The organism is Pseudomonas sp. B1-22, assembly GCF_050474425.1.
Classification (GTDB): domain Bacteria; phylum Pseudomonadota; class Gammaproteobacteria; order Pseudomonadales; family Pseudomonadaceae; genus Pseudomonas.
Genome location: NZ_JBCHVH010000005.1, coordinates 56,922 through 284,787, shown reverse-complemented (window position 1 = coordinate 284,787; position 227,866 = coordinate 56,922). Strand labels below are relative to the sequence as shown.

Here is a 227,866-nt window from a genome sequence, read left to right as displayed (position 1 = left end):
CATCGCCCGGCTGGACAGCGGCGACGGCAACTTCGCCGACCTGGCCGAGGAACTGGGCTTCGCCGACACCAGTGCCTTCTACAAGGCCTTTCGCAAGTGGACCGGCTCCACGCCGGGGCAATACCGCGCGCTGATGCGCCAGGAGCCCTGAAATTCCGGGGCTTTCGGCTCAAGAAAGCACGCTTCGCGCCGCTAACTCTTCACAGAACCGAACCTTGCTCAAGGACGCCACGCCATGCCCCTGTCCCGCCTTTCGATCCAGTGGAAAATCACGCTGCTGACCGGCCTGTGCCTGCTCTGCATCGTCAGCCTGCTGGTCGGCCTTTCGCTGCTGCGGATGAACCACGATGCGCAATTGATCAAGGCGGCCAATGCCGACATGCTCAAGGACGCGGCCAAGGCGCGGATGCAGGCGCGCAGCGAGCAGCAGGCGGAGATCATCCAGCGCTTCTTCACCGACGTGTACCACTTCGGCAACCAGTTCTCCCGTCAGGTCAGCCAGCTGCGCGAACAGTCGACCAAGCACGGCGTGGACGCCGCCAGCGTGCGCAAGGATCTCAACCAACTGGTACGCGACGGTCTGAAGAGCAACCCCAACCTGCTCAGCCTCTATGTGGTCTTCGAACCCGACGCGCTGGACGGCCAGGACGCGCAGTTCCACGACCAGCCCGATGCCGGCAGCAACGAGAAGGGCCGCTTCGGCGCCTACTGGGCGCAGAAGGCCTCCGGCGAGATGACGGGGCTGGCGGTGACCGAGGACATGATCGCTGACACCACGCCGATGCTCGACGGCAGCCCGTTCAACACCTGGCAGCAGTGCCCGCTGCAGACCCGCAAGGCCTGCGTGCTGAACCCCTATTTCGACAGCGCGTCGGGCGCCAAGGTGCTGATGACCACCGTGACCTTCCCGTTGATCGACCAGGGCAAGGTCATTGCCGTGGTCGGCATCGACATCAGCCTCAGCCGCCTGCAGCAGCTCAGCACCGATGGCAACCGCCAGCTCTATGACGGTGCCGGCAGCGTCAGCATCGTCAGCCCGGCGGGCCTGCTGGCGGGCTATAGCCGCGACGAAGCGCTGCTTGGCAATCCGCTGGAAAAGGCCTTCCCCGGCCAGGCGAGCGAACTGCTCGCGGTGCAGACCGCCGGCCACCCGCAAGTGCTGGAGAAGGACGGCCAACTGCGCGTGGTCGAGCCGCTGCTGCCGATCCCGGAAGCGAGTAAACCCTGGGCCGTCGTGCTGGACGTGCCCCAGGACGTCCTTCTCGCACCCGCGCTGCAATTGCAGAAGCAGCTGGATGAACGCAGCTCCAGCGGCGCGCTGTGGCAGAGCCTCATCGGCCTGATCGCCGCCGTGGTCGGCCTGCTGCTGGTGTGGCTCACCGCCCGCGGCGTGACCCGGCCGATCCTGGGTGTCGCCGCCATGCTGCGCAACATCGCCAGCGGCGAGGGTGACCTGACCCGGCGCCTGGATTACTCGGGCAAGGACGAACTGGGCGAGCTGGCCGGCTGGTTCAACCGCTTCCTCGACAAGCTGCAGCCGATCATCCGCGACGTGAAATCCTCGGTGCAGGACGCCCGTGCCACCGCCGACCAGTCCTCGGAAATCGCCAGCCAGACCAGCGCCGGCATGCAGCAGCAGTTCCGCGAAGTCGACCAGGTCGCCACCGCCTCGCAAGAGATGAGCGCCACCGCCCACGACGTTGCCAACAGCGCGGCCATGGCCGCCGAAGCCGCCCGGGGTGCCGACGGCGCGACCCGTGACGGTCTCAACGTGATCGATAACACCACCCGCCTGATCGACGAACTGGCCAGCGACATGAGCAGCGCCATGAGCCAGGTCGAGGGGCTGGCGGCGAGCAGCGAGCAGATCGGCTCGGTGCTGGAAGTGATCCGCGGCATCGCCGAGCAGACCAACCTGCTGGCGCTCAACGCGGCCATCGAAGCGGCGCGTGCCGGCGAGGCCGGGCGCGGCTTTGCGGTGGTTGCCGACGAGGTGCGCAACCTGGCCCGGCGTACCCAGGATTCGGTGGAGGAGATCCGCCAGGTGATCGAGGACCTGCAGAACGACACCCGCGATGTGGTCGGCGCGATGAACAACAGCCATCGCCAGGCGCAGGATAGCGTCAGCCAGGTCGAGCAGGCCGTGGCCGCGCTCAAGCGCATCGGTGACGCGGTCAGCGTGATCACCGACATGAACCTGCAGATCGCCAGCGCCGCCGAGGAGCAGAGCGCGGTGGCCGAGGAGATCAACCGCAACGTCGCCGGCATCCGCGACGTGACCGAGTCGCTGTCCAGTCAGGCGCAGGAGTCGGCTCAGGTGAGCCAGTCGCTGAACAAGCTGGCGAATCACCAGCAGGGGTTAATGGATCAGTTCCGCGTCTGACGCCGGCGCACAACGCTCTCGTAGGAGCGGAGCTTCTCCGCGAAATCCCGGCGCAGCCGGGACCATGGTTAGCCGGCCTGGCGGCCTGGCGGCCTGGCGGCCGGATCGCGGACGGAGTCCGCTCCTACAGGTGAACGCCACACGAGACCGGACCTTGTAGGAGCGGGCCATGCCCGCGATCCGCCGGCAAGGCCGGCGTCAGATCAAGTTCGCGAGCAAGCTCGCTCCTACAGGTTTACATCGCGCGTTCTTCGTAAGACCGAGGGGGACGCCCAGTCCTTGCTCGCGAACCGCACGGCACCATCCCTATCGCGGACGAAGTCCGCTCCTACGCAATCCCCACCATCACGCCGTACCCGAGCTGTCCAATCCGCTCATCCAGATTGGCGGCTTTCGACATTGCCCGCTCCGCTCTGCGGCGGGAACATCAGGGGACTCCACACAAGAACAACCCAGGAGTCCTGCGATGCGTTCCCATACCGCCGCCACGGCCGAGTTCGACTACCGCGCCACCGCCGACGCCACCCTGGCCGGCACCCTCGACGCGCTCAACGCCTGCGTCGAATGCTGCGACCGCCATGCCATCCCCGGCCGTGTCGCGCTGTTCTGGGAGGGCAAGGATGGCGACAGCGCCTCCTACACCTTCACCCAGCTCAAGGAACTTTCCGGCCGTTTCGCCAGCTTCCTGCACGGCCTCGGCGTGCGCCCCGGCGACGTCGTTTCCGGCATGCTGCCGCGCACCCCGGAACTGCTGATCACCGTGCTCGGCACCTGGCGCCTGGGCGCGGTCTACCAGCCGCTGTTCACCGCCTTCGGCCCCAAAGCCATCGAGCACCGGGTCAAGCTGGCCGGCAGCAAGGTGGTGGTCACCGACGGCGCCAACCGCGCCAAGCTCGACGAAGTGCCCGACGCACCCACGCTAGTGACCGTCAGTGGCCAGAAGGGGCAGGGCATCCGCCATGGCGACTACAGCTTCTGGGCCGAACTGGAGCGCCACTCGCCGGACTTCGAACCGGTCCTGCGCAGCGGCGAAGACACCTTCCTGCTGATGTTCACCTCCGGCACCACCGGGCTGGCCAAGCCGCTGGCCGTGCCGCTGAAGGCCATCGTCGCCTTCGTCGGCTACATGCGCGACGCGGTGGGGCTGCGCGAGGAGGATTCGTTCTGGAACCTCGCCGATCCGGGCTGGGCCTATGGGCTCTATTACGGCGTAACCGGTCCGCTGGCCATGGGGCATCCGATCACTTTCTACGAAGGCGCATTCACGGTGGAGAGCACCTGCCGCATCGTGCGCAAGTACGGCATCACCAACCTGGCCGGCTCGCCCACCGCGTACCGCCTGCTGATCGCTGCCGGCGAGGCTGTGTCCAAACCGCTCAAGGGCCGTCTGCGCGCCGTGAGCAGTGCCGGCGAGGCGCTCACCCCGGAAGTGATCCGCTGGTTCGCCAGCGAGCTGGGCGTGACCATCCACGACCACTACGGGCAGACCGAGCTGGGCATGGTCCTGGCCAACCATCACGCGCTGGAACACCCGGTGCACATGGGCGCCGCCGGCTACTCCATCCCCGGCCACCGCGTGGTGGTGCTGGATGAGCTGGGCAATGAGCTGCCCGTCGGCCAGCCCGGCATCCTCGCCATGGACCGCCGCCAGTCGCCGCTGATGTGGTTCGCCGGCTACCAGGGCATGGAGACCAAGGCCTTCGTCGGCGACTACTACCTGAGCGGCGACACCGTGGAGCTGAACGCGGACGGCAGCATCAGCTTCGTCGGCCGCTCCGACGACCTGATCACCACCTCCGGCTATCGCGTCGGCCCGTTCGACGTGGAAAGCGCGCTGATCGAGCACCCGGCGGTGATCGAGGCGGCGGTGATCGGCAAGCCCGACCCGGAGCGCACCGAGCTGGTCAAAGCCTTCGTGGTGCTCTGTTCGTCCTACCGGCCGAGCACGGAGCTGGCCGAGGAACTACAACAGTACGTGCGCAAGCGTCTGTCGGCGCACAGCTACCCGCGGGAAGTGGAGTTCGTCGAGGAACTGCCCAAGACCCCCAGCGGCAAGATCCAGCGTTTCCTCCTGCGCAACCAGGAGATCGCCAAGCAACGCGAAGCAGCCGAGAAAGCGGCGGCTCACTAAGTACAGCGGAGAGACTTCATGCAGATCCAGAACAAGGTATTCCTGATCACCGGCGGCGGCTCCGGCCTCGGCGCGGCCACGGCCAAGGCCCTGGTGGACGCCGGCGCCAAGGTGGTGCTGGCGGACATCAATGCCGAAGCCGGCGCCGCGCAGGTCGCCGAGCTGGGCGAGGCCAATGCGCGCTTCGTGCGTACCGACGTGTGCAGCGAGGCGGACGCCAAAGCCGCCGTACAGACCGCGCTGGACGCCTTCGGCGCGCTGCACGGCCTGGCCAACTGCGCGGGCGTCGCGCCCGCCGAGAAAGTCATCGGCCGCAACGGCGTGCACGCCCTGGAAAGCTTCACCCGCACCATCAACATCAACCTGATCGGCACCTTCAACATGCTGCGCCTGGCCGCCGAAGCTATGGCGCGAAACGAGCCGGACGCCGGCGGCGAGCGCGGCATCATCATCAACACCGCCTCGGTGGCGGCCTTCGACGGGCAGATCGGCCAGGCCGCGTACTCTGCCTCCAAGAGCGCCGTGGTCGGCATGACCCTGCCGATTGCCCGCGAACTGGCGCGCTCGGGCATCCGCGTGATGACCATCGCCCCCGGCATCTTCGAAACCCCGATGATGGCCGGCATGCCCCAGGAAGTCCGCGACTCCCTCGGCGCCAGCGTGCCGTTCCCGCCGCGTCTCGGGCGCCCGGACGAATACGCCGCACTGGCCCGCCACATCATCGAGAACAGCATGCTCAACGGCGAGGTTATCCGCCTCGACGGCGCCATCCGCATGGCCGCGAAGTAAGCAGGAGGAGAGAGTCATGAACGATCCCATCGTTATCGTCAGCGCCGTCCGCACCCCCATGGGCGGCTTCCTCGGCGACTTCAAGGACACCAACGCCGCCACCCTCGGCGCGGCCGCCGTTCGCGCCGCCGTCGAACGTGCCCGACTTGGCGCGGAAGAGGTGGACGAAGCCGTGCTCGGCTGCGTGCTTGCCGCAGGGCAAGGCCAGGCCCCGGCCCGCCAGGCGGTGCTGGGTGCGGGCCTTGCGCGCGGCACGCCGTGCTCCACGGTGAACAAGATGTGCGGCTCGGGCATGAAGGCCGCGATGATGGTCCACGACGCACTGCTCGCCGGCAGCGCCCGCGTGGCCCTGGCCGGCGGCATGGAGAGCATGTCCAACGCCCCGTACCTGCTGGAGCGCGCCCGCAGCGGCTACCGCATGGGCCACGGCAAGGTACTCGACCACATGTTCCTCGACGGCCTTGAAGACGCCTACGACAAGGGCCGCCTGATGGGCACCTTCGCCGAGGACTGCGCCGAGAAGCACGGCTTCACCCGCGAGCAGCAGGACGACTACGCCATCGCCTCGCTGACCCGCGCGCAGAAGGCCATGAGCGAAGGCCGCTTCGCCGACGAGATCGTCCCGGTGACGGTCAAGGCCGGCAAGGAACTGCGCGTCATCAGCGAGGACGAGCAGCCGCCGAAGGCCCGGCTGGACAAGATCCCGACCCTGAAGCCGGCGTTCCGCGACGGCGGCACCGTGACCGCGGCCAACTCCAGTTCCATCTCCGATGGTGCCGCCGCGCTGGTGCTGATGCGCCTGTCCGAGGCCGAGAAGCGCGGCCTGACCCCGCTGGCGGCCATCCGTGGCCATGCATCCTTCGCCGATGCGCCGAACCTGTTCCCGACCGCCCCGGTGGGCGCGGTGAACCGCTTGCTGCGCCGCACCGGCTGGGCGATGCACGATGTCGACCTGTTCGAAGTCAACGAAGCCTTCGCCGTGGTCGCCATGGCCGCCATGCGCGAGCTGGACATCCCCCACGACAAGATCAACGTCCACGGCGGCGCCTGCGCCCTGGGCCACCCGATCGGCGCCTCCGGCGCGCGGATCATCGTGACCCTGCTGTCGGCGCTGAAGCAGTACGACCTCAAGCGCGGCGTGGCGGCGGTGTGCATCGGCGGCGGCGAAGCCACGGCCATCGCGGTCGAGCGTCTGGCCTAAGGAGCAAGCGATGATTCCCAGTGAAGAAGACATCCAGATTCGCGACGTTGCCCGCCAGTTCGCCCAGGAGCGGCTGAAACCCTTCGCCGCCGAGTGGGACCGCGAGCACCGCTTCCCGGCCGAAGCGCTGAAGGAAATGGCCGACCTCGGCTTCCTCGGCATGCTGGTGGCGGAGGAGTGGGGCGGCGCGCAGACCGGCCACCTGGCCTACGCCATGGCGCTGGAGGAAATCGCCGCCGGCGACGGCGCCTGCTCCACCATCATGAGCGTGCACAACTCGGTGGGCTGCATGCCCATTGCCAAGTTCGGCAACGACGAGCAGAAGCGCCAGTTCCTGATGCCCCTGGCCCGTGGCGAGATGATCGGCGCCTTCGCCCTGACCGAACCGCAAGCCGGTTCCGACGCCAGCTTCCTCAAGACCCGCGCCCGCCGCGACGGCGACCATTACGTGCTGAACGGCAGCAAGCAGTTCATCACCTCCGGCAAACACGCCGGCCTGGTCATCGTCTTCGCGGTGACCGATGCGGCAGCGGGCAAGAAGGGCATCAGCGCCTTCATCGTGCCCACCGATACCCCCGGCTACCGCGTGGTGCGCGTCGAGGACAAGCTCGGCCAGCATGCTTCCGATACCTGCCAGATCGCCTTCGACGACGTGCGCATCCCGGCCAGCTACCGGCTGGGCGAGGAAGGGCAGGGTTACGCCATCGCCCTGGCGAACCTGGAAGGCGGGCGCATCGGCATCGCCTCCCAGGCGGTGGGCATGGCTCGCGCGGCGTTCGAATATGCCCGCGACTACGCCCACGAGCGCGAGACTTTCGGCAAGCCGATCATCCAGCACCAGGCCGTGGCTTTCCGTCTGAGCGACATGGCTACCGAGATCGCCGTGGCCCGGCAGATGGTCCACCACGCCGCCAGCCTGCGCGAAGCCGGCCTGCCGTGCCTGACCGAAGCTTCCATGGCCAAGCTGTTCGCCTCGGAAATGGCCGAGCGCGTGTGCTCCGCGGCGATCCAGACCCTCGGTGGCTATGGCTATCTGCAGGATTACCCGGTGGAGCGTTTCTACCGCGACGTGCGCGTGTGCCAGATCTACGAAGGCACCAGCGACGTGCAGCGGCTGGTGATTGCGCGGAGTCTTTGAAGGGTTCGCCGGCAGACCCCGGCCTGTCCGTTGGACAGGCACTTCGGCGGGGCGGGGGCTGCCGGTGGCTTATCAGGCAGCGCGGATCGCTTTTCGTAGGAGCGAGCTTGCTCGCGAACAATGCTCGCCGGAAAGCTCACCGCTGGGCGGTTCGCGAGCAAGCTCGCTCCTACAAGGTTGGCCCGGCACGCGCATCCGGTGATGGCAACCGTAGGATGGCGTGGAGCGAAGCGATACCCATCAACGGGCATCGCCTGAAACATCACGCCCGCTCCGCCGCCTCACGCTCCCGTGCCGTCACCTGCTGGCACAGCTCGATGATCTGCTCGCGCATCCAGCGGTTGGCCGGGTCCTGGTCGGTGCTTTCGTGCCAGTACAGGTGGGTTTCCAGCCTGGGCACGTCGTTCACCGGCAGGTTGACGAAATGCAATCCGTGGTGACGGGCGAAACGCTCGGGCACGGTCACCACCATGTCGGTCTGTTGCACCACGGTGGAGGCCATCAGGTAGTGCTGCGAGCGCAGGGCAATCTTGCGCTGCAGGCCCATCTTGCCCAGCGACAGATCCACATAGCCCAGGCCGCTGCGACGGCTGGAAATCTGGATGTGCGCCACCGACAGGTATTCCTCCAGCGTCAGCTTGTCCTTGGCCAGCGGGTGGCCCTGGCGCATGGCGCAGACGTAGCGGTCCTCCATCAGCTTGACGTGGCGCACCTGCGGGTCGGTGTTCAGCGGCGCGTCCACGGCGAAGTCCAGGCGGCCGGCGGCCAGTTCCTTGGTGGTCTCGCGGCGCTTGGAGAGGAAGCTCTCGATGTGCACGTTCGGCGCCTGGCGGCGCAGGCGCTGGAACAGCGGCGGCAGGATCACGGCCTCGGTGAGGTCGGTCATGCTGATGCGGTAGGTCTTGTTCGCCTGTGTAGGCGTGAAGGTGCGGCTTTCCTGCACCGAGATGCGCAACAGCTGCAGCGCATTGCGCACCGGCCCGATGATGTTCTGCGCCATGGGCGTAGGCACCATGCCCTGTGCGGTACGCACGAACAGCGGGTCGTTGAAGGTCTCGCGCAGGCGGGCGAGGGCGTTGGAGACGGCGGGCTGGGTAATGCCGACGATCTGTCCGGCGCGCGTCAGGTTGGCTTCGGTGTAGATCGCATCGAAGACAATGAACAGGTTCAGATCGACCTTGCTGAGGTTCATTCCAGGGCTCCGCTTTTTAGTTGTTCTGCGCTCGATCATACCCGAACCGGCGCCCAGGTCCATACGGGTTATGAATGTTCATTGATTCGGATAATAGGCTGGGTAAATCCTCGTTGCTGTTCTAGCATCATCACCACGACAAACAACCCGCCGCCAGAAGGTAGCCCCCATGGATTTCGCTTATTCCGCCAAGGTTCAGGATCTGCGTGAGCGCGTCACCGCGTTCATGGAAGCCTACGTCTATCCCGCCGAGAAGGTGTTCGACGAGCAAGTGGCCCAGGGCGACCGCTGGCAGCCCACCGCGATCATGGAAGAGCTCAAGGCCCGCGCCAAGGCCGAGGGCCTGTGGAACCTGTTCCTGCCCGAGTCCGAACTGGGCGCCGGCCTGACCAACATGGAATACGCGCCGCTGGCCGAAATCATGGGCCGCTCGCTGATCGGCTCCGAGCCGTTCAACTGTTCCGCGCCGGACACCGGCAACATGGAAGTGCTGGTGCGCTACGGCACCGAGGAGCACAAGCGCACCTGGCTGGAACCGCTGCTGCGCGGCGAGATCCGCTCCGCCTTCGCCATGACCGAGCCAGGCGTGGCCTCGTCCGACGCCACCAACATGCAGGCCAACGCGGTGCGCGACGGTGACGAGTGGGTGATCAACGGCCGCAAGTGGTGGACCTCCGGCGCCTGCGACCCGCGCTGCAAGATCATGATCTTCATGGGCCTGACCAACCCCGACGCGCCGCGCCACCAGCAGCACTCGATGATCCTGGTGCCCACCGACGCCCCCGGCGTGAAGATCCTCCGCCCGCTGCCGGTGTTCGGCTACGACGACGCCCCGCACGGCCATGCCGAAGTGCTGTTCGAAAACGTGCGCGTGCCCTATGAGAACGTGCTGCTCGGCGAAGGCCGTGGCTTCGAGATCGCCCAGGGTCGCCTCGGCCCGGGCCGTATCCACCACTGCATGCGCTCCATCGGCATGGCCGAGCGCGCACTGGAACTGATGTGCAAGCGCGCCGTCAGCCGCACCGCCTTCGGCAAGCCGCTGGCGCGCCTGGGCGGCAACGTCGACCACATCGCCAACTCGCGCATCGAGATCAACCAGGCCCGCCTGCTGACCCTCAATGCCGCGTACATGATGGACACCGTCGGCAACAAGATCGCCCAGAGCGAGATCGCTCAGATCAAGGTGGTGGCGCCCAACGTCGCCCTGCAGGTGATCGACCGCGCCATCCAGATGCACGGCGGCGCCGGTGTCTCCAACGACACGCCGCTGGCGTACTTCTATGCCATGCAGCGCACCCTGCGCCTGGCCGACGGCCCGGACGAGGTGCACCGCGCGGCCATCGGCAAGTTCGAGATCGGCAAGTACGTGCCCAAGGAAATGCTGCGCAGCGGTCGCTGATCGCAAGCTCAATAAAAAAGGCCCGCTGATGCGGGCCTTTTTCATTGGCGGGGAGCCATGCTGTGCGTAGGAGCGGACTCCGTCCGCGATGTGCAACAGGCCAGAGGGTAGGGCGCATAACGCCTACGGCGTTATCCGCCATCGATGCCATCGGCGGATAACCCGTTCCGGGTTATGCGCCCTACGGAGCTGATGCGGGCCTTTTTCTTATTCAGCGGCGCCCTCTGGGCGCAATCGCGGGCATGGCCCGCTCCTACAGGGGAACGCTGGGTTCACAGGCTGTTGTAGGAGCTGGCCATGCCTGCGACAGCCCTTGCGCTGAAGCAGAGGGTAGGGCGCATCACGCCTACGGCGTTATCCGCCATCGATGCCATCGGCGGATAACCCGTTCCGGGTTATGCGGCCTACGGAGCTGATGCGGGCCTTTTTCTTATTCAGCGGCGCCCTCTGGGCGCAATCGCGGGCATGGCCCGCTCCTACAGGGGAGCGCTGGGTTCACAGGCTGTTGTAGGAGCTGGCCATGCCTGCGACAGCCCTTGCACTGAAGCATCAAGGACAAATCTCTCCTACAAGCGAGGTTACGGCTCTGAGGGCTCCGACGTGTCGGCCCTGGCCTGCTCCAGCCACCACTCCCGTCGCGTATGCAACTGGGCGGCAAAGGCCCGCGCAGCGGCCTCGTGAGGGAAGCGCAGTGCACGACGACCGAGGCGGACCTGCCAGTAGGCCCGGCCGCAGAACTCAACGGCTTCGATCCTCACCTCCAGTGCTTGCATGCACACTCTCCTGGCTCACGATTTCCAGCGGCTCCTGGCTGGCGTTACGGGTCTTGATCAACGATAGCAGGATGCCACCGGCGAGCAGGCCGAAGGTTACGCCAAGCGACAGGGCGGCGGGAACCTTGCCGATGAAACCGTGGAGGAAAATCTTCGTGCCGATGAACACCAGAACCAGGGCCAGGGCGTACTTCAGGTACACGAAGCGGTGGATCATCGCCGCCAGCGAGAAGTACAGGGCGCGCAGGCCGAGGATGGCGAAGATGTTCGAGGTGTAGACGATGAACGGGTCCTGGGTGATGGCGAAGATCGCCGGCACGCTGTCCACGGCGAACACCAGGTCCGCCAGCTCGATCAGCACCAGCGCCAGGAACAGCGGGGTGGCGAAACGCACCAGCTTGCCCGAGGCATCCGGCATCTTCACGAAGAAGTGGTGCTCGTGGATGGTATCGGTCATGCGGATGTGCTTGCGCAGAAATCTCAGCACCGGGTTGTTCGCCAGGTCCGGCTCGTCGTCATGCTTGCTGAACAGCATCTTCACGCCGCTGAACAGCAGGAAGGCGCCAAACACGTACATGATCCACTCGAACTCCTTCACCAGCGCGGCGCCCAGGCCGATCATCAGCGCGCGCATGACGATGGCGCCGAGGATGCCCCAGAACAGCACCTGGTGCTGGTAGCGGCGGGGGATGCCGAAGAAGCCGAAGATCATCGCCATGACGAACACGTTGTCCATGGACAGCGACTGTTCGACGAGGAAACCGGTGTAGTACTCCACCGCGCGGGTGGCGCCGAACTCGAACCAGACCCAGCCGCCGAAGGCCAGACCGCAGGCGAAGTAGCCGGCGGAGAGCATCAGGCTTTCGCGCACGCCGATCTCATGGTGATCGCGTTGCAGAACGCCCAGGTCAAGTACGAGCAGGAGAATCACGATGGCCAGGAAGGCCAGCCAGAACCAGGTGGCGGTTCCGAGGAATGGTTCGGTCAAAAAGGCGTGCAGAGCTGTCATGTGGCCCCTCCCTTGGTGTCGTTGTCGAAAAGTGACTCCGACATGGCGGTTGGCAACCGTCAGAGGGGCCCGGCGTCACTCGCGGAAAAATAGCAGAGCGCCCGATGCAGGCAAGCGTAGGAACGTAACAAGTTCCTACGCCGATGAGGCGTCACTGCCGGGTGGAAGTCTGGTTCAGGCCGGTCTGGGGGCTGGCTGCAGGATGGAACGTGGTTGGGATTATTCCTACACGCCTCTCAGGGTTCGATGAGCGTGTCCCGAGCATCGGAAACATAGCATGGCGCCACCGAATGTCCCGGGCTCCCGCCCGGCGTTCCCACGAAGCCATTCCTGAGGTGCAATCATGAAACTGAAACCACTCCTGGCCGCACTGCTCATCGGCGCCAGCCTGGCGGGCTGCGAATTTCCCGCCCAGCAATCGCAGGCCAAGGCGCCCATCCCGTTGAACTGGGTCAGCGTGCCCGCGCTGCCCATTATCGAAGACGCGGCGATGTCGCTGGCTCCCACCTTCCAGGGCAAGCGTACCGAACAGTTCATGCCGCAGATCTGCGGCATGGCCCGTGGCGAACTGACCCAGGAACAGGTCAACGACCAACTCGCCAAGATGGGCATCGACAGCACCCGCCTTCCCCGGCAAAGCCAGGATGCGACCGCGCTGCTGGTCAACGGTGACCGCACCGCCCAGGCCACCGCCTGCGCGGCCTACCAGGCGACCGATGTGCTGATGGCGGTCAATGCCAAGGCCTTCCTCAAGGCCGTTCCTGCTGCCGGCGACAAGTCCGCCGAGAAGGCGCCTTCGCAGTTGCAGCTGGACGACAAGGCACTGGCCGGTCTGCTGCCCATCAAGGTCGCCCAGGCCCGGGCGAATGCCGACATCTTCGCCCTCATCGCCGAAAACCTGCAGCGTACGCCGGGGCTGAGCGTGGCCGAGTACCGCGAACGCGCCCGCGAGCTGTTCGGCCGCCTGGCGCCCGCCTATATCGCCCGCGTCCCCGCGAAGATGCCTCCGGCCAATACCGGCTATCAGCTGATCCGCCTCGACGATGGCCGCCTGGACTTCAGCAGCAACATCGGCGTCCGCTTCGACTACTCCACCGGTGACGGCCTGGTGCTGACCCAGAATGGGGTGGTCTGGTATGGCAAGGGACAATTGCTCGGCCAGGACTACCGCCTGCAGGCCGCGTACTTCCCGCCGGAAGTTGCAACGCTCCTGAGCGCAGCGAAGAAGTAAACGGACAAGGAGGAGTTCCATCATGACCCAAGCACTCAACAACCCGGCGCTGCTCAGCCTTGCCGCCGCCGTACAGCGTGCCTATGAGCTGCATGCGCATTCAGTGAATTGTCAGGAACCGTGGCGCCTGTTTGCCCAGGCGCTGGAAGCTTTCGATGCATTACCCGTCGGTGACGCCTTGGGAGTGCTGGAACAACTGGACGGCGACGTCTTTCTCCAGCCCCTTGCGCTGACCCTGGCGCGCCGCGCAACCGAGCGTTTCCCCGAGCAATGGCGTAGCTGGTATCACCTGGGCCGCAACCTGCTGGTGGGCAACCCGGATTCCGCCGCCGCCCACCCGGCGCTGGAGCGAGCCTGGGAACTGTCGCCGGAATCCAGGGTGGAGTTCGCCGTCTGCCTGTCGGCCGCGTACCTCGGCGCCAAACGTTGGAAGGACGCCGAGCGCATCTGCCGGCAGATGCTCGAATGGCAGCCGGCCTGCGCCGACGCCTACTCCAACCTGAGCATCGCTTTGCGCCGGCAGTACCAGCCCGAAGCGGCCGTGGAAGCTGCGCGCCAGGCCCTGCAATACGAGCCCGATCATTATCACGCACCGAGCAATCTGGTCCTGGCGTTGGTTGACGGTTGCCAGTTCGACGAAGCCCTGGCGACCGCCCGCGAATACCTTTCCCGCAGGCCCGCCGACGGGCGCCTGGGGCTGCCCATGGCTGAACTGGAGCTGCGCCTGGGGCAATGGGAAACCGGCTGGGCCAACATGGATGCACGCTTCGCCGCCATCCCCCAGCTGGGGGCGCAACTGGAAACCCGCGAGCACCACGTCGGAGTGCCGTACTGGCGCGCAGAGCCGTTGGCCGGCAAGACCCTGGGCATCTGGCTGGAGCAGGGCTATGGCGATGCCATTCTGCTCATCCGCTTCCTGCCCCGTTTCGCGCAGATCGTACGAGAGCAGGGCGGCAAGCTCGTGTTCGGCTGTTTCGGCCCCCTGGCGGAGCTGTTCCGACCGCTCATCCCCGACGACGTCGAAATGGACATCGACCAGCTGCGGCCGACCGACTACCACCTGCCGTTGATGAGCGCCTGTGGTGCCTTCGGCATCACCGAAGCGGATGTCTCCGGCGCGTCCTACCTGAAGGCTCCCGCCCAGGGCGCCAGCAAGTGGCGGCGCCGCCTCAAGCGCGACCCACGGCTGCACATCGCGCTCGCCTGGACCGGCAACCCCGAGCAGGTACGTAACGACGTCCGCTCGCTGGGCCTGCCCGAACTGCTGGAATTGCTGGGCCAGGAGGGCGTGCTGTTCCATTCGGTAAATCCGGATGTGGCACATGTCGTGAGCGAACTCGCCGCCCAGGGCCTGCCCATCGTCGACCAGAGCGCGGAGCTGTCCAGCTTCGCCGACACCGCCGAGCTACTCAAAGCGGTCGATGCCGTGGTCAGCACCTGCACCTCCACCGCCCATCTGGCGGGCGCGGTGGGCGCACCGACCTTGCTGCTGCTGGACAAGGTCGGCTCCTTCCTCTGGCGTAGCGACACGCAACGCACGCCCTGGTACGACTCGATCCGCATCCTCCGCCAAGGCCAGCTTGGCGATTGGAGTCCGGTCATGGCGCGGCTCCGCCAACACCTCGCCAACCAGGCCAGGGCCAAGGCCAAACGGCCTGTGTGAAAGGCAGCGGGCGGTCGGTGTCGACCGCCCGGCTCGATAACCGGGCCCACGGCCCTGGCAACGGCCGACAATGGCCGCGCCCGCGTTTCAGTGCACCCAACGAGCCACGCATCTGAGGAGTTCTACTACACCGGCATCAGGCTCCTCTGACTCTCTCCGTGTCAGCCAATTCATACGATCTGCTCATCAGATTCAGGCGAACGAACTAGCCGATTCGCCTGTTCCAGGAAAGCAGATTCCGGGTTGGCCCGGAGGGAGATGACAGATGAACAAGGCATATCGAGTGATCTGGAGCGCCGTCCAGAACGCCTGGGTCGTAGTGTCGGAACTGGTTGTCAGCCACGGCAAGGGTTCGAAGAGTCGTCGTGCCGCCCGCGGCATCAGCCGTTTGGGTGTGGCCAGCTCGCTGCTGCTTGGCCTGCTGTCGATCGATGTGCTGGAAGACAAGGCATGGGCCGCCGACACCGGCACTACCATCACCAACGTGGCCCCTGCCGAAAACTCCATTGCCATTGGCACCGACACCTCGACAAAAGGTGCATACACCTATAGCGCCGGTTCGATTGGGGCGGGTAATACTGCCATCAATGGCCAGACCACTTCGGGTATCGCCATCGGCAACGGTGCGACCAGTTATTCCGTTTCCGGGGATGTGGCTTCAGACGGTATAGCAGTCGGTGACCATGCCTCGGCGGTCGAGTCGTCCACTGCCGTGGGAACCTTTGCCGCAGCGAATCAGATGGGTTCGAGTGCCATTGGTACGGCTGCTCTGGCGAATGGACGCGACTCGACAGCATTGGGTTATGCCACGACGACCAATCGCTATGCGGATATCGCCATCGGCGTTGCCGCTGTGGCCGGTGCGCCCGGCAGCGGAGACATCCTGGGCGACCCTGAAGGTTACAACATCGCTGTCGGTGGCTACGCATTGGCTACCGGCGGTTCTTCTACCGCGCTGGGCGTTGGGGCCGTCTCCAACAATGCAGGCGCCGTGGCGCTGGGTGCAGGCTCGGTGACCGATGCCGCCGTAGGCACTGCTGGTATCAACATCGCCGGTACCAACTACAGCTTCGCCGGTACCACCCCAACCAGCACCGTTTCCGTGGGTAGCGTGGGTAGCGAACGCACCCTCACCAACGTCGCCGCCGGCCGCCTGAGCGCAACCAGCACCGATGCGGTGAACGGTTCGCAGCTGGCCGCGACCAATCAGGCCGTCGAGGTCCTGAACGAGGGGGCGGTGAAGTACGACGTCAACCCGGATGGCACCGTCAATCACGATCACGTCACCCTGGCGGGTGACAACGGCACCACCATCGGCAACGTCGCCGCTGGCGTGAACGACACCGACGCGGTGAACGTCAGTCAGTTGAACGCAAAGCTGGACGCTGCCAAGACCCATTACTTCAGTGTCAACGACAATGGCATGCAGGGTGGCAACTTCAACAACGATGGCGCCACGGGTACCAACGCGCTGGCCGCCGGCGTCGGTGCTTCGGCCACCAATTGGAACGCCCTGGCCATGGGTAGCAATGCCACGGCTACACAGATCAACGGCACTGCGCTGGGGTTCGGCGCGCTGGCGGATGAGCAAGCGGCGCTGGCCATTGGCGGCCATGCCTCGGCCATGTCGGTCAACTCGGTAGCCATCGGCTCTGGCGCCACATCCAAGGGGCAGTACAGTGTCGCCATCGGCCTGGGCGCCAACACATCGGCTAATGGCGCCGTTGCCCTGGGCATGGGCTCTCGGACAGTAAGCGAAGATGCAATCGCAATGGGTAGCGGCGCCGTCGCCAGTCATACCGGCAGCGTTGCGCTGGGGGCCGGCTCCATTGCCGATGGCAGCACCCTGGGCAATCAGGCGTACGCCGTCGGTGGTACCGCCCAGGGCGAAGTCAACATCGGCAATCGCCGCCTGACCGGCCTGGCCGCCGGCGCCGAAGACAGCGACGCAGTCAACGTCGCCCAGCTCAAGGCCATGACCGCCGATGCCGCTTCCGGCGCGGTCGCCGACGCCGTGATGTACGACAGCGCCAACCATGACCGCATCACCCTGGGCGGCACCACCTACGACAGCACCAGCAGAACGGGCGGCACCACCATCACCAACCTGGCGCGCGGCGAAGCGGACAGCGATGCCGTCAACATGGCCCAACTCAACGAAACCAATGCCCAGGTCAACCTCATCGACGGCCGCGTGACCACCCTGGAAGGCAACGTCAACAACATCGTCAACGGTGGCGGCATGAAGTACTTCCACAGCAACTCCACCAAGGCCGACTCGGTAGCCGCCGGCACCGATTCCGTCGCCGTGGGCCCCAACGCACAGGCCAGCGGTGCCGGCGCCGTCGCCCTGGGCGATGACGCCGTGGCCAGCGCCAACGGCAGCATCGCCCTGGGCCAGGGTGCCAGCGACAACGGCCGTGGCGCAGAGACCTACACCGGCCAGTACTCCGGCGCCGCCAACGCCACCGCGGGCACCGTCTCCGTGGGCAATGCCGCCACCGGAGAAACCCGCACCCTCAGCAATGTCGCCGATGCCAGGCAGGCCACCGATGCCGTCAACCTGCGCCAGCTCGACGGCGCCGTGGCACAGTCCAAGGCCTACACCGACAACACCGTGAAGACCATCAACGCAGCCACCGCCAACATCGACAACCGTGTCACCCAGGTCGCAGGCGATGTCACCAACCTGAAGAACGGCACCGAGGGCGCCTTCCAGATCAACAACACCAGCAACCTGCCCAAACCCAAGGCAACCGGCAGCGACAGCGTCGCCGGCGGCGCGGGCGCCGAAGCCAGCGCAGCCAACAGCACCGCCGTGGGCAGCAACGCCAAGGCCAAGGGCAAGAACTCCGTGGCCATCGGCGCCAACTCCGTGGCCGAGCGCGACAACAGCGTCGCCGTGGGCAGCGCCGGTGCCGAACGCCAGATCACCCACGTGGCGGCCGGCACCCGGACGACCGACGCCGCCAACGTCGGCCAGCTGAACCAGGCCATGGCCGATGCCAACAGCTATACCGACCAGCGCTACGCCGGCCTCAAGCACGACATGAACCAGATGAACGACGAGCTCAGCGCCGGCATCGCCGGAGCCATCGCCATGGCCCACCTGCCGCAACCGATCACCAACGGCGGCAACACCACCGCCCTCGGTGTCGGCAACTTCAACGGCCAGTCCGCCGTCGCCGTAGGGGTATCCCGCACCTCCGACGACGGCAAATGGACCACCAAGCTCGGTGCCGGCACCAACACCCAGGGCACCTTCTCGGTAGGCGCAGGGGTTGGCTACAACTGGTAAACATATCGGGCTGAGTGACAGGCAGGGGCGACAGGAGTCGCCCCTGTTTTTTTGTGTCAGTCGGAAGGGTTCGCAAGTGTCGCTACCACTGCACTGGGCGAAGATTCCCGCCGCCGGGGAGGGTGGTTGCACACCGCGCGGTCGCCCATCCAGCCCCACAGGCGGGGTGCATCTTCTGCCATGGGCTCCGCGTCTGCGCGGTGCCGCGCTGGCATACAAACGCAGGTCCCAGGCATTCAGATAATTCCTGCAAACCACCAAGAGAACACTGACTACCTGCTCGCGGCGCTCCACCTAGCATGGCGGCCATTCCGTCCCTATCGAGAACCACCACCATGAAGCAGCCACTCTTCCACGAGCCCAACCCCATCCGCCTGTATCCCGCCAACAAGCCGAGAAAGTGGCTCCGCTGGTTGGGCTACGCCCTGGGCGCCGCAGTCTTTCTCCTTTACCTGTCGTCAGTGGCGCAGGCCAACGACACGCCGCACCTCAAGCCTGACCAGTTGCGCAACATCTTCACCCAGGCCCTGGCGGATGACGGTGCCGGCGAGCACCAGCGCGCCCGCGCCTGGTACGACGCCCTGCAAGGCACCAGTCTGGCGGGGGAGAGCGCCGTCCCCTCGGCGGTCAACCTCGTCGTCCTCGGTCGTTATGACGAGGCACGCAAGGCCTTCGGTCTTATCGCCAGTAACGGCAATGCCCGCGACGCCGCCTACGCCCAGTTGTCGCTGCTGGGCCTCACCGCTCGCAACTGGCAGGGCAAGCCGGCCGATCTGCGCAAGCAACTGGCGACCCAGGCCGCGGGGTTGCGCGGCAACGACCTGCTGCACCAGCGCCTGTTCGACCTCTATGCCGGCAAGGCCAGCGTCGAACAGGCCCAGGATGTCGCCCAGGCCATGGGCGGCAACGACGCGGCCCTCAGCGACCGCCTCGCCGAAACGGGCTATTTCACCGGTCTCTGGCAGCAATACGTCCAGAAGGACCCCGCAGCAGCGGCGAAGCTCTACCAGCAGGCGCTCCCCCATGCCTCGGCGTCCATCGAGCGCCCCTTGATCGAGCAGGCTCTTGGCGGGTTGCAGGGCAGGGGCCACTGACTCTGGCAAACCGCTGATCGATGCAGCGCTTCATCGTCGCCGGGGCGGCAGCCGCCCCGGCCGCGCCATCCCCGAGCCCGGCCCCCAGCCGGGCTTTTTTGGGGCCGTGATACCGCCCTGTGCCGGCTGGGATTCTTCGCCCGCAACCCACCCCCATCAAGACTCCCTCGCCGTAGCGGTTGGCCCGCTGAGCCGGCGGTGACTCGGCGTCAGATTTCGTGGCTGAAAACGAGGGAAACGTCTGTCGGCTCGCCTTATCGGGCAGCGGAAGTTTCAGCGCAAATCGACCCGTCAATCAGGCGTTTCAGGGCCTTTGCGAAAGTGAGACGCCGGCTCCCCACGGGCATCCATACCAGTGTTACCAGAAATCTCCTACAGGCTCTTGTGGGAGTCCTGATTATTTGGAAATCGGCGGATTTTTAACCTTGGCACATCGAAAAAACCTGTGCCGAAACCGCCATGAACGCCGCGCAAACCTGCCGCAAAACCTCCCACCGCCAGCCTGCTCCGCAGGCCCTGAATCGCCGCGATCAGCCGTCCCTGATCTCTGGCGAAGCCTTGGCCGCAATGGTCCAGGCAGCGGCTGCGTTCCGTTTTGACGATCTCGCCCACCGGCCCTTCGTTTCCGCCACGCGCCCCGCACAACGCACCCGCGCGCCGCATACCGCATCCCGTTAACCACTCGGGCAATTCAACCGGCCCGAGAGGGTCGTAGGAGTTTTATCGTGAACAAGATCTATCGTCTCGTCTGGAGCGCGACACTCAACGCCTGGGTGGTCGCGTGTGAATTCGCCACGGCCAAAGGGAAGGGGAAGACCGGTACACGGCGCACGCTGGCCCGCGTTGGCGGCATTGCGGCAACTGCCATGGTGGCCATTCTGGCCTCGAGTGAAGCCAGCGCATGGACGGTCAACCCGGGGTCTGTAGTGAATGGCCCGGGCTCTACAGACGGAGGTGAGGCCACTAACACCGCGCTGGGGGGATGGGCCAACACGGGGCCGGGAACAACGGGCAGTACTGCCGTTGGTTGGGGGTCGAATGCCACGCAGAACAATGCGACAGCTCTGGGCGTGTATGCCAGTGCTACCTATGACGGTGCCACGGCAGTCGGTGCAAACTCGTACGCCAAAGGAACAGCCTCTGTTGTAGCAGGGCAGTTTGCTGGACGTGCAAACGAAGCGGCGGCAGTCGGGAAAAATGAGGCCGCCACAGCGCTGGGAAGAAACGCCACCACTGATTTTGCCAACATCGCAATTGGTGACCATGCATCCGCCGTCACAAACTCTTATCAGATAGCTATTGGCAACTACTCCATTGCAACGGCAATGGGAGGCTTTGCCGTGGGTACCGCCGCATCCGCTGGTGGCCAGGACAGTATCGCCTTTGGCGTGGCGGCAGGTACCCAGCAGCGTGGGGCGATCGCCTTCGGCTCCGGCGCCACCAGCAATGGCATCGGGGCACAGTCCATCGGTCTTAACGCGTCGGCCACTGGTCTTTCCGCCATGGCCATCGGCGGCTCAATCGATGGCATCAGCAACGGCGCCACCTCCGTTGGCAACTACGCCACCGCCATCGGCGGGCAGGCGCTCGCCAACAAGAACAACGCCATGGCTATCGGCTCGCTGTCCTCGGCAACCGGCGCCAACTCCATGGCGCTGGGTACGAGTGCTACAGCAACCGCCGCTGGTGGTATCGCACTGGGTGATAGCTCCGTGGCCAATGCCGGCCCGGTTGCCGGTTTTGATCCGATCACTGGCAAGGCTTCCACCAGCACGTCCCCGACCTGGAAGGCCACTCAAGGCGCGGTCAGCGTGGGCGGCAACGGCGCCACCCGCCAGATTACCAACGTCGCCGCCGGTTCGGCGGACACTGACGTGGCCAACATCGCCCAGCTGAAGTCCTTCATGGCGACTCCACTGACCTTCGCCGGTAATAGCGGCAGCACCGCCAAGGTCCTGGGCAGTACCATGACCATCCAGGGCGCGGGCACCACCGCCGGCACCTACACCGGCGCCAACCTGAAGACCAACGTCGATGCGTCCGGCAACCTGAACATCACCATGACCGATGCGCCGGTATTCACCAGCGCCACCATCGGCGGCAACACCAAGCTCGACAGCACCGGCCTGACCATCACCGGCGGCCCGAGCGTGACCACCGCTGGCATCGATGGTGCCAGCAAGAAGATCACCAACGTCGCCGCCGGCTCCGCCGGTACCGATGCGGTGAACGTCAACCAGCTGACCTCAGCCACCACCAACCCGCTGACCTTCGCAGGCAACATCGGCAGCACTACCAAGCAACTGGGTCAGACCCTGACCGTCCAGGGCGCTGGCACCACCGCCGGCACCTACACCGGCGCCAACCTGAAGACCAACGTCGATGCGTCGGGCAACCTGAACATCACCATGACCGATGCGCCGGTGTTCACCAGCACCACCATCGGCGGCAACACCCTCATCAACGGCACCGGCCTGACCATCACCGGCGGCCCGAGCGTGACCACCGCTGGCATCAATGCCGCCAGCAAGAAGATCACCAACGTCGCCAACGGCACCGCCGACAGCGATGCGGTGAACCTTTCCCAGCTCAAGAGTGCCACCGTCAACGCCGCGCATTACTACAGCGTGAACGATGGCGGCACTACGGGTGCCAACTACAACAACGATGGCGCCCTGGCTGTGAATGGCCTGGCGGCTGGCGTGGGTGCCTCCGTAGTTGCGGGTGCCGACAACGGGGTGGCGGTCGGCAATGCTGCAGCCTCCCGTAACATAGGCGCCATCGCGATCGGCAATGGCGCGATCAGCGGTACGGCGGGCACGACATCGGGTGCTGGCCTCCCCGACGGCTCCAGCGTGGCGATCGGAAGCGGGGCCCAGGCCCTCAAGCTCAATTCCGTGGCCATCGGCACCCAGTCCGATACCGGCAACGGCGCAGCCAACCTGGCCATTGGTCCGTATGCCAAGACCATTGGCCAGTATTCGTATTCGGCGGCGATTGGCTATGGCGCCACGGCATCAGCCGACAGCAGCGTGGCATTGGGTACCAACTCGGTGGCCAACACAGCCGCTGGGGTGGCCGGCTACGACCCCACGACGGGCAAGGCTTCGACCAACACCGGTTCGACCTGGGTGAGCACGGCCGGCGCGGTCAGCGTGGGCGGCAATGGCATTACGCGCCAGATCACCAATGTGGCGGCCGGCGCAGCCGACACGGACGCGGTCAACGTGGCGCAGCTCAAGAGCGGCATCGACAGCACCAAGACGCACTACTACAGCGTCAACGACAATGGCGTACAGGGCGGCAACTACAACAACGATGGCGCTACGGGGCTCAATGCCCTGGCTGGCGGCATTGGCGCATCTGCCTCGGGTACCGACAGTATGGCCATGGGGTATCTGAGCAATGCCTCGGCGGACTACTCGGTTGCGCTGGGTACCGACAGCCTCGCCAAAGGCGACAGCAGCATGGCGCTGGGCAACAGTGCCGTGGCCAGCACGGAAGACAGCATCGCCGTGGGCCAGTCCGCAGCAGCGGAAGGCTTCTCCTCTGTAGCGCTGGGCAGCAATTCTTCGGCCACTGGCCGTGTCAGCGTAGCTGTTGGGTCGGATTCGGTTGCGTCCGGCGACTCCGCTCTGGCCTTTGGTCAGAATGCACAGTCGACGGGGAACTATACGCTCGCCATGGGCGCCAGCTCCCTGGCAGGTGCCGATTCGTCCCTAGCGCTTGGCCAGAATGCCCAAACCACGGGAGAGTATTCCATCGTGGTGGGCAATGGCTCGCGCTCGACAGGTTATGCCTCTACCGTGGTGGGCAATGCGGCGCAAGCCGGTAACGACTTTACCGTTGCCGTGGGTAGCGGTGCTAACGCCGGCGCCCTGGGGGCAACGGTGGCAGGTGCCAATGCACAGGCCATGGGCGAACGCTCCACGGCATTGGGCGCCGATTCGCTGGCCAATGGAGTGGAAAGCCTCGCCCTGGGTCAGGGAGCCCAGGCGAAGAACAACAGCGATGTAGCCCTGGGCGCAGGCTCGGTGACTGACGCGGCCGTAGGCACCGCTGGCGCCACCATTGCCGGTACCGACTACAGCTTCGCCGGCGCCAACCCGACCAGCACCGTTTCGGTGGGTAGCGTAGGCAACGAGCGCACCGTCACCAACGTCGCCGCCGGCCGCCTGAGCGCGACCAGCACCGACGCGGTGAACGGTTCGCAGCTGTTTGCGACCAATAGCGCCATCGAGAACATCAATAACACCGTCAACGCGGGCTGGAACGTTGAGGACGCCAATGGCAACACTGCCAACGTCGGCCCCAACGGCAAGGTCACTTTCAGCGGCGACAGCAATGTCACCGTGACGGCCGGTGGCGCGCAGGATGCCGGCACCGTGGGCGTTCAGCTGAACAAGAACCTGGACCTGTCTTCCGCTGGCAGCCTGACCATCGGCAATTCCAGGCTGGATAACAGCGGCCTGGTGATCACCAATGGCCCGAGCGTGACCGTGGCCGGCATCGATGCCGGCAGCAAGAAGATCACCAACGTGCAAGCCGGTGTCGCCGACACCGACGGCGTGAACGTCAGCCAGCTCAAGAGCGGCATCGACAGCGCCAAGACGCACTACTACAGCGTCAACGACAATGGCGTACAGGGCGGCAACTACAACAACGATGGCGCTACCGGGGCGAACGCCCTGGCGGCAGGTATCGGTGCTGTTGCAGCGGGTAACAGTGCGGTTGCCATGGGTAAAAACTCGTATGCGACGACCTCCGCCAGTGCTATTGGCGAGTCGAGTAGTGCGACAGGGAGTACGTCGGTAGCGATTGGCCAAGTCGCCAAAAGTTCCGGCGAACAGAGCATCGCGCTGGGTCGCATGGCCAAAGCCAGCGGGTTGGCGTCTACCGCAATTGGTACAGGCTCTGATGCATCAGGTACTTGGGCCACGGCAATCGGGATAAACAACAAGGCTTCTGGCGTCAGCTCGACGGCATTGGGGAGTAGCTCGAATGCCCAAGGTGAGTCCTCAGTTGCCGTCGGGGACTCGGCTCAGGCTACCGGTGATTACGCCCTCGCTCTGGGCTCTGGCAGCGGTGCCAATGGCTCCAGAAGCATGGCGCTCGGTTCCGGCTCCATGACTGCCGCCGATGATTCGGTAGCCTTGGGGAGCGGTGCGAATACATTACTGAATGGTGGTGTGGCCATCGGCAAGGGCGCTGTTTCCAACAACGCCAACGATGTAGCCCTGGGCTCCGATTCGGTGACTGACGTAGCCGTAGGCACCGCTGGCACCACCATCGCCGGCACCGACTACAGCTTCGCCGGCGCCAATCCGACCAGCACTGTCTCCGTGGGTAGCGTGGGCAACGAGCGCACCATAACCAACGTCGCCGCTGGCCGCCTGAGCGCGGAGAGCACCGACGCGGTGAACGGCTCGCAGCTGTTCGCTTCCAACCAGGCCATCGACAACCTGAACATCAATGTCGATAACCTGGACAAGGGCGCGGTGAAGTACGACACCAACCCGGATGGCACTGTGAACTACAACAGCGTCACCCTGGCCGGCGGCACTGAAGGCACCACCATCAGCAACCTGGCCGCTGGCGTGAACGACACCGATGCGGTGAACGTTTCCCAGCTCAACGACCTGGCCAACACCCCGATCACCTTCGCCGGCAACAGCGGCTCGGTGGACAAGAAGCTGGGCGACACCTTCACCATCGAAGGCGTGGGCAGCACGGCTGGTACCTACTCGGGCAGCAACCTGAAGACCGAAGTGGATGCCAACGGCAACCTGCAACTGCTGATGGCCGATGCGCCGAAGTTCGGCAACGTGACCATCAACGCCGATGGCTCGGGCAAGATCACCGGCCTGACCGCTGGCACTGACGCCACCGACGCGGTGAACGTGTCGCAACTGACCTCGGCCACCGAAAATGCCGTGCAGTACGACGACAGCACCCACACCACCGTAACCCTGAACCAGGGCGGTGATTCGACCACCATCACCAACCTGGCTGCCGGCGAGCTTTCCGCTGACAGCACCGACGCGGTGAACGGTTCGCAGCTGTACGAAACCAACCAGAACGTCACCAACCTGGGCGATCAGGTCGAGAACATCTACAACACCGGTACCAAGTACTTCCACGCCAATTCCACCGGCGCGGACTCGGTTGCCTCGGGCGTGGATTCGGTGGCCATCGGCATGGGCGCCGTGGCCAGCCACGACGGCAGCATTGCCCTGGGCGCAGGCTCCCTGGCCGATGGTTCGACCCTGGGCAGCCAGGCTTATCTGGTAGGCGGTACTGCTACCGGTGAAGTGAACATTGGCGATCGCCGCATCACCGGCCTGTCGGCTGGCGCGGAAGATACCGATGCGGTCAACGTGGCTCAGTTGAAGGCCGCTGCCGCTGGCTCCGTGGCCGACGCGGTGATGTACGACGATCCGTCGCACACCAGCGTAACCCTGAACAAGGGCGGCGACTCGACCACCATCACCAACGTCGCAGCCGGTGTAAACGACACCGATGCGGTGAACGTCAGCCAGTTGAACGACAGCGTGGATGCTGCGAAGACCCATTACTTCAGCGTCAACGACAACGGTGTACAGGGTGGCAACTTCAACAATGACGGTGCGACTGGGCTGAACGCATTGGCGGCCGGCGTTGGCGCGCAGGCTAGCGGCGCCCGTAGCACCGCGATTGGTGAAAACGCAGTCGCCAGTGACGAATCCTCGGTGGCAATCGCTGCAAACGCTAATGCCGCAGGCATGAGCGCCATCGCAATTGGCCGCGGCAGTGCTGCCAGCGCCGATCATGGTTTGGCACTGGGCACCCTGGCACAGGCAAACGCCGTAGACTCCGTTGCGCTGGGTGCTCACTCGGTGGCTTCCGAAGCTGTCGGTACGAGCGATGTCACTATCAACGGCACCACCTACCAGTTCGCTGGCACCAAACCGCTTGCGACTGTGAGCGTGGGCACCGCTGGCTTTGAACGCACCCTCACCAACGTCGCTGCCGGCCGCCTGAGCGCGGAAAGCACTGACGCGGTAAACGGTTCGCAGCTGTTCGCTTCTAACCAGGCCATCGAGGTTCTGGATAAGGGCGCGGTGAAGTACGACACCAACCCGGATGGCACTGTGAACTACAACAGCGTCACCCTGGCGGGCGACAACGGCACTACCATCAGCAACGTGGCTGCTGGCGTGAACGACACCGACGCGGTGAACGTTTCCCAGCTCAATGACCTGGCCGACACTCCGATCACCTTCGCGGGTAACAGCGGTTCGGTTGGCAAGAAACTGGGCGACACCTTCACCATCGAAGGCGTGGGCAGCACCGCCGGCTCCTACTCGGGCAACAACCTGAAGACCGAAGTGGACGCCAACGGCAACCTGCAACTGCTGATGGCCGACGCGCCGAAGTTCGGTGACGTGACCATCAATGCCGATGGCTCGGGCAAGATCACCGGCCTGACCGCTGGCACTGACGCCACCGATGCTGTGAACGTCTCGCAGCTGACCTCGGCCACCGAAAATGCCGTGCAGTACGACGACAGCACGCACACCACCGTGACCCTGAACAACGGCGGCGATGCCACCACCATCACCAACCTGGCCGCTGGCGAGCTTTCCGCCGACAGCACCGACGCGGTGAACGGTTCGCAGCTGTATGAAACCAACCAGAACGTCACCAACCTGGGCGACACCGTCAACAACATCTACAACACCGGCACCAAGTACTTCCACGCCAACTCCACCGGCGACGACTCCCAGGCCATTGGCCAGGACGCCGTGGCTATCGGCATGGGCGCTGTGGCCAACAACGCCAATGACGTAGCCCTGGGCGCAGGTTCGGTGACCGACGCAGCCGTAGGCACCGCTGGCACCACCATTGCCGGCACCGACTACAGCTTCGCGGGTAGCAACCCGGCCAGCACCGTCTCCGTGGGCAGTGTGGACAACGAGCGCACCATCACCAACGTCGCCGCTGGCCGCCTGAGCGCAGACAGCACCGACGCGGTGAACGGCTCGCAGCTGTTCGCTTCCAACCAGGCCATCGACAACCTGAACATCAATGTCGACAACCTGGACAAGGGCGCGGTGAAGTACGACGTCAACCCGGATGGCACCGTCAATTACGACAGCGTCACCCTGGCCGGCGGCGAGAATGGCACCAAGATCACCAACGTGGCCGCTGGCGAGCTTTCTGCCGACAGCACCGACGCGGTGAATGGTTCGCAGCTGAACGAAACCAACCAGAACGTCACCAATCTGGGCGACACCATCAACAACTTCGCTGGCGACCAGACCACCGAGTACACCGAGATCAACGGCCGTGGCATCCGCTACGTCCGCACCAACGATACCGGTCTGGAACTGTCCGATTCTTCGGCACAGGGCCAGGGCAGCACGGCGGTCGGCTACAACGCCACTTCCATCGGCGAAAGCAGCCTGGCGCTGGGCCGTGAAGCCAAGGCCAACAATGCAGGTGACGTGGCTCTGGGCGCAGGCTCGGTGACCGACGCAGCCGTAGGCACCGCTGGCACCACCATTGCCGGCACCGACTACAGCTTCGCCGGTACTGATCCGCTGAGTACCGTGTCGGTAGGCAGCGTGGGCAAAGAGCGCACCATCACCAACGTCGCCGCCGGCCGCCTGAGCGCGGACAGCACCGACGCGGTGAACGGCTCGCAGCTGTTCGCTTCCAACCAGGCCATCGACAACCTGAACATCAATGTCGACAACCTGGACAAGGGCGCGGTGAAGTACGACGTCAACCCGGACGGCACTGTCAATTACGACAGCGTCACCCTGGCCGGCGGCGAGAACGGCACCAAGATCACCAATGTGGCCGCTGGCGAGCTTTCTGCCGACAGCACCGACGCGGTGAATGGTTCGCAGCTGTTCGAAACCAACCAGAACGTCACCAACCTGGGCGACACCATCAACAACTTCGCCGGTGACCAGAGCACCGAATACACCGAGATCAACGGCCGTGGCATCCGCTATGTCCGTACCAACGATACCGGTCTGGCACTGTCCGATTCTTCGGCACAGGGCCAGGGCAGCACGGCGGTCGGCTATAACGCCACTTCCATCGGGGAAAGCAGCCTGGCGCTGGGCCGTGAAGCCAAGGCCAACAACGTGGGAGACGTGGCTCTGGGCGCAGGCTCTACCACTGACGTAGCGGTGGGCACTGCAGGTGTAACCCTTGATCACACTTACTTCGCTTTTGCCGGTGCCAACCCGACCAGCACCGTTTCGGTCGGCAGCGTGGGCCATGAGCGCACCATCACCAACGTGGCGGCAGGCCGCATCAGTGCAGATAGCACCGATGCGATCAACGGTTCGCAGCTGAACGCCACTAACGTGACGCTCAATAACTTCGCGGGCGATCAGGGCGATGCGTTCACCATGGCCAACGGCCGTGGCATTCGCTATGCCGCCACCAACGATGCTGGCAATGAACTGGGCGATGCCTTCGCACAGGGCTATGCCAGCACCGCGATGGGCTACAACGCTCTTTCCAGCGGCGAGAGCAGCCTTGCTCTGGGCCACGACAGCGTTGCCAACAACGCCAACGATGTGGCACTGGGCGCAGGCTCGGTGACTGATGCAGCCGTAGGCACTGCCGGTGCAACCATCGCCGGCACCGACTACAGCTTTGCTGGCGCCAACCCGACCAGCACTGTTTCGGTCGGCAGCGTAGGTAACGAGCGCACCATCACCAACGTTGCCGCTGGCCGCCTGAGCGAAACCAGCACTGACGCGGTGAACGGTTCGCAGCTGTTCGCTACCAACTCGGCTATCGATAGCTTGAACATCAACATCGACAACCTGGACAAGGGCGCGGTCAAGTACGACGTCAACCCGGACGGCACTGTTAACTACAACAGCGTCACCCTGGGTGGCGATACCTACAACAGCACCACCAAGACTGGCGGCACCAAGATCACCAACGTCGCTCGCGGCGTGGATGACAGTGACGCGGTGAACATGTCTCAGCTCAACGAGACCAACACCAACGTCACCAACCTGGGCGACACCATCAACAACTTCGCTGGTGATCAGAGCACCGAGTACACCGAGATCAACGGCCGTGGCATCCGCTACGTCCGCACCAACGATACCGGTCTGGCTGAGTCCGATTCTTCGGCACAAGGTCAAGGCAGCACCGCGGTGGGCTACAACGCCACTTCTATCGGCGAAAGCAGCCTGGCTCTGGGCCGTGAGGCGAAGGCCAACAATGCAGGCGATGTGGCACTGGGCGCAGGCTCGGTGACTGATGCAGCCGTAGGCACTGCCGGTGCAACCATCGCCGGCACCGACTACAGCTTTGCTGGCGCCAACCCGACCAGCACTGTTTCGGTCGGCAGCGTAGGTAACGAGCGCACCATCACCAATGTCGCCGCCGGCCGCCTGAGCGCGGACAGCACCGACGCGGTGAACGGCTCGCAGCTGTTCGCTTCCAACCAGGCTATCGACAACATCAACAACAGCGTCAATGTCCTGGACAAGGGTGCGGTGAAGTACGACGTCAACCCGGATGGCACTGTGAACTACGACAGCGTCACCCTGGCGGGCGGCGACAACGGCACCAGGATCACCAACGTGGCCGCTGGCGAGCTTTCCGCCGACAGCACCGACGCGGTGAATGGTTCGCAGCTGTTCGAAACCAACCAGAACGTCACCAACCTGGGCGACACCATCAACAACTTCGCCGGTGACCAGACCACCGAGTACACCGAGATCAACGGCCGTGGCATCCGCTACGTACGTACCAACGATACCGGTCTGGCTGAGTCCGATTCTTCGGCACAAGGTCAGGGCAGCTCGGCGGTGGGCTACAACGCCACTTCCGTCGGTGACAGCAGTCTGGCGCTGGGCCGTGAGGCACTGGCGTGGGGCGATGGCAGCGTAGCCACGGGTGAGTCTGCGGTTGCTGCTGGTCACTACAGCACAGCGCTGGGTGCCTACTCGGCTGCCTTGAACAATGGCGACGTGGCCCTGGGCGCAGGCTCAGTGACTGACGCAGCCGTCGGCACTGCTGGTGTCACCATCGCTGGCAACACCTACAGCTTCGCCGGCGCGGTTCCCACCAGTACCGTCTCCGTGGGCAGCAAGGGTTATGAGCGCACCATCACCAACGTCGCCCCTGGCCGTCTGAGCGCGGACAGCACCGACGCGGTGAACGGTTCGCAGCTGTTCGCCACCAACTCCGCCATCGATACGATCAACAACAATATCAATGTGCTGGACAAGGGCTCGGTGAAGTACGACGTCAACCAGGATGGCACGGTGAACTACAACCACATCACCCTGGCTGGCGGCGACGCGGGCACCACCATCAGCAACGTGGCGGCGGGCGAGAAGGGCACCGATGCGGTGAACGTTGACCAGCTCAACAACGCCGTCGCGGAGTCCAAGACCCACTACTACAGCGTCAACGACAACGGTGTGCAGGGCGGCAACTACAAGAACGATGGCGCCACCGGGAACAACTCCCTGGCGGCCGGCGTGAACGCCAAGGCCTCGGCCGAGAGTGGCGTGGCCCTGGGCAGCGATTCGGTCGCCAAGGTCGAAGCGGGCGTGAAGGGGTATACCCCGGCCAGCGCCAGCGCCGATCAGGTCGATGCGATTGCCGCAACCACCAGTACCCGTGGCAGCGTGAGCGTGGGCGATGCCGACAACGGTATCTACCGCCAGATCAACGGCGTAGCCGCCGGCAGCGCCGACAGCGACGCGGTCAACGTGGCTCAGCTCAAGGGCGCCATTGGCTCGGCCACTGCCAACGCGGTGTCCTACGACAACAGCACCCACAACAGCGTGACGCTCAATGGCGACACCTACAACTCGGAGACCAAGCAGGGTGGCACCAAGATTACCAACGTCGCGGCCGGTGTGAACGACAGCGATGCGGTGAACATGGCGCAGCTGAACCAGACCAACACCACGGTCAATAACGTCACCGAAGGCAAGGACGGCATGTTCCAGGTGAACAACACCAAGAACCTGCCCAAGCCTAAGCCCACCGGCAAGGATTCCACCGCTGGCGGTGCCGGCGCCGTGGCTTCGGCTGACAACAGCACGGCCATCGGCAGCAATGCCCGGGCTACCCACAGCAACTCGGTGGCGATTGGCGCCAACGCCAGCACTGACCGCGCCAACAGCGTGTCGGTCGGCAGTGCCGGTGCCGAGCGTCAGATCACCCACGTGGCGGCCGGTACGGCGGACACCGATGCGGTGAACCTGGCTCAGCTGAACAAGGCCACCGGTGACATCAACAACACCATCAACAACGTCTATAGCGACCTGAAGCATGACCTGAACAAGCAGGACGACACCTTGAGCGCCGGTATCGCCGGTGCCCTGGCGGCCGCAACCCTGCCGCAACCCTACGCACCGGGTGCCAGCATGGCCTCCTTCGGTGCCGGCAACTACCGCGGCCAACAGGCCCTGGCGTTGGGTGTATCACGCATCTCCGACAACGGTAAGTGGGTGACCAAGTTCAGCGGCAACGTGGACTCGCAAGGTAATGCTGGTGTTTCGCTGGGTGTTGGCTACCAGTGGTAAGCCTGCGCTAGCCAATGACCAGGGGCCCGGCTCAGGCCGGGCCCCTGCCAGACCCGAATTCGAGGTAATTCAACATGTACAAGCAATTCACTCACACAGGCCTGCGCCTGGCGCTGGCGGCCGCCACTCTGGCACTGCTCAGTGCCTGCGGCACGGTCAGCAAGGTCGACGATGCGGGCAAGACCGCTGAGCCGGTTTTCCCGGCCGTGAATAGTGCGTCGATGCCCGAGGGCTATTACGTCAACCTGGAGAACCTGGGCAAGATCGGCCCGGGCATGGACAAGAAGCAGATCATGGCGCTGATTGGCCATCCGCAGTTCAGCGAAGGCATGTTCTTCGTCCGCGAGTGGGACTACATCTTCAAGTTCCGTCAGCCCAACGGCCAACCGGACAAGGTCTGCCAGTACAAGGTGCTGTTCGACAAGGACATGATCGCCCAGTCCTTCTACTTCCTGCCCACCGATTGCATGGCCCCGGCCGTAGTCGAGCAGCATGAGGACAAGAAGGTTGAGCACATCACCTTGTCGGCCGACGCGACCTTCGGCTTCGGCAGCTCGACATTGCGCCCGCTGGGCATCGCTGCCCTGGATGATGTGGTAGGGAAGATGAACAAGGTGCAGGTGCAGTCCATCGAGATCGTGGGCTATACCGACCGCATCGGTAAAGCCGACGTCAACCACCAGCTGTCGTTCCGCCGTGCCAATGCGGTACGCGACTATCTGGTCTCGCGCGGCGTGCCCGGCTCGATTATCTCGGTCGATGGCCGTGGCAGCGCCGAGCCGCTGGTGGAATGCCCGGGGCCGAGGTCGGCAGCCGTTATCGAATGCCTGGCCCCGAACCGTCGCACCACCATCACCATTCAAACCCAGCAGTAACCCCACGGCGACGGCAGCGCAATGCTGCCGTCGCCGCTCCCACCGTTGAGTCCATGGATTGAAGCGTCGAAGGACCGCGTATTTAAAACGGTGGGCCACTCACGTTCCGAGGAACTTTCCATGCAACTCAAACCCCTGATCGTCGCGCTGCTGGTTGGCGCGGCCGCCTTGTCCGGCTGCAAGCAAGAGCACACCGCGGATGCGGTGCAACAACCCGCCGCCTCGTCGTCATCGAACACCCCGGCCGTCGCCGGCAATGACGCCGTGCGCCTGAACCTGCCGGCCCTGCCGATCATCCGCAACGCGGTGTTCAGCCTGACGCCCACCTTCAACGGCCAGCGCGACCCGCAGATCATGAGCCAGGTCTGTGGCCTGGCTCGCGGCGAACTGACCCAGGGCCAGGTCAACACCTTCCTTGGCCAGCGCAGCATTGACCCGGCCAAGCTGCCCAGGACCGGCAACCCGCTGTCCCTGCTGGTCAACGGCGACAAGGCCGGGCAAACCAGCGCCTGTGCCGCCTACCTGGCCACCAGCGTGATGCTCGCACCGGATACCAGCGAGTACATGAAGAGCGTCGCGGTCACGGAAAAGGCCCCGGCCGGCAAAGCCAAGCCCGGCGCCAAGCCGGAGGCCAGACCCACCACCGTGAAACAGCAGCTCGATACCCAGGCCCTGTCCCAGGCACTGCCGGTGAAGTTGGCCGTGGCCCGCGCCAACGCCGATATCTTCGCGCTGATCGCCAGCCAACTGCAGCGCGAGCCCGGCCTGACGCTGGGCGAGTACCGCAACCAGGCCATGCAGCTGTTCACCCGCCTGGCGCCGGTATACCTGCAACGGGTCAAGGTACAGATGCCCAACGGAGTGCGCTTCGATGTCGTGCGCCTGGACGGTGGCGCGCTGGTGTTCCGTGGCAGCGATGGCAGCTTCTTCGACTTCGACGGGACCAACCTGCGCCTGATGCAGAGCGATGTGCTGTGGTTCGGCGAAGGCAAGCTGATGGGCCAGGAATACGCTCTGCCGGTGGCCTATTTCGATGCTTCGGTGCAGTCGCTGCTGGTTCCGGCCAAGCGCTGAGCCCGATCTCTTGAAGCGATGAAAAGAACCGGCAAGGATGCCGGGCTGTCGCTTCGTCTCTGCGAGCCGCTTTGCTGGATGAGCTGATCCGGGGCAGTGCCGAAATCGCCGTGATCTCGACACGCCCATGCCCCAGGGCAGGAACCCGATCCCCGGAAGGCTCAATAGACCCAGACTTCGACACGGCGATTCTTGACCCGCCCGTCATCGTCGTTGTTGGCCGCAACCGGCAAGGCATCGCCCATGCCGCTGATCTCACGGAAAATCACGCCGTCCTTCGCCAGCTCGCGGCGTACCGCCATGGCACGGAGCTTGGAGAGCAGCTCGGCGCGTGCGGGGTCCTGTTTCGGATCGCCGAAGCCGACCAGCACCGCCTGCTTGTTCATCTTGCCGTTCTGCTGCAGGTACGCCAGCAGGCGATCGACGTCGCGCTGGGCCTTGTTGTCGAGGGTGGCGCTGCCCTCGCGGAAGCGGAAGTTCACCGACAGGCGCCGGGCATCACGCGCCAGGGTCTGGTACGCCTCCGGCATGCCGGCCCGTGGCGCCATTTTCACCGCCTGGACACGCTGCCCGACGAAGCCGCTCGTACTGACCAGCGCCTGGCCCTGGTCACCCTGGGCGAACTGCAACAGCGCATGGGCCCAGCGGTTGCTCTCCTCGGGCTTCATATAGAGGTACAGGCGGCGCGACAGCGGATAGTCCTCGGTGGCGATCAGTGTGGTGGAGGGCGGCATCGCGAGGGAGTTGCCGTCGGCGATACGCAGCGCCTTGGCTTTCTGGATCGACGACAGGCCGACGAAACCGATTCCTTGCGGGTCGGCGCTGACCTGCGCGGACAACTGGTCGCTCGACTCGAATCGTTGCGCGCCGTTGGCCAGGGTCTTGCCGTGGCTGGCCAGCACCAGTTCCTTGAAGGTGTCGAAGGTCCCGGAGTTGTCATCGCGGGCGTAAAGTCGGATCGCGCCGCCGCGCCCGCCGAGTTCCTCCCAGGTCTTCACTTCGCCGGAGAAGACGCGCGCGAGATTGTCGGTGGTCAGCTCTTCCAGGGCGTTTGCCGGGTTGACGATGATCGCCAGGCCGTCGATGCCGATCACCTGCTCGGCCTTGGCGCTGCGCAGGTTGCCCGATGCCGACAGGCCCGCTGCTTCGGCGTCCTTGATCGGGCGCGAGGCGGTGGCCAGCTCGGCGCTGTTGTCCTTGAGCGCGACGAAGCCGGTGCTGGAGCCGTGGGCGGCCAGGTCGACGATGGCCTCCCTGCCGTCCTGGCTGCGGCCAATGATGCGTTGTTCGTTTTCCGCCGTGCCCGGTTGGGCGGTGACGTTGCTGTAGCCCTCGCTTACCAGCAGGCCCTTCACCAGCTCCGGCAACAGGTGTGCACCGATGGTGTTGGAGCCCTGGATGCGCAGCACCGGTTCACTGCCCTGGGACGAGGGCAGGGCGGCGAAGGCCTGCCAGGGGAACGCGTAGCAGATGAATCCGATGATCAACCAGGCGATGGTGACGGGCCAGGCCTGGGCATCGGCGGCGCTCGGCTTGTACGACATTGAGCAACTTCCATTTGAGGCATCGATGGCGCGGCAGATTAAGTCGGAATCATTGCATCGATATGACGCTTTGCTGCAGTGCAGAGCTGTTGTCGCAGCCTTCGGACGTGACTGGCGGCTTGCAGGAAATTTCCGATTTCCGCTCCTTTTCAGTGTCGGTATACAGGCGCTCGTATTGGGGATTCTGGAGATCGAGATGGACGAGATCGTCGACTTTGCATCGGTGCTGATGAAGCTGGTGATCATCCTGGCGATCATGCTGATGGCCGGTTCGCTGGTTGTGATGCCGGACAGGGCCGGCGGGTTCGTGCCGTCGATGCTCATGCTCATCGTGCCGTTGTTCGTACTGACGACGCTGTTGGATCTGGCAGGCATCTTCCGCAGACGCTCAGTGGACAGCTTCCCGTCAAAGCGGCCGAGTCGCGGGTGAGCCGGCGGCGATGTGGCGATTCGATGCGCCTAGGGTGATCGGAAAATTTCCTTGGTGGATCAGGAAAGCCTGATAACGCTGGCTAATCGCCCAAGCGAAACTTACGCCGTTTCAACCTCCCCGCTGGAAGGAAATCATGACTCAACCCCGTTCGGCTCACAGCCCACCTACGGCCCGGCCCGGCCATAGCGTCGGGCTGATTTCGCTGACTGTGCACGACGCTCCCGTTGTTGGCTGGGGGCGTCCCTGGCGCCGGCATGCTCTGAGTTATTCGGCCCCGCATGAATTGACGCTCCAGGGCACCAGGCTATCTATGCAGCCTCTACGGTCCTGGCTGCATATGCTGGCAAAGGCAGGTTTTCTGGACCGGCCCGACAGTGCCCCGACGAGGCTCATGGCAACAGACGACGCATCGCGGGCGAACGCGGACATGCGCCTGAATCCAGATTTCGCCCAGGCACCGGATTCGCCCAGGCAGAAAACCGAGAAAGCGCAGGCAGCCCCTGCCAGTGACGAGCTGGACCTTTCCGGACAGGACCGGGCCCCTCCGTCCAGCAACGCTGTGGCGGAAATTGCGGACACTCCCGAGCATCCCTCTCCGGGCTCGGTCTCTGCCGCAGATGAACGACGCCTGTATGAGTTTCTCGATGCGATGGTGGCGAGTCTGGAAGAGGAGGGCTGCGCAGCTGCAATCAGTGCGGTAGCGGAGACACCACCGGAGAAGCCCGTAACACCCGCAGTGGACGCCAGCATGGCGGCAAACAGCAACCTCGAAGCAGCAATGCTTCAAGGAAACTTGATCCAGAAGGAATCTGTAATGACTGAAATGCACGATGTGATACCCGAAGCAGAGATTTCGGGCGTCTCCGCCCCGATCAGCTCTGCGGAACTGCAGGAAGTAGTGGCTGCACTGAGCGTTCCTCAACTCGATGCCGATCCGGACGATGTGCTCTCCGATGTCCAGAGCACGCTGAACTCGCTCGCCGGCATGGCCCAGGGATTGAGCCAGCAAAAACAGGCTGCTGGGCGCCTGCAGGAGGAGCTGGACGAATGGAGCAGTCAGTTGCAGGAGCGCGAACGCCAGGCCACCGACAAGGAGGAGCGTTTGCTGCAGCTGGAGAACCATCTCAAGGAGGCCAAGGCCAACCTGGATCGCATGGCGGCCGAGAACAATCGCTTGCTGGCGGAGCGCAGCGAAGCGCTCAAGGATCTGGCCCAGACGGTCGACCTCCGCGACAAGGCCACGCTCAAGCGAGCTGAATCGATCCAGGCCGAGCAACAGCGTATCGACGAGCAATCGGCCGCCATGCGCGCGCGCGCCAGCGAGCTGGATGAGCGCGAAAGCGCCCTCAAGCGCAAGAGTGAGGAACTGGCGACGCGGCTCAAGCAATTGCAGAGCGCCAAGGACAAGTTCAGCGCCATCGTCAAGAGCTTTAACGAGACGGTGCAGTTCAACAGTACCCTGTCCGCCATTTCCAAAACCGTAATCGAGTGAGTTTGCGGACCAATGCGTACGGGGAGACGCATTGACCGTTCTTATCGGCAGATGTGCTCGTGCTGATGCGATGGGTGTTGCTCAGGACAAGGGATTGTCCGATGCCATCACCTCGTCCGGCTGCGGTCATCGACGCTTGCAGAATGTTCAGCGCAACCCTGCGGGTTTGGCCTGTGCAGTGATAGCTGTCGCTACGCCAGGTCGGACTCGCTCCGCAGTCGGCGAAACGAGGCCTTCGCAACAAGGAGCAACATGGCCCGAATCGTAATCATCGAACCGTCACGGCGCGATTTCATCACCATTCGCCGGTTTTTGCAGGCCAGCGGCCATCAGTGCGAGCAGCATTTCAAGCTGGCACGGCAGGCGCTGAATCATCTGAAGACAGGGGATTGCGACCTGCTCGTGGTGACGCTGGAGCTACCGGATATCCATGGAATGGAACTGGTTGCGATGCTCCGGCGTGCGGGGCAGCTCGAAGAAACTACGCCGGTGCTGGTGTGTTCCAGCCTCGGTACCTCCCTGAATATCCAGCGCGCCATACGCACTGGCGTGTCTGGCTTCCTTCTGATGAATGATCGCCAGGCCCTGATCGGGCGCGCCATCGAGACCGTTCTCGCGGGAGGGACGATTTTCCCCGAACATGCGCGGCTGCCATTGGGAGAAGACCCCAGATTGAAATCCGCGCTGGTGTTTCCTACCCATCTGGTTGCCGTGCTGCATGGACTGCATCGAGGCAATTCGGTGTCTTCCCTGGCTGAGCTTCTTGATTTGTCCGGGGCGAGTGTCGGACAGCACAAGAGGCAACTGATGCGCAAACTTTCCGCCAGCTCCCTGGACGAGCTGTTCAGCATCTGCGAAGAGATTGGATTGCTGTAGCGGTGTAGCTCCCTCCCTTCAGGACCTGTTCATACGTGTCCTCTTTCTTCGCAGTGGCCTGGTGATTCTGGGCCCGCCTGCCATCGAGAGCAGGCCCTTTGCTGTCATCCGATGAAGCGGCTCGGCCGTCTTGCATAATTATCCTTCGACGATGCAGGAATCTACTGACATTCCTCTCGCGGCGCAGTTGTAAGAATTTGTCCTGAAACCTGTCCTGCACTGTCGAACCGACGGATAAGCGGGGCAGCCCATCGGCTCATAGCATCGGCCTGATTGCCCTTCGACTGGGGACCAGCATCGAAGGCATCTCCACCCAGTCGCCGGCACTGATCGGAACATCGATCCGTGCGCAACCTGGAGTGTGGTCGATCATCCTGAGGGTAGGACGTTCCATGACTTCACATGTGAAGCGGCTTGAAGGACAGGAGGAGCATAGCTTCCCCGCCATGACCATCTCCCAGCAGTCCGTGCAGACCGTCATGTCTCAATCATCCGGTACAGGCGGGGAGCTGGGCAGTACTCAACCCCTTTCCGCGCCTTCCCTGTCCCTGCGTGCCAAGGATGTGCCGCGCGCCTCGTTGTCGGCGGGTCATATCGCCATTCGTGCTAAGGAATCGGTTGCCTCGGGTGACGCACTAGGCGCCGACGAGCATGGAGCTCCCGCTGCGCAGGTCATCGATGCATTCGAAATGCTCGAAAAGGACCTGGCTAAGCTCGAGTCCGCCTGCTCTGGCCTCGGGACTTCAGATCAGCAGCTCCACGAGGCTTCTGGTGCAGCGTTCGATGCCGGCCGCCAGGCACAGCCCGATCCGCAGATATCCGAATCCGTGGTGCCCGAGGCGGACCTTGCCATTTCGCAGGTATCCGAAAGCCATTCGGCGAGCCCAGTAACGACCGCCCGTTCCAGCCAGGGTCTTTCCCTCTTCTCCCAAAAGGAATTTTCCACCATGAACGCCCACGCTCAACTTCAGCAGGAACACGTCAGCACGGATGCCGCCATTGGCCAGGCGTCGATGGAACCCGTGCCCACTGCATTCCAGTCCCCGGATGTGGAAACTGACGGTGTCCTGCACGATGTACAGTCCACCCTCGATTCTCTGGCCGGCATGGCGCATGGCTTGTCACAGCAGAAGCTGGAGCTGGTGAATATGCGCGAGTCGCTCGAGGAGCGGCGTATGCAAGTCCTGGAGCGCGAACGTCAGCTGGCCGAGCGGGAGGAGCGGCTGTCTCAACAGGAACAACGCCTGCACGAGGAAAAGCAGAGCATCGAGCGCGTGGCGGAACAGAATGCCGCGATCCTCGCCGAGCGCAGCAGTGCGCTGCAGGCCCTGGCGGAGTCCGTGGAGAGTCGCGACCGTGCAACGATCAAGCGCGCCGAGGCCTTGCAACAGGAGCAGCAGCATATCGAGCGTCAGCTGAACCAGGTGCGTGCCCGGGCCCAGGAACTGGATGAGCGTGAAGTCAGCCTGCAGCGTCAGGGCGCCGACCTGGCTGCACGCTTCAAGCAACTGCTCGATGCGAAGGAGCGTTTCGCTGCCATCGTCAAGGGTTTCAACGAGACCGTGCGTTTCAATACCACCTACAGCGCTATCAGCAAGAGCGTCGGCACCGTTGCAAACGAATCCTGAGCAGGGTTGGACCGAAGAACGACAAAGCCCGGCGATGCCGGGCTTTGTCGTTTGCACGGGTTATTTCAGCTGCAGCCAGATCGGCGCGTGGTCCGAGGGCTTTTCCATGCCGCGGATGTCATAGTCGACGCCGGTGTCGGCGATGCGATTGCGCAGCGCCTCGGAGGCGAGGATGACGTCGATGCGCAGCCCGCGCTTGGGCTCGTCCTCGAAGCCACGGCTGCGGTAGTCGAACCAGCTGAAGCGGTCGCTCACTGCCGGGTTCTGCAGACGGAAACTGTCCACCAGGCCCCAGCCTTTCAGGCGTGCCAGCCATTCGCGTTCTTCAGGCAGGAAGCTGCACTTGCCGGTCTTCAGCCAGCGCTTGCGGTTCTCCTCGCCGATGCCGATGTCGCAGTCTTCCGGCGAGATGTTGATGTCGCCCATCACCACCAGTTGCTGGGTGGGCTGGAAGCGGGTTTCCAGCAGGTCCTGCAGGTCGGCGTAGAAGCGTTGCTTGGCCGGAAACTTCACCGGGTGCTCACGGTTCTCGCCTTGCGGGAAGTAGCCGTTCATCACGGTGATCAGCTCGCCCTGGGCATCCTTGAAGGTGCCCCAGATGAAACGGCGCTGCGAATCTTCGCCATCGTTGGGGAAGCCGCGCTGTAGTTCCAGCGGTTCCTGGCGGGAGAGCAGGGCGACGCCGTAATGGCCTTTCTGCCCGTGGTAGTGGACGTGATAGCCGAGGGCCTCGACTTCCGCACGGGGGAACTGGTCGTCCGCGACCTTGGTTTCCTGCAGGCCGATCACGTCCGGCTGATGGCGCTCGACGATGGCCTGCAATTGATGGGGACGTGCGCGCAAGCCGTTGATATTGAAGGAGACGATTTTCATCCTGGACGTCCTGGCAAAAGAACGATGCTAGCCCATGGTGGCCGATTCTGGCGACCCTGGCGCGCCGCTGCTAGTGTTTCGTGGCTGGAGCGCTCCCCATCAGAAGACACCACGACAAGAGGCGTCCGCATGCCTGATTCGACCGCCGAAGTGCGCCTGCTCGACAGCGGCTACAGCCGCGAAGTCCGCTCGCTGCTGTATCACGCCTATCGCCACGAACCCACCTTCGCCTATCTGTTCGAGGCCGACCGCCCCGGTTTCGACCAGCGCGTGCGCGCCACGGTGCGCGAGCTGACCAATCAGCACTTCCTCGAAGAACTGCCGGCCATCGGCCTGCTGCGCGAGGACCGCCTGGTGGGCGTGGCCTTGATCGCGCCGCCCCAGCAGCGCCTGGATATCACCGAGAGCTGGGCGTGGCGCATGCGCATGCTGCTCACCACCGGTTTTCGCTGCACCCGCCGGTACCTGGACTACCACGCCGCCGTGCTCGGTTGCCTGCCGCCGGGGCCGTACCACATCCTGCCGCTGATCGGCATCCATCCCGAGTTCCAGGGCAAGCACCTGGGCGAGCAACTGCTCGATGCGCTGCATGCCTGGTGCGCGGAGGAGGGCAGTTCCCAGGGACTGGTGCTCGACACGGGAAATGCGCGCTACCTGGAGTTCTATCGCCGCCACTGCTACGAGGAACTGGGCGAGGTAGCCCTCGGGCCGATCCGGGAACATGTGCTGTTCCATCCGAACCCGAGGCCGGAAAGCCAGCTGGCCAGCCAGGGATAGCGTTTTTGAGGATTCCAGCGTTCCGGGAAAGGGCTTGATCGCCATTTCCCGTGCTAGCATTCCGCGCCATGAGAGTTGTCCAAGGATTGCTTGGGCTTCTGCTGTTGATGGCGTTCTGCTTGCAGGGAGCGCTGGCAGCCGAAGCCCATCTCGACGTTCGCATCACACCCGCCACCCCTGCGCTCAAGGCCAACATCGAGGCCTATGTAGGCAGCCTTGGCGAGCGTGATCAGGCGGCATTGCGGCGCATGCGGCGCACCACCGAAGAGCAGGCGCAGAAAGCCGCGCAGGCACTGGGCTACTACCAGGCGCGCGTCCGCAGCCGGGTGCGCGACGGGCAACCGCCGACCCTGCTCCTGAACGTGACGCCCGGTGAGCCGGTGCACCTGCGCAACGTCACCATCCGCATCGAAGGCCCGGCGGCCGAGCTCAAGAGCTTCCGCGTGCCCGGCGGCGATGCCCTGAAGCCCGGCGCGCAGCTCAATCACGGGGCCTACGAGGACGCCAAGCGGCTGATCCAGAACCAGGCGTCGCGCTTCGGTTTCTTCCGTGGCCAGTTCAGCCAGCAGCAGTTGCGGATCGATCCGGTGGCCGGTGTCGCGGACATCGAGCTGGTGTATGTCAGTGGTCCGCGCTCGACCCTCGGCAAGGTCGATTTCAGCGGCGACTACCCGTTCGACGACGAGCTGCTGCAACGCATGGTGCCGTTCAAGGAGGGCACCCCCTACGACTCCGAGCTGATCGCCGACCTCAATCAGGCGCTGCAGTCTTCCGGCTACTTCGACGGCGTGCGCGTGGACGCGGCGCCGCAGGCCAAGGCTGCCTCCGACGTGATTCCAGTCAATGTCCACCTGCAGGTGCGCAAGCCCAGGACCATGGGCCTGGGCCTGGGCTTTTCCACCGATGTCGGGCCACGCGCCAAGGCCAACTGGACGCGCCATTGGGTCAATCCCCAGGGACACAGCCTGGGCTGGGAGGCGGAAGTCTCCGCGCCCCGGCAGAACGTCGGTGCCTGGTACGAGATTCCGCTGGATCCGCCGCTGACCGACAAGTTGCGCTTCCTCAGCGGCTACCAGAACGAAGACCTGGTGGACACCCAGAGCAAGCTCCTCACCCTCGGCAGCGAATGGCACCACAAGCTCGACAGCGGCTGGCAGCGCGTGGTGTCGCTGAACTGGCAGCGCGAAGAGTACAAGCTGGGCGACGATTCGGGCTTGAGCAGCTTCCTCATGCCGGGGATCGGCTATTCGATTCTCGAAGCCGACAACAAGGTCGATCCCAGCCGCGGCTATCGCCTGCAGTTCGATGTGAAGGGCGCCAAGCAGGGATTCCTCGCCGACGCCGATGTGGCCCATGTCAATGCGCTGGCCAAGGGGCTGACCAGCTTCTGGGGCGGCCAGCGCTTGCTCGGGCGCATCCAGCTCGGCGGCATCGCCACCAACGACTACTCCTCGATCCCTCCGTCGCTGCGTTTCTTCGCCGGCGGTGACCAGAGCGTGCGCGGTTACGACTACCAGACACTGTCGCCGAAAAACTCCGAGGGCGACCGCATCGGTGGGCGCTACATGGTCGCCGGCAGCGTCGAATACCAGTACCCGATTGCCGAGCGCTGGCGGCTGGCGGCCTTCGTCGACCAGGGCAATGCGTTCAATTCACTGGACTTCCCGTCGATCAAGACCGGCGTGGGTATCGGTATCCGCTGGGTCTCCCCGGTCGGCCCGCTGCGCCTGGACCTGGCCGATGGTCTCGACGAGGACGGCGGCATCCGTATCCACTTCTCCATGGGGCCTGAGCTGTGAGCCGGGCGGGTTGGATGCGCGCGATGCGCTGGCTGCTGGGCGGGCTGCTCGGCCTGATCCTGCTCGTGGTGGCGGGTCTGGCGGCCTTGCTTGGGACCGAAGCGGGCAGCCGGATGGCGCTGCAGCGGGTGCCAGGATTGACCGTGGATGGCTTCAGCGGCCGCCTGGCCGGCGCCTTCACCGCAAAGCATCTGGAGTGGAGCGACGGCGCCACCCGCCTGGTACTGGACGAGCCGGACATTGCCTGGGGGCCGGGGTGCCTGCTGCGCATGACACTGTGCCTGAACCGCGTGGCGGCCACGGAGATCCGGCTGACCCTGCCGCCGAGCGAGGCGAGCGAGTCATCCGGCCCCGTGCAGTTGCCTAGCCTCGACCTGCCGCTGACCCTGGAGCTGGGCGATGTGCGTATCGGTCGCTTCCTGCTCGACGACCTGGAACAACTGCGTGACGCCAACCTGGTGGCGAACTGGGATCGGCAAGGCCTGCACATCGAGTCGGCGACACTGGCCCGGGGTGACCTGCGGCTGTCGCTCTCCGGTCTGCTCAAACCCACCCAGGGCTGGCCGTTGCAGGCGCAGGGCAGCCTCGACCTGCCGGCCGTGGGCGGCAAGCCCTGGTCGCTGCAGCTCAAGGCCGACGGCGAACTGCAAGGCCACCTGAAACTGCAGGCGCAAAGCAGTGGTTACCTCAATGGCACGCTGGAAGGCGACCTGCAACCGCTCGCGGAAAACCTGCCGGCCCAGGCGCTGGTGCTGGCCGATGGCTTCAAGGCCGACGCCTCGTTGCCCGATACGCTGACGCTGAATCAGGTCCGCCTGAATGCCAGTGGTGACCTGAAGAACGGCTACCAGATCGCCGGCGCGGCCCTGCTGCCGGCCGACGACAGTCCAGTGGTGCTGACCCTGCGCGGCCGCGTCGACGCCAAGGGCGCGGATATCGCCGCGCTCGACCTGACCGCCGCCCAAGCGCAACGGTTGGGCGTGCAGGGCCGGCTCGACTGGCAGGACGGCTTTGCCGCCGACGCCACGCTCGACTGGCTGGACTTCCCCTGGCGGCGCCTGTACCCGGCTATCGAAGAGCCACCAGTGAGCGTGCACAGCCTCAAGGCCGAGGTGCAGTACCGCGACGGCGCCTACCTGGGCAACTTCGATGCGGCACTGAATGGTCCGGCGGGGGCGTTCACCCTGGCCAGCCCGGTTTCCGGCAACCTGTCGGAAGTCTTCCTGCCGTCGCTGCAACTGGTGGCGGGGCAGGGCAAGGCCGAAGGGCATGTGAAGGTAGGTTTTGCCGACACTGTCAGTTGGGACGCCGCCCTCGACCTGCGCGACCTCGATCCCGCCTATTGGTTGAAGGAGATGCCGGGCCGCCTGGGCGGACCGCTGCGCAGCCAGGGCTCGCTCAAGGGCGGCAACCTCAACCTGTCCGCGAACCTCGACCTGCAAGGCCGCCTGCGCGGCCAGCCGGCAGTGATCAAGGCCCGCGCCGAAGGTGCCGGGCAGGCCTGGAAGGCGGATGACCTGATCCTGCAACTGGGCGACAACCGCATCACCGGCCAGGCGGCGCTGGACCAGCGTCTTTCCGGCAAGCTGGATCTCGCCCTGAATCAACTGGGCCAGCTGTGGCCACAGCTCGCCGGCCAATTGGGTGGGCGGCTCGACCTGGCCGGCACCCTGCAAGCACCGCAGGGCCAATTGGCACTCAATGGCCAGCGTGTCGCCTACGCCGGCCAGAGCCTGCGCACCCTGGCGCTGGATGCGAAACTGGATGCCGCCCAGCGCGGCCGCCTGGACCTGCAGGTGCAGGGCCTGCGCAGTGGCGACACGCGGCTGGGCACACTCAAGCTGGAGGGCAGCGGTGACAAGCAGCGCCAGCAGCTCACGCTGAACCTGCAAGGCAAGCCGGTGGTCCTCGCGCTGGGCCTGGATGGCACCTGGAACGGCCGCGACTGGCGTGGCCGCCTGGCGCAGGGCGATATACAGAGTGGCGGGCAGGATTGGCGCCTGCAGCAGCCGGCGAAGCTGGAACGCCTGGCCGATGGCCGGCTGACCCTCGGCGCGCACTGCTGGGCCTCGGGCCCGGCCAGCCTGTGCGCGGAGGACCAGCGCCTGATGCCCGATCCGCGCCTGCGCCTGCACTTGCGCCAGTTCCCGCTGGACAGCCTGGCCCGCTGGCTGCCGGAAGACTTCGCCTGGCGCGGCCAACTGGACGGCGACGTGCAACTGGACCTGCCGGCCAGCGGTCCGAATGGCTCGATCCTGCTCAACGCCGGCAGCGGCACGCTGCGCCTGAAGGAGCAGGACGACTGGGTCGACTTCCCCTACCAGAGCCTGCAACTGGAAAGCCGCCTGACGCCCCGTCGCATCGACACCCGCCTGCAGTTCAACGGCGAAAAGCTGGGCACGCTGGATGCCCAGGTGCAGCTCGATCCCCGGCCGAAATCCAAGCCGGTGAACGGCAGCTTCAGCCTCAACGGGCTGGACCTGTCCATCGCCCGGCCCTTCGTACCGGCGGTGGAAACGCTCAAGGGGCGGCTCCACGGCAACGGGCAGATATCCGGCGGGCTCCTGGCGCCGCGGGTGGACGGCAACCTGCGGCTGGTCGATGGCGAGGTGTCCGGTGGCGACCTGCCGACTCGCCTGGAGCACCTGCAGGTGGACGCGCGCATCGCTGGCGAACAGGTGGACCTGAGCGGCAACTGGACGGCCGGGGAACATGGCAACGGTAACCTCTCCGGGCGGATCGCCTGGAACGAGGCGCTGAATGTCGACCTGAACGTGCGCGGCAACCGCCTGCCCGTGACGGTAGATCCCTACGCGGAACTGGAAGTCGAACCGGACCTGGCGATCCGCATGGCGGGCGAGGGCCTGGCGGTTTCCGGCAAGGTGCAGGTGCCCCGTGGTGCCATCACCATTCGCCAGTTGCCGCCTTCGACGGTCAAGGTGTCCGACGACACCGTGATCGTCGGCCAGAAGCAGGAACAGAAGGCCGCCAGTGCCTTGCACATGGACGTCGATGTGACCGTCGGCGAGGACAAGCTGACCTTCTCGGGCTTTGGCCTGAACGCCGAGCTGGCCGGGCAGGTGCACGTCGGCGACAACCTCGATACCCGTGGCGAACTGCGCCTGAACAATGGCCGCTACCGTGCCTACGGGCAGAAGCTGACCATCCGCCGTGCGCGCCTGCTGTTCGCCGGCCCGATCGACCAGCCGTACCTGGACATCGAAGCGATCCGCAAGGTCGATGATGTGATCGCCGGCCTGCGCCTGACCGGCAACGCCGAACAGCCGCGCAGCGAGGTGTTCTCGGAGCCGGCGATGAGCCAGCAGCAGGCGCTGTCCTACCTGGTGCTGGGCCGGCCGATGAGCACCGGCGAGGACAGCAACATGATGGGCGAGGCGGCGCTGGCCCTGGGCCTGGCCGGCAGTGCGCCGCTCACCGGCGAGGTCGCCCAGAAGCTGGGCATCAAGGACTTCCAGCTGGACACCGAAGGCGCCGGCAACAGCACCAGCGTGGTCGCCAGCGGCCAGCTCTCCGACAAGCTCAGCCTGCGCTATGGCGTGGGGGTATTCGAGCCGGCCAACACCATCGCCTTGCGCTACCTGCTGAGCAAGAAGGTCTACCTGGAGGCGGCCAGCGGCCTGGCCAGTTCACTGGACATCTTCTACAAGCGCGATTTCTGACGCCAGGACGCGGCCCCGTGGCGGGCCGCTCCCAGCCTTCATGGCGTCTTAAGAAAGGCCCTACAGACTTCCCGATGCCGCCAATTATCCGGTGGTAACAGGGAGTCGACATGCGCCTGGATCACCTCAGGACCCACCTGCTGGAATTCATCAACAAGGGCTTTCCCGCCCGTCAGTTGCGCCGCCTTGCTGCGCGCGACCTGCTGCGGGGCGCCGCGGCGGGGCGACATGCGCCCGCCCCCCTGGCAGGTGCCTTGCTGGAGTGGTCGGTGCTGGAGCCCCAGGCAGCGCTCGATCGGCTGGGCAGTCGCCGCGAGGGACTCAGCGAATCGGAAGCCGAAGAACGGCGCCTGCGCTCGGGCCCGAACGAAGTGGAGCAGGACCGCCCGATCGGTGCCTGGCTGCACCTCTGGTACTGCTACTGCAACCCCTTCAACCTGCTGTTGAGCCTGTTGGCGGCGATCTCCTGGGTGACCGAGGATGCCGAAGCCGCCGTGGTGATCGGCAGCATGGTGCTGATCTCCACGCTGATGCGCTTCGTCCAGGAGAAGCGCTCGAACCGCGCCGCCGAACAGCTCAAGGCGATGGTCAGCAATACCGCCACGGTGTTCCGCAGCCCCGATGGCGAAGGTCCGCTGCGCAGGCAGGAAGTGCCGATCCGCCAGCTGGTGCCCGGCGATGTGCTGTGGTTGTCGGCCGGCGACATGGTGCCGGCGGATGTGCGGCTGCTCAGTGCCAAGGACCTGTTCGTCGGCCAGGCGGCGCTGACCGGCGAATCGCTGCCGGTGGAGAAATTCGCCCAGCTGCGCGATGCCCGCCAGGGCAACCCGCTGGAGCGCGACAACCTCTGCTTCATGGGCACCAACGTCATCAGCGGTTCGGCGCAGGCCGTGGTGGTCGGCACCGGGGCGCGCACCTACTTCGGCTCGCTGGCCGAACGGGTGATCGCGGCGGACCCTGCGCCCACCGCCTTCCAGGCCGGGGTGAACAAGGTCAGCTGGCTGCTGATCCGCTTCATGCTGGTGATGGCGCCGCTGGTGCTGCTGCTCAACGGCTTCACCAAGGGCGACTGGCTGCAGGCGGCGCTGTTCGCGTTGTCCATCGCCGTCGGCCTGACCCCGGAAATGCTCCCGATGATCGTCACCTCGACCCTGGCCAAGGGCGCGGTGGCGCTAAGCCGGCGCAAGGTCATCGTCAAGCGCCTGGACGCCATCCAGAACTTCGGCGCGATGGACATCCTCTGCACCGACAAGACCGGCACCCTCACCCAGGACCGCATCGTGCTGGAGCGTCACACCGACGCCTTCGGCCAGGTCCAGGACCGCGTCCTGCAGCTGGCTTTCCTCAACAGCCACTACCAGACCGGGTTGAAGAACCTGCTGGACGTGGCCGTGCTGGAACACGTCGAGCTGCGCCACGCGCTGCGGGTGGACAGCCGCTACCGCAAGGTCGACGAGATTCCCTTCGACTTCGCCCGCCGGCGCATGTCGGTGGTGGTTCGCGAGCCGGATGGTCATCACCTGCTGATCTGCAAGGGCGCGCTGGAGGAGGTGCTGGACGTCTGCATCGCGGTGGAGGCCGGCGATGCCGTGGTGCCGCTGGACGGCGAGCGCCTGGCGAGCATCCGCGCGGTCGCCGAGGACCTCAACCGGGAAGGCCTGCGGGTGGTCGCGGTGGCGACCCGCGAATTGCCGGCGGAACGCGAGGGCTATGGCGTGGCCGACGAGACCGGGCTGTGCCTGGCCGGCTACATCGCCTTCCTCGATCCGCCGAAGGAAACCACCGCCCCGGCGCTGCGCGCACTGGCGGAAAACGGCGTGGCGGTGAAGGTGCTGACCGGTGACAACGAGCGGGTCACCCTGAAGGTCTGCCGTGACGTCGGCCTGCCGGTGCAGGGCGTGCTTCTCGGCCCGCAGCTGGACAGCCTCGACGATGCGGCATTGGGCGAGCTGGCCGAGCACACCACGCTGTTCGCCAAACTCACCCCCGGTCACAAGGAACGACTGGTGCGCGTGCTGCGCGAGCGCGGGCACGTGGTGGGTTTCCTCGGCGACGGCATCAACGACGCCCCGGCGCTGCGCACGGCGGATATCGGCATCTCGGTGGACTCGGCGGTAGACATCGCCAAGGAAGCCGCCGACCTGATCCTGCTGGAAAAGAGCCTGCTGGTGCTGGAGGAGGGCGTGATCGAAGGTCGCCGCACCTTCGCCAACATGCTCAAGTACATCCGCATGACCGCCAGTTCCAACTTCGGCAACGTGTTCAGCGTACTGGTGGCCAGCGCCTTCATTCCCTTCCTGCCGATGCTGCCGTTGCAGTTGCTGGTGCAGAACCTGCTGTACGACCTGTCGCAGATCGCCATTCCCTTCGACCATGTCGACGACGAGCAACTGCGCCGCCCGCAGCAGTGGAACCCGGGCGGGCTGGGGCGCTTCATGGTGTTCTTCGGGCCGGTCAGCTCGCTGTTCGACATCGCCACCTTCCTGGTCCTGTGGTTCGCCCTGGGCGCCAATGCACCGGAGCACCAGGCGCTGTTCCAGTCCGGCTGGTTCGTTGAAGGGTTGATCTCGCAACTGCTGGTGGTGCACATGATCCGCACGCGGCGCATCCCCTTCCTGCAGAGCCGCGCGGCCTGGCCGCTGCTGGGGATGACCCTGGCGATCATCGCGGTGGCGGTGTTCCTGCCCATGGGACCGCTGGCCCACTCGTTCCGCATGCAGGCCTTGCCGCTGGCCTACTGGCCGTGGCTGGCGGGCATCCTGGCAGGCTACATGGTGCTGACCCAGGCGGTGAAAGGCTGGTTCGCGCGACGCTATGGCTGGGATCGCAGCGCGCCGGTACGCCCACGGGCAGCGCTGGCGCTGGGCGAGCGCGCGGACGCCTGAGCCCAGCGCCGGCAGTTTCAGGCAAGTCTGCGCAGGACCAGGCAAACCGCTCGGCGCTTTCTTCGCGTATCGTCGCGGCGCGTGCCGGGCATAGCGCCTAGGCTGAACCGATGCGTGCCGAAGCCAGGGGGCTGCGGCCATCCCATCACCCGAGGAAGAGGTGAACTCGCCGATGATTACCCTGAACCTGAACGGCAAGGACCATGAATTCGACGCGCCCGGCGAGATGCCGCTGCTCTGGGCCCTGCGCGACGTCGCCGGGCTGACCGGCACCAAGTACGGCTGTGGCATGGCGCTGTGCGGCGCCTGCACGGTGCACATCGACGGCCAGCCGACGCGCTCCTGCGTCACGCCGCTTTCGGCAGTGGCGGGCAAGAAGGTCACCACCATCGAGGCCGTGAGCGAACAGCCCGCCGGCAAGGCCGTGCAGGATGCCTGGCGGCGGCTGGACGTGGTGCAGTGCGGTTACTGCCAGTCCGGGCAGATCATGTCTGCCACCGCGCTGCTGGCCTCCAACAAGGCGCCCAGCGATGCCGATATCGACACGGCCATGAGCGGCAACATCTGCCGCTGCGCCACCTACGCGCGGATTCGCGCCGCCATCCACGACGCCGCCAAGACCCTGGCCTGAGGAGCTCCGACATGCGTGATACCCGCATCGATCAGGAAGAGGCGCAGCAGCGCGGCATCTTCAACCTCAGCCGCCGGCATTTCCTCCGGGGCGCCGGTGGCCTGGCCCTGGGCATCTACTTCGCGCCGCTGCTCGCGCGCATGGGCGATGCCGAGGCGGCCGGCGATTTCGAGCCCAACGCCTTCGTGCGCATCGCCCCCGACGGCACGGTGACGGTGATCGCCAAGCACGTGGAAATGGGGCAGGGCAGCTACACCGGCCTCGCCACCCTGGTGGCCGAGGAGCTGGATGCCGACTGGGCTCACGTGCGTGTGGAAGGAGCGCCGGCCGACGCCAGGCGCTACGCCAACCTGGCCTTCGGCAACCTGCAGGGCACCGGCGGCAGCACGGCCACTTCCAACTCCTTCGAACAGATGCGCAAGGCCGGCGCCAGCGCCCGCGCCATGCTGGTGGGCGCCGCCGCCGAACAGTGGAAGGTGCCCGCCGCGCAGATCCAGGTACATGACGGCGTGGTGACCCACGCCGCCTCCGGGCGCAAGGCCGGCTTCGGCGAACTGGCCGAAGCGGCGGCCAGACAGCCGGTGCCTGCCGAGGTGAAGCTCAAGGACCCAAAGGACTTCAAGCTGATCGGCCAGGAAAGGCTCGCGCGCATCGACAGCAGCGGCAAGACCGATGGGACGGCGGTGTTCACCCAGGACATCCAACTGCCGGACATGCTGGTGGCCGTCGTCGCCCACCCGCCGCGTTTCGGAGGGGTGCCGGCCAAGGTCGACGCGACCAAGGCCAAGGCGGTACCGGGCGTGGTCGCGGTGGTCGAGTTCCCCGGCAGTCCGACGCGCTTCGCCGGTGTGGCCGTACTGGCGAAGAACACCTGGGCCGCACGCCAGGGCCGTGACGCCTTGCAGGTCGAGTGGGACGAGAGCAAGGCATTCAGGATGGGCAGCAAGGAAATCTTCGCCCAGTACCGCGAGATGGCCGGCAAGCCCGGATTGGTGGCGCGCAATGTGGGCGACGTCGACAAGGCCCTGAAGCAGCCGGCCAAGATCATCGAGGCGGAGTATGAGTTCCCGTTCCTGGCCCACGCGGCGATGGAGCCGCTGAACTGCGTGGTCCAGCTCAAGGACGGCGGCGGTTGCCAGATCTGGAACGGCGAGCAGTGGCAGACCGCCGACCAGGCGGCGGTGGCGCAATTGCTGGGCGTCGCGCCGGAACAGGTAACGATCACCCAGCTGTATGCCGGTGGCAGTTTCGGCCGGCGCGCCAATCCGCAGTCGGACTATGTGCTGGAGGCGGCGGCCATCGCCAAGGCGGCCCATGAGCAGGGCATCAAGGCACCGGTGAAGATGGTCTGGACCCGCGAGGACGACACCCGTGGCGGCTACTACCGCCCGGCGTTCCTGCATCGTGCGCGGCTGGCCGTGGACGGATCGGGCAATCTGGTGGGCTGGGAGCAGCGGCTGGTGGGCCAGTCATTCCTCATCGGCACGCCGTTCGAGAAGATACTGGTGAAGGACGGCATCGACAAGGTCGTCGTGGAGGGCGCGGAGGACCTGCCGTACGCCGTGCCCAACCTGCGCATCGAGCAAGCCCTGGCCGAGAACGTCACGGTGCCGACCCAGTGGTGGCGCTCGGTGGGGCACACCCACACGGCGTTCTCCACCGAGACGCTGGTCGACGAGGCCGCCATCGCCGCCGGCAAGGACCCGTACGAATTCCGCCGCGCACTATTGAAGGACCATCCCCGCCATCGCGGCGTGCTGGAGCTGGCCGCACAACGGGCCAACTGGCAGGCGCCGCTGGCCAAGGGCGCCGAGGGCGAGCAGCGCGGCCGCGGCATCGCCGTGCACGAATCCTTCGGCAGCTTCGTGGCCCAGGTGGTGGAAGTGACGGTCAAGGCGGACCACAGCTTCAAGGTGGACCGCGTGGTCTGCGCGGTGGACTGTGGCCTGGCGATCAACCCGGACGTGATCAAGGCGCAGATGGAGGGGGGCATCGGCTTCGCCCTGTCGGCCGCGATGCACAGCGCCATCACCCTGACCGACGGGAAGGTGGACCAGTCCAACTTCCACGACTTCCAGGTGTTGCGCATCAACGAGATGCCCGTGGTGGAGGTGCACATCGTGCCCTCGGCGGTGCCGCCAAGCGGTGTCGGCGAACCCGGCGTGCCGCCCTTGGCGCCGGCGCTGGCCAACGCTCTGTTCGCCGCCAGCGGCAAACGTATCCGCATCCTGCCGATCGGCAATCAGTTGCAGGCCTGAGCAGGGCCGCCCCTCTCCCCGCGAGAGGGGCGGCCTCGCCCTTATTGCGTTTCGCGCTTCCCGCCATCGGCGCGGAAGCGCTCCGGCGTCGTCCCCGTATAACGCTGGAACGCTCGGTGGAAGCTGGTCACATGCTCGTAGCCGAGCAGGAAGGCGATCTCCTGCAAGGCCATGCGGCTGGCCAGCAGGTAGCGCTGGGCCAGCGCCATGCGTACCTCCAGCACGATGCCCTTGAAGGTCAGGCCGTATTCGCGCAAGCGCCGTTGCAGGGTGTAGGGCGGCATGCGCAGCCAGGCGGCCGTCTGCTCCAGATCGGGCAGGGGGATGCGGGCGTTCTGCAGCAGATAGAAGCGCACGTCGTCGGGCAGCGTCTGGCCGCGCTCGAAGCTGGCCAGGGTCGCCGCGCCCTGGGCCTGGCACAGGCGCGTCACGGTCGGGTTAGCGGTGGAGAAGGGGCGGTCGTGGAATTCCCGGGGAATCCACAGTTGCGCCAGCGCGGCGTTGAACCGGCACTGTCCGGGGAACAGCTCCTGATAGACCTTCGCATGGGCCGGCGGCGGATAGGGCAGGTGAATCTGCATGCCGGTGCAGCCTTCCAGCTCAGGCAACCGCTGGCATAGCCAGCGCCAGGTGCTGCTCAGCCATTCCTCGCACAGCGCATTGCGCTCCACCTCGCTGAACGGCGGCAGCTGCAGGGTCAGGCGGATGTGGCTGGCGTCCTCGTCGAGCTGGGTGTGGATGGGGTGCGGCATCAGGCTCGACGGCTGGCCGAGGGAGATATCCCAGGAGCGCCGCAGGTTGGCCGCGCTGATCAGCGCATAGCCGATCACGCCCAGGTCGTAGAGGTTGTAGCGCTGGCCCAGGCGCAGGAAGAAGTCGCTGCTGCCCAGCAGCCCGGCGGCCTGCTGCAGCAGTCGGTAATAACGCGCGAAGTTCATCTCGGCGGCGGCCGCTTCACCGGTTGGCGCCAGCCCCAGGCCGCCAAGCAGGGGCGCCAGTGGGGGCAGGGCGGGACGCGCCTGCCATTCTTCGAGAAAGTGACGGAACAGCTGGCGGGCGGCGTAATCGATGTCGAAGGACGCGGTGGGCATGGGGCGCTCGGGAGATTGTCGTCTTGTGCTAGCGAGTTGTTATCTTATGCTAGTCAGGCGGTGAAAGCCGAGCCCTATACTGCGCCCACGGACAAGAACTACAAGGGCCTCCCATGACCGCTCCGGACCGCTTCCGCTCCTCCAATTCCCCCACCGACCGCTTTGCCGAACTGTTGCTGCACAACGGCCGCTTCTACACCCTCGACCCCGCCCAGCCCTGGGCCGAGGCGGTGGCCATCCGCGACGGCCGCCTGCTGGCGGTGGGGCGTCGCGAGGAGATGGAGCACCTGGTCGGCCCGGATACCCTGGTGCGCGACCTGGGCGGCGCCTTCTGCATGCCCGGCCTGCACGACATGCACACCCACCCGGACCTGGCGCTGAACCCGCGCTACGCCGACGACCTCGACGTCGGCATCGAGGACCCGACCCCGGAGCAGCTTGCAAAGGCGATTCAAGACTACGCCGCCAGCCACCCCGGCGACGGCTGGATCTACGGCCAGTACTGGGTCCGCTACACCTTCCGCGAAGCGGGGCTTACGCCGGGCCGCGAGTGGCTCGACAGCATCATGCCGGACCGCCCGGTGGCGCTGCTCGACCGCATGTGGGGCACCATGATGGTCAACTCCCGCGCGCTGGAGCTGGCCGGCATCGACGCCGACACGCCCGACCCGCGCAACGGCTACCTGGAGCGCGACGAGCTCACCGGCGAGCCCAAGGGCCTGATGATCGACGGCGCCTACGCGCTGATCCACGCCGCCATGCCGCCGACCCCGGCCAAGGTGCTGCGCCAGTCCTACCGCGAGGGCGTGCACTTCCAGAGCTCGCGCGGCGTCACCGCGGCCAAGTACCTGCACGTCTGCGAGAACCGCCTGGATGCCCTCAAGCACCTGGACGACAACGGGCAACTGACCCTGCGCGTGGAGGCTGCGATCAGCTGGCAGGACGACATCTTCCCGGTGCGCCGCCGTTGGGAGTTGCTCAGCGGCGAGCGTCACTACTACCGCAGTGCGCGGCTGTCGGCGAACGCAGTGAAGTTCCACTTCGACGGCACCGTCGAGCCGCGCTCCTCCTTCCTCATCACCCCGTGGCCGGGCGAAGACGCCTGGCGCGGCAAGCTCAACCTGACCCCCGAGCACATCACCGACATGGTGGTGGACATGGACCGCCGCGGCATCCGCGTTATCGCCCACTGCACCGGCGACGCGGCGTCCGACGTGTTCCTCGATGCGGTGGCCGAGGCGCGCCGGCGCAACGGCTTCAGCGGTGTGCGCCACCAGTGCGCGCACAGCACCATCCTGCACCCGGGCAACCTCAAGCGCTTCCGCGAGCTGGACGTGATTGCCGAGTTCTCCCCGGCGGCCTGGTACCCGACGCCCTTCGCCAGCGGTGCGCGTTCCGGCTACGGCCAGGACCGCCTCAAGCGCATCTACGACTTCAAGGGCGTGCTGGCCGCCGGCGGTATCGCGGTCTTCGGCACCGACTGGCCGGTGGCGTCCATCGACCCCTGGCTGGCGCTGGAAACCCTGGTCACCCGGCAGAACCCCTGGAACGACGACCCGGCCTGCTTCGGCGAGCCGATCAGCCTGGAGCAGGCGATCCGTGTGGCCACGCTAAACGGCGCCTACGCCATGGGCCTGGAGAAGCTCACCGGCAGCCTGGAGGCGGGCAAGTCGGCGGACTTCATCGTCCTCGACCGCGACCTGTTCGCCCAGCCTGCGCGCAACTACATCCACCGCACCGAGGTGCAGCTGACCTTCGTCGAGGGCCGCCCGGTATACGACCGCCTCGGCCAGTTCAGCGATACCGCGCTGGCGGCGGTGTGGCAGGGCGAGCCGCCGCGCATCGAAGGCGTCAACGCATGAACGCCGCGAGCATCCCGGTGACCGTGGTCGCCGGTTTCCTCGGCGCCGGCAAGACCACGCTGCTGCGCAACCTGCTGGAGCGCTGCGAGGGCCGGCGCCTGGCGGTGATCGTCAATGACTTCGGCGAGCTGAACATCGACGCCGGGATGATCGCCGAACAGACCGAAGCGGTGTACAGCCTGGAGAACGGCTGCATCTGCTGCAGCGTGCAGGACGACCTGCTGGCGCAGCTGGAACGCCTGGCGAACATGAATCCGCCGCTGGAACAGGTGGTGATCGAATGCAGCGGCGTGTCCGATCCGCAGCGCATCGTGCAGACCCTGGGCTACCCCAAACTGCGCAAGCGCCTGCACCTGGACGCGGTGCTCACGGTGGTCGACGCCGCGCGCCGCGAACCGCTGGAAGGCGAATACGCCCGGCTGGAACGCATGCAGGCGGCCGCCGCCGATCTGCTGCTGCTGAACAAGTGCGACCTGCTGGACGCGGAGACCCTGGCGGCGCAACGCGAGCGCTTCGGCCGTGGCGCGCGGGTGCTGGAAACCATCCAGGCTCAGATTCCCGATGAGCTGCTGCTGGGCGAGCCCTCGCGCAAGCTGCGTCCGCACGGCCAGGAAGGCGTCGATCACGGCGACCTGTTCGAGAGCTGGAACTGGCAGGGCGAGGCGACCTTCGATGGTGCGCGGCTGAAACACTGGCTGGAGACGCTGCCGCGCGGCCTGCTGCGGCTCAAGGGCCTGGTGCGGGTGGCGGGGCAGGACGGCGCGCTGTGGCTGCAATACGTGGGCGGGCGCTACCAGTTCCGCCCGGCGACCGCCGCCGAGGCCGCGCAGGGCTCGCGCCTGGTGTTCATCGCGGAGAAGGGCGGGCAGCTGCGTACTAATCTTGAGACCGGACTACGAAGTTGCTTCAGCTCTTCGTAGGAGCGAGCTTGCTCGCGAACCGTCCAGCTCCATAGCTGCCGGGAGAGCATTCGCGAGCAAGCTCGCTCCTACAGGTTTTGTGCGGAAATGAAAAAGCCCGGCTCATGGCCGGGCTTTTTCGTGCTGCGCCTGGAGTCAGGCAGGCATGTGCCACTCTTGCAGGCGGTAGCCTTCGCGGTTCAGCTCGTCGCGGGCCTGCACCAGCAGGTCTTCGAGCTGTTCCGGGTCGGAATAGGCGGAGCTGGGGATGCGGGTGAGCCCCAGCAGGCGGGTGCCGGTCCGGTCGATGACGGACAGGTCGAGGCTGCCGTCGCCCCCCTGAGAAACCCAGGTCACGCACTGGAAGGGTTGGAAGGCTCGTCCGGTGATCAGCAGAGCCTCGTTGAAACGAAGGGTCGCATTCATGGTGTGATCTCTCTGCGCGGTAATCCGTTGCGAAGATGGCGACGGCGGTCCATCCGCCATCGTGTTCGTTCACGCAATTGATGTTTTCAGAACCGAAGAAAGTCACAGCCCATGTCGCGTCTGTACACAAACTGGTCGCAAATCAAACCGAATGGATCGCTGCAGGCCCCGTCAACCGTGGCCTGCAGCGATAACCGGGGTGCGCCACCGCGCCGCACGTACCGTTCGTCGTTGCTGACGAACGGTCAGGCCTGCATCGCCCAGCCGTCCACGTTCATCGCCGCCTGGCGCAGCGCCTCGGAGCGGGTCGGGTGCGGGTGGCAGGTGCGCGCGATGTCCTCGGCGGCGCCGCGGAACTCCATGGCCACGCAGTACTCCGCGATCATGTCGCCGACGTTCGGGCCGATCATGTGTACGCCGAGGATCTCGTCGCTGCGCTCGTCCGCCAGCACCTTCACGAAGCCTTCGGTCTCGTGGTTGATCTTCGCCCGACTGTTGGCGGTGAAGGGGAACTTGCCCACCTTGTAGGCGCGGCCTTCGGCCTTGAGTTGCTCCTCGGTCCTGCCCACGGTGGCCACTTCCGGGTGGGTGTAGATCACGCTGGGGATCACGTCGTAGTTCACTTCCCCGGCTTTGCCGGCGATCAGCTCGACGCAGGCGATGGCCTCGTCCTCGGCCTTGTGCGCCAGCATCGGGCCGGAAGTCACGTCGCCGATCACCCAGATGCCCGGCACGCTGCTGCGGTGCTCGTGGTTCTCCAGCATGCCGCGCTTGTCGGTGGTGAGGCCCACGCTCTCCAGCCCCAGGCCCTGCGTATAGGGGCGGCGGCCGATGGCGAGCAATACGTAGTCGGCCTGGATCGACTCCGACGCGCCGCCGGCGGCCGGTTCCACGCTCAGGGTCACCTGCTTGCCGCTGACCTTGGCCTGGGTAACCTTGCTGCCGAGCTTGAAGCTCATGCCCTGCTTGGTCAGCGCGCGTTGGAAGGTCTTGGCGGTTTCCAGGTCCATGCCGGGGCAGATGCGGTCGAGGTATTCGATCACCGTGACTTCCGCGCCCAGGCGGCGCCACACCGAGCCCAGCTCCAGGCCGATCACCCCGGCGCCGATCACCACCAGGTGCTTGGGTACTTCGGGGATGGACAGCGCGCCGGTGGAGTCGAGGATGCGCTTGTTATCGACTTCCACACCCGGCAGCGGGGAGGGCTCCGAGCCGGTGGCGATGATGATGTCCTTGGCCGTCAAAGTGCTCTTGCTGCCGTCGGCGGCGGTCACTTCCACCTTGCCCGGTCCGTCGATGCGGCCCCAGCCCTTCACCCAGTCCACCTTGTTCTTGCGGAACAGGAACTCCACGCCCTTGGTCAGTGCGGCCACGCTCTCGGCCTTCTGCTTCATCATCTGCGCCAGGTCCAGCTTCGGCTTGACCTGGATGCCAAGGTTGGCGAACTCGCCGCCGGCCGCCGCTTCATATAGCTCGGAGGCGTGCAGCAATGCCTTGGACGGCATGCAGCCGACGTTCAGGCAGGTGCCGCCGAGGGTTTCGCGGCCTTCCACGCAGGCGACCTTCATGCCCAGCTGGCCGGCGCGGATGGCGGCGTTGTAGCCGCCGGGGCCGCCGCCGATGACGATCACATCGTAAGTGCTCATGCAGTGTTCTCCGTACGTGGAAAAGAGGTGAATCGAGGTTAGTCCGTGCCCGCCGGATCACCAGCGCAGGGCCTTGAACGGGCGTCATTCAGTTTGTATTACATGCATAATATATTCATCCGGGCAAGTTGCCGGCACATGACAGCCGCGGCGGGGAGGGCGAGAATGCGGGGCTTTGGCGCCACAGATTCGCGCGCCTACGGAGAATTCATGAAGATCGACTGCGATTTCGACAGCGGCAACATCCAGGTCATCGACACCAGCGACCCGCGCCACGCGCGCCTGGCGCTGCGCCCGGATACCAGAAGCCCGCACTTCCAGTGGTTCCACTTCAAGGCCGAGGGCCTGGAACCTGGCCAGCAGTACCAGTTCAGCCTGACCAACGCCCCCGGCTCCAGCTACACCGGCGGCTGGCCGGGCTACAACGCCGTGGCCTCCTATGACCAGCGCGACTGGTTCCGCGTGCCCAGCACCTTCGACGCCAACGGCCTGCACTTCACCCTCGACGCCGAGCAGCCCCAGGCCTGGTTCGCCTACTTCGAGCCCTACAGCCGCGAGCGCCATGCCGAACTGGTGAAGCGCGCCATCGACAACGGCGCCGAGTTGCTGACCACCGGCCACAGCATCGAAGGCCGCGAACTGCCGCTGCTGCGGATCGGCAAGGGCGCGCCCGGCGCCCGCAGGATCTGGCTGATCGCCCAGCAGCACCCCGGCGAACACATGGCCGAGTGGTTCATGGAAGGCCTGATCGAGCGCCTGCAGTCCGGCGACGCCGGCATCCAGCGCCTGCTGGAGCGCGCGGACTTCTACCTGGTGCCGAACATGAACCCCGACGGCGCCTTCCACGGCCACCTGCGCACCAACGCCGCCGGCAAGGACCTCAACCGCGCCTGGGCCGCGCCCAGCGCCGAGGAGAGCCCGGAAGTGCTGTTCGTTCAGGAGCAGATGGCGAAATACGGCGTCGACCAGTTCCTCGACGTGCACGGCGACGAGGAAATCCCCTTCGTGTTCGCCGCCGGTTGCGAAGGCAACCCGGAGTTCACCCCGCGCCTGGATCGCCTGGAAAGCCTGTTCCGCGAGCGCCTGGAAGCCAACGGCGAATTCCAGAGCGTGCACGGCTACCCGAAGGATGCCCCCGGGCAAGCCAACCTGACCCTGGCCTGCAACCACGTCGGCCGCACCTACGACTGCCTGTCGCTGACCCTGGAAATGCCGTTCAAGGACCACAACCTGTCGCCCAACGCCCGCACCGGCTGGAACGGCGCACGCTCCAAGGCGCTTGCCGGCGCGGTGCTGACCACCGTTGCCAGCCTGCTCGACGACCTGCGCTAATCAAGGGTACCCATTGGGCACCCGTCGCAGGCATGGCCCGCTTCTACTCGACTGCGTGTGGCCGCCAGTAGGATGGTGTGGAGCGAAGCGATACCCATCCTACGAGCTGATCCTCAACTGCGGCTTGTGCTGGCTCTTTGTAGGAGCGAGCTTGCTCGCGAACCGATCCACACACGGTGTTTCCGGGGAGTTCGTTCGCGAGCAAGCTCGCTCCTACAGGCCCCCGAACTGACCGTTCGATCAATCCGCCCTCGAAATTCGTTGAATCTTCCGACGCAGCTGCTAGTCCAAAAGATGAGGCATTCGCACGCAGGAGGTGCGTATGAATCGACATCGGAAGCTGTTAACCCCGCAGGAGATAGAAGACCTGCAGGAGCGCATGGACGCCATGGAAGAACTGGACTTCAGAGAGCGCCGTGAAGTGCGCAAGAACCGCTCGGGCGAACACAGGCACCGCACCTACGCTGGCGCGATAGCCTGATCAGCAGGGCCCCAGGGCCCATCCCCACTGGCGCAAGTCAACTCGGGTAACACGGCAGGGCCGATCCGGCGCCACTCGCCGGACCGGCCTCCGTGAACAGCGCAGCTACGTTCATTTCGTCGGACAATTCCGACGTCCCACGGTCGCCGCTGACCTCCCGTCAGCCGGCTCTGCCCGCCAAGGTTCGTTCCAGAGCGGTTCGTCTCCGTAACGTCGCGCATGTCCAGTAGCCGTGATCTTACAAAAGACCACCTGAAAACTTGAATGGCATCACATAGAATCGGGTTTTCCGCTGTACCTAATCCGCTTTGCCCCGGTAGTCAGACGTCGCTTTATGGATACCCACAACACCCCCCTCGGACCGGTTCCGGCACACCTCGTCCGCGAAGCAGTCGCCAAGAAAACCGGCCTGGGCTGGGTCGTCGAATTCAATGTCGCCACCTGGCTCAACCTCGCTGTGCGCGACGAAACGCCGATCACCCTCAAGGTGAGCTATCAGGATGGCGAGCGCACCCGCGAAGTGCGGCTGGACAAGAGCAAGGTCATCGGCGGCCAGCGCATCCTGCTGTGCGGCATCGCCCGCCTGGGTGTGAACCAGAAGCTCGAATCCATGAGCCTGTCGCTGGAAACCCATTCGCCCATCCAGTCCCTGCTGGTCGAGGAACTCTTCGTCCAGGCCGTCGATCGCCAGACCGCGAAGCACGGCACCCGCAAGTCCCGCTGAACACCTGCCCGCCGCGAGGGGCGGGCGCCGCCCACCGGCGCGTTGCAATCGTCCGGCATTCCCGCAGCCTATGGAGCGCCGCCGGGCTTGCGATCCGCCGGCCGGAGCGGAGAACATCGCCTGGCCCCGCCCATAGCGCCAGGAACCGCCCATGCCCTTCGACGTCGAACAGCTCAAGCTCTATACCGCCCATCGCGGCCTCTCGATTCCCCTGCTTGATCTCCTGCAGTTCCGCCATGCACCGGCAGCGGACGGCAAGGGGGCGGGTTGCATCGTCCTGCGAGTCGAACCGCACCACCTCAACGGCTGGGCCAACGCCCACGGCGGGCTGATCATGACCCTGCTCGACGTGGCCATGGCGGTAAACGCCAGCGAGGCGGACGAAGCCCGGCGCGGCGTGGTGACCATCGAAATGAAGACCAACTTCCTGCGTCCCGGCGGCGAGGTGGGCGAGGTGCTCGAAGCCCACGGCAGCGTGCGGCACCACACGCGCTCCATTGCCTTCTGCGAGGCCGAACTGCGCAACGGCGCGGGCGTCGTGGTGGCTTCCGCGTCCGGCACCTTCAAGTACGTCAACGCGCCGCGCCCGTTGGCCGACGCCTGATCGACAGCGGCCAGGGCGGCTGCCAGCGCAGTCATCTGCCATCCCGCGGCGTAAGGACTCAGCTGTCAGACCTGAGAGGGCTCTAATTCGGGCTCTGAAGGATATTTCCTTGCCTTGTTGTCACGAATTCGTCATACAACGTAACTACATTTTTCTGTCATGAAAATGTCACCCACGGACGAATATGCCAGTGACGGCACAAGGCAACGCTCATGCTGCTCGATGACAAGACCCTTCCCCGGCGCGTCCAGCGCGACCTCCTCGACGACCGCGACGAAGAGCTGGAACTCGAACTCTTCGACGAGCTCTACGACCTCGAAGGCCTGCGCCAGGGCGACCTGCAATCCCACGAAGAACGCCTGGCGCGTCAGCGCTACTTCCACACCCTGTTCCGCCTTCAAGCCGAGCTGGTCAAGCTGCAAAGCTGGGTGGTGAAGACCGGCCACAAGGTGGTGATCCTCTTCGAAGGCCGCGACGCGGCGGGCAAGGGCGGCGTCATCAAGCGCATCACCCAGCGCCTCAACCCCCGCGTCTGCCGTGTCGCCGCATTGCCCGCGCCGAACGACCGCGAGCGCACCCAGTGGTACTTCCAGCGCTACGTCTCGCACCTGCCGGCGGCGGGGGAGATCGTCCTGTTCGACCGCAGCTGGTATAACCGCGCCGGCGTCGAGCGGGTGATGGGCTTCTGCTCCGATGACCAGTACGAGGAGTTCTTCCGCAGCGTGCCCGAGTTCGAGCGCATGCTGGTGCGCTCCGGCATCCAGGTCATCAAATACTGGTTCTCCATCTCCGACGAAGAGCAGCACTACCGCTTCCTCGGCCGCATCCACGACCCGCTCAAACAGTGGAAGCTCAGCCCCATGGACCTGGAGTCGAGAAGGCGCTGGGAGGCCTACACCAAGGCCAAGGAAACCATGATCGAGCGCACCCACATCGCCGAAGCGCCCTGGTGGGTGGTGCAGGCCGACGACAAGAAGAAGGCCCGGCTCAACTGCATCCACCACCTGCTGAGCCAGATCCCCTACGAAGAAGTCAGCCAACCCAGCGTCCAACTCCCTGAACGCCAGCGCCACACCGGCTACCGCCGCAATCCCACGCCGGACGAACTGCTGGTGCCGGAGTTCTACTGACCACCCGCGTCGCCCCGTAGGAGCGGGCCATGCCCGCGATTCGCGCGCATGGCGCGCTCCTACAGTGAGCTTCGGCGCACCGTAGGGCGTACAACCGTTCGCGGTTGGACGCCGATACACCGTGGGCATGGCTCGCTCAATGGTCGAACTCGGAGTGCCCGGTGGCCCCGGCCAAACGGCGTATAACGTCGAACGTTATACGCCCTACGTCCGCAGCCGCTTCGCCCAACCGCGCCAACCCGTGCGCCCGGCAATGGGCGAATGCCCGCCGACCACACGCGGCAGGTCGCCCACGCTCATCCAGAGCTGATCCTGCCAATCCAGCACGCCCAGGCACTGCTTCTCGAACTGCAACTGCACATGGCGCGGGCCATTGGCGGCGAACTGGCTGCGCACCTGCGGCACCACCGTGCCGCTGATCCAGCGCCGCAGCGCATCGCTGGCGGTCCGGTCGGTGTTGTACAGGATCAGCGCCTGGTACACGCCGGATTCGCTCACCAGCACATAGTCGAGCACCAGGCCGTCTTCGGTCGGCAGCTGTTCGGTTCGCACCTGGTCATCAGCCAGCCGATTGGCCATGCGCTCCACATGCGGGTAGCCCGCCAGGCGGCAGAAGTCCGAGAGGATGAACCAGACCTGATCGTCGATCAGGAGGGCGCGGAGTTGGCGGTGGTTGCGGATGAAGGGGAGTGGGGTTGGGAGGGAAGAATCGTCCATTTCAGTCACATCTCTAAAACGAGCAGACCACCTACGGACGATGTTGGATCAGCAGCCGCACGAACCCAACATGCCGCGTTCCGGTGGACGGCCCAAATGGTTGGGCCGCCGATACAGATCGGCGATTGTCTCTAGGGTTTCGGGCTGCTAATCCCGGCCCCGTCGGTTTCACGGGGCGGGTGGAGGGTAGATAGTCTGAAGTAGGGACGTCAAGTGCATTGTGATTTTCTAATTAGATATCTACGTGCAGTTCTAATTGCCTCTGCCGCGAATTCTATTGAAGCGGCCTTCTTCACTTGATTTCGGATTGGTCCTACATCCTCTCTGCAATAGTTTGGTTAATTTCACTACTCGTTTACTTAAATCGAGGAAAAGAAATGTCGATCGGACATTACATTCGTCAGGGTGATAGGACGACCTGCGGCGGGGTGGTTCTAGAGGGAAATCCGAGCTTTACAATGCATGGAGTTCCTGTGGCGCGTTCGGGGGATGCCGTAACGTGCGGTAAGGATGGTAAACACTATCTGATAGCCGGAGGCTTTGAGAGCTTCATGATTGGTGAAGCTGTGGCTGGAACTCTGGATAGTGTTAGTACTTGCCCTTGTCGGGCTAGGCTAATCCACTCGTTGTCAAGTGCGACCTATCAATCTCGCCAAGACGCCGCCACGTTAGGAGAATTCGCTGCAGGTGTAGCGCCCTCATCTCATGTGGCTGCGGCCTCAGTAGGCACAGCTCGTATTTTTGCAAAATCCTTTGTGATCACCGATAGCAACACTGGAAAACCATTGGCAAACCGAAAGTACATTGCACTGGTCGATGGATGTCGAAAGGTAGGAGTAACAGATTCTAACGGTATGGCTATCGTCGAAGCGCCTGTGGAGGGAGCAGTGATTAGAGTTCACGTAATTTTCCATGCTCCTGCGCGCGAATTGGCAGAGTTCTCGGAGATGTTCGTATGAGGGAAGAAATTTTCATTACAAAAGAAAAGGCGCAGGAGATCAAATCGGGTCAGTCCGTAGCCTCTGTCTCAATTACAGTGAATGATCGCGCTGCCACTCGCGAAGCTATCATCAGGAAAGCCCGACAGCTTGGTGCTCAGTTTGTCGAGCGATCTGAGTGGGGTGCTGTAAAAGGCAACGCTACAGCAACTGACTGGGATTACTCAATGATTGCTCTTCACCACGCAGGGCGAAGCTATTCGTGTGGTGCTGGGGCGGAACAGATGCGAGAGACCCAAGAAGAACAGATTGATAAATTCGAGGATTTTTCCTATCACTTTGGTATCAGTTGCGATGGGGTGATTTATGAAGGGCGGGATATTCGCCTGAAAGGCTCACATGTGAGGCAGTACAACACTGGAGTCATTGGGATTGTATTGCTGAACAACCTCAGCACAGCTGATGAGGGAGGGGATATCGTTGCGTTGGGACGCCAGGGTCTGGAGTTTCTTGGTATGAACACGACAAATTCCATTCCAGCAGCGCAATTCGATTCGGTGATAACCTTGATCTCTGCGTTGAAGAGCGTATTCGTCATCAAACATTTTGGCGGCCATCGCGAGTACCCTAACCAATTGTCTGAAGGAAAGATTTGCCCAGGAAATGTTGGAATAGAACTTGTGAAAAATATTCGCAAGAGAATGGGCCTGCTTCCCCCGCCAACATCATGAAAAAGCTCATCGTTCTCCTTCTGGTACTATGCGCAGCCCATCTGTATGTGGGCTTCTACAAGACTCGCTGGGCCGAGGACAACAAGAGGGTCTTCTTCATAAAGAAATATCCCTCGTTGCAAGTTGAGTTCGTAAATCTCTTTGCTAGCGACGCGGACGACAAGCCCCTTGATCAATTGAGCCCACTGGAGCGGGCTACGGTGCGTGATTACTGTAAGTATCGCCTAGGTATCGAGACTGAGCTGAAAACGCAGACCGAATTGGATGCCTGTAAAGAGCGCTGAGTTAAGTGGTTTCAGACCCAACAAGCCCGCTAATGTGCGGGCCTGTTGTCTTATCTCTCATACTGCTCTATGGCTTTCAGTGGCGTTGCTGTATCTGGAGTATCTCCTTGCAGCGTTATTCCCCGCCGATTCCATTCCTCTGATGCCGATAAACACTCACCGCCTCATAAACCGCTTTCCTCAATCGGTTGATACCCCCAATCGGCCGGTGCTCAGGCAGTGCATGCCAGGGGTTGTAGGAGAGGTTGTCGCACGCGAGGTTCTGCTCGCGGCTGTCGAAGTCCTGGGCGGGGATGCTGACGGTGGCGACGGTCTGGAAGGGGGCGTCCTTTTCGCTCCATTCGACGCTGGTGTCTTCGATGGGCATGTACTTGCTCGGGTCCTGTTTCTGCACTTGCAGGGCGAAGCAGGCGGGTACGCGGTCGACCGAGAGTTGCTGGTACATCGCGGTGCGCAGGAAGTTGGGCTGCGTTTCGTTGAGCTTGGGTAGCTGGTAGGCCGGGCAGCCTTCGGTCATGGGGATGACGCGGTACTTGATGTTGTTCGCCTCGCCCAGCTTGTAGGGGGCGATGCCGTTGTAGCTGGCCTGGAGCGGGCTGTCGGGGGCGGGGGCGAGGGTTTGCAGGGCGATGATCAGGTGGCGGAGTTCCCAGGTGCTGGGCTTCCAGCTGGGGAAGAAGGCGCCGATCTTCTGGCCGCTGGCCTGGGCTGCGAAGTTCTGCCGGTATTCGGCGACGTCGCGGACGAAGAACACCGGGTGGTTGAACATGACGAAGTCCTGCTCGGTGTCGTGGCCCTTGCCGGGCATCAGCTTGGCGCCGGGGACGTCGAGCAGTTTGATGGCCATGCCGCGGGCGTCGCGGGTGCTGTCGAACTGTGGGTAGGGGTTGCCGTTGGAGAAGCGCACCATGGCCTGCCACTTGTGGCCCGGTTCGGCGAATACGCCCTGGCGCAGGCCGGGGGCGAGGTCGCTGGCGACTGTGACTTCGGCCTTCACGCAGCCATGGGCCTTGGCGTGGGCGTCACGCAATACGCGGGTGTTGTCGCGGTGCTGTTCGACGATGCGCAGGGCGTCTTCGATGATGGCCTGGGTGAGCTGGGCCTCGCCCGGCGGGATTTCTTCCTGGGCGGAGACGGGGCCGGAGAATTTCCAGGCGTAGTAGAGGCTGCCGATGCCCCAGCCGAGCAGGCCGATGGCGGCGAGGCCGATCAGCAGGCGGCCGAGCAGTTTGCCGAGGAAGAGCCAGAGGCGGGTGAGCAGGGATTGCATGGCACGGGGTCCTTTCGTGTTCTTTTTTATGGAGGGGACTCCAGGAGCTTCCCTCTCCTTGACCCTCTCTCTTGGGGGAGAGGGGACTGCCTGATGGATCGGAGCGGGGGATTACCTTCACCCCAGCCCTGGCTACGCGCCCCGCTCAGAGGGAGAGGGGCGGATCGGTGTTTCGGTGGTGGTGCGGAGCGGTGGCTCTTCTGTAGGAGCGAGCTTGCTCGCGAACAAATTTCCCGGCAGCTCCGGAGTGAAGCGGGTTCGCGAGCAAGAACTGGGCGTCCCCCTCGGTCCTACGAAAAGCAGCGCGTTACTCGCACTTCGGTCCGGGCGTCCAGGGTTGGGTGGGGACGTTCGGGTCGAGTCTGCTTTCGTATTCGGGGTTGCCCAGCACCTTCAGGTATTCCACCAGCGCCCAGCGCTCCTCCGGGCTGAGGGCGCGGCCGATGGCGCCGTCCTTGCGGCAGCCGTCGCGGAATTCGTGGCCGCCGTTGCTGTTGCCGGTGATGCTGGTCTTGTAGAGGAAGCCGCCGGGGAAGCGCTCGGTGCGGTAGCCGGCGTATTTGGGGTCGTACTCGAAGCTGCCGACCCAGAACTGTTTGTCGCGCTCGGCCGCCGGGGAGAGCAGTTGGAACAGGTTGGGCACCGAGCCGTTGTGCAGGAAGGGCGGGGTAGCCCAGATGCCGTCCAGCGGACGGGCCTTGTAGGCGCGCAGTTCCTGTACGCCGATGGGCAGGCCGTAGCCGTTCATTTCCTTCTGCTGTTCTTCGCCGATGTGGGCGTCGCGGTAGGCGCGCTGTTCGACGAAAGCGGTGACGTAGGCCAGGCCCTTGGCGGCGGAGATCTTCGACAGGTCCAGCGGTTGCTCGCTCTGCGGGTAGAGGTGGACGTTCATGCCCTGCAGCTCTTCGGCCTTGAGCTTCAGCGGGCGGATGTCGAAGCTGTGGTCGGCGATGTTGTCGGCGGTGGTCGGGTCGGTGCCGACTTCTTTGGTGGGGACCAGCTTCATGCGCCACTCGGGCACGCGGGCCGGGGCGATGTAGTCCTTGGCGCCGGGCTCCTTCACGTGCGGGCCATGGCAGTAGACGCAGTTGGCCTGGAACAGGGCGCGGCCCTGGGAGGCCTTGGCCAGGTCGATCTCGCCGAAGACCTCCTTCGGCCAGGTCGGCGGCTTGAGCTGCTTGAGGGTTTCCTCGAGGGTGTAGAGGTCGCGCAGGCGCACGCTGGAGGCGTAGCGCTCGTCGCCCATCACCGGTGTGCCGTCGCTCTCGAACAGGCGCAGGGTGGCGCCGACGCCGAGGGCTTCGCCGATGTTGCGGGCCATGGGCTGCATGGCCGAGCCGTTCCACTGCACCCAGTCGAATTTCCAGATGTCCCACACCTGCGGGTAGTTCACCGGGGCGTTGGCGACGCGGTAGTTGGAGGCGTCGATGCCATCGCCGAACACGCTGTTGGCGATGCGCCCGAAGGCGTCGGCGCGGCCGGGGCCTTCCTGGGTCGGGTAGAGGCCACGGTGGGTGTCGTTCCAGGCAGTGGAGACGAGGGTGCCGAGCACGTTGCGCACGTCGCGCTTGAGCGCGGCCTTGCCCTTGGGATAGCGGTCGCCCAGCACGCCCTTGGCGAAGCGGTCGAACTTCCACGGCACGTAGTAGGTGGCCGCAAGGCTGGCGCCCAGCGCCTGGCCGAAGGCGCCGCCGCGCAGGGTGGGCACGGTGGAGGCGATGGAGTGCATGGCCGCGCCGCCGTCGATGCGGATGGCGGTGCCTTTGTAGCGCAGCTCGCCGGTGTGGCAGGCGGAGCAGGTGATGTCCAAGTACCAGGCGCCGGTCTCGCCGTCCTGGTGGCGGGCGAAGCCGACCGGCAGGTTGCCAGGGTTTTTCGGATTGGCGGCCTTGGTGTCGTCGGCATCGCGGCCGATCTGCTCGGGCTCGATGAGGAAGCCGAAGCGCGCGAGGTTTTCCGGGCTGGCGAACTTGTCCCTGGAGAAGGGCTGCTCCAGGTGGGTGAACCAGTCGTACCGCAGGCCTTTAACCTGGGTGCCCTGGGGCGTGTAGTAGTAGGTTTCGCGGTCCGCCTGGGTCCACTGGTCGAGGTGGATCATCTTTTCCGGCGGACTGTACTGCGGCAGGTTGGGATGGGCGGTGTACCAGGCGATGAGGCCGCCGATCAGAAGAAGCAGGAACAGGACTGCAAGTAGGACGCGGCCAACAATGCGCATCGAAACTTCCTTGTTTTAAGTGCGAAATGGACTTGGACGTTTATGCCAAGTGTGGGACGGATTGGCAAGGTGATGGCGCGCGGGGTTCAGGGTTTTTCGAGGTCGTCGGCCTGGTCCGGGGGCTAGTGGCCGGGGCGCAGGTCAAGCAGCAGGCTGAGACTCAGCAGTACGCCAATCAGCACGCCGACCAGGCAGGCGATGATCAGCGGACGACGCAGGCTGCGGCTGTCGTCTTCATCGTCGGGCAGGCGGGCGCGGATGGCGGGCCAGAGTTCGTCCGGCGGCGGCAGTTCGGGCCAGGGTTCGTCGCCGGGCTCGGGCGGCGGACGTTCGGCAAGCTGGTAGAGCAGGGCGGCCATCCAGTCCAGCGCGGCGCTGCGGGTGGGGTGGTAACGGTCGCCGTCGGTCCAGATGTGCAGGAAGGTGTCGACGAACAGGGCGTCCGCCTCGTCCTGCCGTGGCCGCAGGCGTAGCGCCAGTGGGTACAGGCGCGGGGCGGTGCAGCGGTAGAGCGTGGCGAAGGCGCGCAGGTCGCCGTCGCCGCTCTCGGCAAGCAGGTGGCTGAGGAAGTTTTCTTCGTCCTGGTCGATGCGGCCCTCCGGCGGTGACGCGGCGAGCGAGGCGGCTGGAGAGTAAGGATAGTTGGTGGGGATTTTCGTGGCGGCGCGCACATTGCTCCCCTGTAGGAGCGGGCCATGCCCGCGATCGCGCGCATGGCGCGCTCCTACAGGTTGAGCTTCGGTGTATGGGCTTTTGTAGGAGCGGAGCTTCTCCGCGAAATCCCGGCGCAGCCGGGACCGTCGTCATGGCGATTGCACCGGCCTGGCGGCCGGATCGCGGAGAAGCTCCGCTCCTACGGGAGCAAGAGCTCCTGACCCATCGGCTTAGATCACATCCTCGAACGGCAGCCCCACATAGTTCTCCGCAATGGTCGTGCGCCCGGCCTCGGAGCCGACGAAGTAGTCCAGCTCGGTCTCCAGCATGCGCCGGGTGAAGGCGTCGTTCTCGGGGAAGTGGTGCAGCATCGAGGTCATCCACCAGGAGAAGCGCTCGGCCTTCCAGATGCGTCGCAGGGCGATAGGCGAGTATTGCTCCAGCAGCTCGGTCCGGCCTTCGCCGTAGACCTTCACCAGGATGCGGTACAGGGTGTTCACGTCGCTGGCGGCGAGGTTCAGGCCCTTGGCGCCGGTGGGCGGGACGATGTGGCCGGCGTCGCCGACCAGGAACAGGCGGCCGTAGTGCAGCGGCTCCACCACGAAGCTGCGCAGCGGGGCGATGCTCTTCTCCAGCGAGGGACCGGTGATCAGCTGGCGCGCGGCGTCCTCGGGGATGCGGCGCTTGAGCTCGTCCCAGAAGCGCTCGTCGGACCAGTCTTCCACCTTCTCGTCCAACCCTACCTGCAGGTAGTAGCGGCTGCGGGTGGCGGAGCGCTGGCTGCACAGGCTGAAACCGCGCTCGCTGCTGGCGTAGATCAGTTCGTGGTTGACCGGCGGGGTGTCGCTGAGCAGGCCGAGCCAGCCGAACGGGTAGACGCGCTCGAAGATGCTCAGGCGCTCGGCCGGGATGGTGCGCCGCGCCACACCGTGGAAGCCGTCGCAGCCGGCGATGTAGTCACAGTCCAGGCGCACCTGCTCGCCCTGGTGGGTGAAGGTGACGTAGGGCTTTTCGCTGGTGACGTCGTGCAGTTCCACGTCGGCCGCTTCGTACACGCTCAGGGCGCCGCTGGCGGCGCGGACCTGCATCAGGTCGCGGGTCACTTCGGTCTGGCCATAGACCATCACCTGCTTGCCGCCGGTCAGGCCCTTGAGGTCGATGCGCTCGCGGCGGCCGTTGAGCACCAGTTCGAAACCGTCATGAACCAGCCCTTCGGCGTCCATGCGTTCGCCCGCGCCGGCTTCGCGCAGCAGGTCGGCGGTGGTCTGTTCGAGCACCCCGGCGCGGATGCGGCCGAGTACGTAGTCGGGAGTCTGGCGTTCGAGGATGACGGTGTCGATGCCAGCCTTGTGCAGCAGCTGGCCGAGCAGGAGGCCGGACGGGCCGGCGCCGATGATGGCGACCTGGGTTTTCATGAGGAAGGTCCTTTTGAATGGCCTATTGTTTTTGTTACCTGCATTTTTTGTGGATCGGATTGGGCTTTGAAGGTAATTTCCAACAGTCTTCTTGGACTTTTCATGGATGTGTTCGGTGATCGAACAAGCGCGCGGCAATCCGGTTCCGGTATTTCGCCTGTATGGCGAGACCACCGCGTGGCCGACGCCGGACCTGATCCACTGCGAATCCATCGCCTCGCGCAGCCGCTTGCACGACTGGGAAATCCGCCCGCACCGCCACGGTGATCTGGTGCAACTGCTCTATGTGCAGTCAGGCGAGGCGGAGCTGGAGGTGGAGGGGCAGGTGATGCCGGTCCGCGAGGCGTCGCTGCAGGTCACGCCGGCGCTGGCGGTGCACGGTTTCCGCTTCGCCGAGGATGTGCAGGGCTGGGTGCTGAGCATGGGCCTGCCGCTGGCCGAACAGCTCGGCCGCCTGCTGGAGAGCACGGTGCTGGAGCAGCCGGCGTGCTTCGCCGTGGGCGAGGGCAAGCGCCATCTGGACGCACTGTTCGAGTCCATCGACCGTGAGTACGCCGGGCACGCGCCGGGCCGCGACCTGATGCTGCAATCGCTGCTCAACATGCTGCTGGTCTGGCTCAGTCGCCGCTCGCTGGAGCAGACCCATGCCGAGGCCAGCCAGCAGGATCGGGGCATCGAGCATGTGCAGGCCTTTGCCCGCCTGCTGGAGCAGGACTTCCGCGAACATCGGCCCATCGAGCACTACGCGGCGAAGCTGGGTATCAGCGCCGCGCATCTGAATGCGCTGTGCCGGCGCCTGGCCGGGCAGTCGGCGTTGCAGATGATCCACCAGCGCCTGCTGCTGGAGGCCAAGCGCCATCTGGTGTACACCACCCTGACCGTGCAGCAGGTGTCGGACAGCCTGGGCTTCTCCGAGCCCGCTTACTTCTCCCGATTCTTCAAGCGCTACGCCGGGGTTTCGCCCCGTGCCTTCCGCGATAAGCGTTGAGCCACCATGAATATCGATTCGCGTATCAAGTTCCGCCACCTGGTGTGTTTCCTCGAAGTGGCCCGGCAGGGCAGCCTGGCCCGCGCGGCGGATGTGCTCGCGGTGAGCCAGCCGGCCATCTCGAAGACGCTCAAGGAGCTGGAGGACCTGCTCGAAGCCAGCCTGTTCGAGCGCGGCAAGAGCGGCGCCAGCCTGACCGAGGCGGGCGTGGCCTTCCTGCGTTACGCCGGGCCCTGCGTGCAGGCGCTGCGCGACGGGGTCAACAGCCTGCGCGGCGGCGAATACGCCTCCAGCACGGTACGCCTGGGCGTGCTCTCCACCGTGGAAAGCCTGCTGATGCCGGAAGTGGTGCGGCGCCTGCATGAGCGCCATCCGGCGCTGGTGGTCAGCGTGGTCACCGGGCCGAGCGCGCATCTGCTGTCGCAACTGCGGGTCGGCGAGCTGGACCTGGTGGTCGGCCGGATGACCGAGAGTCCGCAGATTCAGGGCCTGGCCTTCGAGCACCTCTATAGCGAGTCCATGACCCTGGTGGCCCGCGCCGGCCATCCGCTGGTGGGCCGCCCGCTGCCGCCTTCTGCGCTGGACGACTGGCCCCTGGTGCTGCCGCTGGCCGGTACCACCATCCGCAAGTCCGCCGACAGCCTGCTGGTGCAGAGCGGCCTCGGCCAGCCGCGCCAGAGGCTGGAGACGCTCTCCACCGTGCTCAGCCGCCGTTATGTATTGACCAGCGACGCGCTGTGGATCGCCCCGCTGGATTCGGTGCGCCTGGACCTGCGCAACGGCGAGATGGTCGAGCTGCCGCTGGACGTGCAGGAGCCCGGCGGTTCTGTGGGCCTGTGCAGCAACTCGACGCTGCCGCTGTCCCTCGGCGCGCACTGGTGCCTGGAGGTGTTGCGCGAGGTGGGCGAGGCGTACCGCGAGGGGGCTTATCCATAACCATTTGGTTATGGATTGCGGGCATCTTTTCAGTTTTCGGCACCGGACTTGCGGGCGACACTCGCCGCACTGCCTGATGCAACAGGCTCCTATAAATCCAACAACAGGAGACCGACATGTCCGATGCGGAAAATAGCCGCTTCGTCATTCGTGACCGAAACTGGCACCCCAAAGCCCTCACGCGCGACTACAAGACCTCCATCGCCCGTTCCCCGCGCCAGGCGCTGGTGAGCATTCCGCAGTCGGTCTCCGAAACCAGCGGCCCTGACTTCTCGCACCTGAAGATGGGCGAGCACGACAACGACCTGCTGCTGAACTTCAACAACGGTGGCCTGCCGATCGGCGAGCGCATCCTGATTTCCGGCCGGGTCATGGACCAGTACGGCAAGCCCGTCCCGCACACCCTGGTGGAGATGTGGCAGGCCAACGCCGGTGGCCGCTACCGCCACAAGAATGACCGTTACCTGGCGCCGCTGGACCCGAACTTCGGCGGTGTCGGCCGCGCGCTGACCGACAGCGAAGGGCGTTACATCTTCCGCACCATCAAGCCTGGTCCGTATCCCTGGGGCAACGGCCCGAACGACTGGCGCCCGGCGCACGTGCACTTTTCCATCAGCGGTCCGTCGATCTCCACGCGCCTGATCACCCAGCTGTACTTCGAGGGTGACCCGCTGATCCCGATGTGCCCCATCGTCAAGTCCATTGCCAACCCGGACGCGGTACAGACGCTGATCGCCAAGCTCGACATGAGCAACGCTAACCCCATGGACTGCCTGGCCTACCGCTTCGACATCGTGCTGCGCGGCCAGCGCAAGACCCATTTCGAGAACAAGTGAGGAGGACCGACCATGCCTATCGAACTGCTGCCGGAAACCCCTTCGCAGACTGCCGGCCCCTACGTGCACATCGGCCTTGCCCTGGCCGCCGCCGGCAACCCGGCCCGTGACCAGGAAATCTGGAGCGAAATGGCCAAGCCCGGCGCGCCCGGCGAGCACATCCTGCTGGTCGGCCACGTCTACGACGGCAACGGCCACCTGATCCGCGATTCCTTCCTGGAGCTGTGGCAGGCCAACCATGAAGGCGTGTACGACAGCGCCTACGACCTGGAAAAGCCCTTCAATGGCTTCGGGCGCACGGCGACGACCTTCGACGCCGGCGAATGGCAGGTGCGCACCGTCAAGCCCGGCGTGGTGAAGAACGCCGCCGGCGTGCCCATGGCGCCGCACATCAATGTTTCGCTGTTCGCCCGCGGCATCAATATCCATCTGCAGACGCGCATCTACTTCGAGGATGAGGCAGAGGCCAACGCGGCGGACCCGGTGCTCAACCGCATCGAGCAGCCCGAACGTCGGCAGACACTGATCGCCAAGCGCTGCGAGCTGGACGGGAGGCTCGCTTACCGCTTTGATATCCGCGTCCAGGGTGATGCGGAAACGGTGTTCTTTGACTTTTGATACTGAAATATCCGCCGAAGCGGTCGCCGACCGTGTTCGGCGGCACTTCACCGCCGCGCTCGACGAGCGCGGCTATCGTGCGGACGAAGCCCAGCTGACGGCGGTGGATCACCTCGCCAGCTGGCTCGACGATTTTCTCGCCGGCCGTCACGGCTTCCTGCGCAAGCCGGTGGCGGGCGTCTACCTGTGGGGCGGTGTAGGGCGGGGCAAGAGCTTCGTCATGGACCACTTCTTCGCCGCCGCGCCGATCCAGGCCAAGCGCCGCGTGCACTTCCATGCCTTCCTGCAGGAATTGCAAGGGCGCATGCTGGCGATCACCGGCCAGTCCGACCCGCTGGTGCGGGTGGCCCGCGCCATCGCCGAGGAAACCCGGCTGCTGTGCTTCGACGAGTTCCACGTCCACGACATCGGCGACGCCATGCTCCTGGGGCGCATGCTCAAGGTGCTGGTGGACGAGGGCGTGGGACTGGTCTGCACCTCCAACTACGAGCCGGAAAATCTCTGCCCGAACCCGCTGTACCGCGAGCGCTTCCGCCCGGCCATCGAGCTGATCGAAAAGCGCTTCGAGGTGATTTCGGTGGATGCTGGCCAGGACTACCGCGAGCACAGCACCTCGTTGGAGGAGTGGGGCAGCTTCCTCTGGCCGGCGCGTCCTGATGATCTGGAGCTGATCGGCTCCCGTCTGGGCCTGGCGGCGGACGCGAAGTTCGATGAGGTGCTCAGCGTCAACCACCACCCGCTGAAGGTGCATGCCCACGACGATCACTGTGCGTGGATGGATTTCAGCGAAATGTTCGAACGCCCGCGCTCGGCCAGCGATTACCTGTGGCTGATCGAGCACTTCCCACGCATGGCCGTCAGCGGCCTCGGCCCGCTGGCAGACTACCCGCCGGATGTGAGCATGCGTTTCCTCAATTTCATCGACATTGCCTACGACCGCCAGTTGCGGTTGCAGCTGTTCGCCTCGGTTTCGCTGGAGGAACTGGCGGCGGGTGGGGCGGCGGTGGACTTCGCGCGGACGTTGAGCCGGTTGCGGCAGTTGAAGCTGGAGCCGCTCGGCTGAGTGGCGGCCTGGCCTCCCTGTAGGAGCGGAATCCGTCCGCGATTAGCCCCGGCGCGAGATCGATCGCGGACAGAGTCCGCTCCTACGCTATCCGAAACATCGGATTCAACCTGTAGGAGCGGGCCATGCCCGCGACCGCGCGCATGGCGCGCTCCTATAGGGAGCGGCAAGCTCCGTTCGATAATCGGTCAGTTCAGTTGCGATAATCGCTCAGCCGTATCGATAATCGCCCGGAGCCTGTCTGCCTGGAACCACAAGAAATGACCGACGCCCCCCGTGCCAGCCTGCCGCCCCTCGCGCCGCCGATCATCGCTTCGCCCGCCAAGCGCATCGAGGCCTTCACCGGTGACCCGAACTTCATGACCTCGCTGGCGCGCGGCCTGGCAGTGATCCATGCCTTTCAGGAGCGCAAGCGCCACCTGACCATCGCGCAGATCAGCCACCGTACCGAGATTCCCCGCGCCGCCGTGCGCCGCTGCCTGCATACGCTGATGAAGCTGGGCTACGTCACCTCCGACGGGCGCACCTATTCGCTGTTGCCCAAGGTGCTGACCCTCGGCCACGCCTACCTGTCGTCCACGCCGCTGGCGGTCACCGCCCAGCCGATCCTCGACCGTCTCAGCGAGCAGCTGCACGAGGCCTGCTCGATGGCGACCCTGGAAGGCGACGAAATCCTCTATATCGCTCGTTCCGCGACGCCGCAGCGCCTGATCTCCGTGGACCTCAGCGTCGGCAGCCGGCTGCCGGCCTACTGCACCTCCATGGGCCGCATCCTGCTTGCCGGCCTGGATGACCAGGCGCTGGAGGACTACCTGTCTCACGCCGACCTGCAGGTGAAGACCAGCCGCACCGTGCACACCCCGGAGATGCTCCGCGCGAGCATTGCCGAGATCCGCCAGCAGGGCTGGGTGATCATCGACCAGGAGCTGGAGGTCGGCCTGCGCTCCATCGCCGTGCCGCTGAAGGATTCCGCCGGCCAGGTGCTGGCCGCGCTGAACGTTGGCACCCACGCCGGGCGGGTGTCGCGCCAGGAGCTGGAGACGCGCTTCCTGCCGGTGCTGCTGGAGGCCAGCCGCGAGCTGGGCACCCGGCTGTTCCATTGAGCGGCGGCATGCCTCCTCGGAGGTATGCGCGGTGGCGCCGCAGGGGTGGCGCGGCGCCGTACTGATCCACGGCAACGAAAGCGCCGGGCGGCCAACCTAGACTCCGGGACCGCCCCCATCCCCGCGAAAGGAGTCACCCATGCACGTGGACATCGCCATCGTCGGCGCCGGCCCCGCCGGGCTGTGCCTGGCCCGCTCGCTGTCCGGCAACGGCCTGTCGATCCAGCTGATCGAACGCCAGCCGCTGGCGAGCCTCGCCGAGCCGGCCGAGGACGGCCGCGAGATCGCCCTGACCCATGCCTCCCGCGCCGAACTGCAGCGCTTGGGCATGTGGTCACGCATCGATCCGCAGGAGATTTCGCCACTGCGCGATGCCCAGGTACTCAACGGTCCGTCACTGTTCGCCCTGCGTATCGAGGCGGGGCAGGCTGGCGCCGAGCAACTGGGCTACTTCGTTTCCAACCAGGTGATTCGCCGCGTGGCCTTCGATGCGGTGCACGAGTGCCCGGACGTGTCGCTCGTCTGTGGCAGGGCGCTGCGCTCGCTGCAAATGGAGCGCGACGGCGTGCGACTGACGCTGGATGACGACAGTGTTGTGCATGCGCGCCTGCTGGTCGCCGCCGACAGCCGCTTCTCCGAAACGCGGCGGATGCTCGGCATCGGCGCGGGCATGGAGGATTTCGGCAAGACCATGATGGTCTGCCGCATGGCCCACGAGCGGCCGCACCACAACGTGGCCTGGGAGTGGTTCGGTTATGGCCAGACCCTGGCGTTGTTGCCGATCAATGGCGATCGTTCCTCGGTGGTGCTGACCCTGCCGCAGCGCGAGATGGCGCCGTTGCTGGAGCTGGACGAAGCGGCCTTCGCCCATGAGATGGAGCGGCGTTTCGACCGTCGCCTGGGGGCGATGCAACTGCTTGGTCCGCGCCACAGCTACCCGTTGGTGGGTGTCTTCGCCGACCGCTTCGCCGGCCCGCGCAGCGCGTTGATCGGCGATGCCGCCGTCGGCATGCACCCGGTCACCGCCCATGGTTTCAACTTCGGTTTGCAGAGCCAGCGCCGCCTCGCTGCGGAAGTGCTGGCCACCCACAGGCGCGGCGGCGACATCGGCGGTGCCTGGTCGCTGCGCCGTTACGCCACGGCCCACCGCCTGGCGACCTGGCCGCTGTACCAGGCCACGCGCCTGATCGTCGGCATGTACACCGATCCGCGTCCGCCGGTGCGCCTGCTGCGCAACGCCGGCCTGCGCCTGGCACAGGGCCTGCCGCCGCTGCGGCAGGTGATTGCGCGGCATCTGGCGCAGGGGGTGTGACGGAGAGTAGGGCGTATAACGTTCGACGTTATACGTCGTTTGACCTCGATTTCCGGGCGCTCCGAATTTGGTTGCGGCGCGCATGGGGAGGCGAGGTATATCGGCGTACAACCGCGAACGGTTGTACGCCCTACGTCTTCCGGAGTTTCCCTGTTGGGATGGGTGTGGCTGCGATGGATTTCGCGGACAAGGTCCGCTCCTACGGGGCGTCCGGCTGTCGTAGGAGCGGACTCCGTCCGCGATCAGCCTCGCTGTGGCGCCTATCGCGGACAGAGTCCGCTCCTACAAGAGCTATCCGCGATGACAGTCGGCCCGGCAGAAAGAACGATCCAGCCGCCATCAGAGCGGCCCCTCCTGCGTGCGCAATCCATAACAATCCGATCCAGGGGGAACCATGGCTATCACTTCCAGCGACATCTGCGCCGCGGCCGATGGCCTGTGCGGTTTTGTCGGCTACAACCGCAAGACGGGCAAGTACATCGTGCGCTTCAGCGAGGACTCCTTCGGCATGGATGTGGTCGAGGACAGCATCCGGCCGGCCTGCGAGTTCGTCTGGACGCGGCGCGCCGGCGATGTCATGACCCTGAGTCGCGAGTGCCTGGAAATCCTCGCGGCGCAGAACATCAATGACCGCCTCAACTTCAGCGAAGCGCTGCTCACTTACCTGCGTCGTACCGATCTGCCGGAAATCGCAGCAGAACGGCGCCCGAAGTAAGCCGGTTCGCCGAGGCGGTCGGTTGCACCGGCCGGCCTCGCATCCCTCTGGGTAGTCCCTTGCGAAGCGACCAGGCTCAGGGGCGGGCGCTGGGTCCGTCTGCTTCCCGATCCCGCAAGCGCCTCCGCGAGCGCAACCCACGCACCCTGGCCTATGCTGTTCAGGTTCGCCTTTCGTTGAGGTGCAACCTTTCCGCCTTGTGGGTTATACCTTTGTCTCATCCGCCTGTCGGAGCGCCCCATCGGGTGATCGGCGCCAGAGCCCGGCGCGCCTTGTTGGTGCATTGAATTTCCGGGTGTCGAGAAGGATGGGAAAGAGTGGTTGCACCTGGTTGCACCTTTGTGGGCGGCGGTTTAACCTTGCGCGGCTTTGCACGCTCCAAACTTTAACAATAGGACGACCCATGGCCACCACTACCCTCGGCGTGAAGCTCGACGACGCCACCCGTGAACGTCTCAAGCTCGCCGCCCAGCAGCTCGACCGCACCCCGCACTGGCTGATCAAGCAGGCGATCTTCACGTACCTGGAACAGGTCGAGGGTGGGCTGACTCCCGCCGAGCACTCCGGGCTGGCCGCCGCCGCAGGCGAAGAATCCGTGGACTCGCTGAGCGAGCAGGGCCTGCAGGTCTTCCTTGATTTCGCCGAAAGCATCCTGCCGCAGTCGGTGCTGCGCGCCGCTATCACCTCGGCCTACCGCCGCCCGGAAACCGAGGCGCTGCCGATGCTGCTGGACCTGGCCCGCCTGCCGAAAGAGCAGGCCGATGCCGCCAACAAGATGGCCCTGGGCATCGCCGAGAAGCTGCGCAACCAGAAGAACGCCGGTGGCCGCCAGGGCCTGGTGCAGGGGCTGCTGCAGGAGTTCTCCCTGTCGTCCCAGGAAGGCGTGGCGCTGATGTGCCTGGCCGAAGCCCTGCTGCGTATCCCGGACAAGGCCACCCGTGACGCGCTGATCCGCGACAAGATCAGCAACGGCAACTGGAGCCAGCACCTGGGCCAGAGCCCGTCGATGTTCGTCAATGCCGCCTCCTGGGGCCTGCTGATCACCGGCAAGCTGGTGTCGACCCATACCGAGGCCGGCATGTCCTCGGCGCTCAACCGCATCATCGGCAAGTCCGGCGAGCCGCTGATCCGCAAGGGCGTGGACATGGCCATGCGCCTGATGGGCGAGCAGTTCGTCACCGGCGAGACCATCGCCGAGGCGCTGGCCAATGCCGCCACCATGGAATCCAAGGGCTTCCGCTATTCCTACGACATGCTCGGCGAAGCTGCGCTGACCGACGAAGACGCCAAGCGTTACCTGGCGTCCTACGAGCAGGCCATCCATGCCATCGGCAAGGCCTCCCACGGCCGCGGCATCTACGAAGGCCCGGGCATCTCGATCAAGCTCTCCGCGCTGCACCCGCGCTACAGCCGTGCCCAGTACGACCGCGTGATGGACGAGCTGTACCCGACCGTGCTCGGCCTGGTGAAGATGGCCCGCGACTACGACATCGGCATCAACATCGACGCCGAGGAAGCCGACCGCCTGGAAATCTCCCTGGACCTGCTGGAGCGCCTGTGCTTCGAGCCGTCGCTGGCCGGCTGGAACGGCATCGGCTTCGTCATCCAGGCCTACCAGAAGCGCTGCCCGTACGTGATCGACTACGTGATCGACCTGGCCAAGCGCAGCCGCCACCGCCTGATGATCCGTCTGGTGAAGGGCGCCTACTGGGACAGCGAGATCAAGATGGCCCAGGTCAACGGCCTGGAAGGCTATCCGGTCTATACCCGCAAGCCGTACACCGACGTTTCCTACCTGGCCTGCGCGCGCAAGCTGCTGGCCGTGCCGGAAGCTATCTACCCGCAGTTCGCCACCCACAACGCCCACTCGCTGTCGGCCATCTACAACCTCGCCGGGCAGAACTATTACCCGGGCCAGTACGAGTTCCAGTGCCTGCACGGCATGGGCGAGCCGTTGTACGAGCAGGTGGTGGGCAAGGTCGCCGACGGCAAGTTCAACCGTCCGTGCCGCATCTACGCGCCGGTGGGCAGCCATGAAACCCTGCTGGCCTACCTGGTGCGCCGCCTGCTGGAAAACGGCGCCAACACCTCCTTCGTCAACCGCATCGCCGACCACAGCATCTCCCTCAAGGACCTGGTGCTGGACCCGGTGCTGCAGGTCGAGCAGATGGCCGCGCAGGAAGGCACCCTGGGTCTGCCGCACCCGCGCATTCCGCTGCCGCGCGAGCTGTACGGCGAGTCGCGCCTGAACTCCGCCGGCATCGACCTGGCCAACGAACACCGCCTGGGTTCGCTGTCCTCGGCGCTGCTGTCGAGCACCAACCAGGCCTACCTGGCCGCGCCGATCCTCGGTCTGGTCGATGCCGCGCCGGGCGAGCCGCAGCCGGTACGCAACCCGGCCGACCTGCGCGACGTGGTGGGCCATGTGCGCGAGGCCAGCGAAGCCGACGTCAACAACGCCATTCTCGGCGCGCTGTCCAGCGCGCAGATCTGGCAGTCCACCCAGCCGGCCGAGCGCGGCGCCATCCTGCAACGCGCCGCCGACCTGATGGAAGCCGAAATCCAGTCGCTGATGGGCGTGCTGGTGCGCGAATCGGGCAAGACCTTCGCCAACGCCATCGCCGAAGTGCGCGAGGCGGTGGACTTCCTGCGCTACTACGGCGCCCAGGCCAGCACCCATTTCGCCAACGACAGCCACCGCCCGCTGGGCCCGGTGGTGTGCATCAGCCCGTGGAACTTCCCGCTGGCGATCTTCAGCGGCCAGGTGGCCGCCGCCCTGGCCGCCGGCAACACCGTGCTGGCCAAGCCGGCCGAGCAGACTCCGCTGATCGCCGCGCAAGCCGTGCGCATCCTGCTGGAAGCCGGCGTGCCGGCCGGCGCCGTGCAGCTGCTGCCGGGCCGTGGCGAAACCGTCGGTGCCCGTCTCGTCGGTGACGAGCGCGTGCGTGGCGTGATGTTCACCGGTTCCACCGAAGTGGCCGGCATCCTCCAGCGCAACATCGCCGGCCGCCTGGACGCCCAGGGCCGCACCATCCCGCTGATCGCCGAAACCGGCGGCCTCAACGCCATGATCGTCGACTCCTCGGCGCTGGCCGAGCAGGTGGTGGTGGACGTGGTCAACTCCGCCTTCGACAGCGCCGGCCAGCGCTGCTCGGCCCTGCGCGTGCTGTGTGTGCAGGACGACGTGGCGGACCGCGTGATTGCCATGCTCAAGGGCGCCATGGCCGAGTACCGCGTCGGTGCGCCTGAGCGCCTGCACACCGACATCGGTCCGGTGATCGACGAGGAAGCCAAGGGCAATATCGACAAGCATATCCAGACCATGCGCGACAAAGGCCGCAAGGTGTTCCAGAGCGCCCGCGTGGATGCCGAGGAGATCAAGCGCGGCACCTTCGTCGTGCCGACCCTGATCGAGCTGGACAGCTTCAGCGAGCTCAAGCGTGAAATCTTCGGCCCGGTGCTGCACGTGGTGCGCTACCAGCGCGCCGAACTGGACCAGCTGCTGCAGCAGATCAATGATTCCGGCTACGGCCTGACCCTCGGCGTGCACACCCGCATCGACGAGACCATCGCCCAGGTGGTGGAGAGCGCCCACGTCGGCAACCTCTACGTGAACCGCAACGTGGTCGGCGCCGTGGTCGGCGTGCAGCCGTTCGGCGGTGAGGGTCTGTCCGGCACCGGCCCGAAGGCGGGCGGCCCGCTGTACCTGTACCGCCTGTTGTCGACCCGTCCGCAGGATGCGGTGGCCAAACAGCTGCAGGGCGATGGCGCGCAGGCGATCGCTCGTCCGGCCGAGGCGAGCAAGGCGGTGGAGGCGCTGACCCAGTGGGCCGGCCAGAACGAACCGGCGCTGGCCGCGCTGATCGCCGGCTATGCTGAGCTGTCGCAGAGCTACACCGTGCAGGTGCTGATCGGCCCGACCGGCGAGCGCAACACCTACAGCCTGCTGCCGCGCGAACATGTGCTGTGCCTGGCCGAGGATCGCGCCGACCTGCTGGCGCAACTGGCCGCCGTGCTGTCCGTGGGCAGCCGCGCGCTGGTCCTGCAGGCGCAGAGCGAGCTGGTCACCAGCCTGCCGAAGGAGGTGCAGAAGCGCATCGACCTGATCGCCGACTGGGCGGCCACCGACAGTGCCTTCGACGCCATCCTGCACCACGGCGATTCCGATCAGCTGCGTGCCGTCTGCGAGCAGGCGTCCAAGCGCAAGGGCGCCATCGTCGGTGTTACCGGGCTGAATCGTGGGGAGACCGACATTCCGCTGGAACGCCTGCTGATCGAGCGCGCCCTGAGCGTCAACACCGCCGCCGCCGGCGGCAACGCCAGCCTGATGACCATCGGCTGACGAATATGCCGGGAGCGCGCCTGACCGGTGCGCTTCCGGCGGCTTTCCGGCCGTCGATCGATGGCCAGCGGGCTGCCGGCCCTTCGGTGGAGCTATCCGCTCCGGGCAGTCCGTTTCCCTCGCGCAATCGCGCACTCCGTATCGGGCCTGGCGTCCGGCACAACGGCGAAGCTACCCGCTTCGCCGTTTTCTTTTGCAGTCGGGCAAGCCCTCGCACAAGACTTCATGTAGGAGCGGACTCTGTCCGCGATGGGTTTCCAGCTCATGCTGCGGGTGGCGAGGAGGGTTCGCGAGCAAGCTCGCTCCTACAGGTTTGTACTGATGCGCTCTTCGTAGGAGCGAGCTTGCTCGCGAACCAAGGGTGGTGGGGAAATGCAGGAACGGCGGCCGGGCTCGACTCAGGCCGCGGAACCCAGCGGCTCCCGACGGATCAGTTCACGCAGCGCCCGGCGCTCGGCTGGCGGCGTTGCCGCGCGGCGCAGGGCGAGGCTGCCATCGGCTTCGGTCACCGCGATTTCCGTTTCGAACTGCAGTTGCAGCTCGTCCAGGGTGATGTAGGTGATGCGGTAGGCCTCGTCGACGCGGTTCATGATCGGCAACTCGATGTGGGAGGGCGCAGGCCCGATGGCGGAATAATCTCGCCGGGTGGGCTAGGGTTGAAGTGAATGGCAGTGATGGTGAACATCACGACGGACGATGGTGCCGGCGAGATTTTCCGGCACTTGTCATGCAGGACGGGTATCCTTCTCGGGCGTGTCCAGACGGCCACGCTGACTTACAACTGGAGCAGTGACATGAGCCGCGACAAGCAGCTTTTCCCGGACGACGAAATCGGCGACGCCCTGTGGGCCCTGCAGGAGGACGGCGAGGACCTCTCCCTCGAACACGAGGTGGAGTTCGCGGTGATCTTCCCGGACGAACAATCGGCCCTGGACTTCGCCATCATGCTGCTGCAGAACGGGCAGAAAGTGGCTTACTCGGAATACGACGGCAATGACCAGCTGCCCTGGCAGGTCCTGGCCTACCCGGTGATGGAGCTCAGCCACGAGCACATCAGCGGCTACGCTGCGCTGCTGTCCGAGCACTCCGCCGACCTGGGCGGCCAGCTGGACGGCTGGTCGGCGCTCTGAGCGGCCGATGCTCGATGAAAAGCGGCCTCTTGCAGGCAGTGTGAAAGCGCACTGACTGCAGGCCACACCAACGCCCCGACAGGTTCGGGGCGTTGGCGTTTCTGGGGGCGCGACTAGCCGGCGCGCAGCAGCAGGAACCCCCACAGCACCAGCATCAGCCCTGACATGCGGCTGAGCCAGGCGCCGCCTGGCAGATACTTCTCCAGCAGCACATAGGCGCCGATCAAGGCGACCCAGAGCAGGTTCATCAGTCCCACGACGAACAGCACCCCCATCAGTGCCCAGCAGCAGCCCAGGCAATACAGCCCATGGGCCAGCCCCATGCGCCATGCGCCGGATGGGCCGGGCCGCCAGTAAGCCAGCAGGAACTGCAGGGGCGACTGGCAATGACGCAGGCAAGCGCGCTTGGCGGGCAGTAGCTGATAGATGCCGGCGCCCAGCAGGAATGCCGCTCCCAGCCACGGTTTCTGGCTGCGCATCTCCAGGCTGAGCAGGGCCTGTTGGTCCAGTAGCCATTGCAGCAGCGTGGCGGCCAGGCTGAAGCCGCCCCAGACCAGCAGGTAGGCGCCGCAGAAGAGCAGCAGCGCCAGGTTGCGCTGGTCGGCGGGAAGCCGCTGGCGAAGAGTGTGCTGATACAGCAGGAACATTGGCGTGGCGCTGGGGAGCATCATGCCGACCATCATGATGCTCCACATGGCGAACATCAGCAGGGCGTCGCGGAATGTCCACGGCATCGGCATGCCTGCCATGGCCATCTCCAGCATGCTTCCGGAGGTGGCCATGCGCCGCGCAAGGTCCAGCAGGAATAACCATGCGACCAAGGTAAGGACGGACAGCAGCAACACCAGCAATGCCGATTGCCGGCTCAACCAACGGTATGCCGCGCGGGGGGCGGAGCTGGACTCCGACACCGTCAGCGCACCACGCCCTCTCCGGTGAATCGCAGGTGGGCGAAGTGCCCGTGACCGCCTTGCGAGCTGATCCTGATGCCGCCCTGCGTGTCGAAGCTGCCGCTGCCCATTTCCGCCTCGGTGAACTCGAAGCCATCGGGCAGCGTCAGGCGGGCCCGTTGTGGCTCGCCAGTAACCGGGTTGCGAATGGGTTCGCCGGTGACCTCGAGCACATCCGGGATGCGGACTTGCGCGCTGCGTTCATCGACGTCGATCGTCATTTCGATAGGGACGAAGCGAGGCTCGAGGACTTCGGACAGGGTGGTGCTGAATACCTGGAACACCGTGGCGCCCGGCAAGCTTTCCGCGCCCGACAGGATGGTCAGCAGGGCGGCGCGTTGCTCCGGGGTGGCGCGCTCTTCGATGAAGACCTGGCAGCGGCCATTGCCTTCATGGATGGCGCCGGGCCAGGCGAAGGTGCCAACCCAGCAGAGCCCATCAAGTACCTGGTCCTCGAAGTGCCCCTTGTCGATTCGCATGCTCACCACCGCTTCGCACTTGCCGTGGGTGGGTGGCGAACTGAATTGGCACGGGCAACCCCAGTTGCAGTTACAGGATGCAAACTCGACGCCTTCGAGGCGCCAGTCGGCCATGGCCATGGCGCACCTCCTCATCTAGTGAGCTGGAATGGGAACTGCCCTCATTAATAACGCTAGCAGACGCCCTGTGCGCCGAAGCGGCTGCCGACCAGGGGTGCAGGGGGAGGCCGCCCTCGGTCGCCTGTCAAGCAGGCACTCGTTGGCGATGGCCGGACTGGCGGTCGGGGGAGGCTATCGTGGCGTTGCCGGAGGGCTCCGCGAGGCGGCTGTCACTCCGGCAGCGGCTGCTTGCGCGCCACCTGGCGCAGCGCCTGTTCGTAGTAGTCCACGCTCTGCGCGCCGGAGATCAGCTGGCGGCCATTGAGGATCACCGCCGGTACGGCGCGGATGCCGTGGTTGGTATAGAAGTCCTCTTCGGCTATCACTGCGTCGGCAAAGGCGTCGCTGTCGAGAACTTCCCGCGCCCGTACGGCGTCCAGGCCGACGCTGACGGCCACGTCCAGCAGTACTTCCGCATCGCTCGGGTCGCGCCCCTCGCCGAAGTAGGCGTGCAGCAGGGCCTGCTTGAGGGCGACGTCGCGATGCGATTCCGCTGCCCAGTGCAGCAGGCGGTGGGCGTCGAAGGTGTTGTAGATGCGGTTGCGCTTCTTCAGGTCGAAGTGCACGCCGACTTCCTCGCCCATGGCGCGCAGGTGCTCCTGGTTGCGGGCGATTTCCTCGGCGCTGCTGCCGTACTTGCGCTGCAGGTGCTCCACCAGGTCCTCGCCCTCGGCGGGCATGTCGGCGTTGAGCTCGAAGGGGTTGATGTGCAGTTCCACGGTCAGCTCATCGTCCACGCGGCGGATGGCCTCCAGCAAACCGTTCAGGCCAATGGCGCACCAGGGGCAGACCACGTCGGAGACGAAATCTATGGTGATGCTGTCGCTCATGGTGGCGATCTCCGGCAAATGGGCATGGTTCAAGGATGGACCCGGAAGGGGGTTCGAATCCAGTGGCGAGCCTTCAGGGCGGAGCTGTTGTTTAAGTCATTTCTCTAATGATTTTATAACTATATGATTTTTATAGAGTTAATTTTCTTGAGAAATAACTTTATCCAGAGTGGCGCTCCCAGGTGACTCTCGACGGCGGCAAAGGCCCATGGCCAGGGGCTCTTGAGGCTGCCGGGGTAATTGCGGCGGGCCGCACGATGGTTATGTAAAGCATTAAATTGGCTTAATAACTATATGATATTTAGGGATTATTTTTGTTTTATTCAATGCGCCTCGCCCCGGGGCCTGCGCGGCGATCCCGGCATGTCCCGACGGGGCGATGTCCGCATGCATGGAGGATGCGAATGGCCATCCTGATCACCGCATACACGCAGCCGGTCGGACGGTCGGGCTCGCCATGTCCTGTCACTGGAATTGCCACGAAGACGCGCTACCTTGAGCCTGTTGTGCGCAGAAATTTCTGACGCCGCACTTCCTTCCGCCGTCCCCGCGCAGGCAACGGACCCGCAGCTGCAGGCCCGGCAGTCAACCAGCAGATACGGAGCACGCCATGGCTCGCACCACGCCCATCGAGCTTTACCGCAATATCGGCATCGTCGCCCACGTCGACGCCGGCAAGACCACGACCACCGAGCGCATCCTGTTTTACACCGGGGTGAACCACAAGATGGGCGAGGTGCACGACGGCGCGGCAACCATGGACTGGATGGTGCAGGAGCAAGAGCGCGGAATCACCATCACCTCGGCGGCCACCACGGCGTTCTGGCAGGGCTCGACCAAGCAGTACGACCACAAGTACCGCTTCAACATCATCGATACCCCCGGCCACGTGGACTTCACCATCGAGGTGGAGCGCTCCCTGCGGGTGCTCGACGGCGCGGTGGTGGTGTTCAGCGGCGCCGACGGCGTCGAGCCGCAGTCCGAGACCGTGTGGCGCCAGGCCAACAAGTACCACGTGCCGCGCCTGGCCTACGTGAACAAGATGGACCGCCAGGGCGCCGACTTCCTGCGCGTGGTCAATCAGATCAAGCAGCGCCTGGGGCACACCCCGGTGCCGATCCAGCTTGCCATCGGCGCGGAGGAAAATTTCGCCGGACAGATCGATCTGGTGAAGATGAAGGCCATCGTCTGGAACGACGCCGACCAGGGCACCAGTTACACCGAGGAGCCGATCCCTGCCGAGCTGCAGGCGCTGGCGGAGGAGTGGCGCTCGCACATGGTTGAAGCCGCCGCCGAGGCCAACGAGGAACTGATGAACAAGTACCTCGAAGGCGAGGAGCTGACCATCGAGGAGATCAAGGCCGGCCTGCGCCAGCGCACCCTGGCCAACGAGATCGTCCCGGCGGTGCTGGGCTCATCCTTCAAGAACAAGGGCGTGCCGCTGGTGCTCGACGCGGTCATCGACTACCTGCCGGCGCCGTCGGAAATCCCGGCGATCAACGGCACCGATCCGGACGACGAAGAGAAGCACCTGGAGCGCCACGCCGACGACAGCGAGCCGTTCTCCGCGCTGGCCTTCAAGATCGCCACCGACCCCTTCGTCGGCACACTGACCTTCGCCCGCGTGTATTCCGGCGTGCTCAGCAGCGGTGATGCCGTGCTCAACTCGGTGAAGACCAGGAAGGAGCGCGTCGGGCGGATGGTGCAGATGCACGCCAACCAGCGCGAGGAGATCAAGGAATGCCGCGCCGGCGACATCGCCGCGCTGATCGGCATGAAGGACGTCACCACCGGCGACACGCTGTGCGCCATCGACAAGCCGATCATCCTCGAACGCATGGACTTCCCCGATCCGGTGATCTCGGTGGCCGTGGAGCCCAAGACCAAGGCCGACCAGGAGAAGATGGGCATCGCCCTGTCCAAGCTGGCCCAGGAAGACCCCTCGTTCCGCGTGAAGACCGACGAGGAGACCGGGCAGACCATCATTTCCGGCATGGGCGAGCTGCACCTGGACATCATCGTCGACCGCATGCGCCGCGAGTTCAACGTCGAGGCCAACATCGGCAAGCCGCAGGTGGCCTACCGCGAGGCGATCCGCAAGAAGTGCGAGATCGAGGGCAAGTTCGTCCGCCAGTCCGGTGGGCGCGGCCAGTTCGGCCACTGCTGGATTCGCTTCGAGCCGGGCGAGGAAGGCAAGGACGGCCTGGAGTTCGTCAACGAGGTGGTGGGCGGCGTGATCCCTCGCGAGTTCATCCCGGCGATCCAGAAAGGCATCGAGGAACAGATGCAGAATGGCGTGCTCGCCGGTTACCCGCTGATCGGCCTGAAGGCCTCGGTGTTCGACGGCTCCTACCACGACGTGGACTCCAGCGAGATGGCGTTCAAGATCGCCGCCTCCATGGCCACCAAGCAGCTCTCGCAGAAGGGCGGTGCGGTGCTGCTGGAGCCGGTGATGAAGGTCGAGGTGGTGACGCCGGAGGATTACATGGGCGACGTGATGGGCGACTTGAACCGCCGGCGCGGGCTGATCCAGGGCATGGAAGACACCCCAGCGGGCAAGGTGATCCGCGCGGAAGTGCCGCTGGGCGAGATGTTCGGCTATGCCACCGATGTGCGCTCGATGTCTCAGGGGCGGGCGAGCTATTCGATGGAGTTCACCAAGTATGCCGAGGCGCCGGCGAATATCGCCGAGGCGATCATCAAGAAGGCCAATGGGTGATGTTTCCCTGAACTGACAACGGCGCCTGCGGGCGCCGTTGTTCATTGTGGGGAGCGGCTGTCGTAGGAGCGGACTTTGTCCGCGATGCTTTTGCTCTTGTTTGGTTTGGGCGTGTCTGCGCCGCTTCGGCGTGTGCTGAGAGATTTTGTTTCGCCCCCTCGGGCGACCCACTTTGGCAAACGACCCAAAGTGGGCAAAGGTCTTGCCCCATCATCCGGCCCCGGCTTCGCCGGGGTTCCCTCCTTCCATCGAAGTTTCAGGGGCCCGCCGCGAAGGGCCATCCCTGGCCCATCGCGGCTCTCGCGGCATCCATGCCGCTCACCCCCTGAAACTCCGATTCCACTCGGCCTCCTGAAGGGGCGCTCCGGTGCGTGCGGAGATTTCTCTGGAAGTCTTCAGAGCAAAAAGCCAAAGCCGGAGATATGGGCTCTTCGTAGGAGCGAGCTTGCTCGCGAACCGCACGGCACGGCATTCCCCAGTAGGAGAGACGTGGGCGCCTAGCCCTTGTCCGCGAATCTTCCAGAGCGCAGGGCGCTCCCGGCGTGCGCAGTCATACGGTGATCGGGTACAAAATCCTGCGGTTTCGGTGCCGGGGCGGGATTTCGCGGACAAAGTCCGCTCCTACGCGAGCACGCATAGTCCGCGCGGAATACGCACAAAAAAGCCCGGCATTGCGCCGGGCTTTTCTTCAGCTGCGATACAGCACCGGCCGCCGCAGGTGCACATAGCTGTACCCCTCGCGTGCCAGGGCGATGCGTTGCGGGTCCAGTTCGGCCACCAGCAGTTCTTCGCCGTGCTTGGCCTGGGTCATCACCTGGCCATCCGGTGCAACGATGCAGCTCAGGCCGCAGTATTCCAGTTCGCCTTCAGGGCCTGCGTAGTTGGCGTAGGCGAGGAATACCTGGTTCTCGTAGGCGCGGGTGGGCACCAGTACCTGGGCGACGAATTCGTAGGGGCGCATGTTGGCGGTGGGCACCAGCACCAGGTCGGCTCCAGCCATCGCCAGGCTGCGTACGTTTTCCGGGAATTCCACGTCGAAGCAGATCAGCAGGCCGATCTTCCAGCCGTCCAGTTCGAAGATCGCCGGCGGGATGTCGGAGGCGCTGAACTGGGTGCGGTCGAGGTCGCCGTAGAGGTGGGTCTTGCGGTAGTTGGCACGGCGCTCGCCGTGGCGGTCGATCAGCTGCACGCTGTTGAAGATGGCACCGCCGGCGTCACGTTCGGGGTAGCCGTAGAGAATGCCGATATTGTGCTGACGGGCGACCTCGGCGATGCGTGCGGCCGAGGGGCCGTCGCTGGCTTCGGCCAGTTCGGCGACGCGCTGGGCGCCGATGTTGTAGCCGCTGAGGAACATTTCCGGCAGGACCAGCAGGTCCGCGCCGCTCTGCACCGCCTGCCGGGCGGCCTGTTCGAGGCGGCGCAGGTTGCCGGCGACGTCGTCGGGGCCGGGTTGGCACTGGTAGAGGGCCAGGTACATGGTGCTCTCCTTCGAAACACGCAAGGCCGGGATCAGGCAGTGTGCACCCGATCCCGGCCTCGCGCGAGCCGCTGTTCAGTCAATGCAGGGGAGTGGCGGGGATCAGTCCGGCAGTTCCATCGGGCCGAGTTCGGCGAAGCGGTCGCCCGGGCCGGGGTTCTCCGGATGGGTGGCGCCGCCGAAGTGCTTCATGATGCCCCACACGGCGTTGAGCGAGGTCTGCACCGCGCCTTCCACCCAGGCCGGGGTCCAGGACACGTCGTCACCGGCGATGAAGATGCCGCGCTGCTCGGCGGGCATTTCGTCCTGCATGAAGTGCGCGTACATGCGCTGGTTGTAGCGGTAGTGGCCCGGCAGCGCGCCCTTGAAGGCGCCGAGGAAGTGCGGGTCGGCCTCCCAGGAAACGGTGATCGGGTTGCCGATGACGTGGCTGGCGATGTCGACCTTCGGGTAGACCTTCTTCAGCGCATCCAGAGCCAGCTGCACGCGCTTCTCCACCGGGTGCGGCAGCATCTTCATGGCGTCGCTCATCCAGGAATAGGACAGGCAGATCACCCCCGGCTTGTCGTCGCCGTTGTCGAACAGGTAGGTGCCGCGGGTGAGGCGGTCGGTGAGGGTCATGCTCATCACGTCGCGGCCGGTTTCCGGGTCCTTGTCCTTCCAGAACGGGCGGTCGACCATCACGAAGGTCTTCGACGACTGCATGTAGCGGGTGCGGTCCAGGGCCATCCACATCTTCTGCGAGAACAGCGCTTCCTCGCACTCGATCTGGGTGGTCAGCAGCCAGGTCTGGCAGGTCGCCAGCACGGCCGCGTAGTGGCGGGTGTCGCCCCAGTAGTCGGTGACGGCGAAGGTGCCGTCGGCGGCGCGGGCGATCTTCTTCACGCCCGGACGCGGCGCGCCATTGTGCAGCGAGGCCAGGGAGGTGCCGGCCGGCCAGTGCGCGCACTTCTCCGGCACGTGGCTCCAGATGCCGCGCGGCACCTGCTCGACGCCGCCGACCACCAGGTGCTGGTGGTCGTCGCAGTTGGTCATCACCACGCGGAAGATTTCCAGCATGGAGTTGGGGAAGTCGGAGTCCCAGCCGCCGGTGCCGAAGCCGACCTGGCCGAAGATTTCGCGATGACGGTAGGAGAGGCGCGAGAAGGCTTTCGAGGTGGCGACGAAGTCGTAGAAGGTGCGGTCGTCCCACTTGGGCACCAATTCGTCCCACAGGGCCTTCAGCTTGACGGTGTCGCGCTCGCGGATGGCGTCCTGGATCTCGGAGAAGCGTGCGCCGTCTTCCAGGGCGTCGGCCCAGGCCTGGGCGACTTCGCGGAAGATTTCCGGCAGGTCGTCGATCTTCTCGGCGTAGTGACTGGTGCCTTCCAGGTCGACCACGGTGCTGCCTGAGGCGGGCGTCAGCGGGTTGGGGAAGGGCTTGGTTTCCAGGCCGAGTTTGTCGACGTAGTGGTAGAAGGCGGTGCTGGACACCGGGAAGCGCATGCCGCCCAGCTCGGCGATGATGCCGTCGGCGCCTTCGAAGGTCTCCGAACGCAGGCGGCCGCCCATCTTCGAGGCTTCGTAGACCACGGGCTTCAAGCCCATCTTCATCAGCTCATAGGCCGCCACCAAGCCGGAAATGCCGGCGCCGACGATGGCCACTTCCTGGCCGTGCTTGTCAGCGGGGATGCTGCCCAGGCCGGCGGGATGCTCGATCCAGTCGTCGAAGGCGAAGGGGAAGTCCGGACCGAAGATGGTCACCGGTTTCTTGCCGGGGGTGTGGGGGTGGCGGTTCTTGTGCATTGGAAGTTCCCTTTTGTTCGGCATGCCGGTTTTGATCAACCAGCTTGGCAAGGCTTTTCGCGGCCCGCAGGGGCCAGTCGATGGATGGCGCGCGGGCAAAGAAATGGCGAGCCGTGTGGGCTCGCCTTGGCGCCCACTATTACAAAGGGAGTCGTTGAAATGAATCCGTAAATCTGCAAAATGAACAAAAGCTTTAACGCAGATTGATAGGTCTAATGAACAAAATAACGAAAAATGCGGATGCCATGCTGCTGAACCTGCTGCGCGCCAATGCCCGCGAGTCGATTTCCGAGCTGGCGCGCAAGCTGGGCGTGTCGCGTTCCACGGTGCAGAGCCGGATCGAACGGCTGGAGCAGCAGGGCATCATCAGCGGCTATTCGATCAAGGTGTCGGACAGCTACGCGCAGTCCCTGGTGCGCGCCCATGTGCTGGTGACGGCGCTGCCGAAGTTGTCGCACCAGGTGGCGCAGGCGCTGGAGAAGATCGCCGAGGTGAAGACCCTGCATTCGGTGAGCGGCAACTTCGACATGATCGTGATCGTCGAGGCGCTGTCCATCCGTGACCTCGACGCGGTGCTGGACCGCATCGGCGCGCTGGACGGGGTGGAGCGGACCATGTCGTCGATCATCCTGTCGACGCGGATCGATCGCTGAATCTGTGCCCTGCGGTAGGAGCGGGCCATGCCCGCGAATCGCGCGCATGGCGCGCTCCTACAAGGCCTGCGGGGCGATTGGACCCATTGGTCTGCCGGTATTGCCGGGAATTGGCTATTCGAAGTGCCGGCCGGTGGCGCTAACGTAGCGCCATTCCCGCAGCCCGCGGACCTACTGGAGAAGATCATGAGCGCACGCATCGATTGGCCGAAGAAATCCCCCGACGCCTACAAGGCCATGCTCGGCCTGGAACAGGCCCTGGAGAAGTCCGGCCTGGAGCTCCCGCTGCTGGAACTGGTGCGCCTGCGCGCGTCGCAACTCAACGGCTGTGCCTATTGCATGAACATGCATGCCAATGATGCGCGCAAGGCCGGCGAGACCGAGGCACGCCTGCAGACCCTGAGCGCCTGGCGCGAGACCCGCTTCTTCACCGACCGCGAGCGCGCCGCGCTGGCCTGGACGGAAAGCCTGACCCTGCTGGCCGAGAAGCATGCGCCGCAGGATCAGTTCGAAGCCCTGCGCGAGCATTTCAGCGAGGCGGAGATCGTCAACCTGACCCTGGCGATCGCCACCATCAATGCCTGGAACCGCTTTGGCGTGGGGATGGCGCTGGTGCCCTGAGCCAGGGCTGATGGAAGAGGGCGCCTGTTACGTTTTAGGGGCGCCCTTTGGACGCTTGTCGCGGGCATGGCCCGCTCCTACAGGGAAGCCCCCTGACTCTGGACAACCGGTAGGAGCGGGCCATGCCCGCGATTTTCCCGTTCAGCGCTTGTAGAGCACCACCGCCGCGCGCAACTTGCTGCGGCCAAACCGGCTCATCTGTTCGAATTCCCCGTGGCTCACCGGGATGTGCTGGCAGTCCAGCGGCTCGCGGTGCTGGCTGTGGTCGACGTCCGGGTCGTGCAGGTAGACGAAGTCCTCGTCGCAGTCGGTGACCACCACCCAATGCGGCGCCTTGGAGCGGGTCAGGCGGTAGCTGCTGATCAGCACCAGCGGCTGGCCGCCGGCTTCCAGCGCGCTGTCGATGTCCAGTTGCGTGACCAGCAATTGCTCCACGTCGCTTTGCGCAAGCTCATTGGCGAAGTCGGCGTGCACCAGGCGCATCACCTCGCGTTTTTCCTCGCTGCGCACGCCATCGAGGAACAGCGGGCCGTCCTCCGTCAGTTGCAGCTGCACGCGGAAGCCCCGGCGCCATGCGGCCAGGGCCAGTCCCTGCGGGCTGCAGCCGCCGTGGCCGGTGGTCATATAGATGGTGGTGGCCTCACGCCACAGGCGCAGTTCTTCGCGGCGCTCCAGTGCCCGTTCGGGCTCCAGCGCCCCCATGGCCATCAGCAGGCAGGACGGGCCGCAGGTGAAGTCGGTGGTCTGGTGGTAGAAGGGGACGTGCCGGGGCGCCTGGCCGCTGATCTGGCGGATGCGTTTCTCGAAGCGCAGCGCTTCGCTGTGGTCCTCGTAGTAGTCGCGCACCGTGGCGAAAGGGCGGTAGCCGTTGCGCTGGTAGAGGATGATCGCGCCGCGATTGTCCGGGCGGACTTCCAGGCGCATGTAGGCACAGTCGTGTTCGATCGCCTCGGCTTCGGCGCGGTCCAGCAGCTTCTGCCCCAGGCCGATGCCCCGGGCGCGCTCGTCGAGGGCGATGGAGTAGAGGCGGGCCAGCGAGGTGCCCTGGTGGAACAGCACCAGCACGTAGCCCAGCAGATTACGGTCGGCCTCGGCCACGATCAGGGAGGCATTGGCGCGGGTGATCATCCACTGGAAATTGCGACGCGACAGGCGGTCGTACTCGAAGCAGCGGTTTTCCAGCTCGACCAGGGCGTTCAGATCGTCGGCGGTGGCGGCGCGAAGTTGCAGGTTCATACCGGTAAGGATTCGTTAACCTGAAGGGAGCACGTTGGTCCGGCGAAGGGTGCGAACGTACCGCCAGACCCCGCGGTCGAAGCAGCGTTCAGCGGAGTATTGTCCCGGACGCCAGGCGCGGCAAGCGCTATCCCGGAATGCCCTGGAGGTGTCGTGAGCAAGTTGTTCATCATCGTCGAGCGCAAGGAGGACTGGGCGTCCTATTACCCCAGTGAAGATGTGGTCAGCGCCCAGGAATACCTGGAAATGCCCATCGATGACGACAATGGCAAGCGCGTACAGGTGATCAACCTGTGCCGCAACTACAAGTACCTGGGTCATGGTTATTACTGCTCTCTGTTGGCCGAGGCGCGCGGGCACAAGGTGATTCCATCGGTGCGCAGCATCAGCGAGCTGGCGAAGAAATCCCTCTACAGCCTGGCCCTGGAAGACCTGGAAAAGACCCTCGACAAGGCGCTGGCCGACCATCCTTACGGCAACACCGACGGCTTCACCCTGACCCTGTACTTCGGCCGCACCGACATGGAGCCGCTGCAGGACCTGGCGCGCCAGCTGTTCGAGGCCTTTCCCTGTCCGCTGTTGCTGGTGGAGTTCCGCAAGAGCCGCGGCTGGCACATCGAGGGGGTGAAGCCGGGCAACATCCATAAGTTGCGCGAGGACCAGGAAGACCTGTTTGCCAATGCGCTGGACAGCTTCAGCCGGCAGATCTGGCGCAAGCCGCGCTCGCGCAAGCAGTACCGCTACGACCTGGCGATCCTCCACGACCCGGAGGAAGCCTTCCCGCCGTCGGACGCCAAGGCGCTGAAGAACTTCATTCGCGTCGGCCGCAGCCTCGGCATCGACGTGGAGCTGATCGAGAAGAAGGACTACTCGCGGCTGGCCGAGTACGACGCGCTGCTGATCCGCGAGACCACCAGCGTCAGCGACCACACCTACCGCTTTGCCAAGAAGGCCGAGAGCGAGGGCATGGTGGTGATGGACGACCCGGTGTCGATCCTGCGCTGCACCAACAAGGTCTACCTGGCGGACCTGCTGCGCAGTCACAAGCTGGGCATGCCGGCCACCGAGATTCTCTACAAGGACAACCCGCAGGAGCTGGAGAAGGTCGGTGAGCGCCTGGGATTCCCGCTGGTGCTGAAGATCCCCGATGGCAGCTTCTCCCGCGGGGTGATCAAGGTGACCAACCAGGACGAGCTGCTCAAGGCCAGCGCCGAGCTGTTCGAGCGCTCCGTGTTGCTGCTGGCCCAGGAGTTCTTCTACACCGAGTACGACTGGCGCATCGGCGTGCTCAACCAGAAGCCGATCTTCGCCTGCCAGTACTTCATGTCCAAGGGCCACTGGCAGATCTACGACCACAGCCCCGATGCCGAGGAGCTCAGCGGCGATTTCCGCACCATGGCGGTCCACGAGGCGCCGCGCAAGGTGGTGGAGCTGTCGGTGAATACCGCCAACCTGATCGGCGATGGCCTGTACGGGGTGGACCTGAAACAGTCCGGCGATCGCGTGGTGGTGATCGAGGTGAACGACAACCCGAATATCGACTGTGGCGTGGAGGATGTTTACTTGGGCGACGACCTCTACAAGCTGGTGCTGGAAGAATTCATCCGCCGCCTGGAGGTCAAGCGGCGTGGTCGCGGCTGGTGAGATCGTTTCGGCATTGACCTTATAGAAAAATGGTCGATTGACACCGTCAAGATATTGCTAGCTTTACAATTTAGAGCGCCAAACGGCTGTTTTTTAAAGTTTTTCAAAAAAATGGCGCCAAGGAAGGGAGCATGCTTGAGGCGGCATCGAGTCTTCGACGCCTGCTGGTAGTCGATCCGTGCGATGACTGTCGGCGGCTGCTGCCCGGACTCCGGGCAGCTGGATGGGAGGTGGACAGTTGCGAGCTGGACATGGCCGGCGAGCGCAACTGCGACGTCGGCTTGCTGCGTCTGCAGCCCGAGCATCTGGATCGTCCCGAATCGATCAAGGAACTCATCAGCCGCAGTGGCACCGAGTGGATCGCGGTGCTCAGTCCCGACATCCTGCCGATCCATGAGGTCGGCGATTTCGTCAGCGAGTGGTTCTTCGACTTCCATACCTTGCCGTTCGACGTGGCGCGGGTGCAGGTTACCCTCGGCCGCGCCTTCGGCATGGCGCGCCTGCGTGGGCGTGGCGGCGTGCACAGCGACGAAGGCCAGCACGAGTTGCTGGGCGAGAGCCGCGAGATACGCGACTTGCGCAAGCTGCTGGCGAAGTTCGCGCCCACCGAGTCCCCGGTGCTGATCCGGGGCGAGAGCGGCACTGGCAAGGAGCTGGTGGCGCGCACCCTGCACCGCCTGTCGCGGCGCGCGGTGCGGCCGTTCGTGGCGATCAATTGCGGCTCGATTCCGGAGAACCTGATCCAGTCGGAGCTGTTCGGTCATGAGAAGGGCGCGTTCACTGGCGCGCACCAGCGCAAGATCGGCCGCTTCGAGCAGGCCAATGGCGGCACGCTGTTCCTCGATGAGGTGGGCGACCTGCCGCTGGAGCTGCAGGCCAATCTGCTGCGGGTGTTGCAGGAGAAACAGTTCGAGCGGGTCGGCGGCAGCCAGCCGATCGATGTCGACGTGCGGGTGCTGGCGGCGACCCATATCGACCTGGAGGCGGCGATCCGTGCCGGAACCTTTCGCGAGGACCTGTATTACCGCCTGAACGTCCTGCAGGTCTCGACTTCGCCGCTGCGCGAGCGCAATGGCGACATGGCGCTGCTGGCCAATCACTTTGCCCACCTGTACAGCGTCGAGACCGGCCGCCGGCCCCGACGTTTTTCCGACGATGCCCTGGCGGCGATGGCGGAGCATGGCTGGCCCGGTAACGTGCGCGAACTGGCCAATCGGGTACGCCGGGGCCTGGTGCTCGCCGAGGGGCGGCAGATCGAGGCGCGCGACCTGGGCCTGGAGCGGCAGAAGGGCAAGGCCACTCACCAACCGCTGGTGACGCTGGAAGAGTACAAGCTCGGCGCCGAACGCCAGGCGATGTGCGATGCGCTGGCGCGGCATGGCGACAACCTCAGCGTGGCGGCGCGGATGCTGGGGATTTCCCGGCCAACCTTCTATCGGCTGTTGCACAAGCATCAGTTGCGTTAGGGACAGCCTGGGCTGTGGGGCGCGAATCGACTCGCTTCTACAAGAGCCCCCGTAGGAGCGGACTCTGTCCGCGATGCTCTCAATCGCGGACGATTCTACGCACCGGCCTCCACTGGCGCGCGCCATGCGCGCGATCGCGGGCATGGCCCGCTCCTACAATGGGTTTGGCTATGGGGGCGGTCGCGATTCGAGAGAACAAGCGAAGGCCCCGGAATCGGGGCCTTCGTATTCAGCCGAAGGATCTATTGCCGGCGCAAACGCAGGCTGGGCAGCCAACGTCGATGGGCAGCGAGTGGCTGTGCGGGGAGCCGCCACGGGTTGCCATGCAGACGCTTGCGTTATCGGTGGCGGCGCCATTCAGGCGGCCCTGAGCGTACAGGGCCTGGCTGTCCGCATTGCCGGATGTGTTGCCCCCGGAGCACAGCGGGTTGCTCCAGGTGTTGGGATAGGTATCGCCATTGTGCTCGGAGATACCCGAATTGCAGCCGTCGGTAGCGAAGGTCATGCCGGCTGATACAGGTCCGGTCTTGATGGTGGCGTTGTCGACGGCGATGTTGCCAGTGCCTGGCCGCATTGCGCTGCCAGCGGAGTCGGCGTGCTGACCGTAGAGAACGGGGGCCGCCTTGTTGTTGTTCTGTGGGTGATCAATGTCCGCGCTCATGATGACGCGGAGGTGCCTGGTGGTGCGTTGCAGTGAGCTCCCGACGTCGGGAGCCGCAGGGACGTTGGGGGTGGTTCCGGTCTGCGGGTTATCGTCGAAAGCCACCTGCCGGGCGCCGCTGGAGAGGCTGTCCTGATCCACGACCAGCAGCAGAGCAAGTGTGGCGCAGAAGCCCGCCGCCAACAGCGAGCAGGCGGCGACTGTCCTTGCAATACTCCCCGGCATGTCAGCCACTCCCAGGTGATGCGTTGAGCCGTAATCAGCGATACCGAGGTGAAGCAGTTGCTGTGCCGGAATTCGGTTGCCTTGAAGAATCAGTGACTTGGAGAATTCAGCCGGCGCTGCGGTGAAGAGACTGTTGCGCCCTCATTACACTGCCACCGGAGCGAAATTCCGACGAGGGCTCTGGAATCGGGCCTGGATCAAGGATGAATCACTGCCTGTATCGTGGCTGAAACACAATGCCGTGCCGAGGCTCGCCATTCCCGGTTCGTGGGTATTGCGTGGGGGCGACCTGTTTCACGCGTGTAACGGTCGACCCTGGCCATCGGCTTTCCAGAGCGGCTGTGCCGTTGCATCACCCTGAGCCAGACATTTTTCGCAGCTTGGCGAACGCAATCCGCCTCGGATGGTCTGCTTCACGCGGGCGAGAGCCGCGTCGGTGCCGGTTGGTCAGTGACCGGATGAGAATTTTTCGTTAAATCCGTAGCAAGCCACGGGCAATGCATTAGCATGCCGACGCCTTGTCGTGAGGTTCCGGGCTTTGTGTCCCGACCTCATGGACCGGCGCAGTCGGAATACATCATTAAAAAGGCGAGCCATCGAGCCGCGCGGGGGAAGCAATATGGATTTTTGGAGTGCCTTCCAGGCATTCATTCTCGGGGTGGTCGAGGGGCTGACTGAGTTCCTGCCCATCTCCAGTACCGGCCACCAGATCATCGTGGCGGACATCATCGGTTTCGGCGGCGAGCGCGCCGAGGCCTTCAACATCATCATCCAGTTGGCCGCGATCCTGGCGGTGGTCTGGGAGTTCCGCCGCAAGATCCTCGACGTCGTCATCGGCCTGCCGACCCAGGCGCGGGCCCAGCGTTTCACCGTCAACCTGCTGATCGCTTTCGCCCCCGCCGTGGTATTGGGCGTGGCCTTCGCCGACAAGATTCACCACTACCTGTTCAACCCCATCACCGTCGCCGTGGCGCTGGTCATCGGTGGCGTGGTGATCCTCTGGGCCGAGGGCCGCGAGCACCGCATCCGCGCCGAAACAGTGGACGACATGACCTGGAAGGATGCCCTCAAGGTCGGCTGCGCCCAGTGCCTGGCGCTGGTACCGGGTACCTCGCGCTCGGGCGCCACCATCATCGGCGGCCTGCTGTTCGGGCTGTCGCGCAAGGCCGCCACCGAGTTCTCCTTCTTCCTGGCGATGCCGACCATGGTCGGCGCAGCGGTTTACTCGGGGTACAAGTACCGCCACCTGTTCCAGCACGATGACCTGCCCGTGTTCGCCATAGGTTTCGTGACGTCCTTCATCTTCGCCATGATCGCCGTGCGCAGCCTGCTGAAGTTCATCGCCAATCACAGCTACGCGGCGTTCGCCTGGTACCGTATCGCCTTCGGCCTGCTGATCCTGGCGACCTGGCAGTTCGGGCTGATCGATTGGAGCAGCGTCAAACCTTGAGTCTGGGGGCCATGGAAAAAAACGGCATCATCAGTCGCTGGGACGACGACAAGGGCTTCGGCTTCATCCGTCCGCAAGCAGGCGGCGAAGAGCTCTTCCTGCACATCTCCGCCTTCCGCGGCGATCGCCGTCCGCAGAGTGGCGATCAGGTGTGCTACGTCCCGGGCAGTGACAAGCAGGGCCGGCCGCGCGCGGAGCACGCACGTCTGGCCGGCCTGGCCATCGATACGCCCGATATCCGCCGCAAGCCGCGTGCGCCGGCGACCCGCGAGCGGGCACGCAGCGGACGGGAAGTGGCCTTCCCGACACCGCCCCGGCGTTCCATCGGCCGTGCCCTGGTGCTTCTGGCGGTATTGCTGGCGTTGCCGGCCACTGGCGCCGTGGTGTGGCTGAAGGACGGTTATTTCCCCTGGTTCCTGCTGCTCTATCCGCTGTTCAGCGTGCTGGCGTTCTTCGCCTACTGGCGGGACAAGCGTAGCGCCGAGCGGGACGCGTGGCGCACGCCCGAGCAGAGCCTGCACCTGCTGGAGCTGCTGGGCGGCTGGCCGGGTGCGTTGCTTGCCCAGCAAGTGTTCCGCCACAAGACCCGCAAGCTGTCGTTCCAGCTGGTGTTCTGGGCGATTGTCATGGTCCACCAGCTGTTCTGGATCGACTGGCTCAGCGGTGGGCGCCTGCTGGGTTGGCTCGGTGCGCTGACGGGGCTGGGGCAGGGCGCCTCATAACGGCGAGTCGTCCTTCGAGAACTCCTCAGCCAGATAGTCGAGCAATGCCCGCACCGCCGGCAGAACGCCGCGCCGGTGCGGATACACCGCCTGCAGGTTGGCCTCGGGCTCGTGCCACTCCGGCAGCACGCGCACCAGGCGGCCGTCCGCCAGTTCTTCGATGCAGTAGTAGTTCGGCAGCACGGTCACGCCCAGTCCGGCCAGGGCGACGTTCTTGCGCAGGTTGAAGTCTTCCGCCGCCAGGCGGGCCTCCAGCGCCAGCTCGCAGACTTCCCCCTGCGGTCCGATCAGTTTCATGTGCACTTTGCGGTCGCTCTCGATCGCGCCGAGGATGGGCAGGCTGGCCAGGTCCTGCGGATGAGCCGGCTGCCGCCCCTGCAGCAGCGCGGGCGCCGCCACCAGTGCCGCCTTCGCCGGGCGCAGGCGGCGCGATACCAGGGACAGGTCTTCATCGCCCGGCGCGCGGACGCGCAGGGCCACGTCCACGCCCTCATTGAGCAGGTCGACGCGGCGGTTGGTCAGCAGCAGTTCCAGGTTCACCTGCGGGTAGGCGGCGAGGAATCCCGGCAGCATCTCGTTGAGCGAGGTTTCCGCCAGGGCGACCGGGCAGGACAGCTTCACCCGCCCGCGCGGCTCGGCGCTGAGCTGGGCGGCCACTTCGTCTGCCATTTCCGCTTCCACCAGCATCGCCTGGCAGTGCCGGTAATAGCGCTCGCCCAGGTCGGTGAGTGCCAGCTTGCGCGTGGTGCGCTGCAGCAGGCGCACGTTCAGGCGTGCCTCCAGTTCCGCCACGCGCCGCGACAGCCGCGACTTCGGCAGCCCCAGCAGGCGGCCGGCGGCGGCGAATCCTCCGCACTCCACCACCTTGGCGAAATAGAAGAGGTCATTGAGGTCCTGCATGGGATTGTCCTGCTGATGAGACGAATCATCACATTTTTGCCGACTTATCGATGATTGGCTACGTGCGTAGTCTTGCCTCCAACGACGAATTACTCCCGCCAGCCACCTGGCTAACCCGTTTGGAGAACTCACACATGAAACTTCTGCACATCGATTCCAGCATCCTCGGCGACAACTCCGCTTCCCGTCAGCTCAGCGCCGAACTGGTTGCCGCCTGGGTCGCCGCCGAGCCGGGCGTTGAAGTGACCTACCGTGATCTGGCCGCCGACGCCATCAGCCACCTGTCGTCCGCCAGCCTGGTCGCCGCCGGCACCCCGGCTGAAATGCGCGATGCCGCGCAGAAGCACGAAGCTGCCCTGGGCGAAACCAGCATCGAAGAATTCCTGGCCGCCGACGCCATCGTCATCGGCGCCCCGATGTACAACTTCTCCGTTCCGAGCCAGCTGAAGGCCTGGATCGACCGCATCGCGGTTGCCGGCAAGACCTTCCGCTACACCGAAAGCGGCCCGGTCGGCCTGGCCGGTGGCAAGAAGGTGATCATCGTTTCCACCGCCGGTGGCATCCATGCCGGCCAGCCGACCGGTGTCGCCCACGAGAACTACCTGCAGCTGGTGCTGAATTTCCTCGGCATCACCGATATCGAAGTGGTGCGCGCCGAAGGCCTGGCCTACGGTGACGAGCCCCGCCGCAACGCCATCGCTGGCGCCCAGGCGAGCATCGCCAGCCAGTTCGCTGCCGCCTGATCGGCGACGGACTGACGAAAAGCCCCGCATAGCGGGGCTTTTTCATTTCCGGGGCTGGCCGTTCATCTGCTGTCGCCGGCGAGTCCCGGCTGGCGCGTAGTATGCAAGGATTGTCCTTGGCGGCGCCCGAACCCCCGTGCCTTGCGTGGTGGAGGTCCAATGGCGCCTGAACTGGCTGCGCATCGGGACGGATTGCACCATGGCGAGGCGTCTGTTGTGGATTCTGTTGCTCGTTACCTTCAGTAGCGGCGCCTGGGCGGCGTCGGGCTGGAATGTGGGCTTTCATCGCCTGCAGGTGAGCGATCCACTGGATCTTGCGCCGATGAAGGCCATCGCCTTCTACCCCACGCGCGCGCCGGAGCGGCCGCTGCACCTGGGCAACTTCATCCTCGATGTCGCCTACGAAGGCAAGACCGCCAATGGCCACTTCCCGATGCTGGTGATGTCCCACGGCAACTACGGCACACCGCTGGCGCACCGCGACCTGATCGAGGCGCTGGTGCGCAAGGGTTTCGTCGTGGTGGCGCTGCTGCACCCCGGCGACAACCTGCATGACCACAGTCGCCTGGGTGCCCTGAGCAATCTCTACGGCCGACCGCTGCAGGTCTCGGAAACCATCAGCGCGGCGCTGCTCGACTCCGAGGTGGCGGGCGTCGTCGATCCGCGCAAGATCGGCGTGATCGGCTATTCCGCCGGCGGCGAGACGGCGCTGATCCTTGCCGGCGCGCAGCCGCGTCTGGATCGCCTGATCAAGTACTGCCAGCGATACCCGGACGACGCCGACGCCTGCAGCGACAAGGGCAAGCTGCGCGCCGACCGCAGCGACCTGGTGCCGATGGCCGACCCGCGCGTCGGCGCCTTGCTGCTGCTCGCGCCCTTGAGCCTGATGTACGGCGCCCATGAGCTGGAGGACGTGCAGGTGCCGGTGCTGCTCTACACCGGCAACCAGGACCAGATCCTCAAGTGGCAGAAGAATGCCGGTGCCCTGGCGCGCAAGCTGCCGCAGCAGCCGGACCTGCGGGTGCTCGATGGAGCGGGGCACTTCGTGTTCATGTCGCCCTGTTCCGATGAGGAGCTGGAGGCCACGCCGGACCTGTGCACCGACAACCAGGGGCTCGACCGCAAGGCCATCCACCGCGACCTCGCGGCATCGGCGGCGGAGTTCTTCGACGTCAGCCTGGGCAGCTCGACGATGCAGACGTCGGGGCGTTGAAGGGTACTACGGTTCAAGGGACGATACGTGGAATTTCTCCTGTAGGAGCGGGCCAGGCCCGCGATCGCGGACAAAGTCCGCTCCTACAAAACACAATCCAGCGAACTGGGAGTCGCGCAGGACATCGCCCGTAGGAGCGGACTCCGTCCGCGATGCTTGTGCTTAGGCTTTCGCAGGCATGGCCAGCTCCTACAAGAACTGCCTCAACCCGTAGGAGCGGGCCATGCCCGCGAATCGCGGACAAAGTCCGCGCCCACGAAAAGCGCGCAGAAAAAAGCCCCGCACTGGCGGGGCTTTTTCATGGACGGCGATGCGTCAGACGATCACGCCCTGGCTGCGCAGGTAGTCGTCGTAGGTGCCGCTGAAGTCGGTCACGCCGTTTTCCGACAGCTCGATGATGCGGGTAGCCAGGGAGGAGACGAACTCGCGGTCATGGCTGACGAAGATCAGCGTGCCCGGGTAGTTCTCCAGCGCCAGGTTCAACGCCTCGATGGATTCCATGTCCAGGTGGTTGGTCGGCTCGTCCATCACCAGCACGTTGGGCTTCTTCAGGATCAGCTTGCCGAACAGCATGCGGCCCTGTTCACCACCGGAGATGACCTTCACCGACTTCTTGATGTCGTCGTTGGAGAACAGCATGCGGCCGAGGGTGCCGCGCACCAGCTGCTCGCCGCCCTGGGTCCACTGGGCCATCCAGTCGAACAGGTTGTAGTCCTCTTCGAAGTCCTCGGCGTGGTCCTGGGCGAAGTAGCCGATGTCGGCGCTGTCGGTCCACTTCACCTCACCGTGGGTGGGCGCCATTTCGCCGACCAGGGTGCGCAGCAGGGTGGTCTTGCCGATGCCGTTGGGGCCGATGATGGCGATGCGCTCGCCGGCTTCCACCTGCAGGCTCAGGTTCTTGAACAGCGCCACGCCGTCGAAGCCCTGGCTGACCTTCTCCAGGGTCACCGCCTGGCGGTGCAGCTTCTTGTACTGCTCGAAGCGGATGAACGGGCTGACGCGGCTGGACGGCTTGACCTCTTCCAGCTGGATCTTGTCGATCTGGCGGGCGCGGCTGGTCGCCTGCTTGGCCTTGGAGGCGTTGGCCGAGAAGCGGCTGACGAAGGTCTGCAGTTCGGCGATCTGCGCCTTCTTCTTGGCGTTGTCCGACAGCAGGCGCTCGCGGGCCTGCTCGGCCGCGGTCATGTACTCGTCGTAGTTGCCCGGGAACAGGCGCAGCTCGCCGTAGTCCAGGTCCGCCATGTGGGTGCAGACGCTGTTCAGGAAGTGGCGGTCGTGGGAAATGATGATCATGGTGCTGTTGCGCGCCGTGATGACGTTTTCCAGCCAGCGGATGGTGTTGATGTCCAGGTGGTTGGTCGGTTCGTCGAGCAGCAGCAGGTCCGGATCGGAGAACAGCGCCTGGGCCAGCAGGACGCGCAGCTTCCAACCCGGAGCGACAGCGCTCATCGGGCCGAAGTGCTGTTCCAGCGGAATGCCCAGGCCCAGCAGCAGCTCGCCGGCGCGGGATTCGGCGGTGTAGCCGTCGAATTCGGCGAACTGCACTTCCAGTTCGGCCACGGCCATGCCGTCTTCCTCGCTCATCTCCGGCAGGGAGTAGATGCGATCGCGCTCGGCCTTGACCTTCCACAGCTCCTCGTGGCCCATGATCACGGTGTCGATCACGCTGAAGTCTTCATAGGCGAACTGATCCTGGCGCAGCTTGCCCAGGCGCACGCCGTTCTCCAGCATCACCTGGCCGCTGGAAGGCTCCAGCTCACCGCCGAGGATCTTCATGAAGGTCGACTTGCCGCAACCGTTGGCGCCGATCAGGCCGTAGCGGTTGCCGTTGCCGAACTTGACGGAAACGTTTTCGAACAACGGCTTGGCGCCGAACTGCATGGTGATATTGGCGGTGGAAATCAACTGGGTAACCCTTGGCTGAACATGGTGCGCGCCGGGCGCGGGCGTGCGGGGAGGGCGCGGCGGTCGAGTGGACCGAGGCGTGCCTGGCAAAGCCGCCTATTATGCCACAAAAGGCCGGTACCTTGCATGCCGTGCGGCTGAAGCGCCCATTCTGCGGGGGCAAGGGAGCAACGAGGCAGTTGAAACCCGCCATTGTCCTGCCTCAGAATTCGGGTGTTCAGAATTTCGGTGGGGGCTGTATGAAAATCCTTAACGCTCAAAACTCGCTCAAGCAGTACCTGGAGCAGGTCAGCGACAAACTGATCACCGTCGTCACGGCCTCCGCCAGTGAGACCGAGTCGCTGGTCGAGACCCTGGTGGAGAACGGCAACACCGTCGATCTGCTGGTCGGCACCATCAACGCCTTCACCTCGCCGGACTTCATCGATTTCTGCGTGCGCGACACCGATGCGAACGTGACCCTGCACGTCGACTTCCGCGCGCAGAACAGCGTGCACTGGAAGCTGATCCTGGTCGAACCGGACGTGGTGATCCTGGGCAGCGCCAACTTCACCGAGATCGGCCTGAGCCTGACCCGCGACACCTGCACCGTCATTCAGGATGCCGCGCTGTACGCCGACTACCTGGCGCGCGTGGCGGCGATCAAGGGAGCCGAGGGCGTGATGCTCGGCGAGGACAGCCCGGCGTTCGACGAGGCGCTGGAGGAGTACCGCCAGAGCCACCGCCGCATGCAGGCGAGCCTGGCGCGCGGCGCGCAGTACCTGGATGGCGAAAGCTGGCTGGGCGACGAGACCAACCAGAGCATTCCGCTGTTCATCTGGTACAGCGATCATTCCGATGACTCCGAGGAAAAGGCCGAGGCCTTCCTGCGGGCCAGCAGCGATGGCGTGGACTGGGACGACGTGCGCGAGTTCTTCACCTACGAATGCGCCGAAGGCGTGCTGCCCTACGAAGAGGGCGACATGGTGCTGACCGCGCGTTGCAACGGCACGAACATCGCGTTCTATACCTTCGACCGCATCCTCTATCGCAACGGCACCTACTACATCTACTCGTACCGCAAGAAGCGCTACACCCAGCCGTTCAAGCTGGAAGACGCCAAGGAGCGCCTGAAGGAAATGATTCCGGATTGGTACGAGGAAATGCGTACCTCGCTCAACCGCCACGACATCAACAGCGTGGTGCGCTGAGCCCCGCCGCTGGCGCCGCGTAGGCGCAGCACCGCAGCCTGAAATGAAAACGCCCCGTGGCATCGCTGCCACGGGGCGTTTTGCATCAAGCGTCGATCAGCACATCAGAAGACGTTGACCGGGTACTCGACGAAGACGCGGACTTCGTTGCCGTCGTCGTTGTAGGAGCGGGCGTCGTTGGACACGCGCAGCCAGGAACCGCGCAGCTTGACCGACAGGTCCTTGGCCGGGCCGCTCGGTACCACGTACTTCAGCTGGTTGAAGATTTCGCGCTCCTTGCCGTCGCTGGTCTCGTCGGTCTTGATGTTGTCGCCGTAGACGTAGGCCACGGTGTAGCTCAGGCCCGGTACGCCGTACTCGGAGAAGTCCAGGCTGTAGCTGCCCTGCCAGGAGCGCTCGTCCTCGCCGTTGAAGTCGGACCAGTAGGAGTTGGCCAGCCAGATGGTGGTGCCGCCGTCGCCGATGTAGTCGCCGCTCTGGTAGCCGCCGTACAGGTAGCCAGTGTCGCCGTTGTTGCGCTGGTGGGCGAGCATGAAGGTGTGCACGCCGATGTTGTACGAGGCCGACAGGCTCCAGATGGTGTTGTCGCGGTTGCCGCCGTTGAACTCCTCGGCCCAGTCCTTGTTCAGCTTGGTCTTGTAGCCGTTGAAGTCGAAGGTCAGCGACTCGCGGTCAGCCATCGGGATGACGTAGTTCAGGTTCATGTACTGCTTGCGGGCAACGTCTTCGTTGTCCTGGCCGTACAGGGCGCCGCTGAAGTTGTCGGTGAACTTGTAGCTGCCGCCGAACACGTCGATGCGCTTGAGGCCGCCGCTGTCGTGGCCTTCCGCGCTCTTCTGGACTTCCGAGGTGAAGCGGCCGACGTTCAGCTCCAGGCCTTCGATCTCCTTCGAGGTGACCAGGGTGCCGGAGAAGGTTTCCGGCAGCAGGCGGGAGTTGTCGTAGCTCAGCACCGGCAGGGCGGGCATCTGGTCGCCGTACTTGATCACGGTGTTGGAGACGCGGGCCTTCACCGCGCCACCGGCGCGGGCCAGGTCGCTGGCCGGGTTGCCGTCGCCGTCGACCTTGAAGAAGTCGATACCCGGAGCGCCGGCGCGCTTGCCGTTCTCGTCCAGGTTGATCGCGTACATGCCGAAGACATCGGCGCCGACGCCGACGGTGCCCTGGGTGAAGCCGGAGGTGAAGGTCGCGGTGGCGGCCTGGCCCCACTCGGACTTGTCGTCACGGCCGTGCTTGTAGTCGCGGTACATGTAGCCATTGCGGAAGAACAGGTCGAAGTGACCGTCCTCGACGAAGCCCTTGGCGGTGGACTGGTCGTCAGCCAGGGCGGCGGTGGACGCGAGAATGCCCAGCGCGAGCAGGCTGATGCGGTGGTGCAGCATGTTGTTTTCCTTGTGCTAATGGTGCAGCGCCGACAGGACGAAAAAGGCCTTCCGCCCCGATGTGTGTCATCAGGGAAGTGGCGTCCTGTGTTGGCTCGTTTTGCGGGTTGTAGCCGGCCTCTGGCGGGCCGTAGCGGGCGCGATGATAGCAGAGGATCGAATCTTTTCGGACTTGATGTGCCCAGGGTTGACACTGTGGCGGGTCGTCGGGCGATCACCTGCCTTCCCGGTGTGATCGGGTTCCCACCTTTTTTGCAGTTTTTTTTCACGAAAGATTGACGGCAGCGTTCCTAGCATCTGCTTCGCTCGCCGGCCGGGGCGTTGAAGACCACGGTTTCCGGGCAATTCCCGCAGTTCCGGAATCCTTTCCCCGATGTTCAAGCTTCGTCCGCTCCGCCCCGAATGGGTCACCCTGCTCACCAGCGTCCTGTTGCTCGCCTGCTACAACCTGCCGCTCTGGCAGCATCTGCTCGAGATCACACCGACGGGCTGGCCGGGGCGTCTGCTGGCCGGGGCGTTCGCGCTGCTGCTGGTCGTCTGTTTCAACCTGATCCTGACCCTGTTCGCCTTCCGTGGCCTGCTCAAGCCGGTGCTGACCGCCTTGCTGCTGCTCAGTGCCGGGGTGGCATATTTCATGAACCAGTACGGCGTGCTGATCGATGTCGAGATGCTGCGCAACGTGCTGGAAACCGATCCGGCGGAAGTCCGCGATCTGCTCTCCTTCAAGCTGGCCGCCTACCTGTTGCTGCTCGGCGCACTGCCGGTGGTGCTGCTCTGGCGCCTGCCGATCGCCTATCGCAGCTGGCCCCGCGAGCTGCTGAGCAAGGCCTGCGTGGGCGTCGTGTCGATGCTGATGGTCGGCGGCATCGCCCTGGGCAACTACCAGGGGCTGTCATCGATGCTGCGCAATCACCATGAGCTGCGCATGCAGGTCACCCCGAGCAATACCGTTGGCGCGCTGTTCAGCCTGGCCAAGGGCAAGGCGACGGCAAGCCACGCGGCGCTGCGACCGACGGCCGCCGATGCCGAACGTGCGGCCAGCTGGCAGGCGCACGGGCGCAAGTCGCTGACGGTGCTGGTGGTCGGCGAGAGCGCGCGGGCCGAGAACTTCGCCCTCAACGGGTACCACCGCGACACCAACCCGCGACTGAGCGCGGAGCAGGGCGTGATCAACTTCAGCGACGTGCACTCCTGCGGCACCGAGACCGCCGTGTCGGTGCCCTGCATGTTCTCCGACCTGACCCGCCGGCACTACAGCGATGCCGAGGCCAAGAGCCAGGAAGGCCTGCTCGACGTGCTCAAGCGCGCCGGTTTCCAGGTGCTGTGGCGGGACAACCAATCCGGCTGCAAGGGCACCTGCGACCGCGTGGCCTTCGAGGACCTGAGCCACTCCAAGGACCCGGCCCTGTGCGGCGATGGCGAATGCCACGACGACATCCTGCTCAAGGATCTGCAGGCCTATATCGACGGGCTCGACCGCGACACCGTGCTGGTCCTGCACCAGATGGGCAGCCACGGCCCGGCCTACTACAAGCGCTACCCGAAGGACTTCGAGAAGTTCACCCCGGTGTGCCAGAGCAACGACCTCAGCGCCTGCTCGCGGGAAAGCATCGTCAACGGCTACGACAACACCGTGCTGTACACCGACCACGTGCTGGCCAGCCTGATCGACCTGCTGCGCAGCAACCAGTCGAAGCTGGACACGGCGATGATCTACATGGCCGACCACGGCGAATCGCTGGGTGAGTACAACCTGTTCCTGCACGGCACGCCCTACGTGCTCGCGCCGGACCAGCAGAAGCACGTCGGCATGCTGGCGTGGTTCTCCGAGGGCTACCAGCAGTCCTTCGCACTGGACAGCGCCTGCCTGCGCCAGCACGCCGCCCAGCCGCTGTCCCAGGACAACCTGTTCCACTCCATGCTCGGCCTGCTGGAGGTGCGCACCCGCACCTACAACGCTGGCCTGGACATGTTCGCCGGCTGCCGCGAACCCTCGGTGCGCCAGGCCCTGGCCTTCGACTAACGGGCGAAAGAGCGCTGGTACAGCACCAGGCTCAGGGCCAGCCCGCTGAGCGCCGCCAGTGCGGCGAAGAGGAAGATCGAGCCGAAGCCGAAGGCCCCGGCGATGGCGCCCGCCAGGGGCCCGGTGATGCCCAGCGACACGTCGATGAACAGCGAGTAGGCGCCCAGCGCGGCGCCACGGTTGGAGGCGGGCACGAGGCCGACGGCCTCCACGCCCAGGGCCGGGAATACTAGGGAGAACCCGAAGCCGCTCAACGCCGCGCCCGCCAGTGCCAGCCAGGGCGAGGGCGCCAGCCACAACAGCAGCAGCCCGAGACTTTCCACCGACAGGCAGGCGATGGCGACGCGGAAGCCGCCGTGGCGGTTGATCGCCTGGGCGAACAGCAGGCGCGCGCCGATGAAGCAGCCGCCGAAGGCCGTCAGGCAGTACACCGCGTCGCTCCAGCCACGGCTGCCGTAATACAGGGTGATGAAGGTGGCGATGGTGCCGAAGCCGATCGCGCCCAGCGCCAATCCCATGCCATGGGGCGTCACCCGGCCGAGCACATGGTGGAAGGGCATCCGCTCGCCGTGCACCAGGGCCGCCGGCCGCTTCGGCCAGGCCAGCGCGAAGCCCAGCCCCGCCAGCAGGATGATGCTCACGCCCATGCTGGCCAGGCCCAGATGCTGCACCATCAGCACCCCGAGCGGCGCGCCGACGGCCAGCGCGCCATAGCTGGCGATGCCGTTCCAGGAGATCACCTTGGCGGTGTTCGGTGCGCCGACCCGGTCGATGCCCCAGCTGATGGACGCACTGCCCACCAGGCTTTCCGAGGTGCCCAGCACCAGCCGCGCCAGCATCAGGATTGCCAGGCTGAGCCACGGCGCGCCCTGCGTCGCCCAGGACGCCAGCATCAGCGCGCCGCTGCCGGCGCATCCGGCCATACCGTAGAGCACTGCGCGCTTGGGGCCGAGGGTGTCGATCACCCGGCCGGCATAGGGGCGGGTGAGGAGGGTGGCCAGGTACTGGATACTGATCACCAGCCCCGCCAGCACCGAGCCGAAGCCGAGGTCGGTGTGCACGTAGCCGGGTAGTACCGCCAGCGGGATGCCGATGGTCAGGTAGGCGAGGAAGGTGAAGAGAACGACGGACACCACCTGCAGGGTGGTTGCGGCGCTGGAGCGGGATTCGGTGGACATGTGCAGGCTTGGATCGGAACGGCGGGTGGGTAAGACATGATGGACCCGACCTGGCGTGTAGGAAAGCAAGCTAACGAACTACCTTGAGGGCTTTTGTGGGGAATGCGCCGGATGCGTCGTGCGAGCCGGCCGTAATGCTCTTGTAGGAGCGGACTTCGTCCGCGATCAACGCCGCTGCGGGGGCTATCGCGGACGGAGTCCGCTCCTACGCCCAGGACGTGTGCGGATTCTGTAGGAGCGGGCCATGCCCGCGATCACGGACATGGCCCGTCGCGACGGGTCACACCCGGCGGAACAAGGTGGGGTAATCGAGCACCAGCCCGTTTTCGTCCACCGTCAGCAGCGCCTGGAAATTCGTGCCTTCGAGGTTTTCGTAGAGGTAATGCCGCGCGTCCACCCGCGTATAGCCCTGGCGCATGCGCACCGGCTTGAGCTTCGGCGCTTCCAGATAGACCACCGCCAGCTCCACGCGCTGGCCGTCGGCAAGCTTCAGGCGGCGGATCGGGAAGGTATTGGTGAAGGGTGACGGCCAGAGATCGATATCCAGGCAGCCCTCCAGCTCGCCCAGCGTTTCGCTCCCTGCGGTGTGCCAGTGCCCCTCGCCATCGGTCAACAGGTGCAGCTGATGCAGGCCACGGCTACCTTCGACGGAAAAACGCGCCTCGCGCAGGCGCCAGTCGTCGTCCCACTGGAGTTCATAGTCCAGCTGGTAGGACGGCCCGCCACCCTCGTCGACGGCGCGCAACTGGCTCTGCGCGCAGCCGTCACCCAGTTGCAGCGACTCCCAGCTGGCGTTCGGCGCCTGCCAGATGCCTTCCCAGTTCAAGGTCTTCATGGTGCTTCGTCCAGCAACAGGCCCAGCCGCTGGCGCTTGGGCAGGCGGGCCACCACCAGCTGGTGCGAGCGCGTCAGCGCTTCGCGCAGTTCGGCCTCACCCATGGGGTAGGGGCGCTGCATGGCGACCCAGAAGGCCCGCGCCAGGTAGGGCGCCGGGCGAATGCCGGGGCGGTCCACATAGCCCAGGAACAGCTCCGGACCGACCTTGAAGGCCAGGCCGCCGGCGCCTTCGTCGAGAAAGTCGAGGATGGCGAACATCTTGTTGCCGGCCACCGAGAACACACGATTGCTGCCCCACTTGATGTCCTCGCGGGCACCCGGCAGTTGCAGGCAGAAACGGGCGATCTGTTGTGGCGTCATCGCTTCAATCCCGGAAGTAGACTTCGACCAGATGGTAGCCGAACTGGCTCTTTACCGGGCCGTGCACCACGCCGACGGGTTTCTTGAAGATCACCTGGTCGATGCTGCGCACCATCTGCCCCGGGCGGACTTCCCCCAGGTCGCCGCCACGCTTGGCGGAGGCACAGGTGGAATGCTTGCGCGCCAGCGCGGCGAAATCCTCGCCACGGGCCAGGCGCTGCTTGATCTGCTCGGCTTCGGCGGCGGTCTTGACCAGGATATGGCGGGCCATGGCGACGGGCATCGGTATTACCTCGGAAAGTCAGGCGGGATGGGCATTGTACGGGAGCGGTGACGTACGTCGCATTTTCCGGTGGGTGGCATTGTGCCTTACTTGGCTGCTGCCTAGAGTCGGCGGAAAATTCCGACACGTAGGCCGCTGAGGAATCCGCGGCGTCCGCCCCCCTCCTTGCGAACGGATGCAGTTCTTATGGATATCCAGTCGATGCTGAAAATCCTGGCCACCCAGGATGGTTCCGACCTCTACCTTTCCACCGGCGCGCCGCCTTGCGCCAAGTTCAACGGGGTTCTCAAGCCGCTGACCAACGAGCCGCTCAAGAGCGGCGACGTGGCGCGCATCGGCTACAGCCTGATGGACGAGGAACAGCGTGCCGATTTCGAGCGCGAGCTGGAAATGAACCTGGCCATTTCGGTGCAGGGCGTTGGCCGCTTCCGCGTCAACCTGTTCAAGCAGCGCAATGAAGTGTCGATCGTGGCGCGGAACATCAAGCTGGACATCCCACTGTTCGAGGACCTGAAGCTGCCGGAGGTGCTGCTCAAGGTGGTGATGGAGAAGCGCGGCCTGGTGCTCTTCGTCGGCGGCACCGGCTCGGGCAAGTCCACCTCCCTGGCGGCACTGATCGATCACCGCAACCGCAACAGCGGCGGGCATATCATCACCATCGAAGACCCCATCGAGTACGTGCACCGGCACCGCAAGTCGATCATCAACCAGCGCGAAGTGGGCGTGGACACCCGCAGCTTCCATGCCGCGCTGAAGAACACCCTGCGCCAGGCGCCGGACGTGATCCTGATCGGCGAGATCCGCGACCGCGAGACCATGGAACACGCCCTGGCCTTCGCCGACACCGGCCACCTGGCGATCTCCACCCTGCACGCCAACAACGCCAACCAGGCGCTGGACCGCATCATCAACTTCTTCCCCGAGGAGCGCCGGCCACAGCTGCTCAACGACCTGGGCAACAACCTCAAGGCCTTCGTTTCCCAGCGCCTGGTACGCACCCAGGACGGCAAGCGCCGCGCTGCGGTGGAGGTGCTGCTGGGCACGGCCACCATCAGCGACATCATCAAGCGCGGCGACTTCAGCATGATCAAGGAGATCATGGACAAGTCTCGTGCCCTGGGCATGCAGACCTTCGACCAGGCGCTGTTCGACCTGGCGGTGGAAGGGGCGATCAGCGAAGACGAGGCGGTGAAGAACGCCGACTCGGCGAACAACCTGCGCCTGAAGCTCAAGCTCTACAAGGACAACCCGGCCATGGTGACCAACTCTGCCGCGGCCTCCAGTCCGGCGCCGGCGCCCGCCGCAGCAGCCGCGCCGGCTGCCGACTCTTCCAGTTGGGGCCTTGAGCTGGCGCTGGAAGAAATCGAGGCGGAAGACGCGGAAGACAAGCCGGCCGGGCAGTAAGCCGTATTCCGTTAAAAAGCCCCGGCATGCCGGGGCTTTTTCATGGCGGATGGGGCGCGGAGCGCTTTCGGAGGAGCGGACTTTGTCCGCGAAATCCATCGCGGCGGAATGCGATGCGGCAGGTAGATGCCAATGCCTGGCACGAACCTGTGGGGCGCCGGCCTTGCCGGTGGATCGCGGAGAAGCTCCGCTCCTACGCGAGTCGCAGTCCCGGTGCGGGAGTGGCGCCCATTGTAGGAGGGCGCCATGCGCCCGAATCGCGGGCATGGCCCGCTCCTACAGTTGCCGGGGGCAGCGTGGTGCTGCTCGCTCCTACACAAAGCCTCAGAGCAGCGACAGCGGATAGCTGATGATCAGCCGGTTCTCGTCGAAGCTGTTGGTCCGGCCCCAGTCACGACGCATGGTCGAGTTGCGCCACTTGACGTTCAGCGTCTTGAAGGTGCCGCTCTGCACCGTGTACGCCAGTTCGCTCTCGCGGCCCCATTCGCTGCCGTCGTCGGTGCTGGCGTTGTGCACGTCGTTGCCCTTGAGGTAGCGGTTCATCAGCGTCAGGCCGGGGATGCCGAAGGCGGCGAAGTCGTAGTCATGGCGCAGTTGCCAGGAGCGCTCCTTCGCGTTGTCGTAGCTGGAGTTGAAACTGTCGTTGGCCAGGGTGCCGCCGCTGGTGCCGTTGACGCGGAACCACTCGTCCTCGCCCATGACCTTCTGCAGGCCGACATAGAAGGTGCTGGCACCGTATTTTGCCGAGAACAGCCCGGAGAAGGTGCGGTTGTCCAGGTCGCCGGCGCGGGCGCTACCGTCCTCCTTGCCCCAGAAGTAGCCGATATTCGCACCGAGCACCCAGTCGCCCACCGGCTGGCTGTGCTGCAGTTGCAGGTACTGCTGCTGGTAGATGTCCTTCAGCTCGGCATTCCACAGCCCGACCAGGGTGCGGTCGCCGTTGAAGCGGTATTCGCCGCCGGCGAAGTTGAAGCGGTCGGAGGTGAAGGCGGGGCGGCTGAACAGCGACATGTCCTCCATGCTGGCATCGTTGCGCGGGCTGTTCTGGCGGAACTGGCCGCCGTAGAGGCTCAGGCCGTCGATCTCCTTCGAGGTCACCTGCGCGCCCTGGAAGGTCTGCGGCAGCGAGCGGCCGTCGTCGGAGCGCAGGATCGGCAGCACCACCATCCATTCCCCGGCCTTGAGTTCGGTCTTCGACACCTTCGCCTTGCCGGCCAGCGCCAGGCGGCCGAAGTCGTCGGCGGGGCGGCCGTCGTCGTGCACCGGCAGCAGCTGGGTGCCGGCGGTGCCCTTGCCGCCGTCGAGCTTGACGCTGTACAGGCCCAGCACGTCCATCCCCAGGCCGACGGTGCCCTGGGTGTAGCCGGAGCGGGCGTCGAGGATGAAGTTCTGCGTCCATTCCTCGGCCTTGTTCTGGCGGGCGTCGCCGACGAAATTGCGGTTCATGTAGAAGTTGCGCAACAGCAGGCTGGCCTTGGCGTCTTCGAGGAAGCCGCCTTCGTCGGCATGGGCCAGGACGGGCAGGGCGGGCAGCAGGCACGCTGTGACGGTGAGATGGGGCAAGTGGCGGATCATGGGTGTTCCCTCGGCATTCTTGTCGTTGTTCGCGGGCAAACGGGGGCCTCCGCGCGGTTCGGCGGATAGGCGGTGAAAACGATCAGCGGGCGTGGAGCAGGCGATCAGCCGGGCGCGACAGATGCGGAGGGCGGGGCGGTGAGGGCGATGCACGCGCGACGGCGTGCCAGGGAGAGCATGAGCATGTGAACGGACCTTTCTTATAGTTGTGGACGCCACATCGAGGCGGCGGCTGGGGCCATAGTGGTTCCGCCCGGCGCGTCGCCGCAATTCGTCCGAGGCGTAACTGTTCGCTGTTCGAACAGGAATTAACCGTTTGGGACATTTCTTTCAGGGGATTACGCGTAGCATGCCGTTCAGCGCGCCGAGCTTCTGTCAGAAAGCATGCACCATCGTCTTGCGGCGGGCCCGCGAGTCGCCGGCGTGGATTGTTTCCCCTGTGCTTCTTGGTAGGCTGGCGTGCCAGCCGTTTCCGCCCTTCGATCTCCGTGACCCGATGAGTACCAGCCAATCGCCGTTGTCCGGCGCCAACCAGCCCTTCAAGGGCATCCTGCTCATCGTCCTGGCGACTTTCCTGTTCTCCAGCCACGACGCGCTGTCGAAGTACCTGGCGAGCATTTACCCCATCGTCATGGTGGTCTGGGCGCGCTATGTGGTGCACACCCTGCTGATGGCGGGCATCTTCCTGCCGCGTGCCGGTTTCGCCGTGCTGCGCACCCGCCATCCGTTCCTCCAGGCGGCACGTGCGCTCTGCCTGCTGGGCACCAGCTTCCTGTTCACCACGGGGCTGCAGTACATCCCGCTGGCCGAGGCGACGTCGGTGAACTTCCTCGCGCCGCTGCTGGTGACTGCCCTGTCGGTGCCGCTGCTCGGCGAGCGGGTCAGCGCCGGCCAGTGGGCGGCGGTGCTGGTGGGATTCGCCGGCGTGCTGGTCATCGTCCACCCCGGTGGCGCATTGTTCACCCCGGCGGTGCTGCTGCCATTCGGCTCGGCGTTGTGCTTCAGCTTCTACCAGTTGCTGACCCGCAAGCTCAGCCAGGTCGACAGCCCGACCACCAGCAACTTCTTCGCCGGCCTGTGCAACACCCTGATCGTCAGCGCGCTGGTGCCGTTCTTCTGGCAATGGCCGGGACTGGTGCATGGCCTGATGATGCTGGCCCTGGGCACCTGCGGGATGACCGCGCACCTGTTCCTGACCCAGGCGTTCAAGCACGCCGCCCCGGCGCTGCTGGCACCGTTCAGCTACTGCCAGATCGTCTTCGCCGGATTGCTGGGCTTGGTGATCTTCGGCCATACGCCGGAGCCGTCGGCGCTGCTGGGCATCGCGGTGATCTGCGGTAGTGGGCTGGCTGCCGCCTGGTTGCAGAGCCGCAAGGGGTAGGGCGGGGCTCTACCTGTAGGACCGAGGGGGACGCCCAGTCCTTGCTCGCGAACGGGCTTTCCGGCGGCTCCGGTGCTGGGCTGTTCGCGAGCAAGCTTGCTCCTACGAAAAGCCGTCTCTACTCGATCTCGAACAACCCATGGCGGATCGGCCCCACCGACAAGCGCTGACGCACGTCGTCGTCGATGCGCGGATCATCCGGCTGGTACAGCTTCACCTGACGGTAGGCGGCGATCCGGTTGATCTCCGGCCCCAGGTATTCCCACACCACGCGGGTGCACGCCGGGGTGCGGCGGTCGCCGCTGGAGACGCCGGTCTTCAGGCCGTTGAGGCGGGTGATGCGGCTCTTGAAGCTGGGGATGAGGATGGTCTGGCTCATCTCGTTGACGGTGAGCGACTCGTAGTCCAGCAGGAACACCCGGTCCTGCAGCTGGAACGCCGCGCCCAGATAGCGGCAGCGCACCCAGTCCTCGGCCTGCACGTCGGTGCTGCTGGAGCGTTCCTGGCGTTCCTGGCGCTCGAAGAGGAAGTTGCCGCCTTCCTCGTAGAGGTGCACCAGCGACAGCAGGATCGAACCGGGCACCGACATGCAGTTGGAATATTCGAAGTAGTAGCCGCAGTAGCGCGACAGGTTGCCCGCGTGCTCGCGCAGCGGGCGGAGCATTTCCATCAGCGGGTCGTCGCGCTGCACGTTCGCCGGTGAGGTACTCCGCGCACCGATCAGGCGGGCGAACTGCTCGGGCGGCAATTGCAGCTCGTAGTCCTCGACGCCGAAGAAATCCCCAATTCTCTTGAGGTTGTACGCGGTGGGCTGGCTCTGCCCGCCGAGGTATTTGTTGAACTGCGCGCGATTGATCGCGAGCTTGCGGCAAACCTCCGAGATAGAACGGTAGTGAGCGCAAAGCAGCTTGAGATTGGGGCCAAGGTTTTCGGACATTTGTGCCAGGTCATGGTGATGCGACTGGCGCAATTATAGCGTCAGGTCGCATCAACTCGGAACAAGCCGCGAAATTGTTTCAACAGGCTTCGAGCGCAACCATGCGCCCCCAGTGAGCGGGCCAGCCCCAGGCCCGTGCTCCCACAATAACAATCGAGGCCCCAGCACATGCTCGACGCGATCAACGATTTCCTCTCCGGGAAAGTTCTCATCGTCCTCATCGTCGGACTCGGCGCGTATTTCACCATTCGCTCCCGTTTCGTCCAGTTCCGCCATTTCGGCCACATGTTCGGTGTGTTCAAGGAATCGATCCGCGGCCAGGCTGGCCAACTGAGCTCCTTCCAGGCCCTGATGCTGTCGCTCGCCGGCCGCGTGGGCGCCGGTAACATCGCCGGTGTCGGCATCGCCGTGACCCTGGGTGGTCCGGGCGCCGTGTTCTGGATGTGGGTCACCGCGCTGGTGGGCATGTCCAGCAGCTTCTTCGAGTGCACCCTGGCCCAGGTCTACAAGCGCAGCGACGGCGACGGCCTGTACCGTGGCGGCCCGGCCTACTACATCCAGCACGGCCTGAAGCTGCGCTGGATGGCGCTGACCTTCGCGGTCCTGCTGCTGGTCACCTACGGCTTCGCCTTCAACGGCCTGCAAGCCTTCACCGTGACCCACTCGCTGCAGAACGCCTTCGACATTCCGGTGCTGTACTCCGGCATCGGCCTGGCCGTGCTGCTGGCCATCGTGTTCTTCGGCGGCATCCAGCGCATCGCGGCCGTGTCCGACCTGCTGGTACCGGTCAAGACCCTGGCCTACATCGCCGTGACCCTGTACGTGATCGTCACCCAGATCGAACTGGTGCCGGACATGCTGACCACCATCGTCAAGAGCGCCTTCGGCCTGGAACCGGCCTTCGCCGGTCTGCTGGGCAGCGCCATCGTGATGGGCGTGAAGCGTGGCGTGTTCGCCAACGAAGCGGGCCTGGGCAGTGCGCCGAACGTGGCCGCCGTCGCCGCCGTGCGTCACCCGGCGTCCCAGGGCGTAGTCCAGGCATTCAGCGTGTTCCTCGACACCTTCGTCATCTGCACCTGCACCGCGCTGCTGATCCTGCTCTCGGGCTTCTACACCCCCGGCTTCGAAGGCGACGGCATCACCCTGACCCAGAACTCGCTGGCCGCCGTGGTGGGTGACTGGGGCCGCATCTTCGTCAGCGTCGCGCTGTCGCTGTTCGTGTTCACCTGCATCACCTACAACTACTACCTCGGCGAGAACGCCCTGCAGTTCATCGTCGGCCGTAGCCGCACCGCGCTGATCGCCTTCCGCGTCCTGGTGCTGGGCCTGATCCTCTGGGGCTCGATGCAGAACCTGGGCACCGTGTTCGCCTTCGCCGACATCACCATGACCTGCCTGGCCTTCGTAAACCTGGTGGCCCTGGCGATGCTGATCAAGGTCGGCCTGCGCGTGATGCGCGACTACGACGAGCAGCGCGCTGCCGGCATCGAGCGCCCGGTGTTCGATACCAGCAAGTTCGCCGACCTGGACATCGACCACGATGCCTGGCGCGACGCCCACAAGGTCAACTCGACCGCTCCGGCCCACGGCAGCCTGCCCGCCCAGGGCTGATCCGCTGACCTTGGTCTGAAACGCGAGGCCGGGACTTTTCCCGGCCTCGCGGTTTATCCTGTGAACTTTCCTACAAGAGCACTGGCATGCGCCGCGTGAAGAACCTTTTCGTCCTCTATACCGGCGGCACCATCGGCATGCTGCAGACCGCCGAAGGTCTGGCGCCGGCTGGCGGTTTCGAAGCTCGCATGCGTGAACAGCTGCAAGGGCACGGCGAGATTCGCCTCGACTGGTCCTTTGCCGAACTGCAGCCGCTGCTCGACAGCGCCAACATGACCCAGGCCAACTGGCTGGCCATGCGCGACGCCATCGTCGAGGCGGTGGAGCAGGGCGGCCATGACGGCGTGCTGGTGCTGCACGGCACCGACACCCTGGCCTATAGCGCCGCCGCGCTGTCCTTCCTGCTGCTGGGCCTGGACGTGCCGGTGGTATTGACCGGTTCCATGCAGCCCATGGGCGTACCGGGCAGCGATGCGCCGGCCAACCTCCTGGGCAGCTTGAAGGCGCTGGAAGCCGGCGTTCAGCCGGGCGTCTGGCTCTACTTCAATGGCGAGCTAATGCACGGTGCCCGCGTCACCAAGCTGCGCAGCGAGGCCTTCGATGCCTTCGCCGTGCTGCCGCGCGAGCGCCATGGCGAGCGCGCCGAATCGATTCCTGCCGCGCTGGATTACCTCCGGCCGCGCCAGCCGGTGAATCTCGCCGTGCTGCCGCTGTTCCCCGGCCTGCGTGCCGAGCATCTGCGCGCGCTGCTGGGCAGTGGCGTACAGGCGCTGTTGCTGGAGTGCTATGGCAGCGGCACCGGCCCTTCGGACAACGAAGAGCTGCTGGCCGCGTTGCGCGAAGCCCATGCGCGCGGCGTGGTGCTGGCAGCGATCAGCCAGTGTCCGCAGGGGCACGTGGCGTTCGATATCTATGCCGCCGGCAGTCGCCTGCGCGATGCGGGACTGGTTTCCGGTGGCGGCATGACCCGCGAAGCGGCGCTGGGCAAGCTGTTCAGCCTGCTGGGCAGCGGCCTGGCGCCGTCCGAGGTGGAGCGCCTGTTCGTCCTCGACCTGTGCGGCGAGCGCGTCGACGGCTGAGCCTCGTCCACACCCTGCTCAGGGGTGGCTATGAACCTGTAGGAGCGAGCTTGCTCGCGAACGCATTGCACCGGGCAGCCGGGCGTGACGCGGGGTTCGCGAGCAAGCTCGCTCCAACAAAATCGGCTAGCCCCTCGCTGATCCGACCGGTCAGACACCCGTAGGAGCGGACTTCGTCCGCGATGTTTCCGTGTTCGGTTTATCGCAGGCGTGGCCAGCTCCTACAGCAGTGCGTTCCGGCGAACGTCATGTCCAGCGTTTGGACTCGCGTAGGAGCGGGCCATGCCCGCGAAGGGCGGACAACGTCCGCCCCTAACCAGCCCGTGCTAGAACCCCACCATCTCCCCCACAACCCGCGCCTGCGGATCGTCACTGCGGCTCACCACCGCATAGTTGTACCCGCCCTGGCTCCAGTAGCGCGTCAGCAGATCGCCGTCGGTGCGTTGTCCCTGCGGCAGCATCTCGTGGCGCGGGCCCGGCGGGCGGATGAAGAAGGTCAAACGCCGGCCCTGGCCATCCTCGTAGATCACCAGCGCCGCCGCGCCCTGTTCGGTGGCGAGCAGCCGCGCGCCGACGGTCTTCAGGCCGACCCGATCCAGCGCCGGCGGTGGCGGGGCATCCTTCAGGTAGTGGGCCAGCCAGTTGCGCAGGTCGCCGCCATCGCGCAGATCCAGGCCGCTCTGACTGACGTCGGCGAACAGCCGATACGCCTGCACCGCGTCCTGCATCGGCACCGAGTTGCGCGCCAGGCTATCGCCGCGCATCTGCCAGCCACCCATGCCGCCCACGCCCAGCGCCACCAGCAAGGCTGCCGCCGTGGCCAGTCGCGACCGCCGCCGCTGTTGAATGCCTTGGCGAATCCGCGCCGGGTCGAGTTGTTCAGGCAACGCCCCACGCCCCTGGCCGGCAAAGGCCGCGCGCAGTTGCTGGGCATCCTGCCGCCAGCCTTCCACGCGCCGCGCGTCCTCGGGGTGGGCCGCCAGCCAGGCCTCCACCCACTGGCGGCGTGCCGGGTCCAACTGGTCGTCGAGATAGGCGTGCAGGTCGTGCTCGTCGGGAATGCGTTCGTTCATTTCAGTACCCGCAAAGAAGGAGTCGCCGTCTGGCCTTCGCTCAGCGCGCGCAGCGCCGTGCGGGCGCGCGACAGGCGGGACATGACGGTGCCCAGGGGAATATCCAGTGCTTCGGCCGCCTCGCGGTAGCTCAGGCCCTCGACGCTGACCAGCGTCAGCAGCGCACGCTGCTCGGCGGGCAGGCGCTCGAAGGCTTCCAGGGTCGAGCGGGCGCTGACGATATCCTCGGGCGAGGCGCTCACCGCACTGTCCGCGCCGAACAGGCTGAGGATGCGCGCGTAGCGGCGGGCGCGGCGCTGGCCATCGATGAAGTGGCGGTAGAGGATCGAGAACAGCCAGGCGCGCAGGTCGCCGTCCGCGCGCCGTCCGGTCCAGGCCGACAGCGCCTTCTCCAGGGTCGCCTGAACCAGGTCGTCGGCGCTGCTCGCGCTGCGGGTCAGCGACAGGGCGAAGCGCCGCAGCCGGGGCAGCAGTTCGCGCAGTGAGTGATCGTCCAGTGAGTGCATCGCAACGTCGGCAGTGGTGGGTTCGAGCGGTAAGGACGAATGCCGTGGCGATCTATTCCCTAGGCGCGAAAAAATAAAACTTTCGCAGCCCTCGGGAATAACCCTGCAGGCGGTGCGTCGTACCCGCTCAACGCATTCAGCCTAAGCCCGAGGAGCTGGAAATGACAGACACCCCGCCCAACGTACTCTTGCGCCTGGCCGCCATCGGCGCCGTGGTCCTGGGCACCGCCGCCGTCTTCGCCTACACGGCCGGCTGGCTCGACCCGCAGCGGCTGACCCCGGCCAAGGTCATCAATACCCTGGAAGCCAACGGCGGCGTCCACCCCGGTTACCGACGCAACCACGCCAAGGGCCTGTGCGTGATCGGCCACTTCGAGAGCAACGGGGGCGCCGCCGCATTGTCGCGGGCCAGCGTCTTCGCGCCGGGCAGTGTACCGGTGGTGGGGCGCCTGGCCATTCCCGGCGGCAACCCGGCGGCCAGCGATGGCGCCGCGCCGATCCGCAGCCTGGCCCTGCGCTTTCTACCGGCCGATGGACAGGAATGGCGTACTGGCATGAACGCCATGCCGGTATTCGTCGTCCGCGATGTCGCCAGCTTCTACGACCTGCAGAAGGCGACCGCGCCGCAACCCGGCACCGGCAAGCCCGACCCGGAAAAGGCCGGCGCCTTCTTCAAGGCGCACCCGGAAACCCAGGCCTTCCGCGACTGGGCGAAATCCTCGACGCCGTCCTCCAGCTACGCCAACAGCGCCTACTACGGCCTCAACGCCTTCTACCTGGTGGACAGGGACGGGCGCGAGCAGCCGGTGCGCTGGTCCGTGCAGCCCGTCGCGCCCTACGAGCCGCTGGCGGCGGACAAGCGCGGCGACGCCAACTTCCTCGCCGCCGAGCTGACCCAGCGCCTCGCCGCCGGCCCCTTGCGCTGGCGCCTGCAATTCACCCTCGGCGAACCCGGCGACAGCACCGCCGACGCCACCCAGGCCTGGCCGAAGGAACGCCGCCAGGTGGATGCCGGCGAACTGGTGATCGAGCGCCTGCAGGCGGAAATCGGCGGCGACTGCCGCGACATCAACTACGACCCGCTGATCCTGCCCGACGGCATCCGAGCGTCCGACGACCCGTTGCTCAGCGCGCGCTCGGCCGCCTACTCGGAATCCTTCAACCGCCGTACCCGCGAGCAGGCCCAGGAGAACAACTGATGAAACCGACCTACTTCCCGCTCTCCCTGCGCGTTTTCCACTGGCTGATGGCGCCGCTGGTGCTGGCCATGCTGCTGATCGGCCTGGGCATGGTCGCCAGCGTCTCCCCGCGTCACGCCATGTTGGTCGCGATCCACAAGCCGCTGGGTGCCGCGCTGCTGGTCCTCGTCCTGCTGCGTATCGCCATACGCCTGACCCACCGGGTCCCGCCGCTGCCCAACGACATGCCCGGCTGGCAGCGCGGCGCCGCGCACCTCTCGCACCTGGCGCTCTACGGCCTGCTGCTCGCCCAGCCGCTGGTGGGCTGGACCATGCAATCCGCCGGCGGCTACCCGGTGGTGCTCTGGGGAGGTTTCGAGCTGCCCGCGCTGGTTTCGCCCTCGGTGGAACTGCACACCGTCCTTCGCGGCGCCCACAGCCTGATCGCCTATGCCTTGCTGCTCACCATCCTCCTGCACCTTGCCGCCGCGCTGTTCCATGGGCTCATCCGCCGCGATGCGGTATTGCCCAGCATGACCGGTGCGCCCATGCCCAACGACCCCGCCGGAGAACGGCCATGAAAGTGCTGATTGCACTGGCTTGCTTCGCACTCACCGGCGCGGCGCTTGCCGCGCAGGACGTAGCGACGGCAGAGGATTACCACTACGGCCAGCAACTCGACATCCAGCGCGTGGTGCAACCGGCGGACCTGAGCTTCTGCGGTATCCGTGAGGTGGAGATGGTCTACGAGGACAGCGCCGGGCAACTGCATCGCCTGCGCTACCCGGCGTGGGGGCAGTTCTGCGCTAACGAGAAGTGAACGCTTGCCGGCAAGGATGAACGAGATGTCGGGGGCATTCTCGTGATTCGCTGCCGCCAGCGGGCAGCGCGCGGTACGGATCAAGCCGGCCGTACTCCGGCGGGGTTGGTAGCCGGTTCATCCGAGCCCCGTAGGGCGCATAACGCTCCGCGTTATACGCCGGTTAGCCTTGGCCTCAAGGCACTCCAAACCAGATAACGGCGCCGACGGTGATCCAGAGTGAATCGGCGTACAACCGCGAACGGTTGTACGCCCTAAGGTGTTGACGTTACGCCAGCGCTTCCGCCACCGGAGCAGCCGCGCGCTTGTTCACCAGCCGCTGCAGCAGGCCGGAGACCAGCACGCCCACCACCGCCAGGATGCTCATCAGGCTGAACACGTAGGTGTAGCCCTGTTCGCCCGGATAATGGTCGAGCAGCGAGCCGTAGATGATGTAGGCGAACATGCCCGGCGCGTAGCCGATCAGGCAGCCGATGCCGAAGGCCGAGCCGGTGATGCGCGAGGGGATGCCCACTTCGCTCATCGGCGCCCAGAACACGCCGCGCATGGTGAATACCACCAGGGCGAAGGACAGGGTCGCGGCCATGCCGGCGTAGATGTAGCTCTCGCCGCGGGGAATGCTGAGGATCACCAGCATCAGCGGCAGCAGCGCGACGAACGCCCACTTCAGGTAGCGGCTCGGGCTCTTCAGGCGCTTGTCGGCGACGTAGCCACCCAGCGGGCCGCCCAGCACCTTGAGGAAGTACTGGTTGATGATGCCGTAGGCGCCGACCAGGGCCACCGGCAGCTGGTACATGTCCTTCAGGTAGGGGATGAAGTAGGTCAGGCCGCAGTAGACGATGTAGACCATGAATACGTTCAGGCTGACCAGCCAGATGCCCGGCGTACGCACGGCTTCCAGCAGGCCGGAGAGACCCTGCGGTTCAGCCTTGGCCGCGGCGGTACCATTGGCCTTGGGAGCTTCGCGCAGCAGGAAGAGGGTGATCACGCCGACCAGGATGTCGATCCCCGAGTAGAACAGGATCGCCGCCTTCAGGCCGGCCGCGCCGGAACCCAGGGCAACGAATACGCCCAGGGCGGAGAAGGCCACCAGCGTATCGACCACCCCGCGGCCGCCTTCGAGGAAGCCGAACAGGCGGCTCTGCTCGTCGTCATTGCCCAGGTTGCGGATCGCCTTGAGCAGCGACGGCCAGAAGATGCAGTCGGCGCAGATCGCCAGCAGGCTGAAGACGATCAGCAACTGGCTGTAGCCGGGGAAGGTCGCCAGGTACACACCCAGCGCGCCCATGCCGATCAGGCCGACCGGGATCAGCCGGCGCGTTTCGAAGCGGTCGGCGAGGAAGCCGCCGACCACGAACAGCGCAGTGGCGACTATGGCGTTGACGCTGAGCAGGGTGCCGATCTGCGTGTGCGTCAGCCCCATGTGTTCCTGCATCGGGATGTAGAAGGCGTCCTTGAGGTTGGCGAGCTTGTAGATGGTACCGCCGCCCAGAACCAGGACGATGAAACGGAGCCACTTGGCTTTAGCCTGTGCTGTCATTGTTGTTCTCCACCGTTTACGGATAAGGGTTGGCCGCCGGAGCGACCGTCGGAATCAGGCGGCGTCGGCCAGGGTCAGTTCGGCCAGCAGGCGGAACTCGTTCAGCAGCCCGCGCACATGGCGCACCTGGTTGTTCGCCCAGCGATGCTCGTCGGCCAGCATGCGTTCCAGGCTGTAGCCCGGCGGCAGCGGCGTTTCGCTCATCTCGCGATAGGGAATGAAGGGGTCGGCGGCCTCGTCGCTCTGGCGGAAGGACGGGGCGATGTAGTGGTTCTCCTGCTCGAGGATGAAGGCCACCACCTGGGGCGCGGTGTCGCCGAGCAGCAGCAGCTCCAGCAGCATCCGCGCGCCGGGCAGCTGGTCCTCGGCGCTGCCCTGGAGCACGCCGTAATGGCCGAAGCCGTTGGCTTCGGGCACCACGCGCACGCCCTTCAGGTGCACTTGGCGGATGAACGGAGCGAGGTGGGCCAGAGCCGGCAGCGGGCGCTCGCAGGCATTGATCATGTTGCCGAAGTCGAACAGCGCGTTCAGGCGCGGATGCCCGACCTTGCGCAGCAGGGCGGCGATCTCGTCGCTCTTTAGCTCCTCGTGCTGCTCGAAGTCGAAGTTCAGGTCGTGCTGGTCGGCCAGTTGCGCCAGGCGCCGCAGGTCCACTTCGATCAGGTCCATCACCCGCGACAGGCGTCCCTCGTAGCGTGAGTAGACGCGGATGTTGCGGCTGCCGATGGCCAGCGCCACGGCCACCGCCTGGTCGACGTCCTCGGGGCGGGTGCTGCTGATTTCCACGTGCAGGGCAAGACCCAGGCTGCGGGCCTTCTCGCCGAAGGCGGCCAGTTGCTCCGCAGTCATCTGCGACAGGCTGTTGTGCTCGCCGTCCAGCAGGTGCAGGGAGAGGCCGTCCAGTTCGTGGCGGTAGGCGAAGTCGAGCATGTCGCCGGGGGTGACCCGGCCCTGGGTCAGGTTGGTCAGCAGCGGGTAGCCGTGGGCGAACAGGCGCAGGCTGTCGAGACGGTCGAGCAGGCGGCGGGCGAGTTCGGGGGTCAGCAGGGGCGGGGGCGTATCTGCGGGCGCGGCGTTACGCGCCAGCAAGTCGGCGAATCGGGCTTGGATAGCATTCATTATTGTCATTCCTGATAGCGACGCCGGGGTGGCCGGCGGTGCTTTTATCGCTCCGGAATGGTGCTATCCCTATAGCCATTATTGTTTTGTTCGTATGACCACTTTGCCGGCCGCTCTAGGTCGGCCTCACAGCTTCCAGCCCAGGGCTTTCAGGGCCTGGGCAAACTCCTGCACGCGGCGCCCGGCCTGCTCCTCGGGTACCGCGGCAAAGCCCAGCAGCAGCCCCGGCGGCAGGTAATTGCGGATGCAGTAGTCGCGCAGGGCGTAGGTGTACACCTCGTGCTCGGCCAGGCCCCTCGCGACGGCGGTATCGTCGCTGCCCTCGGGCAGCCAGCCGAGCAGGTGCAGCCCGGCTTCGGCGGGCGTGGGCGTGATGAAACCGCCCAGCTCGCGCTGCAGCGCCTCCAGCACGGCGGCCTGCCGCCCCTGGTAGAGGCTGCGCATGCGGCGGATGTGACCGAGGAAGTGGCCGTCCTGCATGAAGTCCGCCGTGGTCGCCTGGTGCAGCGTCGACGGGCTGCGGTCCATCACCGCGCGGATGGCGCAGAACGGCTCCACCAGCGCCTCGGGCAGGATCACGTAGCCCAGGCGCAGCGACGGGTAGAGCACCTTGCTGAAGGTGCCGACATAGATCACCCGCTCCCAGGCATCCAGCGCGAACAGCGCCGGCAGCGTGCGGCCCACGTAGCGGAATTCGCTGTCGCAGTCGTCCTCGACGATCCAGCCCTGGCTGCGCCCGGCCCAGTCGATCAGCTCCTGCCGGCGCGCATAGCTCATGGTGGTGCCCAGCGGGTGCTGCCGCGACGGGGTGGTGAACGCCAACCGCGCGTCCGGCCGCTCGCGCAGGCCCTGCTGCACGTCCAGCCCCTCGGCGTCGATGCGCAGCGGCACCATCTCGCAGCCCTGCGCCTGGAAGGCGATGCGCGCGGCGATATGGCCGGGGTCCTCCATCCACACGCTGTCGCCGGGGTTGAGCAGCAACATGCCGAGCAGGTTGAACGCCTGTTGCGCGCCGGAAGTGATCACCACCTGATCGATGCTGCACTCGATGCCGCGCGCGTCGAACACATACTCGACGATGGCCTCGCGCAGGCGCTGCAGGCCCTTCAGCTCGCCGTAGCCGAGCGAGTCCTTGCTGCCCTTGCGCAGGTGGCGGTTCATCAGGCGCTTCCACACCAGCATAGGGAAGGCGTCGTAGGCCGGGTGGCTGGGCAGGAAGGAGGTCGGGCAATCCGGCGCCCAGGTGCTGTACGACACCCCGCTGAAATGCTCGCTGCGCAGCGAATGCACCGCCTGGCTCAGGTTCGACAGGCGCGGCGGCTTGCGCGGCGCATCGGCGGCGCTGCGGCCCTCCCATTCGCTGCCGACATAGGTGCCGGCGCCGGTGCGCGAGGCCAGGAAGCCCTCGGCGGTCAGCTGGTCGAAGGCATTGAGCAGCGTGATGCGCGACAACCCCAGCTCCTTGCACAGCGTCCGCGTCGACGGCAGCCGCGTACCGCCGGGCAGCCGGCCGGAGAGGATCTGCTTGCGCACCTGCAGGTACAGCTGACGATAGAGGGGGATCGGGCTGGAGCGATCCAGCTCGATGCCGGTGAGCAGCATGCCGCCGGGCGTTTTCATTCGGGGTGTGCCTTGCGCGATAGCGAGACGAGAGGGGCGGATTGTGCCTTGGCGGGGGAATTTGAGGGAGGGGGATTGCCGGTTGGCGGTGGCGCCGAGGGTTGCTCATCGACGCCGCGCAGGTGGCAGGGGATCGGGTTCGTGCGTCAGTACCCGCGTGATTCATCCAGCGCCGGCCCGCTCTCCCGCCCACTCGGAGCGTGTTGGGGCACTGGGTGTACCTGGCGCTTCCGCGCCCATTTGACCAGCCGGCTCATGGCGATGAAGCCAGCGAAGATCAGCATCGGGTAGGCGTAAAGCAATTCGCCCAGGCTGTACTTCCAGGCCAGGGGACGACCGACACCGAGCAAGGCCGCGTAGAACCAGGAAACCGCCGAGACCGTGCCAGCAAAGATGCTCAGGGCCCGCATGCCCGGTTCGAGCTGGAGCAAGGAGCCCGCCCGGATCAGGGCGGGCATGACCACCGAATGCAACAGGCTGCCGTTGACGGTGAGCAGGGCGACGATGAGGACCTTGGCCTGCAGCTTGGGGTTGAGGAGGTACTCCAGCCCCTTGGCGGACATATCCAGCAGGACGATGAGCGCGCCGGAAAACCAGAGCATTTGCAGTGCCAGGGTGATGGTGCGCTTCAGCGTCTCCATGGACGCCTGCTCGAGGTGAACCGAATCCGAACCTTTCAGGAGCTGCTTGACCATGGCGAAGTCACTGGTCAGGACCAGACCAATCGCGACGCAACAGGCGATCAGGTGGGTGTAGACCACACCCAGGCGAACGAACTCCATTACTGCTTCCCGCTGCAGCAGCGAAGTCACTACGTGAACGAATTCCATGAATTGTCTCTTGTTTTTGGAATGGGCCGCCGGTTGTACGGGGCCGTGACGAAGCGTCGGATGGGGTGGGGTCTTGCGAGCTGCCGTGCAGGTTAATCCATGTGAGGCGCAATATTATTTGTAAATAATTCTTACTGGCAAGAACAAAAGGCAGTACATGCGTGCCGATTCGACGGGGCGCCGAGGGTGGTATTCGAGGCGTACGGCGCGGGGAATCCGGGGCTTCGGCAAGGGAAGTGCACGGGACGATGCCCGTGCGAGCTGGCAAAGGGCTGGTACCTGCGAGCAGAGGTGCGGGCGGGTTCATCGAAGGAGAGCGGTGGCCCGGCACCAATGCCGGGACGAACTCAGCCCGCGCCGGCTATCCTGCGCGGGCCTGGAGCCTGAAATCAACCTGTGGTTGGGCGTCGCGCTACAACCACCAGCGCAGCAGATAGAACGCCCCCATGCTCAGCAGCACGCTGACCAGCACGTTACGCGTCCACAGCACCAGCGCCACGGCAACGACGGCGCCGAGCAGGTAGGGGTTGTCCGGGCGCAGGTTCAACTGGTGGTCCGGGAGGAACACGATCGGCCCACAGATCGCGGTGAGCATCCCCGGCACGGCGAAGCCGAGGAACTGCCGCACGTTGCTGCTCAGGCGGATCGGCAGTCGCGGCTCCAGGAACACGTAGCGGTTGAAGAACACGATCAGGCCCATGCCGAAGATCACTGCCCAGACCATCATGCGCGCACCCCCGAGAACTTCTGGCAGACGAAGCCGGCGAACATCCCAGCCAGGCCCGACAGCACCAGCGCCGAACCCAGCTGCCAATAGCTGAACAGCACCGAACAGAACAGCGAAACGGCGACGCAGACCACGGTCGGCACGTTCTTCACCACCGGCGCGATCAGCGCGACGAAGGTGGCGGCGATGGAGAAGTCCAGGCCCAGGTGCTCCAGCCCCGGAATGCTGCTGCCCAGCAGCACGCCGGCGAGGGTGAAGAGGTTCCAGGCGATGTAGAAGGTCAGGCCCACGCCCAGGGCGTACCAGCGGTTGAAGGTCTCGCGGTCGTGGCCGCTGGTGAGGGCGAAGAACTCATCGGTGAGCAGGAAGCCCAGGCCCGCGCGCCAGCGGCCGGGCAGGCCGGAGATCACCGGGCGCAGGGTCATCCCGTAGAGCAGGTGCTGGGAGGTCAGCAGCAGGGTGGTGATCATGATCGAGAAGAACCCGGCGCCGCCCTTGAGCATGCCGATGGCCACCAGCTGCGCGGCGCCGGCGAAGATGATGGCGGACAGCCCCTGGCCCTCCAGCGGCGAGAGCCCGGCGTCGATGGCAAGCGAGCCGGCCAGCAGGCCCCAGGGCAGCACCGCCAGGGACAGCGGCGTGATATCGATGGCGCCCCTGAGGAAGGCGCGGGAGTAAAGCGTGGTCTCGGACATGGTGATTCTTTGCAGTCTCTCGTACCGACAGCGTGGCAGAACGGCGCGCCGGCTGGCTTGAACAATCTTGCTGCGGCTGGGAATTTTCTTCGCCGCAAATGAAAAGGGCAGCCCTCCCGGCTGCCCTCGGCTGACCGTCGAATCGGCTACGAAGTCGGCGCCTGGGACGCACCGCGCGCCATCGCTTGCCGGCGTCTCGCCTTGCCAATCTTGCGCGCCGTCTCCACGAAGGGCGTGACGATTAGGCTGTAGAGCGTCAGGTAGCGGTCATCGTCCCGCTCCCCGGCGCCGAACTGGATGGGCTCCGGCGTTGGGCGGGTGACGTAGAGCGTGCCGAACATCCAGTCCCACAGCGACAGATTGATCGCGAAGTTCTTGTTGAAGTGCCGGGGCGCATCGCTGTGGTGGATCTGGTGCTGGGCCGGGCTGTTCAGCACATGCTCCACCACCGGCCCGAACGACAGCCACACATGGCTGTGCCGCAGGTTCACCGCCAGCGCATTGAAGATGAAGATCAGGTAGGTCACGCCGAACAGCGTGTAACGGCTGATCTCCCCGCCGCAGGCATACCAGAAGACCCCGGCATAGGCCCCCAGCGCGACGACCCCGGCCAGCTTGGCGACGAGCTTCTCCACGAAATGCACACGGCTGGCCGTCGCCGGCACCAGCACCGACGCCGAGTGATGCACCTTGTGGAACGCCCACAGCCAGCGCGAGTGGAAGGCCCGGTGCACCCAGTAATTCTTGAAGTCGCCCACCAGGAACACCCCCAACCCATAGAGCAGCGACAGGCCGAGGTTTTCCCCCACCTGCGGGCGCGCGCCCCAGAGTTGGGTGAAGAAGGCGATGTAGTCGCCGGAGCGCAGGATATAGGGATCGACCAGGCCGATGATCGGCACCATCACCGCCGCATGCAGGATGGCCCGCACGAAGTAGTACTGGTAATCCAGCAGCGCCGAACGATGGAAATGCACCCGGTTGCCGCCCAGGAACTGCCAGAACGACCGCGCCTCCGTCAGCCCGCGATGCTTCCTGAAGCGGAACAGGCCATAGGCGACGGCGTAGGAGAGAAAGATGAACAGCACACCGACGCGACCGTTCAGGTCGAAAAGACCAGCGAAGCGGTGGATGACGGGGTTGATCACCAGTTCGTTCAGGTGACCAAGGAGAAACGCGAGATCATCCACGGCGAGCGAGCCTCAGGCACCGGGCAGGGGCGCGTAGACCGGAGTGGGGCAGCGGCGCGGCGCAAGCCGCGTCTCGGTGCCTGACTAGCATCGTTGCTTCGCACAGCCACAGCGAAGCGACCCGGTGAAGGAATTCCATGGACTGTCTCTTGTTCTTGGCGTGGCCGACCGGCTGTGCCGTGGCCTTGGCGATGCAACTTATGGGCCGAGGCTTATTCGACGCTGTGCATCCTGTTCAGTGTGGGGGCGATGGTAGTTGTAAATAATTCTTAATGTCAAAATGGTTGAAGTGGTAGCGCACCCATTGACGTGACCTCAAAGGGAGCTGGATACCCGTATATGAGCACCTATGGAGTCAGCGGTTCCTTCAAGTGCTTCGGTTGGGTAGGGCGCCTTGCCTGTCTTTCGCGAGGTGGGCGTGCGATCGCGTCATGCGAGCAGTGAAGCGAGCATTGGAGCGGCTGACTGGTTTGAGTACTTTGATCCTGATCTGCTAGCCAGCTTTAGAGTAGAAAAATAAATCTGTCCTCTTTTGAGCCGCTTAGGTGTGCGCGAGATATCGCGACTTTCTCTTGGGGTTAAACATGGAGCTTGCAGGTCGTCCTGACAAATTCCCGTGTCTCGGGGTCGGCGTCGAATGCAGCTTCTTCCAATACCCAGGACGGGGTACTGTTCATGCTGACCAGGGCTTTAACGGCTTGCCTGCGGCAGGTCGAGCAAGGCGAAAACTCATAGACGTAGATAAGGCAATCGAGCGCCTCGAAGCCAGGATGCGCCTCGCACAAGTCCAGAAGGTGTCCGACGAGATTGTGTGTTTCGTCGGCATTCTCAAACCTGACAAGTTGCCCAGCACACATCGTTAAATCGCCCTCAATGAAGTTGTTCACGAGCAAGGCGATGCCGTTTGCCATGTCGCCATCCGCGATCAACCGCTTGGCCGCTTGTCGAAGTTCCTTGTGTGTTACTGGAGTCAGGGCCTTGATCGCGATCCGCTGGATATCTACATCAGGATGATAAATCCATTGGAGTAGCCGACTGTCGAATCGCGGAACGCCTGCTTTCGCAAAGCATCTGAATAACCGCTTGGCGTGCTCCGGGTCTTTCGCCGCCAGTAGTGCCGCGAAAACGATCTCCAGTTGATCATCGGCGGCCTGTGCCCCCCACTGCCTGAACCAATGGCATTGATCTCGTGAGCGCTCTTTGACGTGAGCCACGATGTCAGCGGCTGTATAAGCCGTGGGGTCAAAGCGGCTCGAAGGTCCGCTGAACCGCTCGCGGGCCTTGCGAACTTCAGCGAGATAGCTCGCGACATCGGAATCGACTGCGGCCGCTTCCTCTAATCCTGCAAGTCCTATCTCTCCGTCGAAAAGCGTGCAGAGGGAGTCATCGACCCAGAAATCAGGGTCGTCTTGCAGCCATCGGCCCAGTTGCCTGGCGACGTACACCAGTCCATCCACGCCGTCGAGGGCGACGATGTCATGGTCGCCAATTACACTGGCTGTTCCCGGTACGCGAGCCAGAGAAAAATACAATAGGCGTCTTGCGTCATCCGATCCTGAGGCCGCCAGCTCTTTCAGAATCGCACTACGCTGGTCAAAGTCGCGCTGGTTTTCGGACGATGGCTCTTGCTCTATCGCTCCGATCGCCTGAATCACCTCTGCACTCAGATTTGCCCGATCGACAATCGAAGACAGCCACGGTGCTCGCGCCGCTTCGCACTGGGGATCATAGGAAAGGCATGTAATGCAGGCTTCGACGATTGTGTCTTCCAGTCCGCGCGATCCATGGTTCTCGATCTGCTGGATAGCGCGCCCATGGCCCGTCCTCAGCGCCGCATTGAATGCTGCTTTGGTGAGGGGGAGGAGCGGGTGTTCTATTTGCATAGTGCGTCCGGTTAGATTCAATACTTCAGGGAAGACCTAAGCAAATATACGGTAACGGCGGTTGGGAGTCGGCTGGCCCGAGCTGATTAACCACGATGGCCCTAGATGGCGTTGTTGTCCGGGGCTGCCGTCGAATAGCCGTGGCTTGACCGCTGCAAACCTTCCCCATAACCTCCCGACGCCCCTGTGAAAGCGACAGGGGCCGGGTTTGGCGACTCGAAAAACTACCTAGGCGCGGTGACGCTTCGTCAGACCGTGACGTATCTACACGTCCACGGTTCTTTGCTATGGCGGGCCGCACAGGGAGACCTTCGGGTCTGCCGGGACCTAGGTAGCCGGTTCGCCAACCCTGTGTGGCTCTGCCTCCCTAATCGTTTGGCGACGATCAGGGCGGTGGTTTTTCGAAACTACCTAGGAATAAGCACATGGACGACATCTACATTCCCACCGTTTTCCACCGCTACAACCGTTCCCTGCGCGGCGTGTTGATCGACAACCAACCCTGGTTGGTCGCCCGCGAGCTGGGCTATCTGATCCGCGAGCGGGTCGAGTCTTATGTTCTTCGTCTGGATGATGATCTGTTTCGCGAGGCGCGCCTGGTGACCGGCAGCGGCGAGGAGGCTGTGTTGCTGGTGAATGACTATGGCGTTTTCCATGTGCTGCAGCGCTTTCGCGATCCGGAGCATCGGGAATTGCGCCGGTGGATTACCGGGCAGGTGTTGCCGGTGTTGCGGGATCAGGGCGTGAGGGCGGCCGGGAGTCCGAAGCGGATGCAGGCGAAGGGGGAAGGGCGGCCGATTGCGGTGCTGGATTGGCAGGGGGAGTTGTGGGTGCCGATGGGGGAGGTGCCGAGGTTGATGCGGGAAGAGCGGCGGGGGCGATGGTGGCGGCGGGAGTGAGTGGATCTCGCGCGGGGGGCCGGGGAATTGTAGGAGCGGGCCATGCCCGCGAATCGGGGGCATGGCCCCCTCCTACAGGTAGCTCGGAGTATTGAGTTGCCCTCACCCCAGCCCTCTCCCTGGGGGAGAGGGGGGCGTTCGGCGTGGGGGTTGGGGGTGGCGTCAGCCGGGGAGGCTGGCGTCTGGTCAGAAGATGTAATCCGTGGTCAGGAAGTTGGAGTCGCGGTCGCGGATGATCTGGCTGATCAGTTCCTTGTTCGACTCGGTGAAGCGCGTGGCGACCAGGGTGCGGATGGAGAAGGTGCGCAGGGCGTCGTGCACGGAGAGGGTGCCTTCGGCGGAGTTCTTGCGGCCGTTGAAGGGGTAGCTGTCCGGGCCGCGCTGGCACTGGGCGTTGATGTTGATGCGGCCGACCTGGTTGGCGAAGGCGTCCACCAGCGGGCCGACCTGCGCGGGGTCATCGCCGAACAGGCTGAGCTGCTGGCCGTAGTCGGACTGCAGCACGTAGTCGATCACTTCATCCAGCTCGCGGTAAGGCACCACGGGCACCAGCGGGCCGAACTGTTCTTCATGGTAGAGGCGCATGTCCGGGCTCACCGGGCTGAGCAGCGCGGGGTAGAAGAAGCTTTCGCGGCTCACGCCGCCACCGGGGTTGATGATCTTGGCGCCCTTGGCCAGCGCGTCCTGCAGCAGTGCATTGAGGAAATCGACCTTGCCCGGCTCGGGCAGCGGCGTCAGGGCTACGCCCGGCTCCCAGGGCATGCCGGGTTTGAGTTCGGCGAGCTTGGCGCTGAATTTGTCGAGGAAGGCGGGCAGCACGTCTTCGTGGACGAAGAGGATTTTCAGCGCGGTGCAGCGCTGGCCGTTGAAGGAGAGGGCGCCGGTGATGGCTTCGCTGACGGCGTTGTCGAGGTCGACGCTGGGCAGGACGATGCCGGGGTTCTTGGCGTCCAGGCCCAGGGCGGCGCGCAGGCGGTGCGGGCGCGGGTGGAGCTTCTTCAGGTCGGCGGCGCCGGAGTGGGTGCCGATGAAGGCGAAGACGTCGACCTTGCCGCTGGCCATGAGCGCGCTGACGGTTTCGCGGCCGCGCCCGTAGATGACGTTGATGACGCCCGGCGGGAAGCTGTCGCGGAAGGCTTCGAGCAGCGGGCGGATCAGCAGCACGCCGAACTTGGCGGGCTTGAAGACCACGGTGTTGCCCATGATCAGCGCCGGGATCAGGGTGGTGAAGGTTTCGTTCAGCGGGTAGTTGTACGGGCCCATGCACAGTGCCACGCCCAGCGGCACGCGGCGGATCTGCCCGAGGGTGCCCTGTTCCAGCTCGAAGCGGCTGGAGCGGCGGTCCAGCGCCTTGAGCGCTTCGATGGTGTCGACGATGTAGTCGCAGGTGCGGTCGAACTCTTTTTCCGAGTCCTTGAGGTTCTTGCCGATCTCCCACATTAGCAGCTTGACCACAGCGCTGCGCTGTTCGCGCATGCGGGCGAGGAAGCGTTCGACGTGGGCGATGCGCTCGGCCACGCGCAGGTTGGGCCACAGGCCCTGGCCGTTGTCGTAGGCGGCCACGGCGGCGTCCAGCGCGGCGAGGGCGGCGTCGGCATCGAGCAGCGGGGTGCTGCCGAGGATGACCTGCTGATCGCCTTCGTCGGTGGCGAGGAAGATCGGGCTGCGCACCGGGGCCAGCGGGCCATCCCAGCGGCGCAGTTCGCCGTTGACCAGGTATTCGCGCTGCTCGACGGGAGCGTCGGGGCGCCAGGTTTCGGGGATGTCGTTGAGGCAGGGGAACAGAGGCTCGAGTTTCTTGTTGTGGGGCATGACTCATCCTCGGGAACGATGGGGGACAGTTCTGTTTTAGATCGTATTTATGTTTAGGTAAATCGATTCAGCAAATGAAGCGATAGATGGTTACGGGCTTTTGTAGGAGCGCGCCATGCGCGCGAATCGCGGGCATGGTCCGCTCCTACGTTGTTTTCTGGGTCCCCGCGTTCGCGGGGATGACGCAGAGGAACGTGAATCACCCCCCGTCACTCCCGCGAATGCGGGAGCCCAAAAGACAGTTGCTCCTACAGGTGTTTCGGTGTTGGGGGAATGGCGGATAACGCGTGCCGCGTTATGCGCCCTACGGGTGCGAGGGCGTGGGGCGCGGGGCGGGGGCCGGTTGCAGCAATTCCTGCTGCTCGGCGTAGCGGGCGCGGATGTCGAAGTCGCGGGGCCAGGTGGGTTGGGCGGGGGCTTTCGGAGTTGCGGAGGAAGTCATGGGTGATACCTCGTTGCAGGAATCCGGTTGGCGAATGGCTGGCGTTCGCCGGATGTGGGGATGGATCGTAATCACCCTGTAGGAGCGCCCCATGGGCGCGATCGCGGGCATGGCCCGCTCCTACAGGGGTGTTAACTACGTCAGACGAACAGCGACAGCAGCAGGATGAAGCCCAGGCCGACCACGGAGAGGATGGTTTCCATGGCCGTCCAGGTCTTGAAGGTCTCCATCACGCTCATGTTGAAGTACTGCTTCACCAGCCAGAAGCCGGCGTCGTTGACGTGGGAGAGGATCAGCGAGCCGGCGCCGGTGGCGAGCACCAGCAGTTCGCGGTTGACGCCGGGGATCAGGTTGATGACCGGCACCACGATGCCTGCGCCGGTGATGGTGGCAACGGTGGCGGAGCCGGTGGCGACGCGGATCACCGCGGCTACCAGCCAGGCCAGGAGGATCGGCGAGATTTGCGCCTGCACCGCCATGTGGCCGATCACGTCGCCCACGCCGCTGGCCACCAGCATCTGTTTGAAGCCGCCGCCGGCGCCGATGATCATCACGATGGCGGCAGTGGGCGCGAGGCTGTGGTCGAGCAGCTTGAGGATCTTCTTCGAGTCGAAGCCGCGGGCGTAGCCGAAGGTGTAGAGCGACAGCAGCAGGGCCAGGAGCAGGGCGGTGATCGGGTGGCCGATCATGTCCAGCCAGGCGCGGACGACGTGGCCGTCGGCGAGCATGACGTCGGCGAAGGTCTTGAGCAGCATCAGGAACACCGGCAGCAGCACGGTGGTCAGGGTGATGCCGAAGCTGGGCAGGTCGCTGGTCTCCGGCTCATGGGCGATCTGCGCCACCAGCTCCTCGGAGGGTTGGCCGGGAATGTACTGAGCGATGAACTTGCCGTAGATCGGGCCGGCGATGGCGGCGGTGGGCAGTGCGACCAGCAGGCCATAGAAGATGGTCTTGCCGATATCCGCGCCGAACACGCCGATGGCCAGCAGCGGGCCCGGGTGCGGCGGCACCAGGCCGTGCACGGCGGAGAGGCCGGCGAGCAGCGGGATGCCGATCTTGATCAGCGATACGCCGCTGCGGCGGGCGACGATGAACACCAGCGGCACCAGCAGGATGAAGCCGATCTCGAAGAACAGCGGGATGCCGACGAGGAAGGCGGCGAGCATCATCGCCCAGTGCACGCGCTCCTTGCCAAAGGCCCGGATCAGGGTGCGGGCGATCTGATCGGCGCCGCCGGACTCGGCCATCATCTTGCCGAGCATGGTGCCCAGCGCAAGGATGATGCCGACGAAGCCGAGCACGCTGCCGAAGCCGTCCTGGAAGGATTTGACGATGGTCGCCACGGGCATGCCGGAGGTGAGGCCGAGGAAGCCGGCGGCGATGATCAGGGCAATGAACGGATGGATCTTCAGGCGCGTGATCAGCAGGATCAGGCCGATGATGGTGACCACCGCATCCAGCAGCAGATAGGTGTCGTGGGACATGCCGAGCATGGGGCTCTCCTGTTGTTGTCGTTGTGCCGGAGCGGCTCTTCTCTTGATACAGAGAGTTCAGTTGGATGAGATAGCGCTATCTTTGGCGGGCAGGCACTATCGGCTCAATCGTGGGAGTGCTGTCGCCACCAGAGGTGCGCGGCTTCCGCCAGCTCGTCCAGCGGGCGGGTGGCGTCCAGGCGCAGGGTCAGCGGCTCGTTGGTCGGCACTTCGAGGGCGGCGAACTGGCTGTCGATCAGGCTGGCCGGCATGAAGTGGCCGGGGCGCTTGGCAACGCGCCGGGCGGCGGTTTCCGGGGTGAGCTCCAGGAACACCACGCCCAGGCCGGGCACGGCGCGGCGCAGGCGTTCGCGGTAGATGAGCTTGAGCGCGGAGCAGGTGAGCACCGGGCGCTGGCCGGCGGCGATGGCTTTCTGCAGTTCGGCGGCGAGGGTGTCGAGCCAGCCGGCGCGGTCCTCGTCGGTCAGCGGAATGCCGGCGCTCATCTTCTGGATATTGGCTTCGGGGTGGAAGGAGTCGCCTTCGATGGCGAACGCGCCGCTGCGCAGGCACAGGGCCTCGCTGACGCTGGACTTGCCGCATCCGGCGACACCCATGATGAGTACGGCATCGATGGCGGGGAGCATGCAGGGCCTCGGCATTGAGACAGCGCTATCTTTGTTGGGCGTAACGAAAAGCATCGGGCTGCCTCCGTATTCTTGTCATTCTAGTCGGTCTGTTCTGGCGGCTTCGGCGCGGGTGAGCTGCCGGCGGGCGAGGGACCGGTGGGACCGGTCTCAGGCAATTGCCCTGGTCGCGAGACAGCGCTACCTTAGTGCCTCGATTTTTGTTTGGCAAGCTGCCCGATGACCGCTCAGAACAAAGACAAGAAAAACGACAGAAGCTCCCGCACCACCGGCAGACCCACCCTCGACGAGGTCGCGCGCCGCGCCGGCGTCAGCCCCATCACCGCTTCGCGTGCGCTGCGCGGGGTGAGCACGGTGGCCGAGGAGCTGGCGGAAAAGGTCCGTCAGGCCGCCGCCGAGCTGGGCTACGTGGCCAATCCCGCCGCCCGTGCGCTGGCCTCCAAACAGAGCCACAACATCGTGGTGCTGGTACCGTCGCTGGCCAACCAGTTGTTCATCGAGACGCTGGAAGCCATCCACGCGGTGATGCACCCGCGCGGCCTGGAAGTGCTGATCGGCAACTACCACTACTCCCGGGACGAAGAAGAGAACCTGCTGCGCAACTACCTCGCGTACCAGCCGCGCGGCCTGCTGCTGACCGGCTTCGACCGCACCGAGAGCGCGCGGCGGATGATCGAGGCCAGCGGCGTGCCGGCGGTGTACATGATGGACCTGGACCCCGGCGCCGGGCTGCATTGCGTGGGCTTCTCGCAGATTCGCGCGGGGGAGGCGGCGGCGAAGCACCTGCTGGCCAGTGGGCGCAAGCGGCTGGCGTATATCGGCGCGCAGCTGGACCAGCGCACGTTGCTGCGGGGCGAGGGTTTCCGCCGGGCGTTGCAGCAGGCCGGTTGTTATGACCCTGCGCTGGAAATCCTGACGCCGCGTCCGTCGTCGGTCGGGCTGGGGGGCGAGCTGTTCCGCCAGTTGCTGGCCAGCCAGCCGCAGGTGGAGGGCATCTTCTTCGGCAACGACGACCTGGCCCAGGGCGCCTTGCTCGACGCCGCGCGCCATGGCATTCGGATTCCCGAGCAGGTGGCGGTGCTGGGCTTCAACGACCTGCCCAGTTCGGAATTCATGGTGCCGCGCCTGTCGAGCATCCGCACGCCGCGCAAGGCCATCGGGACCCATGCGGCGGAACGGCTGCTGGACCTGATCAACGACAAGGCGGTGAGTGAGCCGGTGATGGATCTGGGGTTTGAGTTGATGGTGCGGGAGAGTAGCTGAGGGCGCCTGTGCAGGAGCGCCTGTCGGCGCTTTTCGCGGACAAGGTCCTACGAGATAGCCCTGTACTCGGGCCTGCCCTCACCCTAGCCCTCTCCCAGGGGGAGAGGGGACCGTTCGGTGCAGGATGAAACTTTGGTGTCAGGCGGCACGATCAGCTCCCTCTCCCTGAGGGAGAGGGCTGGGGTGAGGGGGACGACCCAGGCACGGATTATCCGGGACAAGACAGTTGCTCCTACGGGAGCGACATGGCGGTTTTCCTGTAGGAGCGAGCTTGCTCGCGAACAGTGCTAGCCGACGACTTTGTGGCTGGGTGGTTCGCGAGCAAGCTCGCTCCTACGAAAAGCAAAGCGATCAATGCGCCGGCAGAATTCGCCCGCGGCATTCGCCGAAGCCGATCGACGGGTAGCCGTCGCGGCGGCAGCGGGCGCGCAGGATGATTTCGTCGCCGTCTTCGAGGAAGCGGCGTTCCTCGCCGTTGCTCAGCACCACCGGCTGTTTGCCGCCGGTGGTCAGTTCCAGCAGGCTGCCGAAGCTGTCCGGGGTTTCGCCGGAGAGGGTGCCGGAGCCGAACAGGTCGCCCGGTTGCAGGCGGCAGCCGTTGACGCTGTGGTGGGCGACCATCTGCGCCACGGTCCAGTACATGTTCAGCGTGTTGCTCAGGGCGATGCGTTCCGGGGCCTGGTGCTCGTGGCGCATGCGCGAGGTGAGCAGCAGCACTTCCAGTTCGATATCCAGCGCGCCGTGCTGCTGGTCGGCCTCGTCAAAGAGGTACGGCAGCGGCTGCGGGTCGCCTTCCGGGCGGGTCGGCTGGGCGGCGCGGAAGGGCTCCAGCGCTTCGGCGGTGACCACCCAGGGCGAGACGGTGGTGGCGAAACTCTTCGACAGGAAGGGGCCGAGCGGCTGGTATTCCCAGGCCTGCACGTCGCGGGCGGACCAGTCGTTGAGCAGGCAGAAGCCGGCGATGTGCCCGGCGGCGCCGGAAATCGGGATGGCCTTGCCCTGTTCGTTGCCCTGGCCGATCCAGATGCCCAGTTCCAGCTCCAGGTCCATGCGCGCGCAGGGGCCGAATACCGGCACGTCCATGCCGGCGGGCAGGGTCTGGCCGTTGGGGCGGCGCACTTCGGTGCCGGAGGGCACGATGGTGGAGGCGCGGCCATGGTAGCCGATGGGCACGTACTTGTAGTTGGGCAGCAGGGGGTTGTCCGGGCGGAACAGCTTGCCGACGTTCTTCGCGTGGTGGATGCCGACGTAGAAGTCGGTGTAGTCGCCTACCTTGGCCGGCAGGTGCAGGCGGCACGCGGTCTGGGGTTTGAGCAGTGCGGCGCCCAGATGCTCCATGCGCTTCTGCTCGCTGCTGCCTTCGCTGAGCAGGTGGATCAGCGCGTCACGCAGGGTGCGGCGGGCGGTGGGGCCGGCGGCGAAGAAGGCGTTGAGGCTGTCGCCGCTGGCGACCAGCGCGGCCTGGTGGGCGGCGCCGTGGAAGAGGCCGGCTTCGCAGGCGGTCTTCAGATCGAAGATGTAGTCGCCGATGGCGACGCCGCCGCGCGGCGAATCACCCGGCGGGCTGAACACGCCCAGGGGCAGGTTCTGCAGGGGGAAATCCGGGTGGCCGTTGGCCGATTCGATCCAGCTTTGCGCGAGGTGGGATGCGCTCATCTTATTGCTCCGGGGAAGGGTCGAAGGTCTTCTGCATGCCGCTCCAGCAGGCGTCATAGTCGCGCTGCAGTTGCGGGCAGTCGAGAGCGAAGCGGCTGGGGCGCAGCACGCGGCCGGTCTCGAACATGAAGGCCATGGTCTTGTCGATCTTGTGGGGTTTCAGGTCGGCGGCAATCGCCTGCCGGGTGGTGGCGTTGTCCGGGCCGTGGGCGCTCATGCAGTTGTGCAGGGAGGCGCCGCCGGGGACGAAACCGTCGGCCTTGGCGTCGTAAACGCCCTGGATCAGGCCCATGAATTCGTTCATCAGGTTGCGGTGGAACCACGGCGGACGGAAGGTGCTCTCGGCCACCATCCAGCGCGGCGGGAAGATCACGAAGTCCATGTTGGCCATGCCGTGGGTGTCGCTGGGCGAGGTGAGCACGGTGAAGATGGACGGGTCCGGGTGGTCGAAGCTCACCGTGCCGATGGTGTTGAAGCGGCGCAGGTCGTACTTGTAGGGCACGTTGTTGCCGTGCCAGGCGACCACGTCCAGCGGCGAGTGGTCGAGTTGGGTGGCCCAGAGTTCGCCGAGGAATTTCTGCACCAGTTGCACCGGGCCTTCGACGTCTTCGTAGTGCGCCACCGGGGCGAGGAAGTCGCGCGGGTTGGCCAGGCCGTTGCTGCCGATGGGGCCGAGGTCGGGCAGGCGCAGGGCGGCGCCGTGGTTCTCGGCGACGTAGCCGGCGGCGGAGCCATCCAGCAGTTCGACACGGAAACGCATGCCGCGCGGGATCACGGCGATCTCCAGCGGTTCGACTTCCAATACGCCCAGTTCGGTGACCAGTCGCAGGCGGCCGGCTTGCGGCACGATCAGCAGCTCGCCGTCGGCGTTGAAGAAGGCCCGGCTCATGGAGACGTTCGCGCGGTAGGCGTAGACGCTGACGCCGCTGGTGGCTTCCGCCTCGGCGTTGGCGGCCATGCATAGCAGGCCGTCGACGAAGTCGGTAGGCTCCTCCGGCATCTCGAAGCTGTTCCAGCGCAGGCGGTTGGGCGTTACCGGGCCCAGCGCCGTGCCGGTGATCTGCCGTTCCAGGCGCTCATAGCGCGGGTGCGCGGCGGACGGGCGGATGCGGTACAGCCAGGTGCGCCGGGCCTCGCTACGCGGCACGGTGAAGGCGGTGCCGGAGAGCAGTTCGGCGTACAGGCCATAGGGTACGTGCTGCGGCGAGTTCTGCCCGACGGGCAGTGCGTTGGGCAGGGCCTCGCTGGCGAATTCGTTGCCGAATCCGGACAGGTAGGCCGGGGCGCGGGAGGCAGTCATGGTGGTTTCACTCTTTTTATCGTAATTGAATTACGATAAACGTAATTTCATGAGGGCGGGCCGTCAAGCCCACCCGGGAGTCCTTTTAAGTTGAAGACCAGGAAAGAAGCGGAAGAGTCCATCCCGACGAAGGGCAAGAAGGTGCAGTCCGCCGAGGTCGGCACCGAGATCCTCAAGGCCCTGGCGGACCTGGCGCCGAGCACGTCGCTCAAGCGCCTGGGCGAGTACCTGGAGATGCCGGCGGCCAAGGTTCATCGCTATTTGCAGGCGCTGATCGCCAGCGGCTTCGCCGAGCAGGACCCGCTCACCAACCATTACGGGCTGGGCCGCGAGGCGCTCTATGTCGGGCTGGCGGCGATCCGCCGGCTGGATGTGGTGAAGGTGGCGAGTCCCGCGCTGGCCGAGCTGCGCGACAACCTGGGGCAGACCTGCTTCCTGGCCATCTGGGGCAGCCACGGGCCGACCGTGGTGCAGGTGGAGCCGGCGCAGGGGATGGTGACGCTGGTGACCCAGGTGGGGTCGGTGCTGCCGGTGCACGGGTCGTCCACCGGGCTGGTATTTGCGGCATTCCGGCCGGGGCTGGAGGAGGGGGCGGATCCGTCGGTGCTGGAGAGCATCCGCGCCGAAGGGCTGCATTCGATCCACGGGCTGCTGATGCCGGGGGTGAATGCGCTGTCGGTGCCGCTGTTCGCCACCGGGCGGGAGTTGGCTGGGGTGATTACGGTGGTGGGGTCGGAGGCGAGCTTCTCGGCCGATCCGCACGGCGAGGCGGCGCGGGGATTGCTGGAGGCGGCGCGGGAGATCAGCTTGCGGATGGGCGGGGAGGTCTGAACCTGCTCTTCGCAGGAGCGAGCTTGCTCGCGAACCTCTCAGCTCCGATGCTGCCGGGAGGTCCGTTCGCGAGCAAGCTCGCTCCTACAGGTATTGGGTACCTTACCCTCGCCCAACCTGCTTCACCGCCGCCTCCTTCCCGCCCAGGTCGAGCACTTCCCGCACCAGCATGGCGATGCTCGACACGCCCATCTTTTCCTTGATCTTGGTGCGGTGCACGTCGACGGTCTTCACGCTGATGTTCAGCTCGCGGGCGATGACCTTGCTCGCCTTGCCGTCGATGACCATGCCCAGCACTTCGCGTTCGCGGCCGGTGAGCAGGTCGAGCTTGCTCTGCAAGTGCTGGCGCTGGGTCGCGCCGGCGTGCACCTGCACGGCGTCCTTCAGCGCGGCCTGGATGCGTTCGAGCATCTGCTGCGGGTTGTAGGGCTTCTCGACGAAATCGATGGCGCCGTTCTTCATCGCCTTCACCGACATGGGGATGTCGCCATGGGCCGAGACGAACAGGGTCGGCAGCGCGATGCCGCGCTCGTTGAGGATTTCCTGCAGCTGGAAGCCGCTGGTCTCCGGCATGCGCACGTCCACCACCAGGCAGGCCGGCAGGTCGGGATCGTAATGGGCGAGGAATTCGTCGGCGCCGGCGAAGCACAGGGCCTGCACGCTGACCGATTCGAGCAGCCAGGCCAGCGAGGTGCGCAGGTCCTTGTCGTCGTCGACGATGTACACAACGGGTTTACGGGTTTCCATTTCGGGCTACCACGGCATTTCTAATTATTTTTCGCCCCGAGGGGCGCAAGGCATGTCAGGGAGCATAACGACTGGAACCCTCGCTGACGATAAAGAAACCCCCTAGATGACTAGCGGCGATCTCTCCCCGGCATGGAGTTCGTCCGAATATTTCCGCCTGGCATCGGCGCTTACTCTCGTTCCATCAGTCACGGACCGCTTTGCGTGTGGTCCCCCGAGAGGAAGGGTGCCGAGATGGCCGACCTTAGCCAGACCCAGATCGACTTCCGCAACGCCATGGCCCAGCTGCCGGCGGCGGTGAACATCATTACCAGCAATGGCCCCGGCGGACGCTGCGGCATCACCGCCAGCGCGGTGTGCTCGGTCACCGATTCGCCGCCGACGGTGCTGGTCTGCATCAACCGCAACAGCGCCAGCCACGACGTGTTCCGCAACAACGGCTACCTCTGCGTGAACGTGCTGCGTGGCGAGCAGGAGGAGCTGGCACGGCACTTCGCCGGAATGACCCGCGTGCCCATGGAAGAGCGCTTCGCCTGGGACCTGTGGGACAGCGCCTGCCCCGAGGCGCCGGTGCTGCGCGATGCGCTGGTGACCCTGGGTGGACGGATCAGCGAGTGCAAGGAAGTAGGTTCGCACTCGGTGATGTTCGTCGAGCTGGACCAGGTGTCAGTGCGCGAGCAGGGCGACAGCCTCGTCTATTTCAACCGCCTGTTCCACCGCGTCGACCGCACCGCCCCATCGGCGATCCACGCCGCCGGGCGTTGATAACAACAAGACGAGGTAACCCCGCATGACCGTGAAGATTTCCCAGTCCGCCGACATCCAGAAGTTCTTCCAGGAAGCCGCCGGCTATGGCAACGACCAGGGCAGCCCGCGCTTCAAGGCGCTGATCAACCGCATCCTCATCGATGCCGTGCGCATCATCGAGGACATGCAGGTCACCGATGACGAGTTCTGGAAGGCGGTGGACTACCTCAATCGCATGGGCGCCGGCCAGGAAGCCGGCCTGTTGGTGGCGGGGCTGGGCCTCGAACACTTCCTCGACCTGCTGCAGGACGCCCGCGACGAACAGGCCGGCCTCACCGGCGGCACTCCGCGCACCATCGAGGGCCCGCTGTACGTGGCCGGCGCGCCGCTGTGCGAAGGCCAGGCGCACATGGACGATGGCAGCGAGGCGGGCGTCGCCACCCCGATGCTCCTCGAAGGCCAGGTGCTGGACCTGGACGGCAACCCCATCGCCGGCGCCATCGTCGACCTGTGGCACGCCAATACCAAGGGCATGTATTCCTACTTCGACCAGAGCCAGTCCGAGTTCAACCTGCGCCGCCGCATCGTCACCGACGCCCTGGGCCGCTACAGGGCGCGCAGCATCGTGCCGAGCGGCTACGGTTGCCCGCCGGCCGGCACCACCCAGGAAGCCCTGAACCTGCTCGGCCGTCATGGCCAGCGTCCGGCGCACATCCACTTCTTCATCTCGGCGCCCGGGTATCGCCACCTGACCACCCAGATCAACCTGTCGGGCGATGAGTACCTGTGGGACGACTTCGCCTACGCCACCCGCGACGGGCTGGTGGGTGAAGTGGAATTCCGCGAGGACGGCGCGCGGGGTGTGGCGGGCCGTTATGCCGAACTGCAGTTCAACTTCCAGTTGCAGAAGGCGGTGGGCGCGGACGACGAACAGCGCAGCCAGCGGCCGCGTGCATTGCAGGTGCAGGGCGCCTGATCCTGCTGTGATGTCCCCATAGGAGCGGACTCCGTCCGTGATGCTCTCGTGGCTGGGCTATCGCGGACGGAGTCCGCTCCTACAAAAGCTTGTCCCACCGATTGCCGCCCCGATCCTTCAAGCACCGTAGGGCGTACAACCGTTCGCGGTTGTACGCCGATTCACCACAGCCGTCGTGGTCGCCAAGGCTGCGCCCGGAGCACCTGGGGAGCGAGGTCAAACGGCGTATAACGTCGAACGTTATACGCCCTACGTTCCTGCGCCTTCGCGGGCAGGGTCTGTTCCTGCAAACATTCGCCCCGGCGAACACCGTGCCACTCGCCAGCACGATCAGCTCCCTCTCCTTGGGGAGAGGGCTGGGGTGAGGGGCAGGCCCTCGCGCCAATCCCTCCAGAACTGCACCCGTAGGAGCGGGCCATGCCCGCGAAGCTCTTGTGTTCGGGGGCTATCGCGGGCATGGCCCGCTCCTACGAGAGCTCGTCCCGCCAACCGCCGGCACGATCAGCACCTCAAACCCTGAACCGCTGAATCAACTGTCGCTGGTAATCCGCCATCTCGTTCAGCCGGTGGCTGACCTGCGCCGACTGTTCCGCCTGCCCCGACAGCGAATGGGTCACGTTGCGGATGGCTTCGATGTTGCGGTTGATCTCCTCGGCGACGCAGCTTTGTTCCTCCGCGGCGCTGGCGATCTGCAGGTTCATCTCGCTGATCAGGTTGACCGAGTGGGCGATGCGTTGCAGCGCCTCTACCGCCTGCTGCACCTGGCCGACGTTGTGTTGCGCCTGACCGTGGCTGCCGTGCATGGCCTGGGCGACCTCACGGGTGCCGCTTTGCAGGTTGGCGATGACCTCGCGGATTTCCTCCACCGAGCTCTGCGTACGCTGCGCCAGTCCACGCACCTCGTCGGCCACCACTGCGAACCCGCGACCCTGTTCGCCGGCACGGGCGGCTTCGATGGCGGCGTTGAGGGCGAGCAGGTTGGTCTGCTCGGCGATGGAGCGGATCACCTCCAGCACCTGGCCGATCTGTTCGCTGCGTTCGGCAAGGGCCTGCACCTGGGCCATGGCGGTGGTCATGCCTCGGGCGAGTTCACCGATGCCTTGGGTGGCGTGGGCGATCACGTCCAGGCCTTCACGTGCCGACTGGTCGGCCTGGCCGGCGGCTGCGGCGGCCTGGGCGGCGTTGCGCGCGGAGTCCTGGGCGGTGGCGGTCATCTCGTGCAGCGCTGTCGCCACCTGGTCGATCTCGCGGAACTGCTGCTGCATGCCGTCGCTGGCCTCGCGGGCGACCAGCGCCGAGCGGTCGGCGGTGGCGCGGGTGTCGCTCACTGCGCCCTGCAACTGGCCCATCACCGGCTGCAGTTTGTCGAGGAAGCGGTTGAAGCCCTGCGCCACCCGTCCCAGTTCGTCGCGGCGGCTGTAGTCGAGGCGGCGGGTAAGGTCGCCATCGCCGTCGGCAATGGCCTCGACCATGCCGGCCAGGCGCAACAGAGGGCGGGTGACGCCACGGGCGGTGAGCCAGACGAGCACGATGCCGAGCAGGCTGAGCAGCAGGCCGACGCCGAACTCGATCATCGAACCGTGGACGCGTTCATCATCCATGGCGCGTTGCAGGCTGACGGCCGGGGCCATCAGGGTGGCGTGCGGCACGCTGAGCAGCACGCCCCAGGGCGCGGCGCCGTCGATCGGCTGCAGCGGTTCGAGCACCTGTATCTGTTCGGCATCGCCAAGCGTGAACGGCTGGTTGCGTTGCTGGGCAGCTAGCAGATCGTTGGCCTTGGCGGGCTGCACGTCGTGCAGGCGCTTGCCGACCGTCGCTGCGTCCTGGCTGTTGCCGGCAATCACCCCGGCCGGGCTGAGGATGCTGATGCGCCCGCTGCCGTCGTACAGGCCGGCGGCGCTGGTCCTGGCGTTCTGCTGCAGGCTGTCGAGGCTGATGTCGAGGCCGACCACGGCGATCACCCGGCCATCCTCCAGCAGCGGAAAGGCGACGCTGGTGACCAGCCGGCGGGTGCCGGAGGCACCGTCGGAATAGGGATCGAGTACGCACGCCTGGCGGCTGTCGCGCGGGCAGGTGTAGAAGGCGTTGTAGGGCTTGCTGCTGGGGCCGGGGGAAGTGTCGGAGAGGGTCTTCTCGTCACCGATCACCGGCGTGGGCGTGCCGCCTTCGCCGCGTACCCAGTAGACGGAGAAACGCCCGGTCTCGTTGCTGCCGGCCTCGGCGTCGCCCTGGAACTGCGCGTCGGCCCTGTCCAGCGCCTGGGGTTCGAAGATCAGGTAAAGGCCGAGCAGGTCGGCCTTGCCGGCGATGGCGTCGCGCAGCTCATGGGTCAGGCGCTGGCGCAAGGTTCGCGCGTCGATCTCGCCGCGTGCCGCCTGGGCGCGCAGGCTCAGTAGCTGGCGGCTCAGGCCCTGGCCATAGTCGTAGGTACGCAGGAACAGGCGTTGCAGTTGCAGCGCCTGCACCTTGCCCTGGGCCTGCAGGTTGGTCTCGGCGGCGCTGGCCAGCATTTGCCGGCTGGCGTCCTTCACGCGGCTGGTGCTCTGTTGGTTCTGGTAGAGGGACAGGCCGACCAGCAGGGTGACTACCAGGATCAGGCAGAGGCTGGCGAGCAGGACGATCTTGCTCTGGATATTCAGGGTCGGAGTGGGCATGGGAAGGCACCTGATGCAGAAACAGGAACGGGGCGGCGCCTTACAGCGACCGCCCCGTGGCGTCATGTGCGACCGTGGTCAGTACATGAAGGAGAAGACCACCTGGCTGTACAGGTTGGTGTCGTTGTTGCCCAGCTGGGTGCCGCCTTGCTCGGCGCTCTTGTCCGGCTGGTAGAGGCCGATCAGCGGCATCACCATCAGGTTCTGGGTGACGCCCCATTCGGCGTACAGGTCCAGTTCCTGGCCGTCGGTGTTGCCCAGGTCCTTGTCGAGGGTCTTGAAGTCGAACAGCATCGCGCCGAGGTTCAGGTTCTCCAGCGGGGAGACCTTGAAGGTGAGCTGCTGGATCTTGCTGTTGCTGTTGAAGGGGCCGGCGTAGTTGCCCGCGACCTCACCCTGGAACCAGGTGCCGTAGCCACGGCTGAAGCCGTAGAACAGGGTGTCGTAGTTCTCCGAGAAGCGGCTGTAGCGGTAGCTGACGCCCGGCGTCCAGGCCACGTCCTTGAAGGTCCAGCCGGCTTCGAGGTACCAGGCGTCTTCATTGTCCACGTGGCGTTTGTCCTGCTCGGCGTATTCGCCGGAGAGGAACAGGTTCTCCACGCCGGCATTGCCGGTGGCGCGCAGGCTGTAGGTCTTCATGTCGCGGCGGTCGAGCTGGAGGGGCGAGGCGTATTGCTCGTCGATGTCGGTGACGTCGATGTAGGTCAGGCCGACGGTGGCTTCCTTGGCAACGTGCTCCAGGGTGCCGACGTAGAGCTCGGACTTGGCCTGGGCGCGGTTGTCGGATTTCAGCCACATCAGGTCGCTGCGCCAGCCTTCCTTGCCGCCCAGGCGCAGCACGGCGGTTTCGTCGAAGTTCTTGCGCGCCGCCAGGTAGTAGGCGCCGCCCCGGTTGAATTCGCCATCGGCCACGCCCTTGCCGAGGTTCAGCGCGTCGCCGTCGATCAGGAAGCCGTCGCCGACCACGATGTTCTGCCGGCCGAAGGAGAGGTCCACGCCGTCCTCGCCCAGGGCGGAGAACAGGCCCGCGGAACGCCAGCCGAGGGAGGCGTCCTCGATCTTGGTGGTGCGCTCGGAGCCATCGCTGAAGCCGGCGGCGTCGCCGTCACCCCAGGTGCCGGAGCTGAGCAGGCCGAAGGCGCCGTAGGTGGTGCCTGCGCCGGCCAGGCCCTGGTCGAAGCTCAGGCCGTACTTCACGTAGCCCTCGCGCCAGGACGACGAGCCCTCGCTCAGGCGACCGCTCGGCGCGTAGTTCTCCTGGCTGTGGAAGATGCCGAAGGTGGCTTCCAGGTTGGCGTTCAGGTGGGTGTCGTCGTCGGCATACAGTTCGTAGGCGCTGACATTGCCGGCCCCGGCAATGAGCAGGGCGAGCAGGGTGGGGCGCAGCATGGCGGCGTGGGTCATGGTGAAGGCATCCGTTTCGTTATTGTCGATTGAGGGGATGTGACTTCTGCCGATGCTAAGTAAGGGGTGGCCCCGAGCCGTTGTTCCTGTCTGCCAAGTGATTGTGTGTGATTGCCAGATCCGAAGGGGGCTCGCGTACCGGGTGGCTGTCGTAGGAGCGGGCTCCGTCCGCGATGTTCACGCGCCTGCTCCGGACCATGGTCCATAACGGCGGCCCCTGCAGGAGCGCTCCATGGGCGTGATCGCGGGCATGGCCCACTCCTACGGGGCGCCATGGAGAACGCGCGCAAAAAAAAGCCCGCCGGAGGCGGGCTGCAGGAGACCAAAGGAGTCAGGGTTTGCTGATGCCATCGTCGATGACGATGCCCTTGGCGCGCATCTGGCTGATCAGCCCGGCGCGGGTCGAGGGCAGGTTGAGCATGGCCTCGTGGCGGATCGCCGCGACTTCCTGCTCGGTGTACGGCTGGTAGTTGGCCGGCATGCTCTTACCGGCCATGCCATCCTCGCGCATGATCCAGTTGATCAGGTCCGCCAGTTGCGCATTGCTAAGCGCCGACTGCGACATCCCCGGCACCCGCACCAGGAACTGGCGCCCGCCGTCGACCTTGAGGAAGTTGCCGACGAAGCCCTTCATGCGCGGCGTGTCGTTGGCGGCCGAGCCTTCACCGTCGCCCAGGTGGCAACCGGCGCACTGCAGCTGGTAGTTCACCGCCGTGCTGTAGTGGGCCTGGGCAATCGGCGTCTGCGGCGACTCGTTGCCCGGCGCGTGTTTCTGGTTCGGGTTGGGGATGGCCCGGGCCATGGCGAGCGGAGCCGCCATGGCGCAGACCAGTCCGACGATCAGCAGCGAGCGCATGGGCGCCTCACACCGCGACGCCGCGGATGATCGAAACGGTGCAGTGGTAGATGTGCGACTTGGCGGCCAGGCACCAGTTCACATCGTTGTTGTTGAACGGACGGTAGGCCGGTTCCTCGCTGTCGTTGCGGGTGCAGGCGCACTGGTTGCAGCTGTGCTTACCGCAGCAGTCGTTGTAGGAAATGATGTAGTCCTTGCCATCCGACGGGTTGCGGCAGGTGCCGATCCAGGTCACCTGGGAGGCCTCGGTGCCCGGCGGGCAGGAGGTCACGCTACCGCCGCAGCAGGAGCAGAGGAAGCCGTCGATGGAGCAGTAGCGCCAGTAGTCGCAGCTGTTCGGGTCGCCCGGATCGCCGGCCTTGGGGGCTTCGGCGGCCAGCGCCTTGCTGGTGCGGTCGATCGGCAGCAGGACCGGCAGGGCGGCACCGGCGACCATCAGCGAGCCCAGGCGGCCGAGCAGTTTGCGGCGGGAAGTGGTGTCGGCCACGTGACGGGCGGAGCGCTCGAACAGGAGGTCGAGGAGTTTCATGGGGATCTCCTTTCGTTATCGTTATGCGTGGGAGTGCGGGGTGTCGTGGCCGTGGTCGTGCGTGTGGGCATGGCCGTGCAGGTACTGCTGCAGGGTGGCGCTGCCCAGGTGCTCGGCCTCGAACAGGCTGTCCAGGTGCTCGCGGGAGTTGACCAGGCCCTTGGAACGCAGGATGCCGTTCTGGTCGATCAGCGCCGCGTAGGGCAGCTTGCCGATCTGGTAGGTCATGCCGACTTCCGGGCCGACCACGTAGGTCGCGTCTTCCAGCTTGTGTTCGCGGATCAGCGCCTGCTGGGCGTCCATGTCGCCGTCGCTGACGTACACCACGTCGAGGCGGTCGGCCTGCTGCTTGGCGATGGACTTGATCGCCGGCAGCAGCGATTTGCAGATCGGGCAGGTCGGCGAGAGGAAGAACAGCAGCTGGGCTTTGCCACCGGCATAACCGAAGTTGACCGGACGGCCGTTGCGGTCAGCGGCGGTGACCTGGGGCGCGGGTTCGTTGACCGCTACGCCCTTGTCGACCATCAGGGCGCCGGCCGGGGCCAGGCGCGAGTGGAGGACGCCGATCTGGCGCACCAGACCCATGACAGCGAAGGCCAGGGCGATCAGCAAGGCCCAGAGCAGGATGTTGGAAACGATCAGGGCTTCCATGGTTCACCTTCCAATAAGTTTGAACAGACGGGGGCCGTTGGACAGAAGACCTTCGGCGGCGGCGTAGATGAGCAGGGCGGTGGCGCTGGCGGCGATGACCACGAAGCCGTCGAACAAGCCGAGTTCGCGGGTCTGCGGCGACAGGCCGGCGGCCAGTGCCAGGGCGACCAGGATGGCGTTGCGTGCCAGCAGCACCGGGCGCAGCGGTTGCGCCTGGTCCGGGCCGGAGCAGCCGCAATCGATGTCGCGGCGGCCGCGCCACAGGTTGAAGCCGATGGCGGCCGCGTACAGGGCCAGCAGCAGGGCGGCGAGCAGTGCCGCACCCGCCCGGCTGGCCGGAACCAGCAGGGCGAAGGCGACGCCGATCTCCAGCAGCGGCAGGCCACGGGCGACCGGCTTGAGCAGTGCTCTGGGCAGCAACTGGTAGTCTTCCAGCTGCCGGGTGAAGCGGCCCGGCGCGCGCAACTTGTGGGTCGCGGCGTTGGCCAGGATCACCGAGACGGAGACGGCGCTGGCGATGATGTAGATGGGGTCGATGTTCATGAGCTGTGCCTCGCTCAGTGACTCATGATCTGAGTCGCGGTTTTGTGCAGCTTCTCCATGGTCCCGGTGAGCTTGCCGGTCTTCAGGTCGAAGATGTCCACGCCGCCCTCGACGTTGATGCCCAGCAGCAGCGGGTTGGCGTCGCTGGTGGCCTGCAGGCTCCAGATCGGCGCCTTGCCTTCCAGGGTGCCGACCTTCTTGTGGGTCTTCAGGTCGAAGGCCCAGATGATCGGGCTCGGGTCTTCCCACTTCATCGGCTCATGGGCGTCATGCATCAGCACGTAGAGGCGGTCCAGCTTCGGCGCGATGGCCATCAGCTGCCAGCCGCCCGGCGCCCAGCCGGCCTTCTTCTCTTCGTCGGTGACCAGCGACCACTCGGGCAGGACTTTCGGCGCCTTGCCGGAGAAGTCGATGGCACGCACGGTGCCGGTGGTGGTGGTGAAATAGTAGGTGTCGCCGACATTCACCGCGCGCTCCACCAGCTTCTCCTTGTCCGGGGAGAAGAACGGCGTGCGGCTGCGGGCGGTTTCCTTGCCGTCGTCGCCGAGGGTCACCAGCTGGACGCTGCCGTCGCCGCACAGCGAGGCGATGCCGCGCTTGCCGACCGGGTAGCTGAGCACGCAGCCGGGGATGGCGATTTCGCTGGTCACCGACTTGGCCTGGGTGTCGACCACGGTGATCGAGGTGGACGGGGTGAAGTTGTAGACGTAGACGAAGCGGTCGTCGGAACTGGTGCCGATGCCGAAGCGCTGGGTCAGCGACTCGGCGCGCTTGGACGGGATCACCACTTCCCAGTCCGGCGACAGGGTCGAGGTGTTCCAGGCGGTCAGCACGTCGGTGCGGGTGCCACGGGTGCCGCGGGAGTAGAACAGGTCGGCGCTGTACAGCAGCTTGCCGTCGCGGCTCAGGGTCGAGGGCGCGGCGAAGCCGGTGCTGACCATGCCCAGCAGACGCTTGTTGTCGGCGTCGATCACCGTTACCCGGCCGGCGACGAAGCTGTCGAACTCGACGTCGACCACGTAGGCGCGGTGTGGGCTGGGCGGGAACGGGAGGGTGGTCTGGCCGATACCCTTGTCGGCCGGTAGGTCGGCGAAGGCGCCGTGCACGCAAGCAAGCGCCACGCCGAGGGCCAGTGTCGTCTTGGCGAGGATCCTGTTTATTCGCATCAGGTGGACTCCCTGGATTTATTGGAATTGTGGAGCGTCAGAGGTGGCAGGGTTCTACGGATCAAGTCTGCCCGCGACGGGGTGCGGGGGAATTGTTCTGCGTGCCAATCGGTTGTCTGGCCGTGCCACTACTGCCTGAGTGGTCGCGCCCGGCGGCGGGAGAATGGCGGGCTTGTCCGGAGCGCGCGGGGATTGGTCTGGATGACTGTAGAGCACGCTGGCGCGGGGGCTTGGGGAATCTTTGCGGCGCCTGGGTGGGAAGATGTGGCGGTGTTTGATTTTCTGCCAGGGGAGGCCGCCGCGTAGGGCGTATAACGTTCGACGTTATACGCCGATTGGCCTTGGCTTCAGGGCGCTCCGATCTTGGCCCTGGCGTTGGCGGTGGGGCACGGTGTACCGGCGTACAACCGCGAACGGTTGTACGCCCTACGCAGGTGCTTTCTGTAGGAGCGAGCTTGCTCGCGAACAGAGCTTCCCGGCGACATCGGTGTTGGGCGGTTCGCGAGCAAGGACTGGGCGTCCCCCAGGGGCCTAGCGGTTCTGGCGCCATGCCTGGTGGGAAGATGTGCGGTGTTTGATTTTCTGCCAGAGGAGGCCGCGTAGGGCGTATAACGTTCGACGTTATACGCCGTTTGGCCTTGGTTTCGGGGCGCTCCGATCTCGGCTCTGGCGTTGGCGGTGGGGCACGGTGTACCGGCGTACAACCGCGAACGGTTGTACGCCCTACAGGGAGCAACGGCATTACGGATGCGCGCAGCTCTCGTAGGAGCGGACTCTGTCCGCGATGCTCCTTCTTTTCGTAGGGCGGATAACGCCTAAGGCGTTATCCGCCGTATTGTTCGGCGTTTCTGCGCCGCTTCAGTGTGTGCTGAGGCATTTTGTTTCGCCCCCTCGGGCGAGTTACTTTGCCAAACGACGCAAAGTAACCAAAGGTCTTGCCCCTGCATCCGGGTCCCGCTTCGCGGGACTTCCCTCGCTTCATCGAAGTTTCAGGGGCACGCGTCGACGGGCCATCCCTGGCCCGACGACGCTCTCGCGACATCCATGTCGCTCAACCCCTGAAACTCCGATTCCACTCGGCCTCCTGAAGGGGCGTTCCGGTGTGTGCGGATGCTCTTCTGGAAATCCACAAAATCCAGAGCCCAAAGCGAGTCAGGCTCCCCTAGGAGCGGACTCCGTCCGCGATCAACCGGCCAACCGGCTGGAATACGCGCGGCCCCCTCAACCAGCAGGCAAAAAAAGACCGGCCCGAAGGCCGGTCGAGGGTGACACCGGAGTTGAAACCACCCGGCCTCAGGCGCGCTTGAGCACCAGGGTCAGGATGTCGTAGCTGGCCACCAGCTCGCCGAGCTGGTTGGTGACTTCCACGTCCCAGGCCACCACGCCCTGCGGCTCGCCCTTGGGGCTCTTCTTGCCCTGGTCGATCTTGCGCTTGCAGGTCAGGCGCGCCTGGATGGTGTCGCCGATACCCACCGGGTTGATGAAGCGCAGGGTGTCCAGGCCGTAGTTGGCCAGCACCGGGCCGACGCCGGGGGAGACGAACAGGCCGGCCGCCGCCGAGAGCACGAAGTAGCCGTGAGCGATGCGCTTGCCGAACTGCGAGTCCTTCGCCGCCAGTTCGTCGAAGTGCATGTAGAAGTGGTCGCCCGACAGGCAGCCGAAGTTGACCAGGTCGGCCTCGGTGACGGTGCGGCGGTGGGTCAGCAGCGACTCGCCGATCTTCAGGTCGTCGAAGTAGCGGCGGAACGGGTGCACTTCGGTCTCGTAGACCTTGGCGCCGCGCACGTACTCGCCGGTGACGGCCATCAGCATGGTCGGCGAGCCCTGTACCGCGGTGCGTTGCAGGTAGTGCTTCACCGCCCGCAGGCCACCCAGTTCTTCACCGCCGCCGGCGCGGCCCGGACCGCCGTGCTTGAGCACCGGTAGCGGCGAGCCGTGGCCGGTGGATTCGGCGGCGGATTCGCGGTCGAGGATGTGCAGGCGGCCGTGCAGCGCGCCCATGGCCGGCACGACCTTGGCGGCCACCTGCGGATCACGGGTGATCAGGCTGGCGACCAGGCTGCCCTTGCCACGGGCGGCGAGGGCGATGGCTTCGTCGATGTCGTCGTAGGCCATCAGGGTGCTGACCGGACCGAAGGCCTCGATGTCGTGGGCGCCGCCTTCGGCGTGCGGGTCGCGGCTGCGCAGCAGGGTCGGGGCGAAGAACGCGCCTTCGTTGACGCCGTCGCCGCGCGGGGCGAAGCCATCTTTTGCGCCGAAGACCAGCTCACTGGACTTCAGCAGCGCTTCGACGCGCTCGGCGACGTCGGACTGCTGGGCGTGGGAGGCCAGGGCGCCCATCTTCACGCCTTCCACCGACGGGTCGCCGACCACGACCTTGGCCAGGCGCTCGCGCAGGCGCTCGGCCACGGCGTCGATGTGCCTGGCCGGTACGATGGCGCGGCGGATGGCGGTGCACTTCTGCCCGGCCTTGACGGTCATCTCGCGGGCCACTTCCTTGACGAAGAGGTCGAACTCCTCGTCATCCGGGGTGACGTCCGGGGCGAGGATGGCGCAGTTCAGCGAGTCGGCCTCGGCATTGAACGGCACCGAATTGCGGATCAGGTTGGGGTTCACGCGCAGCTTGGCGGCGGTGTCGGCGGAACCGGTGAAGGTCACCACGTCCTGGCCCTGCAGGCGGTCCAGCAGGTCGCCGGTGCCGCCGATGATCAGCTGCAGGCTGCCCGCCGGCAGCAGGCCGGACTCGTGCATCAGGCGCACGGCGGCTTCGGTGATGTAGCTGGTGGCGGTGGCCGGTTTGACGATGCACGGCATGCCGGCGAGGAAGCTCGGCGCGAACTTTTCCAGCATCCCCCAGATGGGGAAGTTGAAGGCGTTGATGTGCACGGCGATGCCGCCACGGGGCACCAGGATGTGGCTGCCGGCGAACTTGCCGGTCTTGCCCAGCGGGATGGCCGGGCCTTCGTGAACGACGTTGCCCGACGGCAGCTCGCGACCGCCGACGCCGGCGTAGGCGAACAGGGTGCCGGCGCCGCCTTCGATGTCGATCCAGCTGTCGGCGCGGGTGGCGCCGCTGTGGCGGGAAATCTCGTAGAGCTGTTCCTTGCGCTCGGTCAGGTACAGCGCCAGGGCCTTCAGGCGCTGGGCGCGCTGCTGGAAGTCCATGGACATCAGTTCTTTCAGGCCCTGCTCGCGGGCGTGGGCGACGGCTTCGGCGAAGTCCAGCGCCTCTTCGTGGGTGCGTGCCACGGTCTGGCCGTTGAGCGCGCTACGCAGCGCCTGGGCGCCGTGCTGGCCGACCCAGCGGCCGCCGATGAAACTTTGCAGGATTGGCTCGTGGGCCATGGTTGTCTTCCTCCGGATCGCTACGCAAGGGGGCCGGCGGGTGCCGGTGACCGCCGCGCCGGGTGGGCGTCGGCGGCGCGTTGTCAGGTGGCGGACGACGCCGCCGGATAAGGTCCGCCAGGGCTTTGTGGGCCGTAGACGGTGGAACATGAATGATTCGCCGTGGGGCGGGGCCGATCGCGGACGGAGTCCGCTCCTACCCAATGTCGATCCCCGCGTAGGAGCGGACTCCGTCCGCGATCAGGGTTCCGCTTTATGCCGGGGGCACCGGCAGCGTGCGGTTCGCGAGCAAGCTCGCTCCTACAGGGAGCGCGGCTTTCGTAGGAGCGGACCTTGTCCGCGAATCCTTCTGCACACGCCGAAGCGTCGGCAGCGTGCGGTTCGCGGGCATGGCCCGCTCCTACAGCTGGTCGAAATCCAGTACCACGCTGTCGCTGATCGGGTATGCCTGGCAGCTCAGCACGTAGCCGGCCGCCACTTCGTAATCTTCCAGGGCGAAGTTGCTGTCCATTTCCACTTCGCCGGAGACCACCTTGCACTTGCAGGTCGAGCACACGCCGGCCTTGCAGGAGTAGGGCAGTTCGGCGCCGTGTTCGTTGCCGGCATCGAGCACGCTGACGCTGTTGCGGGCCAGCTCGAAGGACAGCTCGCGGCCGTCGCTGATCACGGTGATCCGGCTCTTCGCGCTGTCGGTCGCGGCGGCGGCCTGGCGGGCCTCGCGCTTCTCGTTGCTGCCAGCGGCGGCGAACAGTTCGAAGTGGATGCGCTCGGCCGGCATGCCGTTACCCTTGAGCTGGTCGCGCACGGTCTCGGTCATTGCCTGCGGGCCGCAGATGAAGGCCGCGTCGAGGCTCTTCACGTCGAGCCAGCGGCTGAACAGCTGGCCGCACTTGTCGGCGTCGATACGGCCGTTGTAGAGGTCTACGTCCTGCTGTTCGCGGCTGAACACGAAGATCAGGTTGAGGCGCTGCAGGTAGCGGTTCTTCAGGTCTTCCAGCTGCTCGCGGAACATCGCGGCGTTGCTGGAGCGGTTGCCGTAGAGCAGGGTGACGCGGCTGTGCGGCTCGGTTTCCAGGGTGGTCTTGACGATCGACAGGATCGGCGTGATGCCGCTGCCGGCGGCGACCGCCAGGTAGTTGCCGTGGCGCGCCGGGTCGAGCGGGACGTTGAAGTGGCCGGCCGGCGGCATGACTTCCAGGCTGGCGCCGACCTTCAGCGCTTCGTTGGCGTAGGCGGAGAAACGCCCGCCCGGCACGCGCTTGATCGCCACGCGCAGCTCGCCGTCGTTGACACCGCTGCAGATGGAGTAGGAGCGGCGCACTTCCTCGCCGTCGAGCTGGGTGCGCATGACCAGGTGCTGGCCGTGCTGGAAGCGGAAGCTGTCGGCCAGCTCCGCCGGGACGTCGAAGGCGATGGACACGGCGTCGCGGGTTTCCGCGCGCACTTCCTTGATTTTCAGGCTGTGGAACTTGCTCATTGTTCTTCTCCGGCGGCGATGCCGCTCAGATGCACTTGAAGTAGTCGAACGGCTCTCGGCAGTCGATGCAGCGGTACAGCGCCTTGCAGGCGGTGGAGCCGAACTGGCTGAGCTGCTCGGTGTGCAGGCTGCCGCATTGCGGGCAGCGCACCTCCGGGGTCTCGCCGAGCAGGCTGCGCTTGCTGGTGCTGCCGTCCGGCGGAGCGATGCCGTAGGCGCGCAGCGCTTCGCGGCCGCTGTCGCTGATCCAGTCGGTGGTCCACGCCGGGTTCAGCCGGCGCTCCAGTTGCGGCGCGGCGAAGCCGGCGCGCTCCAGGGCGTGCTGGATGTCCTGCTCGATGACCTCGGTGGCCGGGCAGCCGGAGTAGGTCGGGGTGACCACCACGTGCAGGTGTCCGTCGCGCCAGTCGAGCCCGCGTACTATCCCCAGGTCGACCACGCTGACCACCGGCACTTCCGGGTCCATCACCGCACCGAGCACGCTCCAGGCGTGGCTGAAGTCGTCAGCCGTGCCGGCGCGTGCGCCGCGGTCGCTGCCGATCAGCTCACCAGGTTGCATCGGGATAGGCCCGCTGGAGGAACTGCATCTCGGCCAGGAGAATGCCCAGGTGTTCGGTGTGCAGGCCGCGACGGCCGCTGAGGTAGAAGTTCACCGCGGGCTCGGGCAGCGGCAGGGTCGCGGCGGCGAAGATGTCGGCGATCTTGGCTTTCCACGCAGCAGCGAGTTCCTCCGGATTCGGCGCGATGCCTTCGGCGAACAGGCGCTGCTCGATGTCGTCGGCCTGCTCCTGAGAGGGACACAGCTCGACGGTGAAGCGCCACACCTGCGCGATCGCCGCGAGCATACGCGCATGGCTCTCTTCGGTGCCGTCGCCCAGGCGCTGCATCCACTCGCCGGAGCGACGCAGGTGGTAGGTGACTTCCTTCAGGCCCTTGGTGGCGATGGCGGCGATGCGCTCGTCGCTGGAAACGCTCAGGGCGTGCAGTACGTGGAAGTGCCAGGCGTCATAGAGGAACTGCTTGGTGATGGTCACGGCGAAGTCGCCGTTGGGCTGCTCCACCAGCAGCAGGTTGCGGAAGGCGCGCTCGTCGCGGCGGAAGGCCAGGGCGTCGGCGTCGCGGCCGTCGTCCAGCAGCTCCACGGCGTACTCGTACCAGTTGCGCGCCTGGCCCACCAGGTCGAGGCCCACGTTCATCAGCGCCAGTTCTTCTTCCAGCGCCGGGGCGTGACCGCACCATTCGCACAGGCGCTGGCCCTGGATCAGGGCGCTGTCGGCGAGGCGCAGCAGGTATTCGATCTTGTCGTTATGCGGATTCATGCACGCGATCTCACATGTGGCCGACTTCGGGCGGCAGCTCGTAGAAGCTGGCGTGGCGGTAGACCTTGTCCTGCGACGGGTCGAACAGCGGGTCCTTCTCGTCGGGGGAGGAGGCGGTGATCAGCGCGGAGGGCACGACCCACAGGCTTACGCCTTCGTTGCGGCGGGTGTACAGCTCGCGGGCGTTCTCGATGGCCATGGCGGCGTCGGCGGCGTGGACGCTGCCGACGTGCTTGTGGTTCAGGCCGTGCTTGCTACGCACGAAGACTTCGAAAAGAGTCCACTCGGACATGATGTTTATCTCCTCGCGATTCAGGCCGCGTCTTTCTTCTGTTGTTGTTTGCGGGCGTAGGCGACCGCGGCTTCGCGGACCCAGGCGCCGTCTTCGATGGCCTTACGGCGAGTGGCGACGCGCTCGGTGTTGCACGGGCCATTGCCCTTGAGCACTTCGTAGAATTCTTCCCACTGGATGTCGCCGAAGTCGTAGTGGCCGCGTTCCTCGTTCCACTTCAGGTCCGGGTCCGGCGCGGTGCAGCCGAGCAGTTCCAGCTGCGGCACGGTCTGGTCGACGAAACGCTGGCGCAGCTCGTCGTTGCTCTGCCGCTTGATCTTCCAGGCCATGGACTGGGCGCTGTTGGGGGAGTCGGCGTCGCTCGGGCCGAACATCATCAGGGCCGGCCACCAGAGGCGGTTGATGGCGTCCTGGACCATGTCCTTCTGCGCCTGGTTGCCGTGGCGCATCATGGTCAGGAGGATTTCGTAGCCCTGGCGCTGGTGGAAGCTCTCTTCCTTGCAGATGCGGATCATCGCGCGCGAGTAGGGGCCGTAGGAGGTGCGCTGGAGCACCACCTGGTTGACGATGGCGGCGCCGTCCACCAGCCAGCCCACCGCGCCCATGTCGGCCCAGTTCAGCGTCGGGTAGTTGAAGATGCTGGAGTACTTGGCCTTGCCCGAATGCAGCTTGGCGATCTCGGTGTCGCGGTCGGCGCCCAGGGTTTCCATGGCGCTATAGAGGTAGAGCCCGTGGCCGGCCTCGTCCTGGATCTTCGCCATCAGCTGCAGCTTGCGCTTCAAGGTCGGCGCCCGGGTCACCCAGTTGCCCTCGGGCAGCATGCCGACGATCTCGGAGTGGGCGTGCTGGGAAATCTGCCGGATCAGCGTCTGGCGGTAGGCGTCGGGCATCCAGTTCTTCGCTTCGATCTTGATCTCGGCATCGATCTTTTCCTGGAAGGCGCGTTCCTCGGGGGACATCTCCTCCAGCGCCTTGATGCGCTTCACGCCGGTCTCAACCAGTTGTGCGTACATGCTGTGTCTCCAGCCTTCTGTCGTGTTCGTGGGACGGCCTTGGCCATGGCTGTAGTTTTAAATGATACAGAAATTAATGTCTAACACTAAATGATGTGTCGTAATTTGATTTTGCATCGCTTTGGCAGATTCCGAGGGATTCATGTGAGCGTGAAAAGGCGAATTCATCGGGGTTTTTTCCGATAAATGCGTGGATAGTGCGGGTATTTATAAGGAGATTGCTGGGTTCGCTGCTGGCGCGCGGCTACGCAGGGAATGGAGCAGGACGGCGACGAAGTGATACGTAAATATTTTTGTTATGGATAGAATATGTTTAATTGGGGGCGTTGAAGGCCTGTGTTCCCCTTTGGCGCCGGCCTTGCCGGCGGATCGCGGGCATGGCCCGCTCCTACAGGTGGGCGTCTGCAGGAGCGGGTTGGGTCAGGCCTGGACGATCACCTCGAAGCCGCCGAAGATCATGCGCTGCCCGTCGAAGGGCATGTCGCTGAATTCGGTCTTCATCCGCGGGTCCTCCATGAACTTCTTCATGCCCGTGTCCCGTGCCTCCTTGCTGGGCCAGGTGATCCAGGAGAACACCACGGTCTCGTCCTCCTTGAGCTTCACGGCCATGGGGAAGGAGGTCACCTTGCCCTCGGGCACGTCATTGCCCCAGCACTCCACGACGCCGAGTGCGCCGTATTCCCTGAACATCGCCGCCGCCTTGCGCGCCACCTCCACGTAGCGCTCGCGGCTGGCGGTAGGGACCGGTACGAGGAAGCCATCGACATAGGTCATCGTTCATCTCCTGCGATTGGGCATGCGGCCGGATGCCGTTTGCCTTTGAGGAGTAGTCGAAGGGCGGGATGGGGTATCGACAGGGAAGGGTGGTGGGGCGACGGGCGGTCGTGAGGTAGGGGTGGGGTGAGGGGAGGCCCGCTGAAGTATCAGGTTATCTGTAGGAGCGAGCTTGCTCGCGAACGGGCGCCAACCAGGATGCTCCAGCGCTCATGCTGTCGCAGGCATGGCCAGCTCCTACAGGCCGGTACCGAGTTTTACTTGTAGGAGCGGGCCATGCCCGCGATCCGCCGGCAAGGCCGGCGTCAAGCGAGAACTCAATCCCCCGATTCTGCAGAGCGCGTGCAATGAAAAGCCCCGCCGAAGCGGGGCTGTTCGATCACGCCGACACTCAGCCCTTCGGCCGGTTGTCATACACGTGGCAGGCCTTGCCTTCCGAGCGCTTCAGGCTGTGCGAGGGCTGCACCAGCACGCGGGCGCTGACACCGATATGGGTCTTGATCTGCTTGCCCAGCTCGCTGCCGATGGCCTTCTGCTCGTCCGCCGACAGCCCTTGCAGGTCGTGCCGCAGTTCGACGTGCACGTCGATGCAGTCGAGGTTGCCGTTGCGGTGCAGGTGGATCTCGTAGCACTCGGCGAGCTGCTTGATCTTCAGCACCTGCTCCTCGATCTGCGTCGGGAACACGTTCACCCCGCGAATGATCAGCATGTCGTCGCTGCGCCCGGTGATCTTGTCGATGCGCCGCATCGGCCGTGCGGTGCCCGGCAGCAGGCGGGTCAGGTCGCGGGTGCGGTAGCGGATCATCGGCAGCGCTTCCTTGGACAGCGAGGTGAACACCAGCTCGCCGTAGTCGCCGTCGGGCAGCACGGCGCCGGTCGCCGGGTCGATGATCTCGGGGTAGAAGTGGTCTTCCCAGACGGTCGGGCCGTCCTTGGTTTCGGCGCATTCCATGGCCACGCCCGGGCCCATGATTTCCGAGAGGCCGTAGATGTCCAGGGCGGTGATGCCCATGCGCTCTTCCACGGCGCGGCGCAGCTCGGCGGTCCAGGGTTCGGCGCCGAAGATGCCCAGGCGCAGCTTGAGGCTGTGCGGGTCGACGCCCTGGCGCTCGATCTCGTCGGCGATGTTGAGCATGTAGGACGGGGTGACCATGATGATGTCCGGCTGGAAGTCGCGGATGAGCTGGACCTGCTTCTCGGTCTGGCCGCCGGACATGGGGATCACGGTGCAACCCAGGCGCTCGGCGCCATAGTGCGCGCCCAGGCCGCCGGTGAACAGGCCGTAGCCGTAGGACACGTGCACCTTGTCACCCTTGCGGCCGCCGGCGGCGCGGATGGAGCGGGCGACCACGTTGGCCCAGGTGTCGATGTCGTTCTGCGTGTAGCCGACCACCGTGGGTTTGCCGGTGGTGCCGCTGGAGGCGTGCAGGCGCACGATCTCGCTCTGCGGCACGGCGAACATGCCGTAGGGGTAGTTGTCGCGCAGGTCGTTCTTGCCGGTGAAGGGGAACTTCGCCAGGTCATCCAGGGACTTCAGGTCGTCCGGGTGGACACCTGCCGCGTCGAAACGCTGGCGGTACAGCGGGACGTTGTCGTAGGCGTGCTTGAGGCTCCAGCGCAGGCGCTCCAGCTGGTGCTGGCGCAGCTCGTCGACACTGGCGGTTTCCATCGGGTCAAGCAGGGCACGTTCGGCATCATGGTACATGTTCATGGGTTCACTCGATTTGTTCTTGTACGCCAGCCCGCCTGCGGGCTGCGAGTGTCATGGGAGCAGGATAACGCCCCCGTTCGCGGAAGGTTTCGAATCCCTGTCAGAGATGTTGCTCTGGCTGCCAGCCGGCGGGTTTTGCGACTGGCGGTGCGGGGTTCGGGCCTTCCGTGGGTTCAGATCCGTTCGATGATCAGCGCGATGCCCTGGCCGACGCCGATGCACATGGTGCACAGGGCGTAGCGGCCGCCGCGTTCTTCCAGTTCGTGCAGGGCGGTGGTGACCAGGCGCGCGCCGCTCATGCCCAGCGGATGGCCCAGGGCGATGGCGCCGCCGTTGGGGTTCACCCGTGCGTCGTCGTCCGCCAGGCCCAGTTCGCGCAGGACGGCGAGGCCCTGGGCGGCGAAGGCTTCATTCAGCTCGATCACGTCCATGTCGGCCAGCGACAGGCCGGCCAGTTCCAGCACCTTGCGGGTCGCCGGCACCGGGCCGATGCCCATGATCCGCGGCTCGACGCCGGCGGTTGCCATGGCCACCACGCGGGCGCGGGCCTTCAGGCCGTGGCGTGCGGCGGCGGCCGGGGTCGCCATCAGCAGGGCGCAGGCGCCGTCGTTGACGCCCGAGGCGTTGCCGGCGGTGACACTGCCGCCCTCGCGGAACGGCGTGCCGAGCTTGGCCAACTGCTCCAGGGTGGTATCGCCGCGCGGGTGTTCATCCTGCTCGACAATTTTGGCCGGGCCTTTGCGCTGGGGGATTTCCACCGGGACGATTTCCTTCGCCAGGCGGCCGTTGGCCTGGGCGGAGGCGGCCTTGTGCTGGCTGCGCAGGGCGAAGGCGTCCTGGTCTTCGCGGCTGATATTGAACTGTTCGGCGACGTTCTCCGCCGTCTCGGGCATGGAGTCGATGCCGAACTGCTGCTTCATCAGTTTGTTGACGAAGCGCCAGCCGATGGTGGTGTCGAAGATTTCCGCGCTGCGGCCGAAGGCTTGCTCGGACTTGCCCATGACGAAGGGCGCGCGGGACATGGATTCCACGCCGCCGGCCAGCATCAGCCCGGCTTCGTTGCAGCGCAGGGCACGGGCGGCGCTGCCCACGGCGTCCAGGCCCGAGCCGCACAGGCGGTTGAGCGTGGTGCCGGGCACGCTCACCGGCAGGCCGGCCAGCAGCGAGGCCATGTGGGCGACGTTGCGGTTGTCTTCGCCGGCCTGGTTGGCGCAGCCGAAGATCACGTCGTCGATGGCGCTCCAGTCCAGCTCCGGGTGGCGCTGCATCAGGGCTTTCATCGGGACGGCGGCGAGGTCGTCGGCGCGCACCCCGGACAGGACGCCGGCGTAGCGGCCGATGGGCGTGCGCACGGCGTCGATGATCAGGGCGTCGGTCATATCGCTCATTCGGAGGTCTCCTGCGCCAGCACGGTGCCGCGCACTTTGTAGGATTTGCCGTGGAACAGGGCGATCAGCTGGCCCTGTGAATTCTCGATGCGTACGTCGTAGTTGCCGGTGCGGCCGCTGCGGCTCTGCTCGAAGGCGCTGGCGATCAGCTCGTCGCCTTCGCGCGCCGGCGCCACGTAATCGATGCTGCAGCCGATGGCGACGGTGGCGTCGTTGTAGCTGTTGCAGGCGAAGGCGAACGCCGAGTCGGCGAGGGCGAACAGGTAGCCGCCGTGGCAGGTGCCGTGGCCCTGGATCATGTCGTCGCGCACGCGCATCGACAGCCTGGCGCTGCCCGGGCCGGCATCCAGCAACTGGATGCCCATGCGGCGGGTGGCCTGGTCGCGCTCGTACATGGCTTCGGCGCAGTCGCGGGCCAACCGGGTGGCGTCAGTCATGGAAGGCTCTCCCTTCAGCGTGCAGGCGGCGCAGCAGCAGGGACGGGCGATAGCGGTCCTCGCCGTAGGCGGCCTGCAGGTTGTCCAGTACGCGCAGCACGTTGCCGATGCCGATCTGCCCGGCCCAGGCCAGCGGGCCCTGCGGGTAGTTCACCCCGGCACGCATGGCGAGGTCGATGTCAGCGGCGCTGCCCACGCCTTGCAGCACCGCATCGGCGCCTTCGTTGGCGAGCATGGCGACGGTGCGCAGCACGGCGAGGCCGGGCGTGTCGCTCAGGTGGCTGGCGGTGATGCCGGCCTTGGCGAGCAGGGCGACGGCTTGGTCCAGGGCTGCGGGCGTGGCGTCCGCCGAGGCGGAAATGCCCAGGCGCGAAGCGGTGCTGTAATCCAGGGCGAGGTCGATCAGTACGAGGTTGCGCAGGCCGTCTTCCCTGGCGCGCTGGCTGGCGAGGCGGCCGTCGGAAAGGGCAATTACCGCATCGCCCACCCGCAGCAGGCCGCTGCCGGCGCGCTGGGTGATCTCGATGCCGGCTTCCTTCAGGCGCTGCACCAGCGGTTGGGCAACGCCCAGGTCGCCTTCCAGCACGCAGGAAGTGACGCTGGCGCTGCTGCTCAGGCTGGCTGGCTGCGGGCGCTCGGCGCCTTCGGCGTAGTCGTAGAAGCCCCGGCCGCTCTTGCGGCCCAGACGGCCGGCGTCCACCAGCTCCTTCTGGATCAGCGAGGGCTGGAAGCGGAAGTCGCCGTAGTAGGCGGCGAATACCGAGCAGGTGACGGCGTAGTTGACGTCATGGCCGATCAGGTCGGTCAGCTCGAAGGCGCCCATGCGGAAGCCGCCGGCGTCACGCAGCAGCGCATCCAGCGTGGCGCAGTCGGCGGCGCCTTCCTGCAGCAGGCGCAGGCTTTCGGCATAGAAGGGGCGCGCCACGCGGTTGACGATGAAGCCGGGCGTGGACTTGGTGTGAACAGGCTTCTTGCCCCAGGCCAGCGAGGTGGCATACAGGCTGTCGGCCAGCGCCGGGTCGGTGGCGAGGCCGGAGACGACTTCCACCAGCGCCATCAGCGGCGCCGGGTTGAAGAAGTGCATGCCGACCACCTGCTGCGGGCGCTTGAGGCCAGCGGCCAGGCTGGTGATGGACAGCGACGAGGTGTTGCTGGCGAGGATGCAGCCCTCGGCGCACAGCGCTTCCAGCTGCTGGAACAGGCCGCGCTTGACCTCCAGGTTCTCGACGATGGCCTCGATCACCAGCTTCGAATCGGCCAGTGCCTCGATGGTTTCCACCGGCTGCAGGCGCGCGACGATGGCGGCGCGTTCCTCGGCGGCCAATTTGCCTTTCTCGACCAGGCGGCCGAGCTGGCGGTCGATGCCGTCGATGGCCTGGGCGGCGGCGCCGGGGCGGTTGTCGTACAGCTTCACCGGGTGGCCGGCCTGCGCGGCGACCTGGGCGATGCCCGCGCCCATGGCGCCCGCGCCGATCACTGCGACGTTGCTGTCTTTCGAAAGTGCGCTCATCGATCAGCGGCCCTTGAAGCTGGGGGTGCGTTTTTCCATGAAGGCGGAGACGCCCTCGCGGTAGTCCTCGCTGCGGCCGGCCAGGCGCTGCAGGTCGCGTTCCAGCTCCAGTTGCTCGTCGAGGCTGTTGTTCAGGCTGGCGTTGAGGCTGCGCTTGATCAGGGCCAGGCCGTAGGTCGGCTGGGTCGCCAGATGACGGGCGAGCTTGAGGGCTTCCTCGCGCAGGTTGGCGTCGTCCACCACCTGGTAGATCAGGCCCCATTGCTCGGCCTGCTCGGCGGTCAGGCGATTGCCCAGCAGCGCGAGCGCCTTGGCGCGGGCCATGCCGACCAGGCGCGGCAGGGTCCAGGTGCCGCCGGAATCGGGGATCAGGCCGATCTTGCAGAAGGCCTGGATGAAGCTGGCCGAACGCGCGGCCAGCACCAGGTCGCAGGCCAGCGGGATGTTCGCGCCGGCACCGGCGGCCACGCCGTTGACCGCGCAGATGACCGGCAGCGGCAGGTCGCGCAGGGTGCGGATCAGCGGGTTGTAGAACTGTTCGATGGACTGGCCCAGGTCCGGCATGTCCGCGCCCGGTGCGACGTTGCGATCGGACAGGTCCTGGCCGGCGCAGAAGCCACGGCCTTCGCCAGTCAGCAGCAGGACGCGGGCCTGCGGGTTCTGCCGGACCTGCTTGAGCGCCTCGCGCACTTCGCCATGCATGGCGGCGTTGAAGCTGTTGAGCTGCTCCGGGCGGTTCAGGCTGAGGAGGGCGATGCCGTCCTCGATGGAAAACAGGATGTGCTCGAAGTTCATGGGCGGGCTCGCTCCATCAATGGGCAGTCTTTTGCCAGAAAAGAAAGGGGGATGGGCTCAGCAGCCCTGATAGACGGGTTTGCGCTTTTCCTGGAATGCGCTGATGCCTTCGTCGCGGTCGGCGGTGCCGGCCAACAGGGTGAAGGCGTGGCGTTCGAAGCGCAGGCCGCTGGCCAGGTCGGTGTCCTGAGCCTTGAGCAGCGCTTCCTTGGCCAGGCGCACGGCCAGCGGCGCCTTGGCGGCGATGCTGCGGGCGATCTGCAGGGCGCGCTCGACGGTGAATTCGGGTTGCGTGACTTCGCTGACCAGCCCGGCGCGCTGGGCATGGCGGGCGTCGATGGCTTCGCCGGTGAGCACCATCTGCATCGCCAGCGGCTTGCCCACGGCGCGCAGCAGGCGCTGGGTGCCGCCTGCGCCGGGCATGATGCCGAGGTTGATTTCCGGCTGGCCGAAGCGGGCGTCTTCGCCGGCCACGAGAATGTCCGCGTGCATCGCCAGCTCGCAGCCGCCGCCGAGGGCAAAGCCGTTGACGGCGGCGATCAGCGGCTTGGAGAAGGCGGCGATACGTTGCCAGTAGCCGGCGCGCGGGTCATTGAGGATGCCGACCAGGTCGCGCTCGGCCATCTCCTTGATGTCGGCGCCGGCGGCGAAGGCCTTGCGGCTGCCGGTCAGGACTACGGCGCGGGTTTCGCTGTCCTGCTCGGCAGAGTCGAGTTCGGCGGCCAGCTCGCCGAGCAGTTCGGTGTTCAGTGCGTTGAGCGCCTCGGGGCGCTGCAGGGTGATCAGGCGGACGCCCGCTTCAGGCATCTGAACGGCAAGGGTGCGAGGCATGACATCGTCCTCAGGCTGCACGCGCGGCTTCGTGGCCGGCTGATTGTTGGAATCTCGGATGGCCCTGCGCGGTAGGCGAGGCGCTCCCGGGTTTTTTCGCAGTATATGCCTAAAGTGATACAAAACAACAATAGTGAAATGTATTTGTGTGTCTTGTATTGAGCCGTTGTTAGCGCGACCAAAAGGGCGCGGTTCAAGGGGGAGGCCAGAAAATACATGGCTTTAAGGCAGGTCAGTCGCCTGTCAGCCATGCTGCGGCTAGTCATTGAAAGCGATACGGCACGTGGTGCTTTGCTGTTTCAATATGATGTGATACAAAATTCTCAGGAAATTTTATCGCTTTGCGAAGTATTTAGCCCTGGCGCTACTCGCATCGCCACAATGACTAGAAGAGGAATGCCCCATGTCGTCCGCCGCCCAGGCCTCCGCCCTCGAACTGTTCGAGCATCACCGCGCCACCCTCGAACGCGCCGTGGAAGCCATCGCCCGCCGCGACTACTGGTCGCCCCATGGGGAAAGCCTCAAGCAGTACCGGAGGAGTCGGTGAAGGGCGCCCAGGCGGCGTTCGAGGCCTTGCTCAACCGTCATTTCGACTTGAAGGGGGCGCGAGCCGTTGGCCGCGCCGGCGCCGAGCGCTCGCCCTATGGCTTCGACCTGGGCGTGACCTACGACCAGTACGACACCGATGAATTGCTGAACCGCCAGCAACAGGCCCTGCCGGCCTGGCGCGATGCCGGGGCGAAGGCGCGGGTCGGCGCCTGCCTGGAGATCGTCCGGCGTCTCGCCGCGTTGAGCCCGACCATGGCCCATGCGGTCATGCACACCAGCGGCCAGGGCTACATGATGGCCTTCCAGGCCGGCGGCGCCCACGCGCAGGACCGCGCCCTGGAAGCGCTGGCCTATGCCTGGCGGGCCATGGCCGAAGTACCGGAAACCGCTCGCTGGACCAAGCCCCAGGGCAAGGCCGAGCCGCTGGTGATGGACAAGCGCTGGCATATCGTCCCGCGCGGCCTGGCGCTGGTGATCGGCTGCGCCACCTTCCCGACCTGGAACACCTACCCGGGCCTGTTCGCCAGCCTGGTCACCGGCAATCCGGTACTGGTCAAGCCGCACCCGGCGGCCATCCTGCCGGTGGCGATGAGCGTCAGGGTGGCCCAGGAGGTGCTCGGCGAACTGGGCTTCGATCCGGCGCTGGTCAGCCTGGTGGTGGATAGCGTCGAGGCCCCGGTCAGTCAGGTGCTGGCCCTCGATCCGCGCGTGAAGCTGGTCGACTTCACCGGCTCCAGCGCCTTTGGCAACTGGCTGGAAGACAACGCCCGCCAGGCCCAGGTGTTCACCGAAAAGGCCGGCGTCAACAGCGTGATCATCGACAGCGTGCGCGACCTCAAGGCGGTGGCGCGCAACCTGGCGTTCAGCCTCAGCCTGTATTCCGGGCAGATGTGCACCACCACCCAGGCCATCTACGTGCCGCGCGGCGGCATCCGCAATGGCGACGGGCATGTGAGCTTCGACGAGGTCGCCCAGGCGCTGGCCGGCGCCGTGCGCGGCTTCCTCTCCGACAACGAGCGTGCCTGCGGCGTGCTCGGTGCGATCCAGTCCGAAGCCACCGCCGAACGCATCCTCGCCTGCCGCGCGCTGGGGGAAGTGCTGCTCGACAGCGAGTCCCGCGAGCACCCGCAGTTCCCCGGCGCCCGCGTGCGCACGCCGCTGCTGCTCAAGGTGGACGCCAGCGAGCGCGCCGCCTTCGGCGAAGAGCGCTTCGGCCCGATTGCCTTCGTCATCGCCACCGACGACAGCGCCCACAGCCTGCGGGTGGCCGGTGAAGTCCTGAAAGAGAAGGGCGCCATGACCCTCGGCGTCTACTCCACCGACGGCGAATTCCTCGACCGCGCGGAAACTTTCGCCCAGGATGTGGCGGTGTCGCTGTCGGTCAACCTCGACGGCGGCGTATTCGTCAATCAATCGGCCGCCTTCAGCGACTTCCACGCCACCGGCGGCAACCCGACAGCCAATGCATCGATCACCGACGGCGCTTTCGTGACGCGCCGCTTCGTGGTGGTGCAGAGCCGTCGCCACGCACCGGTGGAGGGCGCCTGAAATGCCGTGCTACAGCCTGGAAGGAATCACCCCCGTGGTGCATCCGACCGCTTATGTTCATCCCACTGCCGTACTGATCGGCGACGTGATCGTCGGTGCGGGCTGCTATATCGGTCCGCTGGCCTCGCTGCGCGGTGATTTCGGGCGGATCATCCTGGAAGAAGGGGCGAACCTGCAGGATACCTGCGTAATGCACGGTTTCCCGAACAGCGACACCCGGGTCGAGCGCAATGGCCATATCGGACACGGCGCGGTGCTGCACGGTTGCGTCATCGGCGCCGATTCGCTGGTGGGGATGAACGCTGTGGTGATGGACAACGCGCGGATTGGCGAGCGTTCCATCGTGTCCGCCGCGGCCTTCGTCAAGGCCGGTTTCGAATGCCCGCCGCAGAGCCTGCTGATGGGCGCACCGGCGGTGGTAAAGCGCTCGCTCAGCGAAGAGGAGGTGGCCTGGAAGCAGCGCGGCACCCGCGAATACCAGGAACTGGCGCGGCGTTGCCTGGCGAGCCTGGTGGAGTGCGCGCCGCTGGCGGAAGTGGAGGCGGACCGGCCGCGCATGGGCGATTCCGGCGTTCGTCCCAAAGGGACTGAATCCCAATGACCACTGGGGGTCACACCCATGGCAAGGCGACCCGGCGGGCAGGTATAGTCGGGCCTTTGTCCGTGCCCAGCCAGACCATGACTGCCCTTGCACCGCTGAACCAGCTGATTACCCGCTTCCAGGAACAGACGCCGATCCGCGCCAGTTCGCTGATCATTACACTTTACGGCGATGCCATCGAACCCCATGGCGGCACCGTCTGGCTGGGCAGCCTGATCAACCTGCTGGAGCCCATCGGCATCAACGAGCGGCTGATCCGCACCTCGATCTTTCGACTGACCAAGGAAGACTGGCTGACCGCCGAGAAGGTTGGCCGGCGCAGCTACTACAGCCTGACCGGCACCGGCCGGCGGCGTTTCGAGAAGGCGTTCAAGCGGGTGTACAGTTCCAGCCTGCCGGCCTGGGATGGCGCCTGGACCCTGGTGATGCTCTCCCAGCTGTCGGCGGACAAGCGCAAGCAGGTCCGCGAGGAACTGGAATGGCAGGGCTTCGGCGCCATCGCCCCGACCGTCCTGGCCTGCCCGCGCGGTGACCGCGCCGACCTGGTGACGACCCTGCAGGACCTGGAAGCGCTGGACGACAGCATCATCTTCGACACCCATGCCCAGGATGTCCTGGCCTCCCGCGCCATGCGCCTGCAAGTGCGCGAGAGCTGGAACATCGACGAGCTGGCGAGCCACTACAGCGAGTTCATCCGCCTGTTCCGCCCGCTCTGGCAGGTATTGCGCGAGCAGGACAACCTGCAGCCTTCGGACTGCTTCTTGGCGCGCATCCTGCTGATCCACGAATACCGCCGGCTGCTGCTGCGCGACCCGCAGTTGCCGGACGAGCTGCTGCCCGGCGACTGGGAAGGGCGCGCGGCGAGACAGCTGTGTCGCAATATCTACCGGCTGATCTACGCCAAGGCTGAAGAGTGGCTGAACAGCAACCTGGAAACCGCCGACGGTCCGCTGCCGGACGTGGGCGAGAGCTTCTACCGCCGTTTCGGCGGATTGAAGTGAAGTTGGCCTGAAATGTGCCTTACCCTGCCTCACCGATAGGGGGTGCAGGGCAAGTGATCGGTCCTGACATCGATCAACGTCGATCCGCCCATCGAGGCGGACGCTGATAACAACAAGAACGCGCGAGGCTTTGCTGGTCATGAATACCTCAACCCAAGCGCGCGGCGATGCCTTCGAGGCATGGCTGGCGCGGATCAACCAGGCGTGCGGGCGTTTCGCCGCGCATCCCCTGGGGCCGGAATTCAGTAGCGAGCTCAAGGAATTTCAGGGCGGCGCCATCAAGCTGAGCCAGGTCGAACTGGAGCAGATCAGCCTGTACCGGACCAGCAAGGAAATCGCGGCCGGTGGCGGCAACAACTATTACGCGGTGTTCCAGCTCGACGGCCGTTCGCGCCTGGAGCAGGGTGACAACCGCGTGGAGCTCTCGCGCGGCGACATCACCCTGATCGACGCCAGCCTGCCAAGCAACATGACCTACCTGGAGAAGGCCCGGCAGGTCTCGCTGATCCTGCCGCGCCAGGTCTTCGAGCGCGCGCGGATCAACTCGGTGAACTGCGCCACGCGCATTCCCGCCAGCGCGCCGATCGCCGCGCTGGCCAGCGGCATGGTCGGCGAGGTCAGCCGCCACGATGGCATCGGCATGCAGGAAAGCGAGGCGACCCTGGATGCCTTGGTCAGCCTGTTGCGCCCGGCGATCAGCGGCCAGGAAAGCGAGTGCGACAGCCATGAACGGCTGTTCCGCAAATCGGTGTCGTTCATCGACGAGCACATCAGCGCCGAGGAACTCTGCCCGGAACTGATCGCCCGCGAGGTCGGTGTTTCCGTGCGTGGCCTGTACCGCATGTTCTCGAAGAAGGGCATGGTCGTCGCCCAGTACATCAAGAACCGTCGCCTGGACTTCTGCGCCGAGTCGCTGCGCAACGCGCACTTCGAGCAGAAACTGTCGGCGCTGGGCTATGCCTGGGGCTTCTCGGATTCCAGCTACTTCTCCACGGCGTTCAAGTCGCGCTTCGGGGTTTCCCCGGGGGAATACCGCAAGCGCTACGCGCAGTAGGTGATATCGGGCAGGGTTCGCCCGTCCCGCGGCAGGTGAGTGGCTCTTGTAGGAGCGGAGTCCGTCCGCGATCGGCATCCTGCTGTTCGCGAGCAAGCTCGCTCCTACGAAGTGCGCGGCGGCGTTCCCCGCCGGAACCCCGGTGTGAACGCCTATCGGCGGATGAAGCGTTCCGCTTCATGCGCCCTACGGTTGAGCTCCCACGCGTAGGGCGTACAACCGTTCTCGGTTGTACGCCGATTCACCGACATCATCGTCGCGCCTGAATTTATGCCCGGCATTCCCGCGTCTTGGCACCCCCGCCAAACCAACTGGCACACAGAACAAGTCCCGCCGTCCCGGCGCCAGTAACAATCCCCCTCGAAAAGCGCGAATTCCTCGCGCGTGCCGGCGTGTTGCCCGCGTCGGCCTGACTGCTTCGAGGTGGAGCCAGATGTCCTTCCACAAATCCCTCAAGGTCGCCGCCGGCGCACTGCTGCTGGCGCTCGCCGCCGCCCACAGCGCTGTCGCCGCGGCCGACACCTGCCCGGCCGCCGAGGCCGAGCAGGGCCAGGCTGTATTCGCCCGCGACTGCTCCGTCTGCCACTCCGCGCAGAAGGACGGCCCCGGAATGATGGGCCCCAACCTGCATGGCGTGGTCGGCCGCATGTCCGGCTCGCTGGCCGGCTTCAGCTACTCCGAGGCGATGAAGAGCAAAGGCGCCGCGTGGAACCGCGACAACCTCGACGCCTTCATCACCCAGCCGCAGGCCGCGGTGCCCGGTACCTACATGCCGTTCGCCGGCCTCGCCGACGCCGCCGAGCGCCGCGCCGTGACCTGCTGGCTCAGCCAGCAGCACTGACCCCTTTTCCCGAACGGGCCGCCGCGCCCGCTTTTCGCCAGGAGTGAACATGAGCACGACTGAAATCCTGCCCCAGGTAAGCGCATTCCTAAGCCGCCGCCACGGCTGCTTCATCGACGGTACCTGGGTTGTCACCGACGGCCCGACCGTCGACGTACTCAACCCGGCCACCGGCGAAACCATCGCCAGGGTTGCCGACATCGACACCGCCATGCTCGACCGCGCGGTGCACTCGGCCCACGCGACATTCAAGTCGCGGGTCTGGTCCGGCCTGCGCCCGGCCGACCGCGAGCGCATCCTGCTGCGCTTCGCCGACCTGGTGGAGAAGCATGGCGAGGAGCTGGCCCAGCTGGAAACCCTCAGCCAGGGCAAGTCGATCAACCTGTCGCGGATGCTCGACGTGGGCGCCACCGTCGAGTTCATGCGCTACATGGCCGGCTGGGCGACCAAGATCGAAGGCACCACGATGGACGTGTCGATCCCGCTGCCGCCGGGCACCAAATTCACCGCGTACACCCGCCGCGAGCCGGTGGGCGTGGTGGCCGGGATCGTGCCGTGGAACTTCCCGATGATGATCGCCATCTGGAAGCTGATGCCCGCGCTGGCCACCGGTTGCGCCGTGGTGATCAAGCCCGCCAGCGAAACCCCGCTGACCGCGCTGCGCCTGGCCGAACTGGCCTTCGAGGCCGGCGTACCGGCCGGCGTGTTCAACCTGGTCACCGGCGACGGTCCGAACATCGGTGGCGGCCTGGCTTCGCACCCGCTGGTCAGCAAGGTGTCGTTCACCGGCTCCACTGCCGTGGGCCGCAGCGTCGGCATGGCGGCGATGAAGAACATGACCCGCTTCGCCCTGGAACTGGGCGGCAAGAACCCGATGATCATCCTGGCCGACGCGGACATCGACAAGGCCGTGCAAGGGGCGTTGCTGGGCGGTCTGCTCAACAGCGGCCAGGTCTGCGCCGCTGCCTCGCGCTTCTATGTGCACGAGTCGCGCTATGACGAGTTCGTCGAAAAGCTCGGCGCCGTGGTCGGCGGCATGAGCATGGGCGCCGGCATGGATGCGAGCGCACAGGTCACCCCGCTGGTGTCGCGCAAGCAGCAGCAGAGCGTGCTCAAGCACATCGAAACCGCCCGCCGCGAAGGCGCGCGCGTGGTCTGCGGCGGTGCGGCAGGCGAGGGCAGTGGCTTCTTCATCCAGCCGACCATCCTGGCCGGCGTGACCCAGAAGATGTCCATCGCCCGCGACGAAGTCTTCGGCCCGGTGCTCGGCGTGCTGCCGTTCAGCGATGAAGACCAGGCCATCGAAATGGCCAACGACAGCGAATACGGCCTGGGCGCCAGCCTGTGGACCAACGACCTGACCAAGGCCATGAACCTGGTGCCGCGCATCGAGTCCGGCACCGTCTGGGTCAACGCCCACGTGCTGCTCGACCCGAGCATGCCGTTCGGTGGCGTCAAGCAGTCGGGCATGGGCCGCGAGTTCGGCCGCGCCGTGGTCGAGGCCTATACCGAGATCAAGTCGGTGTGCATCGCGCACTGATTGATAGTGAGAGCAACACCCTCGTTTAGCAGCGGGCCTTCGGGCCCGTTTTTTTGCGCGGGGGATTGTGGTGGGAGAGACACCTGTGGGGCGCCCAATGGGCGCGATCGCGGGCATGGCCCGCTCCTACGAGAGCATATGCACCGCATGGCTCTGGCTTTAAAGACTTCCAGAGAAATCTCCGCGCACGCCGAAGTGTCCCTTCAGGAGGCCGAGCGGAATCGTAGTTTCAGGGGTTGAGCGGCATGGATGCCGCGAGAGCGTCGTCGGGCCAGGGATGGCCCGTCGACGCGGGCCCCTGAAACTGCGATGGAGCGAGGGAAGTCCCGCGAAGCGGGACCCGGATGATGGGGCAAAGACCTTTGGTTACTTTGCGTCGTTTGGCAAAGTAACTCGCCCGAGGGGGCGAAACAAAAAGTCCCAGCACACGCCGAAGCGGCGCAGAAGCACCTAAACCCAGAAACGGCGGATAACGCCTTAGGCGTTATGCGCCCTACGAAAGCAGGAGCATCGCGGACGGAGAGGGGGAGTTCGCAGTGCTCAGACCAACGGAAGGCTAAAGCAGAACATCGTCCCGCACGGCTCGACATTCTCCGCCCAGATATCCCCGCGATGGCGGCCGATGATGTTGTTGCACAACGCCAGCCCGATCCCGTTCCCGCTGACCTTGGAGCTGAAGAAGCCATCGAACAGCTTCTCCCTCGCGCCCGCATCGATGCCCCGGCCGCGGTCTTCCACGCAGAACCGGGCCTTGCCGTCGTCGATGCGGGTATGCAGGCGCAGCACGCGGCGCTCGGCCGGCAGGTCGGCCATCTCCTCAATGGCGTTGAACGCCAGGTTCAGGATCACCTGGCCGACCAGCACCTTCTCACAGCTCACCCGCAGCGGCTCGGCGCTGGGCTCCACCTCCAGGCGAACCCCGGCGTCCTGCGCCTTGAGGCTGATGAAGTAGCGGGTCTCGTGCAGCAGGTCGTTGAGGTCGACCACCTGTTCCGCCTGCTCCAGCTTCACCACGTACTCGCGCACGCTCTTGATGATCAGCGAGGCGTGCTCGATCTGCCGCACCGCGCTGTCCAGGCCCCAGGCCACCGAAGGGTCGATCTCGCCCTTCTGTGCGAGGCGGATGCTGGTGCCTTCGATGAAGTTGCGCGTCGCCGCCAGCGGCTGGCTCAGCTCGTGGGCGATGGCCACGGCCATCTCGCCCATGGCGTTGTAGCGCGCCAGGTATTCCAGCTTGCGCTCGCTCTGCCGGCGCGACTCCTCGGCGCGCACCTGCTCGGTCACGTCGCGGAACAGCAGCAGGTGGCCTTCCAGGTCGTCCTCGATCTCGATGTAGCGGCAGGTCGCATGGTGCCAGCGCCATTCGCCGTCGCGCCGCTGCAGGTGGTAGTAGACGCTGTACGGCGCGCGGTCGGGCGGGTCCAGTGCCAGGCGCGGGGCCAGGCGCTCGCGGGAGGGTTCGTCGCACCAGGCGAGGAAGTTCTCGCCCGGCAGGCTGTGTTCATCGCCCTCCAGCAGGCGCGCCGCCGATTCGCTGAGGAAGCGGATATCGCCGGTGGGACCGAGCACCACCACGCCCTCGGCGAGGTCCTGCATGAAGGCGTGCAGGCGGCTCTCGGTGCGCTTCAGGTCGCGCTTGACCTGCTCTTCGCGGGAGATGTCGCGGAACTGCACCATCAGCACGTCGCGCTCGGCCAGGTGCACCAGGGTGGCGACCGCCTCGGCGAGGATTTCCTCGCCCTGCTTGGAGCGATAGCACCACTCGATGGCGCGCTGGCCGGTGCGCGCCGCGCCTTCCAGCCAGCGCAGGCCGACCGAGCGGCGGTACTGCGGCGCGTGCTTGGTCATGTCCGGCGCCTTCAGCGGGATCAGCTCTTCCAGGGTGAAACCCAGCACCGTCAGGGCGGCGCGGTTGGCCCAGAGGATCTCCTTGGTCTGCGCATCGTGCAGGAGGATGCACAGCGGCAGGGCTTCGATCAGTTGCTGGAAGTCTTTCTCGGCGGGCTGCATGGAATGGCTCTCGCGGTGTACCTGCCCGTTATACCCGAGTGGGCCTCCGGCGACGCCTGGAATTTACCAGCGCGGGGCTAGGGGAAACCTTTAGTGGCCGGGCTGCACGCCCCAATAGAGGGGCTTTGGCCGGGCTCCCTACACTGGCTCCAATCGCCGCACCAGCGGTCTGGCCCGAACAAAAAATAACAACGGAGATGACGCCCATGCTGAGCCCAGCCGTCGCCGCACCAGAAGCGCCCCGCGAAGCCGTCGTGGACTTCGAGCAGGTACTCGACGAGGTGCGTCGGCGCCGCCAGGAATTCGACCTGCGCAGCCACGTTCCGCGCGACATGATCGAGCGCTTCAAGGATGTCGGCATCTATCGCGCGGCCACCCCGAAATGCTTCGGTGGCACCGCCATGGCGCCGGCCGATTTCCTCCGCCTGATCGAGCGCATCTCGGAAGCCGACGGCTCCGCCGGCTGGGTCGCCAGCTTCGGCAGCGCCAGCACCTACCTCGCCGCGCTGCCCAGGGAAAGCCAGGCCGAGCTGTACGCCAAGGGCCCGGACCTGGTGTTCGCCGGCGGCCTGTTCCCGCTGCAGCCGGCCGAGCAGGTGGAAGGCGGCTGGAAGGTTACCGGCACCTGGAAATTCGCCAGCGGCTGCAAGGGCGCCGACGTGCTCGGCGTCGGCATCGGCGCCGCCGGCCCCGGCGGGCGCCCGCGCACCGCGCTGCTGCCGGCCAGCCAGGTGGAAATCGTCGAGAACTGGGATGTGGTCGGCCTCAAGGGCACCGGCAGCCATGACCTGCGTCTGGACGGCGCCTTCGTCGAGGACCGCTGGACCTTCATCCGCGGCGGCGAAGCGACCATCGACGAACCTCTGTATCGCTACCCGACCATCGCCTACGCCGCCCAGGTGCTCGCCGTGGTCAACCTCGGCCTGGGCCGCGCCGCGCTCGACGAAGTGATCCGCATGGCCTCCGGCGGCGGCATCACCGGCGCGCCGAAACTGGCCGATCGCGCCTACGTGCGCCTCGAAGTGGGCAAGGCGGAAGCCGACCTGCGCGGCGCCCGCAGCTTCTTCTACGACGCCACCGAGGAAGTCTGGGCATCGATCCTCGCCGGCAACCCGGTCACCCCCGAGCAGGTCAGCCTGCTGCGCCTGGCCGCCGTGCACGTGTCCCGCGCCGGCGCCGCTGCCGTGCAGCGCGCCTACGGCCTGGCCGGCACCTCGGCGATCTACCTGGGCAACCCGCTGCAGCGCTACCTGCGCGACGCCATGGTGGTCACCCAGCACGCCTTCCTCAGCGACGGCATGTACGACGGCGCCGGCGCGGTGTTCCTCGGCGTGCCGCCGATCCCCGGTTACCTGTAATCGCCCACGACAAGATCAAGGATTTTCAGCATGACCCAAGCCACCCAGGAACCCTTGCGCGTACTGTTCTGCATCGGCATCACGCAGAACTTCTTCGACCTGCCCACCGGCGAAGGCCTCGCCGTGTGGAAGGGCTTCAGCCAGATGATGGGCTCGCTCGGCGCGCTGCCCGGCGTGACCGTGCTCGGCGCGCTGGATGACGACCGCCTGATGGTGGGCGCCTCCACCACCTCGCCGTGGACCGTCTACATCATGGCCGACGTCGACTGCCACCAGACCGTGATCGATGCCTGCAACCTGTTCCGCACCACCCCGGTGAACGAATACAGCCTGTGGAAGTACGCCAAGGTCGAGGCGCGCATCGGCCGTCCTCTGACCATTCCCGAAGCCGCGCGGACCTGAACCATGGGCGATCTGGCGAACCTGCAACGCCGCCTGGCCGTGCTCGAAGCCGAGAGCCAGGTGCGCCGCCTGATGGCGCGCTACATGGACCTCTGCGACGTGCCGCGCAGCCCCCGTGCCAGTGAGGCCGAGCTGGCCGCGCTGTTCAGCGAGGATGCCGTCTGGGAAGGCGTCGGCCGCGAGACCGCGCAGACCTTCGGCAGCCACCAGGGCCGCGCGGACGTGGCGGCCTTCGTCGCCGCCTACCTGCCGCCGTCGCCGCACTTCGCGCTGAACCTGCACTTCCTCACCAGCGAAGCGATTCGCGTGGACGGCGAGGGTGCGCGCGGGCAGTGGCTGATGCAGCAGATTTCGACCTACGAAGGCGGCCGCAGCGAGCTGTTCGGCACGCGCCTCGACATCGATTTCCGCTGCATCGACGGCACCTGGCTGATCAGCCATTTCCGCACCCAGCGCCTGTACCAGCAGCCGCTCGGCGCCACCCGCGAGGAGCAACCCGCATGAGTGTATTCGTCAGCGAATTCCAGCTTGGCGGCGACGGCCTGCGCGTCGCGGTCAAGGACACCCTCGACATCGCCGGCCACCCGACCCGTTGCGGCAGCCGCGCGCTGGCCGACGCCGCGCCGGCCGAACGCAATGCCGAGGTGGTCGACGCCGTGCTGGCTGCCGGCTGGCGCATCGTCGGCAAGACCAACCTGCACGAGCTGGCCTTCGGCGTCACCGGCATCAACGACTGGACCGGTACTCCGGGCAACCCGCAGGCGCCGGAACGTGTGCCGGGCGGTTCGTCCAGCGGTTCGGCGGTCGCCGTCGCCGCCGGGCTTGCCAATATCGCCCTGGGCACCGACACCGGTGGCTCGGTGCGCGTACCGGCGGCCTGCTGCGGGGTCGCCGGCCTGAAGCCGACCTACGGCCGCGTCAGCCGCGCCGGTGTGCATCCCGCCGCCAGCAGCCTGGACTGCGTCGGTCCGTTCGCGGCGAGCATGGAGCACCTGATCGCCGCGATGCAGGTGATCTGCCCGGGCTTCGGCGCTGTCGTCGCCCCCGAGGCCGGCGCCCGCGTGGCGCTGCTGGAGGTGGCCGCCGAGCCGAACCTGCTGTCGCGCATCGGCGTCGCCGCCGACCGCGCCGGCTGGCGCCGCGACAGCCTGCGCCTGGAGGGCTTCGACGAAGCCTTCGCCGCCGGCCTGACGGTGATCAATCACGAAAACTGGGCGGCCCTCGGCAGCCTGACCGGCAAGGGCCTGCTGGGCGCCGACATCGAACAGCGCCTGCTGGCCGCCAGCCTCACCGATGTGCTGGCACTGGCCGAGGCGGAGGCCGTGCGCCAGCGCTTCAGCCGGGCGGTGGACTCGGCCCTGGAGGACTACGACGTGCTGCTGCTGCCGACCCTGCCGGGCCTGCCGCCGCTGCTGCGCGAAGCGCGCGCCGGCGGCCGGATGATCGCCGGCCTGACCTCCCTGGTACGGCCTTTCAACCTCAGCGGCCACCCGGCGCTGACGGTGCCGGTGGAACTGGAAAGCGGCGGGCTGAAGATCGGCCTGCAGATCGTCGGGCGCAAGGGCGCCGACGAACGTGTCTGCGCCTTTGGCGCGCAACTGGAACAAGCACTGGCCGCCGAGCGGCCGGCCAACAAGAAAACGGCTTGAGGAGAAGCGCATGAACCTTATCGCCACCTCGCGCAGCACTGACGAACTGGTCCGGGGCGACCGCGTCGATGTTTCGCTGTACACCGACCCGGCGCTGTTCGAGGTCGAGATGGACAAGATCTTCTACCGCACCTGGGTGTGGGTCGCCCACGAGAGCGAAGTCCGCAATCCCGGCGACTTCAAGACCGCCACCATCGGCCGCCGTCCGGTGATCGTGGTGCGCGACAAGAAGGGCAGCATCAACGTGCTGGAAAACCGCTGCCGCCACCGCGGCGCCACCGTGTGCGAGAAGCACAAGGGCAACGCCACCGGCTTCACCTGCCCGTACCACAGCTGGTCCTACGGCCTGGACGGCAAGCTGCGCGCGCTGCCGTACCCGGACGGTTACGAGGACATCCTCGACAAGTCCGAGCTGCCGCTGACCAGCCTGCGGGTGGGCAGCTACGCCGGCATGATCTTCGCCACCTACAACGACGAAGCCGAGCCGCTGGAAGACTTCCTCGGCGGGGCGAAGCACTGGATGGACCTGTTCATGAAGCAGGGCGCCGGCTACCCGATCAAGACCCAGGGCGAACACAAGTTCACCTTCAAGGGCAACTGGAAGATCCAGCTGGAAAACACCACCGACGGCTACCACTTCCCCATCGTGCACAAGTCGTTTATGTCCTCGGTGGACGAGGAAACCGAGGAAATGCTCTCGTTCATGACCGACCCGCAGGCGGTGACCCACGCCCTGGGCAACGGCCACAGCGTGATGGTGATGGTGCCCGAACACGTCGACCTCGACCACGACGACGGCACCGAGCAGCTCCAGGAGCGCTTCGCCCACGTCACCGAGGAACTGTCCAAGACCATGGAACCGGCACAGGTGCGCCGCATCGTCCGCTCGCTGCACGGCGCCGGCTTCAACCTCAACCTGTTCCCCAACGTCGCCATGTCGATGTCGTTCTTCCGCGTGCTGCGGCCGATCTCGGTGACCGAGACGGAAATCCGCCACGTGGCGCTGGGCATGGACGGCGGGCCCGAAATCGCCAACCGCGAGCGGATGCGTATCCACGAGCACTTCCAGGGCCCATTCGGCTTCGGCAGCCCGGATGACGCCGAAGCCTGGGATCGCGTGCAGCGCGGCGCGCAGGCTGGCCCGAAGGCACCGATCCTGGTCAACCGCGGCCTGAACCGCGAAGTGATTGCCGAGAACGGCGACAAGGTTTCCCACGCCACCGACGAAGGCGGCATGCGCGAGGCCTATGACATGTGGAAAAGGATGATGAGCCAATGAGCACTCTCGACACCCTGAACGGTCTGTCCGGCCCGCTGGCCCAGGCCATCGAATTCATCTGGCGCGAGGCCGAGCTGCTGGACCGCAAGGCCTATGCCGAGTGGGCGTCGCTGTGGAGCGAGGAGGGCATCTACGTGGTGCCGATCGACCCGGACACCACCGACTTCGCCGCCAGCCTCAACTACGCCTACGACGACGCGCGCATGCGCGGCCTGCGCATCGAGCGCCTGACCTCCGGCCATTCGCCCTCGGCGGCGGACGCGGCGAAGACCGTGCGCAGCGTCTCGCGCTTCCGTCTGGTGGAAGCCGCCGGCGACGTGGTGGAAGTGAACTCCGCGCAGATCCTCTACGCCTACAAGCGCGGCGTGCACACCCCGTTCGTGGCCGACCTGACCCACCGCATCCGCTTCAGCAACGGCGTTGCCCGCCTGGAGCAGAAGGTGGTGCGCCTGATCAACTCCACCGATGCGCTCGCCGCGCTCGGCTTCCTGCTGTAAGGAGCGTCGCATGTCCCGAGTCGCACTGATTACCGGCGCGTCGCGCGGCCTGGGCGAGTGCATCGCCCGCCGCCTGCACGCCGCCGGCTACCGCGTGGCGCTGGCCGATGTGCGGCTCGACGCCGTGCAGCGCAACGCCGACCTGCTCGACCCGTCCGGTGCAACGGCCCTGGCCGTCGAACTGGACGTGCGCGAGAAGGCCGACTTCCAGCGCGCCCGCGACCTGCTCGCGGAGCGCTGGGGCGGCTGCGACATCCTGGTGAACAACGCCGGGGTGTCGAAGGTCGCGCCGCTGATGGAGATCACCCCGGAAGAGTTCGACGCCTCGATGGCGGTCAACCTGCGCGGCACCTTCGTGGCGTCCCAGGTGTTCGGCGCGCACTTCGCCGAGCGCGGCTTCGGCCGGATCGTCAACATCGCCTCACTGGCCGGGCAGAACGGCGGCACCGCCACCGGCGCGCATTACGCGGCAGCCAAGGGTGGCGTGGCGACCCTGACCAAGGTCTTCGCCCGCGAACTGGCAGGGCGTGGCGTGACGGTCAACAGCATCTCCCCGGGCCCGCTGGACCTGCCGGTGGTGCGCGAGACCGTGGCGCCGGAGCGGCTGGAGCAGATCCTGCAGATGATCCCGGTGGGCAGCCTCGGCTCGCCCGAGTACATCGCCGATACCGTGCTGCTGCTGGTGTCCGATAACGCGGCTTCGGTGACCGGGGCGTGCTGGGACATCAATGGTGGGTTGTTCATGCGTTGAGGATGTGGGGTGAGGGCAAAATCCTCGCTCCGTTACCAACAGACGAACCCGTTCACTCTCCACAGGGGCCGGGAAGGGACCACAGAGCCCGCACCAATGCCTTGCAAGGTAACGCCATGATGAAGGTAAGAATCGAAAGCATCGTCGACGAAGCCCTGGATATCCGGTCCTTCCGCCTCGTGCGCAGTGACGGCCAGCCGTTCGACATTTATGAGCCGGGCGCCCATGTCGACGTCACCGGTCCCACCGGGGTGACCCGCCAGTATTCGCTGTGCAGCCCGCCGGACGACCGCGTCGCCTACCTGGTGGCGGTGAAGAAGGAAGCCGCCTCGCGCGGCGGCTCCAGCGCGCTGCACGAGCAAGGCAGGGAAGGCATGGAGCTGGAGATGGGCGCGCCGCGCAACCTGTTCCGCATCGCCCCGGAGGCGAGCGAGCACGTGCTGTTCGCCGCCGGCATCGGCGTCACGCCGCTGCTGTCCATGGCCTACAAGCTCAACGCCAGCGGCCAGCCGTACCGCCTGCACTATTTCGCCCGCTCACCGGAGCACGCGGCCTTCGCCCGCCTGCTGGAGAGCGAGGCCTTCGCCGGCAAGGTGGAATTCCACTACGGCGTCGAACCGGCGGACCTGGATGGTGAGTTGTCCGCCTGCGTGGAGCGCGCCAGCACGGCCGCTCACGTCTACACCTGCGGCCCGGCGCCGTTCATGAACAAGGTGGTGGAAGTCGCTTCGCGCACGCGCCCGGCGGACAACATCCACCTGGAACACTTCCAGGCGGACCCGGCGGCGAACTCCGCGCCGGCCGGTTCCTTCGAGGTGGAGCTGGCGAGCTCCGGCGTGGTACTGCAGGTGCCGGCGGACGCCAGCCTGGTCGACGTGCTGCAGGCCCACGGCTGCGACATCGACACCGAATGCCGCGAGGGCATCTGCGGGACCTGCATCGTCGAGGTGCTCGACGGCGAGCCGGAGCATCGCGACAACTGCCTGTCGACCAAGGAAAAGGCCGCCAACAAGCAGATCTGCGCCTGCGTCTCGCGGGCTCGGAGTGCGCGGTTGGTGTTGGATCTCTAATGCCCGAGTGAGCCGTGTATCGACGGCACGGCTCTCGTAGGAGCTGACCTTGTCCGCGAAATCCAATGCGGCCGACTCGGAGTTCCATGTGAACGCTGGCGTCATGCGCTCGCGTAGGAGCGGACTTCGTCCGCGATGCTCTTGCTCTTCGTAGGGCGAATAACGCCTAAGGCGTTATCCGCCGTCTTGTTCGGAGTTTCTGCGCCGCTTCGGTGTGTACTGGGACTTCTTGTTTCGCCCCCTCGGGCGAGTCACTTTCTCAAACGCGAGAAAGTAACCAAAGCGCTTGCCCCTGCATCCGGTTTTTCGCTTAGGCGAAAAATGCCCTCGCTCCATCGAAGTTTCAGGGGCACGCGTCGACGGGCCATCCCTGGCCCGACGACGCTCTCGCGGCATCCATGCCGCTCAAACCCTGAAACTCCGATTCCACTCGGCCTCCTGAAGGGGCGCTCGGAGTGCGCGGATATTTTTCTGGAAGTCTTCAAGAGCCGGAGCCGAAGCTGCGCTCCTCCGTAGGAGCGGACCTTGTCCGCGAAATCCATCGCGACGAAATCCGTGCTGACAGGGACACGACTGGGCCTGTCGCTGACCTGTAGGACTGCGAGGGACGCCCAGTCCTTGCTCGCGAACTGGGGCTGATCGCGGACGGAGTCCGCTCCTACAAGAGCCACAGGTATCCGTAGGAGCGGACTCCGTCCGCGATGCTCCAGCGCTTCGCAGGACGTACGGAACGTCGGTGGGAACTCACTCCCGCTCCATCCCCGCCCAGTCCGTCCCCCGCACCAGCACGTCGCTCAGCGCCTGCGCCGCGCTGGAGAGCTTGTGCTCCGCCAGGCAGAACAACCCGATGCGCCGCTCGATGCGCGGTTCATGCAGCGCCACGCAGCGCGCGCCCAGCTCTTCCATCTGCTGCCGGCACAGCCGTGGCACGGCGCTGACGCCAAGCCCCTCGGCCACCATCCGCCCGACCGTCACCAACTGGTGGCTCTCGAACGCCACCGGCAAGCGGCCGTGCCGCGCCGCCAGGCGGTCCTCCAGCAGAAGACGCACGGCGGACGGGCGTTGCAGGGTGATGAAGTTGTCTTCCAGCAATTGATCCCAGGTGACCTGGCTGCACTGCGCGAGCGGTGAATCCGCCGGCACCACGGCGACGAAACGGTCGGTATAGAAGGGCGTGAACGCCAGGCCATCGAAGTTGTCCGGCTCCAGGGCGATGCCCAGCTCCACCCGGCGGTTGCGCACCATCTCCAGCACCTGCTCGTTGATCACGTCGTGCACTGCCACGTTCACCTTCGGATAGCGGTCGCGGAAGGTGCGCAGCACGGCGGGCAGCAGGTTACCGGCGAAGGAGGGCATGGCGGCGATGGAGACCTTGCCCAGTTGCAGGGTGAAGTGCTGGCGCATCAGCTCTTCGGCGTTGTCCCAGTCCGCCAGCAGGCTGCGGGCCACGGGCAGCAATGTCTCGCCCTCCGGCGTCAGCGCCACGCTGCGGGTGGTGCGCACCAGCAACTGGCCGCCGAGGGATTCCTCCAGGCTCTTGATCGCCAGGCTCAGCGCCGGTTGCGACAGGTGCAGGCGCTCGCAGGCCTGGGCGAAGCTGAGGGTCTGGGCGACGGCGAGAAAGGCGCGAAGCTGCTTGACGGTCATTGATAAGTAAACCGGATCAATCAATTGGAAAAACAAACTTAACAAATCAGTTGAGAGCGGTGAAGCTGCAACCGCTCTCTGACCAATGAGTCGGACATTCCAAATACAAGAGGCAGCAGCAACATGGCAGGACTCGACAAGCGTGTAGGCAGTTACGAGGAAGCCCTGGCCGGGCTCACCGACGACATGACGGTGGTGGCTGGCGGCTTCGGCATCTGCGGCATCCCGGAAAACCTCATCGCACAGATCCGCAAGATGGGCGTGAAGGGCCTGACCGTGGTCTCCAACAACTGCGGCATCGACGGCTTCGGCCTGGGCGTGCTGCTGGAAGACCGGCAGATCCGCAAGATGATTGCCTCTTACGTCGGCGAGAACGCCCTGTTCGAGCAGCAGCTGCTGTCCGGTGAACTGGAGGTCGAACTGACCCCGCAGGGCACCCTGGCGGAAAAACTCCGCGCGGGCGGCGCCGGCATCCCGGCCTTCTTCACCGCCACCGGCTACGGCACCCCGGTCGCCGACGGCAAGGAAGTGCGCGAGTTCGAAGGCCGCCACTATGTGATGGAACGCGCCATTACCGGCGACTTCGCCATCGTCAAGGGCTGGAAGGCCGACCACTACGGCAACGTCATCTACCGCCACACCGCGCAGAACTTCAATCCGGTGGTCGCCACCGCGGGCCGCATTACCGTGGTCGAGGTGGAAGAGATCGTCGAGCCGGGCGAGCTGGACCCCACCCAGATCCACACCCCCGGCATCTACGTCGACCGCATCATCCAAGGCACCTTCGAGAAGCGCATCGAGAAGCGCACCGTTCGTTCCTGAGCCCACCGGACAAGAGAGACAAGAACATGGCACTGACCCGCGAACAAATGGCTCAGCGCGTGGCGCGCGAGCTGCAGGACGGCTTCTACGTGAACCTGGGCATCGGCATCCCGACCCTGGTTGCCAACTACGTGCCCGAGGGCATGGAAGTGATGCTGCAATCGGAGAACGGCCTGCTCGGCATGGGCGCGTTCCCCACCGAGGACGAAGTCGACGCCGACATGATCAACGCCGGCAAGCAGACCGTCACCGCCGTGAAGGGCGCGTCGATCTTCTCCTCCGCCGAATCCTTCGCGATGATCCGTGGCGGCCACGTCGACCTCACCGTGCTCGGCGCCTTCGAAGTGGACGTGCAGGGCAACATCGCGTCCTGGATGATCCCCGGCAAGCTGGTGAAGGGCATGGGCGGCGCCATGGACCTGGTGGCCGGCGCGGACAACATCATCGTCACCATGACCCACGCTTCCAAGGATGGCGAGTCGAAGCTGCTGGAGCGTTGCTCGCTGCCGTTGACGGGCGCCGGCTGCATCCGCAAAGTGCTGACCGACCTGGCCTACCTCGAGATCGAGGACGGCGCCTTCATCCTGCGCGAAACCGCGCCGGGTGTGAGCGTCGCCGAGATCGCCGAGAAAACCGCCGGCCGCCTGATCGTTCCGGACGATGTCAAGGAAATGACTTTCTGATTCCCTGTACAGGAACGCACCATGCCCGCCAATCGCGCGCATGGCGCGCTCCTACAGGAAAAGCCTGCTTCGGAGTATCCAGATGCAAGACGTAGTGATTGTTGCCGCCACCCGTACCGCCATCGGCGCCTTCCAGGGCAGCCTGGCGAACATCCCCGCCCATGAACTGGGCAGCCTGGTCATCCGCTCGCTGCTCGAACGCAGCGGCGTGAAGCCCGAGCAGATCGACGAAGTCATCCTCGGCCAGGTGCTCACCGCCGGCGCCGGCCAGAACCCTGCGCGCCAGGCCGCCATCGGCGCCGGCCTGCCGGTGGAAGTGCCGTCGATGACCATCAACAAGCTCTGCGGCTCGGGCCTGAAATCGCTGTTCCTCGGCGTCCAGGCCATCCGTTGCGGCGACGCCAGTGCGGTGATCGCCGGCGGCCAGGAGAGCATGAGCCTGGCGCCCTACGTGCTGCCCAAGGCCCGTACCGGCCTGCGCATGGGCCACGCCGAGCTGCAGGACACCCTGCTGCGCGACGGCCTGATCGACGCCTTCAACGACTACCACATGGGCATCACCGCCGAGAACCTGGCGGAGAAGTTCGGCATCAGCCGCGAGGCGCAGGACGCCTTCTCCGCGCAGTCCCAGCTGAAAGCCGCCGCCGCCATCGAAGCCGGCCGCTTCAAGGACGAGATCACCCCCGTGCTGATCCCGCAGCGCAAGGGCGACCCGCTGTCCTTCGACACCGACGAGCAGCCGCGCGCCGGCACCACCGCCGAGTCCCTGGCCAAGCTCAAGCCGGCCTTCAAGAAGGACGGCACCGTCACCGCCGGCAACGCCTCCACCCTCAACGACGGCGCCGCCGCCGTGCTGCTGATGAGCGCCGACAAGGCCCGCGAACTGGGCCTGCCGGTCCTGGCGCGCATCCAGGCCTACGCCAGCAGTGGCGTCGACCCGTCGATCATGGGCATCGCCCCGGTCACCGCCACCCGTCGCTGCCTGGAGAAGGCCGGCTGGTCGCTGGACGAGGTCGAGCTGATCGAAGCCAACGAAGCCTTCGCCGCCCAGGCCCTGTCGGTCGGCAAGGAACTGGGTTGGAACGCCGAGAAGGTCAACGTCAACGGCGGCGCCGTCGCCCTCGGTCACCCCATCGGTGCCTCGGGCTGCCGCGTACTGGTGACCCTGCTCCACGAAATGCTCCGCCGCGATGCCAAGAAAGGTCTGGCGACCCTCTGCATCGGCGGTGGCCAGGGCGTCGCCCTGGCGCTGGTCCGCGACTGACCAGGACGCGTTATTGGCGAGTACCGGGCCGTCCCCTGCATCGGCCCGGTCAGCGTGATGGGCGGTGGGCACACCGACAGACGGCATCACGCTGATCCGGCCCAGGCGATGTTCCCCGGCATTCGCCAAGGCCCTTGCGTCACCGCCCGGCCCGATTGGGTCGGGCGGCTTCTCTTGGAAGACCGGTTACACCTGCAGCATCTGCCATCGGTCCTGCCGTAGCCACGCACTCGGCGCCGGTGACAGCACGCCCGGATGTCGCAAGACATCCGGGTTTTTTATTGGACGATTGTGCACTTCCGTCCCTGCGAGACCGTCCGGCGTGCAGGAGCGATGGTCCTTGACCGGTCCGCCCGCGCTATCCTCGACCGCTAAACGCTCGCCTGCCTTGAGATGCGGGGTTGATCTAGGTTGGCTGCGGCGAGCCTGTGGTGGAGGGCGACCTGCCGGCGGCGCGGGATTCAGGTCAGGGGTCCGCGCGGCGATTCCCGATAGGTTTGAACGGGCGCCGCTGCCTATGGGTCATCCGTTATGGTCTCATCCAAACGTCCGGGTCACCCCGTGCGTCGCCAGCATCCTGCTGGAAGGCGGCGCGGTGGTGGCGGAGAACATCCTTTGGACCTTGAGCGCCGGGAACTGCTCTACACCCTGGGCCGGTTACGACGGCTGGCGAGCTTCGCCCGGTGGAGTGCGCGGCAAGGCGTGCAAGGGCCTGATGAAGAGGAGGTGCAGCATGGAACGATTCACCGGTGGTTGCCTGTGCGGCAACGTCCGCCTCGTGGCGTCAGGGCGCCCCTATCGGGTTGGCCTGTGCCACTGTCTCGACTGCCGCAAGCATCACGGCGCGCTGTTCCATGCGTCGGCGATATTCCCCCGGGAGGCGGTGGACATCGAAGGCGAAACCCGCGACTACGCCGGGCGGCATTTCTGTCCGCGCTGCGGGTCGTCGGTGTTCGGGCGCAGCGGCGATGAAGTGGAAGTGAGCCTCGGGGCGCTGGATGCCCCTGACCAGTTCCGGCCGACCTATGAGCTCTGGACCATCCGCCGCGAGGCCTGGCTGCCGCCATTTCCGCTGTCGCGGCACTACGAACGGGACCGCGACACCTCGGAGCGTTCCGAAGAGTAGTCAGTCCGACTCGTCATCCGCCTGCCTCTTCAGGTGGAAGCGGCAGACCTCTCCGCCCCGGTGCATGCATTCGAGATGTTCGACGGGGTGCCCGCCCAGGGTGCCGATCAGTGCCAGGTCCAGCTCGCAGACTTCGGGGTGGAGAACGGCCAGGTGATGGAACACGCAGTTGTGCGCGACGATTTCCAGCTCGCCCGAGCTGCGGGCAATGATCTGCGCTTCGTAGCCCGTGTCGTTCAGGTGCTCGGCGATGCGCGGCTCCGCCACCGGCTCGGGCTCCAGTTCAGCCGCCAGGCGTGTGCCGAGGTTGCGCATCATCTTGAGCAGGGCGTCATGCCCGATGAGTTGCGCGACCTCGCCGATCAGCAGGTCGGCGAGCAGTTGGTACTGCCTGGGAAACAGCTCCCGCCCGTGTGCGCTGAGCAGATACAGCTGCTCCGGACGGCGTCCGGTCGGGCGGGTGGGGCCGCGGACCACCAGGTCGTCGCGCTCCAGCGCCGCCAGGTGCTGGCGCACGGCGGTGCGGGTGACCGCCAGTTGTTCGGCCAACTCGTCGATGCTCATGCCGCCCGCCCGGTAGAGCAGGGCGGCGAGCAGATCCTGCTGGGTACGGCCCATGCCTTGAAGCATTCGGCCTATGCCTTGGAGCATTCGCTTACCTCGCTCAGAACTTGTCCGGGAACTGCTTGACCAGCGCACCGTTCAGCGCGTCGGCGAGCATCAGGATGTGATGTCGCATGGCGTCCCAGGTCTTGGCTTCGCCGGCGTAGTCGTGAGCGCCGAACTGGTCGATCTGGGCGATGTGCTGGGCGCCATGGGTGCTGAGCATGGCCACCAGGTCCTTTTCGGGCAAGTTGGGGTTGGCCGAGGAAAGGAACTTGGCGATGGCGCCGGCATTGCTGGTGAGGTCGGCGATGGCGGCTTTGCGCCCGGCGGCGTCCTTGGCGACGCTGGCGTCACTGTAGTGCTTCACGGCCGTCCAGTGACCGGCCAGCAGCATGAGCAACTGGTCGGCGGCGGGCTGGCCGTAGAGCGGCGCGATGGCGTTGGCGATGGTCGTGGCGTTGGCCACCACCTGCTCGGCGGCGACCTTGGCCTGGGCCTTGTCGCCGTTCTGGTTGGCCTGCACGTAGTCGCGAATCCAGAAGATGTGCTCCCCCCACAGGTCGCGCAGGGCCAGGCGGTTGTCCTGCGCGGCAGTGGATGTCGCGGCCATCCCGGAGTGGGCGGCGGTTGCTGCGAAGGCCGGGGCGCAGAGCAGGGTGATGAGGGCGAAGAGTATCGATGAGCCGATTTTCATGACGGTAGCCTCTGAGGGTCGGTGATACTGCAAAATCAATTTAGGCATATAAAAATGCCGTAATTGATTTATCCGATGAGAGGTTATCTCCATGACGAAAGGAGGCTGCGTCGAGGTGGACGGGCTGCGATGGAAAATAGGTGCGGGAAAGGCTCGGTGTCCGCTTGGGTTGTGGATTCGACCGGCCGAGAGCCGCAATCGGCCGGAAGCAAAAAAGGAACAGCAACGGATGCAAAGTCATCGGGCTGGCGAGCCGCCGCCAGCCCGATGACGATGCACTGCCTCACCAGTTGTGCGTATAGCTGGCAGTCAGCACGGTACCCGGGGCGGGCAGGTGGCTGGTGTTGTTGTTATTGCGCAGCAGTTGGCTGTACAGCGGGTAGTAGTCGCGATTGAACAGGTTCTGTATTCCGACGCTCAGTTGGTCATCGGGAGTGACCCGGTACTGGCTGATCAGATCCACCGTCGTGTAGGTGTCCACCTCATGGCGACCAAAGCTCTCCACGCCATCAAGCCGATAGTCCTTGGAGTCGAAGAAGGTGGCCTGCAGACGGTTGTTCCAGTCCGAGGTCGGCTGGTACTGGACGTAGGCGGTCAGCTTCAGCGGCGGAACGCGGTAGCCCGTCATGTCCTGCCAGTCCTTGCCATCCGGCTTTTCACGTCCGCGCATCCAGGTGGCGCTGCCGCCTGCGCCCCACACCTCGTCGTCCGTCAGCCAGTCCGCGCTGGCTTCGGCACCGTAGATGCGCTCCTGGGTGCGGGTGAGAATCAGGCCATTGTTGAAGCTCTGCACGTCGCCCAGCTTGGAGGTGGTGTAGAACAGCGCCAGGGTGCCCAGCGTGTTGCTGCCCAACGCACCTCGCCAGCCGAGCTCGTAGTTGTTGGTCTTGACCGGTTCCAGGTTCGAGGAGTCGATGTCGAAACCACGGCGGGCATTGCGCAACTGAATGCCCACATCCGGCAGCTGGAAGCCCTGGCTGAAGGAGGCATAGATTTCCTGGCCGGCCACCGGCGAATAGACGATGCCGAGGTTCGACAGCACCGCGTCGTAGTTGATGTCGCCCCCATTGACGGCCACGGGCGCGACGGCCTTGGACTCGGAGAGTGGAACGAAGTCATCGAACTGGGCGGTGGAGTATTCGTAGCGTAGGCCGCCATCAACGGACCAGTGCTCGTCGAAGCGATGCTGCAACTGTGCGAATGCGCCGGCGCTGCGGGTCTTGAGCGGCGGCATGTAGGTGAGCTTGCCGGTCTTGTCGAAGACCAGGCCGCCACTGGCGTCATAGGCCGCCGGGTCGAACACGTCGAGCGGCATGTCGCTGCGCTCCTGGTTGTAGTCGCTGCCCCACACCAGTTCGGTATTGCCGCTTTCACCCAGCGGAGTGCGCAGGGTCAGACGGCTGCCGAAGACTTCGCTGTTCTGCATCACCTGGTCCACGTTGCCGCCGCGGGTTGCAACCGCGCGGGCATCGAATGGCGTGAAGCGGGTGAAGTAGTCCCGGTAGTACATCTGCGCCGAGAGCCGGCTGCCGAGGATGTCGAGGTTCTCGTACTCCAGGTTCACCAGCGTGTTGCGAATGCGGTTCTGCTCATCGAGTTCCAGGCCCTTGATGGCGTTGGCGGGGACTGAGCCTGCCGGCAGTTTGGCGACACTGGGGTCCGTGGCGTAGTCCGTGTCCTGGCGGGCGTCGTAATGGCTGACCGCGAGCTGCACACGCTGGTCTTCGTCGATGTGCAGTCCGAGCTTGCCGCCGATGTTGTAGATGTTCGAGTCGAACAGGTCACCCTGGCTCGGCTCCGGCGCAATGCGGTCGCCGTGGGCATCATAGGAGGCGCCGATGTGGCGGGTGCCGAAATCGAACGAGTAATCCACCGCGCCCTGGGAGCCCGCGAAGTACTGCTGGAACTGCCCGCCCAGCCCATCGCTGCCCAGACGGGTAAGCGGGGAAGTAGCGCTGAGGCTGGTTTCTGCACGATTCTCGCCACCGGCTGGGCGCGTGGTGATGGAGATGATGCCGCCGGTGGCGCCGCTGCCGTAAATGGCGCTGCTGCCGCGTATGACTTCGACCCGCTCGATCAGCGCCGGGTCGATGTTGGCCAGGTTGCGCGAGGAGTCGCGGTTGGTGTTGAGCGGGACGCCATCGACCATGACCAGCATGCTGCGCCCGCGCAGGGTCTGCCCGTATTCGGTGACGGTGCGGCTGGAATCGGACATGCCCGGAACCGCCTTGGCCAGCACGGTGGCCAGGCTTTCCGAGCCCTGGCGCAGTTCCTCAAGCTGGGCATGCTCAATGACGGTGGACTGCCGCGTCGCAGAGACCAGGTCGCTGCTGGTACGTGAGGCGGTGATTTCCATCTGCTCCATTTCCAGGGGTTCGCTCCGGGGCGACGGAGAGGCCGCCGATGTCTCCTGGGCCTGGCTGGATGGGACGATGATGAAGGTATGCGAGTCCTTGGCCTGCACGTGCAGGCCACTGTCCCTGAGCAGTTGCTGAAGTGCTTCCTCCGGTGTGAAACGACCCTTTACCGCAGGTGCCTGCCGGCCCGCGCCCAGATCGCCTGCGAAGATGATCTGTACCGAGGACTGATGCGCAAGAGCGTTGATGGCCTGGCCAAGCGGGGCGGCAGGCAGATCCACGTCCACCTTTTCCTGGCCTTGGGCCGACATCGCGGTAAGCAGGCCGCTGGCGAGCAATGACAGGCGCAGGTGGCGACTCCGGAGGGAAAAATGCACTTCTCGTTTTCCTTTGCAGGTTGGCTATTCCTGGATAGCCGCCGTGGGAGTCGAGAAACCCTACCTGCGTTTGAGAATTATTTTCTTATGGACTTGCCTTGGATCTGAACGGCGCCGTCCCCTTGCCGCAGGACGACAACGGGCAGGATGCTCGGCAGCAGGTCGAGCAGCAGGTCGGCGTTATGCGCCTCGAAGACACCGGTTACTTTCAGGGAGGCCAGGCTCGGGTCGCTCATGAGAATGGGCGCCCGGCGATACTGGCGCAGCAGGGACACCGCTTCGCCCAGGGGCGTCTGCTCGAACACGATTCGATCATCTTTCCAGGCCATTGCAGTGGACGGGTCCACCTTGGCGACCAGCTTCAGTTGCCCGCGAATCGAATCGACCTGCTGCCCCGGCGTGAGGAAGACGGGCGATTGTGCTGCGTTTTCTCCGTCGACTTCGACACGTCCCCTGGCCAGGGTCACACGGACGTTGTCGTCATCCAGGCGACGAACATTGAACAGGGTTCCGAGCACCTGGACGCGCGTCGAGCCCGCGGACACCACGAAGGGGCGGTACAGGGCCGGGGACACATCGAAGAGCACCTGTCCCGAGTGCAGATCGACCTGGCGACTGCGCAGGTGCCAGCTGACATCGACATGGCTGCCACTGTCGAGCAGGAGCGTGCTGCCATCGTCCAGTACGACCGCACGCCGCTCGCCGATGGCGGTGCTGAAGCTCTCGCTCTTGTAGGCCGGGTTCAGCCAGGCCAGTGCCCCGGCGGCCACTGCGAGCAACAGGGCAGTACCGGCGGCCTTGTTCGATTTGCGAGGTTTCGGCTTGGGCGAGGGAAGCGGAAACAGCTTCTTCAGCTCTTCACGATGGCGTCCCAGCGCCTCATCCAGCGGGGCCTGCGAGGAGTTCTCCGAGGGCGACCGAGTCATGCGCGTACCTCGTTGCGGCCAAGCAATTCCCTGCAAGCCGTCAGCCCCAGGCGCAGATGCTTTTCCACGGTCTTGATGGAGATACCGAGGCGCTCGGCGACTTCTGCCTGGGGAATGTCGTGGATCTTGTGCATCACAAAGACTGCCTGGCAGCGGGGGGGAAGGCCTGCGATGGCATCGACGAGCAGCTGGAACTCCCGCTCGGCCTCGTATCGGCTGACCGGAGTTGCCGCCGTACAGGCCACGTCGGGGAGCTCGGGGACAGCTTGCACCCAGGTGGCTCGGCGGCGGTCGCTACGATAGCGGCTCACGGCAGTGTCGTGGGAGATTTTCCGCAACAAGGCAAGGGGCGTGTGGACATCCTCTTTCTCTCCGCGCTCCAGCAACTGCACGCAGACATCATGCACAACCTCGCGCGCCATGCCCTTGTCGCCGAAGCGCCGGCGAATGTGATCCACGAGCTCGTCGTAGTGACGAACCAATGTGGACAGCAGCGTAGGCTTGGCGGAATCGAACGACACAATGCACCCGGAAAAGGAGGCTGGCTCCGAAGAAAGTGGGCGATTGTAAATGAGAAACAGTTGCGATTTAAGTGCTGCCTATCTCCAAGCGATAGTCGAACATTCGCCCGGCCAGGCGACCAACCTTCGCTTCGGGTCTGAAGTTGCCGTCTGCTGGTAGTTGCACGATTGCGTTGGGACCGACTCCATGCACCGTGAACCGGGAAATCAATCCCTCCGACTTTCCGCAGGGCTTGCAGAAAGTCCTTGGCAAAGCCCGCCACTGGACTATAGTTAGCCATATGGCTAACTATGAAGCGGCAATCAGCGATGTTTTCCATGCGCTGGCGGACCCCACCCGCTGCGCCATCATCGGCGCGCTCGGTCTCGGCGCGCAGCCGGTGTCGACCCTGGCGGCGCCGTTCGACATGGCGCTGCCGTCCTTCATGAAGCACCTGACGGTGCTTGAACGCAGCGGACTCATCCGCAGCCACAAGCAAGGCCGGACCCGCACCTGCGAGCTGGTGCCGCAACGGCTCGTACAGGCCGAGCAGTGGATCGCCGAGCAGCGCGCCCTGTGGGAAGCGCGCTCGGACCGCATGGCCGAATTCGTCGAACAACTTCACCAAAAGGAGCAGGACCATGACCCGGAATGCTGAACGCGCCGACTCGCGCGACCTGATCATCACCCGCGTACTCAACGCCCCACGCAGCGCCCTGTGGCGTGCGTGGTCGGACCCCGCGCTGCTCAAGGAGTGGTGGTGCCCCAAGCCCTGGACCACGGAGGTTCTGGCCTTCGAGCTGAAGCCCGGCGGCGCCTTCCATACCCTGATGAAGGGGCCGGACGGCGGTGTCAGCGACAACCCCGGCAGCTTCCTCGACGTCGTGCCCGGCGAGCGCCTGGTGTTCACCTCGATGCTCACCGAAGGTTGGCGGCCGAACACGCCCTGGATGGGTTTCACCGCGATCATCAGCATGACCGACGATGGCAGCGGCTGCCGCTATACCGCCCACGTCATGCACCCCGACGACGCCTCACGGGAAAAGCATGAAGAGATGGGCTTCTTCGAGGGCTGGGGCACCGTCATCACCCAGCTCGAAGCTTTCGCCGCCACACTGGGTTGATCAGTTATTGCGCTGCTTTCACGTGCTGGAAGGCTACTCATGATTTGAAGTCAAAAGACTTTGCCGTGCCGGCGTCTTAATCGCACAAGGCGAAGCCGGCAGACTGGGCTCCATTGGAACCGATCAACCTTCCTGGAGCCCCAAACATGAGCATTCCTTCCTTCGGCCTCGGCACCTTCCGCCTGACCGGCCAGGCCGTCATCGATTCGGTACGCACAGCGCTTGAGCTGGGCTATCGCACCATCGACACCGCGCAGATCTACGGCAACGAGGCCGACATCGGCCAAGCCATCGCCGAGAGCGGCGTGCCGCGCTCCGAGCTGTTCCTCACCACCAAGATCTGGGTGGAGAACTACGCTGCCGACAAACTGATCCCCAGCCTGCGCGACAGCCTCGCCAAGCTGCGCACCGACCATGTCGACCTGACCCTGATCCACTGGCCGGCGCCGGGCAATGGCGTCGAGCTGCCCGAATACATGGGCGCGCTGGCCGAGGCCAAGAAGCTGGGCCTGACCCGCCAGATCGGCATCTCCAACTTCAACATCGACCTGACCCGCCAGGCCATCGCCGCCGTCGGCAAGGGCGAGATCGCCACCAACCAGATCGAACTCAGCCCCTACCTGCAGAACCCGGCGCTGACCGCCTTCCTGAAAGAGCAGGGCATCAAGGTCACCTCCTACATGACCCTGGCCTACGGCAAGGTGCTGAAGGACCCGCTGCTGGCCGAGATCGCCGCCAAGCACAACGCCACCGTCGCGCAGGTTGCCCTGGCCTGGGCGCTGCAGCTGGGCTACGCAGTGATCCCGTCTTCGACCCGCCGCGAGAACCTCGCCAGCAACCTGCTTGCCCAGGAGCTGCGCCTGGATGGCGACGACATGGCGAAGATCGCCACGCTGGAGCGCAATGGCCGTGAAGTCAGCCCGGAAGGCCTGGCTCCGATCTGGGATTGATCGCCATGTCCGCACCCCTTGAGCGCCTGACCGCCGGCGGCTTCAGCGTCGGCCTCGAAGCCCCGCTGGACAACGACTGGACGCCTGCCGGCGAACGGGCACGGCAACAGGCCGGCCGCCGCCACGGCGAGCCGGACCTGGCGCAGCACGCGATGCTCGCCCAACTGGCCGACCGCCTCGGCTTCCGAGCCCTGTGGGTGCGCGACGTCCCGCTCTACGACCCGTCGTTCGGCGATGCCGCCCAGGTCTTCGAGGTGTTTTCCTACCTCGGCTACCTGGCCGGCGTGACCCGCGACATTCTGCTCGGCACTGCCGCCGTGGTGCTGCCGATCCGCGAGCCGCTGCTGACCCTGAAGTCGGCAGCGAGCGTGCAACGCCTGAGCGGCGACCGTCTGCTGCTCGGCGTGGCCAGCGGCGACCGGCCGGTGGAATACCCGCTGTTCGGGCGCGACTTCGAAGGCCGTGGCGGCAACTTCCGCGAGCAGATCGCGCTGCTGCGTGATGCCGCTCGGTCGAGTCTGCCCGAAGGCATGGCCGTGCTGCCGGCGCCGGCTTCACCGCTGCCGCTGCTGGTAGCCGGTCTGGCACAGCAGAGCCCGGCCTGGATCGGTGCGAACCTGGACGGTTGCCTGGCCTATCCCGGCACGCCGGAGGATCACCAGCGCCGCGTCGCCAACTGGCGCGCGGTGGCCGGGGCCAAACCTTATTCGAGCTTCATCCACCTGGACCTGGCCGAGCGCGCCGACGAGCCCCTGCGGCGCTGGCGTTTCGGTTTCCGTGGCGGCCGCGACGCGCTGACCGCCGAACTGCGCGCGCTGCGTGCTGCCGGCGTCGACCACGTCGGCCTGCAACTGCGGCGCAACCTGCGGCCCCTCGACGAGACCCTGCACGAGATCGCCGAGTACGTGCTGCCCGAATTCCATGCCCAATCGACCACGGCGGTCGCGCCGCTGGAGGAGATTTGCAATGTCTGAGAATGCATCCCCGCTGTTCCAACCCCATGCCCTGGGCGGCCTCGAACTGCCCAACCGCATCGTCATGCCGCCGATGACCCGTTCCCGCGCCAGCCAGCCGGGCGACGTGCCCAATGAGCTTATGGCCGAGTACTACGCCCAGCGCGCCAGCGCCGGCCTGATCGTCAGCGAGGGCACCTGGATTTCCCCGCTGGGCAAGGGCTACGCCTGGACGCCGGGCATCCATTCGCCGGCCCAGGTCGCCGGCTGGCGCAAGGTCACCCAGGCGGTACACGCCGCCGGCGGGCGCATCTTCGCCCAGCTCTGGCATGTCGGCCGGCTGAGCCACATCAGCCTGCTCGACGGGCAGTCCCCGGTGTCCTCTTCGGCCCTGCAGGCCGAGGGCGTCAACGTCTTCGTCGCCGAGACCGACGGCACTCCGGGCTTCGTCCAGGCCTCGAAACCCCGTGCGCTGAAGGTGGAGGAAATCCAGGGCATCGTCGACGAATACCGCCAGGCCGCCCGCAATGCCATGGCCGCCGGTTTCGATGGCGTCGAGCTGCACGCCGCCAACGGCTATCTGGTCAACCAGTTCATCGACTCCAACGCCAACGACCGCACCGACCAGTACGGCGGCTCGCTGGAGAACCGCCTGCGCTTCCTCGGTGAAGTGGCCCAGGCGCTGATTGAAGGCGCCGGCGACAAGAGCCGCGTCGGCATCCGCCTGGCGCCGCTGACCACCCTTAACGGTTGCGTCGATGCCGACCCGGAAACCACTTATCTGGCCGCCGCACGCCTGCTGGGCGAGATCGGCGTGGGCTACATCCATATCGCCGAAGCCGACTGGGACGACGCCCCGCACATGCCGCTGGCATTCAAGCAACGCCTGCGCGAGGTATTCCCCGGCACCCTGATCTACGCCGGCAAGTACACCGCCGAGCGCGCCAATGCCGCGCTGAGCGAAGGCTGGGCGGACCTGATCGCCTTCGGCCGGCCCTTCGTCGCCAACCCCGACCTGCCCGAACGCCTGCGCCAGGGCGCGCCGCTCAACCCGCACCAGCGCGAAACCCTGTTCGGCGGCGGCGCCGCTGGCCTCACCGATTACCCCCGCCTGGCCGTCTAATGAGCACATCCAACCCAACCTCCCGGCCGGTATTCGCCGGCCGCCGCTTCCGTGTCGATTACGACGGCCTGTCCGCCCACAACGTCTATTCGGTGGACGGCAGCAGCATTCGCTACTCCATCGTCTCGGGCCCCTACGCGGGTGCCCGTGGCGAGGCGGCCTGCCAGTGGCAGGAAATCGCCGAGGGGGTCTATGTGATCTCCTGGCAGGAGGCCGACGGCGCTACCGTGGTACATGTCGATGACTTCGCCAACGGGCGTTCGCAGGCTTTCTTCACCGCCACGGACCTGAGTTTCTATCGCATGCAGGGCCCGCTGACGGAAATTGAGGTGTAATCACCCGAAGCGTGCTTGGCAAAAGGCCGTCTATTGATGAGACGGCCTTTTGCATTCCCGCCGTTTTTCCATAGCGCAAGAACCAGAACGAATTCCTCGATCGGGAGGTGCAGCGGAGGTGGCGGCCATCCAGAACGTCACCCTCCTGGCCATGGCGCCCTTGGCGGCGGCCGTCGAGGACTTCGACTACGACCTGGCGCTGGAGCGGCTGGGGCGGATTCCGCAGGCCGTCCAATGACCCGGTGAGCGTGTCATCGCCTCACGGGTTCTCCTGCGGGAACGCCAGCGGCGGCTGGTCCAGGTCGATGGCGCTCTGGGTGGTGCTGGCGACACGGGCCTTGAGCCATTCGCTGAAGGCCTTCACCACGGCCCGCTCGGCCTTCACCGGGTCGGTCACCAGGAAGTAGCCGCGGTTGGACTGGATGGTGATGTCGAAGGGGCGCACCAGCAGGCCACGGCTCAGGGCGTCGCCGCTGAGCAGGTTGTCGCCGATGGCCACGCCCTGGCCGGCGATGCAGGCGGCGATGGTGCTGGTGGCGTCGGCGAACAGCACGCCGGAGGTGAACTCGATGTCCCGCGCGCCGACCGCGCCCAGCCACAGGCGCCAGTCGGCGAAGTCGTTCATGTGCAGCAGGGTCTGGCCGGCCAGGTCGCCCGGTGATTTCAGGCCGTTGCGGGCGTTGAGCAGGCGCGGGCTGCACACCGGGAAGAAGTGCAGGGCGACGATGGGCTCGACGATCTGGTTGGGCCAGTCGCCGGTGCCGTAGGCGATGAACAGGTCCGCTTCCGCCGCGCTGGTGTCCTGCGGTGTGCGGGGCGTGACCACGTGCAGTTGCACCTGCGGGTACTGCGCGAGGAAGTCGCCCAGGTGCTGGCACAGCCAGTAGGTGGCGAAGCCCGGATTGCAACTGATGCAGAGGCGGCCGATGACCTGCTTTTCGTCGAAGCTGCTGCCGGCCAGTTGCACCTCGGCAAGGATGCGCCGCACGTCGCGGGCGTAGCGCTCGCCCCGCCAGGTGAGGCGCACGCCGCGCCCGGTGCGCTCGGTCAGGGCGAAGCCCAGGCGCTCCTCCAGGGTCGCGATGCGGTGGCTGACCGCGCTGCGGGTGAGGTTCAGCTCCGTCGCGGCGGCGGACACGCTGCCCAGCCGGGCCACGGCATCCAGCGCGCGCAGGGCGGTCATCGAGGGAAAGTGCATGGGGTTTCCTGGTCGGCAATTGGTGAAACTATCTGGACAAACTAGCCAAATTGTTTCGCTTGTTGTGAATTCTGCTTCACCAATACTAGGCCACACGACAACCACAACAGGCAACGATGAGGAAGCCCGCCATGTCGAAGTTCAAGGCCTACGTCCAGCAATGGATCGACGAGCACCGCCAGCAGCTGTCCGACTGGCATCAGGTGATCTGGCATTTCGCCGAGCCGGCCTTCCGCGAGTACAAGTCCTGTGCCTGGTACGTGGAACTGCTGCGCAAGGAAGGCTTCACGGTGGAAGAGGGCAGCGGCGGCATGCCCACCGCCTTCGTCGCCACCTTCAGCAATGGCGAGGGCCCGGTGCTGGCCACCTATGCCGAATACGACGCGGTGCCCGGCAACTGCCAGGCGGCGGCCACCCGGCAGATGCCGCGCGAGGGGCTGTCGAAGTACGCGCCGGGCCACACCGACCCGCATTCCGCGCTGGGCATGAGCGCCCTGGGCGGCGTACTGGCGGCCAAGGCGGCGATGCTGGAATTCGGCGTCAAGGGCACCATCAAGTTCTTCGGCGAGCCGGCGGAAAAGCTCCGCGCCTCCAAGCCGGTGCACGCCGCCAAGGGCTACTACGACGACATCGACGCGGCCGTCAGCTTCCACCCCACCTACATGCTGCCGCTGAACAACACCACCACCTGGGACACTCACTGCGGCATTGCCTACTCGTACATCTACACCTTCACCTGCGAAGACCCGCAGAACTGGATCGCCGCCGACCGCTACAGCCCGATTCCGCAGAACCACCTGGCGGCTCGTGCTCCCGGCGCGAATGATGCGCTGGTGCACTTCTACACCCTGAACGAAAGCCTGCGCCGCTCGACGCTGCCGTTCACCGGCCTGTGGAGCTTCAACGAAGCCATCCTCACCGCAGGGCAGGCCACCGCCGACAACCTGCCGCCGCACATCTCGCAGATCCAGTACCTGCTGCGCTGCGACTCCATCGAGCAGGCCGAGACCATTTCCACGGTGATGGACAACAACGCCGCCGCAGCCGCCATGGCCACCGGTTGCAAGTGGAAAAAAACCTGGGTCTGCAAGTCCCGTGGCGGCCTGGCCAACCACGCGCTGGCCCAGGCCTGCTACGACAACCTGGCGCAGGTCGGTGCGCCGACCTGGGGCGAAGCGGCGATTGCAGTCGCCCGCGAGATCCAGAGCAACCTCGGCCTCGAACCGATGGAGGAACCCTTCCTGCCGGCCACCGAAGCCCTGATCGAGCCGCAGGAGTGCGAGCGTCAGCTGCGCCTACAGATGCCGGCCTGGCAGAAGTACCTGACCTCCGACGACTACCCCGAGTACACCTGGCATTGCCCGACCGTGCGCCTCTACGTGGCGCGGCCGATGCTCAGCGCGCCGGCCGGCTACACCTACCCGGACTGGGTCGCCAATGCGCTGGGCGGCATCCGCGAGACCATCGACCCGATGATCGAGGTGGCGTCGAAGACCATCGGCAGCACCCTGATCGAGCTGTTCACCGAGCCCGACCTGCTGGCCGAGGCCACCCGCGAATTCAACGAACGCACCGGCGGTGGCATCGGCGGCACGCAGTGGCAGGCACCGCTGCTGCCGAAGGACTTCCAGGTGCCGCACCGCTTCCGCTGGCCGGAATACATCCGCACGGTGCGGGGCGAGGAATGGTGGATTCCCGCGCGCGACGATGAGTGAGCGCAGCGTCTGATCGAACCGGCGCCAGGCCTCGGGCCTGGCGCTGGCGGGCGTTCGCCCCCACGAGCCGGCGCAATCCTTGGCCTCTGGCCCGACCAGCGGCCGCCTTCCCGGCCAGATGATTGATCCATGTCCATGAACCGCCTGGGAAGCGTTGTCCCGCAGCCTGACCTGCTACAGACTTTTGCCTCTTGTATACAGTTGGAGGTTCGAATCATGCGCAGATCATTCGCTGCATTGGCATTCACTGTTCTGGCATCGCAGGGCGTCATTGCCGGGGAAACCACCAACACGGCGGTCGGTGGTGGCGTCGGTGGCGCCTTGGGAAGCGTGGTTGGCCAGGCGGTGGGTGGAAGCACCGGCGCGGCGATCGGCGCGGGTGTCGGTGGCGCCGCGGGAGGCGCGATGTCGGCAAAGGACGGCAAGAAAACCGAAGCGGCCATCGGCGGTGGCCTTGGCGCTGCAGGCGGTCAAGTGATTGGCAACAAGGTGGGCGGCTCGACCGGAGGCGCCATCGGTGCCGGGCTGGGTGGCGCAGCGGGCAGCGCCATTGGCAACAACCTGGCGGATGACGACAACCACGACCACCACAAGTCCAGCCACAAGCACAAACATAAGCACAAGTAAGTTGGGTGCTTGGCCAAAGGGCCCGCTTTTCGCGGGCCTTGTTGTTTGGCTGCAGGGAAGAAAACGCTCCGCGACGGTCGCTGCCCCTGGCGCGGGTCCGGCACTTTCTGCCTGAACCGGCGCAGCGGCGGGCTCAGCCCTGGGGTGTGTTCGCAGATGGGCTGGCCTGGGCCTTCGCAATCACGATGAGCAGATTGTTCTCCCGATAGACCTCCGCGCCAGGCGGTATCCACGCCGGCACGGCGCCACCGGATTTGCCGGAAAGGTTCAGGACGATGCCGACGGGTCCCTGGGCGGTGTGCTGGGTCAGCCATTGCGGCATGTGCTCGGTGGTGACTTTCCGATCCGCGGCGTCGGGGTACGAGAGTCCGTACTGCAGCTCGCCCTGCACGTCGAGCAGGTCCACGTCGCTGCGGTCCAGCCGCCATGCCAGCGCCGATGCAGCGCCTAGTTCATTGCTGAGCAGGGTCTTCGACGCCTTCAGGGCGTCCAGATGGCGGGCGATGAAGGTGTCCGGCATCTTGTTGTCGACCACCGATAAGGGCATCGCCGCGGGCAGCAACGCGACCAGCACCCAGAGGCCGAACGCCGGGGCGAACCAGTAGTGCACCGGACGCTTCCACTGGATGAAGCCGCAGACCGCCCAGGCCAGGCATACCACCAGCGCCAGGGCGACTTGCAGGGGCTGGTGGGTGTAGACCGGGTGCACGACCTGGATGCCGATCAGGCCGAGCAGGGCGGTGCCACCCAGGCCCAGGTTGAGCAGCCCGTTGCGGGTCAGCGCGAGCAGGTCGTTCTGCCGCAGCTTGTCCACCAGGCTGTTGGCCATCAACAGCGCCAGCGGCACGAAGCACGGCAGGATGTAGGTCGGCAGCTTGCCCTTGCTCAGGCTGAAGAACAGGAAGGGCATGGCGAACCAGAGGGACAGGAAGGCGGTGCGTCGCTCCTTGCGCTCGCCCCAGGCCCGTTTCAATGCGGGCGCGACCAGCAGAGCCCAGGGCAGGGCGCCGGCGAACAGCAGCGGCACGAAGAACCAGATGGGCGCGGCGTGCTGCGCGTTGTTGCCGGCGAAGCGGCGGATATGCTCGTTCCAGAAGAAGAACTGCCAGAAGTCCGCTTCGCGCTGGTGGACCAGGATGGCCCAGGGCAGGCTCAGCGCCACGGCCACCAGGACCGCCAGCGGCCCGCCCTTGAGCAGCTCGCGCCAGCGCTCATGCAGCACGGCGTAGGGCGCGACCACGATCACCGGCAGCAGCCAGGCGAGGAAGCCCTTTGTCATGAAACCCATGGCGCAGGCCACGCCGAGCAGGCCCCAGCCGACCCAGCGTTCCCGAGGGTTGTCGCCTTCCAGGGCGAACCAGCAGGCCACGAGGCCGAGGGTGAGCCACAGCGTCAGCTGCGGGTCGATGTTGGCATAACCGGCCTGCCCGGCAGCCAGGCCGAAGCTCATGTAGAGCAGGCTGGCGGTCCAGCTCTTCCAGATGTCGTTCCACAGCCGGCGGCCCAGCAGCCAGATCAGCCCCACCGTGGCCGCGGAGGTCAGCGCCGAGGCGATGCGCGCCCCGAACAGGTTGTCGCCGAACAGTGCCTGGCCGATGGCGATCAGCCAATAGCCGCCGATGGGCTTCTCGAAATAGCGCAGCCCCATGAAGTGCGGGGCCACCCAGTTACCGCTGTTCAGCAGTTCCTGGGCCGCCTGGGCGTAGCGGGTTTCGTCGGGTATCCAGAGGCCGTGGGCGCCCAGCGGAGCCAGGAAAAACACCACGAAGGCGATCAGCAGCGCCGGGTAGGCCGCCGCCGGCAATGCGCCGTGGATGGAGGGTGTATGCGATTTCGGAGCCCGCTGCGATGTGAGCGTGATGTCCTTCATCGGGTCGGTTCCTCGATGGTCTCGTGCGCCTTTGTTGGCGTGATGAAGGAGATTACGAGGCGAAACTTAGCTGGGGCTGAGGGCGTCGCCCGAATGGACTACGCCGGCTGAAAAGAGCGAGACAGCCGTGATCAGCCGATGGAGAGTTCGAGGATGTCGTCGCCGTACTCATCCCGTTCCCCGGTCGGCACCCAGCCCAGGTAGCGATAGAAACCATGGGAGCGAACCTGCGGATCGCTGGAGCAGGCCAGGAACAGGCGCTTGAGTCCTTGGCGCGCGAGCGTCTCGATCATCAGCCCGAGCAGGGTTCTGCCGATGCCCTGTCCTTCGTAGGTCGGAAGCAGGGCGAGAACGACGATCTCGCCCGTATCCCGGTCGCCGAAGCAGTAACCGATCATTCGATCTTCCCGGCAGGCGACGAAGCCAGGGCAGCTGCCGTCCTGAATGCCACGGCTCCAGGATTCGGCGGTGATACCCAGTGTGCGCAGTTCCTCCTCGGAAAATGCGTTCTCTCGCGTCAATCCGCGGAGTGTGATGCACAGGGGCGCGTCATCCGGTACGGCGGGGCGAAACGTCAGGCCGGTCATGGAGAGTCTCACTGTAATGATGAAACGGGGACAGGGGACGTGGTCATCCGTTCGCCCTCGCATCTGCCAGCACGCACAGCAGCTCGAACATCAGGGTTGCGGCGTTGAGGGCGGTCATTCCGGAAGGGTCCAGGTCCGGAGCGACCTCCACCACATCGCCGCCGATGAGGTTGAGGCCGCGCAGTCCCTTCAGCAGGCGCATGGCTTCGCGCATGGAGATGCCGCCGGCTTCGGGGGTGCCGGTTCCGGGGGCGAAGGCGGGGTCGAGGCCATCGACATCGAATGACACATAGGTCTGGCCGTCCCCCACGATGCGGCGTACTTCCTGGAGCACGCCGTCGACGCCCAGTTCGTCGAACTCCTCGATGAAAATGACCCGCATCCCGCATTCGAGGCTGAAGTTCGGGGTGCCCGAATGCTCGGAGCCACGGATGCCGATCTGGATCGTGCGCCGTGGGTCGAGAAGGCCATCCTCGACCGCTCTTCTGAATGGCGCTCCGTGGAAGAATTTCGACCCGTAGAGGCTGTCCCAGGTATCGGTGTGGGCGTCGATGTGGACCATGCCGATGGGGCCGTCTTTCGCCAGCGCCTTGAAGATCGGATAGGTGATCGAATGGTCCCCGCCTACCGTGAGAGGCATGATTCCGCGTGCGCAAATCTCCCGGTAATAGTTCTCGATGCAGGCGTGGGCGTCCTCGATGTTGTACATGCGATCCAGGTAGACATCGCCCAGGTCGCGAATGGTGCACAGGTCGAAAGGTGCAATGCCCGACGCGTGATTCCGGGTGCGCATGAGGCAGGATTGCTGCCGGACCCCACGGGGGCCCAGGCGCGCGCCCGGCTTGAAGGAGGTGCCGCCATCGAATGGCACACCGATGAGGCCGATATCGACGCCATCCAGCGTGTCCGCGACGGGGGCGCGCATGAAGCTCGCAATCTCGTTAAATCTCGGGCGCTTTTGCGGGTCGTATGAAGTCCCGTCCGAGAAGTTTGTCTTGAGTTTGGATTCGGACATGGTTACCCCCGCAATTGCCGCAAGTCTGGAAAACATTTTCATGGGTTGTCGCCCGATGCCAGGCAACGGTCTCGAAGCCTGTGTACTGGGCGCAATGGGCCGTCGAAATGACCTCGGCTTTCATTTAAACGGCGGTTCAGGCGGGGATAAATAGTGAGTCGGCAAGTTGTTGGTTAATTGTATTATTAAGATAATTCAATGGTCTCTTGACAGATTTCAACTGCCATGAGAACAAGGCCGGCCATTGACGTGTGCGGTTGCATGATGAAAGAGAACATATACAACATTCGCCTGCTGCGGGTTTTCGTTGCGGTGGTCAGGAACAAGGGATTTTCTGCGGCGCAGCAGGACCTGAACATGTCGACGCCAGCCATCAGCGGCTATATGAGCCAGCTCGAGGCGCAACTGGGCATGCCGCTCTGCAGCCGGGGGAGGTCGGGGTTCAGCCTGACCAGCAAAGGACAATTGATTTACGATGAGGCGCAGAATCTTTTAAATCAGATCGACGGATTCGAGAATTACGTACTTGAGTTGAAGGGAGAATTGCGGGGGACGATTTCTGTCGGGATACTCGATTCCATGATAACCGACAAGCAGGTCAATATAGTGGACCTGCTTGGGAACTTTGCATCGAATCATCCCAAGGTGCATGTCAATCTCAAACTGCTGAGTCCTTTCGAACTTCAACGGGAAGTCCTGGAAGGAAAGATCGACCTGGCAATAGGTTCGCTCCCGACCAGGATGAGCGGATTGAAATATATCGACCTCTATATCGAGCAGCATTGGCTGTATTGCAGTGACAGGCATCCGTTGTCCCGCGAGTTGCAGAAGACCCCGGAGAAAGTCAGGCAGTATGCCCTGGTCAAGCGGGGCTATTGGTCGAGCGCGGAAGTGGCGAGGCATGGATTCAAGGAATGTTCCGCCACCATCGACAGCATGGAGGCCGAACTGATCCTGGTGTTGTGCGGAAGCTATATCGGCTATCTGCCGGACCATCTGGCGCAGCAATGGGAAGAGCAGGGGAGGCTCATCAGGCTTCTCCCGGAGCACTTCGGATACCAGGCCGAATTCTCGCTCATCATGAAGAACGGGCGGACGCGGGAGCCGCTGATCCAGGCGTTCAGGGATGAAATGGGCAGGTTGTACGACAAGGAGATCAGGTAGCGGTCTCCTGTATTCGCGTATGTCAGGTAAAGCGTGCTCGATCCCGTCGCATTGGTCATAATCCTGCTGCGTGCAGAACGCCGCCCCATGCTGATTGGAACCGCCCTTGTTGCGTGCGGAGGTCAGCCATTGGTAGGCTGATAGTTAATAATATTAATAAATTTCCGGGTGTGTGATGGCGATCAAGGTGATGGAGGCTCGCGAGGTTGACGAGCCGCGTGCGGTGCTGCCGGGTTGGGAAGAGCAGTACACGCAGATGTCAGCTGGTCGCTTTTGCGGACGACTCGTGCACGCGGAAACCGGAGCGGTCCAGCTCTACGAAGAACGCATGAACCTGCGGGTCGAGCAGGAATTCCATGCCCCCGCCGATACCCTGGTGTTCAGCTTCGACATGAACGAAAGCGCCCTCTACCTGCTGGATGGGCACACGCACAACGCCTGGGTCACCCCCGAGAATTACCGTGAAGTCGCCGTGGTCCTGAAGGACGCCTCCGCCTGGGGACGCTCCGCCGCGGACTTCGAAAGCCTGGTGCTGCAACCGTTGCGTTCGGAGAGCTGCAGCGCCTTCGCCAGCTCCCTGAGCCAGTTGCTGGCCGGCGCCGTGGAAGGTCACGTCAACGTCGATGCGCCCGGATTCGCCCAGCAGGTGGCCGATGGCTGCTTCTCGCTGCTGGAGGCGGCGGTCGATGTGGGTCAGCGCCGTCGCTCCGACCGCAACGCCAAACGCGTCGTCGAGCGGGTGAAAGAGGTGGTCAACGATTGTCCGCAGGACAGCTTCGGCGTTCCCGAGCTGGCTGAAATCGCCGGTGTCTCGGTGCGGCAGTTGCAGCAGTCATTCGTCCAGTATGCCGGCATGCCGCCCACCGTGTGGCTGCGCAACCGCCGGCTGAATGCTGCCCGACGTGACTTGCTGGCCGCTGGCGGTGCGGGTGTCAATGTGGCCGAGATTGCGATGCGCTGGTCGTTCTGGCATCTGGGGCGATTCTCCCAGGCTTACCAGGCGCTGTTTGGCGAGTATCCGAAGGCGACGCTCAAGCGCGGAACCGAGCGCTGCGTCGTGAGCATGCTGCCGAGCTGAAAAAAAGCGGAGCTCCCTCGGCGAGACGCTCCGCCTGGCTTATTCAGCCAATTGCCTCTCGAATCCTGTACCAGAGCATGCCCATCGCCAGCAGGGGCGAGCGCATCAGCTTGCCGCCCGGGAAGGTCAGGTGCGGTACCGCGCTGAACACGTCCAGCCCCTGGCTCTGGCCTGCTGAAATGGCTTCGGCCAGCAGTTTGGCGGTCCAGTGGGTCACGTTGAGACCATGCCCCGAGTAGCCCTGGGCGAAGTACACATTCGGGTGCTGGGCCAGACGACCCACCTGCGGGAAGCGGTTTGCCGTGATGCCGATCATGCCGCCCCACTGGTAGTCGATGCGCACATCGGCCAGTTGCGGGAACACCTTCAGCATCTTCGGCCGCATGTAGGCGCCGATGTCCGCAGGGTCCCGCCCGGAGTAGTGGCACGCGCCGCCGAACAGCAGGCGACGGTCGGCGGTCAGGCGGTAGTAATCCAGCCCCACCTTCTGGTCGCACAGCGCCATGTTCTGCGGGATCAGCTTCGCCGCCACGTGCTCCGGCAACGGTTCGGTGACGATGACGTAGCTGCCCGCTGGCAATACCTTGCCGGTCAGGCGCGGCTCCAGCTCCTCCAGGTGCGCGTTGCAGCCCAGCACCAGCTTGTCCGCGCGCACCCAGCCGTTGGCGCAGTGCAGCGTGACCGAACTGCCGTGGGTGATGCGCAGCACCGGGCTCTGCTCGAAGATCTTCACCCCCAGGTTGCTGGCGGCCCGTGCTTCACCGGTCACCAGGTCCAGCGGATGCAGATGGCCCGAGCCCATGTCGATCAGGCCGCCGGCATAGCAGTCGCTGGCCACCACTTCATGGATCTGCCCGGCACCCACCAGCTTGGTCGGATGCCCATAACCCATCGACTGCAGCTCGCGCTGTTCCTCCGCCATGGCGGTGAACTGCGCGGGGGTGTTGGCCAGCTCGCAGAAGCCCCAGCGCAGGTCGCAGTCGATGTTGAACTGCTGGATGCGCTCCGCCACCAGCTTCACCGAGTCGAAACCCGCCTGGTTCAGGTAGCGGACGCCATCCTCGCCGACGTACTTGGCGAAGCCACTGACGTCGTGGCCGATGCCGCGGATCAGCTGTCCACCGTTGCGACCGCTGGCTCCCCAGCCGATGCGGCGGCCTTCCAGAAGCACCACGGAGTGGCCCCGAAGGGCCAGCTCCAGTGCCGTGTTGACGCCGGTCAGACCGCCGCCGATGACGCAGACCTCTGCGTGAACCTCGCCCTCCAGGGCGGGGTAGGTCTGCTTGTCGCGCGCAGTGGCCGCGTAATAGGACGCGGCGTGTTCGCCGGCATGAATCATGGGACGTTCTCGAGTCATTGGTTGAACTTGATCTTGCTCCAGCTGCGGGTCATCAGGCGCATGATCTTGGGCGGCGGCGCCTTGGCGATGTACAGCTTGTCGAGCACGGCCTGGCTCGGGTAGACCTCGGGGTTGTTCTGCATCTCCTCGGGCAGCAGCGTCTTGGCGTCGCCGTTGGCGCTGGGGTAGCCGACGTACTCGCTGATGCCGGCGATCACCTTCGGATCGAGGATGTAGTTGATGAACGCCAGGGCCTGCTCCGGATGGGTCGCATCCGACGGGATCGCCATCAGGTCGAACCACAGGTTCGCGCCTTCCTTGGGAATGGTGTAGGCGATCTCGATGCCGTTCTTGGCTTCCTTGGCCCGCGCGGCCGCCTGGAAGACGTCGCCGGAATAGCCGAAGGCCACGCAGATGTTGCCGTTGGCCAGGTCCGAGATGTACTTCGAGGAGTGGAAGTAGGTGACGTACGGGCGCACAGCCACCAGCTTGGCCTCGGCCTTGGAATAGTCCGCCGGGTTGGTGCTGTTGGCGTCCAGGCCCAGATAGTTGAGCACCGAGGGGATCATCTCGTCGGGCGAGTCCATGAAGGCCACGCCGCAGGCGCTGAGCTTCTTGATGTTCTCCGGCTCGAACAGCACCGACCAGGAGTCGATCTTGTCGACGCCCAGCACTTCCTTGACCTTGGCGACGTTGTAGCCGATGCCGTTGGTGCCCCACAGGTAGGGCACCGAGTGCTTGTTGCCCGGGTCGTTCTGTTCCAGCAGCTTGAGCAGCGTCGGGTCCAGGTGCTTCCAGTTCGGCAGCTTTTCACGGTCCAGTTCCAGGAAGACCCCGGCCTGCACCTGGCGCGTCAGGAAGTGGTTGGACGGCACCACCACGTCGTAGCCGGAGCGGCCTGCCAGCAGCTTGCCTTCCAGGGTCTCGTTGGAATCGAAGACGTCGTAGACCGGTTTGATTCCGGTGGTCTTCTGGAAGCCGGCGAGGGTGTCCGGGGCAATGTAATCGGTCCAGTTGTAGATACTGACCGTGGGGGCGGCGATGGCGGTTTTCGCCATTGCCGCCAATGCGAAGGCCGCAAGGGGCTTCAGCAGTTTCATGTCGACTCCTATCCGTATTCTTGTGATTGGGCGGGATCGGTAGCGTCAGACGCTCAGCAGCAGGAATTCACGTTCCCAGGAGCTGATCACGCGCTTGAAGTTCTCGTGCTCGGCGCGCTTCACCGCGACGTAGCCCTGGACGAACTTGCGACCCAGGTACTCTTCCAGCACCTGGCACTCTTCCATGTGCGCCAGCGCGTCCTCGATGGTGATCGGCAGGCGCAGGTTGCGGCGCTCGTAGGCGCGGCCTTCGACCGGGGCGCTGGGATTGATCTGCTCGACCATGCCCAGGTAGCCGCAGAGCAGGCTGGCGGCCAGTGCCAGGTAAGGGTTGGCGTCGGCGCCCGGCAGGCGGTTTTCCACGCGCATGGCTTCCGGCGAGGCTGCGGGTACGCGCAGGCCGACGGTGCGGTTCTCCACGCCCCACTCGACGTTCACCGGCGCGGAGGTGTCCGGCAGGAAGCGGCGGAAGGAGTTCACGTTCGGCGCGAACATCGGCAGGACTTTCGGGATGTACTTCTGCAGACCGCCGATGTAGTGCAGGAACAGCTCGCTCATGGTGCCGTCGACGTTGGCGAAGATGTTCTTGCCCGTCTTGATGTCCAGCACGCTCTGGTGGATGTGCATGGCGCTGCCCGGCTCGTCGGTGATCGGCTTGGCCATGAAGGTCGCCGCCACGTCGTGCTTGAGCGCGGCTTCGCGCATGCTGCGCTTGAACACGGTGATCTGGTCCGCGAGGCTCAGGGCGTCGCCATGACGGAAGTTGATTTCCATCTGCGCCGGGCCGTCTTCGTGGATCAGGGTGTCCAGGTCCAGACCCTGGGCTTCGCACCAGTCGTAGACGTCTTCGAACAGCGGGTCGAATTCGTTGGCCGCGTCGATGGAGAAGCTCTGGCGACCGCTTTCCGGACGGCCGGAACGGCCTACCGGGGCTTCCAGCGGGAAGTCCGGGTCGCTGCTGCGCTTGGTCAGGTAGAACTCCATTTCCGGCGCGACGATGGGGTTCCAGCCCTTGTCCGCGTACAGCTTCAGTACGCGCTTGAGCACGTTGCGCGGCGACAGCTCCACGGGGTTGCCGTACTTGTCGTAAGTGTCATGGAACACCATCGCGGTCGGCTCGATGGCCCAGGGCACCACGAACACCGCGTCCGGATCGGGACGGCAGACCATATCGATGTCCGCTTCGTCCAGCAGGTCGTAGTAGATATCGTCGTCGACATAGTCCCCGGTGACGGTCTGCAACAGCACACTCTCGGGGAGACGCATGCCTCCCTCGCCGAGGAACTTGTTGGTCGGGGAAATCTTGCCGCGGGCGATACCGGTCATGTCACTGACGACGCACTCGACTTCGGTGATCTGGTGTTGCTTCAGCCAGGAACTCAGCTGATCGGCGGGGGTGCTCATGCAAGCCTCTAATGGTTGGATGGAACGCACAGGAAGGAAATCGACCGCATATGGGTCGACGCATGGCTAGTGTTGGGGAGAGCCGGGCCTTCGTTCTATCCACTTTCCGCAGATTCCGGGTACGCAGGGCGTTTTTCTCGGCATGGCGTATTTGGGCGCCTGCTGGCCGCGGGGCCTTGGGTAGTCTGATCGGGGGATGTGGGGTGCCTCGGCCAGCCCCTATGTTGGCTGCCGCACGCGTAGCGCCTTCCTGATCGAGCAGCCTGTCTCCCTGGCTTTCTGCACACCCGAGCCTGCCGTGCCGACACCACCACGGACTTCATCTGGAGAGCGGAATGACAGACTTCGCAGGCAAGGTCGTAATAGTGACGGGCGCTTCCACCGGCCTCGGCCGGCAGACCGCGCTGCGGTTCGCCGAGGCGGGCGCGCACCTGGTGCTGGCCGATATCGAAACCGTCAGCGGCGAGGAAACCGCCCATGCCGTGTCCGCGGCGGGAGGCGGCGAGGTGGTGTTCGTTCGCACGGACGTTTCCCGCAGCGCCGACGTCGAGCACATGGTGAGCGAGGCGGTGCGCAGGTTCGGTCGGATCGACTGCGCTTTCAACAACGCCGGTATCGCCCAGCGCGGCCGGCCGGTGGCCGAGTTGCCGGAAGAGGAGTGGGACCGCGCCATCGGGGTCAACCTTAAGGGCGTGTGGCTGTGCCTGAAGTACGAATGCGCGCAAATGCTCAAGCAGGGTGGCGGCAGCATCGTCAACACCTCGTCGATCATGGGCGTGGTCAGCGGCCCTGGCCTCTCCGCGTACTCCGCGTCGAAGTCGGGCGTGCTTGGGCTGACGCGCTCCGTTGCGCTGGATTACGCCACCGCCGGCATCCGGGTCAACGCGGTTTGCCCCGGTGGCATTGCCAACACTGCGATCACCAATCGCGCGGACGTCCAGGACGCCATGGAGAGCCTCAAGATGGCCACGCCCATGGGTCGCCTCGGCGAGCCGGACGACATTGCCAGCGCGGTCATGTGGCTGTGTTCGCCGGCGTCGCGCTTCGTCACCGGCCAGGCCCTGACCATTGATGGCGGCTTCACCGCCTGGTGATCGGCGTAAAGCACTGCGTACGAGTCATCCGTTTTCTTGACCTGCGTTTGACTCGTCTTTGACATCCCGGACTTGATCATGAGGCATACAGTCAACCGACGAGTCATTGCCGTGCCGATCAATTCCCTCTCTGCCGCCATGCTCCTGCTGGCGCTTGCCACTCCGATGAAGGCCCACTCGGAAGACCTGCCGGTGCGCGGCTGGATCGAAGAGGCGAAAATCTATCCCGAGGGCGTCCCGGTCAAGGCCAAGCTGGACACCGGCGCGCTCACCTCGTCGATGGACGCCAAGGACATCGAATACTTCGACAAGGACAGCAAGAAGTGGGTGCGTTTCAAGGTCGTGGCGAAGAACAGCGACACCGGGGATGAATCCGTACAGGAGTTCGCCCGTCCCGTCCTGCGCAAGGTGAAGGTTCGCGGCGCTGGCGGCGTGGACCACCGGCCGGTGGTGTCGATGCAGATCTGCCTCGGCAACCAGATGCTCGACGAAGAATTCTCGCTGCGCGACCGCAAGAACATGATCTACCCGGTGCTGATCGGTCGTAAGACCCTGGAACACGTGGGCCCGGTCGACGTGCGCCGGACCTTCACCCAGCAGCCGAAGTGTCAGGTCTGACCTAGCGCCACAGCCACCGGTAGCAGAGCACGGCCAGCAACAGCCAGATCGCCACGATCACCACGGCGGCCGCCTTGGTGCGGGGGCGCTGCGAGCTGGCGCGCTCGAATTCATCCGCCTGGAGCTTGCTTGCGGCATACACCTGCGCGGGTACGAGGCGAATGATCAGCCAGATGGACGCCGGCAGGATCAGCAGATCATCGAGCAGCCCCAGCACCGGAATGAAGTCCGGTATCAGGTCGATGGGGCTCAGCGCGTAGGAAACTACCAGCAGGCACAGCAGCTTGACCGGCAGGGGCGTTTCCGGGTGCTTCCAGCAGAACCACAGGATCATGGTTTGCCGTTTGATCGAGCGGGCCCACTGCTTGAGTCTTGCGAACATCGTGCGTTACCGGTGAAAGGGAGCGCCTAACCTACACCGCGTGCTGTGAAATTCCGGTTGGCTAGTGAAGAACCGCGCGGAACAGGGACACCAGCGCGGCGCCGATGATCGGCGAAAGCCACAGGCCCAGGGTCTGCCGGAAGAAGTCCTGCAGATAGGTGGCGAGCTGAAGGTCATAGGGCGGCATGTCGGAGGAGTACTGGGCGTAGCCGACCATCGCCAGGAGGAAGCCGCCGCCCACGAAGAAGCCCACCATTCTCGGCAGCACGCCTTTCACGTTGGTATAGGCGAACAGGGCGCCGCAGAGAATGCCGCAGAGGGTAGCCAGGGCTTCGAAACCGTCTTCGGGCTCGGCGAACCACTCATCGCCGTACAGGCCGATCAGCCGCCCCACGTACCAGCCCGCCAGGCCGCCGAACAGCAGCGCGGTGCAAAGAAGCGAGGGATTGCGCAAGCCCGGGCTGAACTGCATTTGGCGGATTACCTTGGAATTCGTATTCAACGAAGGGGCGGGATTATACGTCCATCTCGCTCCCGGCGGCGCATCGCGGTCGGAGTCCGCTCCTGCAAGAACCCCTCACCCTAGCCCTCTCCCAGGGTGCGTGGGGACCGTTCGGTGCGGGATCGTAGGGCGCATCTCCATGACAGGCATGGCTCCGACTTCCCCGTAGGAGCGGACTTTGTCCGCGATGCTTTTGGGCTTTTGGGCTTTTGGGCTTTTGGGCTTTTGGGCTTTTGGGTTGGGTGTTTCTGCGCCGCTCCGGCGTGTGCTGAGAGATTTTGTTTCGCCCCCTCGGGCGACCTCCTTTGGCAAACGACGGATGGCCGCCCCACCCAAAGGAGGCAAAGGTCTTGCCCCATCATCCGGGTCCGGCTTCGCCGGACTCCCCTCGCTCCATCGGAGTTTCAGGGGCACGAACTAGGCGTCCCCCTTGACGGGCCATCCATGGCCCAACGACGCTCTCGCGGCATCCATGCCGCTCAACCCCTGAAACTCCGATTCCACTCGGCCTCCTGAAGGGGCGCTCGGAGTGCGCGGAGATTTCTCTGGAAATCTTTAGAGCCAGAGCGATGAGCAGGCTTTCGTAGGAGCGGACTCCGTCCGCGATGATCTGGCAGGGGCTGTACGTCGCATCGCGGATAAGTCCGCTCCTGCAGACGCAGCCCCTTCGGGGCGCCTGCAACGCTGTAGGGGCAGGGTGTTATCATGTGCCCCCTCGCCGACAGCATGGGCCGTCTGTGCCGATTCAGTGCTGAACGAGTTTTGAATGGATACGAACCAAGCGTGGTGATTTGAGTGAAGCGCAGCGATGTGAAAGCCCGGAATGCCGCGGGCATAGCCTTTGACACCCACGTGATCGCCAACCCGGCCAATACCCGGGAGTGGATCGTGTTCTTCAAGAAGGACGCGGGGCGCAGCTTTTTCCTGGTGGACGAGGACGAGCAGGTCGAGTCGTTTGCGCACCTGGATGGCCTGGTCGACCAGCTGCGCGAGCTGGGCATCAAGAACGTGGAAATCCATCTCTGACCCGCAGAGCCATTCGGAGGCATCGCAATGTCTGATCAGTACCGGTCTCCGCGAACGACGGACAACGCAGTGGGTGGGGGCGGCCAGTGAGCTGTTCGACCCAGCGCAAGATCGACCATCTGCGCCGGCAGATCCCCGGTTTCGCCTGCGTGCCCGGCTGCCACGATTGCTGCGGGCCGGTGACCGCGTCGTCCGAGGAAATGTCGCGCCTCCCGGTAAAGAGCGACGCCGAGCATGACGCCGCCCTGGCGCATTGGAACTGCGTGCACCTGGGGCCCGACGGCTGCCAAGTGTACGAGGAGCGTCCATTGATCTGCCGCCTGTTCGGCACCACTCCGAGCCTGCCATGCCCGCGCGGCCGCGGGCCGGAAGTCCCGATCGACGAGCAGGTCGAGCGCCAGGTGCATGAGCTGATCGCCACCACCCGGCAGGTGCTCGTCTAGCGGGGCATGTAGCCCAGCTGCCAGGAACGCGGGACGAAGTAGACGATCACGGCCAGCGCGCAGGCCAATGCGCTGCTCACGGCCATGGCGCCCAACCCCAGGTGATGCTCCAGGAAGGCCCCGGCCGCGCCGCCCAGCAGCATGCCGCTCCAGGGCACGAGCTGGACCCGCCAGCCATTGTTGCGTTCACCCAGCAACCAGCGCCCGAGGCCGCGGCCGAAGCGGGACAGCGCACCGGTCACGTAGGTCAGGCCGATGGGCATGCCATTCACCTGTTCCACCACCGCGTTCAGCATCCCCATCGACAGGATTGCCGCAACGAAGGCCGGCAGGTTCCGCGCTTCGGGCCAGAGGGCGGCGAAGCCAAGCAGCGCCGCGACAATGATGAGCAAAGGCGTGGCGCGCCGCTTGAATCCTCGGGCCAGGACGACACCCAGGGCATTGCCGGCAACGAAGCACAGCACCGCGAGCGACAGCCGCCCGAGCGTGGTCAGGTCGTGGTCGTTCACGGCGACGGCGAGCCGGGTGGTGTTGCCGCTCATGAAGGACACGAAGTCGCCGGTGGCCAGGAATCCGATCGCATCGGTCATGCCCGCCAGCACGGACAACCCGGCGACGAGCCCCAGCCCGACGCGCCCGCGCAACAGGTGGATCCGCGATCTCTTGGCGCTGCGAGGCTTGGGAGCATGAGGGAGCATCTAGGGAGGCGCCTGGCTGGATAAGGGGAGGGCGTCAGCTTTGCGCCGTGGGCACTTCGTCTTCGCTGATGCAATGCTCGATTTCGGTCACCTTGCGCAACGCGAGATCGGCATTGGGATAGGCGCCAAACATGCGGCCCTGGTAGAAGACCACCCAGACGAAACCTGACGGCTCCAGGTCCGGAAGCTCTCGCAGCAGGGTCTGGAATCTGGCGGGCAGATCGTCGATGTGCATCTGTGCCATACCGCGCAGGATCATGGCGGGTCACCTCTCTTTCGGTCCGCGCTATTTTCGAACTCCGATGACTCTGGGGCAATACGACGGAAGTTTGTCCCGGGTCGAGCGAGGCCAGCCGTCAGCGGGGCGACGGTGACGGATAGAGTCCGGCCAGCCGTGCGATCAGGACGCCCACGTAGAAGACGCCGGTGAACTCTTCGATCATCACCAGCGAACGGGCGTGATTGGTCAGGGGCACGATATCGCCGTAGCCGGTGGTGGTGAGGGTGGTGAAGCTGAAGTAGATCAGCTTGAAGAAGGTGCCGGTCTGCGTGAAGTCCAGGCGGGTGGGGCCGAACGCGCCGGGAACGGTCATCTCGAGCTGGGCGTAGAGGAAGGACCAGGCGAAGGCCAGCATGATGTAGCCGGCCAGCGCGCCGTGAAGTTTGTCGGCGGTAATCTGCCCGCGCTTGAGCACGTAGCGAAGCACGCCGGAGATCGAGACCAGCAGTGATAGCGCATAGGTCATGCCGGCAAGGTCGAGCAATATCAGGTTCGAGGTCCACAGCGCCGTCCACTGCAGGCCGATCCCCAGCAGCGCCAGGCCCACCTTGAAGATGAGCGAGCGCCGGGACTGCGGGGCCGCGAAAGCTCCTACCAGCAGCACACTCGAAAACAGGATGCCGAGCAGCATGCGGGGGAACAGCCCTTCCTCCAGGAAGGGGAACACCAGGATCATGCCGATCAGAAGCAGCAACAGATAGGTGCAGGGGCCGAGGCCAATGATCATCTGGGACAGGTCGGCGTCGGATTCTGTCGTGTCTTTCGCTTGCGGCATACCGGTTTCCTGAGGGGGTGAACTGATACCCGCAACAGGGCGTTGCAGGGCGGGCGGATATTGAAGGGAGAGCGTTGGGCAAGTCTAGACGGCGCCATGCAGGACGAAGCGTGATTTGGGGTGGACGGACCTGATTGCGCTTTCGGTCGAGCCGTGCGCGTCGATCTCTCAACTTCCATGCAGCCGGCGTTCAGGCTTCAGCCACGCCGAATGAGCCATTGCCGGACGCTGTGCGTCCTGGATGGCGAGGGCTCGGGCGGAATGGCCCCAAGGTGCAGTCGCTGCGCCGTCGGCTGCCGTCCTCAGCCAACGCCCCGGTCCTGTTTTCCCTGTCAATGAGATGTGCGTCACATTTTATTGTTTCCGGGCAGAGTGGTATGGCAGTTCTCTATCGCCTAATGTGTGAACCATTCGCGTCCCTTGTGAGAACAATCAGACAAGGGGGATATCGGCGCGGCCCGAAAAACCAGATCGCCGCGGTGTACAGGGTTCAGGAACATGCCACTCAAAGGGACTTTATCGATGCAAGCCTGCCCGAAAGACAAAGCCATGCCCACCCAGGGCGTGCGCGTCGCTGGCGCGGTGGGTTTGTCCTGTGCGCTTCCCGCGTGCCGGCAGCCAGAGCTATCCGTCGCCCGCCGCCGAAGCCGGCGCCGATGGTTCCACCACGGTCTACTTCGCGCCGGAGCAGCCCAAGGGCGTGGCGCGTGGCAACTGGATCCAGACCATCCCGGGCAAGGGCTGGTTTGTCATCTTGCGTCTGTACAGTCCGCTCGAGCCGTTCTTCACCAAGCAGTGGCGTCCGAGCGAAATCGAGTTGCTCAAATAGCCTTTTCCCGAACCAGCCCCGTTTGTTCTGTATATCAACCAATAGGAAGTGGACGATGAAGTCGAAATTTTTGCTGGCCTCCCTGTGCGCCGGCTCGCTCGTGTTGTCTGGTTGCGCAAGCAAGTATGTCGAGCCGGAGCAGTATTCCGGTTTCCTCAAGGACTACAGCGTTCTGAAGGAGGAGAAGTCTCCCTCTGGCGCGGCCGTGATGCGCTGGGTTCAACCCGGCCTGAATGGCAATAGTTTCACCAGCGTCTACCTCGAACCCAGCCAGCTCTACCCGCAGCCCCAGGCCACGGAGCAGGTTCCCCAGAGTACGCTCCAGGGGGTTACCCAGTACTACGACCAGGCCCTCAAGCGCGAGCTTTCCAATGTACTGCCGCTGGCAACGACCCCCGGCCCGGGCACCCTGGTCGTGCGCCCGGCGATCACCGCTGTCACCGCCTCGACCGAAGGCCTGAAACCCTACGAAGTGATCCCGATCGCCCTGATCGTCGCGGGCATCACCACGGCTACTGGGCATCGTGACATGGACACCACCATCGCCACCGAAGCGGCCTTCATCGATGGCGGCAGCGGCAAGGTGGTGGCCGAGGTCGTGCGCAAGGGCGCCGGCACCGAGCTGGAAAACTCCTCCCAGGTGATGACGGCGAAGGATGCCAAGGCTGTCCTGGATGGCTGGGCATCGGACCTGGCCAAGTCGATCCGGGCGCTGCAGAGCCAGCAGTAAGTCCGCAGGGCACCTGGCCGTTCCGGCCAGGTGCTCGCTTTCACGTCTCTCTCCGCCACTGGCCCGGCTCGATCAGGATCGCTCCTGATGGACCGGGCTGCACCCCTCGGCTCAGGCAACGCCTTGTGACGCGTTTCTCCACTGCTGTGGAGACGATCCCGTCCAGGTCCTGAACGCGCGGGAGAAGGCATTCGGGTCCTGGTATTGCAGCGACTGGGCAATCAGCGAAACCGGCAGGTTGGTATTGCCGAGGAGTTGGAAGGCCAGGCTCTGCCGGGAGGCGGTGACCAGTTGTTGGAGATGGGTACCTTCGGCCTCCAGGCGGCGATGCAGTGTCCGGATGTGCAAGCCGACCCGGCTGGCGATCTGATCGGCTCGGGCCTCGCCCGCCAGTAACAGGGGGTGAAGCTGATGGCTGATCTGCTCGGCCAGTGTCAGGCCGGCGGCGGAGGCCAAAAAGGCTCCGTGCAGCGAGCGGTGCAACTGCGGATTCGCGGTTGTGAGCTTCTGGCTTAGTTGCGGGTTGGCGATGATGAATCCCGACACGTTTGCATTGAATTGCACCGGGCAGCGGAAGGCGCGCAGATAGGCCGCGGCGTCGGATGGCGTGCGATAGGCCAGTTGTATCCGCACGGGTGTCCAGGTTGGGCTGTGCAGCTCGCGCATGATCTGCAGGCCGATCATCACGGCTGTATCGATGAGTGGCTTGGGGTCTGCGATGTCGTGGCGGTGAATCACATAGCCGAACAGGCTGAACTGCTCAGTCAGGGGCAGGAGCATCAGCGCCGAGCCCCGGTCATGCAGTTGCGCGTGGGTGACCAGGTCGCGCAGGGCATCGCCCACCGTCTCGGCGGAGCGCATGAGCGCGCCGACCGGCCCCAGGTCGTCGAGGTAGACGCGCCGGCCTACCAGCATGCCCAGGTGCGGGCATTGCGTATGGCGCATGGCGGTGGAGAGGAGGTGGGACGTCTGGGCGTAGTCCAGGCACTGTTCCCGGTCGGTGACAAAGTTGTCCAGGTCGATGTCCGCGGCCCGGAATACGCGTTGCGGGTCGCCGCCGAGTGCGCTGATGACCTGCGGCAGAACCTTCACAGGGCCGGTGCGTACTTGGTTGGGATTGCAGGCGATCAAGGGGGAGCCCGGGATGTCTTGGCCCGGCTGCTTGAGGGCAGCAGCGGTCAGGAACGCGTCGCCAGGGGTGACGCCGATTGCATGCGGGGCAGCAGGAGGTTGGCAGTTGCGGACCACACGCGTTGCCTCTGTCGGTTCTTATTCGAATTGGCCGGGATGTTACACCACGGGGCCTGGCGGGGTGTCCGAAATTGCAAGATGCCTTTTCGCCGGCTGCAGTAGAGTCCGGCCAAAGTGTTTTCAACAGCGGTTATTCCGTAGCCAAGAAGCTCGGGACTGTTTTCCAGATGTCCGCCGTTTGCGCAGGTGGGGACCAGATGCTGTTCCCGGCAAGCAAATGCCGCAGGAGCAACTATCCTGCCTGCGATGGCCCTTTGCTCCATGGATGGCATCGCTATCCATCGGGCGGCGGGCCACGGCGCATACAGGTCTATCTCATAGCCAAGGAGAATGCATATGAGAGTAATGCCAACAGCCGTACTGGCTTCCGCAATCAGCCTTAGCCACGTCGGCTACTCGTCGGCAGCTGATCAGGATGAACTACTGCAGATTGCCAAGGACGCGTACGTCTACGGCTATTCGCTGATCACCACCGAGGTCACGCGCGTGCAGATGTCCAACGTGGACAAGGTGAGCAACACCCACGCGCCCATGGGGCAGTTCGCCAATGTGAGGCGCTATCCGCCGGCGGATTATCGCGGTGTGTCCGCGCCGAACGCCGATACCCTCTATTCACTCGCCTGGGTGGACCTGAGCGAGCCGCAGGTATTCAGCCACCCGGACATGGGCAAGCGCTATTACCTGCTGCCCATGTACAACCTGTGGATGGACATCTTCGATTCCCCCGGCGCGCGCACTACCGGTGGCGCCGCGGCGAAATACCTGCTGACCGGGCCGGGCTGGGAGGGCAAGGTACCCGAGGGCATGACCCAGGTGAAATCGGCCACTCGCAAGATGCTGATCCTGGGGCGCACCTACGCCGACGGCACCGACAAGGACTACAAGGCGGTCAATGCGCTGCAGGCGCAGCTCAAGATCACCCCGCTTTCGGCCTGGGGCAAGCCCTATACGCCCAAGGCGCCCGCCGTGGACCCGAACCCGGGCTTCAGCATGACGGACAAGCCGCAGGAAGTGATCCTGGCCATGGGTACCGAGGGCTACTTCAACAAGCTCGCCGACCTGATGTGCAAGGACGCGCCGCCGGCCGCCGGGGATGCACCCATACTGGCGCGCATGGCCAAGCTCGGCATCGAGCCTTGCAAGCCGTTCAAGCTCTCCAGCCTGGATCCGGCCCTGCAGGCCAAGCTGGCTGATCTGCCGCAGGTGGCGCTGAAGGAAATCGGGGCCAGCCAATCCACGCTGGGTCGTGAGGTCAAAGGCTGGACCTTCACCTCGGGTCTTGGCGTGTACGGTACCGACTACATGAAGCGCGCCGTGGTTGCAGCCTTCGGCTGGCCGGCGAACCTGGAGAAGGACGCGGTTTATCCTTACACCCTGATCGACAGCAGCGGCCAGAAACTCGAGGGCAAGAACAAGTACACCCTGACCTTCGCCAAGGACCAGACGCCTCCGGCGAACGGCTTCTGGTCGATCACCATGTACCAGATCGACAAGGGCTGGTGGTTCGTGCCGAACCCGCTGAACAAGTTCACCGTCAGCGCCCGCAACGACCTGCACTACAACGCCGACGGCTCGCTGACCCTGTACTTCCAGCACGAGTCTCCCGGCAAGGACAAGGAAGCCAACTGGCTGCCTGCGCCCAAGGGTGAGTTCATCCCGATGATGCGGATGTACTGGCCGAAGGAAAGCGGCCTCTCCATCCTGGATGGCACCTGGACTCCGCCGCAGGTCCAGAAGGTCGAGTAACCCACCGAAGCGGGCCCCGCTGCGCCATGCAGTGGGGCCTGCGCAACTTCATGTAATCAATTCCCGGATCGCAAGGATGCAGGTCTTTGCGATCCTGTCTTTTCTCCCATCCGCTGCTCGCCAATCCAAAGTTTGCCGCGCCATTGGCTATCCTCCTGGTGTCCCACGAGAGAACCGCCTGTAGTCAGCGATGACGGCTTGGCGGAGCGTCATTGCCTGGAACAACGCTGAAAGGCACAGGAGTATCTGCCTGTCCGAGACATAACAAGTGGAAAGAATGAAGCCTGAACTGGTACTCAAGACCACGCCGCCGAGGAGCCACAAGACTGCCTTTCGGCGCGAGCGCCTGAGCCTGGAGGTGGATGAGCTGGCCTCGCGCACGGCCGTCTCGGTGCACGCGCCGGCGGGGTTCGGCAAGACCTGGCTGCTGTCGCAGTGGCGGCGGGAACTCCTCTCGCGCGGCGCAGTGGTCGCCTGGCTGACCGTCGACGGCCGTGACGACAGTTCGAGCTTCGTCCAGGGCCTCGCGGCGGCGATGGTGGTGGCCAGCGGGCGGCAGACTTTCGTGAGCACCTCCAGTCACTCCGACGCGTTGGGCGAGCTGACGGAGTGGCTGGCGGAAGTGGCCGACCTGGGAGGCGAAGTGGCGCTCATGCTCGACGAGGTCGACACGCTGCCCGATGCCACCGTTCGCCTGGCCCTGACTTACCTCCTGCACAACGCCCCGGCGAACCTGCGCGTGCTGATGGCTTCGCGTCGCCGGCTCAACCTGCAGACCACCGAGTTGCAGGCGCGGGGCATCTTTCTCGGTCTGGGCCTCGAGCAGCTGCGTTTCCGCGTCGATGAAACCATCGCCGTGCTGGGCAACCGTTTTGGCGAAGGCCTCGACATCGATCTCAAGGTGGTCCTGCATGAGCTGACCGAAGGTTGGCCGCTGGGGCTGCAACTGGCGATTGCCGCCATCGAGCGGAGTGCCGCGCCGGAGCTGGCCATCGCGGAGCTCAGGGCCTGCACCGGCGACATCCAGCGCTATTTCGTCGACAGCCTGGTGGCGACGCTGCAGCCCCAACAGGTCGATTTTCTCACCTGCATCGCCGTGCCGGAAAACCTGCACCCCGACCTGTGCGTGGCGCTGCTCGACGATGCCCGCGCGGGGGCGTGGATGGCCGAGCTGTGCGCCAGCATGCCGATCTTCTCCGAGGGCCTGGGCAGCGACTGGGTTCGCATCCATCCGCTGGCCCGTGAGTTTCTTCAACAGCGCGTGGCCATGCTGCCCCAAGCACATCGCTGCGAGCTGCACGAACGGGCCGCCTCATGGCTGGAATCGCGCGGTTTCTTCGAGGAAGCCGCGCGCCACTACCTGAGTGCCGAGCGCCCTGCGCAGGCGTACGGCATGATCGAGCAATGCCTGTATGAGATCGTGCTGCGCGGGGAGTTCGGCCGGGTGATCGAGTGGGTGGGGGCGCTCCCCGCCGAGGAAGTGGAATCGCGGCCCCGCATGTGCCTGGCGGCAGCCTGGGCGCTGGCCATGAGTGATCGCTCCGGAGAGGCCAGGCATCTGCTGGCCAGGCTGCAGCTCGATCCGGCAACCGATGAGGAAGTCCTGTGCGAAGCCGCGGCCATCGCCTGTGCCGCGGCTTATTTCTCCGACCTGCCCGATGAGTCCCAGGCCATCATCAGCCGCTGGGACGAGTCGCTGCCCAACCAGACCGTCAAGGTGCAGGCCATCATGGCCAACAGCAAGGCGCGCCTGGCGCTGTGCCGCGGCCAGCCGGAAGTGGCGCGGCGTATCTGTCGCAAGGCGCCGCGCTATAGCTGGGCCGAGGGCCTGGATGCGATCCGGGGTGTGGCCGAATGGGTATTCGGCGTCACGTACCTCTGGGAGGGGCGGATGCTGCCCGCCCTGGAGTCCCTGCGCAGCACCCTGCAGCGCGCCGAGCAGGACATCGGCCGGCGCAGTTCGGTGGCGGCTTTGCTCGCCTGCCCTCTGGCAGCGGTATTGCTGGAGCGCAACGAGCCGGGCGAGGCGGCCACGGTGCTGGCGAACCGGCTGGATGTGATCGAGCGTCTGGCCAGCCCGGATGCCATCGTCATCGGCTTTGTCACGGCGGCCCGGCTGGCCGCGCTGCAGGGGCAGGCGCACCGGGGCAGCGATCTGCTCGAGGCGCTCCATGCCCTCGGCGAGGAACGGCGCATTCCGCGCTTCTGCATCGTGTCGCTCGGCGAGCAGATTCGCCTGCATGCGCTGCAGGGCAGGGTGGATACCTGCCTGGTTCTCTGGCGCCGGCTGGAGGGGGTGCTTCCTCCGTGCATCGATGATCCTGACAGTCTGCTGGGGCCGGAACTGCGACTGCATGTGGGGGTTGCCCGCGCCTATATCGCGCTGGCGAAAATGGACTGGGTCGAGTTGCAGGCGGGAGCGGAGGCGCTCCATGAGCTGGCGAGCAGGCTGCAGCGCGGCCGGGAGCGGATTCAGGCGCTGCTGTTCAAGGCCCTGGCCCTGCGCGAGAGCGGGGGCGATGGGCAGGCCAGCCTGCGGGAGGCGCACAGCCTGGCGGAGGAGTTCGGCATGCGGCGCATCCTGGCGGACACCCACCCGCAACTGCTGCGTTGGCAGCAGTCCATGGCAAGCCCGGAACCACTGGCACCCAGGGCTCCGGCAGCGGAGCCAGCCGCCCGCACGCCGGTGGCAAAGGTGGCGCCCAGCCGCTTGCTGACACCCAAGGAGCAGGAAGTCCTGCAGCTGCTGGCCCGTAACCTCTCCAACAAGCAGATCGCGCTTGCGCTGAATGTGGGTGAGGAAACGGTCAAGTGGCACCTGAAGAATCTCTTCGGCAAGTTCCAGGCCGGCACGCGCCGG

Annotated in this window: 190 protein-coding genes and 3 pseudogenes (2 of these 193 only partly in view); 106 read left to right on the top strand and 87 right to left on the bottom strand. The window is 65.4% G+C overall.

Annotated features, from left to right (window positions below; genetic code table 11):
- The 7 genes and pseudogenes from ACQ5BL_RS20260 to ACQ5BL_RS20230 all read left to right on the top strand — a co-directional run.
- Nucleotides 1-151: the end of an AraC family transcriptional regulator gene (locus tag ACQ5BL_RS20260; RefSeq protein WP_243808987.1), read on the top strand. The gene continues 866 nt to the left of window position 1, outside the view; only the last 151 of its 1,017 coding nucleotides appear in the window; its start codon lies beyond the left edge, outside the window; its stop codon occupies nt 149-151.
- Nucleotides 152-235: 84 nt separating this feature from the next.
- Nucleotides 236-1,525, top strand: a pseudogene (locus ACQ5BL_RS20255) (PDC sensor domain-containing protein); the annotation flags it as partial.
- A gap of 102 nt (nt 1,526-1,627) precedes the next feature.
- Nucleotides 1,628-2,383 (top strand): methyl-accepting chemotaxis protein, encoded by a 756-nt coding sequence (locus ACQ5BL_RS20250; RefSeq protein ID WP_430293266.1) that lies wholly within the window; start codon nt 1,628-1,630, stop codon nt 2,381-2,383.
- Nucleotides 2,384-2,849: 466 nt separating this feature from the next.
- Nucleotides 2,850-4,514 (top strand): acyl-CoA synthetase, encoded by a 1,665-nt coding sequence (locus ACQ5BL_RS20245; RefSeq protein ID WP_430293225.1) that lies wholly within the window; start codon nt 2,850-2,852, stop codon nt 4,512-4,514.
- An 18-nt stretch (nt 4,515-4,532) separates the two neighbouring features.
- Nucleotides 4,533-5,303, top strand: a complete 771-nt coding sequence (locus ACQ5BL_RS20240; RefSeq protein WP_243808990.1) for a 3-hydroxyacyl-CoA dehydrogenase — start codon at nt 4,533-4,535, stop codon at nt 5,301-5,303.
- Between the two features lie 16 nt (nt 5,304-5,319).
- A complete protein-coding gene (locus tag ACQ5BL_RS20235) occupies nt 5,320-6,504 on the top strand; it encodes an acetyl-CoA C-acyltransferase (protein WP_243808991.1) in 1,185 nt (394 codons plus the stop codon).
- Between the two features lie 10 nt (nt 6,505-6,514).
- A complete protein-coding gene (locus ACQ5BL_RS20230; protein WP_243808992.1) occupies nt 6,515-7,642 on the top strand; it encodes an acyl-CoA dehydrogenase family protein in 1,128 nt (375 codons plus the stop codon).
- Between the two features lie 262 nt (nt 7,643-7,904).
- On the opposite strand, the gene ACQ5BL_RS20225 is transcribed toward ACQ5BL_RS20230, so the two are convergent.
- A complete protein-coding gene (locus ACQ5BL_RS20225) occupies nt 7,905-8,834 on the bottom strand; it encodes a LysR family transcriptional regulator (protein ID WP_243808993.1) in 930 nt (309 codons plus the stop codon).
- A gap of 169 nt (nt 8,835-9,003) precedes the next feature.
- Here ACQ5BL_RS20225 and ACQ5BL_RS20220 point away from each other — a divergent pair, with 169 nt between their 5' ends.
- On the top strand, nt 9,004-10,233 hold the full coding sequence (locus ACQ5BL_RS20220) for an acyl-CoA dehydrogenase (RefSeq protein WP_243808994.1): 1,230 nt from the start codon (nt 9,004-9,006) through the stop codon (nt 10,231-10,233).
- A 738-nt stretch (nt 10,234-10,971) separates the two neighbouring features.
- Here the strand turns inward: ACQ5BL_RS20220 and ACQ5BL_RS20215 are convergent.
- Nucleotides 10,972-12,015 carry a TerC family protein gene (locus tag ACQ5BL_RS20215; protein ID WP_243808996.1) on the bottom strand — a complete coding sequence of 348 codons (1,044 nt, stop codon included), beginning with the start codon at nt 12,013-12,015 and terminating at the stop codon, nt 10,972-10,974.
- A 343-nt stretch (nt 12,016-12,358) separates the two neighbouring features.
- Between ACQ5BL_RS20215 and ACQ5BL_RS20210 the strand changes: the two genes are divergently transcribed.
- The 4 genes from ACQ5BL_RS20210 (at nt 12,359) to ACQ5BL_RS20195 (ending at nt 19,301) form a co-directional block, all read left to right on the top strand.
- On the top strand, nt 12,359-13,246 hold the full coding sequence (locus ACQ5BL_RS20210; protein ID WP_243808997.1) for a hypothetical protein: 888 nt from the start codon (nt 12,359-12,361) through the stop codon (nt 13,244-13,246).
- A 22-nt stretch (nt 13,247-13,268) separates the two neighbouring features.
- Nucleotides 13,269-14,909 carry a tetratricopeptide repeat protein gene (locus tag ACQ5BL_RS20205; RefSeq protein WP_243808998.1) on the top strand — a complete coding sequence of 547 codons (1,641 nt, stop codon included), beginning with the start codon at nt 13,269-13,271 and terminating at the stop codon, nt 14,907-14,909.
- Between the two features lie 265 nt (nt 14,910-15,174).
- Nucleotides 15,175-18,207 (top strand): ESPR-type extended signal peptide-containing protein, encoded by a 3,033-nt coding sequence (locus ACQ5BL_RS20200; protein ID WP_243808999.1) that lies wholly within the window; start codon nt 15,175-15,177, stop codon nt 18,205-18,207.
- A gap of 335 nt (nt 18,208-18,542) precedes the next feature.
- Complete coding sequence (locus tag ACQ5BL_RS20195; RefSeq protein ID WP_243809000.1) at nt 18,543-19,301, top strand: hypothetical protein; 759 nt, start codon at nt 18,543-18,545, stop codon at nt 19,299-19,301.
- 372 nt (nt 19,302-19,673) lie between these two features.
- Here ACQ5BL_RS20195 and ACQ5BL_RS20190 read toward each other — a convergent pair whose 3' ends face one another.
- Nucleotides 19,674-19,913 (bottom strand): hypothetical protein, encoded by a 240-nt coding sequence (locus ACQ5BL_RS20190; RefSeq protein ID WP_243809001.1) that lies wholly within the window; start codon nt 19,911-19,913, stop codon nt 19,674-19,676.
- Between the two features lie 113 nt (nt 19,914-20,026).
- On the opposite strand from ACQ5BL_RS20190, the pseudogene ACQ5BL_RS20185 reads away from it, so the two are divergent.
- From ACQ5BL_RS20185 to ACQ5BL_RS20170, 4 genes and pseudogenes are all read left to right on the top strand, one after another.
- Nucleotides 20,027-20,371: pseudogene (locus ACQ5BL_RS20185) on the top strand (ESPR domain-containing protein); the annotation flags it as partial.
- Between the two features lie 270 nt (nt 20,372-20,641).
- On the top strand, nt 20,642-31,867 hold the full coding sequence (locus tag ACQ5BL_RS20180; RefSeq protein WP_430293265.1) for a YadA-like family protein: 11,226 nt from the start codon (nt 20,642-20,644) through the stop codon (nt 31,865-31,867).
- A gap of 74 nt (nt 31,868-31,941) precedes the next feature.
- Nucleotides 31,942-32,742, top strand: coding sequence for an OmpA family protein (locus ACQ5BL_RS20175; protein WP_243809003.1), 801 nt, complete (start codon nt 31,942-31,944; stop codon nt 32,740-32,742).
- Between the two features lie 120 nt (nt 32,743-32,862).
- Entirely contained in the window at nt 32,863-33,816 is a 954-nt protein-coding gene (locus ACQ5BL_RS20170) for a hypothetical protein (protein WP_243809004.1), read from the top strand.
- 161 nt (nt 33,817-33,977) lie between these two features.
- Here ACQ5BL_RS20170 and ACQ5BL_RS20165 read toward each other — a convergent pair whose 3' ends face one another.
- On the bottom strand, nt 33,978-35,360 hold the full coding sequence (locus ACQ5BL_RS20165; protein ID WP_243809005.1) for a phosphate ABC transporter substrate-binding/OmpA family protein: 1,383 nt from the start codon (nt 35,358-35,360) through the stop codon (nt 33,978-33,980).
- Between ACQ5BL_RS20165 and ACQ5BL_RS20160 the strand changes: the two genes are divergently transcribed.
- From ACQ5BL_RS20160 to ACQ5BL_RS20145, 4 genes are all read left to right on the top strand, one after another.
- On the top strand, nt 35,296-35,790 hold the full coding sequence (locus tag ACQ5BL_RS20160; protein ID WP_430293224.1) for a hypothetical protein: 495 nt from the start codon (nt 35,296-35,298) through the stop codon (nt 35,788-35,790). The two genes, ACQ5BL_RS20165 and ACQ5BL_RS20160, sit on opposite strands and share 65 nt — an antisense overlap.
- 394 nt (nt 35,791-36,184) lie before the next feature.
- Nucleotides 36,185-37,285: a hypothetical protein gene (locus tag ACQ5BL_RS20155; protein ID WP_243809007.1), complete on the top strand. Its 1,101-nt coding sequence runs from the start codon at nt 36,185-36,187 to the stop codon at nt 37,283-37,285.
- Nucleotides 37,286-37,537: 252 nt separating this feature from the next.
- The gene (locus ACQ5BL_RS20150; RefSeq protein ID WP_243809008.1) at nt 37,538-38,161 is read left to right on the top strand and encodes a response regulator transcription factor; all 624 of its coding nucleotides are present in this window, start codon (nt 37,538-37,540) and stop codon (nt 38,159-38,161) included.
- 446 nt (nt 38,162-38,607) lie between these two features.
- Nucleotides 38,608-39,789, top strand: a complete 1,182-nt coding sequence (locus tag ACQ5BL_RS20145) for a hypothetical protein (protein WP_430293223.1) — start codon at nt 38,608-38,610, stop codon at nt 39,787-39,789.
- A gap of 60 nt (nt 39,790-39,849) precedes the next feature.
- Here ACQ5BL_RS20145 and xthA read toward each other — a convergent pair whose 3' ends face one another.
- Entirely contained in the window at nt 39,850-40,662 is an 813-nt protein-coding gene (xthA, locus tag ACQ5BL_RS20140; protein WP_207885501.1) for an exodeoxyribonuclease III, read from the bottom strand.
- A gap of 129 nt (nt 40,663-40,791) precedes the next feature.
- On the opposite strand from xthA, the gene ACQ5BL_RS20135 reads away from it, so the two are divergent.
- The 6 genes and pseudogenes from ACQ5BL_RS20135 (at nt 40,792) to ACQ5BL_RS20110 (ending at nt 52,692) form a co-directional block, all read left to right on the top strand.
- The gene (locus ACQ5BL_RS20135) at nt 40,792-41,439 is read left to right on the top strand and encodes a GNAT family N-acetyltransferase (RefSeq protein ID WP_430293222.1); all 648 of its coding nucleotides are present in this window, start codon (nt 40,792-40,794) and stop codon (nt 41,437-41,439) included.
- A gap of 68 nt (nt 41,440-41,507) precedes the next feature.
- Complete coding sequence (locus tag ACQ5BL_RS20130; RefSeq protein ID WP_243809010.1) at nt 41,508-43,238, top strand: autotransporter assembly complex protein TamA; 1,731 nt, start codon at nt 41,508-41,510, stop codon at nt 43,236-43,238.
- A 14-nt stretch (nt 43,239-43,252) separates the two neighbouring features.
- Nucleotides 43,253-46,918 (top strand): translocation/assembly module TamB domain-containing protein, encoded by a 3,666-nt coding sequence (locus tag ACQ5BL_RS20125; protein WP_243809011.1) that lies wholly within the window; start codon nt 43,253-43,255, stop codon nt 46,916-46,918.
- Between the two features lie 110 nt (nt 46,919-47,028).
- Nucleotides 47,029-49,740, top strand: a pseudogene (gene mgtA, locus ACQ5BL_RS20120) (magnesium-translocating P-type ATPase); the annotation flags it as partial.
- A 235-nt stretch (nt 49,741-49,975) separates the two neighbouring features.
- A complete protein-coding gene (locus ACQ5BL_RS20115; RefSeq protein ID WP_207885496.1) occupies nt 49,976-50,434 on the top strand; it encodes a (2Fe-2S)-binding protein in 459 nt (152 codons plus the stop codon).
- Between the two features lie 11 nt (nt 50,435-50,445).
- On the top strand, nt 50,446-52,692 hold the full coding sequence (locus ACQ5BL_RS20110) for a xanthine dehydrogenase family protein molybdopterin-binding subunit (protein ID WP_243809012.1): 2,247 nt from the start codon (nt 50,446-50,448) through the stop codon (nt 52,690-52,692).
- 41 nt (nt 52,693-52,733) lie between these two features.
- Here ACQ5BL_RS20110 and ACQ5BL_RS20105 read toward each other — a convergent pair whose 3' ends face one another.
- Nucleotides 52,734-53,783, bottom strand: a complete 1,050-nt coding sequence (locus ACQ5BL_RS20105; protein WP_243809013.1) for an AraC family transcriptional regulator — start codon at nt 53,781-53,783, stop codon at nt 52,734-52,736.
- Nucleotides 53,784-53,896: 113 nt separating this feature from the next.
- Between ACQ5BL_RS20105 and ACQ5BL_RS20100 the strand changes: the two genes are divergently transcribed.
- Together ACQ5BL_RS20100 and ACQ5BL_RS20095 are read left to right on the top strand one after the other, a co-directional pair.
- Nucleotides 53,897-55,645 (top strand): amidohydrolase, encoded by a 1,749-nt coding sequence (locus ACQ5BL_RS20100; RefSeq protein WP_243809014.1) that lies wholly within the window; start codon nt 53,897-53,899, stop codon nt 55,643-55,645.
- Nucleotides 55,642-56,565, top strand: a complete 924-nt coding sequence (locus tag ACQ5BL_RS20095; protein WP_243809015.1) for a CobW family GTP-binding protein — start codon at nt 55,642-55,644, stop codon at nt 56,563-56,565. Before ACQ5BL_RS20100 ends, ACQ5BL_RS20095 begins: the two co-directional genes overlap by 4 nt.
- Before the next feature lie 135 nt (nt 56,566-56,700).
- Here ACQ5BL_RS20095 and ACQ5BL_RS20090 read toward each other — a convergent pair whose 3' ends face one another.
- Nucleotides 56,701-56,970, bottom strand: a complete 270-nt coding sequence (locus ACQ5BL_RS20090; protein WP_207886912.1) for a hypothetical protein — start codon at nt 56,968-56,970, stop codon at nt 56,701-56,703.
- 245 nt (nt 56,971-57,215) lie between these two features.
- On the bottom strand, nt 57,216-58,616 hold the full coding sequence (gene lpdA / locus ACQ5BL_RS20085; protein ID WP_243809016.1) for a dihydrolipoyl dehydrogenase: 1,401 nt from the start codon (nt 58,614-58,616) through the stop codon (nt 57,216-57,218).
- 210 nt (nt 58,617-58,826) lie between these two features.
- Here lpdA and ACQ5BL_RS20080 point away from each other — a divergent pair, with 210 nt between their 5' ends.
- From ACQ5BL_RS20080 to ppk2, 5 genes are all read left to right on the top strand, one after another.
- Nucleotides 58,827-59,948 carry a M14 family metallopeptidase gene (locus ACQ5BL_RS20080; RefSeq protein WP_243809017.1) on the top strand — a complete coding sequence of 374 codons (1,122 nt, stop codon included), beginning with the start codon at nt 58,827-58,829 and terminating at the stop codon, nt 59,946-59,948.
- 322 nt (nt 59,949-60,270) lie between these two features.
- Complete coding sequence (locus ACQ5BL_RS20075; RefSeq protein ID WP_207886909.1) at nt 60,271-60,429, top strand: hypothetical protein; 159 nt, start codon at nt 60,271-60,273, stop codon at nt 60,427-60,429.
- Between the two features lie 334 nt (nt 60,430-60,763).
- A complete protein-coding gene (locus tag ACQ5BL_RS20070) occupies nt 60,764-61,153 on the top strand; it encodes a hypothetical protein (protein WP_243809018.1) in 390 nt (129 codons plus the stop codon).
- A 151-nt stretch (nt 61,154-61,304) separates the two neighbouring features.
- Nucleotides 61,305-61,757, top strand: a complete 453-nt coding sequence (locus tag ACQ5BL_RS20065; RefSeq protein WP_207886907.1) for a PaaI family thioesterase — start codon at nt 61,305-61,307, stop codon at nt 61,755-61,757.
- A 212-nt stretch (nt 61,758-61,969) separates the two neighbouring features.
- Nucleotides 61,970-62,887 carry a polyphosphate kinase 2 gene (gene ppk2, locus ACQ5BL_RS20060; RefSeq protein WP_243809019.1) on the top strand — a complete coding sequence of 306 codons (918 nt, stop codon included), beginning with the start codon at nt 61,970-61,972 and terminating at the stop codon, nt 62,885-62,887.
- Nucleotides 62,888-63,091: 204 nt separating this feature from the next.
- Here the strand turns inward: ppk2 and ACQ5BL_RS20055 are convergent, their stop codons facing one another.
- Entirely contained in the window at nt 63,092-63,604 is a 513-nt protein-coding gene (locus ACQ5BL_RS20055) for a BRO-N domain-containing protein (protein WP_243809020.1), read from the bottom strand.
- Nucleotides 63,605-63,981: 377 nt separating this feature from the next.
- On the opposite strand from ACQ5BL_RS20055, the gene ACQ5BL_RS20050 reads away from it, so the two are divergent.
- The 3 genes from ACQ5BL_RS20050 to ACQ5BL_RS20040 are packed head-to-tail and all read left to right on the top strand — an operon-like array spanning nt 63,982 to nt 65,557.
- A complete protein-coding gene (locus ACQ5BL_RS20050; RefSeq protein ID WP_207886903.1) occupies nt 63,982-64,563 on the top strand; it encodes a PAAR domain-containing protein in 582 nt (193 codons plus the stop codon).
- On the top strand, nt 64,560-65,273 hold the full coding sequence (locus tag ACQ5BL_RS20045) for a peptidoglycan recognition protein family protein (protein ID WP_243809021.1): 714 nt from the start codon (nt 64,560-64,562) through the stop codon (nt 65,271-65,273). Before ACQ5BL_RS20050 ends, ACQ5BL_RS20045 begins: the two co-directional genes overlap by 4 nt.
- Entirely contained in the window at nt 65,270-65,557 is a 288-nt protein-coding gene (locus ACQ5BL_RS20040) for a hypothetical protein (RefSeq protein ID WP_207886901.1), read from the top strand. The genes ACQ5BL_RS20045 and ACQ5BL_RS20040 overlap by 4 nt, the downstream gene beginning before the upstream one ends.
- A gap of 115 nt (nt 65,558-65,672) precedes the next feature.
- On the opposite strand, the gene ACQ5BL_RS20035 is transcribed toward ACQ5BL_RS20040, so the two are convergent.
- The 4 genes from ACQ5BL_RS20035 to pobA all read right to left on the bottom strand — a co-directional run bounded on the left by ACQ5BL_RS20035 (nt 65,673) and on the right by pobA (nt 71,111).
- The gene (locus ACQ5BL_RS20035) at nt 65,673-66,827 is read right to left on the bottom strand and encodes a catalase family protein (protein WP_243809022.1); all 1,155 of its coding nucleotides are present in this window, start codon (nt 66,825-66,827) and stop codon (nt 65,673-65,675) included.
- Between the two features lie 307 nt (nt 66,828-67,134).
- Nucleotides 67,135-69,042 carry a c-type cytochrome gene (locus ACQ5BL_RS20030; RefSeq protein ID WP_243809023.1) on the bottom strand — a complete coding sequence of 636 codons (1,908 nt, stop codon included), beginning with the start codon at nt 69,040-69,042 and terminating at the stop codon, nt 67,135-67,137.
- Between the two features lie 122 nt (nt 69,043-69,164).
- Entirely contained in the window at nt 69,165-69,713 is a 549-nt protein-coding gene (locus tag ACQ5BL_RS20025; protein WP_243809024.1) for a hypothetical protein, read from the bottom strand.
- A gap of 213 nt (nt 69,714-69,926) precedes the next feature.
- A complete protein-coding gene (pobA, locus tag ACQ5BL_RS20020) occupies nt 69,927-71,111 on the bottom strand; it encodes a 4-hydroxybenzoate 3-monooxygenase (RefSeq protein WP_243809025.1) in 1,185 nt (394 codons plus the stop codon).
- Between the two features lie 106 nt (nt 71,112-71,217).
- Between pobA and ACQ5BL_RS20015 the strand changes: the two genes are divergently transcribed.
- From ACQ5BL_RS20015 to putA, 9 genes are all read left to right on the top strand, one after another.
- On the top strand, nt 71,218-72,099 hold the full coding sequence (locus ACQ5BL_RS20015) for a helix-turn-helix domain-containing protein (RefSeq protein ID WP_243809026.1): 882 nt from the start codon (nt 71,218-71,220) through the stop codon (nt 72,097-72,099).
- Nucleotides 72,100-72,105: 6 nt separating this feature from the next.
- Nucleotides 72,106-73,035 (top strand): pca operon transcription factor PcaQ, encoded by a 930-nt coding sequence (gene pcaQ / locus ACQ5BL_RS20010; protein ID WP_243809027.1) that lies wholly within the window; start codon nt 72,106-72,108, stop codon nt 73,033-73,035.
- 116 nt (nt 73,036-73,151) lie between these two features.
- Nucleotides 73,152-73,871, top strand: coding sequence for a protocatechuate 3,4-dioxygenase subunit beta (pcaH, locus tag ACQ5BL_RS20005; RefSeq protein WP_243809028.1), 720 nt, complete (start codon nt 73,152-73,154; stop codon nt 73,869-73,871).
- Nucleotides 73,872-73,883: 12 nt separating this feature from the next.
- Complete coding sequence (gene pcaG / locus ACQ5BL_RS20000) at nt 73,884-74,489, top strand: protocatechuate 3,4-dioxygenase subunit alpha (RefSeq protein ID WP_243809029.1); 606 nt, start codon at nt 73,884-73,886, stop codon at nt 74,487-74,489.
- Nucleotides 74,479-75,552 (top strand): cell division protein ZapE, encoded by a 1,074-nt coding sequence (gene zapE, locus ACQ5BL_RS19995; RefSeq protein ID WP_243809030.1) that lies wholly within the window; start codon nt 74,479-74,481, stop codon nt 75,550-75,552. The genes pcaG and zapE overlap by 11 nt, the downstream gene beginning before the upstream one ends.
- Nucleotides 75,553-75,812: 260 nt before the next feature.
- Entirely contained in the window at nt 75,813-76,655 is an 843-nt protein-coding gene (locus tag ACQ5BL_RS19990) for an IclR family transcriptional regulator (RefSeq protein WP_207886891.1), read from the top strand.
- A 139-nt stretch (nt 76,656-76,794) separates the two neighbouring features.
- The gene (ubiM, locus tag ACQ5BL_RS19985; RefSeq protein ID WP_243809031.1) at nt 76,795-77,967 is read left to right on the top strand and encodes a 5-demethoxyubiquinol-8 5-hydroxylase UbiM; all 1,173 of its coding nucleotides are present in this window, start codon (nt 76,795-76,797) and stop codon (nt 77,965-77,967) included.
- 394 nt (nt 77,968-78,361) lie between these two features.
- Nucleotides 78,362-78,682 (top strand): DUF2025 family protein, encoded by a 321-nt coding sequence (locus ACQ5BL_RS19980; protein WP_243809032.1) that lies wholly within the window; start codon nt 78,362-78,364, stop codon nt 78,680-78,682.
- 403 nt (nt 78,683-79,085) lie between these two features.
- Nucleotides 79,086-83,024 carry a trifunctional transcriptional regulator/proline dehydrogenase/L-glutamate gamma-semialdehyde dehydrogenase gene (gene putA / locus ACQ5BL_RS19975; protein WP_430293221.1) on the top strand — a complete coding sequence of 1,313 codons (3,939 nt, stop codon included), beginning with the start codon at nt 79,086-79,088 and terminating at the stop codon, nt 83,022-83,024.
- 398 nt (nt 83,025-83,422) lie between these two features.
- Here putA and ptrC read toward each other — a convergent pair whose 3' ends face one another.
- On the bottom strand, nt 83,423-83,614 hold the full coding sequence (ptrC, locus tag ACQ5BL_RS19970) for a type III secretion system co-regulatory protein PtrC (RefSeq protein ID WP_243809033.1): 192 nt from the start codon (nt 83,612-83,614) through the stop codon (nt 83,423-83,425).
- A 204-nt stretch (nt 83,615-83,818) separates the two neighbouring features.
- On the opposite strand from ptrC, the gene ACQ5BL_RS19965 reads away from it, so the two are divergent.
- A complete protein-coding gene (locus ACQ5BL_RS19965; RefSeq protein WP_207886886.1) occupies nt 83,819-84,154 on the top strand; it encodes a ribonuclease E inhibitor RraB in 336 nt (111 codons plus the stop codon).
- Nucleotides 84,155-84,267: 113 nt separating this feature from the next.
- Here ACQ5BL_RS19965 and ACQ5BL_RS19960 read toward each other — a convergent pair whose 3' ends face one another.
- From ACQ5BL_RS19960 to ACQ5BL_RS19950, 3 genes are all read right to left on the bottom strand, one after another.
- On the bottom strand, nt 84,268-84,936 hold the full coding sequence (locus ACQ5BL_RS19960) for a DUF2182 domain-containing protein (protein WP_243809034.1): 669 nt from the start codon (nt 84,934-84,936) through the stop codon (nt 84,268-84,270).
- 131 nt (nt 84,937-85,067) lie between these two features.
- Nucleotides 85,068-85,703: a DUF1326 domain-containing protein gene (locus tag ACQ5BL_RS19955; RefSeq protein ID WP_243809035.1), complete on the bottom strand. Its 636-nt coding sequence runs from the start codon at nt 85,701-85,703 to the stop codon at nt 85,068-85,070.
- Nucleotides 85,704-85,912: 209 nt separating this feature from the next.
- Entirely contained in the window at nt 85,913-86,572 is a 660-nt protein-coding gene (locus ACQ5BL_RS19950; RefSeq protein WP_243809036.1) for a DsbA family oxidoreductase, read from the bottom strand.
- Nucleotides 86,573-87,182: 610 nt separating this feature from the next.
- On the opposite strand from ACQ5BL_RS19950, the gene fusA reads away from it, so the two are divergent.
- On the top strand, nt 87,183-89,291 hold the full coding sequence (gene fusA, locus ACQ5BL_RS19945) for an elongation factor G (protein ID WP_207886882.1): 2,109 nt from the start codon (nt 87,183-87,185) through the stop codon (nt 89,289-89,291).
- A gap of 688 nt (nt 89,292-89,979) precedes the next feature.
- Here fusA and ACQ5BL_RS19940 read toward each other — a convergent pair.
- Together ACQ5BL_RS19940 and ACQ5BL_RS19935 are read right to left on the bottom strand one after the other, a co-directional pair.
- Nucleotides 89,980-90,768, bottom strand: coding sequence for a carbon-nitrogen hydrolase family protein (locus ACQ5BL_RS19940; protein WP_243808293.1), 789 nt, complete (start codon nt 90,766-90,768; stop codon nt 89,980-89,982).
- A gap of 102 nt (nt 90,769-90,870) precedes the next feature.
- Nucleotides 90,871-92,553, bottom strand: a complete 1,683-nt coding sequence (locus ACQ5BL_RS19935) for a flavin monoamine oxidase family protein (protein WP_207886880.1) — start codon at nt 92,551-92,553, stop codon at nt 90,871-90,873.
- A gap of 245 nt (nt 92,554-92,798) precedes the next feature.
- On the opposite strand from ACQ5BL_RS19935, the gene ACQ5BL_RS19930 reads away from it, so the two are divergent.
- Together ACQ5BL_RS19930 and ACQ5BL_RS19925 are read left to right on the top strand one after the other, a co-directional pair.
- Nucleotides 92,799-93,206, top strand: a complete 408-nt coding sequence (locus ACQ5BL_RS19930; protein ID WP_243434748.1) for an Lrp/AsnC family transcriptional regulator — start codon at nt 92,799-92,801, stop codon at nt 93,204-93,206.
- Nucleotides 93,207-93,392: 186 nt separating this feature from the next.
- The gene (locus ACQ5BL_RS19925) at nt 93,393-93,827 is read left to right on the top strand and encodes a carboxymuconolactone decarboxylase family protein (protein ID WP_207886878.1); all 435 of its coding nucleotides are present in this window, start codon (nt 93,393-93,395) and stop codon (nt 93,825-93,827) included.
- A gap of 141 nt (nt 93,828-93,968) precedes the next feature.
- On the opposite strand, the gene ACQ5BL_RS19920 is transcribed toward ACQ5BL_RS19925, so the two are convergent.
- Entirely contained in the window at nt 93,969-95,063 is a 1,095-nt protein-coding gene (locus ACQ5BL_RS19920) for a GNAT family N-acetyltransferase/peptidase C39 family protein (RefSeq protein WP_243808294.1), read from the bottom strand.
- 153 nt (nt 95,064-95,216) lie between these two features.
- Here ACQ5BL_RS19920 and ACQ5BL_RS19915 point away from each other — a divergent pair, with 153 nt between their 5' ends.
- Both ACQ5BL_RS19915 and ACQ5BL_RS19910 read left to right on the top strand, forming a co-directional pair.
- On the top strand, nt 95,217-96,707 hold the full coding sequence (locus ACQ5BL_RS19915; protein WP_243808295.1) for a RimK family protein: 1,491 nt from the start codon (nt 95,217-95,219) through the stop codon (nt 96,705-96,707).
- A 131-nt stretch (nt 96,708-96,838) separates the two neighbouring features.
- The gene (locus ACQ5BL_RS19910) at nt 96,839-98,173 is read left to right on the top strand and encodes a sigma-54 dependent transcriptional regulator (protein ID WP_207886875.1); all 1,335 of its coding nucleotides are present in this window, start codon (nt 96,839-96,841) and stop codon (nt 98,171-98,173) included.
- A 229-nt stretch (nt 98,174-98,402) separates the two neighbouring features.
- On the opposite strand, the gene ACQ5BL_RS19905 is transcribed toward ACQ5BL_RS19910, so the two are convergent.
- On the bottom strand, nt 98,403-99,059 hold the full coding sequence (locus tag ACQ5BL_RS19905; protein WP_243808296.1) for a hypothetical protein: 657 nt from the start codon (nt 99,057-99,059) through the stop codon (nt 98,403-98,405).
- Nucleotides 99,060-99,678: 619 nt separating this feature from the next.
- Here ACQ5BL_RS19905 and ACQ5BL_RS19900 point away from each other — a divergent pair.
- Together ACQ5BL_RS19900 and ACQ5BL_RS19895 are read left to right on the top strand one after the other, a co-directional pair.
- Nucleotides 99,679-100,509: an undecaprenyl-diphosphate phosphatase gene (locus ACQ5BL_RS19900; protein WP_207886873.1), complete on the top strand. Its 831-nt coding sequence runs from the start codon at nt 99,679-99,681 to the stop codon at nt 100,507-100,509.
- 11 nt (nt 100,510-100,520) lie between these two features.
- Nucleotides 100,521-101,231 carry a DUF1294 domain-containing protein gene (locus ACQ5BL_RS19895; RefSeq protein WP_207886872.1) on the top strand — a complete coding sequence of 237 codons (711 nt, stop codon included), beginning with the start codon at nt 100,521-100,523 and terminating at the stop codon, nt 101,229-101,231.
- Here the strand turns inward: ACQ5BL_RS19895 and ACQ5BL_RS19890 are convergent.
- The gene (locus ACQ5BL_RS19890) at nt 101,226-102,131 is read right to left on the bottom strand and encodes a LysR substrate-binding domain-containing protein (protein WP_243808297.1); all 906 of its coding nucleotides are present in this window, start codon (nt 102,129-102,131) and stop codon (nt 101,226-101,228) included. The genes ACQ5BL_RS19895 and ACQ5BL_RS19890 overlap by 6 nt on opposite strands.
- A gap of 134 nt (nt 102,132-102,265) precedes the next feature.
- Between ACQ5BL_RS19890 and ACQ5BL_RS19885 the strand changes: the two genes are divergently transcribed.
- Together ACQ5BL_RS19885 and ACQ5BL_RS19880 are read left to right on the top strand one after the other, a co-directional pair.
- Nucleotides 102,266-102,874, top strand: a complete 609-nt coding sequence (locus ACQ5BL_RS19885) for an FMN-dependent NADH-azoreductase (protein WP_207886870.1) — start codon at nt 102,266-102,268, stop codon at nt 102,872-102,874.
- Between the two features lie 199 nt (nt 102,875-103,073).
- Complete coding sequence (locus tag ACQ5BL_RS19880) at nt 103,074-104,087, top strand: alpha/beta hydrolase family protein (protein ID WP_243808298.1); 1,014 nt, start codon at nt 103,074-103,076, stop codon at nt 104,085-104,087.
- 315 nt (nt 104,088-104,402) lie between these two features.
- Here the strand turns inward: ACQ5BL_RS19880 and ACQ5BL_RS19875 are convergent, their stop codons facing one another.
- Nucleotides 104,403-105,992, bottom strand: coding sequence for an ABC-F family ATPase (locus ACQ5BL_RS19875; protein WP_207886868.1), 1,590 nt, complete (start codon nt 105,990-105,992; stop codon nt 104,403-104,405).
- A gap of 239 nt (nt 105,993-106,231) precedes the next feature.
- Here ACQ5BL_RS19875 and ACQ5BL_RS19870 point away from each other — a divergent pair, with 239 nt between their 5' ends.
- Complete coding sequence (locus ACQ5BL_RS19870) at nt 106,232-107,182, top strand: phospholipase D family protein (RefSeq protein ID WP_207886867.1); 951 nt, start codon at nt 106,232-106,234, stop codon at nt 107,180-107,182.
- A 104-nt stretch (nt 107,183-107,286) separates the two neighbouring features.
- Here ACQ5BL_RS19870 and ACQ5BL_RS19865 read toward each other — a convergent pair whose 3' ends face one another.
- On the bottom strand, nt 107,287-108,564 hold the full coding sequence (locus tag ACQ5BL_RS19865) for an OprD family porin (RefSeq protein WP_243808299.1): 1,278 nt from the start codon (nt 108,562-108,564) through the stop codon (nt 107,287-107,289).
- Nucleotides 108,565-108,937: 373 nt separating this feature from the next.
- On the opposite strand from ACQ5BL_RS19865, the gene ACQ5BL_RS19860 reads away from it, so the two are divergent.
- Nucleotides 108,938-110,587: a phosphoethanolamine transferase gene (locus ACQ5BL_RS19860; protein WP_243808300.1), complete on the top strand. Its 1,650-nt coding sequence runs from the start codon at nt 108,938-108,940 to the stop codon at nt 110,585-110,587.
- On the opposite strand, the gene ACQ5BL_RS19855 is transcribed toward ACQ5BL_RS19860, so the two are convergent.
- The 4 genes from ACQ5BL_RS19855 to ACQ5BL_RS19840 form a co-directional block, all read right to left on the bottom strand.
- On the bottom strand, nt 110,584-111,765 hold the full coding sequence (locus tag ACQ5BL_RS19855) for an MFS transporter (protein WP_207886864.1): 1,182 nt from the start codon (nt 111,763-111,765) through the stop codon (nt 110,584-110,586). The two genes, ACQ5BL_RS19860 and ACQ5BL_RS19855, sit on opposite strands and share 4 nt — an antisense overlap.
- A 280-nt stretch (nt 111,766-112,045) precedes the next feature.
- Complete coding sequence (locus ACQ5BL_RS19850; RefSeq protein ID WP_243808301.1) at nt 112,046-112,600, bottom strand: putative glycolipid-binding domain-containing protein; 555 nt, start codon at nt 112,598-112,600, stop codon at nt 112,046-112,048.
- Nucleotides 112,597-112,962, bottom strand: a complete 366-nt coding sequence (locus ACQ5BL_RS19845; RefSeq protein WP_243808302.1) for an MmcQ/YjbR family DNA-binding protein — start codon at nt 112,960-112,962, stop codon at nt 112,597-112,599. The genes ACQ5BL_RS19850 and ACQ5BL_RS19845 overlap by 4 nt, the downstream gene beginning before the upstream one ends.
- 4 nt (nt 112,963-112,966) lie before the next feature.
- On the bottom strand, nt 112,967-113,245 hold the full coding sequence (locus ACQ5BL_RS19840) for a peptidylprolyl isomerase (protein WP_207886861.1): 279 nt from the start codon (nt 113,243-113,245) through the stop codon (nt 112,967-112,969).
- Nucleotides 113,246-113,431: 186 nt separating this feature from the next.
- Here ACQ5BL_RS19840 and ACQ5BL_RS19835 point away from each other — a divergent pair, with 186 nt between their 5' ends.
- On the top strand, nt 113,432-114,649 hold the full coding sequence (locus ACQ5BL_RS19835; protein WP_243808303.1) for a PilT/PilU family type 4a pilus ATPase: 1,218 nt from the start codon (nt 113,432-113,434) through the stop codon (nt 114,647-114,649).
- Between the two features lie 324 nt (nt 114,650-114,973).
- Here the strand turns inward: ACQ5BL_RS19835 and ACQ5BL_RS19830 are convergent, their stop codons facing one another.
- Entirely contained in the window at nt 114,974-116,224 is a 1,251-nt protein-coding gene (locus tag ACQ5BL_RS19830; protein WP_243808304.1) for an OprD family porin, read from the bottom strand.
- A 496-nt stretch (nt 116,225-116,720) separates the two neighbouring features.
- Here ACQ5BL_RS19830 and ACQ5BL_RS19825 point away from each other — a divergent pair, with 496 nt between their 5' ends.
- Nucleotides 116,721-117,605 (top strand): DMT family transporter, encoded by an 885-nt coding sequence (locus ACQ5BL_RS19825; RefSeq protein WP_243808305.1) that lies wholly within the window; start codon nt 116,721-116,723, stop codon nt 117,603-117,605.
- Nucleotides 117,606-117,723: 118 nt separating this feature from the next.
- On the opposite strand, the gene ACQ5BL_RS19820 is transcribed toward ACQ5BL_RS19825, so the two are convergent.
- Entirely contained in the window at nt 117,724-118,542 is an 819-nt protein-coding gene (locus ACQ5BL_RS19820; protein ID WP_207886857.1) for a helix-turn-helix domain-containing protein, read from the bottom strand.
- Nucleotides 118,543-118,710: 168 nt separating this feature from the next.
- Between ACQ5BL_RS19820 and ACQ5BL_RS19815 the strand changes: the two genes are divergently transcribed.
- Together ACQ5BL_RS19815 and ACQ5BL_RS19810 are read left to right on the top strand one after the other, a co-directional pair.
- Nucleotides 118,711-120,153, top strand: a complete 1,443-nt coding sequence (locus ACQ5BL_RS19815; RefSeq protein ID WP_243808306.1) for an alanine/glycine:cation symporter family protein — start codon at nt 118,711-118,713, stop codon at nt 120,151-120,153.
- A gap of 86 nt (nt 120,154-120,239) precedes the next feature.
- Nucleotides 120,240-121,232, top strand: coding sequence for an asparaginase (locus tag ACQ5BL_RS19810; protein ID WP_243808307.1), 993 nt, complete (start codon nt 120,240-120,242; stop codon nt 121,230-121,232).
- Nucleotides 121,233-121,558: 326 nt separating this feature from the next.
- Here ACQ5BL_RS19810 and ACQ5BL_RS19805 read toward each other — a convergent pair whose 3' ends face one another.
- Together ACQ5BL_RS19805 and ACQ5BL_RS19800 are read right to left on the bottom strand one after the other, a co-directional pair.
- Complete coding sequence (locus tag ACQ5BL_RS19805; RefSeq protein WP_243808308.1) at nt 121,559-122,305, bottom strand: anti-sigma factor family protein; 747 nt, start codon at nt 122,303-122,305, stop codon at nt 121,559-121,561.
- Nucleotides 122,302-122,811 carry a sigma-70 family RNA polymerase sigma factor gene (locus tag ACQ5BL_RS19800; protein ID WP_243808309.1) on the bottom strand — a complete coding sequence of 170 codons (510 nt, stop codon included), beginning with the start codon at nt 122,809-122,811 and terminating at the stop codon, nt 122,302-122,304. Before ACQ5BL_RS19800 ends, ACQ5BL_RS19805 begins: the two co-directional genes overlap by 4 nt.
- A gap of 161 nt (nt 122,812-122,972) precedes the next feature.
- On the opposite strand from ACQ5BL_RS19800, the gene ACQ5BL_RS19795 reads away from it, so the two are divergent.
- From ACQ5BL_RS19795 to ACQ5BL_RS19785, 3 genes are read left to right on the top strand one after another with little or no spacing between them, the layout of a single operon-like run.
- Nucleotides 122,973-124,010: a catalase family peroxidase gene (locus ACQ5BL_RS19795; protein WP_243808310.1), complete on the top strand. Its 1,038-nt coding sequence runs from the start codon at nt 122,973-122,975 to the stop codon at nt 124,008-124,010.
- Nucleotides 124,010-124,570: a cytochrome b gene (locus ACQ5BL_RS19790; RefSeq protein ID WP_243808311.1), complete on the top strand. Its 561-nt coding sequence runs from the start codon at nt 124,010-124,012 to the stop codon at nt 124,568-124,570. The genes ACQ5BL_RS19795 and ACQ5BL_RS19790 overlap by 1 nt, the downstream gene beginning before the upstream one ends.
- Nucleotides 124,567-124,809 carry a DUF2790 domain-containing protein gene (locus tag ACQ5BL_RS19785; protein ID WP_243808312.1) on the top strand — a complete coding sequence of 81 codons (243 nt, stop codon included), beginning with the start codon at nt 124,567-124,569 and terminating at the stop codon, nt 124,807-124,809. Before ACQ5BL_RS19790 ends, ACQ5BL_RS19785 begins: the two co-directional genes overlap by 4 nt.
- Before the next feature lie 268 nt (nt 124,810-125,077).
- On the opposite strand, the gene ACQ5BL_RS19780 is transcribed toward ACQ5BL_RS19785, so the two are convergent.
- The 8 genes from ACQ5BL_RS19780 to ACQ5BL_RS19745 form a co-directional block, all read right to left on the bottom strand.
- Nucleotides 125,078-126,349: an MFS transporter gene (locus ACQ5BL_RS19780; protein WP_243808313.1), complete on the bottom strand. Its 1,272-nt coding sequence runs from the start codon at nt 126,347-126,349 to the stop codon at nt 125,078-125,080.
- 54 nt (nt 126,350-126,403) lie between these two features.
- Nucleotides 126,404-127,471, bottom strand: a complete 1,068-nt coding sequence (locus ACQ5BL_RS19775) for a sugar phosphate isomerase/epimerase family protein (protein WP_430293264.1) — start codon at nt 127,469-127,471, stop codon at nt 126,404-126,406.
- Nucleotides 127,472-127,594: 123 nt separating this feature from the next.
- On the bottom strand, nt 127,595-129,088 hold the full coding sequence (locus ACQ5BL_RS19770) for a PLP-dependent aminotransferase family protein (RefSeq protein WP_243808315.1): 1,494 nt from the start codon (nt 129,086-129,088) through the stop codon (nt 127,595-127,597).
- A gap of 146 nt (nt 129,089-129,234) precedes the next feature.
- Nucleotides 129,235-129,918, bottom strand: a complete 684-nt coding sequence (locus ACQ5BL_RS19765) for a hypothetical protein (protein WP_243808316.1) — start codon at nt 129,916-129,918, stop codon at nt 129,235-129,237.
- A 412-nt stretch (nt 129,919-130,330) separates the two neighbouring features.
- Nucleotides 130,331-130,645 carry an AzlD domain-containing protein gene (locus ACQ5BL_RS19760; RefSeq protein WP_243808317.1) on the bottom strand — a complete coding sequence of 105 codons (315 nt, stop codon included), beginning with the start codon at nt 130,643-130,645 and terminating at the stop codon, nt 130,331-130,333.
- On the bottom strand, nt 130,642-131,340 hold the full coding sequence (locus ACQ5BL_RS19755) for an AzlC family ABC transporter permease (RefSeq protein WP_430293220.1): 699 nt from the start codon (nt 131,338-131,340) through the stop codon (nt 130,642-130,644). The genes ACQ5BL_RS19760 and ACQ5BL_RS19755 overlap by 4 nt, the downstream gene beginning before the upstream one ends.
- Before the next feature lie 146 nt (nt 131,341-131,486).
- Nucleotides 131,487-132,527, bottom strand: coding sequence for a sterol desaturase family protein (locus ACQ5BL_RS19750; protein ID WP_243808319.1), 1,041 nt, complete (start codon nt 132,525-132,527; stop codon nt 131,487-131,489).
- A 578-nt stretch (nt 132,528-133,105) separates the two neighbouring features.
- Nucleotides 133,106-134,410 (bottom strand): hypothetical protein, encoded by a 1,305-nt coding sequence (locus ACQ5BL_RS19745; RefSeq protein ID WP_243808320.1) that lies wholly within the window; start codon nt 134,408-134,410, stop codon nt 133,106-133,108.
- A gap of 425 nt (nt 134,411-134,835) precedes the next feature.
- Between ACQ5BL_RS19745 and ACQ5BL_RS19740 the strand changes: the two genes are divergently transcribed.
- Nucleotides 134,836-135,309, top strand: coding sequence for a BRO-N domain-containing protein (locus tag ACQ5BL_RS19740; protein WP_243808321.1), 474 nt, complete (start codon nt 134,836-134,838; stop codon nt 135,307-135,309).
- 186 nt (nt 135,310-135,495) lie between these two features.
- Here ACQ5BL_RS19740 and ACQ5BL_RS19735 read toward each other — a convergent pair whose 3' ends face one another.
- The 4 genes from ACQ5BL_RS19735 to ACQ5BL_RS19720 form a co-directional block, all read right to left on the bottom strand.
- Nucleotides 135,496-137,121, bottom strand: coding sequence for an NADP-dependent glyceraldehyde-3-phosphate dehydrogenase (locus tag ACQ5BL_RS19735; protein ID WP_243808322.1), 1,626 nt, complete (start codon nt 137,119-137,121; stop codon nt 135,496-135,498).
- Nucleotides 137,122-137,425: 304 nt separating this feature from the next.
- Nucleotides 137,426-137,563: a hypothetical protein gene (locus ACQ5BL_RS19730; protein ID WP_243808323.1), complete on the bottom strand. Its 138-nt coding sequence runs from the start codon at nt 137,561-137,563 to the stop codon at nt 137,426-137,428.
- A gap of 140 nt (nt 137,564-137,703) precedes the next feature.
- Entirely contained in the window at nt 137,704-139,056 is a 1,353-nt protein-coding gene (locus ACQ5BL_RS19725) for a GntP family permease (RefSeq protein WP_243808324.1), read from the bottom strand.
- Nucleotides 139,057-139,160: 104 nt separating this feature from the next.
- Entirely contained in the window at nt 139,161-139,682 is a 522-nt protein-coding gene (locus ACQ5BL_RS19720) for a gluconokinase (protein ID WP_243808325.1), read from the bottom strand.
- A 219-nt stretch (nt 139,683-139,901) separates the two neighbouring features.
- Here ACQ5BL_RS19720 and ACQ5BL_RS19715 point away from each other — a divergent pair, with 219 nt between their 5' ends.
- Nucleotides 139,902-140,945: a LacI family DNA-binding transcriptional regulator gene (locus ACQ5BL_RS19715; RefSeq protein WP_243808326.1), complete on the top strand. Its 1,044-nt coding sequence runs from the start codon at nt 139,902-139,904 to the stop codon at nt 140,943-140,945.
- A gap of 351 nt (nt 140,946-141,296) precedes the next feature.
- Here ACQ5BL_RS19715 and fahA read toward each other — a convergent pair whose 3' ends face one another.
- Together fahA and hmgA are read right to left on the bottom strand one after the other, a co-directional pair.
- Nucleotides 141,297-142,601: a fumarylacetoacetase gene (fahA, locus tag ACQ5BL_RS19710; protein ID WP_243808327.1), complete on the bottom strand. Its 1,305-nt coding sequence runs from the start codon at nt 142,599-142,601 to the stop codon at nt 141,297-141,299.
- A gap of 1 nt (nt 142,602) precedes the next feature.
- Nucleotides 142,603-143,901 carry a homogentisate 1,2-dioxygenase gene (gene hmgA, locus ACQ5BL_RS19705; protein ID WP_243808328.1) on the bottom strand — a complete coding sequence of 433 codons (1,299 nt, stop codon included), beginning with the start codon at nt 143,899-143,901 and terminating at the stop codon, nt 142,603-142,605.
- A 90-nt stretch (nt 143,902-143,991) separates the two neighbouring features.
- On the opposite strand from hmgA, the gene ACQ5BL_RS19700 reads away from it, so the two are divergent.
- Nucleotides 143,992-144,732: an IclR family transcriptional regulator gene (locus tag ACQ5BL_RS19700; protein ID WP_243808329.1), complete on the top strand. Its 741-nt coding sequence runs from the start codon at nt 143,992-143,994 to the stop codon at nt 144,730-144,732.
- Between the two features lie 102 nt (nt 144,733-144,834).
- Here the strand turns inward: ACQ5BL_RS19700 and ACQ5BL_RS19695 are convergent, their stop codons facing one another.
- Nucleotides 144,835-145,479 (bottom strand): response regulator transcription factor, encoded by a 645-nt coding sequence (locus ACQ5BL_RS19695; protein WP_243808330.1) that lies wholly within the window; start codon nt 145,477-145,479, stop codon nt 144,835-144,837.
- 234 nt (nt 145,480-145,713) lie between these two features.
- Between ACQ5BL_RS19695 and hpaC the strand changes: the two genes are divergently transcribed.
- Nucleotides 145,714-146,244: a 4-hydroxyphenylacetate 3-monooxygenase, reductase component gene (gene hpaC / locus ACQ5BL_RS19690; RefSeq protein WP_207886831.1), complete on the top strand. Its 531-nt coding sequence runs from the start codon at nt 145,714-145,716 to the stop codon at nt 146,242-146,244.
- A gap of 25 nt (nt 146,245-146,269) precedes the next feature.
- Entirely contained in the window at nt 146,270-147,202 is a 933-nt protein-coding gene (gene catA / locus ACQ5BL_RS19685; RefSeq protein WP_243808331.1) for a catechol 1,2-dioxygenase, read from the top strand.
- Between the two features lie 509 nt (nt 147,203-147,711).
- Here catA and ACQ5BL_RS19680 read toward each other — a convergent pair.
- The 20 genes from ACQ5BL_RS19680 to paaF form a co-directional block, all read right to left on the bottom strand.
- Nucleotides 147,712-149,856, bottom strand: coding sequence for a methyl-accepting chemotaxis protein (locus ACQ5BL_RS19680; protein WP_243808332.1), 2,145 nt, complete (start codon nt 149,854-149,856; stop codon nt 147,712-147,714).
- A gap of 78 nt (nt 149,857-149,934) precedes the next feature.
- Nucleotides 149,935-151,260, bottom strand: coding sequence for an alginate export family protein (locus ACQ5BL_RS19675; protein WP_243808333.1), 1,326 nt, complete (start codon nt 151,258-151,260; stop codon nt 149,935-149,937).
- Nucleotides 151,261-151,591: 331 nt separating this feature from the next.
- Entirely contained in the window at nt 151,592-152,116 is a 525-nt protein-coding gene (locus tag ACQ5BL_RS19670) for a cytochrome C (protein ID WP_207886823.1), read from the bottom strand.
- A 7-nt stretch (nt 152,117-152,123) separates the two neighbouring features.
- On the bottom strand, nt 152,124-152,645 hold the full coding sequence (locus ACQ5BL_RS19665; protein WP_152223868.1) for a methylamine dehydrogenase light chain: 522 nt from the start codon (nt 152,643-152,645) through the stop codon (nt 152,124-152,126).
- 21 nt (nt 152,646-152,666) lie between these two features.
- Nucleotides 152,667-153,296 (bottom strand): methylamine dehydrogenase accessory protein MauD, encoded by a 630-nt coding sequence (gene mauD, locus ACQ5BL_RS19660; protein ID WP_243808334.1) that lies wholly within the window; start codon nt 153,294-153,296, stop codon nt 152,667-152,669.
- A gap of 3 nt (nt 153,297-153,299) precedes the next feature.
- The gene (locus ACQ5BL_RS19655; protein WP_243808335.1) at nt 153,300-153,839 is read right to left on the bottom strand and encodes a MauE/DoxX family redox-associated membrane protein; all 540 of its coding nucleotides are present in this window, start codon (nt 153,837-153,839) and stop codon (nt 153,300-153,302) included.
- 14 nt (nt 153,840-153,853) lie between these two features.
- Nucleotides 153,854-155,005 (bottom strand): amine dehydrogenase large subunit, encoded by a 1,152-nt coding sequence (locus ACQ5BL_RS19650; RefSeq protein WP_243808336.1) that lies wholly within the window; start codon nt 155,003-155,005, stop codon nt 153,854-153,856.
- A gap of 1,293 nt (nt 155,006-156,298) precedes the next feature.
- Nucleotides 156,299-158,350, bottom strand: a complete 2,052-nt coding sequence (gene paaZ / locus ACQ5BL_RS19645) for a phenylacetic acid degradation bifunctional protein PaaZ (RefSeq protein WP_243808337.1) — start codon at nt 158,348-158,350, stop codon at nt 156,299-156,301.
- 400 nt (nt 158,351-158,750) lie between these two features.
- Complete coding sequence (gene paaE / locus ACQ5BL_RS19640; RefSeq protein ID WP_243808338.1) at nt 158,751-159,827, bottom strand: 1,2-phenylacetyl-CoA epoxidase subunit PaaE; 1,077 nt, start codon at nt 159,825-159,827, stop codon at nt 158,751-158,753.
- 25 nt (nt 159,828-159,852) lie between these two features.
- Nucleotides 159,853-160,386: a 1,2-phenylacetyl-CoA epoxidase subunit PaaD gene (gene paaD / locus ACQ5BL_RS19635; protein ID WP_243808339.1), complete on the bottom strand. Its 534-nt coding sequence runs from the start codon at nt 160,384-160,386 to the stop codon at nt 159,853-159,855.
- Nucleotides 160,373-161,146, bottom strand: a complete 774-nt coding sequence (gene paaC, locus ACQ5BL_RS19630) for a 1,2-phenylacetyl-CoA epoxidase subunit PaaC (RefSeq protein WP_243808340.1) — start codon at nt 161,144-161,146, stop codon at nt 160,373-160,375. Before paaC ends, paaD begins: the two co-directional genes overlap by 14 nt.
- A 10-nt stretch (nt 161,147-161,156) precedes the next feature.
- Nucleotides 161,157-161,438, bottom strand: coding sequence for a 1,2-phenylacetyl-CoA epoxidase subunit PaaB (gene paaB, locus ACQ5BL_RS19625; protein ID WP_017520939.1), 282 nt, complete (start codon nt 161,436-161,438; stop codon nt 161,157-161,159).
- Between the two features lie 20 nt (nt 161,439-161,458).
- Complete coding sequence (gene paaA / locus ACQ5BL_RS19620; RefSeq protein WP_243808341.1) at nt 161,459-162,451, bottom strand: 1,2-phenylacetyl-CoA epoxidase subunit PaaA; 993 nt, start codon at nt 162,449-162,451, stop codon at nt 161,459-161,461.
- A gap of 420 nt (nt 162,452-162,871) precedes the next feature.
- Nucleotides 162,872-163,225, bottom strand: coding sequence for a DUF1428 domain-containing protein (locus tag ACQ5BL_RS19615; protein WP_243808342.1), 354 nt, complete (start codon nt 163,223-163,225; stop codon nt 162,872-162,874).
- Nucleotides 163,226-163,616: 391 nt separating this feature from the next.
- Nucleotides 163,617-164,936 carry a phenylacetate--CoA ligase PaaK gene (gene paaK / locus ACQ5BL_RS19610; protein WP_243808343.1) on the bottom strand — a complete coding sequence of 440 codons (1,320 nt, stop codon included), beginning with the start codon at nt 164,934-164,936 and terminating at the stop codon, nt 163,617-163,619.
- 173 nt (nt 164,937-165,109) lie between these two features.
- Nucleotides 165,110-166,315, bottom strand: coding sequence for a 3-oxoadipyl-CoA thiolase (gene pcaF / locus ACQ5BL_RS19605; protein ID WP_243808426.1), 1,206 nt, complete (start codon nt 166,313-166,315; stop codon nt 165,110-165,112).
- A gap of 5 nt (nt 166,316-166,320) precedes the next feature.
- Nucleotides 166,321-166,761 (bottom strand): hydroxyphenylacetyl-CoA thioesterase PaaI, encoded by a 441-nt coding sequence (paaI, locus tag ACQ5BL_RS19600; RefSeq protein ID WP_243808344.1) that lies wholly within the window; start codon nt 166,759-166,761, stop codon nt 166,321-166,323.
- Complete coding sequence (gene paaH, locus ACQ5BL_RS19595) at nt 166,754-168,271, bottom strand: 3-hydroxyacyl-CoA dehydrogenase PaaH (protein WP_243808345.1); 1,518 nt, start codon at nt 168,269-168,271, stop codon at nt 166,754-166,756. Before paaH ends, paaI begins: the two co-directional genes overlap by 8 nt.
- A gap of 3 nt (nt 168,272-168,274) precedes the next feature.
- Nucleotides 168,275-169,066 carry a 2-(1,2-epoxy-1,2-dihydrophenyl)acetyl-CoA isomerase PaaG gene (gene paaG, locus ACQ5BL_RS19590; RefSeq protein WP_243808346.1) on the bottom strand — a complete coding sequence of 264 codons (792 nt, stop codon included), beginning with the start codon at nt 169,064-169,066 and terminating at the stop codon, nt 168,275-168,277.
- Nucleotides 169,067-169,123: 57 nt separating this feature from the next.
- Complete coding sequence (gene paaF, locus ACQ5BL_RS19585) at nt 169,124-169,897, bottom strand: 2,3-dehydroadipyl-CoA hydratase PaaF (protein ID WP_243808347.1); 774 nt, start codon at nt 169,895-169,897, stop codon at nt 169,124-169,126.
- A 403-nt stretch (nt 169,898-170,300) separates the two neighbouring features.
- Here paaF and ACQ5BL_RS19580 point away from each other — a divergent pair, with 403 nt between their 5' ends.
- The 7 genes from ACQ5BL_RS19580 (at nt 170,301) to ACQ5BL_RS19550 (ending at nt 177,031) form a co-directional block, all read left to right on the top strand.
- Entirely contained in the window at nt 170,301-170,444 is a 144-nt protein-coding gene (locus tag ACQ5BL_RS19580) for a hypothetical protein (RefSeq protein WP_430293219.1), read from the top strand.
- On the top strand, nt 170,441-171,994 hold the full coding sequence (gene paaN, locus ACQ5BL_RS19575; RefSeq protein ID WP_430293218.1) for a phenylacetic acid degradation protein PaaN: 1,554 nt from the start codon (nt 170,441-170,443) through the stop codon (nt 171,992-171,994). The genes ACQ5BL_RS19580 and paaN overlap by 4 nt, the downstream gene beginning before the upstream one ends.
- Before the next feature lies 1 nt (nt 171,995).
- Entirely contained in the window at nt 171,996-172,595 is a 600-nt protein-coding gene (gene paaY, locus ACQ5BL_RS19570) for a phenylacetic acid degradation protein PaaY (RefSeq protein ID WP_243808349.1), read from the top strand.
- Nucleotides 172,596-172,672: 77 nt separating this feature from the next.
- A complete protein-coding gene (gene paaX / locus ACQ5BL_RS19565; RefSeq protein WP_243808350.1) occupies nt 172,673-173,596 on the top strand; it encodes a phenylacetic acid degradation operon negative regulatory protein PaaX in 924 nt (307 codons plus the stop codon).
- A 139-nt stretch (nt 173,597-173,735) separates the two neighbouring features.
- Complete coding sequence (gene feaR, locus ACQ5BL_RS19560; RefSeq protein WP_207886804.1) at nt 173,736-174,650, top strand: transcriptional regulator FeaR; 915 nt, start codon at nt 173,736-173,738, stop codon at nt 174,648-174,650.
- 433 nt (nt 174,651-175,083) lie between these two features.
- Entirely contained in the window at nt 175,084-175,491 is a 408-nt protein-coding gene (locus ACQ5BL_RS19555; RefSeq protein ID WP_243808351.1) for a c-type cytochrome, read from the top strand.
- 49 nt (nt 175,492-175,540) lie between these two features.
- Entirely contained in the window at nt 175,541-177,031 is a 1,491-nt protein-coding gene (locus tag ACQ5BL_RS19550) for an aldehyde dehydrogenase family protein (RefSeq protein ID WP_430293217.1), read from the top strand.
- A 540-nt stretch (nt 177,032-177,571) separates the two neighbouring features.
- On the opposite strand, the gene ACQ5BL_RS19545 is transcribed toward ACQ5BL_RS19550, so the two are convergent.
- Complete coding sequence (locus ACQ5BL_RS19545; protein WP_243808353.1) at nt 177,572-179,041, bottom strand: PAS domain S-box protein; 1,470 nt, start codon at nt 179,039-179,041, stop codon at nt 177,572-177,574.
- A gap of 206 nt (nt 179,042-179,247) precedes the next feature.
- Between ACQ5BL_RS19545 and ACQ5BL_RS19540 the strand changes: the two genes are divergently transcribed.
- From ACQ5BL_RS19540 to ACQ5BL_RS19505, 8 genes are all read left to right on the top strand, one after another.
- Nucleotides 179,248-180,399, top strand: coding sequence for an acyl-CoA dehydrogenase family protein (locus tag ACQ5BL_RS19540; RefSeq protein WP_243808354.1), 1,152 nt, complete (start codon nt 179,248-179,250; stop codon nt 180,397-180,399).
- Between the two features lie 30 nt (nt 180,400-180,429).
- Complete coding sequence (locus ACQ5BL_RS19535) at nt 180,430-180,801, top strand: hypothetical protein (protein ID WP_207887365.1); 372 nt, start codon at nt 180,430-180,432, stop codon at nt 180,799-180,801.
- 3 nt (nt 180,802-180,804) lie between these two features.
- Nucleotides 180,805-181,305, top strand: coding sequence for a nuclear transport factor 2 family protein (locus ACQ5BL_RS19530; RefSeq protein ID WP_207887364.1), 501 nt, complete (start codon nt 180,805-180,807; stop codon nt 181,303-181,305).
- Nucleotides 181,302-182,450 carry an amidase gene (locus tag ACQ5BL_RS19525; protein ID WP_243808355.1) on the top strand — a complete coding sequence of 383 codons (1,149 nt, stop codon included), beginning with the start codon at nt 181,302-181,304 and terminating at the stop codon, nt 182,448-182,450. Before ACQ5BL_RS19530 ends, ACQ5BL_RS19525 begins: the two co-directional genes overlap by 4 nt.
- 10 nt (nt 182,451-182,460) lie before the next feature.
- The gene (locus ACQ5BL_RS19520; protein WP_243808356.1) at nt 182,461-183,729 is read left to right on the top strand and encodes an aromatic ring-hydroxylating oxygenase subunit alpha; all 1,269 of its coding nucleotides are present in this window, start codon (nt 182,461-182,463) and stop codon (nt 183,727-183,729) included.
- Entirely contained in the window at nt 183,726-184,226 is a 501-nt protein-coding gene (locus tag ACQ5BL_RS19515; protein WP_243808357.1) for an aromatic-ring-hydroxylating dioxygenase subunit beta, read from the top strand. The genes ACQ5BL_RS19520 and ACQ5BL_RS19515 overlap by 4 nt, the downstream gene beginning before the upstream one ends.
- Nucleotides 184,227-184,236: 10 nt before the next feature.
- Nucleotides 184,237-184,977: an SDR family NAD(P)-dependent oxidoreductase gene (locus ACQ5BL_RS19510; protein ID WP_243808358.1), complete on the top strand. Its 741-nt coding sequence runs from the start codon at nt 184,237-184,239 to the stop codon at nt 184,975-184,977.
- A gap of 116 nt (nt 184,978-185,093) precedes the next feature.
- Complete coding sequence (locus ACQ5BL_RS19505; RefSeq protein ID WP_243808359.1) at nt 185,094-186,047, top strand: PDR/VanB family oxidoreductase; 954 nt, start codon at nt 185,094-185,096, stop codon at nt 186,045-186,047.
- A 744-nt stretch (nt 186,048-186,791) separates the two neighbouring features.
- On the opposite strand, the gene ACQ5BL_RS19500 is transcribed toward ACQ5BL_RS19505, so the two are convergent.
- Nucleotides 186,792-187,694 (bottom strand): LysR family transcriptional regulator, encoded by a 903-nt coding sequence (locus tag ACQ5BL_RS19500; RefSeq protein WP_430293216.1) that lies wholly within the window; start codon nt 187,692-187,694, stop codon nt 186,792-186,794.
- 123 nt (nt 187,695-187,817) lie between these two features.
- On the opposite strand from ACQ5BL_RS19500, the gene ACQ5BL_RS19495 reads away from it, so the two are divergent.
- The 4 genes from ACQ5BL_RS19495 to ACQ5BL_RS19480 all read left to right on the top strand — a co-directional run bounded on the left by ACQ5BL_RS19495 (nt 187,818) and on the right by ACQ5BL_RS19480 (nt 191,589).
- Nucleotides 187,818-188,516 (top strand): CoA transferase subunit A, encoded by a 699-nt coding sequence (locus tag ACQ5BL_RS19495; RefSeq protein WP_243808361.1) that lies wholly within the window; start codon nt 187,818-187,820, stop codon nt 188,514-188,516.
- 26 nt (nt 188,517-188,542) lie between these two features.
- Nucleotides 188,543-189,199, top strand: a complete 657-nt coding sequence (locus ACQ5BL_RS19490) for a CoA transferase subunit B (RefSeq protein WP_017520958.1) — start codon at nt 188,543-188,545, stop codon at nt 189,197-189,199.
- Nucleotides 189,200-189,281: 82 nt separating this feature from the next.
- A complete protein-coding gene (locus ACQ5BL_RS19485; protein ID WP_243808362.1) occupies nt 189,282-190,463 on the top strand; it encodes an acetyl-CoA C-acetyltransferase in 1,182 nt (393 codons plus the stop codon).
- Nucleotides 190,464-191,196: 733 nt separating this feature from the next.
- Nucleotides 191,197-191,589, top strand: coding sequence for a GFA family protein (locus tag ACQ5BL_RS19480; RefSeq protein WP_207887356.1), 393 nt, complete (start codon nt 191,197-191,199; stop codon nt 191,587-191,589).
- Here ACQ5BL_RS19480 and ACQ5BL_RS19475 read toward each other — a convergent pair whose 3' ends face one another.
- The 5 genes from ACQ5BL_RS19475 to ACQ5BL_RS19455 all read right to left on the bottom strand — a co-directional run bounded on the left by ACQ5BL_RS19475 (nt 191,590) and on the right by ACQ5BL_RS19455 (nt 197,070).
- A complete protein-coding gene (locus ACQ5BL_RS19475) occupies nt 191,590-192,219 on the bottom strand; it encodes a helix-turn-helix transcriptional regulator (protein ID WP_243808363.1) in 630 nt (209 codons plus the stop codon). It lies immediately after the preceding gene.
- A 34-nt stretch (nt 192,220-192,253) separates the two neighbouring features.
- Nucleotides 192,254-192,805: a hypothetical protein gene (locus ACQ5BL_RS19470; RefSeq protein WP_243808427.1), complete on the bottom strand. Its 552-nt coding sequence runs from the start codon at nt 192,803-192,805 to the stop codon at nt 192,254-192,256.
- A 367-nt stretch (nt 192,806-193,172) separates the two neighbouring features.
- The gene (locus ACQ5BL_RS19465) at nt 193,173-195,623 is read right to left on the bottom strand and encodes a TonB-dependent siderophore receptor (protein WP_243808364.1); all 2,451 of its coding nucleotides are present in this window, start codon (nt 195,621-195,623) and stop codon (nt 193,173-193,175) included.
- Between the two features lie 77 nt (nt 195,624-195,700).
- Nucleotides 195,701-196,549, bottom strand: a complete 849-nt coding sequence (locus ACQ5BL_RS19460; protein WP_207887352.1) for a FecR family protein — start codon at nt 196,547-196,549, stop codon at nt 195,701-195,703.
- Nucleotides 196,546-197,070 carry an RNA polymerase sigma factor gene (locus ACQ5BL_RS19455; RefSeq protein ID WP_207887351.1) on the bottom strand — a complete coding sequence of 175 codons (525 nt, stop codon included), beginning with the start codon at nt 197,068-197,070 and terminating at the stop codon, nt 196,546-196,548. Before ACQ5BL_RS19455 ends, ACQ5BL_RS19460 begins: the two co-directional genes overlap by 4 nt.
- Before the next feature lie 194 nt (nt 197,071-197,264).
- On the opposite strand from ACQ5BL_RS19455, the gene ACQ5BL_RS19450 reads away from it, so the two are divergent.
- The 6 genes from ACQ5BL_RS19450 to ACQ5BL_RS19425 all read left to right on the top strand — a co-directional run bounded on the left by ACQ5BL_RS19450 (nt 197,265) and on the right by ACQ5BL_RS19425 (nt 201,535).
- Nucleotides 197,265-197,708, top strand: a complete 444-nt coding sequence (locus ACQ5BL_RS19450; protein ID WP_368735948.1) for an ArsR/SmtB family transcription factor — start codon at nt 197,265-197,267, stop codon at nt 197,706-197,708.
- Nucleotides 197,692-198,174: an SRPBCC family protein gene (locus tag ACQ5BL_RS19445; RefSeq protein ID WP_243808366.1), complete on the top strand. Its 483-nt coding sequence runs from the start codon at nt 197,692-197,694 to the stop codon at nt 198,172-198,174. The genes ACQ5BL_RS19450 and ACQ5BL_RS19445 overlap by 17 nt, the downstream gene beginning before the upstream one ends.
- 146 nt (nt 198,175-198,320) lie before the next feature.
- Nucleotides 198,321-199,124: a 2,5-didehydrogluconate reductase DkgB gene (gene dkgB / locus ACQ5BL_RS19440; protein ID WP_243808367.1), complete on the top strand. Its 804-nt coding sequence runs from the start codon at nt 198,321-198,323 to the stop codon at nt 199,122-199,124.
- Nucleotides 199,125-199,129: 5 nt separating this feature from the next.
- A complete protein-coding gene (locus ACQ5BL_RS19435) occupies nt 199,130-200,098 on the top strand; it encodes a TIGR03571 family LLM class oxidoreductase (RefSeq protein ID WP_243808368.1) in 969 nt (322 codons plus the stop codon).
- Nucleotides 200,091-201,200, top strand: a complete 1,110-nt coding sequence (locus tag ACQ5BL_RS19430) for an alkene reductase (protein ID WP_243808369.1) — start codon at nt 200,091-200,093, stop codon at nt 201,198-201,200. The genes ACQ5BL_RS19435 and ACQ5BL_RS19430 overlap by 8 nt, the downstream gene beginning before the upstream one ends.
- Entirely contained in the window at nt 201,200-201,535 is a 336-nt protein-coding gene (locus ACQ5BL_RS19425) for a MoaF-related domain-containing protein (RefSeq protein WP_243808370.1), read from the top strand. The genes ACQ5BL_RS19430 and ACQ5BL_RS19425 overlap by 1 nt, the downstream gene beginning before the upstream one ends.
- Nucleotides 201,536-201,794: 259 nt before the next feature.
- On the opposite strand, the gene ACQ5BL_RS19420 is transcribed toward ACQ5BL_RS19425, so the two are convergent.
- Nucleotides 201,795-202,733: a LysR substrate-binding domain-containing protein gene (locus ACQ5BL_RS19420; RefSeq protein WP_243808371.1), complete on the bottom strand. Its 939-nt coding sequence runs from the start codon at nt 202,731-202,733 to the stop codon at nt 201,795-201,797.
- 131 nt (nt 202,734-202,864) lie between these two features.
- On the opposite strand from ACQ5BL_RS19420, the gene ACQ5BL_RS19415 reads away from it, so the two are divergent.
- Entirely contained in the window at nt 202,865-204,448 is a 1,584-nt protein-coding gene (locus tag ACQ5BL_RS19415; protein ID WP_207887345.1) for an amidohydrolase, read from the top strand.
- Nucleotides 204,449-204,664: 216 nt separating this feature from the next.
- Nucleotides 204,665-205,075 (top strand): glycine zipper domain-containing protein, encoded by a 411-nt coding sequence (locus ACQ5BL_RS19410; RefSeq protein WP_207887370.1) that lies wholly within the window; start codon nt 204,665-204,667, stop codon nt 205,073-205,075.
- Nucleotides 205,076-205,208: 133 nt separating this feature from the next.
- Here ACQ5BL_RS19410 and arnT read toward each other — a convergent pair whose 3' ends face one another.
- From arnT to speB, 3 genes are all read right to left on the bottom strand, one after another.
- A complete protein-coding gene (gene arnT, locus ACQ5BL_RS19405; protein ID WP_243808372.1) occupies nt 205,209-206,945 on the bottom strand; it encodes a lipid IV(A) 4-amino-4-deoxy-L-arabinosyltransferase in 1,737 nt (578 codons plus the stop codon).
- A 131-nt stretch (nt 206,946-207,076) separates the two neighbouring features.
- Entirely contained in the window at nt 207,077-207,532 is a 456-nt protein-coding gene (locus ACQ5BL_RS19400; RefSeq protein ID WP_243808373.1) for a GNAT family N-acetyltransferase, read from the bottom strand.
- Between the two features lie 43 nt (nt 207,533-207,575).
- The gene (gene speB, locus ACQ5BL_RS19395; RefSeq protein WP_243808374.1) at nt 207,576-208,547 is read right to left on the bottom strand and encodes an agmatinase; all 972 of its coding nucleotides are present in this window, start codon (nt 208,545-208,547) and stop codon (nt 207,576-207,578) included.
- A gap of 264 nt (nt 208,548-208,811) precedes the next feature.
- Between speB and ACQ5BL_RS19390 the strand changes: the two genes are divergently transcribed.
- On the top strand, nt 208,812-209,711 hold the full coding sequence (locus ACQ5BL_RS19390; protein ID WP_243808428.1) for a LysR family transcriptional regulator: 900 nt from the start codon (nt 208,812-208,814) through the stop codon (nt 209,709-209,711).
- 175 nt (nt 209,712-209,886) lie between these two features.
- Nucleotides 209,887-210,789, top strand: a complete 903-nt coding sequence (locus ACQ5BL_RS19385) for an AraC family transcriptional regulator (RefSeq protein WP_243808375.1) — start codon at nt 209,887-209,889, stop codon at nt 210,787-210,789.
- A 43-nt stretch (nt 210,790-210,832) separates the two neighbouring features.
- Here ACQ5BL_RS19385 and ACQ5BL_RS19380 read toward each other — a convergent pair whose 3' ends face one another.
- From ACQ5BL_RS19380 to ACQ5BL_RS19370, 3 genes are read right to left on the bottom strand one after another with little or no spacing between them, the layout of a single operon-like run.
- Nucleotides 210,833-212,128, bottom strand: coding sequence for an NAD(P)/FAD-dependent oxidoreductase (locus ACQ5BL_RS19380; protein ID WP_243808376.1), 1,296 nt, complete (start codon nt 212,126-212,128; stop codon nt 210,833-210,835).
- Between the two features lie 14 nt (nt 212,129-212,142).
- Entirely contained in the window at nt 212,143-213,228 is a 1,086-nt protein-coding gene (locus ACQ5BL_RS19375; RefSeq protein WP_207887339.1) for a polyamine ABC transporter substrate-binding protein, read from the bottom strand.
- 45 nt (nt 213,229-213,273) lie between these two features.
- Nucleotides 213,274-214,632 (bottom strand): glutamine synthetase family protein, encoded by a 1,359-nt coding sequence (locus ACQ5BL_RS19370; RefSeq protein ID WP_243808377.1) that lies wholly within the window; start codon nt 214,630-214,632, stop codon nt 213,274-213,276.
- Between the two features lie 335 nt (nt 214,633-214,967).
- Between ACQ5BL_RS19370 and ACQ5BL_RS19365 the strand changes: the two genes are divergently transcribed.
- Complete coding sequence (locus tag ACQ5BL_RS19365) at nt 214,968-215,726, top strand: glucose 1-dehydrogenase (RefSeq protein WP_207887337.1); 759 nt, start codon at nt 214,968-214,970, stop codon at nt 215,724-215,726.
- A gap of 78 nt (nt 215,727-215,804) precedes the next feature.
- The gene (locus ACQ5BL_RS19360; RefSeq protein ID WP_279577356.1) at nt 215,805-216,344 is read left to right on the top strand and encodes an ATP-dependent zinc protease; all 540 of its coding nucleotides are present in this window, start codon (nt 215,805-215,807) and stop codon (nt 216,342-216,344) included.
- Between the two features lies 1 nt (nt 216,345).
- Here ACQ5BL_RS19360 and ACQ5BL_RS19355 read toward each other — a convergent pair whose 3' ends face one another.
- Together ACQ5BL_RS19355 and ACQ5BL_RS19350 are read right to left on the bottom strand one after the other, a co-directional pair.
- A complete protein-coding gene (locus ACQ5BL_RS19355) occupies nt 216,346-216,726 on the bottom strand; it encodes a YkvA family protein (protein ID WP_243808379.1) in 381 nt (126 codons plus the stop codon).
- Nucleotides 216,727-216,787: 61 nt separating this feature from the next.
- Nucleotides 216,788-217,198 (bottom strand): hypothetical protein, encoded by a 411-nt coding sequence (locus tag ACQ5BL_RS19350; protein ID WP_243808380.1) that lies wholly within the window; start codon nt 217,196-217,198, stop codon nt 216,788-216,790.
- 825 nt (nt 217,199-218,023) lie between these two features.
- Between ACQ5BL_RS19350 and ACQ5BL_RS19345 the strand changes: the two genes are divergently transcribed.
- Nucleotides 218,024-218,254: a hypothetical protein gene (locus tag ACQ5BL_RS19345; RefSeq protein WP_243808381.1), complete on the top strand. Its 231-nt coding sequence runs from the start codon at nt 218,024-218,026 to the stop codon at nt 218,252-218,254.
- An 86-nt stretch (nt 218,255-218,340) separates the two neighbouring features.
- Nucleotides 218,341-218,697 carry a YkgJ family cysteine cluster protein gene (locus ACQ5BL_RS19340; RefSeq protein WP_243808382.1) on the top strand — a complete coding sequence of 119 codons (357 nt, stop codon included), beginning with the start codon at nt 218,341-218,343 and terminating at the stop codon, nt 218,695-218,697.
- Here ACQ5BL_RS19340 and ACQ5BL_RS19335 read toward each other — a convergent pair.
- The 3 genes from ACQ5BL_RS19335 to ACQ5BL_RS19325 form a co-directional block, all read right to left on the bottom strand.
- Entirely contained in the window at nt 218,694-219,395 is a 702-nt protein-coding gene (locus ACQ5BL_RS19335) for a YoaK family protein (protein ID WP_243808383.1), read from the bottom strand. The genes ACQ5BL_RS19340 and ACQ5BL_RS19335 overlap by 4 nt on opposite strands.
- Nucleotides 219,396-219,429: 34 nt before the next feature.
- Nucleotides 219,430-219,654: a hypothetical protein gene (locus tag ACQ5BL_RS19330; RefSeq protein ID WP_207887330.1), complete on the bottom strand. Its 225-nt coding sequence runs from the start codon at nt 219,652-219,654 to the stop codon at nt 219,430-219,432.
- A gap of 97 nt (nt 219,655-219,751) precedes the next feature.
- Complete coding sequence (locus ACQ5BL_RS19325; protein ID WP_243808384.1) at nt 219,752-220,450, bottom strand: potassium channel family protein; 699 nt, start codon at nt 220,448-220,450, stop codon at nt 219,752-219,754.
- Nucleotides 220,451-221,045: 595 nt separating this feature from the next.
- On the opposite strand from ACQ5BL_RS19325, the gene ACQ5BL_RS19320 reads away from it, so the two are divergent.
- Nucleotides 221,046-221,279 carry a DUF1214 domain-containing protein gene (locus ACQ5BL_RS19320; protein WP_243808385.1) on the top strand — a complete coding sequence of 78 codons (234 nt, stop codon included), beginning with the start codon at nt 221,046-221,048 and terminating at the stop codon, nt 221,277-221,279.
- A 55-nt stretch (nt 221,280-221,334) separates the two neighbouring features.
- The gene (locus ACQ5BL_RS19315; protein WP_243808386.1) at nt 221,335-222,009 is read left to right on the top strand and encodes a DUF3313 domain-containing protein; all 675 of its coding nucleotides are present in this window, start codon (nt 221,335-221,337) and stop codon (nt 222,007-222,009) included.
- A 111-nt stretch (nt 222,010-222,120) separates the two neighbouring features.
- On the opposite strand, the gene ACQ5BL_RS19310 is transcribed toward ACQ5BL_RS19315, so the two are convergent.
- Entirely contained in the window at nt 222,121-223,257 is a 1,137-nt protein-coding gene (locus ACQ5BL_RS19310) for an AraC family transcriptional regulator (protein WP_243808387.1), read from the bottom strand.
- A 348-nt stretch (nt 223,258-223,605) separates the two neighbouring features.
- Between ACQ5BL_RS19310 and ACQ5BL_RS19305 the strand changes: the two genes are divergently transcribed.
- Together ACQ5BL_RS19305 and ACQ5BL_RS19300 are read left to right on the top strand one after the other, a co-directional pair.
- Complete coding sequence (locus ACQ5BL_RS19305; RefSeq protein ID WP_430293215.1) at nt 223,606-225,006, top strand: DUF1254 domain-containing protein; 1,401 nt, start codon at nt 223,606-223,608, stop codon at nt 225,004-225,006.
- Nucleotides 225,007-225,283: 277 nt separating this feature from the next.
- On the top strand, nt 225,284-227,866 hold the 5' portion of the coding sequence (locus ACQ5BL_RS19300; protein WP_243808389.1) for a helix-turn-helix transcriptional regulator. The gene runs 51 nt beyond the window's last position; 2,583 of the gene's 2,634 nt are visible here — the first part of the coding sequence; it begins with the start codon at nt 225,284-225,286; the stop codon falls past the right edge of the window.

What these genes read in the sequence shown, in the direction of transcription:
- ACQ5BL_RS19400 (WP_243808373.1), bottom strand. Translation starts at nt 207,532, where the DNA reads ATGACCGGCCTGACGTTTCGCCCCGCCGTACCGGATGACGCGCCCCTG.
- ACQ5BL_RS19720 (WP_243808325.1), bottom strand. Translation starts at nt 139,682, where the DNA reads ATGCTCCCCGCCATCGATGCCGTACTCATCATGGGTGTCGCCGGATGC.
- ACQ5BL_RS19920 (WP_243808294.1), bottom strand. Translation starts at nt 95,063, where the DNA reads ATGAACCTGCAACTTCGCGCCGCCACCGCCGACGATCTGAACGCCCTG.
- ACQ5BL_RS20225 (WP_243808993.1), bottom strand. Translation starts at nt 8,834, where the DNA reads ATGAACCTCAGCAAGGTCGATCTGAACCTGTTCATTGTCTTCGATGCG.
- ACQ5BL_RS19330 (WP_207887330.1), bottom strand. Translation starts at nt 219,654, where the DNA reads ATGATCCTGCGCGGTATGGCACAGATGCACATCGACGATCTGCCCGCC.
- ACQ5BL_RS20070 (WP_243809018.1), top strand. Translation starts at nt 60,764, where the DNA reads ATGGATACCCACAACACCCCCCTCGGACCGGTTCCGGCACACCTCGTC.
- ACQ5BL_RS20055 (WP_243809020.1), bottom strand. Translation starts at nt 63,604, where the DNA reads ATGGACGATTCTTCCCTCCCAACCCCACTCCCCTTCATCCGCAACCAC.
- ACQ5BL_RS19390 (WP_243808428.1), top strand. Translation starts at nt 208,812, where the DNA reads ATGAAAGAGAACATATACAACATTCGCCTGCTGCGGGTTTTCGTTGCG.
- ACQ5BL_RS19500 (WP_430293216.1), bottom strand. Translation starts at nt 187,694, where the DNA reads ATGACCGTCAAGCAGCTTCGCGCCTTTCTCGCCGTCGCCCAGACCCTC.
- ACQ5BL_RS20100 (WP_243809014.1), top strand. Translation starts at nt 53,897, where the DNA reads ATGACCGCTCCGGACCGCTTCCGCTCCTCCAATTCCCCCACCGACCGC.
- ACQ5BL_RS19555 (WP_243808351.1), top strand. Translation starts at nt 175,084, where the DNA reads ATGTCCTTCCACAAATCCCTCAAGGTCGCCGCCGGCGCACTGCTGCTG.
- ACQ5BL_RS19515 (WP_243808357.1), top strand. Translation starts at nt 183,726, where the DNA reads ATGAGCACTCTCGACACCCTGAACGGTCTGTCCGGCCCGCTGGCCCAG.
- ACQ5BL_RS19770 (WP_243808315.1), bottom strand. Translation starts at nt 129,088, where the DNA reads ATGAAAACGCCCGGCGGCATGCTGCTCACCGGCATCGAGCTGGATCGC.
- paaB (WP_017520939.1), bottom strand. Translation starts at nt 161,438, where the DNA reads ATGTCCGAGTGGACTCTTTTCGAAGTCTTCGTGCGTAGCAAGCACGGC.
- ACQ5BL_RS20165 (WP_243809005.1), bottom strand. Translation starts at nt 35,360, where the DNA reads ATGTCGTACAAGCCGAGCGCCGCCGATGCCCAGGCCTGGCCCGTCACC.
- ACQ5BL_RS19805 (WP_243808308.1), bottom strand. Translation starts at nt 122,305, where the DNA reads ATGAACGAACGCATTCCCGACGAGCACGACCTGCACGCCTATCTCGAC.
- ubiM (WP_243809031.1), top strand. Translation starts at nt 76,795, where the DNA reads ATGCACGTGGACATCGCCATCGTCGGCGCCGGCCCCGCCGGGCTGTGC.
- ACQ5BL_RS20200 (WP_243808999.1), top strand. Translation starts at nt 15,175, where the DNA reads ATGAACAAGGCATATCGAGTGATCTGGAGCGCCGTCCAGAACGCCTGG.
- ACQ5BL_RS19735 (WP_243808322.1), bottom strand. Translation starts at nt 137,121, where the DNA reads ATGCCCCACAACAAGAAACTCGAGCCTCTGTTCCCCTGCCTCAACGAC.
- ACQ5BL_RS19495 (WP_243808361.1), top strand. Translation starts at nt 187,818, where the DNA reads ATGGCAGGACTCGACAAGCGTGTAGGCAGTTACGAGGAAGCCCTGGCC.
- ACQ5BL_RS19935 (WP_207886880.1), bottom strand. Translation starts at nt 92,553, where the DNA reads ATGCACAAGAACCGCCACCCCCACACCCCCGGCAAGAAACCGGTGACC.
- paaI (WP_243808344.1), bottom strand. Translation starts at nt 166,761, where the DNA reads ATGACTGACGCCACCCGGTTGGCCCGCGACTGCGCCGAAGCCATGTAC.
- ACQ5BL_RS19790 (WP_243808311.1), top strand. Translation starts at nt 124,010, where the DNA reads ATGAAACCGACCTACTTCCCGCTCTCCCTGCGCGTTTTCCACTGGCTG.
- mauD (WP_243808334.1), bottom strand. Translation starts at nt 153,296, where the DNA reads ATGGAAGCCCTGATCGTTTCCAACATCCTGCTCTGGGCCTTGCTGATC.
- ACQ5BL_RS20210 (WP_243808997.1), top strand. Translation starts at nt 12,359, where the DNA reads ATGAAACTGAAACCACTCCTGGCCGCACTGCTCATCGGCGCCAGCCTG.
- ACQ5BL_RS19365 (WP_207887337.1), top strand. Translation starts at nt 214,968, where the DNA reads ATGACAGACTTCGCAGGCAAGGTCGTAATAGTGACGGGCGCTTCCACC.
- ACQ5BL_RS19940 (WP_243808293.1), bottom strand. Translation starts at nt 90,768, where the DNA reads ATGTACCTGGCCCTCTACCAGTGCCAACCCGGCCCCGACGACGTCGCC.
- ACQ5BL_RS19855 (WP_207886864.1), bottom strand. Translation starts at nt 111,765, where the DNA reads ATGTCCACCGAATCCCGCTCCAGCGCCGCAACCACCCTGCAGGTGGTG.
- ACQ5BL_RS19725 (WP_243808324.1), bottom strand. Translation starts at nt 139,056, where the DNA reads ATGCTCGGCATGTCCCACGACACCTATCTGCTGCTGGATGCGGTGGTC.
- ACQ5BL_RS19655 (WP_243808335.1), bottom strand. Translation starts at nt 153,839, where the DNA reads ATGAACATCGACCCCATCTACATCATCGCCAGCGCCGTCTCCGTCTCG.
- ACQ5BL_RS20205 (WP_243808998.1), top strand. Translation starts at nt 13,269, where the DNA reads ATGACCCAAGCACTCAACAACCCGGCGCTGCTCAGCCTTGCCGCCGCC.
- ACQ5BL_RS19840 (WP_207886861.1), bottom strand. Translation starts at nt 113,245, where the DNA reads ATGCCCGTCGCCATGGCCCGCCATATCCTGGTCAAGACCGCCGCCGAA.
- paaK (WP_243808343.1), bottom strand. Translation starts at nt 164,936, where the DNA reads ATGAACATGTACCATGATGCCGAACGTGCCCTGCTTGACCCGATGGAA.
- arnT (WP_243808372.1), bottom strand. Translation starts at nt 206,945, where the DNA reads ATGAAGGACATCACGCTCACATCGCAGCGGGCTCCGAAATCGCATACA.
- ACQ5BL_RS19740 (WP_243808321.1), top strand. Translation starts at nt 134,836, where the DNA reads ATGGACGACATCTACATTCCCACCGTTTTCCACCGCTACAACCGTTCC.
- ACQ5BL_RS19965 (WP_207886886.1), top strand. Translation starts at nt 83,819, where the DNA reads ATGAGCCGCGACAAGCAGCTTTTCCCGGACGACGAAATCGGCGACGCC.
- ACQ5BL_RS20195 (WP_243809000.1), top strand. Translation starts at nt 18,543, where the DNA reads ATGAAGCAGCCACTCTTCCACGAGCCCAACCCCATCCGCCTGTATCCC.
- ACQ5BL_RS19950 (WP_243809036.1), bottom strand. Translation starts at nt 86,572, where the DNA reads ATGAGCGACAGCATCACCATAGATTTCGTCTCCGACGTGGTCTGCCCC.
- ACQ5BL_RS20030 (WP_243809023.1), bottom strand. Translation starts at nt 69,042, where the DNA reads ATGCGCATTGTTGGCCGCGTCCTACTTGCAGTCCTGTTCCTGCTTCTT.
- ACQ5BL_RS20235 (WP_243808991.1), top strand. Translation starts at nt 5,320, where the DNA reads ATGAACGATCCCATCGTTATCGTCAGCGCCGTCCGCACCCCCATGGGC.
- ptrC (WP_243809033.1), bottom strand. Translation starts at nt 83,614, where the DNA reads ATGAACCGCGTCGACGAGGCCTACCGCATCACCTACATCACCCTGGAC.
- ACQ5BL_RS19845 (WP_243808302.1), bottom strand. Translation starts at nt 112,962, where the DNA reads ATGACGCCACAACAGATCGCCCGTTTCTGCCTGCAACTGCCGGGTGCC.
- ACQ5BL_RS19485 (WP_243808362.1), top strand. Translation starts at nt 189,282, where the DNA reads ATGCAAGACGTAGTGATTGTTGCCGCCACCCGTACCGCCATCGGCGCC.
- ACQ5BL_RS19880 (WP_243808298.1), top strand. Translation starts at nt 103,074, where the DNA reads ATGGCGAGGCGTCTGTTGTGGATTCTGTTGCTCGTTACCTTCAGTAGC.
- ACQ5BL_RS19550 (WP_430293217.1), top strand. Translation starts at nt 175,541, where the DNA reads ATGAGCACGACTGAAATCCTGCCCCAGGTAAGCGCATTCCTAAGCCGC.
- ACQ5BL_RS19990 (WP_207886891.1), top strand. Translation starts at nt 75,813, where the DNA reads ATGACCGACGCCCCCCGTGCCAGCCTGCCGCCCCTCGCGCCGCCGATC.
- paaX (WP_243808350.1), top strand. Translation starts at nt 172,673, where the DNA reads ATGACTGCCCTTGCACCGCTGAACCAGCTGATTACCCGCTTCCAGGAA.
- ACQ5BL_RS19820 (WP_207886857.1), bottom strand. Translation starts at nt 118,542, where the DNA reads ATGTCCGAAAACCTTGGCCCCAATCTCAAGCTGCTTTGCGCTCACTAC.
- pobA (WP_243809025.1), bottom strand. Translation starts at nt 71,111, where the DNA reads ATGAAAACCCAGGTCGCCATCATCGGCGCCGGCCCGTCCGGCCTCCTG.
- ACQ5BL_RS19925 (WP_207886878.1), top strand. Translation starts at nt 93,393, where the DNA reads ATGAGCGCACGCATCGATTGGCCGAAGAAATCCCCCGACGCCTACAAG.
- ACQ5BL_RS19765 (WP_243808316.1), bottom strand. Translation starts at nt 129,918, where the DNA reads ATGGAATTCGTTCACGTAGTGACTTCGCTGCTGCAGCGGGAAGCAGTA.
- fahA (WP_243808327.1), bottom strand. Translation starts at nt 142,601, where the DNA reads ATGAGCGCATCCCACCTCGCGCAAAGCTGGATCGAATCGGCCAACGGC.
- ACQ5BL_RS20220 (WP_243808994.1), top strand. Translation starts at nt 9,004, where the DNA reads ATGGATTTCGCTTATTCCGCCAAGGTTCAGGATCTGCGTGAGCGCGTC.
- ACQ5BL_RS20250 (WP_430293266.1), top strand. Translation starts at nt 1,628, where the DNA reads ATGCAGCAGCAGTTCCGCGAAGTCGACCAGGTCGCCACCGCCTCGCAA.
- xthA (WP_207885501.1), bottom strand. Translation starts at nt 40,662, where the DNA reads ATGAAAATCGTCTCCTTCAATATCAACGGCTTGCGCGCACGTCCCCAT.
- ACQ5BL_RS19325 (WP_243808384.1), bottom strand. Translation starts at nt 220,450, where the DNA reads ATGCCGCAAGCGAAAGACACGACAGAATCCGACGCCGACCTGTCCCAG.
- ACQ5BL_RS19510 (WP_243808358.1), top strand. Translation starts at nt 184,237, where the DNA reads ATGTCCCGAGTCGCACTGATTACCGGCGCGTCGCGCGGCCTGGGCGAG.
- ACQ5BL_RS19430 (WP_243808369.1), top strand. Translation starts at nt 200,091, where the DNA reads ATGTCTGAGAATGCATCCCCGCTGTTCCAACCCCATGCCCTGGGCGGC.
- paaH (WP_243808345.1), bottom strand. Translation starts at nt 168,271, where the DNA reads ATGAGCGCACTTTCGAAAGACAGCAACGTCGCAGTGATCGGCGCGGGC.
- paaD (WP_243808339.1), bottom strand. Translation starts at nt 160,386, where the DNA reads ATGCAACCTGGTGAGCTGATCGGCAGCGACCGCGGCGCACGCGCCGGC.
- pcaF (WP_243808426.1), bottom strand. Translation starts at nt 166,315, where the DNA reads ATGACCGACGCCCTGATCATCGACGCCGTGCGCACGCCCATCGGCCGC.
- ACQ5BL_RS19580 (WP_430293219.1), top strand. Translation starts at nt 170,301, where the DNA reads ATGTCGTCCGCCGCCCAGGCCTCCGCCCTCGAACTGTTCGAGCATCAC.
- ACQ5BL_RS20130 (WP_243809010.1), top strand. Translation starts at nt 41,508, where the DNA reads ATGAGAGTTGTCCAAGGATTGCTTGGGCTTCTGCTGTTGATGGCGTTC.
- ACQ5BL_RS19525 (WP_243808355.1), top strand. Translation starts at nt 181,302, where the DNA reads ATGAGTGTATTCGTCAGCGAATTCCAGCTTGGCGGCGACGGCCTGCGC.
- ACQ5BL_RS19410 (WP_207887370.1), top strand. Translation starts at nt 204,665, where the DNA reads ATGCGCAGATCATTCGCTGCATTGGCATTCACTGTTCTGGCATCGCAG.
- ACQ5BL_RS19460 (WP_207887352.1), bottom strand. Translation starts at nt 196,549, where the DNA reads ATGACTCGGTCGCCCTCGGAGAACTCCTCGCAGGCCCCGCTGGATGAG.
- ACQ5BL_RS19785 (WP_243808312.1), top strand. Translation starts at nt 124,567, where the DNA reads ATGAAAGTGCTGATTGCACTGGCTTGCTTCGCACTCACCGGCGCGGCG.
- ACQ5BL_RS19815 (WP_243808306.1), top strand. Translation starts at nt 118,711, where the DNA reads ATGCTCGACGCGATCAACGATTTCCTCTCCGGGAAAGTTCTCATCGTC.
- ACQ5BL_RS20175 (WP_243809003.1), top strand. Translation starts at nt 31,942, where the DNA reads ATGTACAAGCAATTCACTCACACAGGCCTGCGCCTGGCGCTGGCGGCC.
- ACQ5BL_RS19415 (WP_207887345.1), top strand. Translation starts at nt 202,865, where the DNA reads ATGTCGAAGTTCAAGGCCTACGTCCAGCAATGGATCGACGAGCACCGC.
- ACQ5BL_RS19830 (WP_243808304.1), bottom strand. Translation starts at nt 116,224, where the DNA reads ATGATCCGCCACTTGCCCCATCTCACCGTCACAGCGTGCCTGCTGCCC.
- ACQ5BL_RS19810 (WP_243808307.1), top strand. Translation starts at nt 120,240, where the DNA reads ATGCGCCGCGTGAAGAACCTTTTCGTCCTCTATACCGGCGGCACCATC.
- ACQ5BL_RS19650 (WP_243808336.1), bottom strand. Translation starts at nt 155,005, where the DNA reads ATGCGAATAAACAGGATCCTCGCCAAGACGACACTGGCCCTCGGCGTG.
- ppk2 (WP_243809019.1), top strand. Translation starts at nt 61,970, where the DNA reads ATGCTGCTCGATGACAAGACCCTTCCCCGGCGCGTCCAGCGCGACCTC.
- lpdA (WP_243809016.1), bottom strand. Translation starts at nt 58,616, where the DNA reads ATGAGCACTTACGATGTGATCGTCATCGGCGGCGGCCCCGGCGGCTAC.
- paaE (WP_243808338.1), bottom strand. Translation starts at nt 159,827, where the DNA reads ATGAGCAAGTTCCACAGCCTGAAAATCAAGGAAGTGCGCGCGGAAACC.
- ACQ5BL_RS19695 (WP_243808330.1), bottom strand. Translation starts at nt 145,479, where the DNA reads ATGGAAACCCGTAAACCCGTTGTGTACATCGTCGACGACGACAAGGAC.
- ACQ5BL_RS19850 (WP_243808301.1), bottom strand. Translation starts at nt 112,600, where the DNA reads ATGAAGACCTTGAACTGGGAAGGCATCTGGCAGGCGCCGAACGCCAGC.
- ACQ5BL_RS19435 (WP_243808368.1), top strand. Translation starts at nt 199,130, where the DNA reads ATGTCCGCACCCCTTGAGCGCCTGACCGCCGGCGGCTTCAGCGTCGGC.
- ACQ5BL_RS19890 (WP_243808297.1), bottom strand. Translation starts at nt 102,131, where the DNA reads ATGCAGGACCTCAATGACCTCTTCTATTTCGCCAAGGTGGTGGAGTGC.
- speB (WP_243808374.1), bottom strand. Translation starts at nt 208,547, where the DNA reads ATGTCCGAATCCAAACTCAAGACAAACTTCTCGGACGGGACTTCATAC.
- ACQ5BL_RS19860 (WP_243808300.1), top strand. Translation starts at nt 108,938, where the DNA reads ATGTTCAAGCTTCGTCCGCTCCGCCCCGAATGGGTCACCCTGCTCACC.
- ACQ5BL_RS20230 (WP_243808992.1), top strand. Translation starts at nt 6,515, where the DNA reads ATGATTCCCAGTGAAGAAGACATCCAGATTCGCGACGTTGCCCGCCAG.
- ACQ5BL_RS20170 (WP_243809004.1), top strand. Translation starts at nt 32,863, where the DNA reads ATGCAACTCAAACCCCTGATCGTCGCGCTGCTGGTTGGCGCGGCCGCC.
- ACQ5BL_RS20095 (WP_243809015.1), top strand. Translation starts at nt 55,642, where the DNA reads ATGAACGCCGCGAGCATCCCGGTGACCGTGGTCGCCGGTTTCCTCGGC.
- ACQ5BL_RS19730 (WP_243808323.1), bottom strand. Translation starts at nt 137,563, where the DNA reads ATGACTTCCTCCGCAACTCCGAAAGCCCCCGCCCAACCCACCTGGCCC.
- putA (WP_430293221.1), top strand. Translation starts at nt 79,086, where the DNA reads ATGGCCACCACTACCCTCGGCGTGAAGCTCGACGACGCCACCCGTGAA.
- ACQ5BL_RS19355 (WP_243808379.1), bottom strand. Translation starts at nt 216,726, where the DNA reads ATGTTCGCAAGACTCAAGCAGTGGGCCCGCTCGATCAAACGGCAAACC.
- ACQ5BL_RS19375 (WP_207887339.1), bottom strand. Translation starts at nt 213,228, where the DNA reads ATGAAACTGCTGAAGCCCCTTGCGGCCTTCGCATTGGCGGCAATGGCG.
- ACQ5BL_RS20125 (WP_243809011.1), top strand. Translation starts at nt 43,253, where the DNA reads ATGCGCGCGATGCGCTGGCTGCTGGGCGGGCTGCTCGGCCTGATCCTG.
- ACQ5BL_RS19540 (WP_243808354.1), top strand. Translation starts at nt 179,248, where the DNA reads ATGCTGAGCCCAGCCGTCGCCGCACCAGAAGCGCCCCGCGAAGCCGTC.
- ACQ5BL_RS20050 (WP_207886903.1), top strand. Translation starts at nt 63,982, where the DNA reads ATGTCGATCGGACATTACATTCGTCAGGGTGATAGGACGACCTGCGGC.
- ACQ5BL_RS19755 (WP_430293220.1), bottom strand. Translation starts at nt 131,340, where the DNA reads ATGTCCGAGACCACGCTTTACTCCCGCGCCTTCCTCAGGGGCGCCATC.
- ACQ5BL_RS20065 (WP_207886907.1), top strand. Translation starts at nt 61,305, where the DNA reads ATGCCCTTCGACGTCGAACAGCTCAAGCTCTATACCGCCCATCGCGGC.
- ACQ5BL_RS19910 (WP_207886875.1), top strand. Translation starts at nt 96,839, where the DNA reads ATGCTTGAGGCGGCATCGAGTCTTCGACGCCTGCTGGTAGTCGATCCG.
- ACQ5BL_RS19425 (WP_243808370.1), top strand. Translation starts at nt 201,200, where the DNA reads ATGAGCACATCCAACCCAACCTCCCGGCCGGTATTCGCCGGCCGCCGC.
- ACQ5BL_RS20105 (WP_243809013.1), bottom strand. Translation starts at nt 53,783, where the DNA reads ATGCCCACCGCGTCCTTCGACATCGATTACGCCGCCCGCCAGCTGTTC.
- ACQ5BL_RS20150 (WP_243809008.1), top strand. Translation starts at nt 37,538, where the DNA reads ATGGCCCGAATCGTAATCATCGAACCGTCACGGCGCGATTTCATCACC.
- hpaC (WP_207886831.1), top strand. Translation starts at nt 145,714, where the DNA reads ATGGCCGACCTTAGCCAGACCCAGATCGACTTCCGCAACGCCATGGCC.
- ACQ5BL_RS19960 (WP_243809034.1), bottom strand. Translation starts at nt 84,936, where the DNA reads ATGGCCACCTCCGGAAGCATGCTGGAGATGGCCATGGCAGGCATGCCG.
- ACQ5BL_RS20155 (WP_243809007.1), top strand. Translation starts at nt 36,185, where the DNA reads ATGGCAACAGACGACGCATCGCGGGCGAACGCGGACATGCGCCTGAAT.
- ACQ5BL_RS19825 (WP_243808305.1), top strand. Translation starts at nt 116,721, where the DNA reads ATGAGTACCAGCCAATCGCCGTTGTCCGGCGCCAACCAGCCCTTCAAG.
- ACQ5BL_RS19305 (WP_430293215.1), top strand. Translation starts at nt 223,606, where the DNA reads ATGCCAACAGCCGTACTGGCTTCCGCAATCAGCCTTAGCCACGTCGGC.
- ACQ5BL_RS19905 (WP_243808296.1), bottom strand. Translation starts at nt 99,059, where the DNA reads ATGCCGGGGAGTATTGCAAGGACAGTCGCCGCCTGCTCGCTGTTGGCG.
- feaR (WP_207886804.1), top strand. Translation starts at nt 173,736, where the DNA reads ATGAATACCTCAACCCAAGCGCGCGGCGATGCCTTCGAGGCATGGCTG.
- fusA (WP_207886882.1), top strand. Translation starts at nt 87,183, where the DNA reads ATGGCTCGCACCACGCCCATCGAGCTTTACCGCAATATCGGCATCGTC.
- ACQ5BL_RS19865 (WP_243808299.1), bottom strand. Translation starts at nt 108,564, where the DNA reads ATGCTGCACCACCGCATCAGCCTGCTCGCGCTGGGCATTCTCGCGTCC.
- ACQ5BL_RS20075 (WP_207886909.1), top strand. Translation starts at nt 60,271, where the DNA reads ATGAATCGACATCGGAAGCTGTTAACCCCGCAGGAGATAGAAGACCTG.
- ACQ5BL_RS20115 (WP_207885496.1), top strand. Translation starts at nt 49,976, where the DNA reads ATGATTACCCTGAACCTGAACGGCAAGGACCATGAATTCGACGCGCCC.
- ACQ5BL_RS20045 (WP_243809021.1), top strand. Translation starts at nt 64,560, where the DNA reads ATGAGGGAAGAAATTTTCATTACAAAAGAAAAGGCGCAGGAGATCAAA.
- ACQ5BL_RS19470 (WP_243808427.1), bottom strand. Translation starts at nt 192,805, where the DNA reads ATGGCCGCGACATCCACTGCCGCGCAGGACAACCGCCTGGCCCTGCGC.
- ACQ5BL_RS19360 (WP_279577356.1), top strand. Translation starts at nt 215,805, where the DNA reads ATGAGGCATACAGTCAACCGACGAGTCATTGCCGTGCCGATCAATTCC.
- paaZ (WP_243808337.1), bottom strand. Translation starts at nt 158,350, where the DNA reads ATGGCCCACGAGCCAATCCTGCAAAGTTTCATCGGCGGCCGCTGGGTC.
- pcaQ (WP_243809027.1), top strand. Translation starts at nt 72,106, where the DNA reads ATGAATATCGATTCGCGTATCAAGTTCCGCCACCTGGTGTGTTTCCTC.
- paaF (WP_243808347.1), bottom strand. Translation starts at nt 169,897, where the DNA reads ATGCCTCGCACCCTTGCCGTTCAGATGCCTGAAGCGGGCGTCCGCCTG.
- ACQ5BL_RS19670 (WP_207886823.1), bottom strand. Translation starts at nt 152,116, where the DNA reads ATGCGCTCGCTGCTGATCGTCGGACTGGTCTGCGCCATGGCGGCTCCG.
- ACQ5BL_RS20145 (WP_430293223.1), top strand. Translation starts at nt 38,608, where the DNA reads ATGACCATCTCCCAGCAGTCCGTGCAGACCGTCATGTCTCAATCATCC.
- ACQ5BL_RS19745 (WP_243808320.1), bottom strand. Translation starts at nt 134,410, where the DNA reads ATGCAAATAGAACACCCGCTCCTCCCCCTCACCAAAGCAGCATTCAAT.
- paaA (WP_243808341.1), bottom strand. Translation starts at nt 162,451, where the DNA reads ATGTACGCACAACTGGTTGAGACCGGCGTGAAGCGCATCAAGGCGCTG.
- ACQ5BL_RS19315 (WP_243808386.1), top strand. Translation starts at nt 221,335, where the DNA reads ATGAAGTCGAAATTTTTGCTGGCCTCCCTGTGCGCCGGCTCGCTCGTG.
- ACQ5BL_RS19380 (WP_243808376.1), bottom strand. Translation starts at nt 212,128, where the DNA reads ATGATTCATGCCGGCGAACACGCCGCGTCCTATTACGCGGCCACTGCG.
- ACQ5BL_RS19900 (WP_207886873.1), top strand. Translation starts at nt 99,679, where the DNA reads ATGGATTTTTGGAGTGCCTTCCAGGCATTCATTCTCGGGGTGGTCGAG.
- ACQ5BL_RS20040 (WP_207886901.1), top strand. Translation starts at nt 65,270, where the DNA reads ATGAAAAAGCTCATCGTTCTCCTTCTGGTACTATGCGCAGCCCATCTG.
- ACQ5BL_RS20245 (WP_430293225.1), top strand. Translation starts at nt 2,850, where the DNA reads ATGCGTTCCCATACCGCCGCCACGGCCGAGTTCGACTACCGCGCCACC.
- ACQ5BL_RS19520 (WP_243808356.1), top strand. Translation starts at nt 182,461, where the DNA reads ATGAACCTTATCGCCACCTCGCGCAGCACTGACGAACTGGTCCGGGGC.
- ACQ5BL_RS19335 (WP_243808383.1), bottom strand. Translation starts at nt 219,395, where the DNA reads ATGCTCCCTCATGCTCCCAAGCCTCGCAGCGCCAAGAGATCGCGGATC.
- ACQ5BL_RS19665 (WP_152223868.1), bottom strand. Translation starts at nt 152,645, where the DNA reads ATGAAACTCCTCGACCTCCTGTTCGAGCGCTCCGCCCGTCACGTGGCC.
- ACQ5BL_RS19545 (WP_243808353.1), bottom strand. Translation starts at nt 179,041, where the DNA reads ATGCAGCCCGCCGAGAAAGACTTCCAGCAACTGATCGAAGCCCTGCCG.
- dkgB (WP_243808367.1), top strand. Translation starts at nt 198,321, where the DNA reads ATGAGCATTCCTTCCTTCGGCCTCGGCACCTTCCGCCTGACCGGCCAG.
- hmgA (WP_243808328.1), bottom strand. Translation starts at nt 143,901, where the DNA reads ATGACTGCCTCCCGCGCCCCGGCCTACCTGTCCGGATTCGGCAACGAA.
- ACQ5BL_RS19490 (WP_017520958.1), top strand. Translation starts at nt 188,543, where the DNA reads ATGGCACTGACCCGCGAACAAATGGCTCAGCGCGTGGCGCGCGAGCTG.
- catA (WP_243808331.1), top strand. Translation starts at nt 146,270, where the DNA reads ATGACCGTGAAGATTTCCCAGTCCGCCGACATCCAGAAGTTCTTCCAG.
- ACQ5BL_RS19870 (WP_207886867.1), top strand. Translation starts at nt 106,232, where the DNA reads ATGAAAATCCTTAACGCTCAAAACTCGCTCAAGCAGTACCTGGAGCAG.
- ACQ5BL_RS19795 (WP_243808310.1), top strand. Translation starts at nt 122,973, where the DNA reads ATGACAGACACCCCGCCCAACGTACTCTTGCGCCTGGCCGCCATCGGC.
- ACQ5BL_RS19475 (WP_243808363.1), bottom strand. Translation starts at nt 192,219, where the DNA reads ATGCTTCAAGGCATGGGCCGTACCCAGCAGGATCTGCTCGCCGCCCTG.
- ACQ5BL_RS20080 (WP_243809017.1), top strand. Translation starts at nt 58,827, where the DNA reads ATGAAGATCGACTGCGATTTCGACAGCGGCAACATCCAGGTCATCGAC.
- ACQ5BL_RS19835 (WP_243808303.1), top strand. Translation starts at nt 113,432, where the DNA reads ATGGATATCCAGTCGATGCTGAAAATCCTGGCCACCCAGGATGGTTCC.
- paaG (WP_243808346.1), bottom strand. Translation starts at nt 169,066, where the DNA reads ATGAACTTCGAGCACATCCTGTTTTCCATCGAGGACGGCATCGCCCTC.
- ACQ5BL_RS19800 (WP_243808309.1), bottom strand. Translation starts at nt 122,811, where the DNA reads ATGCACTCACTGGACGATCACTCACTGCGCGAACTGCTGCCCCGGCTG.
- ACQ5BL_RS19930 (WP_243434748.1), top strand. Translation starts at nt 92,799, where the DNA reads ATGCTGCTGAACCTGCTGCGCGCCAATGCCCGCGAGTCGATTTCCGAG.
- ACQ5BL_RS19675 (WP_243808333.1), bottom strand. Translation starts at nt 151,260, where the DNA reads ATGACCCACGCCGCCATGCTGCGCCCCACCCTGCTCGCCCTGCTCATT.
- ACQ5BL_RS19980 (WP_243809032.1), top strand. Translation starts at nt 78,362, where the DNA reads ATGGCTATCACTTCCAGCGACATCTGCGCCGCGGCCGATGGCCTGTGC.
- paaC (WP_243808340.1), bottom strand. Translation starts at nt 161,146, where the DNA reads ATGAATCCGCATAACGACAAGATCGAATACCTGCTGCGCCTCGCCGAC.
- ACQ5BL_RS20035 (WP_243809022.1), bottom strand. Translation starts at nt 66,827, where the DNA reads ATGCAATCCCTGCTCACCCGCCTCTGGCTCTTCCTCGGCAAACTGCTC.
- ACQ5BL_RS19480 (WP_207887356.1), top strand. Translation starts at nt 191,197, where the DNA reads ATGGAACGATTCACCGGTGGTTGCCTGTGCGGCAACGTCCGCCTCGTG.
- ACQ5BL_RS19445 (WP_243808366.1), top strand. Translation starts at nt 197,692, where the DNA reads ATGACCCGGAATGCTGAACGCGCCGACTCGCGCGACCTGATCATCACC.
- ACQ5BL_RS19530 (WP_207887364.1), top strand. Translation starts at nt 180,805, where the DNA reads ATGGGCGATCTGGCGAACCTGCAACGCCGCCTGGCCGTGCTCGAAGCC.
- ACQ5BL_RS19385 (WP_243808375.1), top strand. Translation starts at nt 209,887, where the DNA reads ATGGCGATCAAGGTGATGGAGGCTCGCGAGGTTGACGAGCCGCGTGCG.
- ACQ5BL_RS19885 (WP_207886870.1), top strand. Translation starts at nt 102,266, where the DNA reads ATGAAACTTCTGCACATCGATTCCAGCATCCTCGGCGACAACTCCGCT.
- ACQ5BL_RS19780 (WP_243808313.1), bottom strand. Translation starts at nt 126,349, where the DNA reads ATGACAGCACAGGCTAAAGCCAAGTGGCTCCGTTTCATCGTCCTGGTT.
- ACQ5BL_RS19760 (WP_243808317.1), bottom strand. Translation starts at nt 130,645, where the DNA reads ATGATGGTCTGGGCAGTGATCTTCGGCATGGGCCTGATCGTGTTCTTC.
- ACQ5BL_RS19505 (WP_243808359.1), top strand. Translation starts at nt 185,094, where the DNA reads ATGATGAAGGTAAGAATCGAAAGCATCGTCGACGAAGCCCTGGATATC.
- ACQ5BL_RS19680 (WP_243808332.1), bottom strand. Translation starts at nt 149,856, where the DNA reads ATGCCCACTCCGACCCTGAATATCCAGAGCAAGATCGTCCTGCTCGCC.
- pcaG (WP_243809029.1), top strand. Translation starts at nt 73,884, where the DNA reads ATGCCTATCGAACTGCTGCCGGAAACCCCTTCGCAGACTGCCGGCCCC.
- ACQ5BL_RS20160 (WP_430293224.1), top strand. Translation starts at nt 35,296, where the DNA reads ATGATCAACCAGGCGATGGTGACGGGCCAGGCCTGGGCATCGGCGGCG.
- ACQ5BL_RS20240 (WP_243808990.1), top strand. Translation starts at nt 4,533, where the DNA reads ATGCAGATCCAGAACAAGGTATTCCTGATCACCGGCGGCGGCTCCGGC.
- ACQ5BL_RS19370 (WP_243808377.1), bottom strand. Translation starts at nt 214,632, where the DNA reads ATGAGCACCCCCGCCGATCAGCTGAGTTCCTGGCTGAAGCAACACCAG.
- ACQ5BL_RS20090 (WP_207886912.1), bottom strand. Translation starts at nt 56,970, where the DNA reads ATGAATGCGACCCTTCGTTTCAACGAGGCTCTGCTGATCACCGGACGA.
- ACQ5BL_RS19895 (WP_207886872.1), top strand. Translation starts at nt 100,521, where the DNA reads ATGGAAAAAAACGGCATCATCAGTCGCTGGGACGACGACAAGGGCTTC.
- ACQ5BL_RS19615 (WP_243808342.1), bottom strand. Translation starts at nt 163,225, where the DNA reads ATGACCTATGTCGATGGCTTCCTCGTACCGGTCCCTACCGCCAGCCGC.
- ACQ5BL_RS19350 (WP_243808380.1), bottom strand. Translation starts at nt 217,198, where the DNA reads ATGCAGTTCAGCCCGGGCTTGCGCAATCCCTCGCTTCTTTGCACCGCG.
- ACQ5BL_RS20135 (WP_430293222.1), top strand. Translation starts at nt 40,792, where the DNA reads ATGCCTGATTCGACCGCCGAAGTGCGCCTGCTCGACAGCGGCTACAGC.
- ACQ5BL_RS19535 (WP_207887365.1), top strand. Translation starts at nt 180,430, where the DNA reads ATGACCCAAGCCACCCAGGAACCCTTGCGCGTACTGTTCTGCATCGGC.
- ACQ5BL_RS20215 (WP_243808996.1), bottom strand. Translation starts at nt 12,015, where the DNA reads ATGACAGCTCTGCACGCCTTTTTGACCGAACCATTCCTCGGAACCGCC.
- ACQ5BL_RS20110 (WP_243809012.1), top strand. Translation starts at nt 50,446, where the DNA reads ATGCGTGATACCCGCATCGATCAGGAAGAGGCGCAGCAGCGCGGCATC.
- ACQ5BL_RS19715 (WP_243808326.1), top strand. Translation starts at nt 139,902, where the DNA reads ATGACCGCTCAGAACAAAGACAAGAAAAACGACAGAAGCTCCCGCACC.
- ACQ5BL_RS19955 (WP_243809035.1), bottom strand. Translation starts at nt 85,703, where the DNA reads ATGGCCATGGCCGACTGGCGCCTCGAAGGCGTCGAGTTTGCATCCTGT.
- paaY (WP_243808349.1), top strand. Translation starts at nt 171,996, where the DNA reads ATGCCGTGCTACAGCCTGGAAGGAATCACCCCCGTGGTGCATCCGACC.
- pcaH (WP_243809028.1), top strand. Translation starts at nt 73,152, where the DNA reads ATGTCCGATGCGGAAAATAGCCGCTTCGTCATTCGTGACCGAAACTGG.
- ACQ5BL_RS20015 (WP_243809026.1), top strand. Translation starts at nt 71,218, where the DNA reads ATGTGTTCGGTGATCGAACAAGCGCGCGGCAATCCGGTTCCGGTATTT.
- ACQ5BL_RS19420 (WP_243808371.1), bottom strand. Translation starts at nt 202,733, where the DNA reads ATGCACTTTCCCTCGATGACCGCCCTGCGCGCGCTGGATGCCGTGGCC.